This window comes from Microbacterium gorillae (assembly GCF_050990725.1).
Lineage (GTDB): Bacteria > Actinomycetota > Actinomycetes > Actinomycetales > Microbacteriaceae > Microbacterium > Microbacterium gorillae_A.
Map to the genome: position 1 here is coordinate 284,228 of NZ_CP158844.1, position 230,686 is coordinate 514,913.

Consider the following 230,686-nt stretch of genomic DNA (forward strand, 5'->3'; position numbering starts at 1 on the left):
GCGCGATCTGGTAGCCCTTGTACTTGATGAGCTCCTTCAGGCGATCCACGATCGTGTAGTAGCCGTCGCGGTGCGCCTTCGCGATGTCCCCGGTGTGCAGGAAGCCCTCGGCGTCGAGCGTCTCGGCGGTGGCGTCGGGACGGTTGAGATAGCCGACCATCACGTTCGGACCGCGCAGCCACATTTCGCCGGGCTCGGTGAACCCGTCTTCGCCGAACTCCGTGAGCTCCGCGCCGGTCTCGGCATCGACCAGCTTGCACTGCATGTTGGGCAGGAGGCGGCCGATGGAGCTGATCGGACTGGTCTCGTCATCGAAGCCGATCATGTGCGATGCCGGGCTCATCTCGGTCATGCCGTAGCCCTGACGGATCTTCGACTTCACCCGGGTGGCGGCCAGCGTCGCGGTGTCGCCGTCGAGGGCCGCGGCACCGGAGAACAACATCCGGATGCTGGAGATGTCGTACTGGTCGACGATCGGGTGCTTCGCGAGCGCCACGGCGATGGGAGGCGCCACGAAGACGTAGGTGCACTGGTGCTTCTGGATCAGCTCCAAGAACTGGACCAGGTCGAATCGCGGCATGGGCACGAGGGCGGCGCGCTGGATCAGCGCGAGGTTCAGCAGCACCGTCATCCCGTAGATGTGGAAGAACGGCAGCACCGCCAGCACGCGATCATCGGCGGTCACGTCGAGCATGATGTCTGCCTGCTGGACGTTGGCGACGAGGTTGCGATGGGTCAGCATCACACCCTTCGGAAGACCGGTGGTTCCCGACGAATAGGGGAGCACGGCGATGTGTGTGGCGGGATCGAACGAGACGTCCGGGGCGGGGTGCTGCTCGACGAGCAGATCGCGCAGGCTCGGATGCCCCTCGGCACCGTCCATGACGATGAGGTGATCGTCATCGATTCCGTGCTCGGCCGCCGCGGCCTTCGCCTGCGCGAGGAAGGGGGAGATGGTGACGAGCCAGGTGGCTCCGGCATCGCGCAGCTGGTGGCCGATCTCCTCGGCGGTGTACAGCGCATTGATGGTGGTGACGGTCAGGCCCGCGCGCAGTGCGCCGTGGAACACCGTGGCGAACGCCGGGATGTTGGGGCTCAGCAACGCGAGCGTGCTGTCGACGCCCGCTCCGCGCGCGGCCAGCGCACCGGCGAAGGCGTTGATCTGGGCACGCAGTGCGCCGTAGCTCGTCTCAGCTCCGCTGGCCGGATCGATGAACGCGATGCGGGCCGCATCCTCATCCGTCAGGTCGGCGAACAGATAGTCGTAGATGGTGACATCGGGAATGTCCACGTCGGGGAAGGTGCTCTCGAACACAGGGAACTCCATCGTTCAGGCGGCCTCGGTGCCGCTACTCAGGATTCAAGCACGTGAGCCGCGTCTACAGCGCGCGAAAACGTGCACGCCTCTACCCTGACAGCCGCGTGGCGAGGCGACCCGGCGGGGCTTCGGCGGCGCGGACCGCGGTGGCGTCGTCGATGAGCTGTCGGTTGCGCAGGTCGGCGATCGCGCGCAGCAGATCCTCGCGGATCGCGGCGAGTCGCTGTGCGGGGAGGGCTGCGAGGCTCGTCGCCAGTGCGGCGGGCCGGTGTCGAGTTCCCAGCCAGCGCCTCAGCCGCTGCGGCTCCGAACCGTGACCGAGACAGTCCAGCACGCCGGGCTCGGCATGGAACGCGGCAGCTTCGATCCGTTGCCAGTCGCCGGGCTCGAGCCGTCGCAGCCCGCGCACCAGGGTGGTCGCCGGTCCTGCGTGCTCCATCGACATGTCGGGGAGCGTAGCGGGCGCGCAAGTCCACAGGATGAACGATGGACGAACCTGACGGTGGGGTGGGAGTCCGCGCGGAACGCTGCCCGGACCGTGATTGTGCACGATGCACGGCCTAGGCTCGGACGACCACAACGTGAGGAGTGATCATGGCGCAGAAAACGGAAGTCGCGGCCGTGGATGCCGTGGATCTGGTGCGGTACTCGGGGCTCTGGTACGAGATCGGCAGGCTCCCGCTGCTGCAGGAACCCACCGATGGCGCGGACATCACGGCCGAGTACACCCTGCTGGATGACGGCTCGGTGCGAGTCGACAACCGCTCGTTCGACGGGGATGCTCAGCCGCGTCGGGCCGTGGGGATTGCGCGCGCGTCGGACGGTGCGTTCAGCCGTCTGAAGGTGTCTTTCCTCCCGCAGGCGCTGCGGTGGATCCCCTTCACCGAGGGGGACTACTGGGTGCTCAAGATCGATGCGGACTACACCGTGGCACTGGTGGGCACGCCGGATCGCAAGCACCTGTGGCTGTTGTCTCGCACGCCGCGGCTATCCGGTGAGGTGGAGTCGGAGTTCTTGATGGAAGCACAGCGGCAGGGCTTCGATCTGGCGGCGTGGATCCATCCTGTGCAGACCGGCGGGCGCGTCACCGACGACATGGTGGAATGAGCTTGCGTCTGCCCCGGGGTCAGGGCTGAACCTCGTCTTGTCGGCGGCCGTCGCCGACGCGATGAGGAAGAGGACATGGTGCGATTCACGATCGGCGAGTTCGCCGCACTGACCGGGCTCACGCCCAAGGCGCTGCGGATCTACGACCGACTCGACCTGCTCGCGCCCGCCGCAGTCGATCCCCTGACGGGATACCGCAGTTATGCGCCTGAGCAGGTGGAGCGCGCGCGGCTGGTGGCGGCACTGCGTCGCGTGGGCGTACCGCTGGCACGCATCCGCATCATCGCGGATCTGCCTGCCGCGGCCGCTGCCGCTGAGCTGACGTCGTATTGGCGTCAGACCGAGGCGGATCTGCGGTCGCGGCGCGTCGTCGTGCACGGACTCATCGCTGACCTTCGGGAACAGGAGATCGAGATGACCACGACGAAGACGCCCGCGCTGCGGGTAGAGACACTGCTGCTGCAGGGGAGCCGGTCCGAACAGGACGACGCCGTGATGGTGACGGATCACACGTGGGCGGTCGCGGACGGATTCGGGCCCCGCGGTGGGGAGGTTGCGCATCGGGCGCTCGACGCGGTTCGCCAGGCGGGAGGCCGGGCCGATGCGCTCGAGGCGGCGTTCGCGACCGAAACGGATGCGGACAGCGGCTGCACCCTGACCGTGGTGGCGCTGTCCGGCGATGTGGCCACCATCGCGCACCTCGGCGACTCGCGCGCCTGGCTGGCGCGCGACGGTGTGCTGCGACAGCTCACCTTCGATCACTCCGAGGTCGCGACGCTGGTGGAGGAGGGGCGTCTGAGCGACGAAGAGGCCCGGCTGCACCCGCGTCGTGCTGTGCTCAACCGCGCCATCGCCGCCGGGCTTCCCGCCGAACCCGACGTGACGGGGGTACGCGTCACGCGCGGTGATCGCCTCCTGCTGAGCACTGACGGCGTCCACGCTGTCTTGCCGCCGGCGCGCATCGAGGAGCTCCTCACGGCGGAGAGGGGCGTGGCCGCAGTGCGCGACGATCTCCTCGTGGCGATCGAGCACGCCGGAGCGCCGGACAACGCCGCCGCGGTGATCATCGAGCTCGGTGACTGAGAAGCCTCAGGCCGGGAGCGAGACCTCCGCGTAGAGGCCGCCGCCGGGGCGCGGCTGCAGCTGGAGCGAACCACCGTGCGCGCGCACGATGGACGCCGTGATGGCCAGTCCCAGCCCGACCCCGGCGGTGTCGCCCTCGGCCCGGCGCGCGGTGCGCTCGCCGCGGGCGAACGGCTCCGTGAACGTGGCGACGACATCCGCACTGAGCTCCGCCCCGGTGTTCTCCACCGTGAGCACCGCGCGTCCGCCGGGCCGAACCTCGGTGCAGACCCAGACCGTCGGCTCTGTGGTGCCGCTGTAGGCGATCGCGTTGCCGATGAGGTTGGCTGCGAGCCGCACCAGGAGGACCGGATCACCGCTGGTCGGTGCCGGATCGCAGCGCTCGATCAGGGTGACACCACGCCGTTCGGCCAGCGGAAGGGCGGACTCCAGTGCTTCTTCCGCCGCGAGCGACAGGTCGGTGGGCACCCGGCTGACCGCCACGTTGTCGACGCGGGAGAGCAGCAGCAGCGCCTCGATCGTGGCGGACGCTCGATCGTTCACGCTGGCCAATCGCGCGATCAGCTGCTCGGTGTCCGCGTTGGGGTCCGTGGCCGCCACCTCCAGCATCGTGCGGGTCACCGCCAGCGGGGTGCGCAGCTCGTGAGAGGCGTTCGCCGCGAAGCGACGCTGCTCGTTCAGACGTCCTTCCACCTGCGCCACCATGTCGTCGAACACGTCGGCCAGGTCATGCAGCTCGTCTCCCGCGCCCGGCATCGCGATGCGGTGTGACAGCGAGCCCTGACTCACGAGCCGCGCCGCATCGGTGATGGCGTGCACCGGTCGCAGCATGCGCCCGGCGAGGAACCAGCCGCCGACGAAACCGGCGAGCACGACGATCGCGTAGGCCAGGGTGGCGCGGGGAAGAAACGCGTTGAGGAGATCCTGCTGGTTGGGAATCCATCCCCGGTTCGCGTCGTTCAGCGGTCCCGTCGGCACGTACCGCACCGCGTAGGCCAGCGCGACCGCCCAGATCACCCCGCCGGCGAGGGCGGCCACGCCCGCGTACGTGAGCGTGAGCTTCATGCGGATCGAGAGACCCCGCGGGCGGTACGGAATGTTCATGCGTTCTCGCCGAAGCGGTAGCCCACACCCGCCACGGTGTGGATGAGGCCTGGTTCGCCCAGCCGCTTGCGCAGCGCCGAGATGGTGATGCGCACGGCGTTGGTGAACGGGTCGGCGTTCTCATCCCACGCACGGGCGAGCAGATCCTCCGCGCTCACCACGCCGCCCTCCGCGCTCATCAGCACCTCCAGCACGGCGAACTGCTTGCGCGTGAGAGGGATGTAGCGCCCGTCGCGATAGACCTCGCGCCGGAAGGTGTCCAGTTTCAGACCGGCGGCCTCGTGTACGGGCGGCAGCGTGGCTCGCGGACGACGTGCCAGCGCGCGCAGCCGCAGCACCAGCTCACGCAGTACGAACGGCTTGGTGAGGTAGTCGTCGGCGCCGAGCTCGAAGCCGCTCTCCTTGTCGTCCAGCCGATCGGCGGCGGTCGCCATGAGGATGCGCGTGCCCACGCCGGACGCGATGATGTGGCGGGCGATCTCGTCGCCGGACGGGCCCGGGATGTCGCGATCCAGCACCACCGCGTCGTAGGTGTTGATCGCGAGCAGTTCGAGCGCAGCGTCACCGTCGAGGGCGAGGTCCGCGGCGATCGCCTCCAGCCGCAGGCCATCACGAATGGCCTCGGCCAGGAAAGGCTCGTCCTCCACGATCAGCACTCGCATGATCTGAGCCTACGGATCGCGGTGTATCGCGGGCGTATCGATTTCGGCATACGCCCTGGCAACACGCGCTCGCGTGGAATGACCACTATGAACCGCACCCAGACCCGACCCCCGTTCGTCCTCCGCCTCACCCTCGTCGCCCTCGTGCTGACTCTCCTGATCTGCGTGGTGGCCGCCGCCGTCTCTCAGGCGCTGTCACCGCGACCCGCGGTGGCGGGACAGATCGAGCCGACCGGTGCGATCGGTGCTGCGGACGGCATGGTTCCGGATGGTGAGCCTCTGGACACCGACGGCTCGGAAGCCGCGATCGCGGGGCTGAATCGGGAGCTGTTGGCGGCACTCCGCGAGGCGGCCGCTGCCGCGGAGGCCGACGGGATCGACCTGCGCGTGACCAGTGGCTGGCGCACGGAGCGGTATCAGCAGAAGCTCCTGGACGACGCCGTCGCCGACTACGGCAGTGCCGAGGAAGCCGCGCGGTGGGTGGCGACGCCGAAGACCTCCGCGCACGTGCGCGGTGAAGCGGTGGACATCGGCTTCACCGACGCGTACTACTGGCTGATGCAGTACGGCGCGCAGTGGGGACTGTGCAACGTGTACAACAACGAGCCCTGGCACTTCGAGCTCACCGGCACGGATGAGTCCGGAGCGTGTCCTGTGCCGTTCACGGATCCCACAGAGGATCCGCGACTGCAGGGCTGATCAGCGGACGACGGCGATGACGGATGTGGGACGTGCCAGCACCTCGGTGCTGACCGAACCGAGCAGGAACCGGGCGATCGCCCCGCGACCGTGGCTGCCGACCACCGCCAGACGCGCCGTGCGCGCGTGGCTGAGGATCACCGCAGACGGGAATCCCGCCTCGACCTCCACGCGTACCTCGAGTTCCGGATGGGCCTCCCGAATGCCGGCGACAGCCGCGGTGACCGTCTCCTCGGTGAGCGTCTGCAGCGACTCCTTGTACTCACTGGTGATGAGCACGGGGCTGGAGACCGCCTGCAGCGGGGTCCAGACGCCGAGAGCGATGAGCGGCTCCCCCAGACGGACAGCCTCGTCGGCGGCGAAGGCGATCGCGGCCGCGGAGATGGAGGATCCGTCGACACCCACCACCACACCCGAGCGCTCCCGCTCCACGATCTCCGCGACCACCACCACCGGGCACGCCGCTCCCGCCGTGATTCGCGAACCATGCTCGCCGCGCGCACGCTGGTCGTCGGCCAGTCGGTCGCTGCCGATCACGAGGAGTGCGACATCCTTCGAGCGATCCAGCAGGATGCGAACCGGATCACCGCTGATCGCCTCCGTGGTGATCGAGAGTCCCGCCTCGCGTCGGGGGCGCACGATCTCGATCAGCCGCTGCTCGGTCTGGAACTCGCGTTCCTCGCGTGCGGCCTGATCGCCCACGCTTCCGGTCGCGCCGCCGATGACGGAGATGACGTGGAGCTCCTGGCCCAGCGCGGCCGCGCGTTCCGCGGCCCAGTCGAAGGCTCGCAGGCCCGCGTCGCTGTCGGTGATTCCTACGAGGATGGTGTTGCTGCCCATGATTCCCGTCCCTTCATGACGAGCATCTCGCATCGACTGACGGGGGGCAATGCCACGAGCCGTGAATATGGACGAGAGTCGCTCACGGGGTGGCTCACCGGCTTCGACAGACGACGAACGGGAGGTGTTGTGACCTCCCGTTGTATCCAGGATACGCCAGGGAGGGGGCCTTGCCGCAAGGGCCCCTCGCGGGTGCACAATGGTGAACTCTGCGCCGTCGCGGACCCGGTGCGTACCCGTTGGCGCCGCGTCCGCCGGCTCGTGTGAAACCGGAGTTGATGCCTTGTCTCGTTCCCCGTTCGCCCTCCCCGACTCCCTCTCCTTTAAGAACACCCCCGCGCTCATCGGACCCGACGAACAGCGCTTTGCTCAGATCGCCGCGGCGATCGATCACCAGCTCCTCGACACCGCGCGGAGGCTGGCCGATGCCTCCCGCGTCGGAGGCAGCAACAACCAGGAGCGCCTCGATCGCGACTTCGCCGTGCACCGGCTGGCGGCGCGTCTGCGGATGCTGCAGCGGTTCGGCGTGGACCTCTGCCTCGGACGGATGACCCCGGCCGACGGATCCGAACCCATCTGGATCGGGCGTCTCGGCCTGGCCGATGCGGATGGAAATCGACTGCTGATCGACTGGCGCACGCCCGCGGCGGAACCGTTCTTCGGTGCGACCCACCTGGATCCGATGGGTCTCGCCAGCCGCCGCCGCTATCGGTGGACCAGCGGGCGGATCACCGACTACTGGGATGAGGGGTTCACCCCCGAAGCGCTCACCGACGGAGCAGCACTGGATGATCAGTCCGCGTTCATCGCGAGTCTCGGTTCCAGCCGCTCGGCGCGCATGCGTGACGTGCTCGGCACGATTCAGGCCGATCAGGACGCCATCATCCGCGACGAGTCGCACGGCGCACTCGTCGTGGACGGCGGGCCGGGAACCGGCAAGACCGTGGTGGCGCTGCACCGAGCCGCGTACCTGCTGTACGCGGATCCACGACTTGACGAACGTCGCGGCGGCGTTCTCTTCATCGGGCCGCATCAGCCGTACCTCTCCTATGTGGAGGACGTGCTGCCGAGTCTCGGTGAGGAAGGCGTTCGGATCGGCACGCTGGACCACCTTGTTCCCGAGTCCGCTTTCGCCGTCCCCGAGACCGACGCTCGAGTGCGGGAATTGAAGCAGTCGCTGGCTCTGGTTTCGGCTGTGGAGGATGCCGTTCCGTTCTTCGAGCAGGTGCCGCAGCAGGACATGGTCATCGAGACCGAGTGGGCCGACATGCGCATCACCCCGGGCGACTGGGAGCGCGCGATGCAGGCCGTCGAGTACGGCGAGGTTCACAACGAGGCCCGCGGTGCGGTGTGGGAGGAGATGCTGCGCATCCTCGTGTATCGCTACGGGGAGGACGCGGCCAACGCCCGCTACCTGCGCCGCGCGCTGGAGCGCGATGACGAGCTGACCGCCGCATTCGATGCCGTGTGGCCGATCCTCGAGGCCGGCGATGTGCTGGCGCGGCTGTTCTCGGATCCGGAGGCGCTCGCGGCCGTCGCTCCGTCGCTGTCTGCGCAGGAGGTCGCACTGCTGCAGCGGGAGGATCCGCGGGCCTGGACCGATGCCGACCTTCCCCTTCTGGACGCCGTGCGGCTCCGGGTGGGCGACCCTGGTCGGTTCGCGGCGCAGCGTGAGCGTGACGCGGCGGAAGCCGTCGAGCGCAAGTACCGGGCCGAGATCGTCGAGTATCTGGTCGATGCCGACGACGACGGCGAGGGGGCGATCATGATGCTGCGCGGCGAAGACAGCGCCGCTCTCCGCGAGAAGCTGGTGGACTGGGATTCGCTGCCCGGGTTCGCGCGGGATGAGGTGTCGCGGCAGTTCGCGCACATCGTCGTGGATGAGGCGCAGGAACTCACCGACGCCCAGTGGGCGATGCTGTTGCGCCGCGATCCATCGCGCAGCTTCACCGTGGTCGGTGATCGAGCACAGGCCCGCGCTGGGTTCACCGAATCGTGGCGCGAACGATTGGAGCGGGTCGGGATCCGTGACGTGCGTGAGCGCGGGCTGACGGTGAACTACCGCACCCCGTCCGAGGTGATGGAGGCGGCCGCGCCCGTGATCCGCGCTGTGCTGCCGGACGCGAACGTGCCGACGTCGGTGCGTGAGTCGGGCATTCCGGTGCGGCACGGATCGGTGTCCGAGCGCGACGACGTGCTGCGGGTGTGGCTGCAGAATCACCCGCAGGGGCTCGCCGCGGTCATCGCGGATGAGTCGTTCGCGTCGTCCGCTTTCGCCTCGCATGACCGCGTCCGCTCCCTCACGCCGGTGACGGCGAAGGGTCTGGAGTTCGACCTCGTGATCATCATGCGCCCGGAGGCCTTCGGCGACGGCATCACGGGCGCCGTGGATCTCTACGTCGCGATGACCCGCCCCACGCAGGAGCTGGTGCTGCTGTCGTAACCCGCAGGTTCTTCGTCTCGCTCGCGTGGTTGCTGAGCGAGCGGAGCGAGACGAAGCGGCTGTGCTGGGTCGTGACGTGCGTCGTTGATGTCGGCCCGTCGTCTCGCTGGCGCTCGCTCAGGAACCGACCGCGCGGGTGACAAGGGCGGCGATGCGTTCCTCGTCAGCGGCCGAGATATCGGTGATGGCGTAGACGATGGGCCACATCGTGCCCTCGTCGAGCGTGGCGGCGTTCTCGAAGCCGAGCGAGTTGTAGTGGTCGCGGAACTTGCTCGCGTTCTTGAACCAGCAGATGACCTTGCCGTCCAGCGCATACGCGGGCATGCCGTACCAGGTGCGGGCCTGCAGCTGCGGGGCGGCGTCAAGCACGACAGCGTGCACACGCTCCGCGACGGCGCGCTCATCGTCCGGCAGCTTGGCGATCGCGTCAAGCACGTCCTGCAGCTCGGCGGCTGCCTTGTCCTCGGCTGCGGCGCGCTTCTTCTCCGCGCGGAGCTCGGCGGAGCGCGCCTTCACGGCGGCGCGTTCGGTGGCGGACATACGTCCTTCGGTGGTGTCGCTCATGGCGTCTCCTTTTCGTCTGACGCCACGTTACAAGCGCTCTGTCCCGAACGCTTCTCCGAATCTGCCCGGTCGGCGAATGCTTCTCGAAAGCCTGGTCAGAAGATGGAAATCGCATCGCAGAACGCGTTTTGCGATGCGATTTCCATCTTTCCGGCGCGATCAGTCGTCGTCGCCCTCGGCCTGCGAGGGGTGGCCGGCCGGGCGCGGATCGGCGTTGTCGTGGTCCAGTTCCGGATCCTCGCCCTCCGCCTGGCTCGGGTGACCGGCGGCGGCGTGGTCGAAGACGGGCGGCTCCAACCGTCCGGCGTCCTCGCTCGGAGTCTCAGCTGTGGTGTCCATGTCAGTCCTCTTCTCTTGCTCCGAAGCCTGCGTCCGGAGCATCGTCGGGAAATCCCGTCGGACGCTCGTCGTCGGGGAATCCGGGGTCCGGGTCCTCGTCGATCGGCCGCTCATCGGCGTCGACGGGCTCGGGTGGGATGGTCGCATCGGGACGGATGAAGTCCGCAGCCGAAGCGACGGGGTCGGGCTCCGGGAAATCGGTCATGCTGCACCTCCGTTCGCCGGGTGCGCTCCGTGTGTACTCTGCACCCGGTCTCTCCACGTTACGCCGCTGTCTTCGAACCCGACACCCCCTCGCGACACGCCGTCGAACGCACGACCCTGGAAGGTCAGCAGATCCGACGAGAGAACGGAGAGGACATGCCTCAGCGCAACTCATCGATCAAGGACGAGAAGGTATACCGGGCCCTGCGGCGCGAGGGCGCTTCGGAGCAGAAGGCAGCGCGGATCGCGAATGCCTCCGCGCGCGACGGCCGATCGGCGGTCGGGCGACGCGGTGGCGACGCGGAGCCCTATGACGAATGGACGGTGCCGGAGCTTCGCAAGCGAGCGAAGGAACTCGGGATCTCGGGATACTCCGGCAAGCGCAAGGGTGAGCTCATCAGCATGCTGCGCAACTCGTGACGCGAATGCCGCGGGGCGAGTGCTGCGGGGTGATGCGAGTGTCGCGGGCGAGTGATGCGACTCTCGCGTGACGAGTGATCCGACTGTCGCGTGACGAGTGATCCGACTGTCGCGGGGCGAGTGATGCGACTGTCGCGTGGTTCGCGCGATTCGCGTGGTTCGCGCCGTTCGCGCGATTCGCGCCGTTCGCGCGATTCGCGCCGTTCGCGTGATTCGCGACACGGACGGCGCGGACGGCGGTCGCGAACTCCGCGCAGCAATAACGCGAATGCGCCGCGTACCCGCGCAACCGATGGACCCGCGTACCCGCGCAACCCATGACCCGCGAGACTTCCGTCTGTGGGCGAGAATTCACGCGTTGCGGCGATTCTCGCCCACAGACGGAAGTCTCGGGGGAGGTGGGGTGGGTTGTTAGCGGCGACGGGGTCGGGGGAGAACGGCACAGAAGCTGCCCGGCAACGGGACGGACGAAGGGCGCCCCGGTGGGGGCGCCCTTCGTTTCGGAGGCTCAGGAGTCGGGGGCTACTCCGAGCGGTGAGTGCGACGACGCGCGAGAGCGAACAAGCCCAGACCCGCGAGGAGCAGGGCGATCGCTACCGGAGCGCCGGACACGTCCATGCCCGTTGCGGGCAAGTGCGTGGCTGAGGGGGAGGCCGGCACCGCGGGAATCGAGTGCGTCGGAGCGGGAGATGCCGTTCCGGTCGAGCTCGGTGTCGGGTCCGTCGGCGTCGGCGTGGGTGTTCCGGGGTCGGTCGGCGTGGGCGTGGGTGTTCCGGGGGCGGTCGGCGTGGGCGTCGGGGTTCCGGGATCGGTCGGCGTCGGCGTCGGGGTTTCGGGGGCGGTCGGCGTGGGCGTCGGGGTTCCGGGATCGGTCGGCGTCGGCGTGGGCGTTCCGGAGCTCGTCGGTGTGGGCGTGGGCTCCACGACCCGCTTCGCGATCGTGATCACCAGCGTCTGTGCCACGGCGGCATCCGCCGCCTCGGCGCGTGCCGTGATCGCCGCGATCAGGCTCCGCAGCACGCCCGCCGTCGGCACCGCGCCCGGGGTGGCCGTGATGGTGACGGAGTACGTGCCGGGCGTGGTGGGTGTTCCGGAGATCGTCGCCGATCCGTCGCCCGCATCGACGAAGCTCAGTCCGTCCGGAATCGCCCCGTCCACCGTGAGCGACGCAACGGGGAATCCGTCGGTGCGAACGGTGAACGATCCGGCATCCCCTTCGCGGAAGTCCGCCGCTGCGGGCGAGGTGAACACCGTCGGGGCAGTCACCGTGATGCGCAGCAGCTGCAGGACCGAATCGATCGAGTTCGCTGCGGTGAGCATCACGGTGCTCGCGCCGGACTCGGTCGGGATCCCGGTGATCGTCGCGGTGCCGTCCTGGTTGTCGGTCAGCGTGAGGCCGGCCGGGAGCCCGGCATCCACGATCGATGCCGCCGGGAAACCGGTGGTCGTCACCGTGAACTGCACCTCATCGCCGATCTGCGCCGTGAGCGTGTCGGCGCTCGTGAACGCCGGTGCCTCCTCGACGGTGAGGGTGAACGTCTGGTCCACCGAGCCCACCGCGTTGGTCGCGCGCAGTGTGAACGTGTAGGAGCCACCGCGCACATCCGTGCCGACGAGCGCGAGCGACCCGTCGACCTCGGTCAGCTGGACACCGGTCGGCAGATCGACAGCGCTGACCTCGGGCGCGGGGAAACCGTCTGTGGTGACGGGGAGCACGAACTCGCTGCCCACCACGGCGGAGTCCGCGGAGGTGATCGTCGGGTCCTCTGTCGACGTCACCACCACCTCGCCGAGGTCCGTGCCGCGCGCGTTCTCCGCCATGACGGAGATCGTGAACTGGCCGCCGTCGCTGGTCGCTCCGGACAGCAGGCCCGTTCCGTCGCCGTTGTCGACGAAGGTCACGCCGTCGGGGAGGTCCGCCACGCTCAGCGTCGGCACCGGGAATCCGGTCACCGTGACAGGGAACGTAATCGCGTCACCCACGTGCGTGTCGAGGGCGGACCCGCTCGTGATCCGGGGCCCGGCCTCCACCATGAGGGTGAACGGCTGCGTGGCACGAGCGTCCGTCCCGTCGATCTCCGCGTCGGCGTGCAGGGTGATCTCGTGCACTCCGAGGTCCGCACCCGCTCCGACGAGCGCGACACCGTCCGCGTCGTTGACCAGAGTGACGCCGGCGGGCAGGTTCTCGGCGGTCACCGTCGGCACCGGGTAACCGGACACTGTGATCGCCTGACGGAAGTCGACGCCTACCGTTGCGGAGTCCGCCGACGTGATCTGCGGCAGCTCGGTGATCGTCACGGGAATGGTGCGATCGACAGAGCCGCGAACGTTGGTGGCGGTCACGACAAGGTCGCTGAGGCCACCCGTGGCCGGGGTGCCGGACAGCGTCGCGGTGCCGTCGTGGTTGTCGGTGAACACGAGTCCGTCCGGCACTCCGGTCGCGCTGAGTTCCGGCGTCGGGAAGCCGGTCGCCGTGATGATGACGTCGCTCTCGACCCCCGCGCGGAAGCGTGCGTCCGCGGGGCCGGTGATAGCGGCGGGTTCCGTGACCGTGATCGTCAGCTCCTGCGTGACGTCCTCGGTGCCGTTCTCAGCCGTGAGCGTGACGGAGAACTCGCCACTCTGCGTCGGCGTACCCGCGAGGGTGGCGGTGCCGTCGGCGTTCGCGGTGAACGACAGACCGTCGGGCAGAGCGGTTGCGGTCAACGTCGCGTTCGGGTAGCCCGTTGTCGTGATGGCGAACGTCCCGCTCTCAGCGATCGCGAACGTCGCGTTGTCGGGGGAGGTGAACTGCGGCACGGAATCGATCACCAGGGTGATCGGCGTCTCCCATACCGGATCGAAGCCGTTCTCGGCGCGCACGAAGACGTCGGTGGTTCCGACCTCGGTGGGAGTGCCGGAGATCTTCCACAGGTTGTCGTCGATGCGCGTCAGGCTCAGGCCGACCGGCAGCGCCGTCGTCGTGATCGTGGGCGCGGGGAATCCGGATACCGCGATGAACGCCGTCAGCGGCTCGTCCACGCGATACCGCGGATCAACCGGAACGGTGGCGACCGGCACCGATCCGACTGTCATGTTCGGCTTCGCCAGGGACGCGCCCGCGGAGTTCACGGCGATCACGCTCGGCGTGAAGAGGCCGACCTGCGTCGGCGTGCCGTGAATACGGATGCCGGTGGGGGTGCCATCGGCAACGAGCCCATCCGGAAGTCCCGTGACGCTGGCCGCCGGGGTCGGGAATCCGGTGACGTCGATCGCGATGTCGACAGGTTCGTGCACCGGGAAGTCGTAGGAGTCTTCCGCCGCGATGACCGGCTTCTGGATCGCGGTGAACTGCATCAGCTGGACATCCGGATACAGGTTCATCGCGTTGATGACGATGAACGACGTCCCCGGGACAGCGGGACGGCCTGAGAGGGTCCCCGTGCCGTCACCGTTGTCGACGAAGCTCACGCCGACCGGCAGTGTGCTGGTGATCAGGCTGGGCACGGGATATCCCGTCGATGTGACGGTGAAGGTGAAATCCTCGCCGACGGGGACGCTGACGATGGCGTCAGACGTGATCCGGGCCGGCTGGTTCACCGTCATCCGCAGCCACTCCAGCGTGGTGGTGGTGCCATTCACGGCGCTGAGGATGATGAGGTGCTCACCGCTCTCGGTGACCGTGCCACGCAACCAGGTACCGTCCTGGTCGATGACGATGCTCAGCCCCTCCGGCAGGTCGGCGGCGGCGACCGTGGGGTGCGGGTACCCGCCCAGCTCGATCTTGCGGTTGATGGCATCGCCGACGCTGACCCACATGTCGTCGCCGGCATCGATCGTGGGCGCCTGGGTGATCGTGAGTACGACTTCGTGGGTCGCCGTGACGCCGAGCCTCGTGGCGGTCACCTCGATCGTCGAGGTCCCGGTGGCATCGGGTGTGCCGGAGAAGATCACCTTTCCGGATTCCTGCGTCACCTGCAGCCCGTGCAGATCACCGGTCACCGTGACGTCGGTGTTCGGCTGCGGGAGAGGATCGCCGCCCACGGTGAGCGTCACGGGAGCGATCGCGGTGTCGACCAGGGACGTGATCTCGGTGGGTCCCGAGATCGACGGTCCGACAAAGGGCGTGATGACGGTCGAACGGCTCTGCGTACCGTAGCTGTTGGCTACCTCGACCAACACGGTGACGGGCGTGGTCGGAGCGTCCGGGGTGGCCACCAGCTGCCAACCATCGTCGGTGTGTTCGAGGACGATCCATCCGGGCAGTGGCTGGCTGCCCTGCAGGACCACCGCCGTCACCGTCGGGGCGGGCGTACCCACCACGGAGATCGGGATGACCGTGTCGACCCCGACCGGAGCATTGGTGTTTCCGGGGAGCAGACCGAGCCCTGCCGCCTGGTTGATCGTCGAGGTGACGGGGAAGGTGAAGCTGCCCGCGGCGTTGGTCGCGCGGACATCAAAACTGAAGGTCCCGACGGTGGTCGGGGTGCCCGAAACGGTGAGCTCAGTGCCGTTCGGGGTGGCGGACAGTCCCGGCGGGAGGGTGCCGACGACTTCGATCGTCGGCAGCGGCCATCCCAGGGATTGGAACTGCGCGGAAACCGCGGCACCCACAACACCGTCCACCGTGCTCCCGCTGGGGCTGCTGATGGAGGGTGCCGCGTTGACATCGATCGTCAGGGTCTGGCTGACACCACCCGGGAGCGTGAGCGTCGGGGTGAAACGGCCGAACTGTTGGGGTGTGCCGCCGAAATGCAGGGTGTTGTTGCCCGCTGTGGTCGTGACTCCCGACGGAAGCTGGCCCGTGAGGGTGACGGGGGTGTCGTCGGGGCCGATCCACGTCGCCGTGAAGTCGGCGGGCTGGTTCACCTCGAACACCGTCTCGGCCGGGCTGGTGAACGCGAGGGCGGCGATGTTCAGGGCGACCGTCGCCGTGCGGGAGCCGATCGCGTTCTGTGCTCGCACGGTCGCTGTCGTGTTCCCCGCCGCCGTGGGGGTGCCCGTGATCGCGCCCGTGGTGCTGTTCAGTGTGACGCCAGCGGGGAGCGATCCGGACACGATGGAGAACGTCGGTGCCGGGGTTCCGGAGGCGATGAGCTGCTGGTTCAGTGCGACGCCGACCACGCCGGAGCCCGTGATCGGGCTGATCGTGGGCGTGGTGCCCTGGGCCACCGTGATGGGGGTGCTCGCCCCGGCTGTGCTCGACTGCGCCCAGGTGTCGGTGACGATGCCGGCGGGCGCGCGAAGCTCCACGGTGCCGGCTCCGCTGGCCTGTGCGGAGTAACGGTAGCTGCCGTTGCCGAGCGACGTGAGCGTTCCCTGGCCAAGCGACGCGGAACCGGTCGTGATTGCCTGGAAGCCGGCCGCCGTCGGTGCCGTGACGAGCGTGGCGGGCTGGCCGTCGGAGGTGATCGCCACATCCCAGGTGAGCTGACCCGAACCCTCGATCCACACCGGATTGGCCGTGGAGGCTCCCGAAGGCGCGATCGTCACGGACGGGGCGGAGGGCTGTGCGCCACCGGTGGGCGTGGTGCGGATCTCGGTCAGACGGATCGTGGTCACGTCGGGGGAGAGGTTGCGGGGGGAGTAGAAGGAGACCTTCAACGACGCCACGCTATGGAAGTTGGGTGACGGTGTGAAGCATGCCGACAGCCCGCCGTCGCACGTGAAGTTCATGATCTGGTTGAAGTCGGTTACCGCCTGGTAGCCGGTGTTGTAGACGCCCGTGGTGCCGTTGGTGTCGGTGACCGAGATGGCGGCGGACACCGCGTTCTCCCACACCGGGGCGCTCCCCGTTCGCGTGACGCTCTCGATGCCGATCATGAACTCGGTGTTGTTGCCGTTCGAGGTGAGATCCAGCGGCGAGCCGAAGGAGTACTGCAGGGTGGTGCCGGTGACGGAGCCTCCGTTCGGCGAGTAGGTCTGCACGATGCCCACCCCGCCGGATTCGGTGAATCCGTAACCGGACGGGCTCGTGGAGCTGACGCTTCGGGTGCCGGTGACGGTCCCGTTGAAGTCGTCGATCACAATCGGGGCGACCGCGGACGCCGCCACCGGGACGGCGACGATGCCGAGAGCAACGGTGACGGCGGCGATGACGCCGAGTGCCGCGGTGCGAAGGGACGACGAAGTGGTACGACGAACGCGCATGGGGGCCACATTTCGGGGACGACCGGAGAACCGGCGGAGGGGCGAGCGGTCGGGGACTCGGGGAGAGAATCCGCTCACCTGGGATTATGCCGGGTTTTTGGCCGCTGCGGAATGCATGATGCAATACCGTGACACGCCGGTGTTTCCGCGGCACATCATGGTGTGGCGGGCGGCGAAATCATGATCATGTCGCCAACCCCTGAGCCATGCGCCGGATCCGTCATGGTTCCGGCGCACGTTCATGCGTTCGCCGCAGCCGACGCCGCGCGCGGTGCCTGACGCGGGTGAGTCCGTTGGCGGATGGCGACGGCCGACGCGGGTGCCGCTGCCGGGTAGCGACTCATCCCGCGGCGCGCTCGTGCAGCTCGCTCGTGAACAGCTGCCCGTTGAGGTCCAGATACACCTGCCCCTCGGTGACCGAGACGGTCACGGTGTTCCGCCGCTCCACCGCGGCGACGGCCGACTCGATGAATCCGGGGTCGAAGCTGCGCACGCGAATGTCCTCGGCGCGATGCAGCGGCTTGCCCGCCCACGTCGCGACGACCTTCGCCGGGTCGCGGTGCGTCCATACGACGGTGCGGTCGGCCAGTTTGCTGCCGAAGTGGACGCGGGCGGCGTTGGGAGCGCCCACCTCGATCCACGCCGTGATTCGTCCGGTGAGGTCCTTCACGAGGATCGCGGGTTCATCGACCGATGAGATGCCCGCCGTGAAGTCGATACCCTCCTCATACTCCAGCGCGTACGCGAGTACGCGGGTGAGCATGTAGGCGGCGGTCTCCGACGGGTGCTGCGCCACTCGGAGGGGGAGCTCTTCGTATACGCCGCGGTCGACATCGGCGAGGGAGACCTGGAAGGTGTGGATCGTCGCGCCGGCAGCCATCCCTCGAGCCTATCGGCGCAGACACCGGCGGCCGCCGCGATGTCCAAGGACAGTGCGGCGGCCGACGGCTTCAGCGCAGGGCGATGGTCTCCCCGGTGGAGAACAGGCTGTCCGTCACCTGAATGGATGCGGCCTGTGTTCCGGCGGGGACGTCGAAGATCACCGGACCCTGCACAGCGTTGCCCGGGTTGATGGAGGCCACCCAGGTGCCCGCAGAGGAGTCGAGGTACACCGCCGCCATCGAATCGGCGTCGAACGTGCGGCCCTCCGCGTCGACGAGCTTGACGTAGTTCACGAGGAACATCTCGCCCTCGGCGCCGATGTTGGCGACCTTCAGATCCACCTGCAGGAACGTGCCCTGCGCGGTGGTCGAGAGCGGTTCGGTGCCGATCGTGGTGCCCAGATCCGTGACGCCGAGAGCAGTGAATTCGAACGTTCCGGAGACGACGGGCGTATTGAGTCCGGGGACGGCGGGCTCCTCGGCGGCGGGTTCCTCGGCTGTGGGTGCTTCGGCTGCGGGTGCCTCCGCCGCCGGGGCTTCGCCGCCGGGGGCGCTGCTCGGTGACGAGCAGCCGACGAGGATGAGAGCCAGCGCGGCAGCGGCGGCGGATGCGGTGACGGACAGGGGGACGAGGCGAGTGGACATGCGATCTTCCTTCGGTTGGACGGGCCCGACGAGGCCCTCATCCAGATCACCGCAGCGCGGAGAATCGCACACCCACAGATCGGTCGGCGTTCTCAGACGAAAGGAGGGAGCAACGTGAGCGGAGGGTGGTACACCGACGTCCGTCCCCACTCCTACGATCGGAGCATGACCATCCCGCCCGTGATCCCGCAGCCGGCGCGCCATGCGCCGTCGCGCGCGCGTCGGATCTGGTCGCTGGTGGGGTCCATCGCGATCGCCCTGTTGTGCGCGCTGTGGAGCTTCGCGGATGGCGGGAACTACGGTCTCGGGGACTCCGGCTACCCGCCGTTGCTGCGCACGATGGCGTACCTGATCACCTTCCCGATGGTCGCGGTCGCGGTGCTGCTCGTGTGGCGACACCGCTTTCCCGTGACGATCTTCATCACCGCTGCGGTGGTCACCTGCATCGCCCCGACGAACTGCCTCGCCGTGCTGATCTCCCTCGCCGCTGTGACAGCTGCGCGTCAGGGCTGGGTGCGGTGGGCTTGCGTGGCGGGCGCATATGTCGCGGTCATCGTGACGCTGATGTGGAACCTCGCCTTTCCCGGGTCGCCGCTGGCCGCCGCGGCGGCGACGGACGGGGGGACCGCGGGGCCGGCGGCCATGACGTTCGTGATCATCGTGATGGCGGCGTTCATGGTCGCGCCGTTCGCGGCCTTCGGTATCGCGCGGCGGTTCCGCAACGAACGTGATCGCGCCCAGGCGGGGGAAGCGGCCGCCACGCGCAACACGACGACGCTGCAGCAGGAGATGGAGCGCGAGCGCGAGCGTGCGGCTCTCGGTCGTGAGCTGCACGACACCCTTGCGGCACGGCTGAGCGCGGTGTCGCTGCATGCTGGAGCGCTGGAGCTGATGGTGGACGGCCGTGATCCACGCGAGGCCGCGGCGGCACGTCTGGTGCGCGAAGCGGCACAGGGTTCGCTGGACGAGCTGCGCAGCGTCGTGCACGTGCTGAAGAACCCCCAGGATTCCGGTCCGGGCGCTGGGCTGATGGATATCGCCGCGCTGGTGGATCAGTCGATCGCGGTGGGAACCGACCTGCGCGCGCAGCTGATGGTGGCCGATCCCGGCGGCTGTGACCGCGCCGTGTCGCACGCCGTGTATCGCGTGGTGCAGGAGGCAGTGTCCAATGCCCGCCGATACGCGCCGGGTGCGCCGGTGCGGCTCGATGTTCGGGGCGGACCCGAGAGCGGTGTGAGTGTCACGGTGTCCAACCCCGTGGCTCCCGGTGTCGTGGCCTCCTCGGTCGGTGGAGGCAATGGCCTCGTGGGAATGCGCGAGCGCATGGACGAGGTCGGCGGCACCTTCCAAGCGGGTCCGGTTCCCGGTGGGTTCACCGTGCTGGCGTGGGCGCCCTGGGAGCGACGCTGAGCGGCGAGACGCCGGGTGCCGCTGGGTACGATCGGGAGATGACTGCCGCCCCGATCCGCGTGCTCGTCGTCGATGATGACTCCATGGCAGCCGCCGGGATGACAGCGGTGCTCAGCACCGCTCCGGACCTGGAGGTCGTCGGCCGGTGCACGGACGGTGATGAGATCGCCGCAGCGCTCGCGACACATGCCGTCGATGTGGTGCTCTGTGACGTGCGCATGCCGCGAATGGACGGGGTGAGCGCTGTCGCGGCGCTGCGGGATCGCGCGGCTTTCCTGATGATGACCGCCTTCGATGACGAGGGTGCGGTGTTGCGGGCGATCGATGCGGGAGCGAGCGGGTTCCTGCTCAAGGACGACGATCCGCGGCGCATCCTCGATGCGGTTCGTTCCGTGGCGGCCGGCGATGCCGAGTTCTCCCCCCGCGTGGCGCGACAGCTGGCCGCATGGGTGCGCGACGACGATCGAGCTGTCGCCCGTCGCGACGCCCAGGCGAAGGTCGCGATGCTCACCGAGCGTGAGCGGGAGCTCGCCATCGCCGTGGTGGCCGGGGCGTCTGACGCGGAACTGGCGGAGGCATTCTTCATCGCCGCGTCCACGGTGAAGTCCACTCTCAACGGCATCCGCGTCAAATGGGGGATCCGCACCCGCACAGAGCTCGCCGTCATCACGGTCCGCGCCGGCCTGGCGTAGGCTGTCTCGCCGGCATACCCGCCAACCCATGACCCGCGAGACTTCCGTCTGTGGGCGAGAATCCACGCGTTGCGCCGATTGTCGCCCACAGACGGAAGTCTCGCGGGAGGTGGGGTGAGTTAGGGGGCGACGGGGATCCAGGTGCTTCCGGCGGCGGAGCTCGCCTCGACGGCATCCAGCACGCGCTGGATGTGCAGGCCCTCGGCGAAGCTCGGCGAAGCGGGGACGCCCTCGGCGATCGCGGTGACGAAGTCCACCACCTGGTGGCTGAAACCGTGCTCGTAGCCGAGCATGTGGCCGGTGGGCCACCACGCACCGGCATAGGGGTGCTCGGCCTCGGTGACCAGAATCCGACGGAAGCCCAGCTCCAGCTCGGGAGCCGTGGCGTCGTAGAACTGCAGCTCGTTCATGCGCTCCATGTCGAAGGACAGGGCGCCGAGCGTGCCGGAGATCTCGAAGCGGAACGCGTTCTTGCGCCCGGTCCGGAACCGCGTCGCCTCGAACGATCCCAGCGCTCCGCTGTCGAAGCGTCCGGTGAACAGCGCGACATCGTCGACGGTGACCGCACCGCGCTCCTCGGAGGCGGTGCCGCTCAGACCCACACCGGAGGCGAGGAGAGGACGCTCGGTCACCAGGGTCTCCAGCAGACCCGAGACGGACGTCAGGTGCGCCCCCGTCACGAACTCCACCATGTCGATCGCGTGCGCACCGATGTCGCCCAGCGATCCGGATCCCGCGCGCTCCTTCTGCAGTCGCCACGTGAGCGGAGCCTCGGGATCGGTGAGCCAGTCCTGGAGGTACTCGGCGCGGATCTGACGGATCTCACCCAGACGCCCATCGGCGACGAGTTGACGGGCGAACGTCGCCGCGGGTACGCGACGGTAGGTGAATCCGACCATCGATCGCACGCCGTTGCGCTCCGCCTCCTCGGCGACTGCCGTCATCTCGGCGGCCTCCGCGACGGAGTTCGCGAGCGGCTTCTCGCACATCACGTGCTTGCCGGCGCGCAGGGCGGCCAGGGCGATCTCGGCGTGGGTGTCTCCCGGGGTGACGATGTCGATCACGTCGATGTCGTCGCGCTCGATCACGGCCCGCCAGTCGTCGGACGCCTCCTCCCAGCCCCAGGTGTGCGCGGCCGACTGCGCGCTCTCCAGCGATCGGCCCACCAGCACCTGCATGCGCACCTCGGCGGGCAGATCGAAGAACCGCGGCGCCACGCGCCAGGCCTGGGAATGAGCGGCTCCCATGAAGCCGTGGCCGATCATCGCGACACGAAGTACCTGGGGCATCGTTGCTCCTCCACTAAAAAGTTGTTTCGCACAACATATTCCACGAAGGCCCGTCCGTCCACCCTGCGGACAACGGAAGTGTCTCGAAGTCCCCGCTTGCGCGAAGGGCCGAATACGCTGGTGCCATGAGTCAGCAGCGCAGGGGGAATCGCACAACGACACTCGGCCGTCGCCTTCGGGGATGGGGCATTGCGGCCCTGGCCTCGATCGTCGTGCTGAGCGGCTGCTCCGCATCGGGTCTCGTGGATGAGAGCTCCACCGGCACCGACTGGGCGGATGACGGATGCACCAGCGTGGTGGTGGCCACCAGCTCCGAGAAGGTGAACATGCTGGACGCTCTCGCCGACGCGTTCAAGGATTCGTCCGAGGCCAAGTCCTTGAAGACCTGTGCCACGGTGCGTCCGATCAACGTGACGTCCGGCGATGCGACCCGCTATCTCACCGCAGGCGGCGACTGGCCCGATGACGACACCCGCCGCTGGCCGACGATGTGGTCGCCGGCTTCCACCGTGTGGACCTCCCGCGTCGCGGCCGCGGCATCGCCGGCCATCGTGGGGGAACCGAAGTCGTTCACCCACACCCCCGTCGTGTTCGGCATGCCCGAGACGATGGCCAAGGCGCTCGGCTGGCCGAACAAGGACATCGGAATTCCCGATCTCGCGAAGCTCTGCCAGGACCCGGCGGGCTGGGGCAGTGTGGGCAAGCCGGTCTGGGGTGCGTTCAAGATCTCCAAGACGAACCCCAACACCTCCACCACGGGCCTCTCCGCCATTCTCATGCAGTCGTACGCGGCAGCGGATAAGACGGCGGATCTCACCACCGCCGACGTGGCAGCGGCAGCCGACTTCTCCCGCGTGTTCGAGGAGTGCGTCATCCATTACGGCGACACCACGGGCAAGGTGCTGAACACTCTGTACAAGGGCACCCAGAACGGCACCGGGGGCTCCGGTTACGTCTCCGCCATCGCGCTGGAAGAGACCTCACTGCTGAACTACAACCAGGGCAACGCGGACTCGCACACCGTGGAGCCGGGGGAGACGCTCACTCCGCCGAAGGAGAAGCTGGTGGCGGTCTACCCGAGCGGTGGATCGATGTGGTCGGACAACCCCATCACCGTGCTCGGCACCTCCTGGGTGACGCCGGAGCAGCGCGCCGCGGGTGAGGCCTTCGCCGAGTTCCTGCAGACCGAGACGGCGCAGCGGATCCTGCCGAAGTTCGGCTTCCGCCCGCTCGACGAGTCCATCCCGCTGGGCGATCTGTTCACCGCCGCCTACGGCGTCGACCCAGCGAAGCCGACCGTCTCTCTGCCTCAGCCCGCCGTCGACGTGGTCTCCGCGGCCATCGATCAGTGGACCACCATCCGCAAGCCGTCGAGCGTGCTGGAACTAATCGACATCTCCGGTTCCATGGACGAGCCGATCGGTGACGGCCGTTCGCGCCTGGACGGGGCGATCGAGGGCGCGCAGTCCACGCTCGGACACTTCCGCTCCACCGATGAGGTGGGGGTCTGGGCCTTCACCACCGGCGTCTCCTCCGACGTGGGCAACGGCATCGTGGAACTGCGCGACGTGGAGCCGCTCGCCGACGCGAAGGAGAGCATCAACACCTCCCTCGACGACCTCCGCTACGCCCAGCGCAACGGGACGCCGCTGTATGACGCGATCGCCACGGCGTACGACGAGATGCGCAGTCGCGCCGAGCCCGGTCGTATCAACGCGATCGTCGTGCTGTCCGACGGCGAGGACACCGACTCGTCGATCTCGCTGGACTCGCTGATCGCCAAGATCCGCCAGGATTCCGGAGAGGGGTCGGGAGCCGCTCCGGTGCGCATCTTCCCGATCGCATACGGCAACAGCGCCGACACCAGCGTGTTGCAGCGGATCGCCGAGGCGACGGGCGGTCAGTGGTTCGACGCCTCCGACTCCGCCAAGATCGACCTGGTGTTCGCCTCGGTCATCAACAACTTCTGATCGGAGCCCCCGTGCCGCAGCTGCTCCCGTTCGATTACGTCAGCGACGCGATCGAGCACCTCGCCTCACAGCAGGTGTACGTCGACAACGGCGTGCCCGGCTGGCAGGCGCTGCAGGCGAGCCTGGAACAGCAGGTCGCGGGCACGGACATCGCGGTGGTGGTGTTCCCGGAGGTCGCGACCGCGATGGGACGATCCTCAGAGCTTCTCGACCGCATCGCCTCGCGGGACACGCACGACACGCTGGTCGTGGCGGTGGGGGATGACCTGTCCGCCACGTCCGATGCGGTGCCCGCGTCGGAGGCGATGCGGATCGCGAACGAGCAGGAGCAGCTCGGACAGCCGACCGAGTCTCTTCCCGCCACCATCGAGGGCATCGTGGCGCTCGAGCCGACGGGAACCGGTGACGGCGGTGGGGGCGGACTCGTGGCCGGGATCACGGTGGGAGCAGTGGCGCTCGTGGTGGCTGTGACTGTTCCGATCGTGATCGCGCGTCGGCGCCGGAAGGCGAAGGCGAAGACGAAGCCGACCGCGCTGCCGGGACCGATTCTCACGGACATCTCCACGCTGCGCAGCTTCCTTCCGGTGTATGCCGCGTCATCGGATCATGTCGCGCAGCGAGCCGTGCGTGGCATCGACGCGCTCGCCACCAACACCGGCGAGCTGTTCATGCGCCTGGCCCGTCGACCCGACGACGGCCAGATCGCCACCGCCGGCGTGGAGTATGACGCGAAGCTGCGCAAGCTGATCGCGGCGCTGCACCCCGACTACCTGCTCGACATCGTCCGCAACCCGCACCTGTGGGACGATCCGCAGGAGCGGATCGCGGAGGTCGAGCGTGCGCTCACCGCGGTGTCCGACGAGGTCGTGGAGAACATCAAGCAGGTGAACGCGTTCCGTGCGCTGCACTTCCAGGTGAGCCTGGACGGCCTCGTGGGCGGACGCAAAGAGCTGCAGGACTGGGACCGCGACTTCCGCGCCGCATCCGGCGACGCGTAGGCCGCGGGGCCGTCGAGGTTAGTCGCGTGGCGCGCGCTCGTCAACGGGGTATGCAGACCGGACGCTGGAGAGCAGAGTTGGGCAGGGCGACGCGGTGGAGGAGAATCTGACTCCCGGTCAATACCGCACTTCGATCCTGTGGGATGGTCGTCGCCCCGGCAGAAGACCGGACTGCTTGAGGGCTCGTCCCCTCCGGTCTTCTGCCGTCCACGCGTTCGCCGCGAACCTGTGAGGCTCACATCCTGGGCGCGTAACGTCATGATATGAACACGCAGAAACGAACGAGCGGTGTCGTCACCGCCACGCTGGGCCTGAGATCGGTGCTGGTGGGTTCGTTGCCTGCCACCCTGATGACAGACCACTCACCGTCTCGATACTCGGTCGAGACGAGCTTTACGCGCCGACCGGAGCACGACGAGGTGAAGGGCATGCTGGGTACCAGGACGCTCGAAGTCCTGGCCGACGCGGGATACCCGGAAGTCAGACTCGCCGTTGCCGATCGACGACTCATCATCTCGAACACGACGCTGGAGGAACTGCGGGACGGCCTCGCACACGTTCTGGCCGACCGGGTCGCGGAGGTGAGCTCCGGAGTGCAGGAACTTCGCGCCGCCGCCGCAGCACGATGGAGGACGGCCGCGGTAGCCGAAGAGTCTCGAGTCACCGCAGTCACAGCCCTGGCGGAGTCGGTGACATTCCTCCCGTCCGACCCGGACGTCGTCGAGCTTGAGGATGATCTCGTCCAGCTCGAGAACTGGGCCGATGAAGGAGGCCACGAACGCTGAGCGCCCGCGACCTCGGGGGCGAACATCATGGACACGACAGGGCGGCCACGCAGCCCCGCAGTCAGAACGGCGACCCTACCCGCGCAGGATCGCACCCCGCGACGTCCACACGCTGCTGTCGTCTACAACCCGCGGACGGTGTCCCTCGATCAGCTCAGCGCTTCGGCGGTGGAGCAGGAGCGCATGCACGGGTGGGCACCGACTCGGTGGTTCCGCACCAGCCCTGATGACGGGGGCACCGCTGCCGCCGGGTTGGCCATCGATTCGATCCCGCGCGTCATCATCGTCGCCGGCGGAGACGGCACGGTGCGAAGCGTGATCGAGGAGCTGGAAGGTAGCCCCATCCCGGTGTCACTGGTGCCCGTCGGCACGGGGAACATCCTGGCTCGTGATCTCGGTCTTCCGCTCGGCGATATCGCCACCTGCATGGCCGCCGCGTTCTCCGGTGAGGAACGCAGCATCGACATGGGAGTCGCCGAGCTTGAGAGCGGGGATGGGCCTCGGAGGCACGTGTTCGTGGTGATGGCCGGGATCGGCCTGGACGCCGAGATGGCGCGGAGCACGAGCGCGGCGGCCAAGCATCGTCTCGGCTGGTTCGCCTACGTGACACCCATAGCCCGATCGATCATCGCCAACCGACGCTTTCAGGCGGACTACCGCGTTGACCGCGGCCCGATCCGATCCACCCGCGCACACACGATCATCGTGGGCAATTGCGGCACACTTGCGGGACGATTCCTCCTCATACCCGATGCTGTCATCGACGACGGGCTGCTCGACGTAGTGATGATGCGGCCCGTGAGTCGATTCAGCTGGCTCTGGATCGCCGCACAGCTCACGATGCAGAAGCTAGTGCACCGCTCGGCGCTCGGACGCCGAGCCGTCCGAGGTCTGCGACGCACGCGGGCGCTCGCCTACACGCAGGGTCGTGAGTTCGACATCCGCTTCGAGGCCCCGCATGACGTCCAACTGGACGGTGACCACTTCGGTCGCGTCACAACCGCGCGCATCAGTATCGGACCGGCATCTCTGCGGTTGCGGGTGCCTCGCGCGTCGTCCTACGCCAGAAGCGTGGACACGGCCTCGGAAAGCGCAGCGGGGGCGGGGCGGTAGTACGCCCACTTCCCGCGCTGTTCCCGCGTGACCAGTCGGGCCTCGGTGAGCAGTTTCATGTGGTGCGACACCGTGGGTTGCGAGAGTCCCACGGGGGCGGTGAGGTCGCAAGCGCACAACTCGCCGGCGCTGCTGTTCAGGATCAGCGAGAGCAGCTTCACCCGCGCCGGGTCGCTCAAGGCCTTGAACACCGTGGCGAGTTCTTGCGCGGCGGTGTCGTCGATCGCCTGACCGGTCCCGCAGCAGGACGCGCTGTCGGCCTCGACGGTCAGGGGGAGCGCGGTCATACACTCATTCTGCCTCACATATTGACATCTGTCGATATGACGAGCAGGATCTTCATATCGACAAACGTCAATACATGGAGGTCGGAGTGAATCCCGTCGTCATCATCGGTGCCGGACCCCAGGGGCTCGCCGCCGCGGCGCATCTGCTTGAGCGGGGTCGTGAAGCCCTGGTTCTGGAATCGGGCGACGCCCCGGCCGCAGCCGTGGCCGAGTGGGGACATGTCCGTCTGTTCTCCCCCTGGCCGGAGCTTACCGACGCGGCCGCTCGGCGCCGTCTGGAGGCGACCGGCTGGTCAGCCCCGACCGAGGGCTACCCGACCGGAGCGCAGTGGATCGAGCGATACCTCGCACCTCTTGCGGCGACGCTCGGCGATCGGGTGCGCTATGGGGCGCGCGTCGTCGGCGTCAGCCGCAAGGGGCGGGACCGGTCGGTGGATGCAGGCCGCGCGGAGCAGCCTTTCGTCGTTCACCTCCAGCGCGCGGACGGGGCCGAGGAGCGTGTGGAAGCGCACACGGTGATCGACGCCTCCGGCACATGGCGGACTCCGAACCCCGCCGGCGCAGACGGGATGCCCGCGCTCGGCGAGCGGGCCGCGTTCGCAGCGGGCCTCCTCACACACGCCATCCCGACCATGGAGGATGCGGCGGCGTTGGCTGATCAGCACGTGGTCGTCGTGGGTGGCGGCCACTCCGCCGCCACAACGATCGGCACGCTTTCGCGCGTCGCGAAGCGTGAGCCAGGGATGCGGATCACCTGGGTGCTGCGTCGCGGCGTGGTCGGAAACACGTTCGGCGGTGGGAGCGCCGACCAGCTGCCGGAGCGAGGTGCACTGGGTCAGCGGGCGAAGAGAGCGGTGGAAAGCGGTCTCGTCGATCTCGTCACCGGATTCCGCACGGAACGGGTCATCAGCGACGGCGGCCAGGCGGTGCTGGTGGCCGAGGACGGCCGCCGCCTCGAGCCGGCCACGCGAGTGTTCGTCGCGACCGGCTTCCGCCCCGACCTCTCCTTCCTGTCTGAAATCCGCCTCGACCTCGATGTGCGCCTGCAGGCGCCCGCGAAGATCGCCGCGGACATCGATCCCAACGTGCACTCATGCGGCTCTGTCCGAGCCACGGGTGCCGCAGATCTCGCCCAGCCCGAGCCCGGGTTCTCCATCGTCGGTGCCAAGTCCTACGGTCGCGCGCCGACGTTCCTCGCGCTGACGGGCTTCGAGCAGGTGCGCAGCGTCGTTGCGGCCATCGCTGGTGATCGCGAGGCCGCGGAGCGAGTGGACCTCGTCCTCCCGGACACCGGTGTGTGCGGTGGCTCCGGGGTGTTCGACGCACCGGACGAGCAGGCTGGTGCCGGTTCGTGCTGCGCGCCCGCGCCGCAGCTCATCCAGCTCGGCATGGCACCCGCCGTGCGTTGAGTGACAGGCTGAAGGGGCAGGAACCAGCAGGTTCCTGCCCCTTCGTGCGCTTGGTGCCGCTCAGGGCAGAAGCTCGGCGAGGAGGCTTTCGATGCGCTCCTTGATCTCGTCGCGGATCGGGCGCACGGACTCGATGCCTTGACCGGCAGGGTCCTCGAGCTTCCAGTCTTCGTATCGCTTCCCGGGAAAGAACGGGCACGCGTCGCCGCAGCCCATCGTGATCACCACGTCGGATGCCTGCACTGCTTCCGTCGTGAGCACCTTCGGCTGCTCGGCGGTGATGTCGATGCCGACCTCGCGCATGGCCTCGACCGCGACCGGGTTGATCTGATCGGCTGGCATCGAGCCGGCGGAGCGGACCTCGACGCGGTCACCCGCGAGCTCGCGGAGCCAGCCGGCGGCCATCTGAGAGCGTCCGGCGTTGTGGACGCAGACGAAGAGCACGGAAGGAGTCGGGTCGGTCACGGTCGTTTCCTTTGGTCGGTGAGCGTGGAGAGGAGTTCGCGGACGCGACTCTCGATGTCGTCATGAATCGCCGCGACCCCCTCGGGTGAGGCAAGGGCCGGGTCTCCGACGGTCCAGTCTTCGTAGCGAACGCCAGGAATGATCGGGCAGACGTCACCGCATCCCATTGTCACGACCACGTCGGCAGCGCGCACAGCGTCATCGGTCAACGGCTTCGGGAACGCCGTGTCAGCGCCCTGCGGACCTTCGATCTCGACCAGCAGCGACTTCACGTGCGGATGTACGTCCACGGCGGGCGTCGAACCGGCGGAGCGGGCGATAACCCTGCCGCCGGCGAGCTTGTTGACGATCGCCGCGGCGAGCTGTGACCGTCCGGCGTTCGCGACGCAGACGAACAGCACCTGCGGCACGCTCGAACCGCGGTCGCGAGCCAGGTCGGCCAGACGCTGGCGGGCGAATCGCTCGGTGAGCGGGATCAGGTGCTGCGTCAGCTTCGCTGATCGCACCAGGCCCGCGTACGATTCACGCACGATCGCGATGATCAGGTCTCGGTTCAGACCCGTCAGCTCGTCCGCGAGATCCTCAGCAAGCCGGGTCACCCGCGCGTCCATCGTCTGCAGCGCTTCCGCGCGCTCCGCTTCGCTCTCCACGGCATCGAGCATGGCGGCAGGCGCGAAGGCATCCAACAGCGCCGTGACCGCTCCGCGGCGGGCCGGCGTGATGCGGTAGTACACCCAGGTGCCGCGGCGCTCCGAGAGCAGCATGCCCGTGTCCTTGAGGACCTTCAGATGATGCGAGATCGTCGGCTGCGACACGTCCGCCAGCTCGGCGAGATCGCACACGCACGCCTCACCGCGCGGGTCGGTCGCGATGGCCGAGAGCATCCTCAGGCGCAAAGGATCGGCGATCGCCTTGAGTGCGCCGGAGACACTCGCCGCTTCTTCGGCACCGATCGCATGGGTGGCCGTGGGGCTGCAGTCTTGCTTATCGAGCGTGGTGATCATGACGATGTCTGTCCGTAGGGGTCGGTGTGAAACCAAGCGCGGGCGGCCCAGAGCGAGACATATACGAGGCCGACAAGTACGGGGACCTCGACGAGGGGGCCAACGACCCCGGCCAGGGCTTGCCCCGACGCTGCGCCGAAGGTGCCAATGGCGACCGCGATGGCGAGCTCGAAGTTGTTACCTGCGGCAGTGAACGCGAGCGTCGCGGACCGCGCATAGCCGAGACCGAGGCTCTTGCCGAGCAGCAGGCCTGCGAACCACATCAGCGCGAAGTAGACCAGGAGCGGCAGCGCGATCCTTGCGACGTCCAGTGGGTGGGACGTGACCTGCTCGCCCTGCAGGGCGAACAACAGGACGATCGTGAACAGCAGCCCGTACAGCGCCCATGGTCCGACTCTCGGTATGAACTTCTCGTCATACCAGTCGCGGCCACGGCGCTTCTCGCCAATGAAACGCGACGCGAAGCCCGCTATCAGCGGCACCCCCAGGAAGACCAGTACGTTGAGCGCGATCTGCCAGATCGAGACGTCCAACCCCTGCGCGTCCAGCCCCAGCCAGCCCGGCAGCACGCTCACGTAGAACCAACCGAGCGCCGAGAACATCACGACCTGGAATACCGAGTTGATCGCGACGAGCACCGCCGTGGCCTCACGGTCACCACAGGCGAGGTCGTTCCAGATCACCACCATCGCGATACATCGCGCCAGACCGACGATGATGAGACCGGTCCGGTACTCCGGCAGGTCTGGAAGGAAGAGCCAAGCCAGAGCGAACATCACCGCGGGGCCGGCCAGCCAGTTGAGTGCCAGCGACGAGATCAACAGCCTCTTGTCTCCGGTGACGGCGGCGACCTTGTCGTACCGCACCTTCGCAAGCACCGGGTACATCATCACGAGCAGGCCCAGCCCGATCGGGATGGAGATTCCGCCAATCTCCATTGCCGAAAGCGCGTCGGAGAGCGCGGGCGCGAATCGCCCGAGCAGTAGACCGGCGCCCATCGCGAGGACGATCCAGAGCGGCAACCACCGGTCGAGGGTGGACAGGCGCTTCGGGGCAGCGCGCGTCACCGCCTGCGTCACGCGAGCAGCTCCTCGATCTTCGCTGCGTTGGCAGGCTTCTGATGTACGCCGATCAGCACATCCACACGTTCGTCGTTCCGGTCAGGGCCGAGCGTCGAGATCATTGGATGCCTCCGGTTATATCGATGTACGTCTATATTGACAAACATCGATATGCACGTCAAGTCACTGATAGCCGTTCACGCGTAGTCCTTCCTGCCGTCGTTGCCGGCGCGCGTGTGTGAAGCCCGTACCGGCATGCCGATCACCTGATCAGATCGCGGCGAGCTCGTCCGCGATGGCGCGGAGATGTGCGACGGGGATCGCGAGGACCGCGGCCAGAGCGTAGATGGTGGTGCTTCCGAGCATTCCGAGCAGCTCGCTCTGCGCCAGCATCGGCAGATGGCGGGTGACCACCTCGCGCGAGACCGGGTGTGCCAGCAGCTCCGGCACACTGGTCCCGATGCCGAACTCCCCGACAGCGAAGTCATCCAGGGGTGGCAGCGGCTCGGCGGCGGCGGTCGCCCGATCGCGCTGCGCGTGGACGAGCAGGTGCTCGGGACCCGGCTCACCCACCGTGGGAATTCCGAGCCGCTGGAACTGGCTGGCCGGCGCATCGTTCTCGCGGAGCTGGGTCGCGAGCAGCCGCAGCATGCGCAGCTCCAGCTCCGGGTCGTCCAGCGGGCGCTCCTGGCCCGGATCCGCCTCGAGATCGAAGAGGAGCGAACCGAACACGTACGGATTGATCTGTGCCCGACCGCGCAGTCGCAGCGGACGCACGCCCTTCGTGAAGGAGAACGGGGACGCGAGTTCGGCGTCCGCGAACTCGGCGGGCGCGAACCTGCCGCGCATGTGGGTGGGCATCAGGGTGTATTCCTCGAGTGGTGCGTTCGAGGGATCCGCGCACGCGCGCATGTAGACGTAGCGCCCGTCGGTGATATTGACGTGCCCGCCGTGGATGCCGAAGAGCGCGCCCGCACGCTCCACCGTTTCGAGCGGGGCACCCAGCATGTCGGCCGTGGCGTCGATACCGAAGAACTCCAGCAGTGTCGGCGCGATATCGATGGTCTGCACGAGGCGCGCGCTGCGCTCGCCGGCGCGACGCGTTCGCGGATCCCACAGGAACGCCGGCAGATGCACGAGCTCGTTGAACCAGGGCTGCACGCTCTTGGCCCACCAGCCGTGCTCGCCGAGGAGGAACCCGTGATCGGTGTTCACGATGAGGAGGGTGTCCTCCCACATGTCGTGTTCGTCCATGGCGTCCAGCACGCGGCCGAGTGAGCGATCACACATGCTGACCAGTGCCTTGTACTCGAAGCGGGCGTGCTCGACCTGGTCCTCCGCCTCGGTCACCTTCGCGTACGGCGGCCAGTCGAACTCGGGTCCGTCGTAGTCGTGCGGGTAGAGCTGCTTGTACTCGTCGTAGGTAAAGAACGGCTCGTGGGGATCGAAGCACTCGATCTGCACGAACCATCGATCCGCATCCGCGTTCGTGTCGATGAACTCGATGCCGGCGTCGAAGGTGAGTTCGTGATCTATCTGACCGTCTTCGAGGTGATCGGCTGGGCAGCGTTCACGTTCGTGGCGGGTGTGCTCGCCGACGCGTTCGGGCTGCGGACGGTGTTCCTCTGGATCCTCGTGTTCCTCATGCTCGTCAACGCCGCCGTGCTGGGCTTGCTCTACCGCTTCTACCCCCGCGATCGAGCCCGCGTCGACGCCCTCATCGCAGACCGGGTGCGGGTGGAGGGCGAGTGACGCCCGGCTGACGCGCGGTGGCGAGGATGCGGCAGCACGCGCATCCTCGCCACTGCGTTTCGCGTCGGAATCGCTCCGGACAGTCAGGGCTGCTGGTGGTCGGTGTGCAGCCACTGCTCGAACGTCGTCGTGGCGGTGTCCCGTGCGCCACCCCCGCGGAGCTTCCCGGACGCGAGACCTCGTCCGTAGGCACCGGGAAGGCGCATCTCCAGCACCGCACGACGACGGCCGTCGTGCGCGAACATGCGACGCACCATGTCGGCCAAGGATTCATCGCGAGGTCCGAGCAGATCGCGCGCTCGACCCGCGGGTGCACCCTCCGCGAGGTCGATCAGGTGCGCGCCCACCTCGCGTGCGGCGACGGGACGGGTGAGGGTGCGCGGCACCAGCGTCAGCGGGCCGAAGGAGGTCTGCCGGACGATCTGCTCGGCGAACTCATGGAACTGACCGGTGCGGGCGATCGTGTGGGGCAGGTCGGAGGCCTCGACGAGACGTTCCTGCGCCAGCTTGCCCGCGTAGTACGACGTGTCGATGTTGTCGATGCCGACGATCGACAGCGCGATGTGATGACGCACCCCGCTGCGCTTCTCGGCCGTGAGCAACTGACGCGAGGCGGCGCCGAAGAACTCGACTGCCTGTTTCGTGGACAGCGTCGTGCTGTTGAGGGTGTCGATCACGACGTCGACACCCGCGAGGGCCTGCTCGAGTCCGCTGCCGTGGAGCACGTCGACGCCGTTTCCGCGCGTGAGCAGAACAACCTCGTGTCGCCGTTCGTGCGCGGTCTGGACCGCGTAGCGTCCTACGGTGCCGGTCCCGCCGGCCACTGCGATTCTCATGTCCATTTCTCCCTATGTGCGCTGTCCAACCTCTGGGCGACGAAAGCCCTCGCAGATATGACGATGACGCCCGCTGAAGTGTGACGGGGGAACCCGCTGTCGCGGGGCGGTCGGCGTCGCTACGATGCGGCTATGGTCGTCCCCGATCTGCCCGCGTCCGGCGAGACGCCCGGGAGCCGCGCCGAGACGCGGTCGCCGAGCTCAGCCGTGGTGGCGCTCCTGGCGGCGCTGGTGGCGCTGCTGGCGATCACGACGGTCGGATTCGGCGGCGCGGTGGTGTGGCTGACGGCCACCGCACCGGGCGCGATCGCGGCCACGACCACGGCGGCCCGTCCCACCCACGCCGTGCCGTCTTCGACTCCCACCCCCACAGCCACCACCGCGCTGCCTCCCGTGCCGCTGCAGCAGGTGCAGGGCATCGACGTCGGCGTGGTGTCGACGTTCGAGCTGGGAGAGGTGGTCATGGCGCGGTCTGCGCCGGGCGAGATCAGCGTCCTGCACGCACTGATCACCAATCCGCTCGACGCCGCCGCCTCGCCCACTTTCGACGTCACCTCCTACGATGCGGACGGTCGCATCGTCTCGCGGCACGTGAGCGTGCTCTATCTGCTGCCGCACCAGGAGACGCTGTTCCGAGGGTTCCTGTCGGGTGATCTCACGCGGGTCGATCGCGTTCTGATCGAGCAGATCGGACCCGCATCGGAGGAGCCGACCGCCGCCGCGGGCGCCCTGTCGCTCACCGCCCTGGCCGGGGACGGTGGCTCGCGGGCCACGGCGACGATCTCGTCCACGCTCGACACGGAGGCGAAGCTCGCCGAGGTGTTCCTCGTCGGAACCGTCGACGGCGACATCGTCGTGGTCGGCAACGCGGTGACCGACATCCCCGCGGGTGCGAGCTTCACGGTCGACATTCCCGTGTACCTGGCCACGCGAGGCGATCCGCAGCAGTATGCGGCGGGCGTTCCCGCTGATGCCGACTACGAGGTCTATTTCGAACTGGTGGAGCCCCGATGAGCCACGAAACCTCGGTGCCCCGACGGCCCGCCGCCGTGCGCATCCTGACGGTCACCGCCGTCGTGCTCCTCCTCGCCACGGTGGCGCTGGGCTTCATGGCTTTCCGGCTCTGGGGCGAGAGGCCCGCTGCGGCACCGGAAGCGTCCACTCCGACACCGACCTCCACCCGTCCGTCGAGTCCGTCCGCATCTCCGACGCCTTCGCCATCCCTGGCGACCCCTCTCCCGGCGACACAGCCGCAGCTCACGTCGCAGGGCGTGCCCGTCGTGGTGCGTGGGGACTTCACGGTGCGCGAACTGGCGATGACCCGATGGGAACCCGACGCCTTCACGCGTCTGCTCGCGCCTGTGGAGTTGCCGGAGGACGCCACGCTGTTCGGTACGGTCTACCTCGACGTGACCGCGTACGACGCGGAGGGCAACATCATCGATCGTTCTCCCACGCTCTTCACCTGGCGCCCCGGGCAGACGCGCGGTCTGATCAACACCCTGATGAAGGCCGACCTGCCGAGCGCGGCCCAGTTCGTTATCGAGCAGACGAAGCTCGAGGAGGAGGCGTTCGACGTCACCGGCGAACTGACGGTCGCCTCCGTGACAGTGGGGGAGGCGGTGGGGCTGCAGGCGCTGGCCGACTTCGCGCTGAATTCCACACTCAGCCGCGATCTCGAGGTCGCTGACGTCGGCATCCTCGGGTTCGCGGACGGGCGCCTGTTCGCCGCCTGCGTCACGCCCGTGGATGTTCCGGTCGGCGCCGTGTTCGCGGACGACTGCATCTGGGAGTCGGCGAGTTCGGAGTTCGTGCCTGACGCTCCGCCGACTCCTCCCGCTGGCGCCACCTACGAGGTGACGCTCTCCCTGAGGTGATCCTCTCGCGGGAGGACGGCGGCTGAGGTCTCCGGCTCGCGCCGGAAGATCACCTTGAAGATGGGAAAGAACACCGCGCATGAGATGAGCGCGTTGATGAGCATGGTCGCCATGTCCGCGATGGCCTCGCCGGACGCGCCGAGACCCCAGGTCGTGATCAGCAGCTCGTACACCGGTGCCTTGTACACGCTCTGCAGCGCGGCCGCACCGAACGTGATGACGACGTAGGCGATGGCGTACCAGAGCGCCGCACGCCACGGATCGGAGTTCGACTTGAACGTGACGTTTCGCTGCAGGAAGAAGTTGATCACCTGCGCGATGGCCAAGGTGACCTGAACGGCGAGGAAGTACGCCAGCCCGCCACCGCCCTCCGGCAGGGGGCCTTCGGCGTAGTCGAAGATGAAGAAGTCGCCGAGCGGCAGCGCTTGGAACGGGACCTCCACAAGCGGGGTCACGCCGAAGATCGCCTTGAACACCGGCATGAGAACGAGCTGAAGCACCGTCACACCCACGTTCATCGCGACGAACAGCACCAGCTGCGCCAGCGTCGGCCGTGCTGCTTCGAACGCGGCCCAGCGCTCGCGGATGGCCCGAATCATTTTCACTCCGAACGTCGATGCATCGTTTCTCGTATCCTCTGCGACGCTCCATCCCGGCCATCGCGAGAGTCCATGACCTGTCGGATCCGGTCCGTGATCTGACGACTGGACGTTCCGCAGAGCCGAGATAGCGGATCACGGAATGGTCACGGAAGTCTGTGTTTCGGGCCGCCGATCGACAGAACATGAAGCGGAAACGACCATTCGTCTGGTTCCCGCGTCCGTCGTAACGGCGTCGTGAAAATCTCAATCCGTCACTGCCCGTGCGCTCCTGCATGCGCGAGGGCGACCCCAGAGACGGGGTCGCAGACGGGTGCACCCCCTGTGACGCATGTCTACGACGAAGGGATAGGCCAATGAAGGCCCTGCCAAAGAAAGGCATCGCGCTGGCGACCGGCTTCGGTCTCGCGATCACGCTGAGCGGATGCACGGGCGGCTCGCCCGAGTCGGTGAACTCCGCGGAGTCCGCCGACTACACGACCCGTGAGGTGTCGGACGGAACCACGGACTTCGTCATCGTCGACAACCCGGGCGATGGTGCGCAGCTCTCGTACAGCGCCGAGGGCGGCATCGAGCTGATCGAGGAGAAGGTCGACGGCCAGACGCTCGCCTTCAAGGACATCAACGGCAACGGCGAACTCGACACGTTCGAGGACTGGCGCGTCGACCCGGCCGAGCGCGCGGCGGCGTACGCGAAGACACTGACGGCGGAGCAGATCTCGGGCCTCATGCTCTTCAGCTCGCACGAGCGCTCACCCGGCGATGGACTCACGGACCCGCAGAAAACCTATCTGTCCGAGTCGCACCTGCGAAACGTCCTCAACGCCGGTGGCTCCGACGTCGAGGAGAACGTCACCTGGGTCAACGCGATGCAGGCATACGTGGAGACCCTGGCGACCGACGAGACCCCGTACGTTCCGGCGAACTTCTCGTCCGACCCTCGCTCGGAGGCACAGTCGGGCTCCACCTACACTGAGACGGGTGCCGGTACGTCGCTGTGGCCTTCCGTGCTCGGCCTGGCCTCCACGTTCTCCGCGGAGACGGCCGAGGAGTTCGGACGCATCGCATCTGAGGAGTACCGCGCGCTCGGCATCTCCAACGCCCTGAGCCCGCAGATCGACCTGGCCACCGAGCCGCGCTGGCTGCGTGTCTCCGGCACCCTCGGTGAGAACGCGGCGCTCGCGTCGGAGCTCGCCGCGGCGTACGTCACCGGGTTCCAGAGCACCTACAGCGAAGACGGGGAGAACCTCGGCTGGGGTCTGGACTCGGTTCCGACCACCATCAAGCACGCGCCCGGTGACGGCGCGGGCGAGGGCGGCCGCGAATCGCACACCGCCGTCGGCAAGTACGCCGTCTTCCCCGGCGGCGGACAGGACAGCCTGGAGGCCGCGGGCTCCGTCTTCGCTGCCGCATCCGACTCGCTCGGCATGATGACGAACTACTCGATCATGCTCGACGGCGACGGCACTCCGCTGCTCGGCGACAACGCCGTCGGCACCGCCTACAACACCGAGGCTCTCGCGTACATCCGCGACGAGATCGGCTTCCAGGGCGCGATCGTCACCGACTGGGGCGTCATGAGCGGCGCGAAGGATGAGGGCGCTTTCATCGCCACCGCCTGGGGTGCTGAGGACATCACTCCTGCCGAACGGTACTTCACGGTGCTGAAGAACACCGTCGACATGTTCGGCGGCGTCAACGACGCGACGCACATCCTCGAGGCGTACGACCTGTGGAACGAGCGCTACGCAGCCGGCGAGGTCGAGGTCGACGCCGACACGCGCTGGGCCGAGTCCGGCGCACGCATCCTGACCGCCTACTTCGCGCCGGGCCTGTTCGACAGCCCGTTCGTCGACCTGGAGAAGTCGAAGGAGACGGTCGGCAGCGCGGAGAACGTCAAGGCGGGCTTCGATGCCCAGCTCGACTCCGTCGTGATGCTGAAGAACGACGGCACCGTCGCCGAGGGTGAGGACTGGTCCGACAAGACCGTCTACATCCCGCACACCTACGACATCGGCCACCCCGGTCTGTTCGGCCCGGCCGAGTACACCGAGGGCGCCACCCTCAGCATCGAGTCGGCCGAGGAGATCTTCGGAAAGGTCCTGACCGACACGGTCGAATACGACGCAGACGGCAAGGTCACCTCGATGACGGCCCCCGACCTGACCGGCGTGGACGCCGTGCTCGTGGGGCTGCGCTCCCCGAACAACGGCAGCCCGTTCTCCGCGTCCGGCCTCGACGCCGACACCGGCGAGTGGTACCCGTTCTCGCTGCAGTGGGCCCCGTACACCGCTGATGGTGACAACGTGCGCAAGACCTCGATCGGTGGCGACACGCTCGCCGATGGATCGAAGGAGAACCGCTCGTACTTCGGCAAGACGTCGCGCATCTCGAACGCGGCCGACATCGACGCCTTCAACCGCGCCGTCGCCGCCGTGGATGCGTCCGGAAAGGACATCCCGGTCATCACGATCGTCAAGGCGAACAACCCGGTGGTCCCCACGGAGTTCGAGGCGAAGTCGGATGTGGTGCTGGTCGGCTTCGGCGTGAGCGATCTCGCGACGCTGACGGTCGCTTCCGGCGGGCACGAGCCGCAGGGCCGCCTCCCCATCGGCTTCCCGATCGACATGAACGCCGTCGAGGCGCAGAGCGAAGACGTCGCCGAGGACACGAAGACCTACGTCGACGCCGAGGGCAACGACTGGAAGTTCGGGTTCGGCCTGAACTACCAGGGCCCCATCACCGAGTAATCACGCATCGCCGGGGGTGTTCCGCAGAACGTGCGGATCACCCCCGGCACACGGCAGGGTCCGAGGACATCGGGCCGCGCGATCCGGACGCGCGCCACGAAGCACCGGAATCACAGCAGGAGAAGGAGCAGAGAAATGAACACCACCCGGATCAAGACCGCAGCGCTTGCCACCCTGATCGCCCTCACCGGCACCTTCGGACTGGCCGCATGCTCGACCGACAGCGCGGCCGATGCGCCCGCCTCATCGCAGACCGAGCAGACCGAGGTCGACGTCGCCGCCGACCTCGAGGGCGCCCGTCAAGCCATCGAGGATGCACTGGAGACCGACCCGAGCTGGACCCAGGTCATGCTCGCGGGCGATGTCACCCAGCCCACCCAGAAGTACGGGATGCTCGTCATGCCGTTCGTGAAGTCCGACGCGGCCAAGCGCGTCACCGGCACCGTCGCCATCGCCGACGGCAAGTACGTGATCGAGGCGGTGTCGGCGGAGAGTGGCAAGACCTGGCAGATCGACCAGGACGGCACCATCACCGAGGCTGCCGAGTAACGCCACCCCGACGTCGCACATCCGAGGAGAACCGAAGTGAACGCACGACCGGCTGCGGCCGGCGGGGCACCGAAGCCCCGCATGTCCAATAAGAAGTACCTGGCGATCTGGATCCCGGTGATCGCGCTGGTGACCATCATCACGGTGGTCGCCAACATCGCGATGAACGTGGCGACGGGCTGGATCGCCTCGCAGCTCGGCACCGGCACCTACACCTTCACGAACTCCGAGGAGTCGAAGGACTGGGACACCACCTACTACGAGGCCGACTACGACACCATCGAAGACGTGGACGCCGCGTCGCTCGCGCTGGTGGAGGAGATCGGCGCCGGCGGCATCGTGCTGGCGAAGAACAACGCGGCCGCTCTTCCGCTGGCCGCCGGTGCCCAGGTGACCATGCTCGGTCGCGCTGCCGCTGACCCCGTGTACGGCGGCTCGGGTTCCGGCTCCGTGGACACCAACTCGGCGGTCACGGCACGGATGGGCATCGAGAACGCCGGCTTCGGCGTGAACGACCAGGTCTTCTCGACCATCGAGGCGTTCGCCGCGGAGAACCCGCGCGGCTTCATCGAGATGGACAAGCCGGACGTCTCCACCTACAACATCGGCGAGCTGCCGGTCGCGGACTACGAAGCGCAGGCGTCCTCCTTCGCGCAGTTCGGCGACGCCGCCGTCATCATGATCGGCCGTCCCGGCGGCGAGGGCGGCGATCTCGCTCAGGACATGACCGGATGGGACGACAACGCCCAGCCCGGCCAGCACCAGCTGGAGCTGAACAAGGACGAGCGCGACCTGATCGCGCTGGCCAAGGCCAACTTCGAGACAGTGGTCGTCGTCATCAACGCATCGACGACGCTCGAGCTCGGTGATCTGCAGAACGACGCGGGCGTGGACGCGATCCTGCTCGCCGGTTCCCCCGGCGCGACCGCGTTCAACGCACTCGGCCGCATCCTCAGCGGTGACGTCAACCCGTCAGGTCGCACGGTGGACCTGTGGGCCGCCGACTTCACGAAGGACCCGACGTACGCCAACTTCGGCAGCTTCCAGTACAGCAACGTCGCCCCCTCCTACCCGGTTCCAGTGACGGAGTCCGCCACGTCGAACGCCGAGGTCACCGACGACGCCACCTTCGTGAACTACGCCGAGGGCATCTACTTCGGCTACCGCTACTACGAGACGGCCGCCGCCGAGGGCTTCATCGACTACGACCAGGCCGTCGTCTACCCGTTCGGCTACGGCCTCAGCTACACGAGCTTCGCATGGCAGATCGCCTCCACCGAGTCCGGTGCGGTCGACGGCACCATCGCCGTCACCGTGAACGTGACGAACACCGGCACGGTCGCGGGCCGCGATGTCGTGCAGCTGTACTACTCGGCGCCGTACACGCCTGGCGGGATCGAGAAGCCCGAGGTGCTCCTCGGCGGCTTCGCCAAGACCGGCACCATCGAGCCCGGTGCCAGCGAGCAGGTCACCATCGAGATCGCCGTCGAGGACATGGCCTCGTATGACTACCTCGACGAGCAGGCGTACGTGCTGGAGGCGGGCGACTACGAGCTCAGCGTCCGCAGCGACTCGCACACCGTGGCCGCGGGCACCCAGCCGTTCACCTACACCGTCGCCTCTGACGTGGTGTACTCCGGTGACGACCACCGCGCCTCCGACGAGACGGCGGTCAGGAACCAGTTCGACGACGTCTCGGCGCAGTTCACGACGGATGGCGAGGCCGGGAAGATCCCGGTGTTCTCCCGCGCCGACTTCGCCGGCACCTTCCCGACGGCTCCGACCGAGGACATGCTGGTCGCCGATGAGGCCGTTGCCGCCGGCTTCGGCGTCTGGGACCACGAGGGCGCTGCTGCCGCGTTCGACGGCGAGATGCCGACGACCGGGGCGAGCACCGATCTGTCGCTCATCGACCTGCGCGGTCTTCCGAAGGACGACGCGAAGTGGGACGAGCTGCTGGACTCGCTGAGCGTCGGAGACATGACCTCGATGCTCCTCAACGGCGCGTACCAGACGGCGGCGATCGGCTCGATCGGCAAGCCGCAGACCCTGGAGCCCGACGGTCCCGCCGGCTTCAGCTCCTTCATCAACTCCGCGATCAACGGCACGGCCTACCCGTCCGAGGTGCTCATCGCCCAGACCTGGGATGTGGAGCTCGGAGCGGCGATGGGAGTGATGCTCGGCAACGAGGCCATCTTCAAGAACATCAACGGGTGGTACGCCCCCGCCGCGAACCTGCACCGCTCGCCGTTCGGCGGCCGCAACTTCGAGTACTACTCCGAGGACCCGGTGCTGTCGGGTCAGATGCTCACCGCCGTCTCCAACGGGATCGGCACCAAGGGCGTCTACACGATGATCAAGCACTATGCGATGAACGAGCAGGAGACGAACCGCGTCAACAACGGCATCGCCACCTGGGCGACCGAGCAGACGATCCGCGAGGTGTACCTGAAGCCGTTCGAGATCGCCGTCAAGAACATCGAGATGAACGTGAAGTACCTGGCGGACGACGCGGGCACCGTCTCGGAGACGACGATCGGCGCGGCCGGCATGATGAGCTCCTTCAACCGGATCGGGGCGACCTGGGCCGGCGGATCGGTGGCGCTCATGGACACGGTGCTGCGCGACGAGTGGGGCTTCGAGGGCTTCGCGATCACGGACTTCAACCTCTACCCGTACATGAACCCGAACGAGGGCATCAACGCCGGGTCGGATCTGATGCTGACCTTCCAGCCGTCGAAGTCGTTCAACGACTCGTCGTCCGCGAAGGCCGTGACCGACATCCGTCAGGCCACCCACAACATCCTGTTCACCGTCGCCAATTCCAACGCGATGAACGGACTGGCCCCGGGCGCGACCGTCGCCTACACGCCCCCGGCCTGGGTGGTCTGGCAGATCGCGATCACCGCGGTGCTGGGCCTGCTGATCCTGGGAGCCATCGTGATGGTGGTGCTCCGGGTACGCCGCCGCCGCGCCGCGATCGCACAGGCCGCCGCGGAGGCATGAGCCGTGGTCGCCGGGTCAGACGTCTGCTCGCTGACTCGGCGACCACATTTCCACCAGCGTGACGACGGCGCGGGTATTCGCCCCGTCGTCGAGAAGGACCCATCGTGAAAGACACCGCACAGCTCGTCCACGAGCTGACCCTCCTGGAGAAGGCGGCGCTGCTCAGCGGCGCGAACACCTGGGAGACCCGCGCGATCGAGCGCATCGCTCTGCCGGCGATCTGGCTGGCAGACGGACCGCACGGCGTGCGCAAGCAGGTCGGCTCCGCGGACCACCTCGGCATCAACGGCTCCGAACCCGCAACGTGCTTCCCCACGTCCGCCACGGTCGCGGGGAGCTGGGACGATGAGCTCGCGGAGCAGGTGGGCACTGCGCTCGGCGCGGAAGCCTCCAGCCAGGGCGTCGGCGTGCTGCTCGGCCCCGGGCTGAACATCAAGCGCAGCCCGCTCGGGGGTCGCAACTTCGAGTACTTCTCCGAGGATCCCGAGCTGTCCGGCCGGCTCGCCGCCGCCTACGTCCGGGGCATCCAGTCCGCCGGAGTGGCGGCCACGCCCAAGCACTTCGCCGTCAACAGCCAGGAGCTGCGCCGCATGGTCAGCGACTCCGTGGTGGACGAGCGGACGCTGCGGGAGATCTACCTCACCGCGTTCGAGATCGTGGTCCGCGAGTCGGCGCCGTGGGCGATCATGTCCTCGTACAACCTCATCAACGGCACCTATGCCCACGAGAACACGCACCTGCTCCAGGAGGTCCTGCGTGACGAATGGGGCTTCGACGGAGCCGTCATCTCGGACTGGGGCGGGGGCAATGACGCGGTGGCCGCGGTCAGTGCGGGTGGCACCCTCGAGATGCCCTCGCCGGGCTTCGACTCCGTGCGAGCGATCGTCGACGCGGTCGAGAGCGGCGAGCTGCCGATGGCCGATCTCGATGCTCGGGTCTCAGAGCTGATCAACCTGGTGCGCGCGGTCACGGCGCGCGGCCGGGCGAATGTCGATCTCGACGCGCACCATGCGCTCGCCCGCCGTGCCGCCGCAGAATCCGCGGTGCTGCTGCGCAACGAGAACGGCATCCTTCCGCTTGCGGAGGGCACCACGGTCGCCCTCATCGGAGACTTCGCGACCGCCCCGCGCTTCCAGGGCGCCGGGTCCTCGCTGGTGAACGCCACGCGCGTCTCCACCCTCGTCGAGGCGATGGCTGCGTCGCCCGTGGTGACTCTCGCTGGCACAGCGCAGGGCTTCCGTCGCGATGGCGGATCCGATCCGGCGCTGACCGCCGAGGCCGTCGCGCTCGCGGGCCGTGCGGAGGTCGTTGTCCTGGCTCTCGGGCTGCCGGAGATCGCCGAGTCGGAGGGGCTCGATCGCTCCACCCTGGCTCTGCCCGCCGACCAGGTCGCGCTGCTCGCCGCGGTCCACCGTGCCAACCCGCGGACCGTCGTGGTGCTGAGTGCCGGTGGCGCTGTCGAGACGCCCTGGTCCGCGCAGGCCGCCGCCCTCGTGCACGGCTACCTGGGCGGCCAGGCGGGCGCGGAGGCCGTCGTCGATGTGCTCACCGGTGTCGTCGATCCGGGCGGGCGTCTGGCCGAGACGCTGCCGATCACGCTGGCCGACACCCCGACCGCCGGATCGTTCCCCAGCACCGCGCGCACGGCCGAGTACCGGGAGGGGCCGTTCGTCGGCTACCGGCACTATGAGACGGCCGAGGTGAAGGTCGCCTATCCGTTCGGCTACGGCCTCAGCTACACGAGCTTCGCGTACGGCGATCTCGCCGTCGACGACAGCGGCGTGCAGGTGACGGTGACCAACACGGGCGAGCGCATGGGCAGCGATGTCGTCCAGCTCTACGTCGGTCGTGTCGGTGAGAGCGGGGTGCTGCGTCCGGTGCGCGAGCTCAAGGGCTACGCCAAGGTGTGGCTCGAGCCCGGCGAATCGCGTCGGGTCTCCCTCGCGTTCACGGATCGCACCTTCCGGTTCTTCGACGTCGGCAGCGACAGCTGGCAGGTGGAGGCCGGCGAGTACGAGATCGCCGTGGGCGCCAACATCCGCGACCTTCCGCTGCGCGCCACGATCTCGCGAGACGGAGTGTCTCTCCCTCCGCTCGACGAGCGCCTCGCCGCCGTGGGGAAAGCCGGAGCGGATGACGTGGCCTTCGCGGTGATGCTGAAGAGCGCGATCCCCGATTCCGAGTGGGGGAGTGGCCCGCTGGGCGTCAACGACCCGATGGATCGGATGTCCGGAGCGCGCGGCGCCCTCGGCCGCGTGGCCTTCCGCATTCTCGATGCCCGCCGCCGCAAGGCCGAGGCCGCGGGCACCCCCGACCTGAACGTCCTGTTCCTGCTGAACGGGCCGTTCCGGGTCATCTCCAAAATGAGCGGCGGGCTGGCCACCAGCCGGCTCACCGCGGCCGTTCTCACCCTCGTCAACGGACAGAGCGTCCGCGGGCTCGGACGGATCATCGGCGCCTTCTTCCGCGGACGACGCGAGGAGAAGGCCACGAAGCGGGCATTCGATGCCGCAGCGCAGAGAAAGAGTGCATGATGCTGACCGCTGTCAAGAACTGGTGGGGACGCTTCCAGGAGCGCCGTCCCGAGCTGTCGAAGTTCCTCATGTTCCTCGTGCTCTCCAACGGCGTCACCGTGCTGCAGCTGGCCCTCATGCCGCTGTTCCGCTGGGGATTCGCGTCCTTCACCGACCTCACGGACGTGAACTTCCGCGTTTTCCCGGTCGGCTCGAACGTCGACGGCAGCGCGTACTACATGTTCGATTACGCCGCCGGTCCGCTCCCGGGCGGTGGCGGTGGACTGGCGTACTTCCTCGCCGTGCAGATCACGCTTCTCATCGCTCAGGTGATCAACTTCTTCCTGCAGCGCAACATCACCTTCAAATCGAACACCTCGATCTGGCGCGCGGCATTCTGGTACGCCGTGGCCTACGTGGTGATCACGTTCATCGCCGCGGCTGCGCAGGGCTTCTACAAGGCGCCGATCTACGGCTTCTTCATGGAGACCCTCGACTGGGGATCGACCGGCTCGGTGATTGCGGACGTCCTCACCATGATCATCAACTCGGCCATCTCGTTCTGGGTCTTCTACCCGATCTTCAAGGTGATCTTCCGACAGGTCCCCGCGACGGTCGAGGTCGTGGAACACGCTGATCAGAGCGGGGAGAGATGAGCCTCATCTCCGGCACACTGAGTGGTGTGCCGCTGCTCACGATCGTCGTCCCCGCCTACAACGCCGACGCATACCTGAATCGCGCGATGGGGGCGATCGTCGGCATGGCCGGGGTCGAGGTGATCGTCGTCAACGACGGGTCCACGGACCGCACCGGTCGGCTCGCCGACGTGTGGGCGGCTCGCTATCCGGATTCGGTGCGGGTGGTCCACCAGGCCAACGCTGGTCACGGTGGCGCGATCAACGCCGGGCTGGCCGCGGCGCGCGGTGACTTCCTGAAAGTGCTGGACGCGGATGACTGGCTCGATGAAGCGTCCCTCCGGACGCTGCTGACGACGCTCGCGGACGCGGACGGCGTGGACGCCGTGTTCACGGACTTCGTTCACGAGCGCGAGGGGAAGTCGCCGAAGACCGCCCGGTTCGACAACGTGTTCCCGGCGGGGCGCGTCTTCACCTGGCCGGAGACGGAGCGCTTCACTCGCCGCCAGGTGCTGATGATGCACGCGATCGTCTTCCGCACGCAGCTGCTGCGCGACAGCGGGCTGCACCTGCCCGAGCACACCTTCTACGTCGACAACCTCTTCGTCGTGACGCCCCTCGTCCACGTTCGCCGGATGCGCTACCTCCCCGTGCCGCTGTATCGCTACTACATCGGTCGCGCGGGGCAGTCGGTGGCGCCCGAAGTGATGGTGCGCCGGGTCGACCAGCAGCTGCGGGTGAATCGCCTGACGCTGGCGGAGCTGCCATCGCAGGCCGACGTCACACGGGGCGATGTGCCGATCCAGCTCTATCGGGCGCTGCTGCATCACCTGGAGGGGGTGTGTGCCGTCACCAGCGCGACTCTCGCGCGTGCCGGCACCCGCGCTCACCTCGCCCAGCGCGACGCGTTCTGGCGCGAGGTCAAGGCGGAGAACCCCTGGCTCTACACGCGCATGCGGCGCACGCTCATCGGAGCGACGAGTAACCTGCCCGGTCAGGCGGGCCGCCACGCGACGAGTCTCGCGTACCACGTCGCCCGTCGGGTGGTCGGCTTCAGCTGATCGATCGGGGAGGAGGACGAGTGATTCGGATCGGGATCGTCGAGGATGACGCGACGGCGGTCGAGCGGCTGCTGTCGCACCTCGACCGCTTTCAGCGTTCCAGCGGCGAGCGCTTCCACGTCGGCGCCTTCCGCGACGGCGTGGACGTGCTGACCGACTACCGCTCCGACTGGGACGTGCTGTTTCTCGACGTGCAGATGCCGCGCGTGGACGGCATGACCGCGGCCCGGCGCATCCGCGAGGTCGACTCCGAGGTCATCATCGTCTTCGTCACCGCCTCCCCGCACTACGCAGTCAGCGGGTATGAGGTCGATGCGCTGAGCTACCTGCTGAAGCCTGTCTCGTACACGTCGTTCGAGCACGAGATGAATCGCATCCTGGCGCGGTTGCAGCGCCAGCCCCGCAGCGAGCTGCTGTTCAACGCCACGGACGGTGTTCATCACCGCATCGCCGTCGACGACATCCGCTACATCGAATCCGTCCGCCACCGCATCGACCTGTACACGCTCGACACCGTGTACAGCATCGCGACGACGGTCAAGGCGATGGAATCCGAGCTTGCAGGCAAGGGGTTCCTGCGCTGCCACAGTGGGCTGCTCGTCAATCTCCGTCACGTCACGGGTGTCGAGGGCAACGACTGTCGCATTCGGGGTGGCGGAACGCTCCCGATCAGCCGCCCACGCAAGCGCGAATTCCTCGCGGCTCTCGCGGAGCACGTCGGATCCCGCGGAATCTCGGCGTGAACGACGTCGCCGGCCCGGTTCTCGCCGAGATCCCCCGCTCCCTCACCGCCGTGGCCGAGTGGGGAGCGTGCGCGGTCTATCTGCTGATCGCTCGACGACGCTTCTCCGTGGTGCCGACGATCGGGGTCCTGGTACTGGCTCTCGGTGTGCTGCTCGCCGTGCAGAACTGGGCCGGCACACTGCCGATCGCGTGGTGGATCCCCGGCATGTCCGTTGCCGCGGCAGCCATGTTCGGCTTCGTCTACCTGGGGCTGGACACGTCGGCCCGCGGTGCGGGGTTCGTCGCGGCCCGCGCGTTCGTGCTCGCGGAGCTCGCCGCATCGGTCTACTGGCAGCTCGACCGGTTCTATGCGGGCCGCGTGGATGGCGCCGTGCAGACCGTGGGCGCGGTGATCACCTACGTCGTCCTGTTCGGCGCTGTCGCGCTGATGGAGCGCAATCAGTTCAACCGCGGAGCACGGCTGGAGGCCAGTGGTGCGCTGTTCGTGGGGGCGGTGGCGATCGCCATTGCGACCTTCGGCATCTCCAACCTCAGCTTCGTGAGCGTCGACACTCCTTTCAGCGGCAGGTTCGGCAGTGAGATCCTCTACATCCGCACGCTCGTGGACCTGTGCGGGTACATCGCCCTGCACGTGCAGCTGCGGGTGCATCATGAGGCCATCGCCCGGCGCGACGCCGAGGCGATGGCGCAGCTGCTGCGCAGTCAGCACGACCAGTACGAGATCACGCGGCGATCGATCGATGAGGTCAACCGCAAACACCACGACATGAAGCACCACCTCGAGGCGATCCGCTCGGAGGAGGATGCCTCGGCGCGCTCACGCATGCTGGACGATCTCGAGGATTCGATCACGCGGTACGGCGCCGTCGTGCAGACCGGCAACCATGTGCTCGACGCGATCATGACCGCCAAGCTCTCGCGGGCAGGGGAGCGCGGGATCGAAGTATCCGTGGTCGCCGATGGCCGGCTCCTGTCCTTCATGCGCCCGATGGAGCTGACATCGCTCATCGGCAACGCGCTGGACAACGCGATCGAGGCGTCCGGGGCTCTCGCGCCGGGCCGGCTGCGGCAGATCCGCTTCGCGCTGTTCGCGCAGGACGACTTCACGATGATGCGGATCGAGAACACCTTCGACGGCACGGTGCTCCGCGACGGCGACCGCATCGTCACCCGCAAGCGCGGCCGCGGGCACGGGTACGGCCTGCGCAATATGGAGACCGCGGCGGCCGCCTATGACGGCGTCGTGTCGGTGACCTCCGACGAGGAGTGGTTCTCGCTCCGCGTGCTGTTCCCCGCTCAGGCCTCGTCGGCCTGAGCCCTCAGCGCTTCGCGGGCTTGGCCTTCAGGAACACCTTCGGCAGCAGCCACGACCCGAGAGCGGTGACCACCCAGCCGATCACGGTGGCCAGCACCCACGAACCGATGCCGGTGATCACCAGCCCACCCGGGAACAGCGAGGCGATCAGCAGAGCCACGAACGTGGACACCAGCCCGACTCCGCCGATGAGCGCCGGCGCGTGCTCGCGTGTGAGCTTGTCGGCCAGCGGGGCGAGCAGGCTCTGCGCCACGGCGAACACCACCACCGCGACGATGAATCCGGCGACGGACAGCTTCGCTCCGGGGACGAGGAGCGCGATCAGCAGCAAAGCGAGAGCGGCGGTGCCGAGGAAGATCCCGGCGCGAATGAGGAAGCGGACCATGCGAACTCCAGTTCGGGACGACGCGCGGGGCGGCGCGTGGGGGACGTCGCGGCCAGCTTAGGGGTCGTCGCGCGTCTTGGCACCTGTGGACGGCGCGCGCGGGGATCGCGACGCGTGGCTATCGTCGGGGCGGGCACGGGGCGACCGGGCCACACGCGAAAGGTGAGACGGCGCATGACGAAGCACACGCTCGAAGGCAAGAACATTCTGATCGCGGGCGGAGGCAAGAACCTCGGCGGGCTGATCGCACGGCAGGCGGCCGCCGCCGGCGCGAACGTCGCGATCCACTACAACTCGGAATCCTCGCGGGCCGAGGCGGAGGAGACGCTGGCCGCGGTGCTGGCCACCGGCGTGACGGGGGTCGTTCTCGCGGGCGACCTCACCGTCCCGGCGAACGTCGCCACGCTGTTCGCCGAGGCGGAGGCTGCGATCGGACCGATCGATGTCGCGGTGAACACGGTCGGGAAGGTGCTGCGCAAGCCGATCGCAGACACCACCGAAGCCGAGTACGACGAGATGTTCGACGTGAACGCCAAGGCGGCGTACTTCTTCCTGAAGGAGGCGGGGGCGCGTCTGACCGACGGCGGCAAGATCATCACCATCGTCACCTCCCTGCTCGCCGCATTCACTGACGGGTACTCGACCTACGCGGGTGGGAAGAGCCCGGTGGAGCACTTCACCCGTGCGGCGGCGAAGGAGTATGCCGCTCGCGGCATCTCGGTGACGGCCGTGGCTCCCGGGCCCATGGACACACCGTTCTTCTATGGCCAGGAGACTCCCGAGCGCGTAGCGTTCCATAAGTCGCAGGCGATGGGGAACCAGCTGACCCGGATCGAGGACATCGCACCGATCGTGACGTTCCTCGCGACAGACGGCTGGTGGATCACAGGTCAGACCATCTTCGCCAACGGCGGTTACACCACCCGCTAACCCGGACAGGAAGAGAAGAGATATGAGCAGCAACGTTCCCGAGCCGATCGCCGCTTTCATCGATGCCGTCAACCGGCACGACGAGGACGGCTTCCTGGACGCCTTCACAGTAGAGGGCGCCGTCGACGACTGGGGGCGCGTCTTCTCCGGCCGCGCCGCCATCAAGGGCTGGAGCGACAAGGAGTTCATCGGCGCTCGCGGCACCCTCTCCGTGGAGTCGGTCTCCACGGCCGACGGCAAGATCACCGTCATCGGCGACTGGCGCTCGAACTACGCCAACGGCCTGTCGAAGTTCGTCTTCGACGTCGACGGCGACAAGATCACCCGGATGACCATCCGCGAGGGCTGATCACCCCTGTCGATACGGCCCTTCGCCGCGCGGCGAAGGGCCGTATCGCTGTCGTGGCCCGTCCATCCACCGATCGGCGAGCCGCGTTCTGGCCGATACGCGTGCGGCGCGTCACGAAACGAGGAGATATGCGCCAAACGAGGATGAAACCGGCGTAGGAGCGTGTCGTTGGCGCAATCGTCCTCGTTTCGGAACACATCTGCCCGCTGCTCGAGGCGATGCGCACTCGCGGCGGGAGAGGATGGAGGCATGCCCATCCTGAACAAGGACACGACCCTGTGCATCTCCCTCGCCGGTCGTCCGTCCAACCTCGGCACCCGCTTTCACAACTTCCTCTACGCCGAGCTCGGCATCGACTTCATCTACAAGGCCTTCACGACGGATGACATCGAGGGCGCCGTGCGCGGCATCCGTGCCCTGGGCATTCGCGGGGCCAGCATCTCGATGCCGTTCAAGGAGGCGGTCATCCCGCTGGTCGATGAGCTTGAACCGTCGGCGGCGGCGATCCAGTCGGTCAACACGATCGTGAACACGAACGGACGGCTGGTGGCCGCCAACACCGACTATGAGGCCATCGCCGAACTCATCGTCGCGAACGACCTCGACCCGTCCGCTTCCGTGCTGGTGCGGGGGTCCGGCGGGATGGCGAAGGCCGTCGTGGCGGCGTTCCGCGACGCAGGATTCGCTGACGTCATCGTGTGGGCGCGCAATGGCGCCGCGGGCCAGGCGCTTGCCGCACAATACGGCTTCGGATGGCGGGACAGCGAACCGCACTCGGGTGCCGAGATCATCGTCAATGTCACGCCGCTCGGGATGATCGGAGATGCGGCCGAGGTCCTCTCGTTCTCCCCGTCGCACATCGCCGCGGCGAAGGTGGTGTTCGATGTGGTGGCATTTCCCGCGGAGACGCCGCTGATCCGCGCTGCGCGCGCCGCGGGGAAGTCGGTGATCTCGGGCGCGGAGGTCCATGCCCAGCAGGCGGCGCGACAGTTCGAGCGCTACACGGGTGTGACGATCACCGCGGATCTGGTCGCGCGCGCCGCGGCGTACTCGCGCGCGAACTGAGGGTGCGAACGGAGAAGCGGTGCTGATCGGATCGATCAGCACCGCTTCTCCGGTCACTGCGTCTTAGCTACGACGGCGGGGAGCCGTTCGCCAGGCGGCGGCCAGGACACCGCCGACCAGCAGCAGCACGGCACCGGCCACGAGACCGCCCATCGGTGAGGCGACACCGGTGGTGGGCAGTGTGCCCGTTCCGGTTGACGGAGACGTGGGCGCAACCGGGATTGCAGTCGAGGACGCGGTAGGCGACGTGGTCGCAGTCGGCGTTGTCGTTCCCGTCGGCGTTGCCGTCGGGGTAGCGGTGCCCGTGGGCGTTGCGGTTCCGGTGGGCGTTGCCGTCGGCGTCGCGGTTCCCGTTGGGGTGGGCGTCGCTGTCGCTGTCGGGGTGGGCGTTGCCGTTCCAGTCGGCGTCGGCGTTGCCGTTTCCGTGGGCGTTGGCGTCGGCGTGCCCGTGGGCGTCGGCGTTGCCGTGCCCGTGGGGGTCGGCGTCACGGTTGCCGTTGGGGTGGGTGTCGCTGTCGGCGTTGGGGTGGGCGTTGCCGTTCCGGTCGGCGTCGGCGTGCCCGTGGGGGTCGGCGTCGCGGTTCCGGTGGGGGTAGGCGTTGCGGTTCCCGTCGGCGTCGGCGTGGGTGTGAGCGTGTCCGTGGGCGTTGGTGTCGGCGTGGGCGTCGGCGTAGGCGTGTCCGTGGGTGTGGGTGTGGGTGTGGGTGTGGGCGTGGGCGTCGGCGTCGTCGTGTCCGTGGGTGTGGGCGTGGGCGTCGTCGTGTCCGTGGGTGTGGGCGTCGGCGTAGGCGTCGTGGTGTCCGTGGGCGTCGGGGTGGGTGACGGGGACGTGCTGTCTGTCGGCGTGGGCGACGGCGATCCGGACGGGTTCGTCACCGGCGTCACCGTGAGGGTTGCCGGTCCGCTGACGGCGGAGTCCACCGAGTTCGTCGCCGTGGCGCGGTACTGACGACCGTCGTAGCCGAGGTCCGGGGGTGTGACCGTCAGGGTCGTGCCGTCGGGAGAGACCACTGCGGCGGTGTCACCGCTGATCGGCAGCCAGGTGGTGCCGCCGTCCGGCGAGTACTCCCACGTGATGGTCGGGTCGGGGTATCCGGTCGCGCTCACGGTGAAGACAGCGGGCACGCCCACCGTCGTCGTCTGGTCTGCCGGGGTCGTGATGGTCGGGGCTTCCACGTAGGTGTAGCCGTTCACGTAGGTGACGGGCGTCTGCACGACGCCGTTGAGGGTCCACTCCACTACCACGTCGACCGGGCCGGCCGCGTGCGGCGGCGTGACGACGCTCCAGTCGCCGTTGCCGGCGTTGGTGAGCGACGTGCCGTCGAGGCCGTCGAACGTGACGCGCGTGACCGTGACCTGCGGCCAGAACAGTGCGGGGACGTTCGTGTTGTAGCGGTACGACCAGCCGTAGAGCTTGCCGTCCGATCCGATCGCGAGCGAGCGCTCCTCGCTGGAGGACACGGTGCCGAGAGTGACGCCCGCGGGACTCTGAACCACCACAGGGGTGGTCCGGCGCACGTTGGTGCCGTCGCCGATGATCCAGAGTGCGTTGTCGCCCCAACCGTACGTGTTCCCGTCGGATCCGGTTGCGAAGCTGATGGCATAGCCCGCGCTGATGTTCGAGAACGTCACGCCGGCCGGAGCGAGCACCGGCGTCGGAACGTTGCGCGACGAGGTGCTTCCGATGCCGAGCTGGCCGGAGTCGTTGTTGCCCCAGCTGTAGAGCACACCGTCGCTGCCGAGCGCGAGCGAGAAGTAGGCACCGGCGGCGAACTCGGTGAACGTCACACCGGCGGGGGCCGTCACGGGCACCGGCGTCGTGGAGATGCTGCTGGTGCCGTTGCCGAGCTGGCCGAATCCGTTGTTGCCCCAGGAATACAACGTTCCATCGGAAGCGAGAGCGAGGATGTGCGCGTTCGAGGCGCTGATCTGGGTGAACGTGGCGCCACCCGGGGCTGCCGTGGCCACGGGGATGGTGGCGGCAGTGCCCGGACCGGCGTAGGGCACACCGTACGGCTGACCCCACACGTAGACCTGGCCGTCGGAGCCCAACGCGGACGACGTGTACTGACCGGCCTGCGGCTGGCTGAAGGTCACGCCGGCCGGGGTGAGCACCTTCGTCGGCGTGGTCGTGTTCGTCGTGGTGCCGTTGCCCAGCTGGCCGCGATCGTTGCGACCCCAGGAGTACACGCTGCCGTCGGAGCCGATCGCGAGGGACCAGCCGTAGCTCAAGGCCGGCTCGCTGAGGGTGATCCCCGCGGGCGCGTTCACGGCGACCGGCGTGGTCGACGAGGTCGTGTTGCCGGTACCCAGTTCTCCGAAGCTGTTGGAGCCCCAGGAGTAGAGCTGCCCATCCGAGCCCACCGCAAGCGCGTGGTCACGGCCCTGTGCCGCGTCCGAGAAGGTGATCGACGGCGGCTCCGGAACGATCACCGTCGTTCCTCCGCTGGTCGGCCCGCTATCGGGGGTGGGGACCGTTACCGTCGACGCGTGGGCACTCAACGCGCCGACGAGGGTGACGACGACTGCCGCTCCTGCCGCGCTGATCCATCGCCGAACACCGGTGGCTCGCTTCATAGCCCGTACGCTCCCTGTACACGTGGGTCTCAAGAAGAACACACCCGGGCCATCGGGAAGACGCGCGGGGATGCTCTCAGTAAGTTTCATCGACCTGAATACGTCCCAGGAATGGGCCGGCACTTTTGACCCCAGTTTTGTGGTCATAACCGGGGGTAAAGAGGTCGGTTTGTTTCCGGGATGTTACGGTTCGTTGCCCCAGATGTCGCGGCCCTCGAGTTCCGCTGGGTCATGACGTTCGGCTTGGTGTGAGCACTCCGATTGCTGAGCGCCCTTCGCCGCGCTTCGCGGTCGCTGAGCGAGCGCCAGCGAGACGAAATGCACTCAGGATCCGCGCCGGTGAGAAGAAGTGGCGCTCAGGTGCTGGCGGCGTCGCTGATCTGGCGCAGGCGGGCGCGGGCGATAGCGGGGTCCGCGACGAGCACCGCGTCCAACAGCTTGCGCGTGTAGGGGTGTTGTGGGTGGTCGAAGATCTCGGCCGTCGGCCCTTCCTCGACCACCTGACCGCGATACATCACCGCGACGCGGGTGGCGATCTCTCGCACCACCGCGAGGTCGTGCGAGATGAAGAGGTAGGTGAGGCCAAGATCGCGCTGCAGGTCTCGCAGGAGGCCGGTCACCTGCGCCTGCACCTGCACATCGAGTGCCGACACGGGCTCGTCGGCGACGATCAGCGCCGGCGCCACCGCGATGGCGCGCGCGATGGCGATGCGCTGACGCTGGCCGCCGCTGAAGGAGCGGGGGAGTCGGTGCACGGCGTCGCCCGTGATCCCGACCTGCGCCAGCGCGGCCGTCGCGACGGCGGCGGCATCCTTCTCGGGCGACAGCACGCTCACCGGCTCCGCCACCTGCAGCAGGGCGGAACGCACGGGATTCAGCGACGAGTAGGGGTCCTGGAAGATCACCTGCATTGAACGCTGTGCCGCACGACGCTGCACCCGGCTGACGCCCACCAGCTCCTGCCCGTCGAACTGAATCGACCCGGACGTCGGAGACTCGAGCTGCAGGATGAGCCTGCCCAGCGTCGACTTGCCGGAGCCCGATTCGCCCACCAGCGCGAGCGTTTCGCCGCGATGGATGTCCAGGCTCACGTCGTCCACGGCACGGACGGTGTGCTTGCGACCGCGCTCGCGGATCGTGAAGTCCTTCACCACGCCGCTCACGCGGACCAGGGGTTCGGTCATGACGCCTCCCTTGTCGCGGCACCGGGGGAGGCCGCCAGCAGCGATCGCGTGTACGGGTGCTGCGGCGCCGAGAACACGTCGTTCACAGCGCCGGTCTCCACCACTTCGCCGTCCTTCATCACGGTGACCTGGTCGCAGAGTGCCGCCACCACGCCCAGGTCGTGGGTCACGATCAGCACGCTGAGACGCCGCTGCGTCTGCAGTCGGTGGATCAGCGCAAGGATCTGCGCCTGCACGGTGGCATCCAGCGCGGTGGTCGGCTCGTCCGCGACGAGCAGCTCGGGTTCGGCGAGCAGTGCCATCGCGATCATCGCGCGCTGTCGCATCCCTCCCGACAGCTCGTGCGGGAAGCTGCGCATCACCCGGGCCGGATCGGGGATTCCCACGTCGGTGAGCGCGGCGATGCAGGCCTGCTCCGCCGCGGCGCCGCGGAGGGCGGTGAAGCGTCGGACTACCTCGCGCAGGTGCCCACCGATGCGTCGGAGGGGATTGAAGGAGGTCAGCGGGTCCTGGAAGACCATCGCCATGGCCGGGCGTGGCGGGTTCGCCGCGGTGAGGTCCACGCCGTCCACCAGGCAGGTGTCCCAGCGGCGCTCTGCACGCTGCGGCAGGATCGACATCAGCGCCCGCAGCAGCATGGTCTTCCCCGAGCCGGACTCGCCGACGACACCCATCACGGTGCCGCGTTCGATCGTGAGATCCACGTCACGGAGGATCGAGATGCGATCGGCGCGCGGCGGCACGATATCGACGTTCAGGCCCCGGATCTGCAGGATCGGATCGGTCATCGCTCATCCTCCCGGGTGACGGCGGCGCGGATGCCGTTGCCCACGACGTTCACGCAGAACACGGTGGTGGCGATCAGGAGGCCGGGCACCACCGCCAGCAGCGGCGCCTTCTGCAGAGATCCCTGCGCTGTTGTGAGGAGGGACCCCCACGACGCCAGTGGAGCCTGGATGCCGAGACCGAGGAAGCTCAGCGCCGACTCGGTGAGGATGGCGCCGGAGATCGTCGCGGTCGCGGCGACGATGATCGTGGGAACCACGGCGGGGAGCACGTGGCGCAGGATCACCAGGGGTGATCGCACACCGATGAACGACGCATAGCCCACGAAGGTGCGCTCGCGCACGGACAGCGTCTCCGCACGCACGAGTCGTGCCGTGGTCATCCATGAGAGTGTTCCGATGATCAGGACCATCGTCCACAGGCCCGGCCGGAAGAACACGCTCGCGACGATCACCAGGAGCATCCACGGGATCGCCGAGAGCAGATCCACGAGTCGCATGAGCAGATCGTCGACGATCCCGCCGAAGTAGCCGGCGGTCAGACCGGCGATCATCCCGATGAGGGTGGCGGCGAGGGCGGAGGAGAATCCGACGAACAGCGAGATCCCGCCGCCGCTGAGCACGCGGGCCAGGTAATCGCGTCCGAGGTTGTCCGTGCCGAGGAGATGAGCAGCACTCGGGCCGGCCCATCGATCGGACATGTCGGACGTGGTGCCGTCGAGGCCGAACAGCGGCGAGAGGGCGCAGGCCAGTGCGATCACGAGGATCACGATGAGCGCGGCCACGGATCCCCGGCGCTGGAGGAAACGGCGCCAGACGGTGGCATCGGCGGAGCGGACGGTGGTCATTTCGCCCCCTGAGTGAGCCGGATGCGCGGATCGGCGGCCGCGTAGAGCACGTCGGCGATGAGGTTGCCGAGCACGGTGAGCACCGCGGAGACGAGGACCACAGCGAGGATGACGGGGTAGTCGAGCGCGGCCGACGACGTGAGGATGTACTGCCCGATGCCCGGCCAGCCGAAGATGCTCTCGGTGACGATGGCACCGGTCACCAGGGTCGGAAGCGCGAGCCCGAGCTGCGTGATGATCGGCAGCAGCACGTTGCGGCTGACGTGGCGGGAGAGGATGAACCCGCGGCTGGCACCGTAGGCGCGCTGCACCAGCACATAGTCGTCGTCGAACTGCGCGATGGTCGATGCGCGGACATATCGGGTGAGGTCGGGGAAGAGCGCCACGACGAGAACGAGGTAGGGCATCGCGAAGTGCGCGAGGAAATCTCCGAGGTCGCCCTGCTTGCCCACCGAGTGCATGCCGAGGATCGGGAATAGGCGCAGTTGGTAGCCGAAGAGGTAGATCACCAGCAGCGCGAACCAGAACGTGGGGGTCGCGATGGCCACCGAGCAGATGCCGTCGATCACCCGGTCGAGGCGGCCGCCGCGGCGCGAGCCTGCGATCAGGCCCAGGACGATCGCGAGGATGAAGGCGGTGAGGTAGGCGGGGCCGATGAGGGACAGCGTGTTCGGGATGCGCTCGGCCAAGTCGGCGGCCACGGAGTGGCGGCTGACGAGAGAGAAGCCGAGATCGCCGCGCACGGCGTTCCAGAGCCACAGTCCGTACTGCACGATCATCGGCTGGTCGAGACCGAATTTCTCGCGCATCAGCTGCTTGGTCTCGTCCGACATCGACGGTGTGGTGATGGCGTCGATGACGTCGTACGGCGCGAGGTGGATGAGCACGAACACGATGAGCGTGATGATCACGAGCATCGGCACGAGCTGCGCCATGCGTCGCAGCACGTAGCGGAGCATCCGGCGATCCTCTCTCAGAAGCGGGCTACCCCGCGAGACTTCCCTCTGTGGGCGACAATCCGCGCAATGCGCCGATTCTCGCCCACATACGGACGTCTCGCGGGGTGGGGTGGGGCTGGAACCGACGTTACTTGACGGTCAGCTTCTCCCAGTGCTCGAAGGTGTAGATCGGGACCAGGACGGCCTCGTCCACGCCGCCGACGCGGGGGCCGGTGGCGAGGATCTTGAGGTTGTCGGCCAGCGGGTAGAAGACGGCGTCATCCGCGATGGTCTTCTGCAGGTCGGCGTAGATCGCCTTGCGCTTGGCGTCGTCGAGCTCGGCGACGCCCTGGTCGAACAGCGTGTCGACGGCCGGGTTGGAGTAGGCGAAGTAGTTCGCCGACGCACCGGTGCGGAACAGCGCCGAGTAGGCGTCGGGGTCGTTACCCATGATGTAGCCGCCGAGGAAGACGTCGAACGAGGAGCCAGCGCCCTTCTCGATGTCGGCGTAGAGGGCGGACGGGTCGACGGCCTGCAGCTCGACGGTGATACCCGCCTTGCCGGCCTGCTCCTGGATCAGCGTGGCCTCGGTCTCCTGCGCCGGGTCGCCCGCGGTGTAGCCGAGGGTGAGGGTCGGCGTCGCACCGGCGAGCAGCGTCTGCGCCTTCTTGAGGTCGGTCTCGTACTTCTCCACGTCCTCCGTGGCGAACGGGTTGCTGGGCGGGAGGATCGAGTACGCCGGCTCGTAGTAGTCGGTGCTGAGGAACGCGCCGTCGTCGATCTGCTTCTTGTCCAGCGCGTAGAACAGCGCCTGGCGCACCTTGACGTCGGGCACCTTCGCGGCGATCACGCCGAGGTAGGCGACGCGACCCTCGGCGTAGGGGTGCACCGTGACGTCGGTGCCCTCGAACTCCTCAACCTGGGCGGCCGTGATGAAGGACGCGTCCACCTCACCGGTCTGCAGCGCGGTCTTGACGGTGTCCGCGTTGCTGACGATACGCAACGTCAGGTCGCTGATCTGGGGAGCATCGCCGGCGTAGTTGGGGTTCGGCTCGAAGCGCAGGTACTCGCCACGCTTGTACTCGGCCAGCTGGTACGGACCCGATCCGACCGCAGCAGGGTCGAGGTCGGCGGTCGAGAAGTCGGTGATCTCACCGTAGACGTGCTTCGGGATGATGTACGTCTCGGTGGCGATGTTGGACAGCGCGGCGGCACTGATCGACGGCAGGTGGAAGACCACCGTGGTGTCGTCGGTCGCCTCGGCCGTGATCGGCTTGTCGCCCACCCACAGCAGATCGGCGTTGCCGTTCTCCTTCTTGGCCTTCTCCGTGTAGGTGAACACGACGTCCTCGGCCGTGAGCGGCTCGCCGTCGGACCACTTCAGGCCCGACTTCAGCTTCACGGTCACCGACAGACCATCCTCGGCGGGCGTGATGCTGTCGGCCAGCTCGTTGACCACCGTGCCGTCGCCCTCGACGCGCGCGAGGGGGGAGTACACGATGTTCGCGAAGGTCAGACCCCAGCGGTCGTTGAGGTTGATGGGGTTCGTCGAGGTCGGGTCCGACGAGATCACATAGGTCAGCGCGCCGCCCGTGCTCGTTGCCGCGCTGGGGTCGTCCACGACGACGTCGGCGGGGTTGCCCGCGGGCGCGCACGCGCTCAGCATCAATCCGGCGGCCGCGACGAGGGCGAGGGTCGATGCGATTCTGCGACGAGACATGGGTGAGCTCCAGGGTTTCGAAGGTGGGTCCACTGAGGGTAGGCATGCGCGTGCATACATCGCACATCCTGTTTCCGCGTGTGTCAGCGCCCGCCGGACGGTGTCTATTCCCTCGTCAGGCGAGCTGAGTCACCGCGGCATCGACGCGCGACCTCATGACGCTGATGCTGTGACCGTCGGCCCCGTGAATCTCGGCCGCGCGGATGGCCGCAGTCAGCGCTTCCGCCAGGGAAGCGCGGAAATCGCTGGCCGGTGCGGGACGCACGCCGAACAGATCCAGGGCGTCCACGCTGAAGAAGGAGTCGACCGTGAGCTCGCCGACGCCGAAGAGCATCAGCTCATGCTCATCGCCCTGCGTCAGCGGTTCCGGATTCACATCGAACGCAGGGCTCGGAACCCATGCAGCGTTGCGCCGAAGGAAGCCGTGGTTTCGGAGGTGATCATCGAGATTGCCGACCGCCGCGCCGAAGACAGCCCGTCGCCAGAGTTCCGTGGGGTCTCCTCCGGACAGGCGGCAGAAGTCGACGAGATCGACCCAATCGCCGCTTTCCCCGTCCTGTGCTTCCAATGCGGTCATCGCGGAGATATAGGGCACGCGACGATCATCGTCTCGGTCGAAACGGCGCAGGAGCAAGGGCGAATGCGGCGCGGTCGCGAAGGTAGTCGGTGCCGTACTCGAAAGCGCCGGAGGTGCGGGTGCGATAGATGCGTCCGGCGTGTACCTCCTTGCCTCCAGCCACGGTGGTCACGTCGATGATGTCAGCCATCGGTGCGCACTCGGACTCGTTGCGGGAGTTTCTCATCTGCGAGCAGGCGACCACGTTCGGTCGCGTACGGATCAGTCGCTCCCACGACCGTGTCCATCAACCCCAGCACGCGTAGGACGCGCAGCGTGATCTCCAATGAGGTGCCGTCGCCGTTCTCCAGCTTGCTGAGGGTGGCGGGCGTGGTGCCCGCACGTTCGGCGACCATTCTGGCCGTGAGGCCGAGTAGCTTTCGCTGCGTGGCGACGTTGTGACCCAGAGTGCGCAGGGCGCGAGCGACCGGGAGTGGAGTGGTCATGGTCCTCGTAAGATCAACGATTGCTTGATCTATCTCACTTTGAATCTAGATTGCTTTATCGTATACATCTATCTCGATAGATTACTGGATGCACCTGGGTCAGCGGCGGCACGTACACGGCCGCACCGGTGAGAGAACCCTCACGGCAGGGCCGGTGGAGAATCCGTGGGGCGACGCAGTGCCGACGCTACGATTGCTCCATTTCCATAGGGGGAGGACGCGATGAACACCTCGGCTGACGCCATCACCGACGGGGGCGAACCCCGACTCCAGCGGGCGCTGAGCAACCGCCACATCCAGTTGCTCGCGATCGGCGGGGCGATCGGCACGGGCCTGTTCATGGGCAGCGGCAAGACCATCTCGGTGGCAGGTCCCTCGGTGATCTTCGTCTACATGATCATCGGCTTCATGCTGTTCTTCGTCATGCGGGCGATGGGCGAGCTGCTGCTGTCGAACCTGAAGTACCGCTCCTTCAGCGACTTCGCCGGCGACCTGCTGGGGCCGTGGGCGAGCTTCTTTACCGGCTGGACGTACTGGTTCTGCTGGGTGGTGACGGGCGTCGCCGACGTGATCGCGATCGCGGGCTACGTCAAGGTCCTGATTCCCGACGTTCCTCTCTGGATCCCCGGTCTGCTGGTCATCGTGGCACTTCTGCTGCTCAACCTGCCGTCGGTGGCCGCGTTCGGTGAGGTCGAGTTCTGGTTCGCGTTGATCAAGATCGTGGCCATCGTGGCGCTCATCCTCACCGGTCTGGTGATGATCTTCAGCGGCTTCCAGTCGGACGCCGGCACTGCGTCGTTCGCCAACCTCTGGAGCCACGGTGGCTTCTTCCCGAACGGATTCATGGGCTTTGTGGCCGGATTCCAGATCGCGGTGTTCGCCTTCGTGGGCATTGAGCTGGTCGGCACGGCGGCTGCCGAGACCAAGAACCCGCTGCGGAATCTCCCGAAGGCCATCAACGCCATTCCCGTGCGCGTGATGCTGTTCTACGTCGGTGCGCTCATCATTCTGATGTCGGTGACGCCGTGGACCGAGTACGAGGCGGGCAGCAGTCCGTTCATCGGGATGTTCCTGCTGGCCGGTCTCGGCGCTGCCGCTGTGATCGTGAACCTCGTGGTGCTCACCTCGGCGATGTCGAGCGCCAACTCGGGCATCTACTCCACGTCGCGCATGGTGTTCGGACTCGCCCAGGACGGCGATGCGCCGAGCCTGTTCGCGCGGCTGTCACGTCGTCGGGTTCCCCAGAACGCTCTCTTCCTCTCCTGCATCCTGCTGCTGGCGGGTGTCGTGCTGCTGTATGCGGGCGAGGACATCGGGAAGGCATTCGACATGGTCACCACCGTGTCGGCGGTGTGCTTCATGTTCGTGTGGACGATCTTCCTGCTGAGCTACCTGGCGTACCGCCGCAATCGTCCTGAGGTGGCTGCCCGCTCCACATACCGGATGCCGGGAGGACGCTTCATGGTGTTCGTCGTGTTCGCCTTCTTCCTCTTCATCCTGTGGGCGCTCACCACGCAGCCCGACACGCTGACCGCGCTCGTCGTCACACCGATCTGGTTCGTGGTCCTGGTGGTGGCGTGGCTGTTCGTCCGTCGCTCGCCGCGTCACCTCGAGCGTCACGCCGCGCACATGACCTACCTGCGTACCCCCGACGAGGAGGAATGAGCGCGCAAAGCTGTTGCCACGTCGGACGCTCATCGTAGGGTGGACTCAACGCCCGTGCGACGCTCGGGGACGGGATACTGAGGGGTATTGCATGGGTTTCTTCGACAAGTCCACGGGTAGCGCCGGAGCGCTGGCGCCGCTGAGCCGCGACCGCGTCACCGCGGTGCTCGATGCGGGCGGCATGCACTACAGCATCGACAGCGATGGCGATGTGGGCGGCTGGTGGGACGGTCACCTCTTCTATTTCTTCCTGATGGGTCAGGACAAGGAGATCCTGCAGGTCCGGGGCCGCTGGAACCGCACCGTGAACCCGGACCAGTACGGGAACCTCGTACGACTCGCCAACCAGATCAACACGGAGCGGATGTTCCCGCGCGTTTCCGTGCTCATCGATGATGACGGCGACGTCAACGTGTTCGCGGCTCACGGCGTGGACTACGAGAAGGGCGTCACCGACGACCAGCTCGACGTACACTTCGCCACGGCGATCGGCTCGACGCTCAGCGCGTTCGGCTTCCTCGACGAGCAGTACCCCGCCGAGGCCGCAGCGGCCAACGCGGCCTTCAACGAGGAATGAGTCGTGCGTTCGCGGTCGACCTGCGCGGAATGGTCGACCTGCTGGCGCGCCACCTGTATTCCGGTCCGCGCGTCTACCTGCGTGAGCTGTTGCAGAACGGTGTCGACGCCGTGCACGCGCGGCAGACGCAGGATGCGCAGGCCCCCGCATCGATCCGTCTCATCGCCCGTGGTGACACGCTCGAGGTGATCGACACGGGCGTGGGGCTGTCAGCTGCGGAGGCCGACGAGCTCCTCGCCACGATCGGGCGGAGTTCCAAGCGTGATGAGCTGACGGGGCGTACCGACTACATCGGCCGCTTCGGCATCGGCATGCTCGCCGCGTTCATGGTGGCCGAGACCATCGAGGTGGTCTCTCGCTCCGCGTCCGGCAGCCCGCCGGTGCGCTGGCGGGGCCGCGACGACGGCACGTTCGAGATCGAAGAGGACCCGGCAGACATTGGCGACATCCCCGTCGGCACTCGCGTGCGCCTGCACGCCCGTCCCGAGGCCGCGCACTGGATGTCCACCGACACCGTGACCGCGCTGGCCACCGAGTACGGCGAGCTGCTGCCGGTCGACATCAGCGTGGAGGTTCCGGTGGGGCAGACGGTCCTGCCGCGCCGGATCTCCCGCGACCACCTGCCGTGGCAGGAAGAGCACCCCACGCCCCGGGCGCGCGAACAGGCGCTCGTGCGCTACGGCGAGAGCCTGTTCGGCTTCACGCCGCTCGGTGTGATCGATCTGAACGTGCCGGAGGTCGGGCTCACCGGAGTCGCCTTCGTGCTGCCGTCCGCGGTCGCGCCGACCGGTGCCCGCCACCGTGTCTACGTGAAGCGGATGCTGCTCGGCGACCGCGTGGATGGTCTCCTGCCGGACTGGGCCTTCTTCGTTCGCGCCGTGGTGAATGCGGACGGTCTCAACCCGACGGCCTCTCGCGAACAGCTGCATACCGACGAGGTCCTGGTCACGGCTCAGGAGCACCTGGCCGCCGGCCTGCGGTCATGGGCGACGAAGGCGCTGTCCGAGGACACCGCCTTCCGCGGGCGATTCCTGCGCACGCATCATCTGTCGCTGCGCGCCCTTGCGGCGGGAGACGACGAGATGCTGGACCTCGTGGCGAAGACCCTGCCGTACCAGACCACCGACGGTGAGCTCACGCTCAGCGAGGTGGGGGAGCGCAGCGGCGAGATCCTCTATGCGCCCACCACGGAGGCGTTCCGCCGGGTAGCCGATGTCGCCCGAGCCCAGGGTCTCGTGGTGGTCAACGCCGGCTACGTCTACGATGCGGACGTGCTTGCGCGCCTCAGCGGCCGGTCCGGGTGGCGCGTCCGTCAGCTGCGCGTGGAGGATCTGGTGCGAGCGCTGGCACCCCTCGATCCGTCCCGGGAACTCGCCACCCTCGACGGCGTGGCGGCGGCGCAGGCCGTGCTCGCGGATGCCGACGTGGACGTCCTCATCCGCACCTTCCTCCCGGAAGACACCGCTGCTGTGTTGCTGCGTGATGCCGAGGCGGAGCACCAGCGCGACCTCGCCGCGGAACGAGAGCTCGCCGACGCCGCCTGGGGGGACGTGCTGGCGGCCTTCGCGCGCCCGACTGCGTCGCGACAGCTCGTGCTCAACGACGCCAACCCGCTGGTGCGTCGACTGCTGGGCGCGGACCGCGGCGAGGTGTTCCGCGCCGGCGTGCGCACCATTCATCTGTCGGCCGTGATGCGCTCCGGTGAGGTGCTCCGCGCTGCGGAAGCCACCCAGCTCAACGACTCCCTGAATGTGCTCCTCACCGCGGGCTTGGGTGCCGCACCCGACGAAGCGCCGTAAGCACCGCTCCCGAACCCGAATCGGAGAAGAACCGTGACCCGCGATATCGATGACATCCTCGCCGCAGCCCAGAACGCCGATCACATGCCGTACGGTCCGGCACGCACCGAGACCATGGTCCGGCTGCTGGAGGAGGTGGACCGGGACGCGATTCAGGACGCCGAGGCTTACGTCCTGATCTGCCTCGTGGAGGCGCACTTCTTCGCCGGCGACACCCCGCGGGCCCTCGTGGTGTTCTCCCGACTGCGTCGGCTGTGGGCCGAGCACCCCGAACGGTTCGACAAGTGGGACCGCGAGGCGTTCTTCGCCGCCATGAACTGGGTGGTCGGCGGTGTGCAGGACGACCCCTCCGTATCGGCGGAGCAGATCCTCCCGCTGCTGGACGACATGACGCAGCTCGCCGCCGTGGCGGGATTCGCCGCCGATGCGGCGGCCTACGAGCGGTTGCGCTGGGCGATTCGCTCGGAGGCGGACGACGTGGAGGCGCGGTTCGAGGAGTGGCGGCACACGCCGCGCACCACGGCGGACTGCGAGTTCTGCGAGCGCACGCGCGTGGCGATGGTGTTCGCCCGGGACGGTCGTTACGCGGAGACCGTGACGCTCGCGAGCGCGCCCGGTGCACCGGATCGGCGCTGCACCACAGACCCCGCCGATCTGTACTCGCTGCACGCGCAGGCGCTCCTGGAGGTCGGCGACGCGGCGGGTGCCGCCCGCCTGCACCGTGACTTCGAAGCGGCCCTGCCGCGGCAGTCCGCGCACCTCACGATGGCCCGCGGACGTCGTATCTGGACCCTCGGTCGCGGAGGCGCACTCGAACTGGCGGTCGCGGCGATCGAGGAGGACCAGGACTATCTGCTGGGCGGCATCACGGGGTGGCTGCACCTGTCCTTCCTGACTTCCGTTGCCGCCGGAACGAGCGCGCTGGTCCGGGCCGGACTTGATGCGCCGCTCCGCCTTCGGGCTGTGCCGGCGACCACCGTGTCCGAACTCGCGGAGTGGACGCGCGAGCGCGCACTGGAACTCGCCGACGCGTTCGGCGCCCGTGCCGGTGGCGACCGGCTGCGAAAGCGGACCCTCGCCGATATCGAGCGGCCCCTTCCGCCGCAGCGGCTGGAGTTCCGCGTCGAGGTTCCCGCACCTGTTTCGACGGATGCTCCCGTCCCGACTGAAGCGCACCAGAGTGCGCCGGCCGAATCCGAAGGCGAGACCTGGGAGCAGGCGCTCGCCGCTGCAGAGTCCGTCGTCTCCACCGACCTCGCTGCCGCCGCGGCAGCCTATGGTCGCGCCGCCGTCCTCGCCGATGCCGCCGGTGCGCTGGCGGACGCCGGCTTCGCCTACGCAGAGCTCGGGCGAAGCGCGGATCTGCTGCGGGATCCCGCCGCCTCCCACCGTGCCTACGGCGAGTCGGTCGCGCGGCTGATCGCTGCGGGCGTCGAACCCGAGCTGACCGTGCAGGTCATCGAGGCGTGGGCTCCGGTCGCCGCGGATCGTGACGACACGACAGATGTGGTGGCAGCGGCCGCCCGCATCCACGAGCTCCTTGCCGTGGCGAACGATGACGACGTGCCGGATGAGCGGCTGCGCGCTCGCCGGGCACATCGCCGCGACAGCGCGCTCGCGGTGATCTCCGAGACTCGTGCGCGACTGATCGCCGGGGACGACGCCGACCTGGCGTTCGATCTCGCTTTCCGTGCGGCCGAGTTGCATCGCGACACCGGTCGCGCGGACGCCGCGGCGGAGGCGCTGTGGCTGGCGGCACGCATCCGGGAATCGGTCGATGCCAGTGACACCCCTGATGTGATGCGTCTCGCCTTCGATGCCTCCTCCGGGCATCAGCGTTCGGTCGTGGGCGCCGCTCTCGTCGAGGCACTTCGCGGTGCCGGACGTCACGGCGAAGCGGACGACGTGCTGCGCGAACTCGGCGGCAACTGACGTCTCAGCGGCGTGGACTGGTGGAGCCCACGGAGAGGATGGCGAGGGCGACGGCCAGCAGCCCGTATGCGACGGCATCGGAGGTCACGACCCGCTCGCCCAACAGCAGCGCCGCCACGAACATCAACACCGGTTCGACGTAGCTGAGCAGTCCGAATACGGCAAGGGTGAGCAGGCGCGCCGCCGCGAGGTACAGCGTCATCGCCACCGCGCCGCCCAGGCCGACGAGGAGCACGACGCTCTGCTCGCCCACCGTGCGCGCTCCTGGATTCAGCGCGATCAACGGCACCGCGGCGAGACAGAGAATCGCCACCTCGGCGCCGAACGCCGCCTGGGTGTCGAGGTGGTGCCGCTTACGCAGCGCGAAATAGGCGGCGTAGCCGAGGCAGACGAGAATCGTCACCCAGGAGAACGTCGCGGAGAAGACAACCTTGATGGTGACCGCGACGGCGGCGACGGCCACCGCCCACCACTGCATGCGCGTCACTCGTTCGTGGAAGAGGAATCGGCCGGACAGCACCAGCACGATCGGCAGCAACAGGTAGCCGAGGGAGGCGTCGAGGCCGTGCCCATGCATCGGCGACCAGGCGAACAGCCACATCTGGACGCCCACGAGCATCGCCGTGCACACCAGGACGAGCGGCATCCACCAGCGCTGACGAAGCAGAACGATCAAGTCGGCGAGCGATGAACGGCCGGAGGCCCAGAACAGTGCCAGGAGGAAGCAGGCACCGGTCACCAGCATCCGCCAGCCGAACATGGACTCGGCGGATGCGTCGAGCAGGCCGGACACCAGGAACATCGCCCCGAACATGGCGCTCGCGACAAGCGAGCTGACGACGCCGCGCACAGAATGTCCGGCAGGAGGGTTCATGACGCGATCCATCGTATTCGCGCTCAGTGTGTGCCCCGGATGCGTCCCCTCGGACCGTGCGTTTCTCGCCAACGGCGATGAGGAACGTCATGCCAATGACCCCAATATTGGGGTCATTGGCATGACGCACATTGAACGCGTCATCCTCGCGTCAATAACGTGTGGCTCACAGCCAACGTGCAGGGCGTACCCAGCATCCCCACATTCGTCCCCAGCGGCGGCATCTGAGAGCGCCCGGGCGGACCGACCCGCCCGGCGCAGGAAAGAGATGACAATGCGTCACGACAGTGAAGTACCGGCGACCCAGCGGATCTCTGCACAGCGAGCCCGCCGAACTTTGCGGCCGTTCCCCGCGCATACTCGCGCATCACGATCACAGCGGTCAGGACCGCGACACCGGTTCGCCGCGCTCGCGACCGTGGCTGCGCTTGTCGCCAGTGCATTCTCAGCGTCGTTCCTCGCCACCGCGCCGGCCGCATCTGCTGCGCCCGGTGACCCCTTCAACCTCAGCACGCCCGCGGTCTGGATCGGGCAGGGAAACCCGACCGGGCTGTACGAATCGGTGCAGACCGGCACCGGCTCCGTGTTCGAGCCCGTCGGCGGACCGTCGTCGCTGGTCTACAACTCCCTCGGCTTCCGCGCGAGCAATGGCTACCTGTACGGCCTCGAGGTGAACGCCGCCACTCAGAACCGCCTGGTGCGCATCGGGCAGGAGGGCCAGGTGACGACCCTGGGCCTCGTCACCGGACTGTACAACGACCCCAACGGGGCCTCGTATAACCAGGGCACGTTCGGCTCCGGTGCGGACGCGGACAAGTTCTATGTTCGCCACCAGGCGCAGGGCAACTCGCTCCGCATCATCAACGTCGACACCTTGACCGCCACGAACGTGACGCTGAGTCAGACCGTGCCAAACCTCTCCGACATCTTCTATCTCAACGGCTTCGTGTGGGGCGTCTTCGCAAACGCGGGCGGATCGACGATCTACCGGATGAACCCCGTCAGCGGCGGGGTGACCTCCTACCCGTTGCCGCAGCTCACCGGCTTCGCGTTCGGTGCACAGTGGGTGTACGGAAACGGCAACATCGGGCTCTCCGAGAACAACTCCGGCACCGTCACGCAGCTGAAGATCACCGGTGCCGGCGGTGCGTCGCCGACGTTCACGGTGGTGAGCACCCACAGCGGGCCGTCATCGACGAACAACGACGGCGCCGCCTGGGCGGGACTGCCCGTTGACCTCGGCATCACCAAGACCGCCGCGAGCGACACCGTGTCGCCCGGCGGGCAGGTGTCGTACACCCTGACGGTGACCAACAACAGCGTAGGAGCCGACTCCAGCGGTTTCACGATCTCCGACGCCCTCCCCTCGCAGCTCACGAACCCACAGGTGCCGACCGGATGTTCCATCGTGGGCTCCACCGTGACCTGTACGGGCGGTGCCCTGGCAGCCGGTGCGTCGACCGACTTCGTGATCTCGGGAACCGTCAATCCGGCGGTCGGCATCGGCGTCTGCTTCGACAATGTCGCGAGCGTCCTCGGCAACGAAGCCGACCCCAACGCCGCGAACGACTCGGCCACCGAGCAGGTCTGCACCGTCGGCACCGGAGAGCTCGCGATCACCAAGACCTCCAACGCCACCGCGAACACCCGTGTCGGAGACACCGTGACCTACACGGTCACCGCGACCAATGTCGGTAACGGCGACTTCACGGCGGCGAACCCGGCCGTGGTCTTCGACGATCTCTCCGGTGTGCTCGATGACGCCACGTTCGACATCGCCGACGCCACGGCGAACCAGCCGGGAACGATCGACTACTCGGCACCCCGCCTTTCGTGGACCGGTGCGCTGGCCGCAACCGCGAGCGTCACCATCACTTACACCGTGACCCTGACGGCCGGCGGCGACGGCGTGGTGCGCAACGTCGCGTGGGCTCCCGCTGACCCGGCGAACCCGCAGACCCCCGCGTGTGATCCGCCGGTGAACGGCTCCGACCCCACGACGGGTGAAGCCTGTGCCGAGGTCGAGTATCTGCTGCCGCGCCTGACGATCACGAAGACGGCGAACACGACGGCCATTCCTGCCCCCGGCACTCCGGTCACCTACACCGTGACCGTGACGAACGAGGGACCGGGAACGTACACCGCAGCAGAACCCGCGACGTTTACGGACGACCTGAGCGACGTCCTCGACGATGCGACATTCATCTCTGCAACTCCCAGCTCGGGTTCAGCCTCGGTCCTCGGCTCGACACTCACCTGGACTGGTGCGCTCGCGGCCACTGAGTCCGCGACGATCGAATACACGGTCGCCTACACCGGTGGCGGAAACCGTGTGTTGAACAACACCGCGTGTGTGCCTGCAACGGAGGCGCTCCCGGGAAGCTCGGCGTGCGACTCCGTGCAGATCCCGGCCGCCGCGCTCACGCAGTGGAAGAGCGTGTCTTCTTCGGCGACGCCTGCTGTCGCGGGATCGGTGCTGACCTACACGCTGAACTTCCGCAACGACGGTACGGCTGCTGCCACTGTCGACGCGATCGACTTCCTCACGCACGTGCTGGATGACGCTGACGTGAGCGCGGAGCCGACGGCGGATGCTGGGTTGAGTGCAACCCGCACGGGCGCTCAGATTGCGATCACCGGGTCGGTGCCTGCGGGACAGACGCTGACGGTGACGTATGCGGTGACGGTCAAGGCCGATGGCTCCCGCGGTGATGATCTGTCGGCGAACTTCCTGATGGTCAACGATCCGGCGAACCCGCCGACCGCGCCGACCGATCCGACCTGCACGCCGACGGACGCGCAGTTCCCGGATTGCACGAGCACGCCGATCGGTGCGATCACGTACTCGAAGGCTGTGACCGCATCGGCGACGCCGGTCGTCACCGGGACGGAGTTGACGTACACGATCACGATCGTGAACACGGGTCAGACCTCTATGGCCGTGTCGCGTGAGGACGTGCTGACGGACGTGCTGGATGACGCGACGCTGACGGGTGCGGCAACGTCCGACACGGCGTCGGTGACGGTGTCGGGTCCGACGGGTGATCGTCTTGCACTGGGTGGCGATCTCGCCGCGGGTGCCACGGCGCTCGTCACCTACGTTGTGACGGTGAACGCGGAGTCGGATCGTGGCAATAACGCTGCGAACAACTTCCTGGTCCCGCCGGGCGGCACGCCTCCGACGGAGTGTGTGGCCGGCTCTGACCAGTGCACCAGCACTCCGCTTCCGGTGATCGTAGCCACGAAGGTCTCCAACCCCGCGTCGGGCGAGACGGTCGCCGCGGGTCAGAACGTGATCTACACGCTGACGTTCACGAACGAGGGCCAGGGAGCCGGAACCGTCGACTACATCGACAACCTGTTCGGTGTGTTCGACGATGCCGACCTCACGGCCGGGCCGACAGCGAGCAACCCGGCGTTGACGGCGACGTTGAACGCGGACGACACGCTTGGCATCACGGGGACACTGGCCGGTGGCCAGACGGTCACGGTGTCGTACACGGTCACCGTGAAGCCGGATGGCGAGCGAGGCAACAACCTGCTCGGCAACGTGCTGGCACCCGCGTCCCTGGTGGACCCGCAGTGCGGCGACACCGGCGTCATCTGCACGGAGAATCCGGTGTCCGAGCTCGTGCAGTGGAAGAGCGTCTCGTCTTCCGACACTCCTGCTGTCGCGGGATCGGTGCTGACGTACACGCTGAACTTCCGTAACGACGGTGCAGCCGCAGCGAGCGTGGACTCGATCGACTTCCTCACGCACGTGCTGGACGATGCCGATGTGAGCGCTGAACCGACCGCGGACGCAGGACTTACCGCCGTGCGCACGGGCGATGAGATCGCCGTCACAGGTTCGGTGCCGGCGGGGCAGACGCTGACGGTGACGTATGAGGTCACGGTGAAGGCTGACGGCGAGCGTGGCGACGACCTGGCGGCGAACTTCCTCATGAGGAACGACCCGACCGATCCGCCGACCGCGCCGGTTGACCCCGCTTGCACCCCGACGAATGCTCAGCTCCCGGATTGCACGAGCACGCCGATCGGTGCGATCACGTACTCGAAGGCGGTCGCGGCTTCGACTGACCCCGTGGTTGCAGGTACGGAGCTGACGTACACGATCACGATCGTGAACACGGGTGAGACGTCCATGGCGGTGTCGCGTGAGGACGTGTTGACGGACGTCCTCGACGACACGACGCTGACGGGTCCGGCCACATCTGACACGGCGTCGGTGACGGTGTCGGGTCCGACGGGTGGCCGTCTCGCGCTGGGCGGTGATCTCGCTGCCGGTGCCACGGCGCTCGTGACGTATGTCGTGACCGTGAACGCGGAGTCGGATCGTGGTAACAACGCTGCGAACAACTTCCTCGTCACGCCCGGTGGGACGCCTCCGACGGAGTGTGTCGCTGGTTCTGACCAGTGCACCAGCACTCCGCTTCCGGCGATCGTGGTGTCGAAGGCCTCCAACCCGGACTCGGGTACGGCTGTGGTCGTGGGTCAGGACGTGATCTACACGCTGACGTTCACGAATGAGGGCCAGGCCGACGGGACCGTTGCCTACATCGACAACCTGTTCGGTGTGTTCGACGATGCCGACCTTACGGATGGGCCCGCCGTGAGTGACCCGGCGTTGTCAGCGACGCTGAACGCCGACGACACGCTGGGAATCACAGGAACGTTGGTCGGTGGCCAGACGGTGACGGTGTCGTACACGGTCACGGTGAAGCCGGATGGCGAGCGAGGCAACAATCTCCTCGGCAATGTGCTGGCACCGACCTCGGCGGTGGACCCGCAGTGCGGCGACGTTGGTGTCTTCTGCACGGAGAACCCCGTGTCCGCGCTGGTGCAGTGGAAGAGTGTCTCCTCCTCCGCGACGCCTGCGGTTGCGGGGACGGTGCTGACGTACACGCTGAACTTCCGTAACAACGGTGCAGCCGCAGCGAACGTTGACTCGATCGACTTCCTCACCCACGTGCTGGATGACGCAGACGTGAGCGCGGAGCCGACCGCGGATGCTGGGCTGAGTGCAACCCGCACGGGTGACCAGATTGCGATCACCGGTTCGGTGCCTGCGGGACAGACGCTGACGGTGACGTATGAGGTCACGGTGAAGGCTGACGGCGAGCGCGGCGACGACCTGTCGGCGAACTTCCTGATGGTCAATGATCCGGCGAACCCGCCGACCGCGCCGACCGATCCGACCTGCACGCCGACGGACGCGCAGTTCCCGGATTGCACGAGCACGCCGATCGGTGCGATCACGTACTCGAAGACTGTCAGCGCCTCGGCGACCCCGGTGGTTGCGGGTACGGAGCTCACGTACACGATCACGATCGTCAACACGGGTGAGACGTCCATGGCGGTGTCGCGTGAGGACGTGCTGACGGACGTGCTGGATGACGCGACGCTGACGGGTCCGGCCACATCTGACACGGCGTCGGTGACGGTGTCGGGTCCGACGGGTGACCGCCTCGCTCTGGGCGGCGACCTCGCTGCCGGTGCCACGGCGCACGTCACGTACGTTGTGACGGTGAACGCGGTGTCGGATCGTGGCAACAACGCCGCGAACAACTTCCTTGTGGCACCGGGCGGCACGCCTCCGACGGAGTGTGTCGCCGGTTCCGACCAGTGCACCAGCACGCCGATTCCGGTGATCGTGGCCACGAAGGTCTCGAACCCGGAGTCGGGTACGGCTGTGGTTGCCGGCCAGGATGTCACGTACACGCTGACGTTCGCGAACGAGGGCCAGGGGGACGGCAGCGTCGATTACGCCGACAACCTGTTCGGCGTGTTCGACGACGCCGACCTGACGGCGGGGCCGACAGCCAACGATCCGGCAGTGACCGCGACGCTCGATGCGGACACGCTCGAAATCACGGGAACGCTCGCAGGAGGCCAGACGGTCACGGTGTCGTACACCGTCACGGTGAAGCCGGATGGCGAGCGCGGCAACAACCGTCTCGGCAACGTGTTGGCACCGACCGCTGTGGTGGACCCGCAGTGTGGTGACGCCGGGGTGGTATGCACCGAGAACCCGGTGCCCGAGCTCGTGCAGTGGAAGACGGTGTCCTCGTCGGACACTCCCGCTGTCGCGGGGTCGGTGCTGACCTACACGCTGAGCTTCCGCAACGACGGTGCCGCCGACGCGGCTGTCGACGCTGTCGATCTCCTCGGACACGTGCTGGATGACGCCGACGTGTCGTCCGAGCCGGTCGCGGACGCAGGGCTGTCGGCAGTTCGCACGGGCGACCGCATCGCGATCACCGGAACGGTTCCGGTCGACGCCGTCCTGACGGTGACCTACGAGGTGACGGTCAAGGCGGACGGCTCGCGGGGCGATGACCAGGCGGCGAACTTCCTGGTGCCGAACGACCCGGAGAACCCGCCGACCACGCCGGAGACGCCGGAGTGCGTGCCGAACCCGGACTACCCGGAGTGCACGAACACGCCGATCGGTGCGATCACGTACTCGAAAGCGGTCGCGGCTTCGGCTGACCCCGTGGTTGCAGGTACGGAGCTGACGTACACGATCACGATCGTGAACACGGGTCAGACGTCCATGGCAGTGTCGCGTGAGGACGTGCTGACGGACGTCCTCGACGACACGACGCTCACGGGTCCGGCCACATCTGACACGGCGTCGGTGACGGTGTCGGGTCCGACAGATGATCGTCTCGTGCTGGGCGGTGATCTCGCCGCCGGTGCCACGGCGCTGGTGACGTATGTCGTGACGGTGAATGCGGAGTCGGATCGTGGTAACAACGCTGCGAACAACTTCCTCGTCACGCCCGGTGGGACGCCTCCGACGGAGTGTGTCGCTGGCTCCGACCAGTGCACCAGCACGCCGCTTCCGGTGATCGTGGCTACGAAGGTCTCGAACCCGGAGTCGGGTACGGCTGTGGTCGCCGGCCAGGATGTCACGTACACGCTGACGTTCACGAACGAGGGCCAGGGAGCCGGAACCGTCGACTACATCGACAACCTGTTCGGTGTGTTCGACGACGCCGACCTCAGCGGGGGCCCCGCGGTGAGCGACCCGGCTCTGAGCGCCGTGCTCAACGCCGATGACACGCTGCACATCACGGGAACGCTGGCGGGAGACCAGACGGTCACGGTGTCGTACACGGTCACGGTGAAGCCGGATGGTGAGCGAGGCAACAACCTCCTCGGCAACGTGCTCGCGCCCGCCTCCCTGGTGGACCCCCAGTGCGGCGACGCCGGCGTGAGCTGCACCGAGAACCCGGTCCCGCAGCTGGAATCGTGGAAGAGCGTCTCTGCGGCCTCGACCCCGGTGGTCGCGGGCACGGTGCTCACGTACACGCTGTTCTTCGAGAACACGGGTGCGGCAGCGGCTCCGGTGGATGAGATCGATTTCCTCACCCACGTTCTGGATGACGCGGACGTGACCGTCGAGCCGACGGCCGATGCGGGACTGACCGCAGTACGCGCGGGCGACCAGATCGCGATCACCGGCGAGGTTCCGGTTGGCGAGACGCTGACGGTCACCTACCAGGTCACCACGAAGGCGGATGGTGAGCGTGGCGACGATCTGGCGGCGAACTTCCTGCTGAAGAACGACCCCACCGATCCGCCGACCCCGCCGACCGACCCGGTCTGCACGCCCACCGACGTGGAGCGTCCGGACTGCACCCTCACGCCGATCGGCCTGCTCGTGACGTCGAAGGCGGTGTCCGCTTCCGCTTCTCCCATCGAGGAGGGAACGGTCCTCACCTACACCCTGACGTTCGACAACCAGGGCGAGGCCGACATGGCCGTGGACTACACCGACCACCTCGCCGACGTCCTGGACGACGCAACGCTCACCGCCGACCCGGTGGCATCGGATGCCGCGCTGACGGCGTCCGCGGTGACCGGTGACGAGTTCACGGTGACGGGTACGATCGCCAGCGGTCAGACGGTGACGGTGACGTACGAGGTCACGGTGAAGGCGCAGGATGCACGCGGCAACAACGTCGCGAACAACTTCCTGGTGCCGACGGGGGAGACCCCGCCGACCGAGTGCGTTGCGAGCGACCAGAACTGCACGACCACGCCGCTGCCGAACGTGTCCGTCGCCAAGGCGGCCGCACCGGTGACGGAGACCGCGGTTCGTGCGGGTGAAGAGGTCACGTACACGCTGACGTTCACCAACTCGGGTGAGGGCGCTGGTGCGGTGGACTTCACCGACCACCTGGCCGGAGTTCTCGACGACGCCGACCTCACCTCTGCTCCCGTCACGAGCGATCCCGCTCTGGTGGCGACGAGCGGTGCCGATGGGCTGGTCCGAGTGACGGGCACGCTCGCTGCCGGGCAGGTCGTGACCGTGGAGTACACGGTGACGGTGAAGGCGGATGGCGAGCGCGGCGACAACGTGCTGCAGAACGTGGTGGCGGACTCCGACATCACCGACCCGCAGTGCGGTGACGCCGGCGTCTCCTGCACGGAGCATCCGGTGGGTGAGCTGGTCGACGAGAAGAGCGTCGACCCCGCCTCCGGCACCACCGTGCAGGCCGGCCGCGTGCTCACCTACACGCTGACGTTCACCAACGCCGGCGAGGCACCTGTCACGGTCAACCGTGACGACGTGCTCGACGGCGTGCTGGATGACGCCACCGTGACCGAGCAGCCGGCGGCATCGTCCGACGCGCTGACGGTGTCGAGCATCGCCGATGGTCGCTTCACCGTGACCGGTGAGCTGGCCCCGGGTGAGACCGTGACGGTGACCTACCAGGTGACCGTCAAGGAGGATGGCGAACGCGGCAACGACCGTCTCGACAACTTCCTGGTCGACGAGGGCGCCACGCCTCCCGCTACCTGCGAAGCAGACAACGCCGACTGCACGGTGAACCCGATCAACAGCGTGGTCATGTCCAAGGCCAGCGACCCGGAGACGGGTGCGGAAGTGACGTCCGGGCAGGACATTACCTACACGGTGACCTTCGAGAACACGTCTCAGAACGCCGACGCCGACCCGGCCGCGATCGACGCGACCGACACGCTCACCGACGTTCTCGACGACGCGACCCTGACCGGCGGTCCGACCGTCTCGAGCGACGACCTCACGGCCGTTGTCTCCGGCGACACTCTGCGAATCACGGGGACCATCCCCTCGGGCGAGACCTACACGGTGAGCTACACGGTCACGGTGAAGGACGAGGCTGACCTGGGCAACCGCACGCTGGTGAACGTGGTTGCGCAGACCGGAACGCCGCCCACGTGCGTCCCCGGGCTCTGCACAGAGCACGAGGTGCCGACGGTGACGCCGACGCCGACGCCGACCCCAACGCCGACCACCACGCCGGAGCCGACCCCGACGCCGACCACCACGCCGGAGCCGACTCCGACGACGACGCCGCAGCCGACGGGGACCGTGTCTCCGACCACGCCGGTGAAGCCGACGTCGACGGTGAAGCCGGGGCCGCTGCCCAGTACGGGTTCTGACCTCCCGCTTGGCGGAGCAGCTGCAGCACTGCTGCTGATCGTCGCCGGTGCCGGTGTACTGATTGCGCGGCGGCGGACGCTCGCGGCCGGTCGGAAGCGCTGAGTCGGACGTGGGTGGGGTCGGCGGGACGGCCGACCCCACCCACGTGTGACTTTGGCCGCATCCTCAGTCCCCGCGCACCCGTTCTGACAAATGACAATTCAGCGACTGACCCCCACGCGTGGGTCAATCGCGGTACCCTCCAGATCTGACACATTCGCGTAGCGCCGTGTCGATTGGTTGGGGGATTGACGCTCGCACCCGAAGCGAGCGCAATTTGATCAGAAGGGGACACCCGTGAAGAACCGAAACTCACGGTTGCGGACGAAGATCGGTGGCGCCATCGCTGCCGTCGGTCTCGTCGCACTAGGAATCGTCGCGCCACAACTCGCGACCGCAGCGCCCACGCTGCAAGATGGCGACAGCGTCTGGGTCGGACCACCACTGCCGTCCGACGGCGGCGGGTTTGCGGGCGCCGAGGTGTGGGCTGGTGACTCGGCGACGGGTCCGTCGGACTTCGTCGCGTGGTGCATCGAACACGACGTGGACGTGCGCACTGGTGCGCTGGGAGAGATCGGGTCGTTCGATGACTTCCTCGGCGTCAAGCCGTATTTCCATGATCCGGCGATCCAGTCGAAGGTCGTCTGGGTGATCAGCCACTCGTACCCGACGGTGACTCTCGAGGACCTCCGTATCGAGACGGGGCTCCCGACCCTCACCCTGCCGGAGGTGACTGAGGCGACGCAGTACGCCGTCTGGACCAATACCGAATACGGGCAGACGATCCCGACGTGGCAGTGGGACCCCACGCACACCAACATTCCGGCCCTGTATCACTACCTGACCGACGGTGCCGATGCGAACGCCCCGGCGACTCCGCCGGCAAACCCCGACATCACCGTGAACGTCACAGCTCCGTCGGGATCCCAGATCGGCGACTCGCTCGTCGGTCCGTTCGTGGTGAACACGAACCAGCCCACGGTCAGCGTCTCCACCGACTCGACCTTTGCGATCGTTGACGCGTCGGGGGCGCTTGTCGACACGAGCGCTGTCACGGATGGCACCGAACTCTATTTGGACGTCCGTGGCAGCGATGCCGCCGGCACCGCCACCATCACCGCAACGGCGGCAGGCTCGAGCATCACGGGGAAGATCATCACCACCCCGGAGACAACAGGCGGCGACCCGAATGAGGCGCACAGCCAGACACTCATTCTCGCCGCGCCCGCCGGCGCCACGACGACGGGATCTGCGAATGTGGCGTGGGAGGCCGTGCCGCAGCCGGAGATCACCACGGAGCTGACCGATCCTGCTGACGGCGACCAGACACTGCCGTGGACCGGTGGCCCCGCTGCCGACCGGGTCATTTTCTCCAACCTCATTCCCGGTGTGGAGTACATCCTTCGCGGCGAGCTGATGCGTCAGTCTGACGGCAGCTCCACGGGAATCATGGGAACGACGACCTTCACGCCCACGTCCGCGTCGGGGAGCGTCATCGTGAACTTCGACGTTCCGTCCGGCTACGAGGGTGAAACTCTGGTCGCGTATGAGCGCCTGTACGCGCATCCGGATGAGGAGACGCCCGTGGCCGTTCATGAGGACATCAACGATCAGCCTCAGACGATCATCGTCGAACCGGCGCCCGCGATCGGCACCACGCTGGTGGACTCCGCCGACGACGACCAGATCCTGGGCTGGAACGGCGGCACGCTGATCGACACGGTCACGTTCGAGAACCTCATCCCTGGCGTGGAGTACGTCGTCACGGGCGTGCTCATGGACAAGGCGACGGGCTTCAGCACCGGGATCACTGGCACGACCACGTTCACGCCGACCATGCCCAGCGGCCGCGTCCCGGTGACCTTCGCCGTTCCGATCGGCTACGCGGGTGACGTTCTCGTCGCCTACGAGGAGCTCTTCGAGTCCAGGGACCTGGAGACGCCGATCGCCGAACACAAGGACATCAACGATGCCGCGCAGACGGTGACCGTCGAAGAGGCGCCCGTCGTGGAGGAGCCGGCGATCGGTACCTCGCTGGTCGATTCGGCTGATGATGACCACGTGCTGACGGCTGCCGGTGGCACGCTGGTCGACACGGTGGCCTACCAGAACCTGATCCCGGGTGTGGAGTACACGATCACGGGTGAGCTGATGCTCAAGGGGGATGGCACAGCGACAGGTATCACGGGATCGGTGACGTTCCAGTCGCTGACGGCGGACGGCTCGATCGAGGTGGAGTTCGAGGTCCCGGCCGGATTTGCGGGTGAGGCTCTCGTGGCGTACGAGGAGCTGTTCGAATCCGACAATCTGGCCACCCCGGTGGCGGAGCATAAGGATCTCGCCGACGCTGCCCAGACCGTCACGGTCGAGGAGGCTCCGGCACCTGCTATCGGCACCACGCTGGTGGACTCGGCCGATAGCGACCACGTCCTCGGTTGGAATGGTGGCACGGTGATTGACACGATCGCGTACCAGAACCTGACGCCGGGCACCGAGTACACGGTGACGGGTGAGCTGATGCTGAAGGGTGATGGCTCGGCGACGGGTATCACGGGCACGACCACGTTCACCCCGACTGAGGCTGACGGCACCACCACGGTGACGTTCACGGTTCCGGTTGGGTTCGGTGGCGAGGTTCTGGTCGCGTACGAGGAGCTGTTTGAGTCTGCGGATCTGACCACCCCGGTGGCGGAGCACAAGGACATCAACGATGCTGCTCAGACGGTGACGGTGGAGGAGCCTCCGGTTGTGGAGGAGCCTGCGATCGGTACGTCTCTCGTGGACTCGGCCGATAGCGACCACGTGCTCGGTTGGAACGGTGGCACCGTGATTGACACGGTCGCGTACCAGAACCTGACTCCCGGGACTGAGTACACGGTGACGGGTGAGCTGATGCTGAAGGGTGATGGTTCGGCGACGGGTATCACGGGTACGACGACCTTCACGTCGACTGAGGCTGACGGGACCACGACGGTGACGTTCACGGTTCCGGTTGGGTTCGGTGGCGAGGTTCTGGTCGCGTACGAGGAGTTGTTCGAGTCCGCGGATCTGACCACCCCGGTGGCGGAGCACAAGGACATCAACGACGCGGCTCAGACAGTGACGGTGGAGGAGCCTCCGGTCGTGGAGGAGCCGGCGATCGGCACGTCCCTCGTGGACTCCGCCGATAGCGACCACGTTCTGCCCGCAGCGGGTGGCACGCTGGTTGACACGATTGCGTACCAAAACCTCACCCCGGGGACGCAGTACACGATCGCCGGCGAGCTGATGCTCAAGGACACGGGCTCAGCGACGGGCATCACGGGCACGGTAACGTTCACGCCGTCGACCGCGGATGGTTCGGTCGAGGTGGAGTTCACGGTTCCTGCTGGGTTTGCTGGTGAGGCACTCGTGGCGTACGAGAAGCTGTTCGAGTCCGCGGACTTGACCACCTCGGTGGCGGTGCATGAGGACATCAACGATGCAGCTCAAACGGTGACGGTGGAGCAGCCCACCACCACCACGCCGACGCCGACGCCCACGGCCACGCCGACCGAGACGCCGACGCCGACGGCCACGCCGACGTCGAGCACGTCGGTGATCCCGACTATCACGGTGAAGCCGGCGGGTCCGTCCGGACTGCCGACCACGGGTATGAATGTGGGCCCGGCACCGGTGATCGGTGCGGTAGTTCTGCTGGGTATTGGGGCGTTCGTGCTGATCGCCCGACGCCGAGCGAACAGCCAGCGCTAACCGGTCCAGCACACATGACGGGCGTGTTTCCCACGTGGAGGCACGCCCGTCATCAATTCATGGCGTGAAGAGGCCGCGGTGCCCGATCCGCGACCAGGCTCATAGCGTCATCTGAAGCACTGACCCCAACACAGACGTCAAACGTCCGCGCGTTAGTGCATTATGCACACGAAAGAACTATGTTCTGATCTGATTGCCTGGATCGGCGAAACCGCCCATTCGGACGGTCTGTTCTCGAGGGGAGAGAATCCGTGAACACCCGATTCACACGGTCTGCACAAGACCATCGCGGAACGTCCGCGAAAACCGCCGCGGTGGCACGAGCGCTGCCGCAGCGCCACACATCGAAGACCTGGTTCGCCATTCTGGCCGTCCTCGGCATCTTCGCCAGCATGTTTGCCGGCGTCCTGATGACGAATACGCAGGCGAACGCCGCGGTGCCGCCGACGCCGGTAACGGCGCCGTTCGACGCACCCCTGTGTGAGAACACGACGGGCAATCCCGCTGTGGATGCCGACGGCGGGCCAGTCACGAATTTGCTCAGCGTGTTCGGCGAACGACTCAACGCCTACAACGCCGGCAACCCGGTCATCCTCTACAACAACAACGGCGCGAGCGGCTGGACAGCTAGCGGGTTGCAGTACACGGCAAACCCCGTCTGCATGGTTCGGTACGTCGCCGAAGTGGGGGGTCCGGTCTCATCGTGGTCTTACTGCACGTTCGACCGCGCATCAGCATGCTCATGGACGAACGCCGCTGGCCAGCTTGAGCGCCAAGGGTCGGTACGCCCGAGCCTGACCTATATGGCTCCGGATACGCGCCTCACGGCTGATCAGCACAAGCTGCAGGCCTACATCATTCAGAACGATCTGCCGGTCGCTGCCGGTCCCAACGGGTCGGGAGGCATCGTGCCTGCCGACACTGTCGCGAACAATGACACGCCGACTTCGCGTGCCCTGCGTCAGGATCTGGTGCACTGCATTGACAACCCTGATCGCTCGGTCGCCTTCTGCGATAGCAACATGAGCCCGGCCACGCAGGCCCGGATCCTGCAGATCATCAATGCCACCCCCGCGCAGCAGCTGAGCTCGAACGCACCAAGCACGGTCATCACCCCGGGTGCCACCGGTGAGATCACCGTGACGACCACTCTGGTCAACACGGCGTTGACGCTCACAGTCTCCGGAGGGGCTGTAACTGTCTGTGGCGGTCCGGCGACTCTCTCGGGCTCGACGCTGGTGGTGGACGCTGATGCGACTCTCCCTGCGCAGGTGACTCTGTGTGCAACACGTCCGGATGCCGGAACCGTAGACGTCTCGATCAGCGGCGTTCCACCGGTGGTGGAGAACGTGGGGTACGCGAAGAGTGGCCCGACCAGCGACACTCTGTGCCAGATCTTCTCGACATTCGAGGAGGAGCGTCAGGCACCTCTCGTCGTCGCGAGCACGGTGACCTTCGCAGACGCCATTCCCGCGATCGGAACCACGTTGGTGGACTCCGCCGATGGCGATCAGGTTCTCCCGTGGGAGGGCGGAACCGTTGTCGACACGGTGTCCTATACCGACCTGACCCCGGGTGTCACGTACACGGTGCAGGGCGAACTCATGCTCAAGTCCACCGGTGCAGGCACCGGCATCACGGGCACCACCACCTTCACGCCGACGGTGGCGAACGGCACGACGACCGTTTCTTTTGCTGTGCCGTCCGGCTACGCCGGTGAGGTGCTGGTGGCGTACGAGACGCTGTTCGATTCTGCGGATCTGACCACGGTCGTGGCAGAGCACGCCGACATCAACGATGCAGCGCAGACAGTGACGGTTTCGCCGGCACCGGCGATCGGCACCACACTGGTGGACGCTCTCGATGGCGACCACGTTCTGGCATGGGGCGGCGGCACGGTCGTCGACACCATCGCGTACCAGAACCTGACGCCCGGTGTGGAGTACACGGTGACCGGTGAGCTAATGCTGAAGTCGGATGGCTCGGCCACGGGCATCACCGCCACTGCCACCTTCACTCCTACCACCCCGGACGGCACGACGACCGTGTCGTTCACCGTGCCGTCCGGCTACGCCGGTGAGGTGCTGGTGGCGTACGAGACGCTGTTCGAGTCTTCCGATCTGACCACCCCGGTGGCGGAGCACACGGACATCAACGACGCGGCGCAGACCGTGTCCGTCGGTCAGCAGCCCACGCTCGGCACGATCGCGACGACCGACAATGTCGCTGACTCGAAGATCCTGCCGCTGACCGGGGGGACGATCACCGACACCGTCGACTACGCGAACCTGGACCCCAACGTGTGCACCGTTGACGGTTGCGAGAGCGAGTACGAGATCATCGGCGAGCTCATGTTCGTCGCTGCGGACGGGACTGTCTCGGCGACGGGCATCACGGGAACATCCGGCAGCTTTGTCGTCGACGACTCGAACACGTCCGGGTTGGTGACCGTGCCCTTTGTGGTGACGGCCGCGCAGGCCGGCGGTTTCGCGGGTGGGAAGCTCGTGGTGTACGAGACCGTGCACAAGTGGATCTACATCTTCGGTGTTCCCGTGCGCGAGGTCATCGCTGAGCACAAGGACATCAACGACGCTGACCAGACGGTGACTCTCGCGGGCCCGCCCGCGGTCGGCACGACGCTGGTGGATTCGGTTGACGGTGACCACGTTCTGGCATGGGACGGCGGGACGGTTGTCGACACGATCGCGTATGAGAACCTGACCCCCGGTACCGCGTATACGGTGACGGGCGAACTGGTGCTGCGTAGCGACGGTTCGTCGACGGGGATCACGGGTACTGCGACGTTCACGCCGACTTCGCCGAACGGCACCACAACGGTGACGTTCACCGTTCCCGCTGGCTTCGCCGGCGAGGCGCTCGTGGCCTACGAGACCCTGTTCGAGTCTGAGGATCTGGCCACGGTCGTGGCGGAGCACAAGGACCTCGCTGACGCGGCGCAGACCGTCACTGTCGACACGGAGCCCTTGGTTCCCGCGATCGGCACGACGCTGGTGGATTCGGTTGATGGCGACCACACTCTCTCGTACAACGGCGGGACGGTCGTCGACACGATCGCGTACCAGAACCTGATTCCGGGCGTGGAGTATACGGTGACCGGTGAGCTGATGCTCAAGGGTGACGGTTCCGCGGCGGGTATCACGGGAACGGTCACGTTCACGCCCACCGTGGCGAACGGCACGACGACCGTTTCGTTCACCGTTCCGTCCGGGTATGCCGGTGAGGTGCTCGTGGCGTACGAGACGCTGTTCGAGTCCAGTGATCTGACTACGGTGGTGGCGGAGCACAAGGACCTCAACGACGCTGCTCAGACGGTGACGGTTGAGGCGGCACCGCCCGCGATCGCGACGACGCTGGTGGATTCCGTCGACGGCGACCACACTCTCTCCTTCAGCGGCGGGACGGTCATCGACACGATCGCGTACCAGAACCTGATTCCGGGCGTGGAGTACACGGTGACCGGTGAGCTGATGCTCAAGGGCGACGGCACGGCCACGGGCATCACGGCGTCCGCGACGTTCACCCCGACTCTTCCGATCGGCACGACGACCGTGACATTCACTGTTCCTTCCGGCTACGCCGGTGAGGCGCTCGTGGCGTATGAGACGCTGTTCGAATCCAGCGATCTGACCACCGTGGTGGCGGAGCACAAGGACCTGAACGATGCTGCCCAGACGGTCACCGTGAGTGCGCAGCCCGCAATCGGCACGACGCTCGTCGATTCGGTCGATGGCGACCATGTCCTCGACTGGGAGGGCGGCACTGTTGTCGACACGATCGCGTACCAGAACCTGACCCCGGGCGTGGAATACACCGTGACCGGTGAGCTCATGCTGAAGTCCGATGGCACGTCGACCGGCATCACGGCATCCGCGACGTTCACGCCGACTCTCCCGATCGGAACCACCACGGTCACGTTCACGGTTCCCACCGGCTTCGCCGGTGAGGTGCTCGTGGCGTACGAGACCGTGTTCGAGTCTGCGGATCTGACCACGGTGGTGGCTGAGCACAAGGATCTGAACGATGCCGCTCAGACGGTGACGGTGACGTCGCAGCCGGCGATCGGTACGACGCTGGTGGACTCTGCCGATGACGACCACGTGCTCGGGTGGAACGGTGGCACGCTGATCGACACGATCGCGTACCAGAACCTCACTCCGGGTGTGGAGTACACCGTGACGGGTGAGCTGATGCTCAAGGGTGATGGCTCGGCGACGGGTATCACGGGCACGACCACGTTCACTCCGACGGAGGCGAACGGCACCACCACGGTGACGTTCGCGGTTCCGGTCGGTTTCGGTGGTGAGGTTCTCGTCGCCTACGAGGAGCTGTTCGAGTCTGCGGATCTGACCACGGTCGTGGCAGAGCACAAGGACATCAACGACGCTGCTCAGACCGTCACGGTCGACACACCTCCGGCGGTTGAAGAGCCCGCGATCGGTACCTCGCTCGTCGATTCCGCCGACGGCGACCACATCATCGGGTGGAACGGTGGCACCGTGATCGACACGATCGCGTACCAGAACCTGACCCCGGGAGTGGAGTACACCGTGACCGGTGAGCTCGTGCTCCAGGGTGACGGCAGCGCGACTGGTATCACGGGCACGACCACCTTCACGCCGACGTCGCCCGATGGATCAACCACGGTGACGTTCGAGGTTCCCATCGGGTTCGGCGGCCGCCTGCTGGTGGCGTACGAGGAGCTGTTCGAGTCTTCGGATCTGACCACGGCGGTGGCAGAGCACAAGGACCTCAACGATGCCGCTCAGACGATCACGGTGGAGAACTCGCGTGAGATCGACGAGCCGGCGATCGCGACGTCGCTGGTGGACTCGGCCGACAGCGACCATGTGCTCGGCTGGAACGGCGGAACGGTGATCGACACGATCGGCTTCATCAACCTCACCCCGGGTGTCGAGTACACCATCACGGGCGAGCTGATGATGAAGTCCGACGGATCGGCCACCGGCATCACCGGCACGACGGTGTTCACCCCGACCGAGCCGGACGGAACGACGACGGTGACCTTCGAGGTGCCGCCCGGGTTCGGCGGCGAAGCGCTCGTGGCGTACGAGACGCTGTTCGAGTCCTCGGATCTGACCACGGTGGTGGCGGAGCACAAGGACATCGATGACGCGGCTCAGACGGTGACGGTTCAGACGCCGCCGACGACCGAAGAGCCGGCGATCGGCACCTCGCTCGTGGATTCGGCTGATGGCGACCACGTCCTGGGATGGAATGGTGGCACGGTGATCGACACGATCGCGTACCAGAACCTGACGCCGGGCACCGAGTACACGGTGACGGGTGAGCTGATGCTGAAGGGCGACGGCACGGCGACCGGTATCACCGGCACGACCACGTTCACCCCGACCGAGGCGAACGGCACCACCACGGTGACGTTCACCGTTCCGTCTGGTTTCGGTGGCGAGGTTCTTGTGGCGTACGAGACGCTGTTCGAGTCTGCGGACCTGACCACCCCGGTGGCGGAGCACCAGGACATCGACGACGCGGCTCAGACCGTCACGGTGGACACGCCGCCGACGACTGAGGAGCCGGCGATCGGCACGTCCCTCGTGGATTCCGCTGATGGTGACCACGTGCTGCCCGCTGCGGGTGGTGTCGTCGTTGACACCGTGGCGTATGTGAACCTGACGCCGGGTGTGAAGTACACGATCACCGGTGAGCTGATGCTCAAGGGTGATGGCTCCGCGACGGGTGTCACCGGGACGGTGACGTTCACGCCGACGACGGCTGATGGTTCGGTTGAGGTGGAGTTCGCGGTTCCGGCCGGGTTTGCTGGTGAGGCTCTCGTGGCGTACGAGAAGCTGTTCGAGTCCAATGATCTGACCACCCCGGTGGCGGTGCACGAGGACATCAACGATGCGGCTCAGACCGTGACGGTGGAGCAGCCCACGAGCACGCCGACGCCGACCCCGACCCCGACGCCCACGACAACCCCGACGACGCCGACGACGCCGAGCACTCCGGGTATCCCGAGTGCGACGGTGACGCCGACGGGCCCGACGGGTCTGCCCACCACGGGTGCGAACGTGGGGCCGGCACCGCTCATCGGTGCGGTGGCTCTGCTGGGTATCGGAGCGTTCATCCTGATCGCACGACGCCGCGCGAACAGCCAGCGCTGACCGACACATGACATGACGGGCGTGCTCCTCTCGGGGAGCGCGCCCGTCATCGTTGCTGGACGATCAAGACCGCCCGTGAGCGATCCTCTCAGAGCTGTCGGAAGCTAGCTGAGCTTACGTAGACCCGCGAGCGTGGGAGCGAATCCGACCGCCTGGTAGAAACTGTCGTACTGCGGTTCGTAGTCGACATGGAGCCATTCGCACCCGGCTTCTCGTGCGATCGTCGTGAGGCGCCGCAGGAGTTCTGCGCCGATTCCGTGGCGCTGCACCTCGGGCAGCACCGCGGTGTCGAGGACGAACGCGTGCTTTCCTCCGTCCCAACATGCGTGCACGAATCCGCTGAGTCGGCCGTCGGCATAGGCGCAGACCCACCCGACACTGTGCGCGCTCAGGCGTGCGGACCACGGCGTGGTGTCACCGGAGGCGGTGCCACCGAAGGCAATGTCGATCAGGTAGCTGAGTTCGGCATCGTCGATCGGGCCGTTCTCGACGTACGTGATGTTCATCGGCCCACGATACCGAGCGCCCCGCGGCATCGCCCGCGCTAGCCCGGGACAGGTGATTGCGCGGGAGCCACCGCCGTAGAGATGGAGCAGCCCGCGTGCGAGGTGCCGTCGCCGGGCATACGCCACGTAGTCGTGTCCCTAAACCGCGTGCGCTCGCTTCTCGCTCCATGCGCGGACGTGGTGGATCATGGCGGACTTGGGATACGTCCCTTCGCGTGGTCCGATTTCGAAGAGGTCGATCATGAGGAAGAGAGGATAGTCGGGGGCCTGTGCGATGCGTCGCACGGTGCGGCCTTCGCATCCAATCGTTGTTTCGCCCTCGCCCCAGATGACGGTCCACGTGTGGGGCGAGGATGCGTTCACAGGGACCTCAACCTCGCTCATGTCCGTGGTGAGGTGCGGGTCGTGGTGTGCTTTGATGCCGGTGCGGGCCACGGTGGTTTCCCCGATGGCGTCGGCATCGATCTCGAAGATACAGATCTCGCCGGATTCGGCGGGGGATCGGTGTTCGGTTCCGACGAGCCAGGCCGCGACCATGCAGTTGGTGTCTCGGCTGGCGGAAACGGTGATCTCGACTCGCCCACGCGCCGGCGTGAACAGAAGCCTCTGTGGCATCTCTGTGCGGACATCGAGATCGACGCGGTGGCGATGTGTCCCGAGTCCGGAACCGACCGGCCCCGAATAGACCCCGGTCTGCAGGTTCGAGACACGCAAAGGCGCATCCTCGGGACGCCAGTCAGGCTGGTCAGAGTCGATCCGCAACTCGATTCCGCCAGCGACGACCTCATAGTGTGCTCGCGCCCGATCTGCGGTCGTCCACTGCGGCAGGTAGCTCGCAACCCATCGTTCCGGGTTCAGCCCTGCGCTGAAGTCGTCATCGAGATCCGGCTTGCGGTTCGGTGCCTCGGGAAGGCTCTCCGGTCTTGATGGCATGAGCAATGATCGCACGTGAGTCCAGCCGGTGCGCGGTCGAGGCGACGCAGAGGGCGACGTGATTGTCGCCTGCTGTTCGCGAAGCAACCGAGGTCTCAGCGCACAGCACGAAGGAGCGTCGCGTTGCGGAGGCGGATGAGGCGGCGGAGGTAGGGGACCAGTACCAGCCGTTCCGCCAGCACACCGAACACCGGGGAGGCGACGGTGATGGTGTCGGTCATGCGGCAGCCGTCCGGGGTGTCCTCGAACAGGTGCTCGTGCACAAACGAACGGAACGGCCCCGCCACCTGCTGATCCACAAACCTGTGCGGTTCATCGAGCGCCGTGATCTGTGAGGTCATTCGGAACCAGATCCCGAAGTGACGGGCGCGCCAGGTCACCGTCTCGTTCAGCCCGATGCGGCCCGAGCGGACTCCGTCGATCGCTGTCTCTCCCGAGTCTCGCATCGACTCGAGGTGCAGATCGATATCCAGCGATGCCGCGAACATCGCGCCCGCTGGCACTGGGCACTCCGTGACGAGGGTGAAGGCGGAGACCATGTGTCCATTCTCCGACGAGGAATGACCACGCCCCTGACGGCACCACTGGCGGCGCGGGGTCGCGGATCGATGATCCGCGACCCCGTTGGGCGTCAGCGGCGCGGGAAGCGCCACGCCACGATCACGCCGCCGGCGAGCACGATGCCGACGCACCACGCGATCGCCCACAGGGGCTGCAGCCCGGGATCGGTGCCCAGCAACAGCGCGCGAATCGCGTCCACGATGGGGGTCACCGGCTGTGCGGCAGCGACCGGAGCGAGCCAGGACGGCAGGGAGTCGATCGGAACGAACGCGTTCGACAGGTACGGCAGGAAGAGCACCGCGAAGCCGTATCCGTTCGCGGCTTCGGGGCTGGAGGCGAGGAGGCCGATCGCGGCGAACACCACGGTGACCGCGATGATCCACGCCAGCACGATCCCGACTACCGCAAGCCACTCCGCGGGCCCGGCGGACGGCCGGAATCCGAGCAGCAGCCCCACACCCAGCACGACGAGGGTGGCCACCAGGTTCCGCAGCACGCTCGCGACCACGTGGCCCACCAGGCATGCGGCCGCAACGGTCGGCAGTGTTCGGAAGCGCTGCATCGCCCCACCAGTGACGTCGCGATTCACGGACACTGCGACAGAAGCGGCACCATACCCGGAACAGAGCACGATGATCCCCGGGATGACGAAATCCAGGTAGCCCCCGCTGGGATCGATCGCGCCGCCGAACACGTACGTGAACATCAGCATCAACATCACCGGCAGGGCGATGGCGAGCACCAGACCCTCTCCATCGCGCAGACTGTGGCGCAGGCTCCTGCCGACGAACACCGCGCTCGCGGCGAGGGGGCCGCTGCCCGGATGAGCGGATCGGATGCGGTCCACAGCGATCGCGCTCATGCCGCCACCGCCTCGGGCCGCTGCTCGGTGAGCGCGAGGAACGCGTCGTCGAGCGTGGGACGACGAACGTCCACGCGCAGCTGGCGTTCCTCCGCGGACAGCCCGGCCAGCGCTGCAGCGAGGCCGCCGGCCGTGGCCGTCGCGGACAGCGTGCGCACCGTCTGGCCGGCGTCGTCGATGAGGGAGACCGTCTCCTCTCCCACCCGCGCCAGCAACTCCGGAACCGTGCCGTCCGCAACGATCCCGCCGTTCGCGATGATCGCGACGCGGTCGGCCAGCTGCTCGGCCTCGTCCAGCATCTGCGTGGTCATCAGCACGGTGCAGCCCTCCGAAGCGAGGGAGGCGACATCGTCCCAGATCTGCGCGCGGCTGGCAGGATCCAGTCCCGTCGTGGGCTCGTCCAGAAACAGCACGGCGGGCGTGCGCATGAGCGAGGCCGCAAGGTCCACGCGTCGGCGCATTCCGCCGGAGAAGTCGGCAACACGTCGATCTGCGGCGGCGGACAGATCGAACCGATCGAGCATCGCCACGGCGCGCTCCTGCGCCTGGCTGCGTCCGAGTCCAAGCAGACGACCGATCATGCCGAGGTTCTCGCGGGCGGTGAGCTGGTCATCCACGGACGCGTACTGACCTGTGGCGCCGATCATCCGACGCACCTGTGCCGCCTCTCGAACGACGTCGTGTCCGCAGATGCGGGCCGTGCCGGCGTCGGGGCGAAGCAGCGTGGTCAGGATCGAGACCAGCGTCGTCTTGCCGGCGCCGTTGGGGCCGAGCAGGGCGAAGATGCCGCCGTTGATCTCCAGGTTCAGCTTGTCAAGCACGGTGCGCTCGCCGAAGCTCTTGCGAAGTTGACGGACTTCGATGATCGCCGTCATGGCTCCTCCTTCTGTGTTTGTTATAAACAGTATGCCCAATAAACAGTATGATGACGGGAGTGTCAAGTGCCCGGCGTCGAATACCGTGGGGAGTGGAGGTGGAGATGACAGATTCGGAGATCTCACGCACGGTGGCGCTCGCGTGGGGGCTCGCGGCCGCTCCGCAGCGCGGCCCCAAGCGGGAGCTGTCACTGGAGCGGATCGTCGAGGCGGCGGTGGCCATCGCCGATGCCGAAGGGCTGGCGGCCGTCACCATGGCGCGCGTGGCGCAGACGTTCGAGTTCACCACGATGGCGCTCTACCGCTACGTCGCCACAAAGGACGAGCTCTATCGTCTGATGCTCGACGCCGCGATTGTCTCGCACGACACCGCCCTGGAGGCGGACGACTGGAGAGAGGGACTCCGCGGCTTCCTGATCGAGCTACTGGATGCGTATCGCGTCCATCCGTGGATGCTGGAGACGCCGCTGTCCCCCGAGATCCATCTGATGCCGGGTCAGCTCCAGGTGGCGGATCGTGGGCTGCGGGCGATGCGAACGCTGCCGGCGCCCGATGAGGCGAAGCTCGCCGTGCTCATGCTGCTGTCCGCGTTCGCCCGTGGTCATGCCTCGGTGGAGCGGGAGGTCCTGCACGGCGACCCGGTGCCGCCGGAGACACGCGCGCTTCTGGTGGAGGCGGCCACGGCCGCACGATTCCCGGACGCGGTGGCCTTCGTGCGCAGCGGGGTGTACTTCGGGGATCCGGAACCCGGGGATCCCGAAAGCGCCATCACGGAGTTCCGCGAGTTCGCCGCAGGCGCGTTGCTCGCCGGTCTCGAGGCTTTCTTCGGCGCCGCGGACGGTGGGACGCCCCCGCCCACCGTTGAGCTGAGCGCACAGGAGGCGTTCGAGGTTGCCGAGGCTGAACTGCACGCAGCCACGCTGCTGCGCAAAGCCGCGCAGCAGCGGGTGCGCGATGCGGAGCGCGCGGAGAACGCGGCTCGGAAGGTGCGGGATCGGGCGAAGGAGCTCGCGAAGGCGGATCAGAAGCAGCGCGCCCGCGACACGGTGTGAATCACTGACACGACGAAGGTCCGCGCTCTCACCAGGGCGCGGACCTTCGTCGCATCTGAGTCAGGCCGTATGACCGGCGTCGGCCAGCAGCGTGCTGCCGGTCATCACGAGCGACAGGTCGCTGACGCAGAACAGCACCACGCGTGCGATGTCGTCCGGGGTGCCGTGGCGTCCGATGAGCTTCGGCTGCATGATGCTCAGCGGGTCCATGCCGGCGGGCAGGGACGCGGCTGCTGCGGCGACGTTGCCCTCGGTCGGTACGAACGACGGCGCGACCCCGAGCACGCGGATACCGCGGGGTGCCAGCTCGATCGCGAGCTGTTTCGTGAGGCCCCGGGCAGCGTGCTTCGAGCCGACGTAGGCTGCGAGGCCCGGCGCGGTTCCCTCGAACCCTGCCGTGGACACGATGTTGATGATCACGCCGCCGTCCACCATCCGCCGCGCCGACTCGCGTGCGCCGAGGAAGACGCCGCGGGCGTTCACAGCGAACACGTCGTCCCACTGCTCCAAGGTCATCTCCGTAACGGGGATGCTGGGGAAGACGCCGGCGTTGTTCACCCAGACATCCAGGCCTCCCCACTCGGCCACCACATCGTCGGCACCCGCCGAGATGCTTGCGACGGAGGTGACGTCCATGCCCACGCCGAGCGTCGGGACGCCGTGAGCGGCGGCGATCCGATCCGCGGCCTCACGGGCGCGCGAGAGGTCGAGATCAGCGACTGCGACCGCGGCGCCCGCCTCCGCCAGACGCAGGGCGATCGCGTATCCGAGTCCCTGCGCGGCTCCGGTTACCAGCGTGCGGCGGCCGCGCAGCGACAGCAGATCGGCGAGGGGAGCATCCGAGACGTCGGGAAAGGGGAAGGTCACGCGTCCACCTCCGCGGTAACCGCGTTGCGCTGGGCCACCTCGCCCAACCACGCGAGGCTGGGCTTCGGAGTGCGCACGAAGGTCTCCCGGTCCACGGCGATGAGGCCGAATGTGGGCTCCCAGTGACCCCACTCGAAGTTGTCCAGCAGCGACCAGTGCAGGTAGCCGCGCACGTCGATGCCCTCCGCCATCACAGCCTGCAGCCCGCGCAGTGCCTCGTCGGTGTAGCGGATGCGCTGAGTGTCATCCGCCGTGGCGATGCCGTTCTCCGTGACCAGCACCGGGACGCCGAGCGTGGTCTCCCACGCGTGCGACACGGCCATCGCGAGCGCATCGGGTCGGAACGCCGTGCCCACCAGCGTGTTGTCGGGATGCGGCGGGTGCGGAACGAGACCCTTCGCGTCGACCTCCTGGCTGGAGTACGCCTGCACACCCACGAAGTCATCGCCGCGGCTGCCCTCCCAGTAGACGTCCTCCTTGCCGTAGCGGATCTCGCGCAACTTCTCCTCGCCGCCCGGTGCCGCCGTGAGCGCGCCTGCGGCGATCGTCCAGCCGACCTTCGCGTTCGTTCGAGCGCGCAGGATGTCTCGCGCGGCGCGGTGGATCGCCGTGAACGTGCGCCCGATCTCGGGATCCGCGTAGGTGAGGAACTCGCTGTGCGTCTGCTGCTCGCCATCGCCCTCCACGGTGGGGCTCTGCCACTGGCCGCCCGCCGCCTGCTGCATCCGCCGCATCGCCGTCATGATCGCGGCCTGCATGTTGGGCTCGTTCATCGTGACGACCCACTCGACCCCATCGAGAATCGTGGTGGTCTCCGTGACATAGCGCGAGAACAGCTCGGAGGCATCGGGTGCCAACCATCCGCCGCGCTCGGCGAACCACTGTGGCGTCGTGAAGTGCTGCAGCGTGACCACGGGTGTGACCCCGCGGCTCAGGCACGCGTCGATCATGCGTCGGTAGTGTGCCAGCTCGGCTCGCGAGAACCGGCCGGGTACGGGCTCGATGCGCGACCACTCCAGGCTGAAGCGGTAGGACGTGAGCCCGGCGTCCGCGAGGAGCGCGATGTCCTCGTCGTAGCGGTGGTAGCTGTCGCAGGCGTCGCCGGAGGGCTCCATCCCGGGCATCGTGAGTTCCCGAGCCCACCAGTCGCTGTTGACGTTGTTGCCCTCGATCTGGTGGCCGGCGGTCGCGGCTCCCCAGAGGAAGCCGTCGGGGAAAGTTGTCATCGGTGTGTCCTTCATCGTTGCGGAGCGGTAGCGGGAAGTGCGGTGAAGCGGTGCGTGCCGGGTCCGGTGTCCTGCGTCGTGCCGTCGGGCAGCAGGATGTGTGCTGTCGTCAGCGGGGGAATCGTGACGTCGAGCACGAACGCGTCCTCGTCCTGTGTCCACGAGACCTCGATGCGGCCGCGCGGACCATCGTGGTGACCTCGAGCCCAGGTGATGTCGGGGCCCGGCGTCGGCGCGATCACGATGTGCTCCCACCCGACGGAATCCTGCTGCTGACGCAGGCCCAGCACGTGGGTGTGAAGGAAGCGGATCACCGCCCCCTTGCTGTAGTGGTTCAGCGAAGCGTGGGCATCGCCGTTCTCGTCGATGCCGTGCCAGTCCTCCCAGATGGTGGTGGCGCCCCGATCGATCATCGTGAGCCAGGAGGGTTCGCTGCGCTGAAAGAGCAGATCGAACGCGACATCGGCGCGACCGTGGTCGGTGAGCACGGGAAGCAGATCTCCGGTGGCGAGGAATCCGGTGCCGAGGTGATCTCCCGCCTCACGGATGAGCTGCACCAGTCGGTCGATCGCGGCCGCGCGGAGATCGTCCGGAATGAGACCGAACGCCAGTGCACGAACGTACGCGGCCTGCGTGTCCTGGGTCGTGGTTCCGTCCGGACGCAGATAGGCCGCGCGCCACGCGGCCAGCACACGATCCGCCAGTTCGGCGTATCGCAGCTCCTCCTCCGGCTTGTCGAGGATTCCTGCGATACGGGCCAGCGTGTGTGCGGAGCGGTGGAAGTAGGCGGTTCCCACCTCTCCCTTGTCCGCCATGAACCAGACCATCGGGTTGTCGGAGATCGGATTGATGCGCTTGCCGTCGGCATCGCGCTGCTGCGGCTCCGTCCACTCGCCCCAGTGGAACGTGCCATCCCAGAGGTAGCGTTCGAACCGCTCGGCCTCCGGCGACGCCTGCTGGCGCGCGTGGTGGCGGGTGGTGGCCGCCTTCTCCTCGACCCAGCTCACCCAGCGGGTCATTGCGTCCCAGTTCTCAGCGAGCACCCGCGTGTCGCCGTAGCTGGCGTACAGCTCCCACGGCACGGCGACGATCGCGTCGCCCCACCCGGAAGAGCCCGTCATCATCGCGAACTGATCGTCGAGATGATGCTTGATGCGTCGTCCGTCGGGGGAGAAGTTGGTGATGCGGCCGTCATCGAGCTGGTCGTCACGCACGGACTGGAGCCACTTCCGGCTGAAGCCCAGCACGTCGTACAGGCGCGTGGCCGTGGGGGCGAACACCTGGTAGTCACCGGTCCAGGCGAGCCGTTCGCGCGTGGGGCAATCGGTGGGGACGTCCACGGCATTGCCGCGGAAGCTCCAGTCGGCGATCTCATGCAGGCGGTTCAGGTCCGCGTTGCTGCTGGCGAAGGAGCCGGTGCGCTCGAGGTCCGTGTTCACCACCTGCATCACGGCGCTGTCCGGGTCGAACGGCGCGTCCGTACGCGTGATGCGGGCGTAGCGGAAGCCGTGCACGGTGTGACGCGGTTCGAAGACCTCACCCGCGGCACCGGATGACACGACCTCGTCGTGCTGGACGAACGTCTTCGCGGGCTCGCCCGGGCGCTCGGAATCGAGGTGCGTGGTGGAGAGGTCCCCGTCGGCGCCGAGGTACTCGCCGAAGTCGATCGTGGTGAGCGTTCCGCGCTCGCCGAGCTCGGTGAGACGCACCCAGCCCGAGGCGTTCTGACCGAAGTCGAGCACCCAGACGCCGGGACGCGGCCGGGTGACGGCGACGGCGGCGCGCGTCTCGGTGACCCGCACCGGCGGAGCGGGGGACCAGCCGATCGGCGGTGCCGACACACGGTCCACGAGAACCGGAGAGGATTCCGCGATCGCCGCGGTGAAGTCGGTGCGCTGGCCCTCCATCAGATCAGCAGCGACGATCTGCGATTCCCGACTCTGCCAGGATTCGTCGGTCCGGATGATCTGCGTCGTCCCGTCGGTGAGGCGCAGGTGCAGTTCCGCCCGGAACGCCAGGGCGTCTCCCCACTGCGCCGGGATCCGGAAGGCACCGACCTGTCCGCGGTACCAGCCGTCGGACAGCTCGATCTCGATCCGGTTCTCGCCCGTCGCGACAAGAGCGGTCACGTCCGTGGCCTGCGCGTAGACGGAGCAGTCGTAGGAGGTGGATCCCGGAGCCAGCTCAACGGTGCCGACGCGTCGGTCGTTGAGGGTGGCCGTGTAGACGCCGAGCGCCGTGGAGTACAGGCGCGCCTCGCGCACCGGGCCGCGGACCTCAAAGGTTGCGGAGAGCACGTGTGCGGGCCGGTGGCCCGGCTGCGTCTCCCCGCTCTCGACGGGGGTGATCCAGCGGGCACGCCAGTCCTGATCCTGGAGCCCTGCCTCGAACGATGCCCACGCGGACCAGGGAGAGTCCGGAATCGCGACGCGCACGCGCCAGCGCACATGGTCGCCGCTGCCGAGCGGTGCTGTCGGCCACGCCAGGTGCAGCCCCGTTACGGCGACTATTTCGGATGCCCGGTCCGCGATGACGAGTTCGACCTCGAAGGCGTTCGTCTCGGCGTCGGCGGGTCGCCACGACAGTCGTGGTGTCGCGGTCGTGACGGCGAATCCGTCGCCGCCCGCATCGGTGCGGAGGTTGTCAGGCGCGGAGGTCATCGAACGGCCTTCACCTTCAGGAACACGATCAGCCCGCCCACGAGCGCGAAGGCGGCACCGACGAGGTAGAGCAGCGTGTAGTTCTTCACGTCCGCCACTGCGCCGATCGTGATCACGACGGAGGCGAGCAGCGGGGCCACGGCGCTCGGGATCTTCTGAGCGAAGGCCACGATGGCCATGTAGCGTCCCGTCTCGCTGCGGTCCGGGATGATCGCGAAGATGATCGCCTGGTCCACGGTCGCGAACACTGCGATGGCCAGCTGCATCAGCACCGCGCCCGTGATGAGCTGCGGCAGCGACCAGGCCGTCGCCTCGGCGAGAGCACCACCGACGAACAGCAGGGCGGCGATCATCACGAACAGGCGCCGGCGCTTCAGCTTGTCGGAGAGGAAGCCGCCGAGCAGCGCGCCACCGGCGGCGGCCACGACGCCCAGCATGCCGATCGTGGCGACGACGCCGGCGACCTCCTTGACGGGCAGATCCAGACGCTGCGCGTAGAAGAACGTGCCGAAGGTGGTGTTGAAGTACAGGCCGATGAAGAAGATGAAGCGGCCCAGCCAGTTCCAGGCGAAGTCGGGGTACTTGCGGACGTTGAAGCCGTAGCCGGCGAACACGGCGCGTGCCGTGACGCGCTCGCCCTGCGGCAGGTCGCGGGAGCTGCCTTCCGGCTTGATGAGCGGGAACAGGGCGAGCAGCACCGCACCGATGATGCCGGGCACCACGAACACGAGCATCGTGTTGGAGGAGACGGCGTAGGCCACGCCGATGCCCAGCACCGGGGCGATCTGCGTCATCAGGCCGGTGAGGGCGGACACCTTGCCGCGCTGTTGCTCGGGCAGCTTGTCCGCCTGGATGTTCTGGATCGCGGCACCGGAGATCGACCAGCCCGACATGCCCAGCACCCAGCCGGCGCCGACGATCAGCAGGTTGGGTGCGAGGCCCATGATCACGAGCCCCACGAGCCCGATGGCCGTACCGAGGAAGATGAACGGGGTCCGTCGTCCCCACCGCGAGCGCACGCGATCGCTCCACATACCCACCAGCGGACTGATCACCAGGAAGACGGCCTGTGCCGTGCCGGTGATGTATCCCAGGACCTCTTCGTGCCCCGGCGCGAGCTCACTGATCCGCACCGCGATGCCGTACGACAGCGGCACCATCATCGCCATGGAAGCGCCGAAGCTGGCCAGCATGAGCCAGAAGATGTACGAGCCGCTGACGCGTGTCTCGGGTTCGGCGATCGCGCTCCCCGGGGCGCTGTTCGCGATCTGCGCCGGGTCGGCGGACTGGGCCGGTGGCTGTTCGATGCTCACCATGACTCCTTTATCGGGTGGTAGGTCGGCCTGGGGCGACGGGTGGAGCGCCCCGCATCGCCGCGGGTTGCAAACCGTAACCATCGTGGTCACTTTTCCAAACTGTAACCAAAGCGGTTAGAGTTGGCAAGATCCGATGTGAGCGACAGGGGAGGGCGATGAGCGAGCAGACCGCTACGAAGCGACGAGGACCCTATGCGGGAACGGCGGCTCGGCGGGCCGAGATTGTGCGTGCCGCGCTTGCCGGCTTCGCCGAGCACGGGTACGAGCGCTCGTCGCTGCGGGATATCGCGGCTCGCGCGGGGGTGACGCACGCGGCGCTGCTGCGTCATTTCGCGACGAAGGAGGACCTCCTGCTGGCGGCGCTCGCGCAGCGCGATGCCGACGACGAAGAGCTCGCGCACCGCATCATGCTCTCGAAGGTCTCGGCCGAGCGCGTGCTCTCGACGGTGCTTGCCGATGAGTTCGCGCATCCCGACCACCAGCGCAACTGGCTGGCGATCACCATCGCCGCCACGAATCCCGAGCACCCCGCCCATGACTTCTTCATGGCCCGCCGCCTGCGGATGCGCAAGTACTTCAACGGCGGACGGCTGGCACTGGGCGATGACGATGAGGAACTGTCGGCGGATGACAAGGTCACGCTGGTGCTCGCCATGATCGACGGCCTGCGCATCCAGGCGCTGCTGGATCCGGGCCAGCCCGTGCTGGCGCTGCTCGAGCGGTTCGTGCGTCTCGTCTCCACCGCGGAGGACTGAGATACGAGAGGGCGCGATTCCGGTTGCCGGAATCGCGCCCTCGTTGTGGCCTGTCTCCTACGAGTGGCGGGTGAGCCGCCCGTCCTTCATGTGCAGCATCGTGTGCAGATGCGGCGTGAGACTCAGGTCGTGCGTGACCAGCAGGGTCGCAATGGAGCTCCCCGTGGTCAGCTCCACCAGCAGCTCCATGATCTGCTGGCTGCGCTCGCTGTCCAGCGCGCTGGTGGGTTCGTCCACGATGAGCACGCTCGGGTCATTCGTGAGTGCGCGCGCGATGTTGACCCGCTGGCGCTGACCGCCCGAGAGCTGGTGCGGGCGCTTGTGGCGGTGATCGGCCAGCCCCACGCGATCGAGCAGCTCGTCAGCGCGGGCTGCCACCGCGGTCTTCGAGGTTCGGCTGCCACCGAGCTCGTTCATGACGGTCAGCTGCTCGCGCGCGGTGAGGGAGGGCAGCAGGTTGGACTGCTGGAAGATGAGCCCGATCCGCTCGCGGCGCAGCTGGGCGGCACCGGCGAGATCCAGCGTGGAGGTGTCAACGTCGTCGATGATCACCGTCCCGCTGTCCGGACGGATGAGCGTGGCGGCGACGGCCAGGAGGCTCGACTTCCCGGATCCCGAGGGACCGGTGAGGCCGGTGATCGTGCCGGGACGCACGGTGAGACTGACGTCGTCGACGGCGCGGATGCGGGTTGCGCCATCGGGGAACGTGAGGGTGACGGAATCGAGGGTGATCATCGGTTGCTCCCGAGGGCGGTGAGGGGGTCGGCGGTGGTGACGGCCCGCAGCGAGAACATCGCGCCGGCGAGGCCGACGACGATCATCAGCGCCGCGGGGAGGAGAGTTGTCAGCGGGCTCAGGATGAACGGCATGCGTCCCTGCAGCGCGAGCCCAGCGGCGGTCACGATCGCGAGGCCCAGCCCGGTGCCGATCACCAGCACCACGAGGGCCTGGCCCAGCGCGTCCAGACGGACGGAGCGGTTCGTCGCCCCCAGCGCCTTCAGGATCGCGACGTCGCCGCGCCGCTGCATCGACCACACCGTGAAGAACGCGCCGATCACCAGAGCGGAGATGCCGAACAGCAGTCCCACGATCAGCAGCAGTGAGCCGATCTCGGAGCGGAACGCCGGCAGGTTCATCAGGGCCGACAGCGGGGCGGCCGTGACGGTGCCCGTGTCGGCGTCCAGCGCGGCGGCATCGGGTGAGCCGGTGACGAGCAGCGCCGTGGCATGCGCATCGGGCACGCCCATCCGGGCGCTCACGGCCTGCCAGTCCGCCAGTGTCGTGTGGATCACCGGGGTGTGGCTGTACCAGTCGTCGCCGGCGACGCGTTCCACCGTGTAGTCCTCGCCGACGAGGGTGATCGTGTCGCCGGCGTTCGCCTGCAGGGCGCTCGCCGCGCCCTCCGAGAGCACCACCTCCCCGTCGGTGGAGGGCTCCGCGTCGCCCGTGACGCCACCGAACAGCGTCACACCCTCGCGATGATCCGGGCTCTGCGCGCGCACCTGGCTGATGCCGATCGGCGTCACGGAATCGGCGCCGGCGGCGTTCGTCCATGCATCGGCCTGCTCCGGGGTGATGGAGGAATCCGACAGGGTGGGTGTGGCATCGGCGGCCGACGGCGCCAGCACGATCCGGTCCGCCGGCAGCGCCAGCACTCCCGACACGTTCTGCCAGGCGAGTCCGCCGGTGAGGCCGGAGAGGAAGCCGACGAGCACGCTGACGAGCACGACGACGACGGTGATGAGGGCGAAGCGTCCTCGAGCGAAGCGCAGATCGCGCCAGGCGACGAACATGAGGGATCCTTCCGATCGAATGACCCCACTCTCGTCGCGATCCTCGCCGTCGACATCGGCTGACGGATCGGTCCTCTCCAGCCGATGGGGCGAGGTGCTTCTCGATCTTTTGGGGGATGTGCGTCGCGTGGCGTGAGGTCTAGCGTGAGGGGGTGATGCCCGACGCCCACCCGCCCGTGAACCGGATCGTCGTCGGCATGCGCGTGGGCCTGCAGTTCGTCTTCCTGGCGCTGCTCGTGTTCGCCGTGGTGATGACGACCGTGTCTGGCCTGCCCCACGCGGCGCTTGTGATCTTCTTCGGGATCGTGATCGCCGCAACCTATCTGGCGGCGATGTTCGTGCACGGTTTCGCTGCGGTGCGGCTGCATCCCTCGTGGCGATCGGTCTGGGTGCTGGCGCTCACATTGGAGTGGGCCGTGCTGGTGTGGCTCACCCCGCACGCCGCCTACCTCGTCTTCCCGATCTTCTTCCTTCAGCTCGAGCTCTTACGCCCGCCGCTGGGTGCGCTGTCGGTCTGGCTCAGTGCGGGGTGGGCTGTGGCGGCGCTCGGAGTCGTCGGCGGGTGGTCTCTCGGTGGAGTGATCGGTCCGCTGATCGGCGCGGCCGTCGCGGTGCTACTGGGGAAGGCGTACAGCGCGCTGCGCGCGGAGGCGGCCGAACACGAGCGGCTCTACACCGAGCTGTCCGGCACCCAGCAGCGGTTGGCAGCGGTGGAGCGCGACGCCGGGGTGGCGGAGGAGCGGGCACGGGTGGCGCGCGACCTCCACGACACGGTGGCGCAGAACCTCTCCAGCATCGTGATGCTGCTGACGGCGGCGGAACGTGAGGGCGACGGGAGCGGCACGGTTCGCCTGGCGCGACAGACCGCGAGCGAGACGCTAGCCGAGACGCGTGCGCTGATCGGCGCGCTCACTCCTCCGTTGCTCGACGAGCACACGCTCGGCGGTGCGCTGCGTCGGCTGGCGGCGAACGCCTGGCGTGCGCCCGGGCTGGAGGTGGAGATCCGCGTCGCGGATTCGCTGGAACTGTCGATGACGCTGCAGACAGCACTGCTGCGGATCGCGCAGGGTGCCATGGCCAACGTCCTGCTGCACGCTGACGCCTCGCTGGCCTGGATCGAGATCACGCGCGATGAGCGAACCGTCCGGATGGTGATCGGCGACGACGGTGTCGGCATGGATCCCGATGCGATCGACACCATCCCTGCCACGCGTCAGGGCGGCTTCGGCATCCGCGCCACTCGGGAGCGCGTGGGCCAGCTCGGCGGAGTGCTGCGCATCGACAGTGCTCCCGGTGCGGGAACGGTGCTCATCGTGGAGGTTCCGGCATGAGCGTCCGCGTTCTCATCGTCGATGATCACGCCATCGTGCGTGCGGGGCTTCGGGCGCTGCTGGCCGCGGACGACGGCATCGAGGTGGTGGCCGATATCGAGGCCGCCGAGGATGCCGCAGACCTCGCCGCTGAGCACGCGGTGGACGTGGTGCTCATGGACCTGCAGTTCCACGGCCGCAGCGCGGGTGTCGACGCGACGCGGGCTGTCCGTGCTCTGCCCCAGCCGCCGGCGGTGCTGGTGCTCACCAACTACGACACCGACTCCGACATCCTCGCGGCCATCGAGGCCGGGGCGAACGGATACCTGTTGAAGGACGCTCCGCTGGACGATCTGCTCGCCGCGATCCATGCCGCAGCCCACGGGGAGAGCGCGCTGGCACCGGCGATCGCATCGCGACTGATCGAACGCATGCGCACCCCGCAGCGGACGCTGACCGCGCGCGAACTGGCGGTCCTGGAGCTCGCGGGTGCCGGTCTCAGCAACCGCGACCTCGCCCAGCGCCTGCACGTGACGGAGTCCACGGTGAAGACGCACCTCGCGAACATCTACACCAAGCTCGGCGTGGCCTCGCGCACGGCCGCGATCGCCGCCGCACGCGGGTCCGGGATGATCCGCTAGCGCCCCAGTCGGCGGAAATCGGGTCTACTTCGTGATGCACACAGAGTATCGCTGGTCCTCAGTCAGGCCATCGAGACGGCCACCCGGCAGAACATCTTCGAGAGCGCCCTCGGCGACATTGCCAAGCGCGGGCCAGATCAGCAGATTCGGGTTGTCCTGGTCGACGACCACAAAGCCCTGCGAGCTTTGCGGCATCCGTCGTGGCGCACCGGCGGCTGCCGGATCGCCCCTCTCGACGACATATGCCTCGTCCACGGTGAGGTCCTCGGCCGTCATCTCATCGCCGAGGTAGACCAGGGCTTGAAGATTCCGGGGTGTGCGCGCGGCAAGTTCGCTGCTGGACATCCCACCCATGGTTGGGAGATAGATCACATCACCGGGGATCAGGTTGGTGCCCTTCTTGATCTCCACGATCTTCTCCACCGTGAACTCCGCGAGGGTTACCGCGCCGACGAGCATTCCGGTCTTCGTGGTCACCTTGTCTCCGGCGAGCCATCGGTTGATCGTCCCGAAGGCGATGACATCCGACCTCTCCGCCACGGTTGACATCTTCTCGAACTGCTGGTCCACGACGGCCGAGAAATCGAGAAAACTCAACTTCGACGCAGTCCTGCTGGGCGGCCATGGCGCGTGGACCGCTGGCGAGACGGAACACCCTTCTGCTACTGATGCCCGAGCCGGAACGGTGTTCGTCGCGCACCCGGTGAGTGACATGCAGAGCACCACCAGACCGATGGCACTCCTACGTATGGTGATTCTGTTCACGCTGGTCTCCTCCGCACACATCTGACTATGTCGGTGGAGCGCGATGTCTTGCGCCGTGCCGATCTCAGTCTGCGGGGAGGGGGCCGGCGGTGGCGCCGAGGCGCTCGCGAATCGCCGTGGTGATGTCGGCGAGAGCGACGAGCTGCTCGGGGGTGAGCGCATCGATCACGAGACGCCGTGCGGTGGCAATGTGATCAGGCATCGCGTGCACGAGTGTGCGACGACCTTCCTCGGTCAGGCGGACGTTGGTAGCGCGCCCATCCTCGGGGCAGGGGAACCGCTCGACGAGCTCGCGCTTCTCCAAGCGAGAACACACGTGGGACAGGCGGGGGAGCGTAGCGCTGGTGGCCTCCGCCAGCGCGGTCATGCGCAGCGTGCTGTCGGGCGCGAATCGCAGGGCGGTGAGCGCGATGAACTCGAAATGGGTGAGCTGGGCATCGCGCTGCAGCTGTGCGTCCAGGGCGGTAGGCAGCAGCTGGGCGACCGTGATGAGCCCGAGCCAGGCCGCCGACTCCTGATCGTTCATACGCGGTACACGGAATGCCATGGCCCCATCCTACGTTACTTGTAGCAACAACTAATTAGGCGTACATTACTTGTATCAACAACTAAGTTCTTCGGAGGTCATCATGTCTGCTGTCACGATCATCGGCGCCGGAAGCCTGGCGGGCGCGGTGGGCGCACTCGCACGCAAGGCCGGTGCGGAGATTCAGGTGCTCGCTCGCGACGGCGAGAAGGCCAGCACCCTTGCCGCGGAGCTCGGCGGTCGCGGAGCGACGCTCGGAGCGGACGTCACGGGCGAGATCGTCGTGCTCGCGGTTCCCTACGACGCGGTGGCCGGCATCCTGGCTCAGTACGGCGAGGCGCTGGCGGGCAAGATCCTCGTGGACGCCACCAACCCCGTCGACTTCGCCACCTTCGACGACCTCGTCGTCCCGGCGGACTCCTCCGCCGCGCGTCTCATCCAGGACGCCGCTCCGCAGGCGCGCGTGGTCAAGGCGTTCAACGCCAACTTCGGCGCGACGCTGGCCACCGGCGTGGCGGGCGCACAGCCGACGACTGTTCTTGTCGCGGGCGATGATGCCGAGGCCAAGCAGGCCGTGACCGATCTGGTCGTGGCGGCGGGTCTGCGCGCGGTCGACGCCGGCGCGTTGAAGCGCGCACGTGAGCTTGAAGCGCTCGCCTTCCTGCAGATCACCCTGGCCGCCGCGGGGAAGACGCCGTGGACCGGCGGCTTCAGCCTGGTCGGCTGAGCGAGACCGGCGACTGATGTCACGCGTCTCGATGCCCGAGTGGGCTGCGCCCGCGGTCGCCACCGCGGGCGCAGCGCCGGACGGTACACGGATGGACACCGTCGAGCTGCTGGTGCGAGATCTCGACGCGATGACCGATTTCTACCAGCGCGCCGTGACGCTCGACGTCCTCGATCAGTCCGGCGCCACGGCGACCCTCGGGCGGGGCGGCGTCGCGGCAGTCGTGCTGCGCCAGGAGAAGGACCTGCCGGGTGCTGATCGCCGTGGCGCGGGGCTGTACCACACGGCTCTGCTGTTTCAAGATCAGTCTCGCCTCGCCGGCGCGCTCGCGTCGATGGCGGAGCGCGCCGGTCGCTATTACCAGGGCAGCGCCGACCACCTTGTGAGCGAGGCGTTCTACTTCGCCGACCCGGAGGGCAACGGCCTCGAGCTGTATCGTGACCGTCCCCGCGATGAGTGGTCGTTCCAGCCCGACGGCAGCCCGCTGATGGGATCGGAGCCGCTGGACCCGAACGCCTTCCTGCGCGCCTGGTATGACCCCGATGCTCCGGTCGGAGTGGACGTGACGGCCCTGATCGGCCACGTTCACCTGCAGGTGGGCGACGTGCCGATGGCCCGCGCGTTCTATGAGGGCGTGCTCGGCTTCGATGTGACCGCCGACATGGGGTCCGCGCTCTTCCTCTCCGCGGGTGGGTACCACCACCACATCGGCATGAACACCTGGCACAGCGCCGGAGCAGGACCGCGCGCGGCGACGCTCGGACTCGGTGACGTGCGTATCCGGGTGCCCGAACGTGACGACATCGCGGCGCTGGCGGATCGCCTTCGCCGTCACGGCATCGCCTCCGCGGACGACGGGCGGACGCTGCGCTTCTCCGACCCGTGGGGCACGCGTCTCGCGGTCAGCCCGGAGGGCGATCACTGACGATGCATCGCTCCTGACCCTCGGGCCAGGAGCGATGCGCGCGTAACGGCGGAGTTCAGACCCGGCGGAACAGGTCCGCCTCGAAGCGATACGCGTCGCCGCGGTACTTGTTCGTGCCGAGCAGCACGGGAGTGCCGTCAGCGGTGTAGGCGATCTCGTCGCCCACGAGGATCGCGGCACCCACCGATGTCCCCAGCAGGCGGGCCAGTGTGGTGTCGGCCACGGCCGCCATCACCGTGTACGCGCTCCGGTAGATGGCCACACCGCACCGCTCCTGCAGCGTCTCGTAGAGGGACGCGTCGGTGAGGTCGGCGGTCGCGATGCCCGGAGCGCGCTGCTCCGGGATCACCACCACGTCGTAACAGACGGGTGTGCCCTCCATCCCGCGTAGTCGATCGATCTGGATCACGGGCGAGGTGGGTGCCACGTGCAGGCGATCCGCCTCCTCCAGCGTGGCCGGCCGTGACACCTGTTGCAGCACCTTCGTCGTGGGGCGCAGTCCCCGAGCCCGTGCCATCTCGGTGAACGACTGCAGCGTGCTCGGTGGTTCGCCGATCACGTTGGTCGGCACATACCAGCCGCGCTGGGCCGAGCGCTGCAGCCGTCCCTCCGCCTCCAGCGCGGACAGTGCGACGCGCAGCGTGGCGCGGCTCACGTGCAGTGAACTCGACAGCGCGCGCTCGCCCGGCAGGCGCGATCCCGGCGCGTACAACCCGACATCGAGGTCGGTGACCAGCTGGTCGTACGCGTGAAGTGCAGCGGCGGGAAGATTCACGGCGTCACTGTACCACAAGAGGGTTCTGGGCCTTCCAGTATCTGTTTTGGATCACATACTGGTTTAACTGGTTCACGAGTGGTAGCGTTCCAGCCATGAACGCGGCGTATTGCGTTCATCCCCTGAACCAATGCAGTTTCTCAAGCCCAATGGAGTGAGCATGCTCGCGAGAAGGACCCGCACGGCACTGGCCGTCGCGACAAGTGTGACCGCAGTGCTGGCGATGACCGCCTGCGCACCCGGAGGTGGAACGGCCGCGCCGAGCGCAGCGCCATCGGCGGTGTCCGACGATGTCGCCGGAGCGGGCGACGTCACCCTCAAGCTCTCCGACTTCTGGGGATCCGCCGAAGAGGAGTGGATCGTCACGCTGGTCGACGAGTTCGAGAAGAAGTACCCCAACGTCACGATCGAGCGCACCCGTGAGGACTGGGGCCAGCTCACCAGCACCCTCAACCTCCAGCTGCAGGACGCCGGCGGACCCGACATCGCCTCGGCCAACAACGGCTGGTCCTCGCTCGGCACCCTGGCCAAGGGCGGACTCGTGTTGAACCTCGACTCCTACGCCGACCTCTACGGCTGGAAGGACCGCGTCCCCACCACCATCGCTCGCCAGAACGAGTTCACCACCGACTTCACCACCATCGGCGAGGGCTCGTGGTTCGCGACTCCGCTGGCCCGCACCTCCCTCATCGGCGTCTACTACAACGCCGACAAGCTGAAGAAGCTGGGCATCGAGGCACCGACCAGCCTCGACGAGCTGGAGAGCGCGGCGGCGAAGGCCAAGGAGGCGGGGGAGATCCCGTTCAACTACAGCGGACTGGACGGCAACACCGCCGTGCTGCTGGGCCTGCAGGCACTGTACGGCAGCGAGACGAACATCAATGACTTCGTCTACGGCAAGGGTGAGGTCACGGCCGAGCAGACCGGCATGACCGACGCCGCCACCACGCTGCAGAAGTGGAACACCAACGGCTGGCTCACCCCGAACTTCGAGGGCATCGACTACCAGACGTCGCTCGCGGACTTCCTCGACGGCACGGGCGTCTTCCGCTTCGACTACACCGGGGCACTGGGTCTCAGCGGCGACCAGCTCAACCAGTTCGGCTACATCCAGCTGCCGCAGGCTTCCGGGTCCGACACGGTCGGCGTTGGCGCGGCACCGGGCGCGATGGTGATCTCCGCCAAGACGAAGTACCCCGATGTGGCGGCAGCCTTCCTCGACTTCCTGATGTCCGATGAGGCCAGCCAGGCCGCCGCGGACCTCGGCCTGGTGCCGATGCTGAACCCCGACGTGAAGATCCCTGACGTGCTGAGCCAGCAGGGCGAGGCGGCCGCGGCCAAGACGCTGGATGCCGACAACGGTTACGTCCCGTACTTCGACTGGTCCAGCCCCACCATGCTCGACACGCTCACGCAGAACACGCAGCTGCTGCTGGCCGGCAAGGTGAAGCCGGAGGACGTCAGCGCGGCCGTGGACGCCGATCGGGACGCGTTCCTCGCGGGTTCCTGATCCCATGAGCGCGCTCAATGCGGGCGCGGTCTCCTCCGCTCGGGCGGGGGAGACCGGTGCCCCGGTCACACGTGCGGTGACCACCAGCGGTCGGCGCCGACGCGAGGCGCCCGCTCGCCGGCGCTCCCGCCGCATCGGGCTGCTGTTCGCGGCCCCCGGACTCATCCTCTACGCCGCCATCGTGCTGTGGCCGATGATCCAGTCGATCCAGTACTCGTTCTACAAGTGGGACGGCGTCACCACAGCGGTCTGGGTGGGCGTGCAGAACTACATCAATTTCTTCACCGATCCGGTGCTGCGCTCCACGCTCGGCAACGTGCTGGTGCTTCTGGTGTTCTTCGCCCTGCTCCCGATCGCTCTCGGTCTGGTGTCGGCGGCCCTCATCACGCGGGGCAAGCAGCCGGGCATGGCCGTGTACCGGTGGATCTTCTTCCTGCCGCAGGTGATGACAAGCGTGGTGATCGCCCTGCTGTTCAAGCGGATGTACGCACCCGAGGGACCGATCAACGAGGCCCTGCGTGCCGTGGGGCTCGATGTGCTCGCGAAGAACTGGCTCGGTGACTTCACCTGGGCGCTGCCCGCGGTGGGTCTCATCGGCACGTGGGTCACCTTCGGCTTCTGCATGGTGCTGTTCGTGTCCGGTGCGTCGTCGATCTCACCCGACTTGTTCGAGGCTGCACGGATGGATGGCGCCGGTCCCGTGCGGGAGTTCATGTCGGTCACCCTGCCGGGGCTGCGCGGACAGATCGCCGTGGCGCTCACGCTCACCATCACCGGTGCGCTGCGCGCGTTCGACCTTATCTGGATCACCACTCGCGGTGGTCCCGGAACCTCCACGCAGACGCCGGCCGTCGCACTCTACAAGGCCGCGTTCGTCAACCCGAACGTCGGTCAGGCTGCCGCCATCGGCGTCGTGATGGCCGTGTTCTGCCTGGTCATCGCGCTCGTGATCACCCGCGTGTCGGAGAAGGAGTGACCATGACCTCGCGCGCAGAACGGATCTGGAACTATGTGATCCTCACGCTGATGGCCGTGATCGTGCTGTGGCCGGTGGGGACGTTCGTCGCCGCCTCCGTCAGCCCGGACCGTGCGGGACGACCCTCCGCGGACCTGCAGTGGGGCAACTTCGTCACGGCGTGGCAGCAGGCGGAGTTCGGGCAGTCGATGACGGTGTCGTTCATCATCGCCGCCTCGGTGGTGGTCTTGAGCGTGGTGCTCGCGCTGCTCGGCGGATACGCCTTCGGGGTGCTGGGCGTCATCGGCGAGAAGTTCCTCTTCCCGCTGATCCTCCTCGGCATGATGATCTCGCTCGAAGTGATCATCGTGCCGCTTTACTACCAGTTCCGCACCCTCGGTCTCACCGACAACCTGCTCGGCGTCATCCTCATCCATACCGCGATGGGTGTGCCGTTCGGCATCTTCTGGATGCGTGCCGCGTTCCGCGCTCTCCCGCGCGCCGTGTTCGAATCCGCGGAGCTCGACGGTGCCGGACCCTGGCGCATGCTCTGGTCCATCGCGGTGCCCAACATCATGCCGGCGGTCTACACGCTGATCCTCCTGAACTTCATGTGGACCTGGAACGACTACTTCCTCTCCCTGGTGTTCCTGCACGGCGACAACCAGACGGCCACCGTGGCGCTCGGCGTGTTCCAGGGCAAGTACGTCACCCAGATCAACCTCATGGCGGCCGGTGGACTCATCGTCGCCGCGCCGGTCCTCATCCTCTACGTGATCTTCCAGCGGAAGTTCATCTCGGGGATGCTCGCCGGCGCCATCAAGGAATAGTCCTCCGCTCGTGCGGAACGAAACGAAAGCAGTACCACCGTGCAACTGACTCCCCGCATCCTGGACGATGCCGCGGCCGTGGGCGATGCCGTCGCCGACCTGATCGTCGAGCGTATGTCCGTCGCGGGCGATCGGCCCTTCCTCCTCGGCTGCCCGAGCGGGCGCACCGCCGTGCCGGTGTATGCCGCGCTCGCTCGGCGCGCGGCCGAGGGCGTCGACCTCTCCCGACTCGTCATCGTCATGATGGATGACTATGTGGTGCCGTCCGACGACGGCGGCTTCCGCATCGTCGACCCTGCGGCGTCCTACTCCTGCCTGCGTTTCGCGCGCGAGGAGATCCTGCAGCCGCTGGCCGCTGCGGCCGCGTCGGCGGGAACGGCGGCGCCGGAGCAGCTCTGGACCGCGGACCCCGATCAGCCGGAGGCCTTCGATGAGCGCATCGCAGCGGCCGGCGGGATCGACCTGTTCCTGCTCGCCTCGGGCGACAGCGACGGACACGTGGCCTTCAACCAGCCCGGAACGCCGCGCGATGCACGCACGCACCTGGTGACGCTCGGCGAAGCCACCCGGCGCGACAACATGGACACCTTCCCCGAGTTCACGCGGCTGGACATGGTGCCGCACAACGGCGTCACCGTCGGCATCGACACCATCGCCCGGCTCTCCGCAGAGGTGGTGATGATGCTGATCGGCGAGCACAAGCGTCGTGCCTTCGAGCGCATCACCACCGCGCACGAGTATCAGCCCGACTGGCCCGCCACCATCGTCACGGAGTGCCGCGGCGCGCTCCTGCTCGCCGACGCGGCGGCGGCGCACGAGCCGTCATGACCGTGGCGATCGGCGTGGACGTCGGCGGCACCCGCACGCGTGTGATGGCGGATGACGGCGAGTCCTTCGACCTCCCCAGCTCGCAGTGGCGCACCTCCCTCGACGATCCGCGTGCCGATGCCGACGCCCTGAGCCGGCTTCTCGTCTCACGGCTGGGTGACCTGGTGTCCACGGTCTCACTCGCCGTCGGCGCACACGGCTACGACACCACGCGCCAGTGCCGAGAGCTGGAGGCGGCGCTGAGCGCGTCGTTCTCCGGTCCGATCCTGGTGGTCAACGACTCCGAGCTCATGGCACCCGCGATGGATCGCGACGGAGGAATCGGTCTCGTGGTGGGTACGGGGTCGATCGCCACGGGCCGTGACGAAGACGGTGAACTGCTGACCGCGGGGGGATGGGGCTGGGCGCTCGGCGATGAGGGCAGCGCGGCCGGCCTCGTGCGCGAGGCGACCCGCGCGGTCCTCGCGCACTTCGACGAGGGCGAAAGCGTGGACGCCCTGGGACGCCGGCTCCTCGACCGATTCCACGCGCGAGACGGCGTGGAGCTCGCGTTCGCGGTCAGCGCCGCGACCTCGGCCGAGGAACGCGGAAAGCACGCCCGCGAGGTATTCCTCGCCGCCGATGAAGGGTCATTACTCGCACTGTCGGTGATCGAACAAGCGGGAGCCCGCCTCGCTGACCTGATCGCGCTCCTCCTGCGTCGCGGCGTCCACACCGACACCGTCGTGGCGGGTGGCGCCGTGATCGAGAACCAACCGCGACTTTCTGCCGCGCTGACGTCAGCGATCGTGGATCGCGGCCTGCCCGTCACCTTGCAGATCCTCACCCGTGCACCGGTCACCGGTGCCCTGAACCTCGCTCGGCGCGCGTCGCGACCGAGCACCCCGAATCCCCCCGAACAGGAGAGAACAGCATGAAAGTCACCCTCATCGGCGCCGGAAGCCGGCAGTTCGCCGGAACGATGATCCGCGACCTCCTGCTGAGCGAGCCGATCGCCCAGCAGGGTCTGGACATCGTCCTGATGGACATCGCGGCGGAGCCGCTCGCGGAGATGGAAGCGTACACGCGCGCCGTGATCGCCCGCCTGGGCCATGCCGCGATGGTGTCCGCCACCACCGATCTGGAGGAGGCGGTCACCGGTGCCGCCTTCATCATCACGGCGATCGAGGTGGACCGGTACCACTACTGGTCACAGGACTTCACCATTCCGCGCACCTACGGGTTCAAGCAGGTGTACGGCGAGAACGGTGGCCCCGGCGGACTGTTCCACGCGCTGCGGCAGTTCACGCCGCTGCTGGAGATCGCCCGAGCCATCGAGAAGCACGCCCCGGACGCGCTCTTCCTGAACTTCTCCAACCCGGAGCACAAGGTGTGCGAGGCGATCTCTCGCCTCACGTCGGTCAAGGTCGTCGGCCTCTGCCACGGCTACTTCATGGGCGCGCGCCAGATCTCCGCGCTGCTGGATAGGCCACGCGAAGAGCTGTACCTGCCCGCGGCCGGCATCAACCACTTCCAGTGGTTCCAGGAGGTGCGCGATCGCGCCACGGGCGAAGACCTCTACCCGCGACTGCGGGAGATCGAGCGCGAGGCGAACTGGGTGTCGGACTGGCACGAGATCGCCCTGTCCCGCATCCTGTTCCGTCGCTTCGGTCTGTGGCCGTCGCCGAGTGCCAACCACATCGGCGAGTACATCTCCTGGGCGGAGGACTACGTCCCCGCGCAGCTGCAGTACTTCCACGACCCGGCGGAGGGTTCGCCGTGGCGCGAAGGCGCCGCGACCCCCGAGTGGCACTACCACATTGGTCAGGTCGACACCGATCGTCCGTTCCACGGCGCCCGTACGGACGAGACGCTGATGTCGCTCGAAGCGTCGCTGGAAGACCGGCCGCTGGAGTCCTCCGAGGAGCTGGCCATCCCGATCATCGAGTGGGTCGGGTGCGGCGTGGAGCGGGACCTGCCCGCGGTCAACGTGCCGAACCGTGGGGCCATCCCGGGGCTACCCGACGAGATGGTCGTCGAAGTTCCCGCGCGCGTGGAGAACGGCGAGCTGGTTCCACTGCAGATGCAGGCGCTTCCGGAGGGCGTGCTGGCGATGATCCAGCGCCAGGGCTCGATCCACCGCCTGCTGGTGGAGGCCTACCAGGAGGAATCCAAGGACAAGCTGCTGCAGGCAATCCTGCTGGACCCGATCGTCGACTCGCACAACCGCGCGGTCGCGATGCTCGACGAGTTCCTGGAGCGGCAGCAGGACGCGCTGCCCCGCCTGGTCTGACTCTCCGATCCGAAAGCACCGATGAACCCTCCGTTCGATGTCGACACCGTCCTGAGCGAGCTCACTCTGGAGGAGAAGGCCTCTCTGCTGTCGGGCGTCGATGACTGGTACACCCAGGTCATCGATCGCCCGGGTCTGACCCGTCCGGTCCCCGCCATCGAGGTGGGTGACGGGCCGCACGGGCTCCGTAAGGAGACCGGCGTGGACATGGTGTGGGTTCCGGCGACGGGTTTCCCCACCGCGTCGGCGATGGGCGCGACGTGGGACCGCCGGCTCATGCGTCGGGTTGCCGCGGCGATCGGTGAGGAGGCTCGGGCCGAGGGTGTGCAGGTGGTGCTGGGGCCGGGTGTGAATATGAAGCGCTCGCCGCTGTGTGGCCGGAACTTCGAGTACTTCTCCGAGGATCCGCTTCACTCCGGCGAGCTGGGGGTCGCGTATGTCGCGGGTCTGCAGTCCGTCGGGGTCGGCGCTTCGCTGAAGCACTTCGCCGCCAACAACCAGGAGGTCGAGCGCACGCGCATCTCCGTGGTGGCCGATGAGCGCACCCTACGGGAGACGTATCTTGCGGCGTTCGAACGCGTGGTGACGCGCGCCGAACCCTGGACCGTGATGTGCTCGTACAACCGGCTGCTCGGTGTGCACGCGTCACAGAACCGCTGGCTGCTCACCGAGGTGCTGCGCGAGGACTGGGGCTTCACGGGCGCTGTGGTGTCGGACTGGGACGCCGTGCACGACCGGGTGGCGGCGCTGCGGGCCGGGCTCGATCTCGAGATGCCGGGGACCGGCGGTGTGACCGACGCGGAGATCGTCGCCGCCGTGCGCGATGGTGTGCTGGATCTCGCCGTTGTGGACGATGCCGCCCGTCGCGTGCTGCAGCTCGTCGCCCGCGCCTATCCGGGGGTCCAGCACGTGAATGGCGCAGTGATGGATCTCGGTCATCGTGCCGGGGATCGTCTCAGTGCGAGGCAACTGGAGGTGCTTCGGGCGGCGGAGCATCACGAGCTGGCGCGCGAGGCGGCCATCGCGGGGATCACGCTGCTGCGCAATTCCGGAAGGGTGCTGCCGCTGGCAGAGGACTCGGATGCGCGGATTGCCGTGATCGGCGCCTTCGCCGAACATCCGCGCATCCAGGGTGGCGGGTCGTCGGGGGTGGCTCCCACGCGCGTCGATGTGCCGCTGGAAGCGATCCGGGAGATCGCGGGTGAGCGAGTGCGCTACGCGCCTGGCTATGTCGCTGCGGTGCGCAACGCGTATCAAGACGACAATCTCGCCATCCTTGCCGCGCACGGCATCGCGTCCGAAGCCGATCGCCCCCGCGTTGCTCGCCGCTCGGAGGTCCTCTCCGCCGAGCTGCGGCTGGCGGAATCCGTGCAGCGGATCAGCACGCTCCCGCTGTCGGACACCGCGCGTCGGCTGATCGAGGAGGCGGCGGCCGTAGCCGCCGACGCCGATACCGTGGTGGTCTTCGCCGGCCTGCCGCTGTCGTACGAGCAGGAGGCGAATGATCGGTACACCCTCGCCCTGCCGGCGGATCAGAACGCTCTGCTGGTGCGAATGGCGGAGGTGTGCGCCGATACCGGGGCTGCGCTCATCGTGGTTCTCGCGAACGGATCGCCGGTGACGATGGACCTGTGGCACGATCACGCCGACGCCATCCTCGAGACCGGGCTCGGCGGTCAGGCGGTGGGATCCGCGGTGGCGGAGGTGCTGTTCGGTCGGCGCGCGCCGTCGGGGAAAACTGCGGAGACGTATCCGCTGTCGATCGAGGACACTCCCGGTTACCCGACCTGGCAGGGCGAACGAGGGACGGTGCTCTACGGCGAGGGCGTGTTCATCGGCTATCGCTGGTACGACGCGCTGCGGCGAGAAGTGCGCTACCCGTTCGGACACGGGTTGTCGTACACCGAGTTCGCGTACGCGGACCTCGCCGTGGAGGTCGTCGACGCTGCCGCGGGTGACGTGACGGTCGCGTGCACGATCGTCAACGCCGGCTCTCGTGCGGGTGACGAGGTGGTGCAGCTGTACGTCGGCGACCCCGAAGCGGAAGTCGCGCGTCCGATCCGGGAGCTGCGCGGGTTCGAGAAGGTGCGCCTTCAGCCCGCGGAGTCGGTGCGGATCGAGTTCGCGCTCCGCAATCGCGACTTCGCGTACTGGGACTCCGTCGCCGAGCGCGCTGATGGCAAGCGCGGGCTGTGGCGGCGCGAGGGCGGTGAGTTTCGTATTGAGGTGGCGGCGTCGTCGCGGGACATTCGTCTCAGCGCGACGATCCAGCTGCCCGATGACCCCACGATCCCGCCGCTGGTGCGGGATGCGGAGCTGCGCGACACGGTCGCCTCGCGTTTCGTGCAGGGCCACGCCGGCTGAGCGCCCTTCGTCTCGCTGGCGCGGTTGCTGAGCGAGCGAAGCGAGACGAGGTGCGCTCCGGAACCGCGAAGCGAGACGAACTGCCGCTCAGGGACCGCGGTGTGTCAGCTTCCGGTTGCTGACCGGGCGAAGCGAGACGAAGTGCCGCCACCGGGTCTCGCGCCGAGTGCCTAGCGTTCGCGTACCCGTTCGCGCTGGCGTAGCGGCTGGCGAATGAGCGCGGCGCCGTCGCATCGCTTCTCACAGTGAGCCAACTTCGTCGGTCTTGACCGCGTCCGCGTTCCCCAAACGAGGACATTTCGCGCAGAGGAGGACCACAGCGGCCACATCGTCCTATCTTGGCGACATCGTCCTCCTTTGACGCCGTCGTCCGCCGTGCACGTCTCGCGCTCGCGAGGGCGGAGTGACAGGATCGCGAGGGTGAGCATCTCCGAGCGGTCCCGCCCCAGCGCCGACGATCTGCTGGTGTTTCTCGAGGTTGCGCGTAGCGGCCGATTCACCACCGCGGCCGCTGCGCTGGGCGTGAATCACACGACGGTGGCGCGACGTATCGACGCGCTGGAGGGCGCGCTCGGTGGTCGCGTACTGGCCCGCGGTGCTTCGGGGTGGGTCCTGACTTCGCTGGGGCAGAGTGTGTTGGAGGCTGCGGAGAACGTCGAGAGGTCGATCGCGGGACTGGGGGAGCGGCCTGCATCGCTGACCGGCGTGGTGCGTCTGTCGGCGACGGACGGCTTCAGCGGTTTCATCGCGGCTCCGGCGATCGTCGCACTGCGGCGGCAGCATCCGGGAGCGTCTCTGGAGATGGTCGCGGCCACGCGACGGGCGGCCCAACAGCGAGGCGGTGCCGACCTGGAGGTGGTCGTCGGCAAGCCGCAGGTGAATCGCGCGGAGGCGACCCACCTCGCCGACTACGCACTCGGTCTGTATGCCAGCCGGTCATATCTGGCGGCGCACGGTGTGCCGACGTCGACCACCGAGCTGGCGGGTCGTCCATTGGTCTACTTCATCGAGTCGATCCTGCAGGTCGATGCGCTCGACGACGCCCGCAGCGTGGTTCCCGAAATGATCGACGCGGTCTCCAGCACCAACGTCTACGTTCACATCGAGGCGACGCGCGCCGGTGCCGGCATCGGGCTGCTTCCCGCGTTCCTCGCCGATCGACATGACGACCTGGTGCCGGTGCTGGCGGACGAGGTTCGCGTGACGCTGCCGTACTGGCTCGTCGTGCACCCCGAGGCGCTGCGCCAGCCGCTGGTTCTCGCGTACATCGCCGCCCTCCGATCGCGCATTGAACACGTCCGTGGGGACCTCCTCGGCCACCGTCGCTGACACCCCATCAGTGACCGATTCGCCGATCCGGTCCTGGATTCGCCGCCTGTTCATGTGCTGGCGTCCTGGAACGCCGCGTCACGCCCGGTCGTGAAGGGTGATGCGGTAGCCGTCGGGATCCGCGAACGTGAAGGTGCGACCGAAGGGGCCGTCGAAGGGCTCCGTCACGATGGTGTGTCCGTCGGCGACGAGTGAGTCGTGGATCGCCTGGACCTCCGTCGCGTGGAGCCAGATGGCCGTCCCGACGCCCGGGTGGTCAGCGCCCGTGAGATCGGTGTCGGGGAGCAGATCGCGGAGCGCGAACGTGGGCGTGGTGTCGAAGACCACAGCGTGCGGCGGTCCGGCGGGTGAGCGAACCAGACCGAGATGGCGCTCGTAGAAGACCTGCGATGCGGCGAGGTCGCGCACCTGGAGGGAGATGAAGTCGGGTCCGGTGACGGGCATGATGCTCCTTGATGTCAGTTAATTGACATCCACCGTATGTCAGAATACTGACATGAGTCAAGTGGGCATCACCCTGGAGACATCGCTGGGGTATCTCCTCAAGGAGGCGGCCAGCGCACTGCGCGCGGCCATGGAGGAGGTGCTCAAGCCGCTGGGTATGACCATCACCCACTACTCCTGTCTTGAATTGCTCGCGCAACGTCCGGGTCTGTCCAACTCGGAGCTGGCGCGGGGTGCCTTCGTCACTCGCCAGTCGATGAACGTCCTGCTGCAAGCGTTGGAGCGGGACGGGTACGTGACGCGGCCCGAGCGCGCGGACACGGGGCGCGCGCTTCCCACGCGGCTCACCGCATCGGGCAGACGCAGCTTGGAGGAGGCGTCGCGTGCCGTGCGAGAGGTCGAAGTTCGCATGCTCTCGGGCATGACCGAGGCGCAACAGGCCGACGCCCTCCACGCGTTGCGCAGCATGGTCAGTTCGCTCCGCGATGGGGGTTCCTGACCGAGCCGCCCGCGACGACGGGTGTCGTGAATCCATGAACATGCGCCGAATCCATGACCAATCCGTCGACTCGGTCAGGGATTCGCCGCAGGTTCATGCGTTGGCTCACTCAAGCTGCCGGTTTCACCCGCCAGGACGTCGCGTTGACTGCTGTGCCGGCATCCGGGTGCGCTGCAACGAATCCATGAACGTGCGCCGGGTGCATGACCGAATCCGCGAGTCAGTCATGCACCCGGCGCAGGGTTCCTGCGCTCGCCGCTATTCGTAGCGCAGGGCGTCCACGGGGTCTTTACCGGCGGCGCGGGCGGCGGGGAGCGTGCCAGCGAGGAAGGCGACGAACATGATCAGCAGGATCGTGAGCACCACGGTCACCGGATCGAAGGCGACGAGCGTGAGGCCCGGCAGATTGGAAAGGAACGATCCGGCCAGCACGGAGCTGATCGCGCTTCCGGCGATCATCGCGATCACCACTCCCACGGCACTGCCGAGGAAGCCGATGAATGCGGCTTCGACGCTGAACAGGGCGAAGATGCGGCCGCGGCCCATGCCCATCGCCTTCATCAGTCCGATCTCGCGGGTACGCTCCTGCACGCTCATCAGCAGCGTGTTCACGATCCCGAACCCCGCGGCCAGCAGCGCGATCACGGCGAAGCCGTTGAGGATGAGGACGATCGCGTCGATCACCGTGGTGAACGCGCCGAGCTGGTCGGCCGTGGTCACACCGGTGAATCCCGCGTCCGTGAGGCGTGACTTGAGGGCGTCGATCTCGGCGTCGGTGGCGTCCGCGGCGAAGAACACGGTGGCCTGAGCCCAGCGATCCTGCTGGTCTGCCGGCAGTCCGGTCTGCTGCGTGGCGTACAGATCATCAGTGAGAGCGGCGTTGGGGATCACGCTGCTGCCGCCCGGACCCGCGAGCGTGGCCTCAGCGACCCCCACCACTTCGGCCGTGATCGTGTGCTGGGTGAAGGCCGCGTCCGTGACCGCGAGGGTGATCGTGGCGCCGAGCGCATCGGCGTCGTCGGAGAACCCGAGCGGCGTGACGTAGTCGACGGGAATCGCGACCTCGAAGCTGCTGCTGTCCGCGTCGGGCTCCCGACCCGCCGCGAGCTGAAGGGTCTGGCCGGGCACGAGTGCCCCGACACCGACCACCAGACGCTTTCCGTCGTCATGCTGGACGAAGTCCACAGTCACGGACTTGACCGGCTCCGCGCTCAGGACCCCGTCCACCTCGCGCAGGGCGGTGAGATCGGTGTCCGTCATCGCGGTGACCGTCGAGCCGGGAATGCTGGTCGCACCGGCGCTGACCGCGTCGGGATCGTACTCGCGAGGTTCGGTCGATCCGCCGGGGAGGGTGCCGCTGCTGCTCCCGTCGGACTTCGTCACGGTCATCACGTCGCTCGCGCCGATCGCCGACACCGTGTCGTCGATGTACCGGTTGATTCCGGTGCCGATCCCGCTGGTCAAGGTGAGGGTGAACGCGCCGACGAAGATCGCCAGCACGGTGAGAGTGGTGCGGGCGCGTGCCCGGAAGGTGTTTCCAATGGCCGTCCGGATCAGGTCGGGAGCCTTCATGCCGCCACCTCCTCGGCGACGATGAGACCGTCGCGCACGTGGACGCGTCGGTCGCAGCGCGCCGCCAGCTCGTCATCGTGCGTGACGATCACGAGGGTGATCCCCTGCTCGCGGTTGAGCGTGAACAGGATGTCCTCCACCACCTGGCCGGTGGCGGTGTCGAGGTTGCCGGTCGGCTCGTCCGCGAAGATGATGCGCGGATCCCCGACCAGAGCGCGAGCGATCACAACCCGCTGCTTCTGACCACCGGAGAGATCGACGGCGCGGTTCTTCGCCTTGTCAGCGATCTCCAGCTGCTCGAGCGCGGCGAGAGCCCGCTCGGTGCGCGCTCGCCGCCCCACCCCCGCGATCTTCAACGGCAGCATCACGTTCTCCAGCACGCTCTGGTTGGCCGTCAGGAAGAACTGCTGGAAGACGAACCCGAACGTCTTGTTGCGCGCTCGGTTGAGCTGCGCCGATCGCATTCCGGCCGCGTCCTCGCCGTCCAGCAGGATGCTGCCCTGCGTCGGCTCGTCCAGCAGCGCCATCAGGTGCATGAGGGTGGACTTTCCCGACCCGCTGCGCCCCACGATCGCCAGACTCTCTCCCTCGCGCACCTCCAGATTCACGCCGCGGAGGGCCTCGAATCGCCCGTCACCGCGCCCGTAGGTCTTGCGGACGTCCCGCACGGTCAGCACTGCCTCGCTCATGTCCTTCTCTTTCGTCGGCCTCTTCGTCGCCGGTCTGCAACGAATGGGATGAGGGCCCATCACCAGCATTCGCGGGAGCGCGTTCCGCCGCGTCCACCCGAGGGAGGCACCGGTGTCGTCCGCGGCGACTACACCCGGGGGAGTACGTGCATCCACCCGGGGGAGGTGTGCCCGCGCTCGTGCGACTGGGAGACTGAGAGCGTGGATCCGGAACCAAGGCGGCGACTGCTGCGCGTGCCCGGCTGGGTGCCCAGCACCGTGCTTAGCGCCTTCATCCTGCTGCCCGCGATCTTCCCCATGCCGCAGAGCATCGGCGAGCGTACGCCGCTGGGTGTCGTCGTCACGGCCGTTCCCGCGCTGCTGATCTGGGGCCGACACCGCTGGCCGCTGGCCGTTCTCGCCGGCTGCGTCGCCTGCTTCTGCGTCGCCGTCTTCACCGCTCCGCTGAGCCCGCTCTCCGTGCTGGCGACGGCCACCGCGATGTATGCGCTGGCGGTTCAGTCCGATCGGCGTCGCACGTTGGTCGTGACGATCGCCGTCATCATCGCGATTCTTCCCGTGTGCCTTGCCGCGGTGTCGAACGGAGTGCTGGAGCCACTGCCCGTGGCGGTATCGGTCACCGTCTGCTTCGCCGCCGCTCTCGGCGACGGTGTGCGCAGCCGCCGCGCCTACATCGCGGAGATCACCGATCGGGCAGTCCGCGCCGAAGCCACCCGCGAGAGCGAGGCGGCACGGCGGGTGTCCGAAGAGCGCCTCCGCATCGCGCGGGATCTGCACGATGTGGTGGCGCACCAGATCACGGTGATCAGCCTGAACACCAGCCTCGCCTCCGCGCAGCTGCGGACAGACCCGGATGAAGCCGAGGCGGCGCTCGTGACCGTGCGCACGGCGTCGCGACGGGTGCTGAGCGATATCGGAAACCTCCTGTCGCTGCTGCGCGCGGGCGACGAGGCGACCGATGCTCCGCAGCCCGGGCTCGCCGACCTCGATGGCGTGATCGACGAGTTTCGCGGATCAGGTCTGGACGTGACCGTGCGACGGGAGGATCCGACGATCGAGCTCTCGCCGGGCACGGACAGCGTCGCGCACCGGGTGATCCAGGAGGCGCTCACCAATGCGCTGCGCCACGGCAGCGAAGGTCGTGCTCACGTCCTCATCGCCGGTGACGAGGACGGGATGCGCGTGATCGTGACCAACCCGGTCGACGCGACGACCACCGGTCCCGCGACGGCGGGCGGATACGGACTGCAGGGTCTACGGGAGCGCGTGGCGTCGGTGCGCGGAACGTTCTCCGCTGACCGTCGAGGCGGCCTGTTCCGCGTCGAAGCCACATTCCCCGGAAAGGACGAGTCATGATCTCGCTGCTCATCGTGGATGACCAGCCCCTCATCCGCAACGCCATCCGTGGCCTGCTGCGGGTGAGTGGAGACATCGACGTCGTCGCCGAAGGGGCGGATGGCATCGAGGCGGTTCACCTCGCGCGCGAGCACCGACCGGACGTGGTCCTCATGGACATCCGCATGCCGCACCTGGGCGGGATCGAGGCCACGGAGCAGATCTGCGCGGATCCGGACCTCGGTGCCACGCGCGTTCTCATTCTCACCACGTTCGAGGAGGACGAGTACGTGCTGGCGGCATTGCGAGCCGGGGCAAGCGGCTTCATCGGGAAGGCCGCGGAGCCCGACGAGATCGCTCGCGCGGTGCGGGCGATCAGCGCCGGAGAATCCCTGCTGTCGCCGGTGGCCACGCGAGCGCTGATCGAGCGTCACCTTCGGGTGGATTCCGTCGCCACCCTGCCCGCGACCGATTCGACGGATCTGGGACAGCTCACTCTGCGCGAGCGCGAGGTGCTGCAGCTCATCGGGCACGGACTCAGCAACCAGCAGATCGCCGAGAGGTTCGTGATCTCGCCCCTCACGGTGAAGACCCACATCAATCGCATCATGTCGAAGCTCGACGCCCGTGATCGTGCGCAGCTCGTGATCCGCGCCTACGAGTCCGGGCTGGTGGTGCCGGGCAGCGGCCGCTGACGACCGCTGCCCGGCAGCTCAGTGCGCCGCCGCGGCGGTCCGCACGTGATCGGCGGTGTCGATGGAGCGCAGTTCCAGACCGGCGGTCTCTCGGGCCAGGAGGACGGCGACGAGCGTGATGGCGCTGGCGATCGCCACGTATACGGCGACGGGCACGCTGGAGCCGGTGGCGGAGAGGAGGTTCGTGGCGATGATCGGCGCGAGTGATCCGGCGAAGATGGACGTGACCTGATAGCCGAGGCTGACACCCGAGTAGCGCATTCGGGTGGGGAACATCTCGGCCATGATCGCGGGCTGCGCAGCGTACATGGCAGCGTGGAAGACGAGGCCCACCGCGATCGCAGCCCAGATGATGATCGGATTGCCGGTGGTCATCATCGGGAAGGCGAAGAAGGCCCAGGTGCCGCCGAGGAGTGCCCCCGCGGCATAGACGGGCCGTCGGCCGACACGGTCGGAGAGTCGTCCGAACAGCGGGATCACGAGGAAATGGACGATGTGCGCACCGACCAGGATGAGCAGAGTCGCGGACGTCGCTTCCTTCACCACCTGCGTCAGGAACACGATCGAGAAGGTGACCACGACGTAGTACAGGATGTTCTCCGCGACCCGCAGTCCCATGGCGACGAGGACGCCGCGCGGGTAGCGGCGGATCACTTCGAGCGGACCGAAGGAAGCGGTCTTCGCGCTGTCGTGCGCGGCGCGCATCTCGAGGAAGATGGGGGCCTCGCTCACCTTGGTGCGGATGTACCAACCGATGAGAACGATGACGGCGGAGAGCCAGAATGCCACTCGCCATCCCCAGTCGAGGAAGGCTTCGGGGCTGAGCGTGCTGGAGAGGATGAAGAGCACCAGGGTGGCGAGGAGGTTGCCGACTGGCACAGCGGCTTGGGGCCAGCTCGCCCAGAATGCGCGCGTGCGGTTGGGGCTGTGCTCGGCGACGAGCAGGACCGCTCCGCCCCATTCGCCACCGAGGGCGAAGCCCTGGACGAATCGCAAGAGGACGAGAAGAGCAGGAGCCCAGAGGCCGACGGCCTGATAAGTGGGGAGGCATCCGATGAGGACCGTGGCAGCGCCGATGAGGAGGATGCTCACCTGCAGGAGTTGTTTGCGTCCGTACTTGTCACCGAGGTGCCCGAACACGATGCCGCCGAGCGGGCGGGCGACGAAGCCGACGGCGTAGGTGAGGAAAGCCGCGATGATGCCGGAGTACGGGTTGTCGGACGGCGGGAAGAAGACGGTGCCGAACACCAGCGTCGCGGCCGAGGCGTAGAGAAAGAACTCGTACCACTCGACGACGGTGCCGGCCATCGACGCTGCGACCACCCGGCGCAGCGCGGTGGTTTCGGGGACGGGCTTGTCTGTCGACATGTCATGCTCCTTTGCATCTGCGGACGCTGTCCGCTTGTCGATCTTCGTCGGGCGGTGCCGCGGAGCCAATGAGCAAAGCTGCACATGCGGGGGCGCGAGATATCGCGTCGGTGGTGACACGCGCCGACGAACGAAACCGTCGTGGTGCGCGCCAGTACACGCTGGCGGCACCCCCGTAACGAGCGGTGTACTACTAGTACGCGCCCATGGTGTGTACTAGCAGTACACTTGCGATCATGCACATCTGGATTCGCGTTCTGGGAACCCTTGCTGTCACCGCCCTGCTGACGTCCCCGCTCTGGGCGCCCTCCTGGGGGAGGGGGCTGCTCGGCGAGATCGGCCTGCTGCCGTTCCCGGGGAACCTGCTCGTGGTGATCGCCTTTTTTGGACTGGTGGCGCTGTACTGTGCGAGCCTGCACGTGCTGATGAAGCGGGCTGGCGCCGCTCGACCGGCGAGTGTGTGGTGGATGTTCGCGATTCCCGCCAACTTCGTCGAGGACTTCTACATCGTGCACCGCGTCGACGCACAGATCCGGTCCCGCACGACAACGGTGGCCCGACTGTCCTGGCTGTGGCTGGGATACGGATGGTGCGGGTTCCAGATCCTGTCGCTGTTCCCCGGAATCGTCGGACTGATCGGAGGCGGGCTCGCCCTCGTGTTGTGGTTGACTCATTGGGTGCTGACCGTTGTGCTGAGCCGAAAGCTGCGCTGATGCCGCTGCCACGATTCGATCGGCTCCCTGCGGCCACCCGCGATGAGATCCTGGCGGTGGCGCGCACCCATTTCGCGCGAGACGGCCGAGACGGCGCTTCGTACAACCAGATCATCGCGGACGTCGGCATTTCGAAGACCTCCGCCTACCACTACTTCGACGGCAAGCAGGACCTGTTCGACGCCGTGGCGAACGATTGCGTCGCGCGCGCCCGTGCGGCACTGGGGCCGTGGCATCCGACCGATGACGTTCCGTCGTTCTGGGAGCAACTACGCGGATCCAGCGCCCACCTCATCGCCTACATGGCGGAGCATGTCGAAGATCGAGCGATCCTCGACATGGCGCAGCGCGAGCAGGGGCCCTCAGACTGGACGTGGGCGATGCTCGATGACGCCATCGAGCGGGGCCTCGTCGCCGAGCGCGAACGCGCGGTCATGGGCGTGGCCACGCAGGGCGTTCTGGATGCGCTCGACGCGGAGGCGCTGAGGAATCCGGACCAGTCCGAATCCCTGGCGGCAGCGATTCCCGATCTGCTTCGCCGCCTGTGGACCGCGTCCGACGTGAGGAACTAGCGGCCCTCCTCGTGCTGGCACCGCGCAACGGCGACTCGTCCCGTTGCGCGACTGATCTCAGCGCAGCAGCGCGAACTGCTCCGTGTTGTGCGTCGGCCCCACGATGAGCACGGTGTCGCCCGCGGTCAGCACGGTCGCGTTGTCCGCGTTCCGCCAGGGGTCGTCACCGTGCTGGAAGGCCGCGATGGTGATCCCATAAGTCGTGCGGATCCCGGTCGTGCCGAGCGGCTTGCCATGCAGTTCCGCGGGCGCCGGGGTCTTTACGAGCGCGTACCCGGGGGCCACCTCGATGAAGTCGAGGGCGGCACCGCGCACCAGATGCGCCACGCGACGACCCATGTCCTTCTCGGGATAGATCACGTGGTGCACGCCGAGCTGCTCGAGGATGAGTCCGTGACGGTCGTCCATGGCCTTCGCCCAGATGACGGGCGTGCCCATGCTGAGGAGGATCGAGCAGGTGAGGATGGACGCGGAGACATCGTCACCGATCGCGACCACGACCCGGTCGAACTCGTTGATCGCGAGCTGGCGGAGGGCCTCTTCGCGAGTCGCGTCGGCCCGTACCACCTGCGTGAGTTCGCCGTTGTGGATCTGGACGAGGTCTTCCGACATGTCGATGCCGAGGACCTCCGTGCCTCCGTTCATGAGTTCGAGAGCCAGCGCACTGCCGAAGCGGCCGAGGCCGATCACGGCGACGGAGTCGGCCTCAGCCAGACGGCGAGAGGCGTTGGATGCGAAGAGCGAGAACTTACCCAATGGCGGGCCTTTCCTTCGGGAACTGGTAGAGGACACGACGTTCACGCAAGGCGATGGCGCTGCCCAGAGTCAGCGGGCCCAGGCGCCCGAGGAACATGAGGAGTACGAGAACGATCTTTCCCGCGTCGGGCAGATCCGCGGTGATTCCGGTGGACAAGCCCACGGTGCCGAAGGCGGAGACCGCCTCGAACAGCACACGATCGAGGGCGTGATCCGACAACAGCAGAAGCGCGACCGTGCCGGCCACCACGGCGCCGACGGCGATGAGGACGACCGTGATGGCCTGGCGGTGCACAGCTCGGCTCAGGCGCTTGCCGAACACGTTCACCTCAGGATCGCCCCGGAGCTCGGCGATCATGATGAAGAACAGCACCGCGAACGTGGTGATCTTGATGCCGCCAGCGGTACCGGCGGGCCCACCTCCGGTGAACATCAGCACGTCCATGCCGAGCCAGCTCGCGTCGTGCATCGCGCCGATGTCGATCGAGTTGAATCCGGCCGTGCGAGTCTGCACCGATTGGAAGAACGCGGCCAGGACACGAGACCACGGGTCAAGCGCTCCGAGCGTCTTCGGGTTGCTCCACTCGATGACCGCCAGATACAGCGTTCCGAGAACGAGGAGGACCACCGTTCCCGTGAGTACCAGTTTGGTGTTCATCGTCCAGTGGAGCGGGCGCCGGAACTCCTTCCGCAGCTGCATGATCACGGGGAATCCGATGCCGCCCAGGATGATCGCGGCGGCGATGGGAAGGCAGATGAACGGATCGGAGACGAAGCCCATCAGATTGTCGGTGAAGAGAGCGAACCCGGCGTTGTTGAACGACGACACGGCGAGAAAGCCTGCGTGCGCGAAGGCCTCTCCGGGGCCGTAGCCGTAGCCGAACATGAAGCGGAGCCAGAGGACAAATGCGACGCAGAGCTCGACGATCACCGTGATGCCGAGGATGCCGCGAACCAGGCCGCGGATGTCTGCGAATCCGACGGCCTTGGTCTCTGCGGCTGTGTTCACGCGCGCGCGAACCGAGAGTTTGCGCGCGAGCACCATTCCGATGAGCGAAGCGCAGATCATGATTCCGAGGCCGCCGAACTGTATCAGCCCGAGAATCACGACCTGCCCGAACGGCGTCCAATAGGTCGCGGTATCCACGGTGGCGAGGCCCGTCACACATACCGCTGACGTGGCGGTGAACAGCGCATCGACGAAACCGGCACCACCGGGCCCACGGCGCGCGACGGGAAGCATGAGAAGAGCGGTCCCGACCGCGATCGCTGCGGCGAAGCCGATGACGACGATCTGCGCGGGGTGGGGGGTGCGGCGACGGTGTCGCCTCAGGCTGCCGGCTCGCATGAGCGGGGTGTGATCCACCGCGCCAATATAGCGGTTCCGGCTGGCGGCCCCGGCGTGAGTCATCGACGGATCGCGGCGGGGGTTGCGGGCATTCGAGCGCGCTGAGATCGCGCCGGCCTCGGCGGTAAACACTGGCTCGGTTCCGTCGTCGACTACTCCACTGCCAGATCGGTCCGGTGATGCTGCTGGATCATCACTGTCGGGCGGCTCACGAGCCCCGTAGATTCGCCGTATGTCGAAGCGAGTCGTGGTGCTGGTGCTCCCGCACGTGAATCTGCTGGATCTGGCAGGCCCGGTGCAGGCGCTCGCCGCGGCCACACACCTCGGCGCCGACTACCGGCTCTCCTTCGTCTCGGCGGATGCGGCCGCGGTGTCAGCGCAGGGTCTGCAGCTGTCCCACCTCGGAGAACTTGGTCCGGTGACCGCCGATGACCTGGTGCTCGTCCCGGGGCCTGACCTCGCACTGTCTGTCGATGTCGCGCCCGTTGTCATCGACTGGCTGCGCGAGGTCGCGGACAGCGGTGCGGAGATCGCCTCGATCTGCACCGGTTCGCTGATCCTCGGCGAGGCCGGACTCCTCGACGGACGCCGCTGCACGAGTCACTGGAGCGTCGTCGAACACCTGCGTCAGCGATACCCGCGGGCCCAGGTCGTGGACGACGTGCTCTTCGTCGCCGACGGAAAACTGATGACCAGCGCGGGTATCGCGTCCGGGATCGACCTGGCGCTCGCGATCATCGAGCGCGACCACGGCCCCGCGCTGGCCGCGAGCGTTGCGCGCGAACTCGTCGTCTATCTCCGCCGCAACGGTGCCGCGGCACCGCGAAGTGCCTTCGTCGCGCTGCGCGATCACCTGATCCCCGAAGTGCACACCGTCCAGCAGATCCTCTCTGACGCGTTCACCGAGCAGCACACTCTCGACGCGCTCGCCCGGGCAGCACACGTGTCGCCGCGAACGCTGACGAACAAGTTCGTCGCGACCATCGGCATGACGCCGCTGCAGTATCAGCAGACCCTCCGGGTGAGTCATGCCGAGACCCTGCTGAGCTCCACCGATCTCTCGATCGAGGCGATCGCGCTGGCGTGCGGCTATGCGGACGCGCGCCAGCTGCGTCGCATCTTCACACAGTCGCAGGGGATCTCTCCCCGCGACTACCGCGCCTCGATGCGCTGACCTTCACTCTGATCACCCCTCGTTCTGGAGAACACGAATGACCTTCCTTCGGCGCGCCCTGTGCGCGGCTCTCGGCGTCGCGCTCGCGGCCCTCACCCTCGTCGCCATCGCATGCGCGGGTTTCGTCACCACCATGGCGCGTGACTTCTCCGTGCCGGCATCAACGCAGCAGGTGACACCGCCCGCGATCACCCCCGCGCGACCCGACCGCATCCAGGTGGCGATCCTGCTCGGCAGCGGCGGCACGGTCGCGACGGACGCGATGGGACCCTACGGTGTGTTCGCAGCTTCGGACGCATTCCAGGTGCGTACGGTGTCCGCCTCGCGTGAGCCCGTCGCGCTCTCCGGCGGGTTGGCCACGATCCCGCAGGCTACCTATGCCGACTATGCGGACGGGCGGCTCCCCACCCCCGACCTGGTCGTCGTCCCGGCGATCAGTGATCCGTCGGGTGCCGGGGAAGCTGATCTCCGATCCTTCATCGAGCGCGCGCACGCCGACGGATCCCGCGTCATGGGCGTCTGCGCCGGCGCGCGGGTGCTCGTGGAGACCTCGGTCCTCGACGGCCGCACCGCGACGTCTTTCTGGTCGGACCTCGATGGCATGCGGTCCGCTCACCCCGAGACCACGTGGGTGAGCGGGAAGCGGTGGGTCGATGACGGTAATGTGCTGACCACCGCCGGCGTGAGTTCGGGAATCGCTGCCAGCCTGTACGTGGTCCAGCAGCTCGCGGGGGAGGACGAGGCCGTCCGCATCGCCGACGCCGTGCGCTACCCCCACTGGGAGCCGACCGGATCCATCGACATCCCGGTGAACACGGTGTCGTTGGCCGACTATCCCTACGTTCTCGGCGCGACGCTGCCGTGGGGTCAGCCGCAGTACGGGCTGGGTCTGCTGCCGGGGACCAACGAGATCGATATCGCGGCAGCCGCGGAACTCTACGGCGGGGCGGCGTTCACCGCACACGTGATCCCGGTGGCCGAGTCCGCTGAGATCACCACCGAACACGGCATGACGCTGCTGACCACCCCGGTCGCAGAAGCGGGGAAGCTGGATCGGCTCATCGTGCCCGGAGCCACCACGACCTCGACGCTGACGGATCAGCTGTCCGATGTTCCCGTGTTCCTTCCCGCCGCCGATGCGGGTGACGGCAACACGAGCTTCGACCCGATCCTCGCCGACATCGCGCGCACCGACGGACGAGCCACCGCGATGACCGCGGCGAAGTACATCGAGTACCCGCTGCCCGCACTGCCCGCCGAGGAGGGGAGCCCGATACGCGTGACCCTGCTCGCCATCGGTGCCGTGCTGCTTGCGGTCCTGGTGGGACTCGCCCCCGCGGGGATTCGTCGCCTCCGCAGGCCGTCGCAGAACGCCGCTTGATCCGCAGAAACGCGCGTGCGGGTGTGCGCAATTGCATACTCGCATCGCTGGTCGCCGCCAAACCGGTGAACTAACCTGCACAGCATGACGATGGAGTTGACCGGCCGACGCGCGTTGATCACCGGAGGGGCCAGCGGAATCGGCCTCGCCTGCGCCCGGGCGCTGGCCCGGGCCGGTGTCCACGTGATCGTGGCCGATCGGGACGAGCCCGGAGCCCGCGCCGCGGCGGCGGAGGTGGGTGGGGAAGCGATGGTCATCGACCTGTCGGATCTGGACGCTGTCGCCTCTCTGGACATCGATGTCGACATCCTCGTCAACAACGCCGGCATTCAGACCATCGCTCCCGTGGAGGAATTCGACCCGGCAACCTTCCGCCACATGATCGACCTCATGGTCACGGCGCCGTTCCTCCTCACCCGTGCCGCTCTCCCGCAGATGTACGCGCGTGGCTGGGGGCGGATCGTGAACATCAGCTCCGTGCACGGCGTGCGCGCGAGTCCGTACAAGGTGGCGTACGTCACCGCGAAGCATGCGCTGGAGGGCATGTCGAAGGTCGTGGCGCTGGAGGGTGGAGCGCACGGCGTCACCAGCAACTGCGTCAACCCCGGCTACGTGCGCACCCCGCTCGTGGAGAAGCAGATCGCCGACCAGGCCCGGGTGCACGGCATCGCGCCGAGCGAGGTGGTGGAGCGGATCATGCTCACCGAATCGGCGATCAAACGGCTGCTGGAACCCGAGGAGGTCGCCTCGCTCGTGCTGTGGCTGTGCGGCGAGAGCGCGGGCATGGTGACGGGGACCGCGCACCTCATGGACGGCGGATGGAGCGCGCGATGACCCTCAACATCCGCGAGTACGGTCCGGCCGGCGGGCCGGAGGTCCTGGCGATCCACGGCATCACCGCCCACGGTGGATCGTGGGCGGCCGTCTCTGCCCTGCTGCCGGAGCACCACGTCATCGCGCCAGACCTCCGAGGTCGGGCGGGAAGTCGCGATCTGCTCGGACCGTTCGGACTGCGGCGCCACGCGGACGATCTTGCCGCTCTCCTTCGCGCTCGTGGTGGATCGCCCCGCGTGGTGGCGGGACACTCGATGGGGGCCTTCATAGCTGTTGCGCTCGCGGCCGCGTATCCGGAACTCGTCAAACGACTCGTGCTGGTGGACGGTGGGTTGCCGCTCGAGCTTCCGGAAGGCGCGACGCCTGCCGACACCGCGCGCCTCCTCGGCCCGGCGGCGGAGCGCCTGCAGCGCGTGTTCGCCAGCGTTGACGAGTACCTGGACTTCTGGCGGGCGCATCCGGCGATCGGCCCGTACTGGCCGGCCACGTGGGACGCCTACGCACGGGACGACCTCATCGGCACGGCGCCGGAGCTGCGGGCCTCCGCCTCCGTCGAGGCGATGATCGCCGACGGTGCGGAGCTGTACGGTCCGGACTGGTACCTCGCGGCCCTCCGCTCCCTGCGGATTCCGGTGTCGGTGCTGCGCGCACCGCGCGGCCTGCTCGACGCCGACCCGCTCTATGCGCCCGGGGCCATCGAGGAGTTCCGCTCCCTCGTCCCTCAGCTGCGCCTCGCCGAGGTGGAGGACGTGAACCACTACACCGTGCTGTTCTCCGATCGCGGTGCCGCCGCGGTCGCCGATGCCATCGAACACCCCTGACAGGAGCAGTCATGAGCGATCTCTTCCCTGGAATCACGGCACACCGCGTCGCCTCGTCGCGCTACGCCGCCAACGTGCTGGAGCGCGCGGGCGACGGTGAGGTCGTGGTCTTCATCCACGGCAACGTCTCGTCGTCGGTCTTCTATCAGCCGACGATGCTGGCGCTGCCCCGTGACTATCGCGCGCTCGCGATCGACCTGCGTGGGTTCGGCGAGAGCGAGACGCTGCCGGTGGACGCGACCCGCGGTCTCCGTGACTTCTCGGACGACGTGGTCTCCGTGCTGGATGCGCTCGACGTGGAGCGGGCGCACGTGGTGGGCTGGAGCATGGGCGGCGGCGTGGCCATGCAGCTGCTGCTCGATGCACCCGAGCGGGTGCTGTCCCTCACGCTGGAGGCCCCCGTCTCGCCGTACGGCTTCGGTGGCACCCACGGTGCCGACGGCACGCGCAACGATGACGACGGGGCCGGTACCGGAGGCGGCGGTGCGAACCCGGACTTCGTCGCCCGCCTGCGGGCCGGCGACCTCACCGAGGAGGCTCCCACGTCGCCGCGATCCGTGCTGCGCAGCGCCTACGTCGCGCACCCCGACGCGCAGGCCGAGCACGAGGACGCGTGGGTGCGGTCGATGCTCACGACAGCCACTGGCGACGACAACTACCCGGGAGACAGCGTGGCCTCGGCAAACTGGCCGGGCTTTGCCGCGGGCCGTCGAGGCGTGCTCAACACGATGGCTCCGCAGCACTTCGATGCCTCGGGGATCGCCAATTCCCCGCACCGACCCCCGATCCTGTGGGTGCACGGCGATGCTGACGTGATCGTGTCCGACACGTCGCTCTTCGATCTGAATCACCTCGGCGCGCTCGGCGTGATCCCGGGATGGCCGGGGGCGGACGTCGCACCGGCGCAGCCGATGAAGCAGCAGACCCGCGCCGTGCTGGCGCGATATGCCGCGGCCGGCGGCGTGGTGCGCGAAGTCGAGATCGCCGGTGCCGGTCACGCGCCGCACCTGGACGACGCCTCACGCTTCGATGCGGAACTCGCGGCGCACCTCGCGGCGGCGTCTGCTTAATCGCGCGCTCGCGCAGGTTGCGTGGCGCCGGAGGTGGTCCGCAGACCTGGTGCTCTGGTGCGTCGCACCGGGGTCGCCGTGCGGACGCCGGGCCGCGGGTTCGCCGCGACTCAGGCCTGTTCGCGGGGAGGAATCTCGGGGTCGCGGGCGTCTGAGGTACCGCGCCTCGTGCGCTGCCAGGCGACGAACAGACCGACGCCCAGCAGGACCGCGCTGCCGCCGACCCACATCCACAGGCTGGTCTCCACGCCGATGAGGGACGTGTACCAGTCGCGGCAGAAGGATCGGGCGCTGTCTTGCGCGTCGACGCACATGCCCGCACGGAACAACGGCGCGAACAGCACGAACGCGACCGCCGACGCACCGACCCCGGTCCAGAGTAGGGCTTTCGTTCGCGCCGACATGTCTCCTTCCTACACCGGCGACGCGCCCTCGTGCGGTGTACACGTGACGGGGCTCGGGGCGTTCGCCCCGAGCCCGCCGATCATCGCGTTGTTGCCGATGTCTCGTAGGTGACCCAGCGCGTTCGTGTGGCGAGCGTGTCGTACAGCGCCTGCGCCTGGTGGTTGTCATCCGCCGTCACCCACTGCACGAAGCTGCGGTCTTCCGTTGCGGCGATGCGGCGCAGCTCCTCGATCAGTGCACGTCCGACGCCTCGGCCACGCGCGACCGGAGCGGTGAACAGGTCGTCCAGAAACAGACCCGTGCTCCCGGTGTACGGGGAGGAGATCGGGCGGTGATGCGCGAAGCCCACCAGCTCGCCGTCGATTTCTGCCATCAGCGCGGAGCACTCGTGAGCGGGATCGGTGAACCACCCCCACGCGCGCGTGATGACCTCTTCCGACTCTGTCAGGCGGTAGAACTCACGGTACTGACGGAACAACTCCCGCCACGCCGACTCGTCACTCGCGTGCAGAGGGCGGATGATCGGCTCGGTGCGAGACGGTAACGGTTGGGGCGTGTGATGAGTAACGCTACTCTGTTCATTCATGGGGCAAGATAACAGATCGCGGGAGATCGCCGAACAGCTTCGCAGGGAGATACTCGGGATGAGTGCGGGGACCCGGCTGCCCGGGGTGCGCGAACTGTCGGCGCGCTTCCAGGCGAGCGCCGCGACGATCTCCAACGCCCTCGCCGAACTCACCGCCCGCGGGCTCGTTCGCGCCGAACCCGGTCGAGGAACCTTCGTCATCGGACGCGGACACAGCTCTCGCCCCGATTACGCGTGGCAGTCGCAGGCGCTGGGTGCGGTGCGCGTCGATGCTGATCGCGCTTCACGCCTGGGTGCACACGGTCAGCCGGAGCAGCTCCCGCTCTCCTGGGGGTACCTGGCCGACGAGCTGCAGCCGACCGAACATCTCCGCCGCATCGGGGCCCGAGTCGCGCGGTCGGCGCGCGGGTGGGACCTCACCCCGCCGTCCGGTTCCGCGGAGCTGCGCCGACTGATCGCAGCCGAGTATCGGGCTCAGCCGGAGGACGTGCAGATCGTGCCGGGTGGTCAGCAGGCGCTGGTGTTCGCTCTCCGCACCCTGGCAGAGCCCGGCGAAACGGTCGTAATGGAGAGCCCCACGTACCCCGGCGCCATCCTCGCCGCGCAGAGCGCCGGACTGCGGATCGCGGCCGTGCCTGCCGACGCCGAGGGCATTCGCACGGACCTGCTCGCGGATGAACTGGAGCGCACTCGAGCACGCGTCGTGTATCTCCAGCCGTCGTTCGCGAACCCGACCGGAGCGGTGATGAGCGACCTTCGGCGTCGTGAGGTTGTCGCGCTGGCGGTCGCCCGCGGAGCGTTCATCGTCGAGGACGACTGGGCTCGCCACCTCGGACTGGAGCGCCCGGCCCCCGCGCCGCTGTTCACGGCAGACGCCGACGGGCACGTGGTGAGCATCACCACGCTGGCGAAGCCGATCTCGCCCGGACTGCGGGTCGGAGCGATCATCGCGCGAGGGCCCGCCGGGGCGCGGCTGCGCGCGTCGCGGATCGCCGATGATCTCGGGGTCTCCCCGCTGATGCAGGAGGTCGCGCTGGAGTTCTTGTCCTCCAGCGAGTGGGCACGACACCGCAAACGCCTGCGTATCGCCCTCGGTGATCGGCGGGATGCCCTGCTGGCGGCAGTGGCCGGGAGTGATGTCCTTCAGGTGCCGGCGTTGCCACAGGGCGGCCTGCATCTGTGGGTGCGTCTGCCGGACGACGCCGACGCCCGCACGGTCAGCCGGGCGGCGCAGACGGAGGGAGTGCTGGTGGGGGACGGCAGTCACTACTTCGTCGATGAGCCGCCGTCGCCCTATCTGCGATTGTCATTCGGGGCGGCCTCTCCGCCGCAGATGGCCGAGGGTGTGCGCCGCCTGGAGAGTGTGGTGCACTGACGCAGCGCGGCGCGCAGGCTCCTCCGAGCGGGCACAGCATAGGCTCGCGGGGTGTCACAGCCCCACCCCCAACCCCGGCGCGTCGGGCGCGCACGGGTGTGGGCCGCTGCTGTCGCGGTGCTCATGGCACTGCTCCTCGCGGTGATGGTGGGGATCGCCGTGCCGGGCTTGATCGGCACGCTCGCCGCCGTCGCACTCCCCTGGCTCTGGCTGCCCGCTGTGCTCGTGATCGTCGGCGGGTTCTGGTGGTGGCGTCGGCGTTGGATCGCGCTGGTCCCGGCCCTGGTCTGGGTCGTCGCGACCGCGTCATCGCTGACCTGGTTCCCGCCCGCGGCCCTCGAGGGTGATGGCATCATCGTCGCCGCGAGCCAGAACGTGGAGGCGGGCTCAGGGACGGCCGCGGAGTCGGCCGCCGCGCTCGTCGACCGCGGTGCGGACGTGATCGCTCTCACCGAGTTGGACGCGCAGTCGCGTGACGATGCGATCGGCGCGCTCGAGGAATCGCATCCCTACCGATACGTCGTCGGCACCGTGGGTCTGTGGAGCACCTCGCCCATCGCGGACGCGGAGGCCCTGGATCTCGGGCTCGGGTGGCAGCGTGCGTTGCGGGCGGAGATCGAGAGTCCCGCCGGCCCGATCAGCGTCTATGTGGTGCACGCCGCATCCTTCCGGCCGGGTGCACAGGCGGAGCGCGATGCCATGCTCGCCGCGCTCGGCGATCTGATCGCCGCTGATGATCACGACCGGATCCTCGCGCTTGGCGACTTCAATGCCGTCGGTGCTGATCCGGTTCTCGCCGGCATTCGTTCGCGCCTATCGGAACCGCGACAGTCATCGTTCGGCTTTGGATTCACCTGGCCAGCGGGCCTGCCGTCCGCGCGCATCGACCACATCTTCCAGCGTGGTTTCGATGCGGGCGGTGCCGAGACGCTTCGCGCCGGGGCCAGCGACCATCTCGCCGTGCTGGTCGGTCTGCGTCCTCGCTCGTAGCGCGCTCACGCCCGCCAGAAGATGGCGACGCCGGCGTTGAGCACCGCCAGGGCACCGATGCTCCAGAACGCCACGTTCGTGGGGCGACCGGCCTTCTCCCGCGTGATCACGACCCCGAACGCCCCGCCGATGGCGAATGCCAGCACAAGCTTCACGGCGAGCTTGATGTAGTTGAGGTGCACGTCGGCCGGGAACGGGATCGCGAGCAGGAGCCCGGACGCGATCATCACCCCGAGACCGGTGCGAAACAGGGTCGTGGTCACGTACTGGCGACGGGCGGCCTGAGCGGCCCAGCCGCCGAGAAGCAGCGCGAATCCGATGAGATGTATCAGCACGAGGAGTTCGCGCAGCAGAAGCAGGATGTTCATGAGTCTCCGAGGCGAGGTGTGGACGCGCGGCGGGCTCGCGCCCGGGGGAGTGCGAATGCGACGACGATCAGCCAGACCCCGCCGCCGAAGCGGACGATCGGAAGCAGGAACTGCAGCGGATCGATCGCGAGAGCGAGGAAGGAGATCTCGCCGATGAGCGCGATAAGCAGGCCGACCAGGGCGAACCAGCGTGGGACGAATCTCAGGATCAGTGCGGGCACGGCAATGCCGGCGATCAGCAGACCCAGGCCTACCGCGTAGCCCACGCCACCCAGCGTGAACGCGAAGCGGGCGAATGCTGCGGCGACGCCTGGGTCGGCAGCCTCGGGTCCGGCGACGATGGCCCAACTCGCGAGGGCCGAGATCATGAGCATCACCGACGCGGCGATTCCGCCGTAGAGGCCGATCACCGGGCCCGGAACGCGGACGCCGAGCCGGAGCTGGCGGGCGTAGACGGACGCCGCGAGGATCCCGAGCGGCACGGCGGCGCCGAACTGGAGTGTCGCGGCGATCCGCACGGTGAGGGCGTCCGTCGCGTACCACTCGGACAGCTGGGATGCGGGCGCGAACGGTGCCGGGGCGGAGCCGGCGCCGAGTACCAGGGTGAGGACACCGGCCAGGGTGAGGGCGAACGTCACGATCGCGAGCGGTCCGAGCGGTGGTCCGCCGATTCGCGATCTGTGTGTGGGTGAATCGGTCATAGAGGAAATCATGCACACTATGAATCATTCTGTCAACCGGGGTAGGCTGAGTCTCATGAACGCCCCCCGTCAGCCGCAGCGCACCGGGTTCCTCCTCTCCCAACTCGGCGCGTTCGCGTCGTCGCGCTTCGCGGAGCTGATCAAGCCGTTCGGCCTGACTCCGGCTACCGCGGGGGTGCTGCGGATCCTGGCGCGCACCCCCGGTCTGAGCCAGCGCACGCTCGCCGACCGGCTGGGTTCTGTGCCGAGCCGGGTGGTGGTTCTCGTCGACTCGCTAGAGAGTGCGGGGCTTGTTTCTCGCACGCGGGATCCCGACGATCGGCGTCATCATCGGCTGGATCTCACGGAGAACGGGCGTGCCGTGCTGGGGCAGCTCCGTGGCGCGGCGGAGCGGCAGAACGCCGACATCCTCGATGTGCTGTCCGAGGAGGATCGTGCGGCCTTCGCCGAGCTGGTCGCACGGCTGGCGGCGGCACACGGACTGGATCCCGACGTGCACCGCGGGTACGGATCGGTGCCGCCGTCGTCCTGAGGCTCCGCGGTGTGACGCGCTGGGGGCGTCGTCTCGCTTCGGATTCCTGAGCGGCCACACTCCGTCTCGCGGCGCTCAGCAACCGGGACAGCGTGAGGGAGGGTGCTCAGCAACTGGCGTTGTGAGACGCGCCGCCTCAGCGGCGGGAGGAGGCGGCGGCCTCGGTGCGGCTGGTCACGCCGAGTTTCCGCAGGATGGCGGAGACGTGCACGCTGGCGGTTTTCGCGCTGATGAACAGGCGTTCGCCGATCTGGCGGTTGGTGAGTCCTTCGGCGATGAGGTCGAGAACCTGCTGCTCGCGTGCAGTCAGCTCGGCGGGAGCACCGGCGTTGGCCGTCTGTTCCTGACGCGCGGCGCGGGCGAGGCCGGCGTTGCGAAGGAACGACGTGGCGCGCCGCTGCACCTGGTGGTGGCCCAGCGCGGCGGCTAACTGCAGAGCGGTGGTCGCGTGGTGTGCGGCATCCGTACGATCTCCGGCTGCCAGCTGGGCGCGCGCGAGCTCGAGTCGAACAACCGGGCGGAAGATCGCGGGGACATCGTCGTGCTCGGCCACGTCGAGGGCCTCGGTGAGCGCCGGGATCTCGCCGCTGATGACGGCCGTGAGCACCGCATCCCAGTGGGGGATCCGAAGCGCGGGTGGACGGGCTGCCCAGGCGGTACCGAGTGATCGAGCGGTGTCGTCGGCGAGGGCGTGATGTCCGTCCGCGCGGAGATCCGTGACGACTCGTACGCCCTCCAGGAGGAGCCGGGAGACCTGGGCCAGTTGTGGGCCGGGGTCGGTGATCACTCCGGTGAGCACGGTGGCGGCGCGGGTCGGATCGCCGGCACCAAGGCTCACGATCAGCTCTCCCCAGTGCAGCGAGAACCACACCTGACGTTCCACGCGAGAGATCGCCGCTGCCGTCGTGCGCCACTCGTCGAGCAGTCGCGTGGCTTCGGGGATCCGCCCGCGCCATACCAGGATCCGGATGCGCGACATCGTGGCATAGACGCGGAAGATCTGCAGCGTCCGCAGCGCGAGATCGCGAGCCATCGCCTCCTCGGCGCGATCGATCTCGCCGAGTTCGATCAGCGGCTCCACCAGGTTGTGTGAGAGCACCGAGCCGGTCGCGCGCTCCACCCCGAGCCGTCGGGAGTGTGCGACGCCGAGCTCGGCGACCTCGACCGCTTCACGGAAGCGCCCCAGGTTGAACAGCGCATCCGCATAGTTCACGCGGTATCGCAGCTGCGCGTCGTGATCTGAGGCGTGCTGCCACGAGAGCTGGAAGTCCTCGAGACCGCCGGCGACATCTCCCAGGTGAATGCGGCTGCAGCCGCGCAGATTGGCCGCCACCGACATGGCGCTGTCGAAACCCGAGGTCTCGGCGATCCGGAACGCCTCATCGGCTGTCTCTCTGGCTTCCGTGAGCCGCGCACTGGTGAGGTGGCGCCCGCTCAGGTAATTGAGGAGTGAAGCGCGCAGACGATCCTCGTCGGGGTGGCCGTCGAGGATCGCGAGGGCTTCGCCCAGCAACTCGGCGGTGCCGGGCTTTCCGAGATTCTGAAGGTAGAGCGCGCGGTCGCGCAGCAGCCGTGCGTGCACGGCCGGGTCGGCGGTCTGCGGATCCAGCTCACCTAGCGCGAGTGTCGCCACCGCGAGTGCGCGCTCGGCGTCGCCGCCGTTGCGCAGGATGGATCCGAGCCGGGCGAGGAACGAGATGCGCTCGATCCCCGCCACGGAATCCGCGTTCGGTACCTGGTCCCACAGCTCCAGCGCCAGCTCGCCGAACCGTGCGGCCGTCGAGAACGCGTAGCTGTCTTTCGCCTGCTGCATCGCCTGCACCGCCGCTCGGAGCGCCCGCTCCGGGTCGTGTGCTTGATACCAGTGGAAGGCGAGGCTCGACGCGGCACCGCCAGCTGCCTGGATGGCCTCCGCGTAGGAGCGGTGCAGGCGCGAGCGCTCGCCGGGAAGCAGATCGTCGTGGATGGCCTCACGCAGGAGTGCGTGCCGGAAGGCGTATGATTCGTCGTCGCGCACCGTGAGGATGCCCGCGACCACAGCTTCGCGCAGCGCCTCGTCAAGACTCTCGCCGCCGCGACCGGTCACGGCCGTGAGCAGGTCGTGGGCGATCGCGCCGTCACAGGCGGAGGCGAGTCGGACCGTGCGTCGAGCGTCCTCGCCCAGTGCGTCAAAGCGCGCGAGCAGGACATCACGCAGCGTCTCCGGAAGGGGTCCCTCGACGTTGCACACCAGCTCTTCCACGAAGAACGGCACGCCCTCGCTGCGCTGGACGAGATGGGCGATCGTGGCATCGTCCAGCGGCCCGCGCAAGCCGACGACCAGCTCGCGTACCGCGTTCGCGTCGAGGCGGGCGAGGGAGATCCGCTCGAGCAGTCGTGCGCGCTCGGACTCCGCGAGGAAGGTGCGGACCGCGCCTCCCCGACGTACTTCGTCGGTGCGGCAAGTGAGCACGAACAGCACGCGACGACCCGCGAGAGCGCGCAGCAGGAACGAGAGCATCGACAGCGTGGCGGCATCGGCCCAGTGCAGGTCTTCGACGATGACCACCACCGGCCGTGCCGTAGACGCGGCCTCCAGGAGGTTGGCGATGGTTTCGCCGAGCGCCTCCGGGCGAACCGTGGCTCGATCCAGCGGGGTGCCCGCAGGGTCGGGGAGGAGGAGTTGCAGCGCGTTGCGGCTGGGTCCGGCGGCGTCATCGGCATCGTCCCCGAGCTCGTCGAGGAGGCCGCGCAGGATGGCGGGAAGGGGGCCGAAGGGAGCGGGGGTGGAGCCGTAGTCGAGACACCAGCCGGTGAGCACGGTGGCCTCGTCGACGAGCAGCCGGCGAAACTCGCTGGTCAATCGGGACTTTCCGATGCCGGCCTCACCCGCGATCAGCACCGAGGCGGCTTCGCCGCCCTCCGTGCGACGCAACGCCTCCTGGAGGAGCGCGAGTTCTGCATCGCGACCCACCATCTCCGGTGCGGTGGTGGCTGACATGGCTTCATCATGCCAGCCACCTCGGACATCGAAACGCGCGTCGATCACGCCGGGTGCGGGGCGCACTCCGCCAGTTCGCGGGATGCTCGGCGGGTGGTCGTCGTACGCGCCGCACCCGCCCCACTGAGCAGTCGGCTCAGCAGGCTCGGACGCGGTGCGATGCGCTCGGCGGCGATGCGCGCACGCTCGGCGTTGATCACCGCCTGCTCCAGCTCGACGGCCGCGACGTACTCGTTCACGTAGGTGTTGAGGTCCATGACACTCCCCTTCTTCGGTACCCCTACGCTCCTCTCTGAGGAGGGGGTACCTCATCGGGCAGATGCCCTAGTTCTGAGCCGGCAGGGCCTCAGATGTGGAGAAGCTCAGCTCGCGGGGGCAGCGGTGGAGGCGCGGACGATGAGCTGGGAGTCCAGCGGGGGAAGACTGCTCACCCGCTCGCCCGCGATGGCCGTGAGGAGAAGCTCCACGGCCAACGTGCCGCTGCGCCCGATCGGCATGCGCACCGTGGTGAGAGCCGGGGTGACCGCGCTCGCGAGGTCGATGTCGTCGATGCCCACGATGCTGATGTCGGCGGGGCAGCGTCGGCCGAGTTCGAGCAGACCCGCCTCCAGGCCGAGCGCGACGAGGTCGTTGTAGGCGACCACCGCGGTGGCGCCGCTGGCCGCCGCGGGAGCGGCGGCAGCACGTCCGCCCTGAATGGACGCGGCCTGATGACTGAGGCGGGTGAGGCGAATGCCGTATCGCTCGCACGCCCGCGCCACCGTATCCGCGCGGCGGGCGTCCGCCCAGGAGCCGTGGGGTCCGGAAGCGTACGCGATGTGCGAATGTCCCAGAGCGGCGAGGTGCTCGATCGCCTGCGACGGGCCGTGCTCGGTGTCCATCACGATGCTCGGCACGCCGGTGATGAGTCGGTTGATCACGACGGAGGGCGTGGAACCCACGAGGTCGATCACCTCGTCCTCGGGGAGGCGAGGGGAGCACAGGAGCATGCCGTCGAGTTTGCGCGCCTGTTCTATCTGCTTGCGCTCGCGGCGGAGGTCCTCGTCGGCGTCGAACACCACCGTGCGGTGGCGACCGTGCCAGGCTTGCCCCTGGATCGCCTTCAGCAGCGTTCCGTACACGGGGTTGGCGACGTCGGGAAGGATGACGCCGAAGGTGCGGGTGGCTGTCGCGGGCGATGTCCCCGTCACGTACCCGAGATCGTTCGCGGCTTCGAGCACGCGATCAAGGGTGCCCTTTGCGAGCCGATCCGGCTCTCCGAAGGCGCGGGACGCGGTCGCGACGGACACGCCGGCCTTGCGCGCCACATCGGTCAGCTTCGCCGTCATGCCTCACCTCTCCCGTCGGAGTCATCCTATGTTCTCGCGTTTCTGCAAACGATGTTGACAAAGTTGTACAAACCGTTGCAAACTCGATTCACCACGATCAGTGCCGCTCTCATCACGACTGCGGCTCGAGCAAAGGAGCCCAGCGTGACGAACGCCGCACCCGCCCTCCGCCGAGGGGCCGCCGCAGTCGCGGCCGCGCCACTGGCGAACCCCGCGGGCACCGGGATCCTCCACCTCGGTCTGGGCAGCTTTCACCGCGCACACCAGGCGGTGTACACGGCGGCCGCGATCGCCGCAGAGGGTGGGGACTGGGGCATCGTCGGCGTGGCGTCGCGCTCGCGCTCGATCGTTGATGGCCTTCGCGCTCAGGATTTCCTCTACTCGGTCGCGACCATCTCCCCGGACGCCACATCGCTGAGCATCCCGGGCGTGCACACCGACGCCTTCGTCGGGGCGGATGAGCCGGCTCGTGTGGTCTCGCACATCGCCGATTCGCGCACGCGCATCGTCACGCTGACCGTGACCGAGAACGGGTACAGCTACTCTCCCGCGACGCAGCACCTGGACGTGGACGACGAAGGTATCCGACGCGACCTGCACGGTGGCGCCCCGCTCACCACGATCGGACAGCTCGCCCGCGGTCTGCAGGCGCGCGCGCTCGCCGGTGGCGCGCCGATCGCCGTGCTCAGCTGTGACAACCTCGCCGCCAACGGCAAGCACACCGAGAAGCTGGTCCGCGAGTTCCTGCAGGAGCTCCCCGGCGGCGAGGGCGCGGACACGCTCGCGTACCTTGACGCCGCGGTGTCGTTCCCGTCCAGCATGGTCGACCGGATCGTCCCCGCGACCACTCCCGCGCTTCGTGATCGTGTCGGCCTCCTGCTCGGCGCCTCTGATGCGGTCCCCGTGCCCGCGGAGCCGTTCAGCATGTGGGCCATCGAGGACGCGTTCCCCGGCGGACGTCCCGCCTGGCAGCTGGGCGGAGCGGTGTTCACCGACGAGGTCGCCCGCTACGAGCAGGTCAAGGTGCGCCTCCTCAACGGTACGCACTCCCTCATCGCCTATCTCGGCGCTCTCAGCGGCGTCGACACCATTCCCGAGGCCATCGGTCGCACGGCGATCGCGGAGGCGGCGCGCGCTGTGATCCGCGGCGAGTATGAGCCCTCGGTGGAGGCGCCCACCGGCCTGGATCTGCGCGACTACGAGGGGCAGCTGTTCGAGCGCTGGGCCAACAGCGCCCTCGGACACCGCACCAGTCAGGTCGGCAGCGACGGATCGGTGAAGCTGCGACAGCGCATCCCGGAGCCCGCGCTGCTTGCGCTCGGCAACGGGCACCTGCCGCACCTCATCGCTCTGACCGTCGCCGGCTACCTGTCGTGCATGGCGCCGCTCTCCGGGTTCGAGCCGGGTGCTCAGGCCGCCGCGATGACGGATCCGGCGCGCGACAGCCTGAGCGCGTTCGCGGCGACCGTGCGCAGCGGACGCGACCTCGCGCGGCACGTCATCGCAGACCTCCGTCTGTTCGGGGCGGAACTGGCTTCGCGGGACGCGTTCATCGAGCGCGTCGGCGAGCTGACAACCATGATCCAGCGACACGGCGTCGATGCCGCGATCGCGGACGCCGTCGATGCGGCGTCGAGCCCGACGAAGGGACAGCACTCATGAAGACTCTGGCCATCCACGGTGCCGAAGACATCCGCTGGGAGGACCGTGCGGTTCCGGAGCCCGGCGCGGGTGAGGTGCGCCTGCGGGTGTCGTATGTCGGCATCTGCGGCTCCGACCTGCACTACTACTTTCACGGCGCCAACGGCGAGTACACCATCCGCGAGCCGCTGACCCCGGGCCACGAGCTCTCCGGCGTCGTGGACCTGGACCCCTCCGGACGGCTCGCTCCCGGCACTCCCGTCACGGTGCATCCGGCCCGCTACGGAGCGGATGTCGCGGGGCTCGAAGACCGTCCGCACCTGCGTCCCGGCGGCGACTACCTCGGCAGCGCCGCGGCGGATCCGCATCGGCAGGGCGGTGCATCGGAGTACCTTCTCGTCGAAGACCACATGATCCGAGTGCTGCCGGCATCGCTGCCGCTGGAGCGCGCTGCGCTGGCTGAGCCCCTCGCCGTGGCACTGCACGCGGTGAACCTCGCCGGATCGGTCGTCGACAAGCGGGTCCTCGTGATCGGCGCGGGTCCGATCGGACTGCTCGTGGTCGCGGCAGCCCGTCACGCGGGTGCCGCTGTCATCGGCGCCAGCGACGTGCTGTCCGAGCCGCTCGAGCGCGCCCGGAGCCTGGGTGCCACCGAGCTGTTCACGGTGGGGACGGATGCCATCGACGACGAGTCGTTCGACGTCGTCTTCGAATGCTCCGGAGTCGCACCGGCGCTCACCCAGGCCGTCCGAGCGGCGCGGCGAGCCGGCACGGTCGTCCAGGTCGGCATGCTGCGAAACGCGGACATCCCGGTGAATCTCGCGCCGCTGCTCGCCAAGGAGCTCACCATTCGCGGTGCCTTCCGCTTCTCGACGGAGATCGACGACGCCGTCGCCCTGCTTGCGGCCTCCGACGAACTCGACCCCGTCATCTCTCATGTCATTCCCGCCGCCGATGCGGTGGCGGCGTTCGACCTGGCCCGCGATTCCTCCGCTTCGGCGAAGGTCCTGCTGGCTCTCTGATCACCCCCCCTGCACGCACATCACTACGAAGGAGTACCCCGATGAGCAGTTCCCCCGGTTCCGGAACCGCGGCTCCCGCGACGTCCGCCCCCGCCCAGCGCTCGATGGGCGACCTCGTCCGCGCCGCCGTCTCCGGCTGGCTCGGCACCGCGCTGGAGTTCATGGACTTCCAGCTGTATTCGCTGGCCGCGGCCCTGGTGTTCAGCCAGCTGTTCTTCGCCGGTGACGACCCGGGCATGGCTGTCGTCCTCGCGATGGCCACCTACGGCGTCGGATACGTCGCCCGGCCCGTCGGTGCGTTCGTGTTCGCCCGCATCGGCGACCGCATCGGCCGCAAGAAGGTGCTGTTCTACACGATCCTCCTCATGGGAGCGGCGACCACCCTCATCGGCGTGCTGCCCACCTACGAGCAGGTCGGGATCACCGCCCCGATCCTCCTGGTGCTGCTCCGCTTGGCGCAGGGCTTCGGTGCGGGCGCGGAGATCTCCGGCGCTGGCGTGATGCTCTCCGAGTACGCCCCCAGCAACCGTCGCGGCATCGTGGCCTCCCTCGTCGCGCTCGGCACGAACTGCGGAACGCTGTTCGCCTCGGCGATCTGGGCGATCCTGCTGGCCGTCATGATGGAGGCCGACGTGATCGCGTGGGGATGGCGCATCCCGTTCATCGCGAGTGCCGTCATCATGCTCTTCGCTCTCTGGGTGCGCTTCAACCTCAAGGAGAGCCCGGTGTTCGAGGAGCGCACCGACGTGGTGGACGGCAAGGCGCTGTCCCGCGAGGAGATGGTGCAGCTCGCCACGCAGACCAACGACATCCGCACGCTCGAGTCGCTGCAGCGCAAGCCGATCAAGGCCATCATCGTGTCGTTCTTCCTGCGCTTCGGTCAGGCCGGCAACTCGGGTCTGGTGCAGACCTACCTCATCTCCTTCATCACGGTGACGCTCGCGATGTCGAAGGAGATCGGTCCCGAGGTGGTCATCGTGTCCTCCCTCATCGGCTTCGTGACCATTCCGCTCATGGGTTTGCTCGGTGACCGGTTCGGTCGCCGCCGGATGTACATCATCATGTCGACGCTCTCGCTGCTGGTGATCGTTCCCGCGCTGCTGCTGGTGAACACGGCGGAGGCGACCCCCGTCTTCGTCGGGTACGCGCTGATCCACAACATCTCGGTGCTGGGCCTGGCCTCGATGGAGAACATCTCTATCCCGGAGATCTTCGGCGCCCGCAACCGCTACACGCTCACCGCCGTGGTGCGCGAGATCGCGGCGATCATCGCTACCGGCATCGGCCCGATCATCGCGGCCGCGTGGGTGGCCGCGGCCACCGGCAGCATCATCCCGATCATGGTGCTCATGGGCATCTTCACCGCCTCGACGCTGGTCGCGGCGATCTGGGCTCCCGAATGGACCGGGCGCGATCTCACCGATCCGCGCGCGGCCATGTGACGACAATCAACCCGGGTGCGGCGGCCGTAGGTCGCCGCACCCCTTCCTCGAGGACCTGACATGACCATCGAACTCGTCGACGTCTCCATCACCAGCCCCGGACGCAACTTCGTCACGCTCAAGATCACCACCGCAGACGGTGTCGTCGGCTGGGGCGATGCCACCCTCAACGGCCGCGAGCTGGCCGTGGCGTCCTACCTCTCCGACCACGTCGCGTCGATGCTCGTGGGGCGCGACGAGGACCGCATCGAGGACACCTGGCAGTACCTGTACCGCAGCCCCTACTGGCGGCGCGGACCGGTGACGATGGCGGCGATCGCCGCGGTGGACATGGCGCTGTGGGACATCAAGGCGAAGAAGGCCGGGATGCCGCTGTACCAGCTGCTGGGCGGCGCGAGCCGGGAGGGCGTTCGCGTCTACGCCCACGCGTCAGGTACCGACTACGCGGCACTGAAGAATGCCATCACCGGATATCAGGAGCTGGGCTACACGGCCGTTCGCGTGCAGACCGGGGTTCCCGGGCTCGGGCAGATCTACGGAGTCTCGTCCAGCGGCCCGGGTGTCCGCTACGACTACGAGCCCGCCAAGCGGGTTGAGAACGGCCGGCCGAGCGAGGAGACCTGGGACACCCGCAAGTACCTCAGCCACATGCCCGGCGTGTTCGCGCAGATCCGTGAGGATTTCGGCACCGACCTGCGCATCCTCCACGACGGACACCACCGCATGTCGCCCATCGAGGCGGCGCGCTTCGCGAAGGACATCGAGCCGTACGACCTGTTCTGGCTGGAGGATTGCACGCCCGGTGAGGACCAGAGCGCGCTGCGACTGGTCCGCCAGCACTCCACGACGCCGCTGGCGATCGGCGAGGTCTTCAACACCGTCTTCGACTATCAGACCCTCATCACCGAGCGGCTCATCGACTACGTCCGTTCTGCCGTGACGCACACCGGCGGCATCACCGCGATGAAGAAGCTGCTCGACTTCGCAGCCATCTACGGCATCAAGTCCGGCATCCACGGACCGACGGACATCTCGCCGATTGGCATGGCGGCGGCCCTGCACCTGGACCTGGCGATCCACAACTTCGGCATCCAGGAGTACATGCCCCACAACGAGCAGACGCTGGAGGTGTTCCAAACGTCGTTCACCTTCGACCGCGGCTTCCTGCACCCCGGCGAGCAGCCAGGACTCGGCGTGGAGCTGGACGAGGCGGCCGCCGCCGGCTTCGACTACACGAAGGCGTACCTGCCGGTGAACCGTCTGGAGGACGGCACCGTCCACGACTGGTGAGCGCGCTTTCGGCCCGGATCGAATGATCTCGGGTGGACCGGACGCCGGAGCTCGTGACCGAATGATCTCCATCGATGACTCAGGTCATCCGGCGTCCGGGCTCGTGCCGGCAGGTGATCGAGGATCTGATTCGTCTCGCCTCGGGTCCGGTGCGCCATGCGTGGCGGGGGATTCCGGCGTCGTCGAATGGGCTGGTGGCGCGTTCCTCAGGCGCTATGCGGGATCGGTCGGGCACCGCCGGTGACGGTGATTCCGCCGGACGGCGGGATGTGCACGGTGAGCAAGCTCGGTCGTCCGACGTGGGCGCCTTGATGGATCCGGACCACGCGATCGGCGGGGACGTGGTCGATGGCGCGCAGGTACGCGCCGGTCGCGGCCGCCGCCGATCCGGTCGCCGGGTCCTCGGTGATCCGTCCGACCGGGAAGATGTTGCGGGCGAGGAACTCCGCCTCTGAGACCCGGTGCAGCACGGTGATCGTGCCGCGCCAGCCCCGTTCGCGCATGAGGCGGGCGACGGGTTCGGGGGAGAAGCGGAACTGGTGGAAGATCTCTGCGTCGCGCAGCACGATCACCGGGTGCCAGTTGCCGGAGAACGCCTCGCGAGCGGGATAGTCGGGATCGAGGTCCTCCGCGCTGAGACCGAAGAGCTGCAGCGTGCGAGCGAGCACATCGGCGTCGAGCTCGCGGACGTCGGGCCCCACACCGGTGAACGCGACCTCCACGCCGTGGTCGGTGTGCGTGGTCACGACGGTCACGTCGCCGACCTGGGTCTCGAACGTCATCGTGCCGGTTCCGTCACGCTCGGCGAGGACCACGGCGGTCGCCACCGTGGCGTGTCCGCAGAACGGCACCTCCGCGCTCGGTGACCAGTACCGGATCGCGTAGCGCCGGTCGGTGGTGCTCTCACCGACGAAGGCGGTTTCCGGGTACCCCACCTCGGCAGCGATGCGCAGCATGTCGGCGTCGCTGAGGGCGCGGGCATCGAGCACCACACCGGCGGGGTTGCCGCCCTCGGGCGTCGCGGCGAACGCCGAGTATCGAAGGATCTGCGGGGCGGACGCGTCGCTCATGCGACGAGCCTACGAGTCAGCCGGTGCGCGATGAAGGTCCAGTCCTGGATCGGTGGCCTGGCGAGGGCGGTCACGGATGTGATCGGTGATGTGGTCTCACAAGCTGTTCGTCGAGGCTCGGACTCGGACAGTTGTTGAGACCAATTGGGCGGACCGGTCTCAAATGAGGGTCGATTGCTGCGGCGAATGCGCGCCGGCTGAGACCAGCGGCGCCCTCAGCCGGGCTGGCGGGCGGCAGGGAGCTTTGGTCCTAGCTCGTCCGGGCATCCTCCGCGACCTGCAGCGCCAGCTCGCAGAACATCGAATCCGCCCACGAGAACCACGACCGCGAGTACAGGGTCGGATCATCGACGTCGACGCTCTCGTGGATGTGACCCGTGCCACCATCCGTGGTGGCGATCAGCTCCAGGAGTCGGACGCGCTCATCGGCGGTTCCGACCAGGCCTTCGACGGCGAGCGCGATCGGCCACACCCGCTGCGGGAGGGAGTGCGGGCTGCCGATGCCCTGCAGCACGCTGCCGCTGTACCAGTACGGATTCACGTCACTGAGGATGACGTCGCGGGTGGCCTCCCAGACCTCGCGGTCGATCATGTCGGGAGCGATGAGCGGCAGCGACAGCAGCGATGGCGTGTTCGCATCGTCCATCACCAGCACACCGCCGCGGCCGTCGACCTCGTACGCGTAGATGGGTGCGCCTTCGGAACCGGGGACGATGCCGTGTTCGCGCACTCCGTTGTGGATCTCGCTGGAGAGGTTCTCCGCGTCGTCGGCCAATGCCGGGTCGTCCAGCACCTCCCGAGCGATCTCGGCGATGGCCCGCAGCGCCTGTGCCGCGAACAGGTTTGCTGGGATGTTGTAGCCGAAGGTGCACGCGTCGTCCGAGGGGCGGAACCCGCCCCAGGTCATGCCGGTGCGGGCGACCTCGGATCCGCGTCCCTCGCGGGCCAGGGTCTCGGTGGGGATCGTGGTGACGCGCTCGAATCGATAGGGCGAGCGGTCATGGTCCTGCTCGAGACGCAGCTGAGTCACGATCCTGCGCAGCACGTCGTGGACCTCGGCGTCGAGGAACGCCGTGCGTCCGGTGCGCTGCCAGAGCGTGTGCGCCAGCGTGACGGGGTAGCAGAGGCTGTCGATCTCGTACTTCTGCTCCCAGACGTTCGGATCATCGCAGACATCGTCCGGGTCATAGTGCGCGCCGGTCGGGCCGTCGTTGAAAGCGTTCGCGTAGGGATCGTGCGCGATGAAGCCGAACTGGCGGCGGACCACAGCCTCGACCAGATCGGCCAGCTGCGTGCTGCGGTCGAGGAATCGCAGGCACGGCGTGAGCTGGGTGGTCGAGTCGCGCAGCCACATGGCCGGGATGTCGCCCGTGATGATGAACACCCGACCCGACTCGTCGAAGGCGACCGTGTCGGTGAGCGTGCGCAGCAGCGCCGCCTCGACCAGATCTCCGACCCGCGCTCCGCTCACCCGCCGGACGTCGTTGGCGGCGTCGCGGAGGAGCGACCGGGTGTCGGCGTCCGGGACGAACGGGGTCTTGGTGCTCATTCGGGCATCCTCCAGTGTCTGTCCTCGCATTATCGCCGGGATCGCCATCGCCCCCGGTCCGCCCGCATCGTTTCCGCCGACCTCCCCGCGTGATCCGACCCGCGTGATCCTCCCCGCGTGATCCGGCCCGCGTAATCCGGCCCCGCGTGATGTGACCCGCGAAACTTCCGTCTGTGGGTGGTGATCCGCGCAACGCGGCGATTGTCGCCCACAGACGGAAGTCTCGCGGGGTTACGGGGGTGACCTCCGTAGGATGCACGCATGTCCTCGACACCCGGCACGATCGACCTCCCCGACCCGCGCAACGGCGGTATCGACCGCTACAGTGTGGCGATCGTGAGGGAACCGGCTTCGGTGACGGAGCTTCTCGACGCGGTGCTCCGTGTGGGCGCGAGAGGGGAGGGGCGCGCCTTCGCGATTCTCGACGACGTCGATCAGTGCGTCTACACCAGCGGGCATGCCATCAACGGGCACGATCTCGATGCCGGCGTCGTGTACCCGGACGACGACTCCCCGGAGGCCGTCGATCGGTACGAGGCCGACCTCTTCGCCGCCGTGCTGGCGGCATTGCGTGCATCGGACGTGGCGGCGAACTGGGCGAGCATCCCGGATGAGTTCACGACCGTCGCGGAGGATGTCGATGCGCTGGTATCGCTCCAGCGCGATCCCTCGGTGCTGCTGGAGACGACGCACGTGGTGCAGCGGGTGCCCGAGTCGCGCGTCGATGGGTTGCTCGCGGATGTCCCCAACGGGTACTTCAGCGGCGATTGGACGCCGTTCCAGAGCCTGGCCGTGACCCGGCGGCTGCACGACCGGTACGGGTACGAGCCGTGGGGGATCGGCGCGCGCACGCTGGCGTTTCATCGTCCGGCCGGAGCTCTGTCGTCCGACCTTGTTGGTCACCTGATCACCGACCTTCAGCATCTCTATGGCCAGCCGGAGTCGCCGTCCTGGGCCGAACTCGCGAACCTCATCGAGCACTCGACGATCCTCATCCTCGGCTACACCGAGGATTTCGCCGAGCTGGTGGCCGAGGCCTGACCCGCGAGACTTCCGTCTGTGGGTGAGAATCCGCGCAACGCGGCGATTGTCGCCCACAGACGGAAGTTTCGCGGGCTTGAGGGAATACCCCTAGGGGGTATATGGTTATGACTGAGGTACCCGGGAGGGGTACATCCCGAGACGAAGGAGAACGACATGAGCACCACGACCGAATTCCAGGTGACCGGCATGACCTGCGGACACTGCGAGATGGCGATCCGGTCCGAGGTGGGACAGATCCCCGGCGTTGACGGCATCGACGTGAGCGCACAGACCGGCAAGCTCGTCGTGTCCAGCACGACCCCCGTCGACGACGCAGCGATCCTCGCCGCCGTGGACGAGGCCGGGTACGAGGCGGTGCGTATCTGATGAACACTCCCGGACGCCTGGGGCTGTACGGCATCGGACTCGTCGCCGTGTTCGGCGCCGCATTCGCCGCCGGGGGAGTCCTGGTGCCGGATGCCACCGTCGCCGCCTGGCAGCAGAGCGCTGCGCACGGCGACACCCACACCCCGAATCCTTCGGCCACCATCACCCAGGAGGCAGACGTGAACGGCACGTCCATCTCTCAGTCGGGCTTCACCCTCACTGAGATCCAGGCTCCGACCGCCATCGGCACCGAAGGCACCCTCTCGTTCGTCATCACGAACCAGGACGGTACCGCGGTCACCGATTACGCGACCGCGCACGGCAAAGACCTGCACCTCATCGTGGTGCGGACCGATGGCGCCGGATATCGGCACGTGCACCCGGTGCTCGACACCGCGACCGGCACCTGGTCACTGCCCTGGACGTGGGATCGTGCCGGAACCTACCGCGTCTACGCGGACTTCACGAGCGGCGACAGCAGTGTGACCCTCTCGCGCTTCGTGACGGCGGGCGGCGTGGTCACGCCCGAGCCGCGGACGAGCGTCGTCACCGACGCACAGGTCGACGGCTTCGACGTCTCCGTGCATGGGCAACTCGTCGGCGGGGCGGCCAGCGACCTCACCATCGACATCACTCGCGACGGTGAACCTGTCACCGAGCTCGAGCCCTACCTGGGCGCCTTCGGCCACCTCGTCGCACTGCGCGACGGCGATCTGGCCTATCTGCACGTGCACGCGCACGGCGACGAGCCCCAGCCGGGGGATACGTCGGGACCGACGATCACCTTCACCGCTCATGCACCCACGGCGGGGAGATACCTCCTCTACCTGGACTTCCAGGTCGATGGCACGGTGCACACCGCCGAACTCGTGCTCGACGCGGCAGCGGGTCCTGCTGATGAGGGTTCGGACGGCGGCCATGGCGGGCACTGACCGAGGCGTCGTTCGCGAGGAGAAGGAGTCATGACGGATCTGCAGCAGGCCGGATCCAGCGTCGAGCTGGAGATCGGCGGCATGACCTGCGCATCGTGCGCGATGCGCATCGAGAAGAAGCTGAACAAGCTTGAGGGCGTCAGCGCCACGGTGAACTACGCGACGGAGAAGGCGAAGGTCACGGCGCCGGCAGGATACGACCCCGCGCTGCTCATCGCCGAGGTGGAGAAGACCGGCTACACCGCGGTGCTGCCGTCCCAACCACGTCGCGATGAGCCCGCCGAGGAAGCTCCCGACACGGAGCTCACCTCGCTGCGTCATCGACTGATCGGCTCCGTGGTTCTCACGGTCCCCGTGATCGCGATGGCGATGATCCCCGCGCTGCAGTTCACGTACTGGCAGTGGCTGTCGCTCGCGCTCGCGGGCCCCGTCATCGTGTGGGCGGCGTGGCCGTTCCACAAGGCGGCGTGGACGAACCTGCGCCACGGCGCCGCGACGATGGACACCCTGATCTCGATGGGCACGCTGTCGGCGCTGCTCTGGTCGCTCTATGCGCTGTTCTTCGGCACTGCCGGAGCGCCCGGAATGACCCACGCGTTCGAACTGACCGTCGCGCCGAGCGACGGAGCCGCGAACATCTACCTCGAGGTGGGTGCCGGCGTCACGATGTTCATCCTGGCGGGTCGCTACTTCGAGAAGCGTTCCAAGCGGCGGGCGGGAGCGGCGCTGCGGGCGCTGCTGGAACTCGGGGCCAAAGACGTGGCCGTCATCCGCGGCGGAGTCGAGACCCGCATTCCCACGGTCGATCTCGCTGTCGGTGACGAGTTCGTCGTTCGCCCCGGAGAGAAGATCGCGACCGACGGCGTGATCGTGTCGGGCACCTCAGCCGTCGATGCGTCCATGCTCACCGGCGAATCCGTGCCGGTCGAGGTGGCCGAGGGTGACCAGGTCACCGGGGCGACCGTGAACGCGGGCGGCCGACTCGTCGTGCGCGCCACGCGGGTCGGGTCCGACACGCAGCTCTCGCAGATGGCGCGACTGGTGGAGGACGCGCAGTCCGGGAAAGCCGAGGTTCAGCGCCTCGCCGATCGGGTGTCGGGCATCTTCGTGCCGATCGTCATCGCGATCGCCGTGGGCACGCTGGCCGCCTGGCTCGGTGCCGGCTTCCCCGCCTCGGCGGCGTTCACGGCCGCGGTGGCCGTGCTGATCATCGCCTGCCCCTGCGCGCTCGGACTCGCCACCCCGACGGCGCTGCTGGTGGGCACCGGACGCGGCGCGCAGTTGGGCATCCTCATCAAGGGCCCCGAAGTGCTCGAATCCACCCGGAAGGTCGACACCATCGTGCTCGACAAGACCGGCACAGTGACGAGCGGCAAGATGACGCTCACCGACGTGCTCCTGGAGGAGGGCGTCGACCGCGCGGAGCTGCTGCGTCTGGCCGGTGCGCTGGAGGACGCGTCGGAGCACCCGATCGCCCAGGCGGTCGCAAAGGCGGCCACCCAGGAAATCGGTGCGCTGCCGGTGGTCGAAGGATTCCAGAACCTCGAGGGCAGCGGCGTGCAGGGCATCGTCGACGGTCATGCGGTGATCGTGGGCCGGGAGTCCCTGCTGGCCGACTGGGCTCAGTATCTGTCGGCGGACCTCGCGGCCGCGAAGGCGGCCGTGGAGCGTCAGGGAAAAACGGCGATCGCCGTGGGGTGGGACGGCGAGGCGCGAGGCGTCCTCGTGATCGCCGACACCCTCAAGCCCACCAGCGCCGCAGCCATCGCGCAGTTCCGCGAGCTGGGGTTGACGCCCATCCTGCTCACCGGTGACAACGCGGCCGTCGCCGCGCAGATCGCCGGCGAGGTCGGCATCACCGAGGTGATCGCCGAAGTGCTCCCGCAGGACAAGGTGGACGTCATCACCCGACTGCAGGGTGAGGGCAAGGTCGTGGCCATGGTGGGCGACGGCGTCAACGACGCCGCAGCACTCGCGCAAGCGGACCTCGGCCTCGCGATGGGCACCGGGACGGACGTGGCCATCGAGGCCTCGGACATCACTCTGGTGCGCGGTGACCTGCGCAGCGCCGCCGACGCGATCCGGTTGTCGCGCCGCACGCTCGGAACCATCAAGGGCAACCTGTTCTGGGCGTTCGCGTACAACGTCGCGGCCATCCCGCTCGCCGCCCTCGGCCTGCTCAACCCGATGCTCGCCGGTGCCGCCATGGCGTTCTCCAGCGTGTTCGTCGTCGGCAACAGCCTGCGTCTGCGCTCGTTCCGCAGCCGCGCTCTCTGAAAGGAACACTCATGTCCGACACCCCCGTAGCCTCCTGCTGCAGCATGCCCGCACAGACCTCCGTCTCCGCAGACGGGCGTACCGATCTGCTGGCCGCATCCGGCGAACGCGTCGTATGTCCCGTGATGGGCGGGAGCGTCGTCCCGGCTCAGGCGGAAGCCGCCGGCCTGTTCCGCGACTATGAGGGAGCTCGGTACTACTTCTGCTGCGCCGGATGCGCCCCGCGCTTCGACGCCGACCCCGAACGTTACGCGGTCGCCGCGTAGGCACGACCCGAAAGACCCCTGATCGACATCGTTCGGTCGGGGGTCTTTCGCGTTGGTGCTGCATCGGGTCGGCTTGCACGGGAATACCATACCCCCCTAGGGTATTGAATGAAGCGAACATTACCACGATCGAATGGAGCACCGGTGACCACGTCAACCTCAACAAGTACTGCGCGGTGGTGGGGGCTGACCCTCATCGCGCTCGCCCAGTTCATGGTGATCATGGACTCGTCCATCATCGGCGTCGCGCTGCCGCGGATGCAGGCCGATCTCGGTTTCACGCCGCACACGCTGTCCTGGGTCTTCAACGCCTACGTGATCGCACTGGGCGGTCTGCTGCTCCTGGGCGGGCGGTTGTCGGATCTGTATGGCCCGCGCCGGATGTTCGCCGTCGGCTGGGTGATCCTCGGCGTCGGCTCTCTTGTGGCCGGATTCGCCGGCGACGTTACCGTCGAACTCCTCGGGCGCGTGCTGCAGGGGATGGGCTCGGCGCTCATCGCGCCCGCAGCGCTGACGTTGCTGATGATGCTGTTCGGCTCGAACCCGAAGGAGCTCACGAAGGCGATGGCCTTCTACGGCGCCGCAGCCCCGGCTGGAGGCACGGCGGGTGTGTTCCTCGGTGGTGTGATCACCGAGTTCGCGTCGTGGCCATGGGTGTTCTTCATCAACGTGCCGATCGCGATCCTCGTGCTCGCCGTCATGTGGAAGGCCCTCCCCGGCGGCAAGCTGGGTGCGCGCGGATCCGTCGACGTGGTGGGTGCGCTCACGGTGACCCTCGGCCTTGCCGCCCTCGTCTACGGCATCGTGCGCGCCGAGGTGGCGGGCTGGGGATCGGCCGAGACGTGGATCGCCATCGGTGCCGGCATCGTGCTGCTGGTGATCTTCGTGCTGGTCCAGCGCGTGCGCCGCGAGCCGCTCATGCGCCTGTCCATCTTCCGCTCGACCAACCTCGGTGCAGCCAACCTCGCGCAGGTGATGCTGGGGGCGGCGTGGATCCCGATGTGGTTCTTCCTGAACCTCTACCTCCAGCAGGTGCTCGGCTTCTCGGCGTTCCCCGCAGGCGCGGCGCTCCTGCCCATGACCGTGCTGATCATGATCGGCATGATTCTGCTCGCGCCGCGCATCATGTCCGCCTTGGGTCCGAAGGTCCCGATCGTGCTCGGCCTGATCATCCTGGCCGCGGGGCTCGGGTGGATGGCGTTCATCCGTCCCGACGGCAACTACTGGGTGGATGCGTTCGGCCCGTCCCTGGTGGTGGCCTTCGGCCAAGCGCTGGCGTTCATCCCATCGCTCCAGATCGCGATCTCCGCGGCCCCGCCGCAGGACGGCGGCCTGGCATCCGGCATCGTGAACACCAGCTACCAGGTCGGCTCCGCGCTGGGCCTCGCCCTGGTCTCGGTCATCGCCGCCGGGTTCGGCGCGGGGGAGCTGGGCGACCCCGTGGCCCTCACTGGCGGGTACTCGGCCGCGTTCCTCGCGGCGGGCGCGATCGCCCTGCTCGGCGCGCTCGCGGTCGGAGTCTTCTTCCGTGGCAAGACCGCTGGCGTGAGGTAGGAACGAGGCGGTGCCGGGGGAGCGGGCCCCGGCACCGCGCGAGGCGTGATCGCGTCAGGGGCGTCGAGGCCAGGGCGCCCAGCCGTCGGGCCGATCGCGGAGGAGCTCCAGGGCGGCTTGCCACCGCTCCACTGGGATCTCCTCTCCGAAGGCCTGCCCGGAGATCGAACCATCGGGATAGACGGACGCGAAGTCGATCACGGGCGCGGGCGTGTCGATGAGGGTCTCGCGGAAGGTTCCGTTGACCACCGCGAACACCTCCCGCTCGAGGTTCTCCGCCTCATCCGGCCAGTTCGAGTCGCAGGCATTGCAGCCGCAGACCGGGTACTGGGCTTCGCGGATCGCACCGGCGTGCAGGAAGACGCCGGGATAGTCGGTGAGCGCCAGACTCAGCGTCGCGCAGGATGGCCTGTTCGGCCGGATCCGCACGACACGCACCACACCGTGCGAGGGCTGACGGAAGAGATCCGTCAGCACGTCCATGCCCTCATCGATCTCGACGTCGTAGGTATCACGGAGGTGGGTGATCAGGGCATCGGCGATGACGTGGAGTGGGGCGAACCGCTCGAGATCCGCGTCGACCGAGTAGGCGTCTTCCGGGGGCGATCCCACCCAGCGGCGCCCGTATTCGATGACCCGACCCTCGGCATCATGAAACACCGGGGCCGTGACGGGCGGGCGGACGTAGCTCACGAAGTCATCCTGCCCGATCAGCGCGGGTTCATCCACCGTCCGGTGGATGCGAGTGGGGCTTTTGTTCGTGACCCCAACTTTTGACCCCAGCGGTTTGGCACCGGTCCCACAGTTGGGACAGGATGGAAGAACCTCTGTGGTCTGACGGCACCCCGGCCTCGACCAACTCAAGATGGGAATCTCACTGTGCGGCATCCCCACCCACTGTTGAAGCGCGCGCGCGGTCCGATCGCCGTGCTCTCTTCGCTCCTGTTGGCTCTCGGCGTTCTGGTCGCGCCGTCTGCGGCGTACGCCGCTGTCACCTCGAGCCTGACAATCGACAAATCCGTCAACCAGACGACCGTCAGACCTGGTGAGACGTTCACCTACACCATCCGCATGCAGTGCTCCGTGCTGAGCGATGCATCGGGATGCGTGAACGCCCAGATGACCGACCCGATCGCCGCCGGATTCGAAGTGGTCTCCGCCACGACGACGCCGGTGCAGGGCAGCACCACCACGATTCAGGGCCAGAACGTCGTCGTCGACTTCAAGCGTGCGCTGGATGACGGGTCGTTCGGCCTGGAGGACGGCGCGACAGCGGAGACGAAGATCACGGTGCGTCTGCCGCTGGACGCGTCGGCCGACCTCGACGGCGTGCTGGTCACGAACGAGGCCACCATCGCGGCAGACAACGCGGACCCCAAGAAGGACACCGCGGACATCACGCCGGAGATTCCGACCACACTCGGCGCCGAGGCGGAGAAGGCCTTCGAGCCGAACATCGACCATGGCAAGCCGGGCAACCAGACCACACTGACTATCTCGGGCAAGAACACCTCCAACGGTGGCGTGGACTCCCTCACCCTTACCGACCCGGCCGCGCCGGATGCCGGTGGCGTGAATCCGTTCACGTACCTGGAGATCACCGAGGTCGCCGCCATCACGTGGCCCGACGGTGCGACGACCGCGACGCTGCAGTACTGGGACGGAACGACCTGGGGGAACGACGACGTCGTCACAAAGCCGGGTGCCGCCAACGCTCCGCCGAGCTCCGCGCTCGGAATCCGCGTGACTTTCACGGGCGCGAACGGCGCGCGCATCGCCGCGAACGCCGAGGGTGGGCTGGAGCTGACCCTCACCCAGCGTGACAACGTGGCCGAACTGGACGCCACCACCGTGCTCACCAACACCGTCAGCGCCACGGTCACCGCGGGCGACGACACCGAGGTGTCCCCGCCGGCCGATGCCGAGTACACCATCCTCAACGAGGACCTGGTCGTCGAGCCGAGCAAGTCGTTCGCCGATGACGTCATCCTGCCCGGCGGTGAGACCACCGTCACCGTGGGCATCAAGAACTCGAATCCGCTCGCCGTCGACAGCCTCACGCTGCAGGAGCCCGCCTCGGGCGTCTTCGACGCTCGCCTGGAGTTCACCGGCTTCACCTCGAAGGTGCAGTTCCCCTCCGGCGCCACGGAAGGCACCCTGACCTTCACCTACACCGACACGTCCGGAACGTCCCAGACGATTGAGACCGCACTGACCGACGGCGGCGACTTCCCCGCGCTGCCCGCCGATTTCGGCGCGCTGGAGAACTTCCGTGTCGCGTTCCTCTCCGACAGCGGAGCGATCGTCCCCGGTGCCGAGAGCCCCATCACCTTCGGCGTGCGCGCCGTGGAGGGCCTCGCGAAGGACACCGTCATCGACAACGTGGTCTCGGCCACCGCGACGGACGGCGATCTGACCGCTACCGAGACCGCGACCGACTCGATCACGACCGATGTCTTCCGTCTCGACCTGGAGACGCGCAAGTCCATTGCCCCCGGCACCATCTGGGGTTACGAGGGAGAGCAGGCCACGCTTCAGCTGCCCACCACGCTGCTGAACACGTCCACCACCAAGGCGAAGACCATCACGGTGAACGACCCGCAGCTCACCGCTGCCGGTGTCCCCGCGGCTTCGGACTGGTGGGAGAAGTTCCGTCCCACGCAGATCACGAAGACGGATGTTCCGGCCAGCTCCACGCTGACCGTGCGCTACTTCGACACGATCGACCAGGAGTGGAAGGACCTCGTCACCGACGTCGTCGGTCCCACCACCTTCACCGAGTCGATCGACGAGACGCTGCGCGACCGTATCGGCGGTCTGCAGTTCGAGTTCACCCACACCGGTGCGGGTTTCGCCCCGGGCTCCACGGTGAAGCCGAACGTCACCACGGAGCTGAAGGAGTCGGTGCCCGCGAAGCCGGTCGGCGCTGACTTCACCGTGCAGAACTGCTCGGCGGCCACGGCGACGGCCCCCGGTGCCGAGGCCGGTGCTGCGACAGTCGACCCGTGCCCCGAGATCGAGGTGCTGGCGCCCACCCCGGGCGAGTACGACTTCCTCGACAAGACCTGGACGTCCCCGAGCCCCGCGCTCGTGTCGGCACGTTCCGGCGAGCACGCGGTGTCGCGTCTGTCCTGGTCCACGAACGGACTCGGCGGCGTGCGTGAGTTCCGTCTCGCCGACACGCGGACCGGCTCGGGAGTGAACGACGGCCCGTCCGACGCGGTGCAGGACACCGTGTACGAGGCGTTCAACCTCGTCGCGGTCAACGCCATCACGCCCGCGATGGACCCCAACCTGAAGTGGGACTACATCACAGACGTGCAGCTGTGGAACGGCACCGCGTGGGTGCGGGCCACCAACGCGACCGGCCTTCCCTACACGGGTTCGATGCCGCGCATCGCGCTGACCGCCGCCGAGCAGCAGTCCACCACGGCTGTCCGCCTGCTCTACGCGGAGAACTCCGACGCTCGCAACGCCTCGACCGACCCGCTGGCTCCCGCCGCGGGCAGCGGCGTGGCGCGCTCGTTCGAGGCGCGCAACGTCGATCTGGAGTGGGTCATCCGCGACACGCGCCGCAGCAACAGCGCGCCGGTGCTGCAGAGTGAGATCTACAACCAGACCGTCGCCGGCGACGTGAACAACGTCGCCAGCGGCATCGCTCAGCGCGATGATGACACGCTGCGCACGGACGACTCGGACATCATCTCCATCCTCGATCGCCCGCTGCTCGTGGGTCTGAACAAGGAGTGGACCGGCGGCCCGCTGGGTCTGCCGGAGGCGGGAACCGCAGCGGAGAACTACCCGAGTGGTCGGGTCACGCTGACGGCGACGAACGAGACGGCCGCCAAGGTCGACAAGCTCACCGTCACCGATGCGAAGGCGGGTGGACCGAGCCCGTTCGAGGCGTTCAACCTCAAGAAGATCGTCTCGGTGCCCGGCATCGGCGGCGCGGACGCCAGCAAGACCCGTGTGGTCCTCACGCTCGCCGACGGCAGCACGCTGTCGAAGACCCCGGCCGAGGCCACCGCGATGACCCGCGACGAGCTGCTCGACGTGGTGGGCATCGAGGTCCGCTACGAGGGCCGCATCAACGCGGGTGCGTCGACGAAGATCGTCTTCGACCTCCAGCTGCGCCCGACCCTGCGCACCAGCGGCGATCCGGTCACGCTCGCGAGCTCGCCAGTGGACAACCAGGCCGAGGCCGTGGTGGAGGATGCCGGCGGTGAGAACGGCGTGCACTTGGTCGACACCGACGACAGCGCCAACATCACCATCGTCGAGCAGAACATCGACGTCGTCACGGAGAAGTCCTTCAATCCGGGCCTGGAGTGGGCGACCATCCTCCCCGACGAGGAGGGCTACGCCGACGAGCCGTGGGACGCCATCACGATGACCCTGCGCGCACAGCCGGCGGGATCCGCTCGCCCCGTGCAGATGGTCGTGACTGATGACGCCGCCACCTTCTGGAACGCGTACCACTTCGTGGACTTCGCCTCCGGATTCTCGCTGGCCTCCCCGATCGACCGCGTCCAGGTGGACGCGCTCGTCGGCGGCACGTTCGAGGCCGCGGCAGACGGCTCATCCGTCACGCTGAACGGCGCGCACTGGGAGACCGGAACCGCCGCGGCATCGCCCGCGCTGCCCGCCGGAGTCTCGGCTGCCGACGTCCAGGGTCTGCGCTTCACCTTCACGCGTGCCGACGGCGCGCAGTGGGAGAACCCGGCCAACCCGATCCAGCAGATTCCGCTGCAGATGCAGCGTCGCGCGTACCTGGCCTCCAGCGACGGCACCGTCCCGGTGCCCACCAACAAGGACGGCGTCGCCGCTCCGGGTGAGGCCGAGCCAGGTGTGTTCAGCAACACCGTGGTGAGCACCGTCACCTCCGCGCCCATCGGCACGGACGGCGACCCGCTGACCGCGACGAAGAGCGCGGACGCCCACATGGAGTACAAGGCCGGAGAGACCGAGATCGCCGTCACGAAGACGCCGAACCTCGAGACCAAGGCACCGGGCGAGATCATCCCGTTCCAGCTGACGATGGAGAACACCGCGCCGAACACGGCCGGCATGGAGGCATCGATCCTCGACCCCGTTATCGTCGACACCATCCCCGTGGACGCGGACGGTCACCCCTGGCTGATCTTCGACGCGCAGCGTGAGGCCGACGACGACCCGTCGACCCACATCGACCGGTACTCGTACCAGTACGTCGCGGGTCCCACCGATCCGGCCGCGCCCAACACGCGCATGCCGATCGACCCCGCGCTCATCACCGTCACGGAAAACACCAACGCGGACGGCGAGGTGACCTCGATCAGCTTCGCCTTCCCGACCGGAACCGTCTTGATGCCGGGCGAGAAGTACACCGTCACCATCAACATGATGTTCCGTCCGGGGGTGGCCGCTGGTCAGGTCGTCGAGAACGGGATGTCGGTCTCGGCTGCGGAGGACTTCGCGCTGTGCAACCGTGAGCGTCACCCCGACGACATCGACGTGCCCACGTGCGACACCACGGGCACCGTCACCGTGATCGACACCGGCGCCCTCCGCGGACAGAAGACCGTGAAGAGCGACGACGGTCTGGGCGTCACCAACGTGGCGAACCCGGCGCTGTCGGACGAGTGCCGCGCTACCCGCACGCTCGCGGGCGAGGATTACTTCGCCTACAACTGCGTGCCCGTCACGAAGCCGCTGACCACCGAGACGTGGTTCGAGTGGATCCAGAACACCGGAACCCAGCCGATGGACCAGGTGATCACCATCGATCGCCTGCCCACCCCGGGTGACGTGGGCGTTCTGCTCACCGGACAGCAGCGCGGCTCGCAGTGGCAGCCCGTGTATGTGGCCGACAGCATCGCCGCCGTGACGGAGCCCGGATACCGGGTGCCGGAGACGCAGGAGTACTTCTACTCCTCGTCCGCCGACATCTGCACGGACGACCTGCAGCCGGTCACCAACCCGAACGCACCGTGTGCCGAGGGCGACTGGCTCCCGCTGACGTCCGACGTGCCGGTGGAGGACGTGAAGGCCATCAAGACGGTCTATCACTTCTCGGAGAACCACTTCCTGCCCGGTGAGGTGCTCGGCTACACGCTGAAGACCCGCACCCCGGCATCCGCCCCGAACGCGGGACGCGACACCGTGGCCTGGAACTCCATCGCCACCGGTGCGCGCACCATCGCGCTCGACGGCAGCCACCACGACGTCCTCGCGTCGGAGGCTCGAAAGGTGGGTGTGGCTCTGGCCACCGGACCCCTCGCTGTCCAGAAGACGGTGACGGGACCCGCGGCCGATTTCGCTCCCGACACGTTCGACGTGCTGGTCAGCTGCACGGTGTCCGGTGACGGCATCACGGTGGAGCTCGATCCGATCCCGTTCACGGTGACCGTGGGAGACCCGGATCCGCTGGGCGACTACCAGTTCCCGTACGGTGCATCGTGCTCCGTGTCGGAGGCGCCGGGAGTCAACGGCGAGACCACCTCCACGCCGGGATCGCCGGTGACGGTGGGTCGCGACGAGGTCGTGGACGCGCTGCAGCTCACGAACGACTACCAGTTCAGTGCGCTGCGCGTCACGAAGACGGTTCAGGGGGCAACCGATGCCGAGGGCAACGCCATCGACTACGGCACCTTCCCCTTCACCGCGGTGTGCACGTTCCTCGGCGAGACGGTGCTGGCGGACGGGTTCACCGAATCGCCCATGAGCACCACGCTGGCGGCGGGCGAGGAGTGGATCCTCACCGGCCTGCCGGTGGGCACCGAGTGCGACATCACCGAGACGGACTCCCGCGGAGCTGCCACGAAGGTCGCCGTGAACCCGGTGGTGGGACCTCCGACGGGTGAAGCCGTCGACGGTGCCGCGCAGCACGTCGTGCTCGCCGCCCCCTCGGTGGACGACGCGCCGGTGCTGTCGGTTGACGTCACGAACACCTTCGAGCTGGCCGCGATCGAGATCGCGAAGGTCGTCGATGGTGAGGCCGCCGACGCGGTCCCCGCGGACACGCTGTTCACTTTCGCCGTCGAGTGCACGTGGAACGACCGGCCGGTTTACAGCGGTGAGGTCAAGATCACCCGCGCAGACATCGCGGTGATCGACACGCTCCCCGCCGGTGCCGAGTGCTCGGTGACAGAGACCGACAACGCCAACGCGACGTCGTCGCAGGTGACGCCGGAGGGCGTCACGGCGGCGGGTTCGATCGCCGAGCCGGTGCGCTTCACCGCGGTGAACACGTACGAGGCCGGTGGCCTGCACGTGACCAAGGAGATCGTTGGTGACGGTGCCGAACTGTGGGGCACGGGCACGTTCGACGTGACCCTGGCCTGCACGCTGGCGGGCGCGAATGTCGAGATCCCGGGCGGTGCCGTGCGCACGCTGTCCGCTCCCGATGCGCTGGTCGCCGACTACACCGGACTGCCGGTTGGTGCTGACTGTGTGCTGACCGAGACGGCCACCGGGGGTGCGACGCAGTCGCAGATCCTCACGGTGGACGGCGGCGAGTCGGACGGCACGTTCACGGTGGTGGGCGGCGAGCCGACCGCGCTGCGCGTGGTGAACACGTTCGAGCTGGGCGCGCTGAACCTCACCAAGGAGGTCATCGGTGACGGTGCCGCCGAGCTGGAGGAGACTGCGTTCACCTTCGAGCTCGTCTGCACGGTCGAGGATGCCGAGATCGTGATTCCGCAGGGCGCCGAGCGCACGCTCACGTACCCGGACGCGCTGACCGCCCGCTACGAGAACCTCCCCGTGGGAGCGTCCTGCGAGCTGCGTGAAACCGACAACGGCGGTGCCACTGCCACCACCATCACGCCGAACAGCGGTGATGACCAGGTGGGTGCGGCGATCGTGTCGGCGGATGAGGACATCACCTTCACGGTGACGAACGAGTTCGTGACGGTCACGCCGTCCCCGACTCCGACGCCGACGGACACGGAGACGGCGACGCCGACGCCGACGCCGACGCCGACGCCGACCGAGACGTCGACGCCTGAGCCGACGCCGACCGAGACGGTCACGCCGGAGCCGACCCCGACCACGACGCCGGAGCCGACGCCCACGGAGACGGTCACGCCTGAGCCGACGCCGACCGAGACGGTCACGCCGGAGCCGACCCCGACCACGACACCGGAGCCGACCCCGACGGAGACGGTCACGCCGGAGCCGACGCCGACCGAGACGGTCACGCCGGAGCCGACCCCGACGGAGACGCCGGAGCCGACCCCGACGGTTACGCCGGAGCCGACCGAGACGGTGACGCCGGAGCCGACGCCGACCGAGACCGCGATCTCGACGGTGACGCCAGTTCCGACGGGATCCGCCAGCACAGCGGCGCCGCTGCCCTCCACGGGTGCAGCGCTTCCGACCGGTGGCATCCTCTCGGGCCTGTTGGCTCTGGTCCTGGGGGCGCTGGTCCTGGTGGCACGACGCCGAAGCTCGATGAGCTGAGCGTGACGCGGCGGCCGATTCTCTGAGAGTCCGCCGCCGCGGCACATAACGGGAGGGGCCCGACGCACGTCGGGCACCTCCCGTCGTCGTTCCAGCGGCCCACCGAGCGTGGACCCTCTCCGCATCGGCCCGCGCGGTCGGCAGGGCTCAGTTGCGCGCTTCGCCTGCGGATGGGCGAGGCCGAGGACCCACTCGTTGATGGTGAGCTCAAATGGGCGCTGGAGTACCGAGTACATCATCATCAACTACACCGTGCAGTATCTCGGCGACGATGCCGACGGCGCACTGCCTGCTTTCGTTGGTGTGGAGTACGTCACGGGCGGTGGCAACACCGTGGATGGCCTCGACAAGGTCGTGGTTGGCCCCGAGGAGATCGACACTCTCTCGCCGCTGTACACCGGTGCGAGTGTCACGGGTAACCACACCATTCAGGTGCCGACCCCCGTCGACGGCGTCATCGCCGTTCGCCCTGGCATGGTGGCAGACAAGATCTTCGTCGCTGTACAGTGACCTGATCTGACGACGGGCCGGCGAGACTCTCGCCGGCCCGTCGTTGTGTTCACGCACATGTTGAGTGCATCTCCGGGAGTTCGCATCGGCTCGTGCCTGCGGGCTCGGGGTCGCCCGCTGGTCAGAGGGACGAACACGCGGGGTGGCGGGGTCGTGAGGGGAGCTGCCGGCTGACCGGAAGCGCTCGTCGGCGAAGCCCACGGGCTGAAACCGTCTGTGACTCGCGTCGCTGCGGCGACCGTCGTGACCGTCAGTCCGCGAGCCCGCTCGAGACAGGCGTCGCGCGTGTCCAGCCGCGCTCGTGGAGTCGTTGAACGCCGATGAGGATGAGATCGAGTGCGAATGTGAACTCGGCGTCGTCGTCGCACGCCTCCCCGGCGTGGGGAGACGTCGTCGCCATTCGAATGATGGACGGATAGCGGGCGGCGAACGCTGCGATGGCCGCCGCCCTGTCGTCCGGATCCTCGGGCGCCTGGGGAGTGGGGAGCACGTCACGAGTGAAGCCCCACATGCGCGTGGAAAGTGCGTGCATGGTGTGGTGGACCAGATCGGCGGAGAGCCCACCGTCGAACATGTCGGCCATGAGCGCGTCCATGTGCTGCAGTGTTCGTGGGGTGGCGAGTGGGCGGGACTCGATCGCTTCGCGCAGCCACGGGTGTGCGGCGAAGGCCGTTCGGGCGGCGAGGATGCGCGATCTCGTCTTCGTGATCCAGTCTTGACCGGCATCAGGGGCGGCGGCCTCCTCGAGCGCGCGGTCGAGCATGTCGTCGACGAGGTCGGAGTGGTTAGCGACGTGTTTGTAGAGCGCCATGGGGGTGACCCCCAGCTGCTCCGCGACTCCGCGCATACTCGCCCCGGACAGCCCGCGCTCGTCCGCCAGAGCGATCGCGGCGTTGACGATCTGATCTCGATCCAGGTGCGAGCGGGACGGGCGCGATCCGGGTGTTGACATGTATACATCGTATACCTATCATCAAGGCATGGAAGCATATGCCGTATACCAAACCCCTCGTCACAGCGAAGCGCTGTTTACGCCGCGCGCACATGCTCGGGTGGCGGGTCTGTTCTACCTCCTGACGCACGTCACGTCTGTCGCCGCGGTCGCCGCATATGCCGCGGGCTTCATCCCCGCGAGCGTCACTCTCGAATTCGCGCTGGCCATCGGATGCGTGGGGACAGGTGTGCTCCTCTGGCACCTCTTGCGCTCTTTCGGGCCGGTCCGTGCCGCGACGTTCGCTGTTCTTCGCGTCGTGGAGGGGGCTGTCATCCTCGCAGGCACATTGCCGATGCTCGCCCTCCTGTGGGCGCGGACGCCAGGCGGGCCGCTGGCGGAGTTCGCGTCAGCAACGCACACCGCTTCTTTCCTGGTGGGGCAGGGGCTCGTGATCAGCGTCAACACCATCGTTCTGGGGTGGCTGCTGTGGAGCTCGCGCGCCGTTCCTCGTGCCCTGGCCACGCTGGGAGGGGTCGGGGGCATCCTCGTTCTCGTGAGCAACGTGCTGCAGCTCTGGGGAGTCATCCCCCTGAACGGACTGATCGCGGGGGTGGCAGCTGTTCCGGTCTTCGCGTTCGAGATCTGGCTCGCGATCTACCTCATCGTGCGCGGGCTGCGCCCCTCGACATCCGACCCCGCGGCCTCAGTTACGCGGTCCGATCGGGATGAGCAGCGGTGAGGATGCGCGCGGCCGTATCCCGCATCCGTGCCATGCGTGCGGTGGATCCGTCTGAGTCGTCGTCCGTGAGCGGCGTGCCGCCGAGGTCGCGGATGAGTGCGGCGATCTCACCCTGCGGTCCGTGGTGGTTGTCGCGGAGGCCGCGCTCCTGATACGCGAGGAGGAGCGGGAGGCACGCTGCGCCACGGAGCTGAGCGAGGACCGCTCCCAGGTCGGGCGCGGTGAGGCTCCCGCGCGAGGTGAGCAGGCTCTGTTCCAGCGCCTGCTGAATCTCCGCTTCCTCGCGGACCAGGGCGAACCAGGCGCCGGCTCTCCGGCAGCGCCACTCCTCGGTGCCCAGCATCCACAGCACTTCGTCGATGCGTGCATCGCGCGCGATCCGCACGAATTCGCGGATGCCGTCATCGTCGAGCAAGGTGATCAACAGATAGTACGGCGCGGTGTAGAGCGCCCGGATCTTGTCGACGTCCACTGGGCGCGGGTTGTCCGCCGCTCTCGACTTGCCGAGGAGGGCCGCGAGCCGTCGTGCCGCCCTCGCGAGGAACGTCATCGTGTTGCCTCCGAACCCTGTCTCAGCGGGCGTCGGCCTGAAGTCGCAGGCCCGCGAGCAGCAGATCGAGTCCGCCGAGGAACTGGTCGCGGTCGTCGTGACCGTCGAACTCGTCGATGATGTGGTGGATGTAGGGGAACCGCGCGGGCTCCAGGGCGCGCCATTCGTTCGCCGCCGCGGTCAGATACTGTTCCTTGCTGATCTCTCCTGACACCACAGCGGCGGGAGGTTCCTGGCCCATGTCTGCGGCGATGCCGATGACAAAGCCCACCACGGCGCTGGTGGCATAGAAGGCCTGGCGCGGGGTGAGGTTCAGGCGCATCACCTGCTCGCCGATTCGCTCGTACAACTCCAGGGAGTGCGTCTGGATCGTGGTGTCGCGCAGCACGTATGCCCCGAGCCACGGCCGATCCACGATGGCGTCGAACATCGTGATCGCGATGGTTCGGAGGTTGTCGATGGGATCGCCGTCACCCACATCGGCGGTCGCGTGCAGCACGCCCCCGAGGACCCAGTCTGCCGCGAGATCGAGCAGTTCCTCCCGTCCGGACACGTACCAGTAGACGCTCGCGGCGCCGCCGCCGAGGTGCGCGGCGAGAGCGCGGATGGTCAGCCCGGCGGTGCCGGAACTGTCCAGGATCTCCACCGCGCCAGCCAGCACGGAGTCGAGTGAATGAGAGGCACGCGTCCGCGCGCGTGCGCGGGAGCGTGGTGCCGGCTCGCTCGAGGGTGGGGGAGTCGCCATGGTTCTCATCTCACCACATCGACAGCGTGTGACCGGGACCATCTTGCGGGTTATCGAACATTGTTCTATCGTATCGAACGTTGTTCGACTCTCGAACAACGTTCGATATTGCTTCACGCAAGGAGTCGCCATGAACGCCACCGCTCGCACCTGCACGTCACTGAGAGCCGCGTGGATTCCCCTCGCCGCGCTGTGTCTCGCCTTCTTCGTCGAGATGGTCGACAACACGTTGCTCTCGATCGCGCTGCCGACGATCGGTCGTGAGCTCGGTGGTGACACGACGTCCCTTCAATGGGTCAGCGGCGCCTACTCGCTCACGTTCGGTGGGCTGCTGTTGACGGCAGGATCGATCGCCGACCGCTTCGGGCGGCGTCGCGTGCTGCAGATCGGTCTCGCGCTCTTCGGGCTCATGAGCGTGGCCGTGGTGTTCGTCACCTCGACCGGTGAGCTGATCGCCCTGCGCGCGGCGCTCGGAATCGCCGCGGCCGCGATGGCCCCGATCACCAACTCCCTGGTCTTCCGCCTGTTCGATGACGAGAAGCTGCGCATGCGCGCGATCACGCTGATGATGGTGGTCGGCATGTCGGGCTTCGTCCTGGGTCCGCTCCTCGGTGGCACCATGCTGACCCATCTGCCCTGGCAGTGGCTGCTGCTCGTGAACGCTCCGATTGCGCTCATCGCAGCTCTCGGCGTGCACTTCGGTGTGCCGGCCGATGCCGCCGACGGTCTCACGCGAGATCGTCTCGACCTGCCGGGGGCGGCGCTCAGCATTCTCACCATCGGTCTGGCCTGCTATTTCCTGACGAGCGGTGTCGAGAACGGATGGGCGTCTCCCGTCACTCTCGCGGTCGCAGCCGGAGCGGTCGTGTCGCTGATCCTCTTCGTTGTTCGCGAGCGCCGCGCAGCCTCTCCGATGCTGGACCTGTCGCTGTTTCGCCGGGGAACGGTGCGTGGCGCGGCGATCGCACAGATCGGCACCTCAGTTGCCATGGCCGGCGTCATGTTCCCGCTGATTCTGCACTTCCAGTACGCCTGGGGATGGTCGCCGCTGCTTGCCGGTCTGGCGAATCTGCCGATGATCGTGACGATGATCCTGGCGACGCCGGTCACCGAGGGGATGGTGCGGCGCTTCGGGCACCGGATCGCGTGCCTTGTCGGTGCCGTGCTGCTTGCGGCCGGCCTCGGGCTGATGGCGTGGGCGGTTGAGCAGACCTACATCGCCATTGCCATCGCGATGGTCGTGATGACCGTGGGCCTGCGCACGGTGATGACGATCTGCGCCGTCGCTCTCGTCGGCGCGATGCCGGAGAACCGCACCTCCATGGGCGCTGCCATGAACGACTCGGCTCAGGAAGTCGGCACGAGCATCGGCACCGCGGTGGCCGGCTCGCTCATCGCCGTCCTCGTCACGACCGTGCTGCCCGACGGTGCCTGGAGCTCCGGCCTCGTCGCCTCCTTCTTCCATGGTGAGCAGGTGCTGTTCATCGTGCTGGCGATCGCCGTCGGAGTGATCGCCGGGATCGGGGCGCTGACGCTCACCGACGCCCGCACCACGGATGAGCGCGCGGTGGAGGAAGAGGAAGCTGCGAACGTATGAGCCAGGCGGTTACCTCAGGGCGTAGATGCGAGCTCGAGAACCCACTCGTTGACGGCGAGGGTGGAGCCACGGAACTGCTCGGTGACGGTGCCCGCGAGCGTGAATCCGCGGCGCCGACACACGCCGTTCGATGCGGGGTTGTCCACTCCGGGAAACGCCACCAGGGGGCGCGGGCCCGCGGGATGTGACCGGGCATCGTCGATCAGCAGACCGAGCGCCTGCGAAGCGACGCCCTGTCCCTGGGCATCGGGGAGGACGAACCAGCCGGTCTCCCAGGCCGCCTCACCGCGCCACTCGATGGGCCAGTACCCGATCGAACCGAGTGGGTGCCCGTCCTCGTCAACGATCACGAACATCCGTGCCTCGTCGGTGGCGTTGAGGCGTAGGTAGCGCTCATGTCGCTCGGTGAGCTGGTGGTCGCTCTCTGGTCCGTTCAGGTGCGCGGTCATCTCAGGCGAGTTCGCTGCCCGCAGGAGCGGGACGTCGTCTGGCGACCAGAGGCGCAGGTGCAAGTGATTCATGACCAGACCTTGCCAGGGGCCACTGACATTCGTGTGTGTCGGCGCAGCAGCGATCAGCCGTGGGTGGCGGGAAGAAGGAGGCGCTCCGTCTCCTCCCACAGTCGACGCTGCAGATCGATGTCGTCCGCCGGGGGAGTGGGATGAATCGGCCGCGGCCCGCGCACCGTCCAGTACCCACCGCTCCGGTCACTCTTGCCATCGCGCGTGTCATCCGGGCGCGATCGATTACGTAACGGATAAAATCCGTTACGTGATCGACATTGGAGATCTCTCCCTGGCGGAGCTCAATGTGCTGCGCGTGAGAACCCTTCGCGAGATCCGTCGTCGAAGCACTCCGCAGCGCAGCTGCGAGCGTTGTGCGTCAAGATTCGTCGGTCGTGCTGATGCCCGATACTGTTCACCGAGGTGCCGCACGGCCGCACATCGCGCACCCAACAAGGAGGAGAAGCCCCAGATGAGCACCGTTCTTGGTATTGGGTACGAGGGGCAGACGCTCGACGGATTTGTCGCCAAGCTGCGCGTGCGTGGTGTCGAGACGCTGGTGGACGTCAGGCTCAATGCGATCTCCCGCAAGCGCGGGTTCTCGAAGACCGCACTTTCGGAGGCCGTTCGCGCTGCGGGTATCGAGTACATGCACATGCCGGAACTCGGGAATCACCGCGACAATCGAGTCGGCTACGCGGCGACCGATACTGCCGAAGCGCACGAGGCACGCGATCGGTTCCGCGACGTGCTTGCGTCCGCGAAGGCTGCTTCGGCACTGGAGAACCTTGCGACACTCGCGAGAGGCCGAACCATCGCCCTGTTCTGTTTCGAAGCGGACGAAGACCACTGCCACCGTCAGCAGGTGCGTGACGCACTGGCGAGGCTCATGAGCCGCGATCTCGTCGTCGCTTAGAAGAGCGTTGGCGCGGCGTCCGCCTGTGTTGGCGCGTAGATGCCCAGGATGCTGAAGCTCCCGCGTTTCACTTTGTCTCCGAAGTTGCCGACGAAGAATGATGTCTCGCGGTGCGACGCGAACTTCTGCGTGAGGAACTTCTTCTCGATCTCCCCTTTCGCTTCGTCGTCGGACAGGTTGAGAAGGTGACGGCGCTGGAGCTCGCCGAGTTCCCAATCGAGGAGTTGCCCGGTGTGTGACGGACAGCCATCTGCGAAGCAGTGATACCGATAGCGGGCGGTGAAGCGCGGTGCCTGTAGCTCAGGTGGAGTGTCCATCCCGTCCCCGAAAAGGTCCAGCGGGGCGAGGTTCTCAGCGTCGGCGATTCGCTTGAGCTGCGCCTCTGTCCATCCCACAAACGGGACGATCTCAAGCTTCTCGACTGATGCGACCGGGACGACGCCTAACGAGGGTGCTTGGCTATTGGCGAGCGCCGCTCGATGCAACTCGCAGGTGGAAGTCGGGGCGACCTTCCCGACGATTTCGTGCCGGTGCCTCCAGTGATCCAGGTGGTCGACGATCTCGATCGATTGGATATCGGGGCGGTAACTCTCTCGACGGTCATCCCTCGTACCGCGGTGGACGTCGACCTCGATGACGTCGTACTTCTTGAAGCGCACTCTCTCTGGCATCCAACGAAATGGGAACGGATAGAGGCGGATCCACTCCGGGTGAGCGCCATCGGTTCGTATCCCCGCCACACACACGGTGTCGCCGTATGTCGATGACGGCTCTGGCGCCGCCTTCACCGTGATGAGGACTCGTGCTCGCTCCACCCGCGGATTCATGCCCGTCACGTTAGCGCCCCCGTGGCAGGCGCGTGCGGGTCCTGCGCAGCTCGCGCTCTCCCCGCCCGCCGGAAAGGAGCGCGGGGAATCCGAAGGCGCACAGGAGGGCAGCGAACAGCGCCGTCACGATCAGCGTCCACACCAGTCCGATCGTCACTGCCAGCGCTCCGGCCATGAGACTAGTCGCCGGGATCGTGCCCCAGATGATGAACATGACCGCGGCGCGAGTGCGACCGAGGAGATGGTGGGGCGTCGCCTTCATCATCGATGCCTGGGCGAGCGGGACCCAGATCGCTTCGCCGACGGCAGCAGCGACCAAGGCCAGAGCGACGAAGGTCCAGGACGGGCCGAGACTCATTAGCACGGGTGATGCCACTCCCAGCGTGGCCGCTCCGATCATCGTCCTCGTCCGCCCCAATCGACCCGCGATCACGGTGGCTGCCAGGGCGGCGCTGATCGCAGCGATCCCCGCGATTGCGTTCACTCCGCCAAGTATCTGCGGCCAGTAGTCAGACTCGGCGGCAGCCCGAACGTAGGGAGCGACCACCACTGCCGTCACTTCGGACGCTGCGGCAACACCGATCAACGTGATCGCGATGCCCCGGATGAGCGGGGTGCGAACGACGTGTCTCAGACCGGCGAACGTTGCAGAGAACCACCCCGGCTCCGTTCCGTCGGCGGGAGCGGCCTGCGTGCGTTGGTCGCCGAAGAAGCTGAACAGTGTGCCGTAGGACACGGCGAGCAGGAGAACCGCGAGGGCGAACGGTGCCCACAGATTGAGGAGGAACAGGCCGGCGCCGAGCACCGGGCCAAGCACAAGGTCCGCGGTTCGGGTCACTGCATACAGTGACGAGTAGGCGGCGTCATAGTCCTCGGACTTCATCACCGCTGCCGGAAGCGTGCCGCTCGCCGAGTCGACCACGACGTCGGCGAAGCCGTACAGGAGCACCCCCGTGAGAAGGACCCCGTAGCCCCACTCTGCCTCCGTGGCCACGCCGATCGCGATGACGGCGAGGCCGACGAACCGCAGCGGCGCGAATATCCGCAGCGTCGGCCCGATCCCGAGTCTGTCTGTGATCACGGAGAGGGGCACCGAGACGATCCACCAGGCGTACAGGGCAGCGGAGACCAGGCCGATCTGAAGCGCATCTCCGCCGCGCGCAGCGACGGCAAGGGGCAAGCTCCCTAAGAAGAGACCACCCGCCAATGATGAGACGAGTGCCGAGGACAGCAATCGGCGAAGGTCCGTGTTTCTCCAGATCCGACCATTCATGCATCCGCCCCCAGTGCGTGGTCCACGACGCGGTCGCGCCGTGGACGGGAACGTAGCAGTGCCCACCGACATCCGTACGGTCTCCGCCTGCAGTGTCGGCTGGCGACATGCCCCTCCCACGGGCGCCGAGGGTGCGCAATCACTCCCGCGAAACTTCCGTCTGTGGGTGACAATCCCCGCGTTGCGCCGATTGTCACCCACAGGCGGAAGTCTCGCGGGATATGGGGAGGTGCCCACCCCGGGCGTCCGTGGCAGCGGCGGGCTGAGGTGCGGGCGTCCCTGGGCGGGTGAGCGCATGGGGCAAGGCGCTAGCTGAGAAAAGCCGACCAATATGGTCGGTTTGACGTCCAAGATGGTTGGTGACCGCGTAGCCTTCGATAGCCGAGGTTCCTCGGGCTCGGGTGAGGAGACGCGATATGGCCGGTGCAAACAGTTCTTCCCGTCGATGGTGGGTGCTGGGCATCCTGACGTTGAGTCAGCTGATGGTGGTGCTCGATGTGACGATCGTGAACATCGCCCTTCCCGCTGCTCAAGCCGAGCTCGGGTTCGCGGATGAGGGGCGCCATTGGCTCGTCACGGGGTACGCACTGGCGTTCGGAAGTCTGCTGCTCATCGGTGGACGTCTGAGCGATGCGTTCGGCCGACGTCGGATGCTGGTGATCGGCCTCATCGGATTCGCGATCGCGTCAGCGACGGGCGGGTTTGCGCAGAGTTTCGAGGTGCTGTTGGCGGCGCGGCTGCTGCAGGGGGCGTTCGGTGCTGTGCTCGCACCGGCCGCGCTCTCGCTCGTCTCGACCACGTTCGAGGATCGGGTGAGTCGCATCCGCGCGTTCTCGATCTTCGGTGCTGTGTCGTCGGCGGGCGGAGCAGTTGGTCTGCTCCTCGGCGGATTGCTCACGCAGTACCTGTCGTGGCACTGGAGCATGTTCGTCAACGTTCCGATCGCGGTGGTCGCGCTGGCCGGGGTCGGGCTGATCGCCGGGCAGGCGGCGGTCGATCGCACCGGGCTGGATCTTCCCGGCGCGGCGACGTCGGTCGCCGGGATGGTGGCGCTGGTCTTCGGTCTGGGCAATGCCGAACAGGGCGGTTGGTTGGACGTCTGGACGCTGGCCCCGATCGCCGTCGGCCTCGCACTGCTGTTTGCCTTTGTGCTCGTCGAACGTCGTGCACCGCATCCGCTGCTTCCCCTGCGCGTGGTGATCGATCGCAACCGCGGCGCCGCGAACATTGTGGGACTACTGGTCAACGGGGGTCTGTTCGGCGTCTTCCTCTTCGCGACCTTCTACCTCACCGAAGCCCTCGGCTACTCGCCGCTGCAGACGGGTCTCAGCTTCGTTCCCGTCGTGCTGGGGATCATCGTCACGTCCTCGCTCGCCGGCTCACGGCTGGCGGCGCGATTCGGGCCGCGATCCGTGATTACGATCGGCGCGGTCGTTGCGGGTATCGGATTGATGATGCTGACCGGAGCGGGCGGCGACAGCGACTTCGTCGCGAACATCCTGCCGGGGATGATCGTCTACGGCCTCGGTCTGGGACTCGTGTTCGGTCGGCTCCAGGAGGCCGCCACCGCCCGCGCCGAGCGACGGGACATCGGTGTCGCGTCCGCACTGATCAACGCCAGCCAGGAAGTGGGAGGGGCGATCGGGATCGCGCTGACCAGCTCTCTCGCGGCCGGGGCCGCGGCCGCGCTGGTCGCGTCCGCGCCTGCCTCGGAGGGACTTGCCCTCGCCGTCACGGTCGAGAGCTATCGGGCAGCACTGTGGGTCGCGGTAGGCTTGTACGCCCTGGCAGCCGTAGTCTCGGTCGTCGTGTTTCGACGTGGTGTCGTCGAGGTCGACCCCGACGCGGAGCCGCTGCCCGGCCACTAGGAGCCTTCGCATGAGCCTCGCATCTCCCACCGCGATCATCGACGCCGCGTCGTCGTTGTTCGCCCGGCACGGCTTCGCTCGAACGTCGGTGCAGGCGGTGGCGGAGGCATCCGGATACTCCAAAGCGGGACTGCTGCATCACTATCCGACGAAGAAAGCGCTCTACGAAGCCGCCATCCACGAGTGCGAAGCGCAGATCCGCGCCGTCCACGATCGAGTCGCGGCACTGCCTGTCGGGCGCGATCGAGACGAACGCACGGTCGAGCTCCTCGTCGATCTCTCGCTGGCGCGGCCTGGGCTCGCGAGCCTGCTGTTGAGCACGATCCTGCCGAATGGAGACGAGGAAGCGCCGGAGTTGGACCTCCTCGCCGACATCCTCTTCAGCGGGTTCGGACGCGAGGGGGACTCTGACTCCCGGCGGCTGCGGGTGACGGGTGCACTGGTCACGCTCGGCGTGCTTTCCCTCGAGGCTCGCCGCTGCGATCGCGCGTCGCAGTGGCGCAACGAGATCATCGGCACGAGCATCGACGCCCTGGGGCAGCGACAGTAGCTCGATCGGGCGGACGACCACGGCGCCGTTGATGGCCCGTACCCTCAGCTCCGCCTGACTGGCCGCCGCACCAGATCCGCGACACCACCTCCCGCGAGAATTCCGTCTGTGGGTGACAATCAGCGCAACGCGGGGATTGTCGCCCGCCGACGGAAGTCTCGCGGGCTCTGTTTGGGCCGCCTGCGCGCGTGGGTGCCGATGACGGGTGTCAGTCGGTCCAGTGCGCGGGGCGCGGGAGCGCGTGGTCGGCGATCACGACGCCATAGGGCGAGACGGATGCCGTCGCGTAGAGCAGCGACTGCGTGGGGTATCCGTGTGGGCGGTTGTCGCGGATGATCGCCCGGTCATCTTCGGGGTCGAGCCGCGTCGACGTCGCGAGCAGCGCGACCCACTCTCCAACCCAGTCGGAGCTCTGCGCCGTTGGACCGAGCGCGCGGAACTCGGGAAGCCAGGCCGCGATCCGCGGAGTGTTCTCGTCGTCGAGATCATCGTGCGCGATCATGTGGGTGCCGGGGCCGATCGGAGTCTCGCGCAGCGAGACGCCGTCCCAGCTCAGCACGCGAGCACCCTCTGGACGCACCTCGAGCAGGTTGAAGCCGTGCATCGACAACGGGGCGACGGGTGAGCGGCCGAGCACAGACTCGAGCGCGAGCGTTCCGCGCGTGAGGGCGAACTCGTCGGGGAGGTCGACGACATCCGCACGGTTGAGGAGCACGGCCAGGCGCCGCTCCTGCGGGTTCACCGCGAGCCACGCACCGCCGGCGCGGCGGTCGCGGATTCCGAGCACACCGGGGTGCGTGTCGGGCCACCACTCGCCCAGGGCATCCCATGCGCGCAGCGGGTCCTCATCGCGCACGGCGAGAAGGCGAGCCGTCGCAGCATCCGTCACATCGATCACGACCGTGCACACCCGGGTAAGTCTACGGCGGCCCCAGCGGGGGTCGGCTGCGGCAGAATCGGAGGTGTGAACATCGTCGTCGGAGTCACGGGCGGCATCGCCGCGTACAAGTCGGTGCACCTGGTGCGGCTGCTCATCAAGGCCGGTCACGAGGTCACCGTCATCCCCACCGAAGACGCGTTGCGCTTCGTGGGGCTGCCCACCTGGGAAGCCATCAGTCGACATCCGGTGACCACGAGCGTGCACGACGACGTGGCTCGCGTACGGCACGTCGCGCTCGGCCAGAACGCCGACCTTGTCATCGTCGCCCCCGCCACCGCGAACACGATCGCCCGGATGACCGCCGGAATCGCCGACGACCTGCTCGGCACCACGCTGCTCGCGACGGAGGCGCCCGTCGTCATCGCCCCGGCGATGCACGCCGAGATGTGGCGGCACACTGCCACCCAGGCGAACGTGGCGACGCTCCGATCCCGCGGCGTGCACATCGTCGGTCCGGCCGACGGCGAACTCGCCGGCGGCGACAGCGGACCGGGACGGATGGTGGAGCCCGAAGACATCGCCGAGGCGGCTCTTGCCCTCTTTGCCGCCGGAGATCTCGCCGGTCTGCGCGTGGCCATCTCGGCAGGAGGGACGCGCGAGCCGATCGACCCGGTGCGGTATCTGGGCAACCGGTCGAGCGGACGGCAGGGTGTTGCGCTCGCCGCGGAGGCGGCGGCACGGGGCGCGTCGGTGACGCTGGTCGCCGCGAACATCTCGGGCGATGTCCTCGCCGCGGCACAGCATCCTTCCGTCGACATCGTGCCGGTCGGGTCGGCTGCAGAGCTCGGTGATGCTCTCACGGACATCGCCGCAGCGGCTGATGTCGTTGTCATGGCCGCCGCGGTCGCCGACTATCGGCCGGTCGAGGTCGCGGCCCGCAAACTCACGAAGGACAGGGGCGAGCTGACCCGGATCGAGCTCGTCGAGAACCCCGACATCATCGCGGGCCTGACCGCTGCGCGCCGGGAGGGGCAGACGTTCGTCGCCTTCGCCGCCGAGACTCCATCGGAGGAAGGCGGCGAGGAAGAGATGCTCGCGCGGGCTCGCCGCAAGCGCGAGCGCAAGGGCGTCGACGTGCTGGTGGTGAACGAGGTCGGCTGGGACCGAGGATTCGAAACCCCCGACAACGAGGTGCGGGTGATCGGCCCGGACGGAGCCGTGATCGCCGCCGCATCCGGAAGCAAGCACCAGGTTGCGGCAGCGATCTGGGACTCGCTGGCGGCGGTTCGGTCGCCGGTCTGAAGTCCGGTCACCCGGCGTGAGAATCCACAGTGACGCGGACTCTCACCCCGGGTGAACCTCTTCTGGAACGAAGCGGAGCCTTGTTCGCATCCGCGGCCGTGCTTCGCGCGGCCCCGTCATCGCTCCACGACGCCTCCAGCATGGGCGAGCCAGGTGTCGGCGATGAGCTGATGCCCTGCGGCGTTGGGATGCACACCGTCAGGGGCGAGATCTGCGGCAGTGCCCGCCGCGTTCATCGTGGCGTGGAGTGGCACGAGGGGGACACCGTACTCAGCAGCCAGCGCGCGAACCACGCGGATCTTCCCCGCCAGCTCGTCCGACCACGATTGTTGCGCTTCGTCCTTGGGCAGCAGGAACGGCTCGACGAGGACCAGCTTCGTGCGTGTGAACGGCTCGATGAGCGCGCGCAGGTCAGCCTCGTACTGCTCGTCCGACGTGGGGTCATCGGAGTCGAATCGGCGCCAGACCTCGTTGATGCCGACGAAGATGCTGACCACATCGGGCAATTCGTCACGGACGTCGACCTGCCTCGGCGATACGTTGGCTCCTGCAAGAATCCCATCTGTAGGGGAAGAGCTGAACGATGACCACTCCTTCTTCTCATGCCGATGTGGTCAGGGCGCTATCCCGGGCGCCTGAGGAACGGAACTGGCGGTCGGCCGTCGCCCTCATCGGCGAGCATTGGCCGACCTTGCTCGATGAGCCCGGCAGCATTCTGGATGATGCGTTGCGGGCTGTTCCGCTCGATGCTTTCCGTGGTGAACCGCGAGCGACGGCGGTCCCATCCTGGCTGATGCGACCTGAGATCTACCCAGTGAACACACGAGTCAGATCGGCGCCCAAGAGGACGGTCCCCATTAGAAGTCGACGCGGCCCTCGCGGTCGATGTCCAGAGCTGTGCGGTCTTTCGCCCACTCCTCGAGCGCGGAGTCGAGTTGCTGCCGCAACCAGTCGCGGGTCTGTTCGCTCTTCGGTGTGACCGACAGCTGCCAGAGGCGCTGGTCGACGGAGCCCGTGAGGTTGGCGGCGGGTGATGTCTTCATGGTGTCCTTCGTTCTTGACGTCAGTTACTGACGGGTGTTTAGTCGGCGGCGTGGAGAAGGCGGCGGAGTTCGATGAGGAGGTCCTCGTCGACGGTCTTCTCCCGAGGAGGCGACACGACGATGGTCTCGGTGCCGACCGTGACCTTCACTTTGCTGTTGTGCTCGACGGTGACCTCCCCGACGGATCGGAGGAGCGACAGGACGTCGTGCCACTGGACGTTGCTGCTCGTCGGGTGCTCGGAGATCTGTCGGAGCGTGTTGCGGTGGTTCTCACCCAGGTGCGAGGACATGGGGCCTACTTTCCGTGGTCTCGGTGCACACCACCGTAGGTTCGCGGAGCCGGGTGCGACTCAGACCGTTGTCGAGTCCCGCATCGACAACGCGTAGCCCAGCGAGTGTCGATACGACATTCGACAGTCGTCGTGCGCCGTTCGACAGGTGCTCTCTTAGGTTCAACAGCATGGAGGTGGAGATGACCCCGATGCGGAGTGCAACGGTCGTACCGTACATGCTCGTCTTCGCCGGTGGAGCCGTAGGCACGGGGATCCGGATTCTCTTTGGCACCTGGTGGGCGAGCAGCTCCTCGTTCCCCTGGCCGACCTTCATCATGAACGTGTCGGGCGCGATCTTGCTCGGCGCGCTCTACGGTGCAACTCGCGGGGGCCGGATGCGCTTGCTGCTCGGCACGGGAGTTCTCGGCGGGTATACGACATACAGCACGTTCGCGGTCGGGTCGGACGGGCTGATTCTGACAGATCACTTACTCCTCGGTGTCCTCTATGTGGTCCCCACCGTTGTCCTGGGAGTCGTTGGAGCGTTCGCAGCCCAACGCCTTACCGGTACGAGGAAGGTACGAGCATGACGGGGCTCGTCGCCGTTCTCGCGGCCCTGGCTGGAGGCTTCGGCGCAGTCGCACGGTACGCTCTCGACTCGCGAATCACGCGTCGTGTGGGCGGCCCGTTCCCGTGGGGCACGGTCATCATTAACGTGAGCGGATCCTTCGCTCTCGGTCTCGTCACGGGGCTCGCTGACGCTCACGTCCTCGATGCATCGGGCGCGCTCGTCTTGGGTGCCGGTTTCCTCGGCGGCTACACCACGTTCAGCACGGCCAGCGTGCAGGCGGCAGAGCTGTTCGCTCGTCGCCGGACTCTCCTCGGGGTCTCCTATGCCGGAGGGATGCTGGGCGCCGCTCTGCTCGCGGCGGCCGCCGGGCTGGCGCTGTCTTACGCCTGGGGGTCCGCGTTAGTACTCAGGGAGTGAAGCAGATCGGCGATGGTCTCCGGCTCATGCGCGTTCCGGGCGTCGACGCGGATCACGTTCTCCTACTGCGCCGGCTCGACGCTCGCTCGGTGCTCGGCCATGACTCGGTCCACGACATCGTGGGGGGCGTGGACCGGTTCGCCTGCAGCCGATGTTGCTGGGTGACCGGCTCGATGTCCAACCAGATGATCCGGAACCGCGCCTGGCCCTGGGCGGCGACCTCGCGCCAGGCGTCACGCAGGAACCGGCGGGAAGCGGCGTCGTCGATGATGACGCTGCGACCTTGGGTGAGAGCGTTCAGAGCGCGTGCCTGGGCGATCTGATGAGTTTTCTGCCATTCCTCGCCCGATATGCCCTGCCCGCCGTAGAGGCCGCGCTCGGCATTGATGACATCGAGACTGAGAACATCCGCGTCGAGGCGTGAGCGCAGCTCGAGCGCGAGGGTGCTCTTACCGGAGAACGACAGCCCGCACGTCAGGATCAGCAGCGGGGAGAGCGTCGTCATCAGACCAGACTCGATCCATGCGAGGACGGATAACGTCGCCCGAGAGGTCCAACCGGTGTGGATGGCTTCGGGCAGCATGCAGATCAGGGTACTCACCCGGCGCTACGGCGTCGGTGCGTTCTGCGCCGGGTCGATGGCACCCCGCCCGCGGACCGCGCATGTCCACAGCACGAGGAGGACGGCTGCGGCCAGGACCAGCGACAGGCCTTCCCATCCGCGATTTAGCAGGAACCCGCCGCCGCCTCCGACGGCGAACGTGAGGAGAACCGCGAGGTATGCGCCCGCAGGCAGCACATGCCGTTCGCCATCGTCCGCGATGCGCCGCCCGACCGCTCGGCCCAGCAGACTCGCCGCCATCTGAATGACGGAGGTGACGGCGATGTTGCCGTAGAGCATCCCTGCTTCACGGTGGAAGGCGTTGCCCTGCACGCCGGCGAGGAAACTGATGGCCCACGCGATCCACATCGGCTCGACGACGTGGCCGACGCTCAGCACGGCGAGCATCGCGATAATCACGACCTCGCCAAGAAGGACGGGCGCGGAGTACGACCTCCCTCGCCGGGAAAGCCAGAGGACCATGATGCTGCACACGAAGGCTCCGAGCGCGAAGACGAGAACAGAACTGGCAGCGAGGAGCGCGCGCCCGACGTTTCCCCCTGCGGTGAAATACCCGAGGGAGATGAGGTTGCCGGACTGCACTGTGGCGAACGTGCCGACCTGGCCGAACGTCCACGCGTCGAGCAGCCCGGAGACGAACGCGAGAGACGCAGACGCCCACACCGTTTCCAGCAGCGGGTATCGACGAAGCGACGGGGCTTGGGCGAGCGACATGAAACCTCCTCGGGACCTTTCCACCCAAGCGAACGACGCGGTTGACGGCGTCCGACGAGTGTCGAGTGCACGTTCGTCAGCTATCCCTGTTGCGCACCGCTGGGCGTTGCCAGACTCCTGAGTACCGTCCGGATTCGTCACGAAGGAGCAAGCTATGGATTCGTCCGAGAACGTCCCCGTCGGGCATGAGGTCCCCACTCTGGGTAACCCCGACCTGCCGCAGGAAGGCGAGATCAACATCGCTGACCACCCACAGAGCAACACGATGACGGGTCCGCAGAACGAGGCCATCGAGTCGCAGTTCCCGAACCAGGTGCATGCGCCGGCGACCGACATCAGCACGCAGCCGTTCTTCTGGTCGTCGTTCAACATCTCGCCCCGTCGCGTGCAGCGTGGTGGCTGGGCGCGTGAGCTGACGAAGCAGGACTTCCACATCTCCGACGAGATCGCCGGAGTGAACATGTACCTGGAGCCCGGCGGCATTCGCGAGCTGCACTGGCACCAGACCGCCGAGTGGGCCGTGATGACTCGGGGAAAGGCCCGCGTGACAACGCTCAGCCGTTCCGGCCTCCCCGCCGTGGAAGACGTGGAGGAGGGCGACCTGTGGTTCTTCCCGGCCGGTACGCCGCACTCCCTGCAGGGGCTCGGCCCGGATGGCGCCGAGTTCGTGCTCGCCTTCGACGACGGCGAGCAGTCCGAATCGAACACCCTGCTGCTGACCGACTGGTTCGCGCACACCCCTCCCGAGGTGCTGGCGAAGAACTTCGGTGTCGCACAGGAGGTGTTCTCGGACATCCCGCTCCACAATTTGTGGATCTTCCCCGGTGACGAACCGCCGGCCCTCGAGGTCGACCAGGCTGCTGCCGGCGTCGAGTGGGGCATGGAGCCGGTCATCTTCCGCCTGTCGCGCTCGAAGCCGCTGTACGAGAACACGGGCGGGTCGATTCAGATCGCTGACTCCACCAACTACAAGTACTCGTCTACGGTCGCTGCGGCCCTCGTCACCGTGGAGCCGGGCTCCATGCGAGAGCTGCACTGGCACCCGAATGCCGACGAGTGGCAGTACTACCTCCGCGGCTCCGCCCGGATGACCGTGTTCAACACCGGCCCGCACGCGAACACCACCGACTTCCGTCCGGGTGATGTGGGCGTGGTCCGCAAGAACTTCGGCCACTACATCGAGAACACCGGCGACGATGTGCTGCAGTTCCTCGAGGTGTTCCGCACCGACAAGTACGAGGAGATCTCCCTCGCCAACTGGCTGTCCCACGTGCCGCCGCAGCTCGTCTCGGCGCACCTCAACATCGACCCCGCCGTCCTCGCGACCTTCCCGCGCGGCTCGCAGGGCATCACTCCTCTGCGGTAAGCAGAGACGCCGCCTCGGGATCGGGCTCGAGGCGGTAGACGGCGCCGGAGGGGCACCCCTCCGGCGCCGTTCTTGCCTCACCACGCACCCATAGAGAAAGCTGCAGGCGATGGCCTTCACACACTCCGACACCGCTCACCGCACGACACCATTCTGGGTGGTGGCGGTCGCGTTTCTCCTGGTGATGGCGTATTCCACTGTCCCCACACCGCTGTATCCGCTGTACCAGCAGCTCGACGGGTTCCCCGTCTCGGTCGTCACCGTGGTGTTCGCGGCCTACGCGGTCGGCGTCGTCGCGAGCCTCTTCCTGCTCGGTCACGTCAGCGACTGGATGGGCAGGCGCCGAATGCTCGTCATCGCCATCCTCATCTCCGCGCTCTCTGCGGTGCTGTTCATGGTGTTTACCGACGTGCCAGGTCTGCTGGTGGCCCGCGTCGTCAATGGCGTCAGCATCGGCGTGCTCACCGCGACGGCGACCGCGCACCTCGGTGAGCTGAGGGCTCGCGCTCGGCCGGATGAGAACGCCATCGTCGCGGCATCCGTCGCCGGCGGCGCAAACCTCGGAGGCCTCGCCCTCGGCCCCCTCATCGGTGGGCTGTTCGCGGACTTCCTGCCGGACCCGCTGCACCTTTCGCACACCGTGTTCGCGATGGTCCTCATCCTCCTGGCCATCGCGGTCGCGCTCGTCCCAGAGACCGTCACCCCAACTCGGCGCGCGTATCGTCCGCAGAAGGTCGCGGTCCCCGCGGCATCCCGCGGCAACTTCGTCGCGGCAGCCTTCGCGGCCTTCGCCGGCTTCGCACTTTTCGGACTGTTCACGTCTCTCGCACCCTCGATCCTTGTCGGCATCTTCGAGGAAGACGGGCACCTGATGGCCGGGATCACGGTCTTCCTCGTCTTCGGGTCCGCCGCCGCTGCTCAGGTTCTTCTCGCCCGGGTGGCTCGCCGTACGCAGCTGATGTTCGCCGCCGTCGCTTGCGGACTCGGACTGCTGGCCATCGCCGGTGGGGCTGTCGCACCTTCGCTGGCGCTGTTCCTCCTCGGCGGGATCATCGGTGGTGCGGGCGTCGGCGCCCTGTTCAAGTGTGCGCTGGCCACGGCATCCGAGATCGCGGAACCGGGACGCCGGGGCGAGACGCTCGCCGCGATTTTCCTCGTCGCCTATTGCGGCCTGGCCATCCCGGTCCTCGCCATCGGCGGAGCATTGACGGTGCTGCCGCAGATCACCGTGCTCCTGGTATTCGTCGTCCTCGTGGGAATCGTGACGGTGGCCGCCGCGCTGAGGATGCGCCGCATCGCCCGCTGAACCGTGAAGGGCCGCCGGGTAGATCCCGGCGGCCCCGCACAGTCGCTAAGGCTCAGAAGGAGCGCTGGATCACTCCTGCTAGAGCCTCGGCGAGGCCCTCGGTTCCGCTGTCGAGTCGGTGGCCGTTGAGGAAGAAGGTGGGCGTCCCGTTCACACCGCTGCGGATGCCGCCCTCCTCGTCGGCGCGGATCCGAGCGAGGTATCGTCCCTCAGCCACAGAGGCTCGGAGTTCGTCCAGCGGCAGGTCGAGACGCTCACAGATCGTCGCATAGAGGTCGGGGCCCAGCTGCTGCTGGTGTTCGAACAGCAGGTCGTGCGCCTCCCAGAACTTGCCGTGCTCGGCGGCGAACTCGGCGACGAAGGCGGCGTCGACCGCTTCGGCGTGAACCTCGGCGAGCGGGAAGTTCCGGAAAACGAAGCGCACCTGCCCTTCGTAGGCTGCGAGCAGCTCCTTGACCACGGGATAGGCAGCGCCGCAGTAGGGGCACTGGTAGTCGCCGTACTCGACGAGGACCACCGCCGCGTCGGCAGGGCCCGAGGTGTGGTCGTGCGGGGAGACAGGAACGCGAAGTGAGGACATGGTCCTCTCCTTTCAGTGGTGGGTGAGTGTGTCGAGGGCGTCGAGAACCCCGTCGACGCCAGGATTGACGGCGACGGGGGCGAGGTAGCTCCAGGCGATGATGCCCGCGGAGTCGATGACGAAGAGGGCCCTTCGGGCTTCGCCGACGGTGTCGTCGTATGCGCCGAAAAGGCGAGCGACAGCCCCTTTCGGCTCGAAGTCGCTGAGCAGCGGAAAGTGCAGTGAGTGGGCCGAGGTGAACGCCTCGTGCGACCACACGTTGTCGACGGACACGGCGACGACCTGAGCGCCCCGGGCGCGGATCAGCGGCAGAGCCTCGTTGATGACGGACAGCTGGTCACCGCAGACGGGACTCCAGTCAGCGGGGTAGAACGCGAGGACCACTGGGCTGCCGAGGAGCTCGTCGGAGCTCAGCGACTGGTCGGCGGTCACCCGGAGAGAGAAGTGCGGTGCGCGTTCTCCTGGTTGCAGGATCTCTGGCATGGTCGGCCCTTTCTGTGCGTACTCTCACTGTGCTCGCGCGCGACAGGGCCTCCGTAGGCCGAGCGTTCGAAGGTCATCCGACATGTGTCGAGCCGACCCTGCTGCGCCTTCTCTCGACTGCTACGGCCGCGAGAAGGACGGCACCCGCAATCGCCGCGCCAGCGACCGTGTCCACCACGCGCTCGTCCGCGACTTCGCTGATGGACCGTCCTCCCGCGGAGGCGAGGAGAACCGCCATCGGTGTGACGGCGGCGAGAGCCCACGTGAGGTTCCGGCGTAGGAGGAGCTCGAAGGCGAAGATCAGCCCGGCGGCCCATGCGATGCGCGCGAACCCCTGGGGCTCGATGACCGCGAGGACGACGACGAGGATGATGGCGACGCCCGTGCCGATGAGCCGTTGTACGCCGCGCAGGGCCGCGGAGTGGACGTCGGCGTCTTTCTGCAGGATTCCGAGGCACGCCAGCATCACCCACGCCGCATGGTGCAGGCCGAGGAACGCGCTGACTGGTACGGCGAGCACCGCGGCCACGGCGATGCGAGCGACGACCACGCGCACCGATGCGGAGACCGCGAAACGCCAGTGGGTGCGTCGCTCGAAGATCTCGTGGTCGCTGGCCCGGATGGACGGCACCACGAGGGGCAGCACCACGACGAGGTAGCCGACAAGCGCACCGCCGGCGAGGGAGGCGATGACCTCGAGATAGCTCATCCCGGCTCCGCTCTTGGCTATGGGCGCGACGAGTTGACCGGCGGAGCCCGTAATGAGAACGAGGAACAACGCACCCGGCGGACCGACCGAGAGAGCCTGCGCGAGGAACGACCCACCGATGGCGATGACGGACATGGCGATGAGGCCGGGGATCAGCGCGGTGCCCAGAAGGGCGCCGATGCTCGCAGCGACCAGGAGAGCGGCGGCGATGAGAGGCAGCGCGACCGCGCGTTCTCTGCGCGACCGGTCCGGGAGATGCAGCACGATGAGGGCGCCGATGGAGGCGACCGATCCCCAACGCGGTTGGCCGACGAGCAATCCGAGGAGAGGTGGAACGGTGATGGCGGTCGCCGCTTGCAGCGCACCCGGCCACTGATGGGTCGCTGGGCGGAGGGCGAACAGTTGCCGCCAGATGGCTGCGTTCACTCAGCGCCGAGCGCGTCGAGCTCTGCGGCGGAGGGCGCGAAGAACACCGAACCGGTCAGGGCAGTCGAGAAGTCCAGCAGCCGGTCGTGCATCCCCGCCGGCTCTCCGATGAACATCCGCTCGAGCATCTGCTGGATGACCCAGAGGTTGCGGCTGTATCCGAGGAAGTAGGTGCCGAACTCGCCCCCACCCGGGCTGCCGAAAGGCATGTTGTCGCGGATGATGTCGTGCTCGACTCCCTGTTCGTCTTCGATGGTCGCCAAGGACTTGTGCGACTGTTGGCCCGCGGGGGCGTCATCCAGCTCGATGCCGTCCACCTTTGTGCGCCCGAGGATCCGCTCCTGCGTGTCGACGGGCAGCGAATCCCACGCGGCCATCGCGTGAACGTACTTCTGGGTGACGACGTAGGTGCCTCCGGCATGCTCAGGGTCTTCGTCGCCGACGAGGACGGCGGCATCGATCTCCGTTCCGACGGGGTTCGCCGTCCCGTCGACGAAGCCCAGCAGGTCACGACGGTCGAAGGAGCGGAAGCCGACGGTTTCATCGACGACGTGCACCGCGGTGCCGAGGTCGCCCAGTAGCCGCTTCTCGAAGAAGAAGCAGACGTCGGCCCGCTCGGCCCTGATGTGGAAGAGCAGATCGCCGTCCGTCGCGGGTGCCGTATGCACCGCGCCGGCCACGGGCGTGAAGGGACGCAGCTGGGCGGGCAGGGAGCTCCCCATCAGCGATTCCCAGACGCCGCTGCCGACCCCGACCGTGCATGTCAGCGCGGCATCAGGAAACCGGAAGGTGATGGCCTTCATCGAATCCGCGAGGTCGGCGAGGACGTCGCGCACGGTGTCGATGCCGTTTGGCGCGATGGTCACGACCAGGAAGACCGCGTTTGCGGTGAGTGGGGCACCCGGTGCCTGCGTCGGGCCCGCCTCAGCACTGTTCATCGCCCGCCTGCTTTCTCTCGCGGTGGTTATCCGCTCCATCCTGACGGCGAATGCGGTCATTCTCCTCCGACACGTGACGAGAGTGCATGCGACGGTCGATGCCGGCTTCTAGGGGCGGTGGTAACCCTGCACAAACTGTCCATAAGGAATTGAACGGACGTCGCAAGGGCACGGTCTCCACCGGTTCTACCGTGAGTGCCACACGACCTGAACGGAGACATCATGGACGCCATCGGCCGCGAGGCACTTACCGGAATTCAACAACTCGAACGCGAACTCATCGTGCGTGACTTCGTCGCGCTCCTCAACGACCGGGCACACACCGAGCTGCACCCGTTCCTCGCGGAGGATGTCGTCTATCGGCCGTCTGCGAGCAAGAGCGTGTGGGGACGGTCCGCGGTCACGCGGATGATTGCCGATCTGCATGAGAACTTCGACCAGTGGACCACCGACCTCCAGTCCGTCGCGGTCTGCGGTGACACGGTGCTGACCGAACAGCGGTTGCGGCTGCGGGTCCCCGGTACGTCGACAGTTGAGGTGATGGGGTTCGCGAGCTTCCGCCTGGCGGGTGCTCAGATCAGCGCATGGAACCAGATTCACGCGTGAGCTGTGCCTGAGAGCGAGCTAGGCGCTTTCCATGCCACTCGCGCAGAGCCTTCCTCGAGTTGACACCTGACTTCGCGTAGATATGGCGAATGTGCGAGACGACCGTATGGGGCGACATGAACAGCGCGTCCGCGATCTGCTGCGTTGTCGCACCGGCGGCGACGCGCTCGAGCACTTGCTGCTCGCGCGGTGAGAGCATCTGCGGATCGGCTTGCGAGTGCGCACGCCGGCGCACTCCGAGATGCCGGAGAGACTGCAGTACCCGGTTGACGTCGCGATGCGCTCCCGCGTTCTCGTAGATCGCGAGCGCTTCGTCAAGCGCCGATATGGGCGGTTCCGCATTGGTCTGCACGGCCCCGACGAACTCGAGGACCAGAGCGAGGATGAGCGGTCTGTCCAACTGCCGAAGGGTTGTCGCGGCCTCAGTCAGCAGGTCCGCGTCACGAGCGTGGCAGCCTGCAGCGGCCTGAAGGATGGCCCGGCAGTATGCGCTGTCGGGATTGCGGTCGTAACGGGCCCGGGCTCGCGCGATGACCTCCTGAGCGAGTCCACCATCATCGGACCGGATCGCCACTTCCATGAGGAGAAGGTCGTCCGCGAAGTCGGAGGGTGTGGTCATCGCGGGGATGGGGTCGTGAAGCGATTCCCGCGCCAGCGCACTGTGCGCCACCGCATCATCCACGTTTCCGTCGTTCAGGGCTCGCAGGACGAGCATCCACTGGCCCGCCCGCACGACACCACCGCCGGCCGCGAGAGATTCAACGATGGGCTCCGACTGCTGGCGCAGAGCGGTGTCGCCGGTGCGGAGGGCGATCCGGAAGAGGACGATGCCGGCGGTCGCATTCGCGAAGTCGCCGAGTCCGAGTTCGCCGGCAAGGGAGAGCACCGACTCGGCTTGCAGCTTCGCCTCGTCCAGCCGGCCGAGATCATGCAGGACGCGGGCGCGAACCATCATCCAGTAGGCCTCGGCGACGGCGGCCTTGGACGCGAGCGCGGAGCGCAGCCCCTCGTCCACCAGTTCGAGGGCGTGGGTGACATCGCCTTTGGAGTTGTGCAGGAACGCGTCCCACAGCCCTTCCGGCACCCATCGCGCGGGATCGAGCCCGGCGAGAGCAGCGCGCTTCGACGCCGCCTGCATGAGGGCGACCGCGTCATCGAACCGGTTGCTGTTGAACGCGTACACGGATTCTGTCGCGTCGACCGTGGCCAGCGCTTCGTGGTCGACGTCGGGGTCGGCGACCTCGCGCGCGAGCACAAGTGTGCGAGTCAGCTCGACGAAGTCGGCCTTGTTCGCGCAGTTAAGCGCGCGCACAGCGAGGAGATCGGCTCGTGTCGAGCGCTCGATCTTTCCCAGCGCGAGCGCCTCATCACAGGTCGCGATCGCTTGGTCGAAAGAAGACTCGGTCTGGCGACGGGCAGCGCCGAGAAGGACGCGCGCGCGGGACTCTGGTGAGAGATAGGGCGTGAGAGCCTGCGTCGCGTTGTCCGCCTCGGTATCGCGTCCGTCGGCCCAGAGGTACGGCAGAAGCTCGGTGCTGGCCTCCGCCAACGCAGGGATGTTGTTGGCGAGGTGCAGTGCGGCCGCCGCGAGGTCGGCGGCCTGTGAGGTGTCGGATGCCGCCAATTGCTGTGCGGCGTCACGGATCAGAGCGAACGATTGCTGGTCGCCGGGTTCCGCCGCCTCCACGAGCGCCGCGGCGACAGCGGAGGCCGGCTCGCCGGAAGCGAGACGGAGGTGGGCCACTTCCCGCAGCATGACCTTGCGGACGGATGCGGGGATCGTCGCCTCGACGGCTTCTCGGATCGTGTCGTGGACGAAGGCGAGCGTCGTCCCGTCTTCTGTCAAGAAGTCAGCGCCCAGCAGTTCCCGCACCACGGGCATCGAGGTCACAGCGGTGGCGCCGGTCGCGGTCAAGACGTCGGAGAGACGGAACCTCCTGCCGAACAAGCTCGCGACCTGGGCGAATGTCAAAGCGTCGTCAGACAGATGAGCAACGCGCTGTCGTGACGCCGCCCCAAACCTCGCGGGAACGGTGGTGCCGACAGCATCCACGACACCGTCATGAGCCTCGAGGAGTGCCTCCTCTTGGAGGCCGCGCACGAGTTCGACGACGAGGAGCGGGATGTGCGCGGTCCGTTGGAGAGCGGCTTCGAGCTTGGGTCCGAGGGCCGCGCCAGCGAGGTCGGAGGCGATCTCGAGCGCAGCGTCGGCCGCGACGGGCTCGAGATCAACGACCGTGCCGGTGCGCTCGACATACTCGGCGACTCGCGCGTGCGCTGCCCGGAACTGCCCGGACCGGCTGGCAAGCACCCACGCGACTGGCTGATCCGCCAGCGCGGCCGCTGACCGCAACAGGATCCCGACTGACGCGGCATCCAACCACTGCAGGTCGTCGATGACGACGACCATGCCTCCCACGGTCGTCGCCGCCGACTCCACTCTGTCGGTCAGGAGGCGCGTGATCCAGTACGGCGCTTCACCCGCGCCGAGGACCGGTCGCAGTTCCTCCTCCGTCACTAGGGGTGGGGTGCCACGCAACATCGCCTCGGTGAGCGCTCCCAGGGGGACTGCGCCGGAGTCAACATCCGGGGTGACGGTAAAGGTGGACCATCCCTGTTCCTCGGCGAACGCGAGAATCTCCGCGAGCAGTCGAGTCTTTCCCATTCCTGCGCGCCCACGGATGAGCGCAGGAGTGGGCACGCCCGTGAGAGACCGGTTGATGGAGGCAATGAGGGCCGAAGTGATGTCGACGCGTCCGCGCAGGGGGGTGCTGGCCGCGGAGGGGGAACCGGCCAAGAAGGCGCGGTCTGACGCAACGGCGTAGCCGGAGTGTCGGTCGTGCATCCCCCCATTATCCCGAAGCGACGTTGCGCGTTCGTTTCGAGGTGATGTGGATATGTCGAAGAGGGGATGTGAACGCTCCCATCAATACCTACCGTTGAGGTCGCTGCCGCCATCTGGGTGGTACAAGTTGGGCCTCCTCGACATCGATATGTCGTTCCTACGCTGAGGCCGAGGGCGCGAGTGCTGGCCCGAGAAAGGATCACGATGCATCGGTGGGGCGACGTCGTAGGGAGACGTGCATGAACCTGCAAACACTCGTGGATGACCTTGCGGAAGACCTCGGTCGATCCGTGGTCATCAACGACGCGCAGTACCGTCCTATGGTCTCCAGCGCGCAAGGGGAGGAGATCGATGAGCTTCGTGCTCGCGGGCTCCTCGGACGCGCGACGCCTCCGCGCGAGCGCGCGTATCTGGAGAGCATTCATCTGTCCTCCGCCAGGCGGCCGCAGACCGTGAACCTCGACCAGTTCGGTGCACGCGAACGTCTGGCCGTGCCGATTCGCTCCGATGACGCACTGCTCGGAGTCATGTGGCTCATCACGGGCGGGCTCCCGCCGCTGACATCCGCGCAGTTCCGCGCCGTGGACGCGGCAGTGGACATCGCGCGCGACTATCTCGCCGGCGAGCAGGACGCGACACCCGCGCGATCCACACGCGAAATGGTCATCCGCGGACTTCTCGCTCAGGATCCGGTCGCCAGGCGGGACGCGCTGAGCACCGCTGTCCGCACTCACGGGGTGTCGCGCAGCTCGGCAACCGTCGTTCGTGCCGTGTCCGTCGGGCATGACACGACCGTCGTGCAGCGCGCGTCGCTCGGACGGGCCCTGGAGAGCGTGGCCAAAACCACCCTCATGTTCATGGGTGAGATCGGAGCTGCCCTGTTGTTCCTGGAGCGTGCGAACCATAATGCGCGAACAGATGACCTCATCGCGGCCGAGGCCGCGCGCGCCGGGGTGCTCTTGCGAGCAATCGGGTCCGCTCACCTGACCGAGACGGACATCGACGTGCGGCCCGTCGCTGAGCGGGCGGTCGCGACGGCGGCGGTCGCTGAGCTCTTGCCCGATCTGGGCAAGAGCCTGCGCGCCGAGGACGTCGGTCCCTGGCTGCTCATTGCCGACGTCGTCTCGGACCCGAACCGGCTGCAGTGGTACTCGCCAGCCGCGTACACCCTGATCCATGACGCGGACCCGCTGCGCCGGCAAACCATCGAGACTCTCCTCGACCACGCCCACCAGATCAAGGTCGTGTGCGAGGAACTGCACATCCACCGCACGACGCTCTACTACCGATTGGAAAACATGCCTCAAGTGGTGAAAGACGCGATGGATGACGGAATGAAACGCAGCGCCCTGCACCTCGGCCTGAAACTCGCGTCGTACTGGGAGAACGCAGGTCACATCCAATGAGGGCACGCAGCCGGCAAATTCAGACCAGCGACGGTGTGACCCTGGAGCTGTACGACACGGGTGGGAACGGCGTCCCGCTCCTGATGCTCCACGGGTGGTCGCAATCACAGGAGATGTTCCGGCACCAGCGTGAAGGACTCACCGAGCGCCGCGTCATTACCTATGACGCGCGCGGACATGGAAGGTCAGAAAAACCCTGGCGCGGGCACCGTATCGCCCGTCTCGCGGCCGACCTCCGAGACATCCTCGACGAACTTGACATCCAGACCGTCGACCTCCTCGGCTGGTCGATGGGCGTCTCCGTCATCTGGTCCTACCTCGAACTTTTCGGAGACAGCAGAGTACGCAGCATCGTTATGGTGGACCAACCAGCCGCGGTCGTCGCGCAACTGTGGATGAGCCCGCAAGAGCAGCAGTCCGCGGGCTGCATCCTGCCGCCGGACGGTCTCGGCGCGCTCGCCAATGCCATCGCTGATGATGCTGGTGGGGAAGCGGCGGTGCGTGCTTTCGTGCGGAGCATGTTCACTGGGCCCGTCAACGACGACCTCTGGGCGTTCGTGTCATCGGAGGTCGCTCAGACTCCGCGTCGGGTTGCCGCGCCACTCCTGTTCGACCACGGCGCGCAGGACTGGCGGGAAATGCTTCCGACCATCGCCAAGCCCACCCTCGTGCTGGGTTGTGATGGCAGCCATGTCTCCCCGGAATCGCAGCGTTACGTCGCATCGCGTATACCTGGAGCGCTCGTGCACATCTTCCCGCGGGATGTAGCAAGCTCCCACTTCCCATTCCTGGAAAACCCGGAGGCGTTCAACGATGTCGTCCGCGTCTTCCTTGACGCGAACGCGGTTTCCGACACCCGTCCAGTCAAGTAACGACAACGCGTAGGAGCGGGGGCACGGTCCCCGCTCCTAGCGTGGGATGGAACCCGGAGATCTCGGGGACTGAGGGAGTGAAATATGCGCGAGAAGCCGACCGTCGTGATGGTGCACGGTGCGTTCTCTGATGGAGCGAGCTGGTCGCCGGTGGCAATGCGGATAATGGGGGCTGGCATCGAGGTGCGTGTTCCCGCCATCTCGAACCGGAGTCTCGCGGCGGATGCCGCGTACGTGCGGTCGTTCGTAGAGAACATCGATGGTCCTGTCCTGCTGGTTGGCCACTCCTACGGCGCGACCGTCGCCTCCGTCGCGGGGACTGCCGAGAACGTTCGCGGGCTGGTCTTCGTGGCCGGGTTCATCCTCGATGTGGATGAGAGCGCAGCCGACCTGCGTCAGCGCTTCCCGGCATCGGACGCCGCAAACTTCTTCGACTACCGGCCCTACGCCACTGCAGACGGCGCGACCCGGCGCGAGGTGTCCGTCGCCATCGACGAGTTCCCCTTCCTCGCTGCCCTCGGCATCCCGGCCGATGAAGCTGCCGTCTTCGCCGTCACCCAACGGCCGCTGGACGCCGCGATGCTCGACGAGAGGGCCACGCACGCAGCCTGGCGCTCACGTCCGACGTGGGGCATCGTTGCTACCGCCGACCACATCGTCAACCCGGACGTTGTGCGTTTCGGCCTCGAACGAGCCTCAGCACTCGAGGTAATCGAGCTACCAGGTCCGCACCTCATCATGCACACCCATCCTGGTGACGTCGCACGCTTCATCATCGACGCGGCCAACGCGGTTCCCTGACTTTGGCTTCGGTGCTGACGTGACCGTCGCCGCGCCCCGGACGCGTGTGTCCTCGCGTTCGGGGCGCGATGGGCCATTGGCGCCGCTGAGGGTTCCGGCATTCCGAATGCTGTGGGTCGCCGGATTCGTCAGCAATATCGGCATCTGGATGCAGACTGTCGGCGCCCAATGGCAACTCGTTGCCGACGACAGCTCACCTGTTGTCGTCGCCCTCGTGCAAACGGCCTCAGCAGCGCCCGTGTTGCTACTGGCGCTGCCATCGGGAGTTCTTGGCGAGTTCCTGAATCGTCGCACGGTGATGCTCGTCACGCAGGTCGTGCAATTGGGGGCGTCACTGGCATTGGTAGCGATGTCGGCTGGGGACGATCTCCCAGCGAGCACACTCCTCACCCTCACGTGCGTGCTCGGTGCTGCGTCCGCCGTGCAGATGCCAGCAGCACAGTCAGTCATCTCGGACATCGTGCCGCGCGCGCAGGTCGCGGACGCGGCATCACTGTCGTCCATCAGCGTGAACGTCGCGCGCGCGGCAGGTCCGGCAGTCGCCGGGCTCGCCATCGCGCAGTTCGGGATCACCGCGGTGTTCATCGTGAACGCCGCCTCGTTCGTCATCTACTTGGGCGCCCTCCTCGCCTGGCGCAACTACCGAGCTCCGCAGATTCGTCGCGAGCCGTTTCTGCACGCGTTACGCGAGGGGCTTCGCTTCGTCTTCCGCTCGTCGCTGGTGCGCTCCCTCTGCATCCGCTTGGCGATCTTCCTCGTGCCGGCCAATGCTCTCTGGGCTTTGCTCCCCGTGTTCGCTCAGCGAACCCTCGGTCTCGGAGCAGACGGCTACGGGCTACTTCTTGGGGTCCTGGGCGTGGGCACCATCGTCGGAGCGTCTCTCGTGGCGCTAGCCCGTGACCGATGGGGAGTGAACGGTGTACTGCTCGCATCGATGACGCTCTTCAGCCTGGGGTTGTGCGCCCTGCTTTTCACGGGAGACCTGTGGGTCATCTTTCTGGCGCTCGTTGCTGGCGGTGCAGGGTGGATCGGCGTCATCGCTACTGTGAACGCGGTCGTACAGGCGTCGTTGCCAGAACACGTTCGCACGCGTGGTCTGTCGATCTACCAACTGGTCCTCTACGGGGGTACCGCGGTGGGGTCGGCGGCGAGCGGCGCCGTAGCTGTTGTCGTCGGTACGGACGCGGTTCTCGTCGGCGCTGGCGCGGTCGTCCTTCTCCTGACCGTGGTGCAGGCTTTCCTCCCGGTCGCCGACCAACCGTCCTAGCGTCGGTGTCCCTGGCAGTTCGCGCGCTCTTGACTCATGGTCGAAGGACCGTCCGTCAGTTGTCGCATGAGTTGGTGCATCGCGACACATACCGTGGCCACATGAGCGACTTCTCCGCATCCGCGCATCGCATCGCCGTGGCCGGCGGCTCCATCGGGGGACTATTCGCAGCTGCCATGCTGCACCGGCTCGGGCACGACGTCACGGTGTACGAGAAGTCAGTGCATGGTCTCCGCACGCGAGGCGCCGGGCTCGTTGCACAGGACGAGATCTTCACGGCACTCGACGCCGCGGGCGTACCACCGGCTACGGTGCCCGGCGTAACGTCCGTCGAACGGATCACCCTCGACCTGCGAGGAGCGATTCGTTACCGAGAACGCGCCGAGCAGACGCAGCTATCGTGGGACCGGCTTTACGACGGTCTTCGCGGGGTGATCCCCGACTCTCAGTATGTTCTGGACAGCCCGGTAACGGGCGTCCGGGCGGGCGTCGACGTCATTTCCTTCACCGCGGGTAACGAACGATATGAAACTGACCTGCTGGTCGGAGCAGATGGAGCGCACTCGCACGTGCGCCGTTTCATTGCGCCAGGAGGCGGTGAACCTGCGTACGTCGGGTATGCCATCTGGCGCGGTCTCATCCCTGAAGACCTCGTCCCCGCCGGTGCCGCCGACACCCTGTTTCGGCGGATGACGTTCTACACGGGACCGGGAGAGCACGCGCTCGGATATCTCGTCCCCGGACCCGAGGGGCAGACTCAGCCGGGGAGCCGTCGGTACAACTGGGTCTGGTACCGCTCGATGAGCTCAGAGGATCTATCGACGCTGATGACTGCCGCCGGTCGCTCGTCCACATCGACGTCTCTCGCCCCGGGGCAGACGCCGGCGGACGTCGCGACACAACTGAGTGAAGCGGCCCGCCATCGCCTGCCACCGCAGTTCGCTGAAGTGGTCGCGATGGAGCCTCGGCCCTTCCTTCAGGGCGTGCTCGACTACGTCGCTCCTCGTCTCGTCAGAGATCGCGCAGTGCTTCTGGGGGACGCGGCAGCGGTGGTGCGTCCGCACACCGCGATGGGCGCGGCGAAAGCCGCCGGTGATGCGCTTGCTCTCACCCGTGCGCTTCACTCATCGCCCATCGACGCTGCACTCGTCTCGTACGGCGAGCAGCGGCTGCCGGTGGCCAGGGACATCGCGCGGTACGGGATGAGGCTTGGCGAACAGCTGCCCCTATGACTCGGCGGCGGTCAAGCGCTGCTGGATGAAGCGCTGGAGAACGACGGCATGGTTGACCGTAGGATCATGGGCTGCGTAGATCAGGGTGACTGTGTCGTGCGCGTGGGCGACGTCGAGCAGGTGCTGGACAGTCGTGGTGTTCTCTTCCAGCTCCGCGTCGTACCGAGCGGCGAACTCTGCCATGCGTTCGGGGTCATGGTTCCACCACGTCCGCAGGTCGGGGGACGGCGCGATGTCTTTCAGCCACTCGTCGAGAGCGGCATGTTCCTTCGACACGCCCCGCGGCCACAGGCGGTCCACGAGAACCCGGTAGCCGTCGCCTGTGCAAGCTGCGTCATATGCGTGCTTGATGAGGATGGTCGGCATGAGTGGCCTTTCGTGCGGGGCTCAGGCGAAGGCTGTCTCGCGGGCGCCTGAGGTAGTGGTGAGGACCTCGAAGCCTGGTTTCGGGGACTGGGTGGTCATCGTATGGAACGGCAACGAGGGCACTTCGAAGTTATGGACCCGCATCTGGATCTCACCGATTCCATCCAAGCGCAGGTGAGAGTCGAAGTCCGATGGTCGAGCAACCTGGTGCAGCTCCCACAGCTTCACGAAGTCCTGATCCGCTGACAGCTCACGAACGATCTCGTTGTACCGCGCGGAGGAACGGTCTCCGAGGAAGCGGAGGGTCGCGACACCCCGTGCCGCCAGTTCTTCCCAATTGATGATCTGGCGCTTGTTCTCGGGAGCGAAGTGGGCGATGACAGCGTTGGTCCCGGGGCTGATGGCCCCGGAACTCAAGGAGCGCATGAGTTCATTGACAGCGACGATGTCGAGGTTCCCGTCGGTGATGTACGCCGGGATATGTGCCCACGTGTCGAGAAGTTCACGCATGATGTAGGTCTTCTCGGGCGGGATCATTCGCCGCTGCTCGTCGACCCTCCCGGTGAGGCGGTTGACATACTCGACGCATACATCGTCCAGATTCAGCGCGCGGGCGAGAGCGCGAACGACCTTGGTGGAGGGGTCTGCTCCCCGTCCCTGCTCAAGCCGGGTGTAGTACTCCACGCTGATGTCGGCGAGCATCGCCACTTCTTCCCGCTTCAGTCCGGAGACTCGTCTGCCGTCAGCCGGATGAAGGCCGACGTCCACCGGCCGGACGTGCGCGCGCCGCGCGCGTAGAAAGCTCCCCAGAACACTCTTGTTACTGCTCACCGAGCTCCCTGAATACAAGCAATTTCCCTCCCTGCACGTCGTGGTGCAAGGAGTGCGGACGCTTCACCGTACGAAAGACGAGGGCAAGCCCACATCACCTGGCCGGAAGCTCCGTATCCCCTCTTCGGAATGACGTGTTGACGCGCCCCTCCTCGGGTTCGGATAGACGTAGCAACGGGAGTCGGCAATTGTCGGAGGCGTCGCGGACGCCCGAAAGTTACCGTGAATGCAGTCGCCACATCGTCGAGGCGCAAACTACCCACCAGTCGCGCGGGCTTGCTCGTTCGACGACATGACAAAGGACTCATCATGGGATACATCACCACCGAAGACGGCGCAGAGATCTACTTCAAGGACTGGGGCGACAAGAACGCCCAGCCCATCGTGTTCCACCACGGCTGGCCGCTGTCGTCCGACGACTGGGACGCACAGATGCTCTACTTCCTCTCGAAGGGCTACCGCGTCGTCGCCAGCGACCGCCGCGGCCACGGACGATCGTCGCAGATCAGCACCGGCCACGACATGGACCACTACGCCAGCGACGTGAACGCCGTCGTCGAGCACCTCGACCTGAAGAACGCCATCCACATCGGCCACTCCACCGGCGGCGGCCAGGTCGCTCGCTACGTCGCCAAGTACGGTCAGCCCCAGGGTCGTGTCGCCAAGGCCGTGCTCGTCTCCTCGGTTCCTCCCATCATGCTGAAGTCCGACAGCAACCCCGAGGGCACGCCCATCGAGGTCCTCGACGGTTTCCGTTCCGCTCTCGCCGCCAACCGTGCCGAGTTCTTCCAGGCCGTGGCGTCGGGTCCGTTCTACGGCTTCAACCGCGACGGTGTCGAGGTGTCCGAGCCGGTCGTCGCGAACTGGTGGCGTCAGGGCATGACGGGCAGCGCGCTCGCTCACTACGAGGGCATCAAGGCCTTCTCCGAGACCGACCAGACCGAAGACCTCAAGGCCATCACGGTCCCCGTTCTCGTCATGCAGGGCGACGACGACCAGGTCGTTCCCTACAAGGCCGCCGCGCTCCTGCAGCACGAGCTCCTCCAGAACTCTGAGCTGAAGCTGTACGCCGGCTACCCGCACGGCATGCTGACCACGCACGCCGAGGTCATCAACCCTGACCTCCTCGCCTTCATCCAGAAGTAAGAAGCGGCGCAGTAGAAGAGGTGCACCCGGGATCCGGGTGCACCTCTTCTGCATTCTTGGAAGGAAGAATGCGGCGTCCTGACGATACTGTTCGTCTGTGGACAACGCCTTCGCGACCTGGATCCAGGTCATCGCGTCTCTGCTGTCGGTGATCCTTGCTCTGGTCGGATTGGTCATCGCACGCGACGCCATCCGCGAGGCTCGCTCCAATCGTGACTTCCAGCTCGACCGGTCTGTCGGAGACGAGTTCGCCATCGCCGTGTCGGCGTTGTCGCTCGCCGGCCGCGAAGACGGGCTGGCGCGGTCGGACTTCGCCCGTCAGTACGGTGACGCGGTGCGATTGTGGAGTGACCGCGTGACGTCTCCTCGCGCGCAACGTCAGCGGGGCGAGGTCGAGGCGTTCCTCCGGAAGCTGGGTCACACCGCGGAGCAGTTGCTACCCGCACTGCCGACCGGGCATGGCGCACGGAGTACGAATTCACCCTCGCTCGCGCGCAACGCGTCACGAGGGAATGGGCATACCCGGAGCAACGCCGCAACGTCATCGTCGAGGGTTTTGGAAGACCATGTTGACGAGCTCGCGGAGCCGCGCTCCAGCCCGGACGTGCAGGTGCAACGATGGTTGCTCGTCTCGGACTCGTCCGACAACAAGGTCACGCAGCGGGCACGGTCGGTTCGGGTGGGATGGCTGATGTTTGTCGACGACGTCCGCCGCCGCCGTCTGGGACGAACCATTCGGGAATGGTTCGTCCATCAGCGATTCGCGCGACGGGAGATGCGCGCGTACAGGGCTGGCGTACGTGCCGCTCGTGGGCCGGTGCCTCCGTCGGTGAACGAGGATGCGCCGACAGCCTGACGATTCCGCCTGAAGTCCCAGCCACCTCACGGTCTGGCGCTCCCGGATCTCACTACGCTCGACAGCACCACTCAATCTGGGGAGCACTCACGGGAAGTCCTGTTTACGGTCTCGGCTTCAACCGCGGCGTTGCCATTGGGATCGAACGTGGCATAGAGATCGGCCTGAAGATGGCTGCCGACGCGGCCGTGCAGCGCCGGCTCCAGATCGCGACCGGCGCTTTGAGGGTCGTCCAGCATGCAACACCTGCCGTCCTCCGCGCCGTGAGTACATACCGCGCGACGAAGGTCGTTGACGCGGCCGCATAAGCGTCACGCCGTCCCGGATCTCCGGGATGGAACACGCACCGCACTCAGATGTAGGAGCTTCTCCTCGCTCGCGGCGCGAGGTGGCGGACCGCTGTCACGACGAGGCCGACCAGCGCCGCGCCGAGGGTTGGCGCGACGAGCGAGAGCCACAACTGCTCGAGCGCGACAGGGCCCCCGTAGACGGCGGTCGCTATCGAGCGGGCCGGGTTGAAAGAGCCGTTCGAGATCGGGATCGCGACGAGCGCCGCCACCGTCAGCGTGAACCCAATGGCCAGCGGCGCGAGCGTCGCGTCCGTGCGACGAGTGGAGACGGCGAGGACGACCGCCATGAGCACGGCCGTGGTGACCGCCTCGATGAGGAACGCCGCCTCCCAGGAGGCCCCGCTTGGTGAGAGCGGTCCCCAGCCGGTGGACGCGAATCCGCTCTTTCGAGCGTCCGAGAGGAATCCCGTGCTGGTGCCCGCCGCAACGAGAACAAGTGCGGTGGACGCGAGTAGCCCACCCACGATCTGCGACGCGATGTAGGCCGGGACGCGGCGCCACGAAAAGAATCCGGCGGTCGCCAATCCGAGCGTGACGGCAGGGTTGAAGTGGCCGCCCGACACGGGGCCCCAGGCGATGGCGCCGACGAGCACGCTGAGCCCGAGCGCGAAGGCGACGCCGAGGAATCCGATGTTCACCGCGACATCCGACTTCGAAAAGGATGCGGAGAAGGTCGCCGCTCCGATGACTCCGAACACGAGGACGAACGTGCCCGCAGCCTCCGCGGCGACGGCTGACAGAAGCGGAGCGACGGGTGGCTTTCCGAGCGGGTGCGGGTGCAGGCGGCGGCGAAGAGCGGGCTTGGGGCTCGACATGGTCAGGTGTTCCCTTTTTCGGCGGGTGCGGCCGACGATTCTCTCGGGCCGATGAACGTGGTGTGCGACCACTCGCGGTAGCACTTCGACGCTATTGAGAGGTGGGAGAGATGAGCTCAGGAGTGTGTAGAACGCTGGCTCGACGAGTGTTCAGTGCGGGCCCCGCCAGGAGCGAGGGTCGCAAAGTTGCCTCAGATTGCGCGCTGAGTGACGCGACGCCGGACGAGAGCCGGAAACTTCAGTCTGAAGTAGCTCAAGAATGTCCGGAATAGCTTTGGAAGTGACACGGAGGGGCTGACGGGAATCGAACCCGCGCTGTCTGCTTGGGAAGCAGAAGTTCTGCCATTGAACTACAGCCCCGCACCCGAACATCCATGCGGCTGAACGGGTGCTGCAAGCCTAGTCCGCGCGTCGTGTTCGGGCAAACGAGCCCGCGTCAATCAGACGAGAGAGCCGCCAGCTGCCGAGCAAAGATCGCGGTCGCCTGGCTCGCGAGCGCGGACGTGAGCGTGGCCATTCCGGGGCTCACCTGAGCCATCACGATGCCCTCGTCGTACGCGGCCCAATACAGATCCTCATCCTCGCTGACGTTGTGCAGCCCCGACCATCCGTCGACCGCCGGTGCGGGCTCCTGCAGCGTGGTCCCGTCGGGAGCCACTCCGATGCAGGACGTGAGCTGGTGCTCCAGCGCCTGGAGATTCGTCGCGAGCTCCGATTCGTTCAGGGGCAGGACGGCGATGACGAGAGTCGGTGCTGGGCGTTCCGCGGAGGTGGCGAAGAACGTGCCACTCGTGGCGGTGGCCTGCTCCGTGAGATAGAGGGCCGTCCAGGCGCTGTCGTGGCAGTCGCCACCGTAGTCGTAGCCCTCGGGCGGGGTCACGAAGCCGCGAAACCTCCCGCCCTGCCACAGCGGTGCGATTTCTGAGACTTCGGACTCGGTGAGGACACCGTTCGTCGCGGTCGGCTCGGGCGTCGGTGTGCTCTCGGGGGTGGTAGACGGCGTCGATGTGGGATGCGTGTGGCTCACCGGTGTGCAGCCGACGAGCGCGACCGTGACGAGGAGCCCGGCGAGCGCCGCCGTCTGTCGTCCACGGGTCATACCCCCATCACACCATGACGCCGAATCCAGCGGAAGTCGCACGTTCGTGCAGACTTCCGCCGCGTTCGCGCCCCAGTGTTAGCCTGCGAGCGGCGGCGCGCGGAAGCGTCGTCGGAGGAGGATCCATGGCTCTCAACGAGATCGAGTTTCCGTCGCGCAACGGCCGCGACACCATCCACGCGTGGGTCTACGAACCCTCCGTGCCGGCCCGCGCGGTGGTGCAGCTGGTGCACGGGTTGGGCGAGCATTCGCGACGCTACATCCGACTGATCGCGAAGCTGCTCGACGAGGGATTCGTCGTCGCGGCCGACGATCACGCCGGTCACGGCAAGACGGCGATGAGCTCGGGCATCTGGGCGGATGCGGGAGACGACGCCGGCGACGTTGTGGTTGCCGACGAGCAGACGCTGCGCGCTCGCGTGCGTGCGCTGTATCCGAACCTTCCCTACATCGTCTTCGGCCACTCCTGGGGCTCGATGATCGCGCGCGGCCTCGCAGCGGAGTCGTCCGAAGAGATCGACGGACTGATCCTCGGCGGTATCGCGGCGCAGATGGAGGGACTCGAGTCTCAGCTCGACCGTGCCGCGCTCGCGGCTGAGCCGGACCCGACCGCCTTCGCGGACGCCTACATCGGCGACGTCTTCGCCGGCTTCATCTCCCGCTTCGGACCCGACGCCGGCCCCACCGCCTGGGTCGCCCGCAGCGTCGATGTGGTGCGCGATCACCTCGCCGACCCGCTCAACAACTTCGGTGCGCCGATGACGGTGCGCTTCCTCCGCGGCTTCGTCGACCTGTACGACCGCGCGAACGGCGACGACTGGTACGCCAATGTCCGATCCGACCTTCCGATCCTGATCCTCGCGGGCGACCAGGACCCGGTCGCCAACTACGGCGAAGGTGCGTATCACGTGGCGAACCGGCTGGTGGCAACCGGCCACGCCGACGTTCGTGCGCACGTCTACCCGGGCTTCCGCCACGAGGTGCACAACGAGCCGGAGATCCGCGACGACGTCGCCGACGAGATCATCGGTTTCGTCGAGCGAGCGATCTCGTCGCGATAAGAACGCGAGAGGACGGCGGCGGGCGGGAGCTCGCCGCCGTCGACATTCTCTGCTGTGAGCGGATTCCGTAGCGGAGCGAGAAGGTCGGATTCCTAGAATGGGGCATGACCGACACCTCCGCTCCCACCCTGGACAACGCGCCCGGTCCGAAGACCCGCGACCCTCTCTGGCGTCATCTGCTCGGCGGCTCGTTGCGCGACCGACGCAAGGCGCTGGGGGAGACCCTCGACGATGTCGCGAACCGCGCCGGAGTCTCGCCGCAGTATCTGTCGGAGATCGAACGAGGGCTCAAAGAGCCGTCGAGCGAGATCGTGGCGGCCGTCACCGAAGCCCTCGGGGCGAGCCTGCTGGATCTCACCCTCGACGTCGCCCGATCCCTGGCCGCCACGACGCCCGCATCGACCCAGCTCTCAGCGACGCGGTCGAGTTTCGCGCTCGCGGCCTGACGCTCGCCGCCGGCATCGCGGCCGCGAGCGGCTCGCGGCCTGATCGATCCGATCACCGAGCGGTGATCACCTGGTCGATCAACCCGTACTCGCGCGCAGCCGCGGCCGTGAACACGCGGTCATGATCCGTGTCGGCGCGGAGTCGCTCCACCGGCTGCCCGGTGTGATGCGCCAGGACCTCCTCGATATCGGAGCGCAGCCGAATCACCTCGTCGGCCTGCAGGATCAGATCGGGAATCGCCCCGCGTCCCTGGGCCGCCGGCTGATGCAGGACCACGCGTCCGTGGGGGAGAGAAGCGCGCTTCCCAGCCGCGCCTGCCGCAAGCAGCACCGCTCCAACCGACACCGCCTGGCCGACGCACGTTGTGGCGACCTGGGGCTTGATGAAGGTCATCGTGTCGTAGATTGCGAGCATGGCGCTCGGATCGCCACCCTCGCAGTTGATGTAGAAGTGGATGTCCTGATCGGGATTGTCCGCCTCCAGATGCAGCAGCTGTGCGATCAGCGTGTTCGCCACCCCGGCATCGATCGCGGTCCCGAGATACACCACCCGCTGGGTGAGCAGGTGGGAGTAGACGTCCATGATGCGCTCGCCGCGCGGGTGCTGCGCGATGACGTTCGGCACGGTGTAGCTGCTCATCGCCGTGCTCCATCCATCGTGTGCACGAAGCCGGCGGAGACGCGTTCCCGGGGTCGGTAGTCTTCGAAAGAGGTGACGATCTGGTCGACGAATCCGTACGTGAGCGCCTGCTGTGCCGAATACCAGTGGTCGTGCAGCGAATCCTCGAAGATCCGCTCCACCGGCTGACCGGTGTCCTCCGCGATCAGACCGAGCACAGTGTCGCGGGTGTGGCGGAGGTCATCGGCCTGCAGTGCGATGTCGACAGCGGCCCCGCCGATCCCCGCGGAACCCTGATGCATCAGCACACGAGCATGCGGCAGCGCCTTCCGCTTGCCCTTCGTCCCCGCCGACAACAGGAACTGCCCGGCGCTGTAGGCGATGCCGAGAACCATCGTCGACACGTCGTTCGGAATGGTGCGCATGATGTCGCGGATGGCGAGCATCGCGGGCACCGAGCCGCCGGGGGAGTGGATCCACAGCGAGATGTCGGCGTTCGGGTCGTCGGATGCGAGGGTGATCAGCTGCGTGGCGAGGAGGGTCCCGTTGTCGTCGTCCAGCGGGCCGTCGAGCACGAGCACGCGGCGTTCGTAGAACTCCCGCCGCACGGTGTCGGTGAACAGAGGTGGCTTGGGTGAATCGCTCATGTGCCCATCGTCTTCGTCGCGACGACGAGGGAGGGCGATCTCTGCTGCGGGCAGATCTGCTGTCAGTGGAGACGGGTGGTTCAGGACTCGGCCTGTCAGTCGCAGGAGGCGCAAACCCCTGTGGCAGGAAGTACTTGGAAGCAGGAAGAGCAGGATCCGTAGTCGCGTTGCCCCGCATGCGCAGCCCACGCCTCACTCGTGCGATGGCCGCGAACGGGGTGGTCAACGCCCCAGAGGCCGTCTCCTCGCGCGCTCGGCCAGTGAGCTTCGCCGCCGGCAGCGGCGACCGCTTCTTCCTCTGTTCTGAACCCGCTGGACCAGCCGTAGTGGATCTCCAGTGCTGGTCCACTATCGGCACGCACCACCTTGATGTAGTCGGCGCGCTGAATGTACGCGGTCGTGGGGATTGGCTCGAGCATTCGTTCAATGAAGCTCTGGTTCTCCGCCGGCGTGCGCTGAGCGTGAAGAGCCGCGTGAAGTGACGGATAGCGGCGATGTCCGGTGAGGTCCTCCATTAGAGACCTGCGTGCGTAAGAACGCGAGCCATAGCGGGGGTCATGGAGTACAGACCATTCGCCCAGTGCCAGACAAAGTGCCACGTTAGTCCTGCCGAATTGCGGTACAGCGGCAGATTCAGTCCCTTGATCGCGGTGCCTGCCCCGCCCAGAATGCCGGCGACGCTCTGGCGGGTGGGGTTGCCCGTGGCGGCGGCAAGCTCGTCGGGGGTGAAGGCCCGTGGTGAAGCTTCGAGCGCCCCGTCCCTCAAAACACGGAGCAGCGTGGTCGCCTTATCGGTGAGGGCTTTCACGAGTGCTGCGGCTGTCGTATCTGCGTCTGGTCCGAACGCCCACCCGGGAGTGCCGTCGACAAGTCCCGCCCCAGGGGTCGCCGCAGGTGACGTCTCGGGATTGGTGTAGAAGTCGCTCACGCGCCGGTAGAACTCCGCAAGTCGGTGCTCCGGTACGGGGACTGTGACATCGATCGTCATGGTTCTCTTTCATGCTGGCTTGAAGCTGGCTTCATGAGTATCGTTTCAGTTCGACGGAGGATCGTCAAGCCCGCTTCGAGCCCGCTTTGCTGCGATCTCGCCATGCTGGTGCGATGCAGCCTCGGCGGCGCGAGAGAGCTGCCCGAGTTCCGACGGCACGATCAGGTTCCAATGTCCGGCCCTCGTGGTTGTATGTCGGCATGAGCATCGCAACGTCGGCTGACGGCACCGCCATCGAGTTCTCGGCGACCGGAGACGGCCGCACCGTCGTGATCGTGAACGGTGCGCTGTCGCGGGCGGTTGATGCCGCGCCTCTCGCTCAGGCGCTGGTCGATGCTGGCTTCCGCGCGGTCACGTGGGATCGTCGTGCTCGCGGTGGGAGCCGGGATCGCCCGGGCTCCACGCCCGACGACGAGGTCGCCGATCTGGCAGCAGTGATTGAGGCGGCGGGCGGAGTGGATGCCGTTCTCGGCCACTCCTCCGGCGCAGTGCTTGCGCTCTATGCCGCGTCCCAGGGCGTCCCGACCGGAGCGCTCTTTCTCTCCGAACCCCCGATCGACTTCGAGGGTTCCGGTATGCAGACGCCCGAGCTTGCCGATCGACTGCAGTCATTCGTCGACGACGGACGCCCCAGCGACGCGATCGAGACGTTCCAGCTTGAAGCCGTCGGGCTGCCTCGCGAGATGGTCGAGGCCGGTCGCACGAACGGCATGCTTGACGCGCTCGCGCCGCTGGCGCAGTCCACCGTGTACGACACGCGTCTGGTGTACCGGATGCGCCAGCCGGGCATCGAGCTGTTGGACGTGAAGCGCCCCGTCACCGTGCTGCGCGGGGAGCAGACCTTCCCGTTCTTGGTCGCCGCGTCGGACTGGGCCGCGGCGCATATCCCGGGGGCAGAGCTCGTCGTCGTGCCCGAATCGGTTATGCACCGGCCCGACCCGACCGCGACGGCCCGACTGATCTCCGTGCGGCTCTGACGTCTGGCGCGGCATACGGGTCGGGTGTGCCCCGGTTGCGGAGCCCTCACCCGCGGTGCGGCTACGCCGGTGTTGGTGCTCTCGGGCTGTTGAACGAGAGCGCCGTCTCGGCGGCACGCGCTCAGCGACCATGAGGCAGGACGATGCGCGCTCAGGAGTCCGCGGGCATGGGGCGTTCGCTAGACGAACCGACCACGTCTGTGCATGGTGAGCTCCGCCCACCTGTCGCCGTGGCCTTTCGTCTCCTTTCGCTCGCTGAGCAGCCGGGGTGGGGAGGCTTCAGCGCGCCATGGCGCAGCGCCCCCGTCTCCGACTGAGGAGCGCCGACGACGAGATGTAAGGGCCTGCGCGACGCACACCATGCGCGGTGGCCTCGGTCGCGCTGCGCTCGACAGGAACCGAGTCGGTGCTTCCCGTCCGCAGATGGTTGCTGGCGATCGCGTTCAGATCGCACCAGTTCGGGAAATCCCTTGACACCCCACCTCGCATGCCATAACGTACAACCAAATGGTTGCACAACGAGAACTCAGCGAAGCGGAGGTGGACCGTGTCTTCCACGCACTGGCCACGTCGACGCGGCGCGACATCCTGCGCCGGACCATCGAGGGGGAACAGTCCGTCACCGCCCTCGCGTCCCGGTATGAGATGTCGTTCGCGGCGGTCCAGAAGCACGTGGCAGTGCTCGAGGCGGCCGAACTCATCATCAAGCGCGCCGAAGGACGCGAGCGGCTGGTCCGCGCGAATCCCGAGATGATCGCGCGCGCCCGGGCGCTTCTCGCCCAGTACGAAGAGCTCTGGCGATCCCGTATCGCCCGACTCGATGCCCTACTTGCAGAACCTCACGAAGGAGAATGACATGCCCGTCACCGACGTCATCACCGATGCCGACAACCTCACCATGACGGTGATCGCCGATCTGGCCGCACCTGTCGAGCGCGTCTGGAACGCCTACACGGATCCCGAGCAGCTGAACCGCTTCTGGGGTCCTCCCGGATGGCCGGCGACGTTCGCCGAGTGGAACCCGGTGGTGGGCGGCCGCGCGCGGTACACGATGAACGGTCCGCGCGGCGAGAAGTCGTCTGGCTCGTGGGAGTTCCTCGCGATCGACGCCCCGCACCGCTTCGAGGTGATCGATGCGTTCGCCGATGAGGACGGCAACCCGCTCGAGGGGTTCCCGTCGATGCGGATGACCTTCACCTTCGAGGCCACCGATGACGGTACGCGCATGGTGAACACCAGCTACTTCGACTCCGCCGAGGCGCTGGAGCAGATCGTGGCGATGGGCGCCGTCGAGGGCACGCGCATGGCGATGGCTCAGCTCGACGCTGTACTGCAGGACCTGCGCGAGTTCGCACAGGGCAAGGGGACGGTCGTCGAGCTGCTCGACGACACGCACGTCCGCATCACGCGTCTAGTGGAGGGCCCGCGCGACCTCGTCTGGCGCGCCTACAACGACGCCGATCTGGTCAAGAAGTGGATGCTCGGACCGGACGGCTGGGAGATGACGGAGTGCGTCATCGGTACCGAGCCGGGCGCGACGTATCGCAACTCCTGGGCGCCCGTCGGAGACACCGAGGGCGAGCCGTTCGGCTTCGAGGGTGAGGTGCTTCTGATCGACCCGCCCCGGCGCTCGGTCAGCACGGAGCGGATGCAGGGGATGCCCGTCGAGACCCTCAATGACCTCAACCTCTATGAAGAGGACGGCGCCACGCTCATCACGCTCCTCATCGAGTACCCGGACAAGGACACTCGCGACATGATCCTTGCCACGGGTATGGCCGACGGCATGGAGGCGTCGTACCAGCGCCTCGAGCGCGAGGTGCTCAGCGCCTGACGCGCATCAGCAGCCCGCGGATCACTGGTCCGCGGGCTGCTGCGAGCCCGGGCCGCGGACGCGCGGTCGGGGCCGCGGGCGGTTGCGTGCCGTGTCGCGAATCCATGAGCGTGTGCCGGATTCATGAGGGATTCACCGGATGCCTCATGCGTTGGGCGCATGTTCCTGCCTTCGCCGCAGACGGGGTGGTCGACCTGTGCGGCAGACGTGGGATGGGTTGTCGTGAATCCATGAGCGTGGGCCGGATTCATGACGGATTCGCCGGATGCGTCATCCGTTGGACGATTGTTCCTGCGTTCGCACCGCATCGCGCGGGTCCTCGCGCTCGGGCTGAGGCCGGGCCGTGCGTCGAGCCGGCGGCAGGCCGTCCGATGACGGGCGCCGGGAGGATCTCACGGCGCGCAGATGCAGCCTCACGTGGTCCCGAAAGCCACATCTGCGCACGCCGAACGGGATGAGGGCCGTAGGCTGTGGACGTGCTGCTTTCGGATCGCGATATCAAGGCCGGACTCGCTGACGGGCGCATCGCCCTCGATCCCTTCGACCCGGCGATGGTCCAGCCCTCCAGCGTGGATGTGCGTCTCGACCGCTACTTCCGGCTCTTCGACAATCACAAGTACCCGTTCATTGATCCGTCGCAGGATCAGCCCGAGCTCACGCGGCTCATCGAGGTGGACCCGGACGAGCCGTTCATCCTGCACCCCGGGGAGTTCGTGCTCGGCTCGACGTACGAGCAGATCACGCTGCCTGACAACATCGCGGCTCGCCTGGAGGGCAAGTCGTCGCTCGGTCGTCTCGGACTGCTCACGCACTCCACCGCCGGCTTCATCGACCCCGGCTTCTCCGGGCACGTGACACTGGAGCTCTCCAACGTCGCGACGCTGCCCATCAAGCTCTGGCCGGGGATGAAGATCGGTCAGGTCTGCTACTTCCGCCTGACGTCGCCCGCGGAGAACCCGTACGGCTCGGGGCCCTACGGCAACCGGTACCAGGGTCAGCGTGGTCCGACGGCATCGCGGTCGTTCCAGAACTTCCACCGCACCGACGTGTCCGCGACCGACGCGGGATCTCCGGGGGAATAACCCTTCCCGAAGCGCCACGAACCGCCTCCGGGGCACCGAGGTGCCGGAGGCGGTTCGTGGCGCTTCGCGAAGCAATGCTCACCGGATGCGCTTCCGATAGACGGCGATGGCGAATCCGTACGCCACCAGGAGCAGGCCCACCAGCCAGGCGAGTGCCACCCAGATCGCTGATCCGACCGGCTCTCCGGCGAACAGCGCGCGGATCGTGTTCACGATCGACGTCACCGGCTGGTACTCGGCGAACCAGGCGACCGGGCCGGGCATCGTCGAGGTGGGAACGAACGCGGAGCTGATGAAGGGCAGGAAGATCAGCGGGTAGCTGAAGGCACTGGCGCCGTCGACCGTCTTCGCGGAGAGGCCGGCGATCACGGCCAGCCAGGTGAGCGACAGCGTGAACAGCACCAGGATGCCGATCACCGCGAGCCAGGCGCCAACCGATGCGCCGGTGCGGAAACCGAGCGCGAACGCCACGCCCACCACGATCGCGACCGACACCAGGTTGGCGACGAGCGAGGTGAGAACGTGCGCCCACAGCACGCTGGAGCGGGCGATCGGCATGGACTGGAATCGCTCGACGATGCCGCCCTGCAGATCCAGGAACAGCCGGTACGAGGTGTACGCGATGCCCGAGGCGATCGTGATGAGCAGGATGCCCGGGAGCATGTAGTCGATGTACGACCCCGATGCGCCCGTGTCGATCGCGCCGCCGAGCACGAACACGAACAGCAGCATCAGGGCGATGGGCGTCACCGCGGTCGTAATGATGGTGTCGGGACTGCGCAGGATGTGGCGGAGTGACCGCCCGGTGAGAACGGCGGTGTCGCCGAGAACGTGACTGGCCATCACGCGACCTCCTTCTTATACGTGTCGGTGCCGGCCCGCGGGCCGACGAGAGCGAGGAAGACTTCCTCGAGGGTGGGCTGCTTCTCGACGTATTCGACCTTCGCCTGCGGGAGCAGGCCCTTGAGCTGGGCGAGAGTGCCGTTCTGGATGATCGTCCCCTCGTGGAGGATGGCGATCCGATCCGCCAGCTGCTCGGCCTCATCGAGGTACTGTGTGGTCAGCAGCACCGTGGTGCCGTGCTCGGCGAGCTCCTTCACCGTGTCCCACACTTCGATCCGCGCCTGCGGGTCGAGACCCGTGGTCGGCTCGTCGAGGAAGATCACCGGCGGGTTGCCGATGAGACTCATCGCGATGTCGAGGCGGCGGCGCATGCCGCCGGAATAGGTGCCGGCACGACGTGAGCCGGCGTCGGTGAGTGAGAACCGTGCGAGCAGGTCGTCGGCGATCGCCCCCGGGTCGGGCAGGTGGCGCAGCTTCGCCACGAGCACCAGGTTCTCCCGACCCGTGAGCACCTCGTCGACGGCGGCGAACTGCCCCGTGAGGCTGATCGACTCGCGGATGTCGTCGGGAGCGGAGGCCACATCAAAGCCCTGGATGGTGGCGGACCCGCCGTCTGCCGTGAGCAGCGTCGAGAGGATCCGCACCAGGGTGGTCTTGCCGGCACCGTTCGAGCCGAGCAGCGCGAAGATGCTGCCGCGCTCCACCTCGAAGTCGACTCCGCGCAGCACGCGCAGGTCACCGAACGACTTGGTGATGCCGTGGACGCTGATGGCTGGGGTGGTCATGAGCGAGATTCCATTCCTGCTGCCTCGTCGATGGCGCGGGTGAAGCGGGCGCGCTCCTTGTCGATCCACTCGCGGCCGGCGTATGCGCGGGCGAACGTCTCGGCGAAATCGACCGGGTCGTCGCCGACGATGGCGCGCACCGGGGTGCCGTCCGCCGATGCGGTCTCCCACAGGTCGGCGAGGTCGGTGAACATGCGGGTCATGGTGTCGCCGTCGGTGACGCCGCTCGCATACATGAGGTAGCGGTGCATCGCCGTGGCGGCGGTGGCGTAGGGCTGGGGGAGGCCCTCGATGCGGGCCTTGTCGGTGCGGTACTGCTTCTTCTGTTCGAGCGATCCGGTGATCACTTCGATCCACTTCGCGGCCATGTCAGGCTCCTTCAATGCTTGTGTTGTTGCGGGTGTCGGTGTGGCGGAGCTGTTCGATGTGTTCTGCGAGGAAGCTCCAGGTCCCCCAGAATTCGGCGAGCTGATCTCGCCCCTGCGCGTTCAGCGAGAAGACCTTGCGCGGCGGGCCCTTCTCCGACGGGACCTTTTCGACGTCGACCAGGCCGCGCTGCTCGATGCGCACCAGCAGGGCGTACACGGTGCCTTCGGCGATATCGGTGAAGCCGCCGTCGCGCAGTCTCGTCGTGATCTCGTACCCGTAAGCGGATCCGTCGGCCAGGATCGCCAGCACGATCCCCTCGAGAGTGCCCTTGAGCATCTCGGTCATCTGACTTGCCATGGTGATCGCCTCCTCTACTCAGTGTTGTTGACTACCGGTACAAAGTAACACTGAGTACCGGTACTTAGCAACACCGAATAGCAACTTTTTTGTGAGGCGCCCAGCCCTACGATGGGAGCCGTGACCACCACCACTCGCCGCATGCTGGATCTCACCGTCGACGACCACGTCATCACCGTTCCGCTGGTGTGGGGTGATGACTCGGATACGCGCACCATCGACGTGCATGCCGCCGTCGTGACACGTGAGGGCGGCGAGAATCTGCCGTACCTCACGTTCCTGCAGGGCGGTCCGGGAAACGAAGCGCCGTCGCCGTTCCGCGCGCCGCTGGCGCCGGGGTGGCTGGACGCGGCTCTCCAGGAGTACCGCGTGGTGCTGCTCGACCAGCGCGGCACCGGCAAATCCACGCCCGTGAGCGACGCGATCCTCGACTCCGGCATCGACGTCGCCGAGTACCTCACGCACCTGCGTGCCGACGCGATCGTCCGCGACGCCGAGGCGATGCGCGAGCATCTCGGTGCACGCACCTGGAACACCCTCGGGCAGTCCTTCGGCGGCTTCACCACGCTCGCGTACCTGACGACGGATGCCGCCTCCCTCGACGACATGTACATCACCGGTGGACTCAGCGCGGTGGGTCGTCACCCCGATGACGTCTACGGCCTCTGCTACGACAAGATGCGCGTGATGACGGAGCGGTATTACCGACGCTTCCCGGAACACCGCGACGCGATGCGCCGTCTCGTGGACCTCGCCGATGCGGGGCGGATCGTGCTGCCGGGCGGCGAAGTGGTCTCGGTGTCGCGACTGCGATCGATCGGCTCGGCGCTGGGAGACGACAACGGATGGCAGCGGCTGTGGGGAGTGCTCGACGCCGACCCGGCCACCAACGCCTTCCGCTACGACCTCGCCGCGCTCATGCCGTTCGGTGGTCGTAACCCGCTGTACTACGTGTTCCACGAATCCAGCTACGCCGACGGCTTCGCGACGAACTGGTCGGCCGAGCGCACCGAGCCGCAGGACTATCGCGACGACGTGACGCTGTTCACCGGCGAGCACGTGCGCCGCGACTGGACCCGTACCGTCCCCGCTTTCCAGCCGTGGGCGGACGTCGTCGACACCCTCGCCGCGCACGAGTGGCCGAAGCTCTACGATGCGGAAGCGATCGCCGCGTCCGGTGCCACGGGTGCCGCCTCCATCTACGTCAACGACGTCTACGTGCCGGTGGAGTTCTCCCTGGAGACGGCGGCGTTGATCCCCGGCGTGCACCAGTACCTCACCAGCGCGAACGAGCACTCCGGCCTCCGCACCGGCTCCGCCGTGCTCCCGCACCTCATCGATCTCGCTCGTGGTCGGGTGATTCGCTGACTCCGATCCCGCGTCAGCGAGCCGACCTGGCGTGATGACCTGCGTGGCGGAGCTGCCACTCCCGGTTGCGAAGCGCACGTCGTCTCGCTTCGCTCGCTCAGGAACCGGACGGTGGATCTAGGCTGACCTTCATGAGCAGTGCAGCTCCCGGCGGCTTCGGCCGCGAGACCCAGTCGTCCGTGTATCGTGCCGGAATCAGCGGGACCAAGCCCGCTGTTCCGACGATGTCCGATGCTCTTGAAGAGCGGGCTCGTCGAACGATGTCGACCGAGGCGTTCGCGTACATCGCCGGGGGTGCCGGGGGCGAGTCCACCGTTGCTGCGAATCGTGCCGCCTTCGACGACTGGCAGATCTGGCCGAGGCCGCTGCGCGACGTTTCACAGCGAGATCTTTCGACGGACTTCTTCGGTCGTGTCCGTCGCACACCGTTCCTTCTCGCGCCGCTGGGGGTGATGGAGCTCGCGCACGCTGATGCCGATCGCGCGGTCGCGCACGCCGCAGCGGCACTCGGTGTGCCGTATGTGCTCAGCAGTCAGGCGTCGTTCTCGATGGAGGTGGTCGCTGCTGCGGCGCCGCAGGGGGAGCGGTGGTTCCAGCTCTACTGGTCTGCGTCCGATGCTCTCAACGAATCACTGCTGCGCCGGGCCGGCGAGAGCGGCTGCACGGCGATCGTCATCACCGTCGACACGCACATCCTGGGATGGCGCACACGCGATCTCGACCTCGCGTACCTGCCGTTCACCCGCGGACTGGGGCTGGCGCAGTACACCTCCGATCCGGTCTTCCGCGCCATCGTGGAGGAACGCGCGCGCGAGCCGCGTGAGGAGGGACCATCAGTTCGCGTCACTCCGCAGGCCGTGGCCGCTGGGCTCAGTATCGCGCGAACCGGGCGTGCGATCACCGGCACCGGCCTGCGCGACAGTCTCCGCTCCCCGCTGCCGCGTCTGGCCATCGAGACCTTCCTCGACGTGTTCTCCACCCCCACGCTCACGTGGGACGATCTTGCGCGAGCGCGCTCCTGGACGCACCTCCCGATCATCGTGAAGGGCATCGTGCATCCCGGCGATGCCGAGGCGGCGCTTGCAGCCGGAGCCGACGGGATCTGGATCTCGAACCACGGTGGTCGCCAGATCGACCGCTCCGTGCCGACGCTCGCGGTGCTGCCTGAGATCGCCGAGCGGGTCGGAACGCGTGCTCCGATCATCTTCGATTCGGGCATCCGCGGGGGCGCCGACGCCGCCGTCGCGCTCGCTCTCGGGGCGACATCCGTGGCGATCGGACGTCCCTACGCGTACGGTCTCGGCATCGCGGGTGAGCGAGGCGTGCACGAGGTCATTCGCAACCACATCGCCGAACTCGACATCACCCTCGGCCTCGCCGGCCACACTGCGGTGCGTGAACTGTCTCCGGATTCGCTCCGCCGCGTTCGCTGACACTGCCGCGAGGGACGCGACGCCGTCGCGGCAGCGCGCAGGCGTGTCGCGAACGGAAAGCATTGTCGCGAATTGAGGACCGATTTGGTGTCGGAGACCGCTCTCCGTGTAAATCTCCTCTGTTCGTGCGCGGCGATGTCGCGACGCTTGAGCTCGGCCCCTTACTCCGGAAGCGCGGGGTGTGCCTCCTGATGACCGCGACGCGGGATGCACAGCGCCAGCACCAGCGCGATCACCGCAGCCCCCGCGCCCAGGGCGAACGAGATGCGGAACGCCTCCGGACTCGGAACCACACCCTCGCCGAACGGAACGGTGTCCGCGGCCAGCACCGCGGCGACCACCGCGGCGGCAACGCTCGTGCCCAGGGACCGGAACAGCGAGTTCAGCCCGTTCGATGCGCCCGTCTCACTGGCCGGAACGGAGCGCATGATGAGCATCGGCATCGCGGCGTAGCCGAAGCCGATGCCGAAGCCGATCAGGATGTTCGCGACCAGGATCTGCCAGATCTCGGTGCTCCACAGCAGCGTGAACACGTACGCCGCGATGATCGACGCGGATCCCAGCACCAGGAGAAGCTGCGGTCCGACGGCCCGCGACAGCCGCCCCGACAGTGGTGACAGGATCATCATCACGATGCCCGACGGCATCACGATGAGACTGGCCGACAACAGCGACAGCCCGAATCCGGAGCCCGACTCGACGGGCAACTCCAGCATCTGCGGATAGACCACGTTCGAGGCGAACAGGCCGAAGCCCAGCGCGATCGACGCCAGGTTGGTGAGCAGCACCGGTCGTCGCGCGGCCACGCGCAGATCGAGCAGCGGGTCGGTGGTGCGCAGCTCGTACCAGCCCCAGATCAGCAGCACGATCACGCCGCCGATGCCGGAAGCGAGGGTCGGCAGCGACACCCACCCCCACGATGCGCCGCGTGACACCGCGAGCAGGATGCCGAGAAGACCGACCGCGAGCCCCACGGCGCCCAGCAGATCGAACCGCCCGCCGGAGCGCAGCACGCTGACGGGGATGATCCACAGCACCAGAAGGAACACGATGGCACCCAGCGCACCGGCGATCCAGAACAGCAGATGCCAGTCGGCGTTCATCGTGATGAGCGCACTCACCGGCAGCCCGATCGCGCCGCCGACGCCGAGGGTCGCGGAGATCAGCGCGATCGAGGAATCGATGCGATCCTCATGCAGCACATCACGCAGCACCGAGATGCCCAGCGGGATCACGCCGGTGGCGGCACCCTGCAGCACTCGCCCCACCACCATCCAGGGGAGGTTGTGGGAGAGCGCGGCGATCACCGATCCGACGATCAGAATCCCCAGCAGCACCAGGATGATGCGGCGCTTGCCATACATATCGCCGAGCCGACCCGCGATCGGGGTGATCACGGCGGCGGAGAGCAGCGTGGACGTGACGACCCACGCGGTGTCGTCGCGGCTGGCGTTCAGAAGCTCGGGAAGCGCGGCCTGAATCGGCACCACGAGCGTGAACATGAACGACGAGCACAGTCCCGCCACCGCGAGCACGGCGACCACGGCGGCAGAGTTGGGCATTCGGGTCAGATTGCGTCGTTCGTCTCGTGCCACTGATCCACCCTATGTGCCTGCGGCACACCCTCGGCCCGCCGCCGACGGATCAGCCGGTCACAGCACCACGGTGTTGTTCGACGAGTACGTGCCCACGCCGGTGGAGAGGTCGGGGTGCACCAGCTCGCTGATGCCCCGCGCCGCAAGAGTGTCAGGATCGGCCGCCGCCAGCGAGGTGACGAAGGTCGGATCCGCTCCGTCGGTGGTGGCGTCGACCCAAGCCTGGAAGATCGCGCCGCCCGGGCTCATCGCACCGCGGCTGACCGGAATCTCCTCGTCATCCACCTCGATCACGATGCCGAGCGAACGCTGCGGAACCGGGCGCCGCTCGCGCAGCTCGGGGATGATCTCCGCGAACCGGCGGCCGATCGGCTTGGCTGCGCCGCCGTTGTCGATGAGCCCCAGCGAATACTCCAGCTCCGGGTAGTCCGCGAGAGAGCGGCTGACGTCGTGCGAGCACCACCACGTGATGCCCCACAGGTTGTCCGTGCGCACGACCGATCGGACGGTCGCCTCGAGGAAATCGGGGGTCTCGGCCGGCTCCAGACAGTTCGAGGGTGCGCCGACCTCCTGCAGCCAGATCGGGCGGTGCGGGTCGGTCGCAAAGGCGCGGGACAGCTCGATCATGTACTCCGCGTGCCGGTCGGAGGCGACTGAACGGCCACCGTAGCGTTGCGCGGTGCCATTGAAGATCCAGGAGTGGACCGTCGTCATCGCGCCCAGCCGTGCCGCCTGCGTCGGCACGAATCCGTGCCCGTCCATGTACCAGGCCGCGTCGTACTCGCTGTGCACGTGCTGCTGCGCCGGCGCGGATCGTTCGGCCGCGTCGAGCAGGGTCGTGATCCACCTGCTCGCCTCTGCAGGGGTGACCGGCCACTGGTGCGGGTGCGTCTCTGCCGAGAACTGGTTGGTCTCGTTGCCCAGTGTGAAGCCGAGGAAGTTGTCCGCGTCGCCCAGCGCGGCACCGAGCCGCTCCACCAGTGCCACCTGACCGCTCAGCGCGTCGGGGTGCGTGAACATGTTCTTGTCGTGCCAGGTGAACAGCCACGACGGGATGAAATCGAAGCTGGACAGGTGTCCCTGGATGACGTCGACGCTGGCATCGAGCCCGAACTCGGCCGCCGCGTCGACGACGGCACGCACATCGGCGACCGCCTTCTCGCGGATCAGCGTGCGGTTGGGCTGGAGCACGGTCCAGAGCGGGAAGATGCGCACATGATCCAACCCCAGCTCGGCGAGACCGGCGAAGTCTCGTCGCACGTCGTCGAGATCGAGATCCAGCCACGAGTGCATCCACTCGGTGGCGGGGGTGTAGTTCGCGCCGAAGCGCAGCGGGGTGTCAAGGGGCATAGGAGGCTCCGAATCTGCGGTTCGATCGACGGGAATGCTCCGACTATAGCGATTTAGTTTTGCGTCGGGAAGAGCGAGAGAAAGACCGGACCCGAACAGCGGTCGCACTCCGTCAGGACGAGGCCTGCGCACGGGTGGACGGGCCGTCGGCCCGGGTAGACTCAGACGAGCGCGGATTCCGCGCCTCCCCCCGCGATCTCGTACTTCTCCCGCGTTCGCGCATCACAAGACGACCATTGGAGCCACCGTGGCCGAGCAGTCCCGCCTCGACAAAGTCATCGCCCTCGCCCGTCACCGCGGGTTCGTGTTCCAAGCGGGTGAGATCTACGGCGGTTCGCGTTCGGCCTGGGACTACGGCCCCCTCGGCACCGAGCTGAAGGAGAACATCCGTCGGCAGTGGTGGCAGACGTTCGTGCGCGGTCGCGGTGACATGGTGGGCCTGGACTCGTCGGTGATCCTCCCGAAGCGTGTCTGGGAGGCATCCGGTCACGTCGCCACCTTCACCGACCCGCTCGTGGAGTGCCTCAGCTGCCACAAGCGGTTCCGCGAGGACACCCTGATCGAGGACTTCGAGGCGCGCAAGGGCCGCGCACCGCAGGGTGGTCTGGCCGAGATCGCCTGCCCGAACTGCGGCACCCGCGGTCAGTGGACCGAGCCGCGCGCGTTCTCCGGTCTGGTGAAGAGCTACCTCGGAGTCGTCGACGACGAGTCGGGTCTGTACTACCTGCGTCCGGAGACCGCGCAGGGCATCTTCGTGAACTTCGCGAACGTGGTCACTGCAGCGCGCAAGAAGCCGCCGTTCGGCATCGGCCAGGTGGGCAAGGCGTTCCGCAACGAGATCACGCCCGGCAACTTCATCTTCCGCACGCGCGAGTTCGAGCAGATGGAGATCGAGTTCTTCGTGCCGCCAGCCGAGGCGGGCGAGTGGTTCCAGCACTGGGTGGATGCCTGCTGGAACTGGTTCGTCGATCTCGGCATCACGCCGGAGAACATGCGTCAGTTCGATGTTCCCGAAGAGGACCGCGCGCACTACTCGGCCGGCACCATCGACTTCGAGTACCGCTTCGGCTTCCCGGGCAAGGAGTGGGGCGAGCTGATGGGTGTGGCCAACCGCACCGACTACGACCTCTCCAGCCACACCGAGGCCTCCGGCACCAGCCTCACCTATTTCGACCAGGCCTCCGGCGAGCGGTACACGCCGTACGTCATCGAGCCCTCGTTCGGCCTCACGCGTTCGATGATGGCCTTCCTCGTCGACGCGTACGAGGAGGAAGAAGTCCCCAACGCCAAGGGCGGCACCGACACCCGCACGGTGCTGAAGCTGGACCCGCGTCTGGCTCCCGTCAAGGTGGCCGTGCTGCCGCTCAGCCGCAACGAGAAGCTCTCGCCGCTGGCTCGCCAGGTGGCCGATGAACTGCGCGGCCGCTGGGTGATCGACTTCGACGACGCCGGCGCGATCGGTCGTCGCTACCGCCGCCAGGACGAGATCGGCACGCCGTTCTGCGTCACCATCGACTTCGACTCGCTCGAGGACGACGCCGTCACCGTGCGCGATCGCGACACCATGGCGCAGGAGCGTGTGCCGCTTGCCGAGCTCAACGCGTACCTCACGGAGCGTCTGAAGGGCGCCTGACCGGGCCTCTCGCAACGCCCCCGCCGGTTGGCGGGGGCGTTGCTGTCCCCGCCAACAGACGCTTCACAGCAGTTTCCTGGCAATGACCCCACAAGTGGGGTCAATGCCTCTCTCAAGTGTCATGAAGTGCCCTCCGCCCGGTTAGCCTCGGAAGACGTGTGAGCGCTGGGTCATTACGACTGGCGTGCGGTGCTAGCAGCCCGAAGCCGGTCCGCGACTCACACGCCATTCCTGGGGAGGATGATCTAAATGCGCCTATTTTCTGCGCGCTCTCGTCGTCGAAGTGACGACATTCGAATTGCACGGGCCCAGTCCCGTCGTGGGTGGAAGGTCAGCGGCGTGCTTCTCGCAGCCGTCATGCTTCTGGCCCCGATGTTCTCCGCACCAACGGCAGCTATGGCCGCCGGTGGCACGCTGAACATGTCCATGCAGGCCGTCGACACCTCTGTGCTGTCCGGAGCCGGGGCGTCGTTCCGCGTGCTGTGGGCCTGTAATGGTGCGGGGACCTGTGACAACGCGGAGATCCGTATTCCCGTGCCCACGGCTATGCCCGGTAGTGCCGCGTACCCGGGTGGTGTGCCCCTGACAGTGACGAGTCAGAGTGCACTCACCATCGATGGCATCGCCGTCACGGGTGCCGCGACCATCACTGGCACGGCACCGAACCAGGAACTGGTCTGGAAGTTCCCGGCCGCAGTGCCCACCGGCAAATCCGGGACGATCAGTTTCACGCTGATGGCGCCGAACAAGGTGACGCCGGATGATTCGACCATCACACCCGTCGCCACGTTCACGGCGACCGGTGCCACCGCCGTCACCGGACAGGCGACGACCACCGTCGAGGCGAGCTCCTCGCTGTCCGTCATCAAGCGCAAGTTCTCCCCGACCGACGTTCCGTATGTCGACCAGCAGGTCACGTACGACATCTTCTTCGGATACGACTCGCAGATGCCCGTCAACACCAGCAGCGGCTACGCCCAGAACATGAGCGACGTCTGCAACGCGCTGGGCACGCAGGCGCTGCAGAACATCACCGTGGTCGACACACTGCCAGCCGGCGCTCAGTTCGTGAGTGCGTCCAATGGCGGCGTCTATGACGCAGCGACAGGGACCATCACCTGGAACTTCGGCTCGTCGATCGACGACACCACCTTCGCCTGCAAGCCGTATGGCGGGACCACGAACTGGACCGGTGCCGCTCTGAAGGTCACCGCGGTCTACCCCTCGGGCACCTTCTCCGCGAACCCTGACCCCGCTGCTGTCACCAACAACGTCGCCGTCAGCGCCAACGCCTGGGGGCAGCCGGACGTGGTGCTGCAGGACAGCGCCGCGACGTCGCACGCCCTTCGGGCGGGTAGCGCCGGCGCAAGCGTTGCCAAGCAGCCCGGTTACGACTGGGCCGTGGGAAATCCGCTGTACCGCGGCGTATCGACAGTGCAGAACAGCATCTACACCTTCAACGCGCGCTCGAACGACTCGCAGCCTGCGCGCTGGCAGGTGACGGACATGCTGCCGTGTGCACTGACCTCGCCGCAGGACACCTCGGACACGAGCTGTGCGACTCCGGCGTTCACGAACCTGACGTTCAGCGCGGACATGCTGTTCAATCAGCTCGACATCAACTACACCACGAACACCGGGGCCACCGGGGTGTGCACCATTCCGGCCGGCACGTCGTTGAGTGACACGACCAAGCGCTACTGCGTCGGCACCAACTCCACCACGCCGATTGCGCTGCCCGCCGGTCAGTGGATCACGAAGATCTCGCTCGACACGCAGATCCCTGCCTTCGGCGGCGGATACGTGTACATCCACGGCACGCCGTCGCAGTCGATCCCGTTCGACAACGTCAGCACAACGTATGTCAACCCGGACCTGGACGTGACGCGCTCCGACGTTCACCCTTGGTTCGTCACGGTGGAGAACTGCACGGCCCTCAACCGCATCACCTTCCAGGACGGCCGCATCTGGAACCCCACGCCGAATCCGCAGTACGCCAGTTCCAACGGCGGAAACTGCGGTTATCGGCAGGTCATGACCAACCCGTTCCAGTTGCGTCCCGCCAAGTCGATGTACGACCCGGCTATTCCGGCGGCGAGCCGTCCCGCCATTCCTGCGGTTCCCACCGGGGACACGCTTACGGTGGACCTCACAATGACTCGATCGATCTGGTCGGGCGCTCCCGCAGCGGTGATCGCGCAGTCGACGTTCACGCCGACGGTCACCGAGTACTTGCCGGCCAACCTGACGTATGTGCCGGGTTCGCTGACGATCGTGCCTCAGCAATCCAGCTCGGGCTCTGTGCCGGCGGGCAACCAGGCGTTTGTCAACGCGTTGGGTACGCCGCACATCGAGATCGAACCTGTGACCGTCGGTGGCGAGCCACGCCAGAAGATCACGGTGACGTTCCCGGACGCCAACATCACGTCTTCCGCGACGATGGGGAACATCGCACTCGTCCGGTTCCAGGTCAAGGTGAACGACGGGGTTCCGGCAGGCACCTACTCGAACACCTATCTCCTCACCGGAGCAGAAGGCGGTGCGGGTGTCCATGACACCTACCTGGTGTGCGCAACGGGAACGATGGTCGACGCCAACCTCCAGCCGACCAGCGATCGCGCTGTGGCGGTGGGCTGCCTCGGCACCTCGCAGTACACGGTGCTTCCGATTCCAGGCGTCAGCACCGACAAGCAGGTTCAGGGTGCGTATGACGACGCGCCGCTGTCGGCACCGGGTGTCGGGACGACCGACATCACGGGGTCTGCGTCCTACACCATCGACGTCTCGAACTCGGGTTCGGTCGACATCACCAACGTCGTTGCGTACGACCTGCTCCCGCGCATCGGCGATACGCTGACCCTGCCTGGCAGTACGGAGCTGCGCAACTCCGAGTTCCCGGTCCAACTCACCGGACCAGTGGTTGCTCCTGCTGGTGCCACCGTCCAGTACTCGACCGCGCTGAACCCGTGCCGCGGCGAGCTCGCGGGGAGCGGCGGCGGCGCAACAGCCAGCGCGCCTGCCGGCTGCACCAACGACTGGAGCACGACGCCCGCGGGCGGCGACTTCTCAGCCGTGACCGCGATTCGCATGGACTTCGGCAGCACGGTTTTCCCGGCTGGTCGTACCGAGTCGTTCACGCTGCCGGTGAAGGCCGTCGTCACGCCCGGTGCCGACCTGGACGGCATCGCGTGGAACAACGTGGCCGTCACCTCTCGGGAGGCGTCGTCGGGTAGCTCGACCCTGCCAACCGAACAGAGTCCGGTCGGCCTGCAGCTGCTGCCCGATTTGGTCTGGCAGAAGGTGGACGGTGCGGATGACGCACTGCTCGGTGGATCGGAGTGGACGATCGAGATCGCGGACGGTCGTGATGATGACCGCTTCCCGATGACCGTTGCGGACTGCACTGGTGCCCCGTGCGCTGGGGCGGACCAGGACCCGGTCGCCGGTCAGTTCCGTCTTGCCGGACTGCCGTGGGGTGAGTACACGCTCACCGAGACCGGCGTTCCCACCGGCTACATCGGGCTTGCCGATCCGATCGATGTGTCGCTGACGCCGGCGAACGTAGACCGCGCGACCTACGTCCTCGACCTCGGTGCGCAGGAGAACGAGAAGCTCGTTCCGGGTCTGCACGTCGTGAAGACTTCGGACCCGGCCTCGGGCACCGAGGTCGCCGCGGGCCAGGAGATCGAGTACTCCGTCGTCGCCGAGAACACCGGCAACACCCCGCTGACGAACGTGACGGTGACGGACGACCTGTCTGATGTGCTGGACAACGCCACGTTCGTGGCGGGGTCGGAGACGTCCACTGTCGGCGGCGCTCCCACGCTTGCGGGAACGACGCTGACGTGGACCGGTGACCTCGGTGTGGGTGAGTCGGTCACGCTGACCTACAAGGTCACGGTGAATGCGGACGTCCTGGCGACCGACGTTCTCAAGAACGTCGTCACCGGCACCTCGACCGAGACGCCGTCCAACTGTGTGGAGGGATCCACCGATCCCGACTGCTCGACGACGCACCCGCCGACGCCTGTGCCCGGTCTGCACGTCGTGAAGACGTCGGACCCCGCTTCGGGCTCGCAGGTCACGCCGGGTCAGGACATCACGTACTCCGTGGTGGCCACCAACACCGGTAACACCGCGCTCACGAACGTGACCGTGACGGACGACCTGTCGGACGTGCTGGACAACGCGGCGTTCATCGCCGGGTCGGAGTCGTCGACGGTCGGGGCTGTCCCGGTGGTGTCGGGGACGACCCTGACGTGGACCGGCGACCTTCCGGTCGGCGGATCCGTGACGCTGGCGTACACCGTGAAGGTCAACGCCGATGTCGTGGCGACCGACGTGCTGAAGAACGTCGTCACCGGTACGTCGACCGAGACGCCGTCGAACTGTGTCGCCGAGGCTGCGGCCGCTGCCGCGGATGCGTCGGACGGCGGGGTCGCTCGTCGCGTCATTCGCAACCTCGCGCTGGCGGCCGCGGATGACCCGAACTGCTCGACCACGCACACGCCGACGCCGACCCCGGGTCTGCGCATCGTGAAGACCTCTGATCCCGCCTCGGGAACCAAGGTCGCCGCGGGCCAGGACGTCACGTACTCCGTGGTCGCCTCGAACACCGGTAACACGGTGCTCACCGATGTGACCGTGACCGATGACCTGTCTGACGTTCTCGACAACGCCACGTTCGTGGTCGGATCGGAGAGCGCCACCCTGGGTGCCGCGCCGACGCTGTCGGGAACGACGCTGACGTGGACGGGTGATCTGCCCGTTGGTGCCTCCGTCACCATCACCTACACGGTCAAGGTCAAGGCGGACGCGGTTGACACGGACGTGCTGCGCAACGTGGTCACCGGCGGTTCGCCGGAGACGCCGTCGAACTGCATCGAGGGCACCGGGGATCCGGAGTGCACGACGGAGAACCCCGTGCTGGGTGTCCCCGGCATTCACATCGTGAAGACGTCGGACCCGGCCTCGGGTACCGAGGTGGCTGCGGGTCAGGACATCATCTACTCGGTGGTGGCTTCGAACACCGGCAACACGGTGTTGTACGGCGTGACCGTGACGGACGATCTGTCGGATGTGCTGGATAACGCGACGTTCGTCGCCGGTTCTGAGTCGTCGACGGTGGGCGCCGACCCGGTGCTGTCGGGTACGACGCTGTCGTGGACGGGTGACCTTCCGGTGGGCGGCACGGTGACGCTCTCGTACACCGTGACGGTGAACGACGATGTCGTTGCCACGGACGTGCTGCGCAACGTGGTCACGGGCGGAACGCCGGAGGTGCCGTCGAACTGTGTCGAGGGAACCAACGACCCTGACTGCTCGACGACGCACCCGCCGACGCCGACTCCGGGTCTGCACGTCGTGAAGACCGCCGACCCCGCGTCGGGCTCTCAGGTGACGCCCGGTCAGGACATCACCTACTCCGTGGTGGCCTCGAACACGGGTAACACCGTGCTGACCAACGTCACGGTGATCGACGATCTGTCTGACGTCCTGGACAACGCGACGTTCGTCGCCGGGTCGGAGTCGTCGACGGTCGGTGCTGCACCGGTCGTGTCCGGCACGACGCTGACGTGGACGGGTGATCTTCCCGTCGGCGGCACGGTGACGCTGTCGTACACGGTGACGGTGAACGCCGATGTGGTGGCGACGGACGTTCTGAAGAACGTCATCACGGCCACGTCGACCGAGACTCCGTCGAACTGTGTGGCGGAGATGCCGGAGGAGGGTCTTGCGGATGGTGAGCTCGGCCGTCGTGTCGTGCGCAACGTCGCTCAGGCCGCGTTCCTGGACCCGGACTGCTCCACCACGCACACGCCGACGCCCACTCCGGGTCTGCACATCGTGAAGACGTCGGACCCGGCCTCGGGTACCGAGGTGGCCGCGGGGCAGGACATCACGTACTCGGTGGTGGCTTCGAACACGGGTAACACGGCGCTGACCGGTGTGACCGTGACGGATGATCTGTCCGACGTGCTGGACAACGCGACCTTCGTCGCCGGTTCCGAGTCGTCGACCGTGGGTGCTGCTCCGGTGCTGTCGGGGACGACGCTGACGTGGACGGGTGACCTTCCGGTCGGTGGCACGGTGACGCTGTCGTACACGGTGACGGTGAATGCGGACGTGGTTGCCACGGACGTGCTGCGCAACGTGGTGACCGGTGGGACGCCGGAGGTGCCGTCGAACTGTGTGGAGGGATCTGACGATCCTGACTGCTCGACGACGCACCCGCCGACGCCGACCCCGGGTCTGCACATCGTGAAGTCGTCTGACCCGGCCTCGGGTACCGAGGTGGCCGCGGGGCAGGACATCACGTACTCGGTGGTGGCTTCGAACACGGGTAACACGGCGCTGACCGGTGTGACCGTGACGGATGATCTGTCCGACGTGCTGGACAACGCGACCTTCGTCGCCGGTTCCGAGTCGTCGACCGTGGGTGCTGCTCCGGTGCTGTCGGGGACGACGCTGACGTGGACGGGTGACCTTCCGGTCGGTGGCACGGTGACGCTGTCGTACACGGTGACGGTGAATGCGGACGTGGTTGCCACGGACGTGCTGCGCAACGTGGTGACCGGTGGGACGCCGGAGGTGCCGTCGAACTGTGTGGAGGGATCTGACGATCCTGACTGCTCGACGACGCACCCGCCGACGCCGACCCCGGGTCTGCACATCGTGAAGACCTCCGACCCGGCTTCGGGTACCGAGGTGGCTCCCGGCGACCAGATCACGTACTCCGTGGTCGCATCGAACACCGGCAACTCGGCGCTCACGGGCGTGACCATTACGGATGATCTGTCTGACGTGCTCGACAACGCGACGTTCGTCGCCGGTTCGGAGTCGTCGACGGTGGGTGCCGATCCGGTGCTGTCCGGAACCACGCTCACGTGGAACGGCGACCTGCCGGTCGGTGGATCCGTGACGCTGTCGTACGCCGTGACGGTGAACGACGATGTGGCGGCATCTGACGTGCTGCGCAACGTGGTCTTCGGATCCGCGCCCGGCGTGCCGTCGAACTGCGAGGAGGGATCCACGGACCCCGACTGCACGACGACGCACCCGCCGACGGTGCCCACGCCGACGCCGACACCGACGCCGACTGCGACGCCGACGCCGACTGCGACGCCGACGCCGACGCCGACTGCGACGCCGACCCCGACTGCGACGCCGACGCCGACTGCGACGCCGACGCCGACCCCGACCGCGACGCCCACCCCGACCGCGACGCCCACGGCGACGCCGACCCCGACGCCCACTGTGACGCCGGAGCCGACGCCGACCGTGACGCCCGGCACCCCGGGACTGCAGCTGGTGAAGACGTCGGACCCGAAGAGCGGATCGACGGTTGTGGCCGGACAGGACATCACCTACACGGTGAAGGTCACCAACACTGGTGATGTTGCCCTCACCGACGTGGTCGTGACGGATGATCTCGCGGACGTGCTGGACGACGCCACGCTCAAGCCGGGTTCGATCACGGCCGACTCGGGTGCACTCCCGGTTCTGACCGACACGACGCTCACCTGGACCGGTGACGTCGCGGTGGGTCAGACCGTGACTATCCGGTACTCGGTGAAGATCGACAGCCCGCTCGCGGCGAACGCGAAGATCGCGAACTACGTGTTCGGGACCGTTCCGGGCGTGGTCGTGAACTGCGAGTCGGGATCGACCGATCCGGACTGCACGACGATCCACACGCCGGGTGGGCAGCTGCCCACCACGGGTCAGCAGCTGGGTGCCGGTCCTGCCGTCGCGCTGGGTCTGCTGGGTCTTGGCGGGCTGCTGGTGGTCGCCGCGGTGCTGCGCACCCGTCGACGCACGGCTGAGCAGCGCGCTCAGCTCTGATCGAGACGATCAGGGGCGGGGAGCGGACGATGTCCGCTCCCCGCCCCTTATTCGTGCTCGGGGTGCCCCACAACGTAACCCGATGCGGCGTCCGGCCTGAGCCTCGGCTAGCGTCGAATCGACCCGCCCCGAGAAGGAGAGACATGGCTGAGATCGAGAGCTTCACCCTGGACCACACTGCAGTGAAGGCGCCGTATGTGCGCCTGATCGCTGTGGAGCGGGGACCGAAGGGCGACGCGATCTCGAACTTCGACGTCCGCTTCGTGCAGCCCAATGAAGGCGAGATCCCCACCGCCGGTCTGCACACCATCGAGCACGTCCTCGCCGGACTGCTGCGCGACCACGTCGATGGTGTCATCGACATCTCGCCGTTCGGCTGCCGCACCGGCTTCCACCTGATCGTCTGGGGCGAGCCCACTGTGGCCGAGATCGTTTCGGGCATCGCGCAGAGCCTGCACGCCATCGCCGAGACCGTCACCTGGGAGCAGGTTCCTGGTGTTTCCGCCGTGGAGTGTGGCAACTACCGCGACCACAGCCTCCACTCCGCGCGCGAGTGGTCGGCTCTCATCCTCGAGCGCGGCATCAGTGCCGACGCCTTCGAGCGCGTCGACGTCGTCCACTGACACACCCCCGCGAGGGATCGAGTCGCAAGCAGACGGCGTTCTGCGGTGCGACTCTGGTCTCCTGCCGTGCCGTCGTACTGCCTCACGGGGACCCCGCTGCACTGCTCTCCAGCTGACCTCCGCCGTCGTGAATCCATGAACGTGCGCCCAATGCCTGAGCAATTCGCCGGATCCGTCATGGATTCGCTTCACGCTCATGAATTCACAACCCGCGTGCCGGTGACACGCGACCGCTGTACGCCAGAAGCTCGCCCCCGGCACGCCGTGCGTGTTCGCTCTGAGCGACCGTGGCCCCGGTGCGTCAGGTGGCTGGCAGGATCGGAGCATGACGGACGACAGCGACGCCGCGAACGACACCGGTGCCGACAGCGCCGCCGTGATCGCGCGGGCGCAGATGCTGCTGGCGGCGGGCGAGCCGTCCGCCGCGAACCATGTCCTCGACCGCTATCTGCGTGCTCACCCGCATGACGGTCAGGCTCTCATCGAGCTGGCCCAGGTGCTCGTCATGCAGGGTGACGCGGACGCCGCCGAGCGGACCGCCGCGGAAGTGGTCGACGATGCCCGGTTCGCGCCGTGGGCGCGCGCCATGCTCGCGCAGATCATCGCTCTCGACCCGTCGCGAGGAGTGGAGTCGCTGGAGTGGTCACGCTCGGCGGTGCGCGCGCTTCCCACCGCGCCAGGCCTGCGGATCCTCCTCGCCCTGCGCCTGGGTGCCGCGGCGCAGACGGAAGAGGCGCTTCGCGAGATCGATGCGGCTCTCGCCCTCGCTCCCGATGACGCGCTCGTCCGCGCCGACTTGCACGTGCACGCGGCGCGGGCGCTGGTGGACGCTCCGGGTGGGCGGGCGGAGGCCCGTGCGCACCTCGTCACCGCACTTGAGCTGGATCCCAGCAACGATCTCGCCGCGCGCCTGTTGGCTGCGTTGGGCTGACGCCCGCGTCGACCAGCGGGAACGGATCGACGCGGACGTCAGCGATGTGACCGGCCGGTGCAGATGCAGAGGGCCGACCGGTCATCGCCCGGGCCAGCCGTTCGGGTTCGGCTGGCACGGGCGGTCTATTCCGAGGCGCGCACGATGGGCGTCCTCACGGTCTCGGGGTGCCGGATTCCGGCGTCGCGTGTGCGCAGCGGGAACCACAGGAAGCAGAGCCACGCCAGCGCCGACAACACGGCAGGAATGACACCGACAAGCGCACGGATACCCGCATCCACGCCGGGAGCCTGCGCATCGCTGGCTGCTGCGTCGTAGCCGCAGACGGCCAGCACGACGGCGAACACGACGGCCTGGACGATCACCGAGCCGCGCACCACGAAGCCGTTGACCCCGAAGTACACGCCCTCACGTCGCAGGCCGGTGCGCTCGGCGTCCTCGTCGATCACCTGTGACAGTGCGATCTCCAGCAGCTGCAGGATGCCGGAGACGCCGACGCCGACCAGCGCTCCCACGCACATCGCGCCGACCAGCCCCGGCACCAGCGCGTATCCGGCCGCGGAGACGGTGAACACCGCGACCGATGCCAACAGCGCCGACCGCGGCGTCGTGCGTCGCACGAACCACGACCACAGCGGCAGCGTGATGAGGGCCGCGAGGAACACGGCTGCCAACAGCAACGTGCCCGCGGTATCGGGCTCGGACAGGCTGTAGCGCACATAGAACGGCAGGGCGGCGATGAGCACGGCCAGTGCCGACTGCATGAGCAGCGACCCCAGCACGTACGGGACGAAGGCGCGATTGCCGAACGTGTAGCCGAGCTGTTGGCGCCACGTGAGCGGCACCGCTTCGGGCAGCGCCGTCTCTGCGGTGGGGCGCTCGATCATGCCGCGGAAAGACCACGCGAAGAACGCGGCGCAGACCAGAACCAGCACCAGCGCCATCCCGGCCCAGCCGATGTTGCCGTACAGCAGAGGGGCCAGCGCGGTTCCCAGAATCATCCCGAGCAGTCCGAACAGCTGCCGCGGGGTGTTGCCGCGCGCCCGTTCCGCCGTGCTGCGGAAGAGCTCGGGAAACAGCGCGGAGACATTGAGCACCACGGCGACGAACGCGATGTCGTACAGCGCCACGATCACCACGAACCAGGCGACCAGTACTCCCGCGGGAAGGTCCGGCGGCAGCCAAATCAGCGCGAAGGCGACGAGCAGCGGCACCACGCCGAGCCCGATCCAGGGCACGCGCCGACCCCACCGGGTGCGGGCCCGATCCGACACGGCACCGACCAGCGGGTTCAGCAGGGCGTTGAGGATTCCGTGCGCGACCATCGCGGCACCGATCCACGCGGCCGGCACCCGGAGGTGGTCGACGTAGAAGAAGACGACGAACGCGGCGAACGTCTGCGACATCAGCTGGATGGGGAAGGCGGATGCGCCGAAGGCCACGGCGCGTCCGCGCGTGATGGTGCCGGACAGGCGTCGGTCGCGAATCCGGGCGAGGAGACTCATCGATTCGCCTCCGTCCGTTGCAGGGTGCGCAGGCGACGCCACCCCACACGCACGAGTCTCTCGTCGGCGATGGCGGCGAGCACAGCGGGATCAGCCAGCAGACGATGCTCATACCCGCGCTTGGTGGCGGCGTAGTCCACCGTGGCGTGCAGCTCATCGTCGTCGATCATGGGGTGCAGGTAGATCTCGGTCAGTCCTACCGGCACGGCGCGCAGCAACGCGATGAAGCCGTCGCGCACGGCCTCGTAGGTCTCCTCGTCGGGAGTGCCCTCACCCGCGAGCTCGAAGGGATGGCTCCACAGCCGATCCGGGATCACCACACCGAGCGCGTCAGCCGTGGCAGCAGCCGCGTCCAGACGAGCCTGTTCACTTTCGGGCAGCCCCATGCCGTCAATCAAGCGCGGTAGACGGAACGGCAGGCCGTGCTCCGCCGCGAGGCGCAACACCGGCGCTAGGAAGTCGCGCCCCGTCGTGAGGCCGTACACAGAGCCCATGTGGTTGTCGAGGTGGGTGACATCGACCCCGGCCTCCAGCGCGGTGCGCAGCTGGGCGCGCAGCTCAGCCTCGACGTCCGCGTCTCCCGCGCGTAGTTCCACCTCGTGCACGCCCATCGGGAAGTGTCCGGACGCGTCCACCAGCGTGGTTCCGACGCCGGTCAGCGGCCGCCAGCGGTAATTGCGCCATTCACTGGTGAGCACCAGGTGCACGCCCACGTCCCAGGTGGGATGCGCGGCGGCGAACGCGAGCGCCTGCGGCGACCAGGCGCACGGCGTCATGAGCGTCGTGGAGTCGAGCGCGCCGGCGTCGAGAAGGTCGGCGATCGCCGTGTTCGCGGCCCGACACATGCCGAAGTCGTCGGCATTGATGATGATCGCGCGGGCGTCGTCGCCGAGTCCCAGACGCTGGATGAGAGGTGCGGTCATGTGGTGCTCCTTCGCGGGGCAGGGCCGTCATCGAGCAGGCGCGTGAACACGAGATCCACCAGCGCGTCGTGCAGCTGGGCGGCCGCGCCCTGGAGCGGACCGTCCGCACCGAGAGTCGAGGTCTCGATCGGGATGCGCAGCGGGCCGGCTTCCCGGCGAGCGACGGACATGACGCGCTCCGGGAGGGAACCCAGCGCGGCGTGGTCGGCAAGCACGACCGCGTCCGGATCCAGCATCAGGGTCAGCGATCCTGCAGCGTATGCCAGTCGTCGGGCGATCTCATCCAAGACGCGATCCGCACCGCGGTGACCGGCGTCCGCTGCTGCGAGCAGATCGGGAAGCGTCTCGGGGGCATCTGCCGCGCGAGCGAGCTGCGCGATGACCTCCTCGCCGAGCGCGGGGGAGCCGATCGCGACGCCCGGCTGCGGCACGTAGGCGACCTCGCCGGCAAGTCCGCGCCCGCCGCGATGAACCCGTCCGTCCACCACGAGCCCGGCACCCAGGCCGTCGCGCAGAGACAGGACCGCGAAGGTCCCGGAGCGAACGGCGAGCTTCGCGCGGGCGAGGAGCGCGAGGTCGTTGTCGATCGTCACCGCGCAGTCGAGTTCGTCGGCGATGTGGTCGTGCAGCCCCGTGCCAGGCGTCAGGTATCCGGGCAGTTGTGCGATGGTGCGTCCGTCCGGGGCGATCACGGCCGGCGCTGCCACCACGACGGCGTCCGGGGAGCGTCCGGCGATCTCTGCCGCGGCGCGGATCGTGGCCACGACCGTTGCCGGGACGCCCTGCGGATCAGCCTCGTCGGTCTCGGCTCGCGCGATCTCAGTTCCGGCGAAGTCGTGCATCGTCGTGGTGATCTTGTGCCGGGTGATGTCAACCGCGGCTCCGGCCGCGGCACCGGGAGCCACCTCGTACAACGTGGCAGCGGGGCCGCGTCGCGCGTGGTCCAGACCCGCGTCGCACACCAGGCCGGCGGTCACGAGCCGCGCGAGCGTCTGCGTCACCGTGGTTCGGGAGAGTCCGGTTGCCGCCACGAGTTCGGGTCGGCCGATCGGCGTCCGTCTGGCGATCTCGGCGAACAGCGCACGAGCATTGAGTTCCCAGAGCACGCCCTGATCGCCGGACA

General features: G+C 67.5%; 196 protein-coding genes and 1 tRNA gene (2 of these 197 cut by a window edge). 102 read left to right on the forward strand and 95 right to left on the reverse strand.

The window, feature by feature from the left end; genetic code table 11:
• Nucleotides 1–1,315 carry the 5' portion of an AMP-binding protein gene (locus ABTV68_RS01345; protein ID WP_433675822.1) on the reverse strand. 278 nt of this gene lie to the left of the window's left edge, so only the first 1,315 of its 1,593 coding nucleotides appear in the window; the start codon lies at nt 1,313–1,315; the stop codon falls past the left edge of the window.
• Between the two features lie 91 nt (nt 1,316–1,406).
• Nucleotides 1,407–1,763 (reverse strand): hypothetical protein, encoded by a 357-nt coding sequence (locus ABTV68_RS01350; RefSeq protein ID WP_433675823.1) that lies wholly within the window; start codon nt 1,761–1,763, stop codon nt 1,407–1,409.
• Between the two features lie 149 nt (nt 1,764–1,912).
• Between ABTV68_RS01350 and ABTV68_RS01355 the strand changes: the two genes are divergently transcribed.
• Together ABTV68_RS01355 and ABTV68_RS01360 are read left to right on the forward strand one after the other, a co-directional pair.
• Nucleotides 1,913–2,425 (forward strand): lipocalin family protein, encoded by a 513-nt coding sequence (locus tag ABTV68_RS01355; RefSeq protein ID WP_433675824.1) that lies wholly within the window; start codon nt 1,913–1,915, stop codon nt 2,423–2,425.
• Nucleotides 2,426–2,500: 75 nt separating this feature from the next.
• Nucleotides 2,501–3,508, forward strand: a complete 1,008-nt coding sequence (locus ABTV68_RS01360; RefSeq protein ID WP_433675825.1) for a MerR family transcriptional regulator — start codon at nt 2,501–2,503, stop codon at nt 3,506–3,508.
• 6 nt (nt 3,509–3,514) lie between these two features.
• Here the strand turns inward: ABTV68_RS01360 and ABTV68_RS01365 are convergent, their stop codons facing one another.
• Both ABTV68_RS01365 and ABTV68_RS01370 read right to left on the reverse strand, forming a co-directional pair.
• Entirely contained in the window at nt 3,515–4,612 is a 1,098-nt protein-coding gene (locus tag ABTV68_RS01365; protein WP_433675826.1) for a sensor histidine kinase, read from the reverse strand.
• On the reverse strand, nt 4,609–5,274 hold the full coding sequence (locus ABTV68_RS01370) for a response regulator transcription factor (RefSeq protein ID WP_433675827.1): 666 nt from the start codon (nt 5,272–5,274) through the stop codon (nt 4,609–4,611). The genes ABTV68_RS01365 and ABTV68_RS01370 overlap by 4 nt, the downstream gene beginning before the upstream one ends.
• Nucleotides 5,275–5,361: 87 nt before the next feature.
• Here ABTV68_RS01370 and ABTV68_RS01375 point away from each other — a divergent pair, with 87 nt between their 5' ends.
• Complete coding sequence (locus ABTV68_RS01375) at nt 5,362–5,973, forward strand: M15 family metallopeptidase (protein WP_433675828.1); 612 nt, start codon at nt 5,362–5,364, stop codon at nt 5,971–5,973.
• Here ABTV68_RS01375 and ABTV68_RS01380 read toward each other — a convergent pair whose 3' ends face one another.
• Nucleotides 5,974–6,813 (reverse strand): universal stress protein, encoded by an 840-nt coding sequence (locus tag ABTV68_RS01380; RefSeq protein ID WP_433675829.1) that lies wholly within the window; start codon nt 6,811–6,813, stop codon nt 5,974–5,976.
• A gap of 283 nt (nt 6,814–7,096) precedes the next feature.
• Between ABTV68_RS01380 and helR the strand changes: the two genes are divergently transcribed.
• Nucleotides 7,097–9,256: an RNA polymerase recycling motor ATPase HelR gene (gene helR, locus ABTV68_RS01385; RefSeq protein ID WP_433675830.1), complete on the forward strand. Its 2,160-nt coding sequence runs from the start codon at nt 7,097–7,099 to the stop codon at nt 9,254–9,256.
• A 117-nt stretch (nt 9,257–9,373) separates the two neighbouring features.
• Here helR and ABTV68_RS01390 read toward each other — a convergent pair whose 3' ends face one another.
• From ABTV68_RS01390 to ABTV68_RS01400, 3 genes are all read right to left on the reverse strand, one after another.
• Nucleotides 9,374–9,820 (reverse strand): iron chaperone, encoded by a 447-nt coding sequence (locus ABTV68_RS01390; RefSeq protein WP_433675831.1) that lies wholly within the window; start codon nt 9,818–9,820, stop codon nt 9,374–9,376.
• 159 nt (nt 9,821–9,979) lie between these two features.
• Complete coding sequence (locus ABTV68_RS01395; RefSeq protein ID WP_433675832.1) at nt 9,980–10,159, reverse strand: hypothetical protein; 180 nt, start codon at nt 10,157–10,159, stop codon at nt 9,980–9,982.
• 1 nt (nt 10,160) lies between these two features.
• Nucleotides 10,161–10,364, reverse strand: a complete 204-nt coding sequence (locus ABTV68_RS01400) for a hypothetical protein (RefSeq protein ID WP_433675833.1) — start codon at nt 10,362–10,364, stop codon at nt 10,161–10,163.
• A 155-nt stretch (nt 10,365–10,519) separates the two neighbouring features.
• Between ABTV68_RS01400 and ABTV68_RS01405 the strand changes: the two genes are divergently transcribed.
• A complete protein-coding gene (locus ABTV68_RS01405; RefSeq protein WP_402839672.1) occupies nt 10,520–10,783 on the forward strand; it encodes a DUF7218 family protein in 264 nt (87 codons plus the stop codon).
• Between the two features lie 522 nt (nt 10,784–11,305).
• On the opposite strand, the gene ABTV68_RS01410 is transcribed toward ABTV68_RS01405, so the two are convergent.
• The 3 genes from ABTV68_RS01410 to ABTV68_RS01420 all read right to left on the reverse strand — a co-directional run bounded on the left by ABTV68_RS01410 (nt 11,306) and on the right by ABTV68_RS01420 (nt 18,438).
• Nucleotides 11,306–16,912, reverse strand: a complete 5,607-nt coding sequence (locus ABTV68_RS01410) for a beta strand repeat-containing protein (RefSeq protein WP_433675834.1) — start codon at nt 16,910–16,912, stop codon at nt 11,306–11,308.
• A 340-nt stretch (nt 16,913–17,252) separates the two neighbouring features.
• A complete protein-coding gene (locus ABTV68_RS01415; RefSeq protein WP_433675835.1) occupies nt 17,253–17,792 on the reverse strand; it encodes a YaeQ family protein in 540 nt (179 codons plus the stop codon).
• 70 nt (nt 17,793–17,862) lie between these two features.
• Nucleotides 17,863–18,438: a DUF4352 domain-containing protein gene (locus ABTV68_RS01420; protein WP_433675836.1), complete on the reverse strand. Its 576-nt coding sequence runs from the start codon at nt 18,436–18,438 to the stop codon at nt 17,863–17,865.
• Nucleotides 18,439–18,603: 165 nt separating this feature from the next.
• On the opposite strand from ABTV68_RS01420, the gene ABTV68_RS01425 reads away from it, so the two are divergent.
• Both ABTV68_RS01425 and ABTV68_RS01430 read left to right on the forward strand, forming a co-directional pair.
• Nucleotides 18,604–19,848, forward strand: a complete 1,245-nt coding sequence (locus ABTV68_RS01425; protein WP_433675837.1) for a sensor histidine kinase — start codon at nt 18,604–18,606, stop codon at nt 19,846–19,848.
• Between the two features lie 38 nt (nt 19,849–19,886).
• On the forward strand, nt 19,887–20,540 hold the full coding sequence (locus tag ABTV68_RS01430; RefSeq protein ID WP_433675838.1) for a response regulator: 654 nt from the start codon (nt 19,887–19,889) through the stop codon (nt 20,538–20,540).
• A 119-nt stretch (nt 20,541–20,659) separates the two neighbouring features.
• Here ABTV68_RS01430 and ABTV68_RS01435 read toward each other — a convergent pair whose 3' ends face one another.
• A complete protein-coding gene (locus tag ABTV68_RS01435; RefSeq protein WP_433677668.1) occupies nt 20,660–21,805 on the reverse strand; it encodes a Gfo/Idh/MocA family protein in 1,146 nt (381 codons plus the stop codon).
• A 149-nt stretch (nt 21,806–21,954) separates the two neighbouring features.
• Between ABTV68_RS01435 and ABTV68_RS01440 the strand changes: the two genes are divergently transcribed.
• The 4 genes from ABTV68_RS01440 to ABTV68_RS01455 all read left to right on the forward strand — a co-directional run bounded on the left by ABTV68_RS01440 (nt 21,955) and on the right by ABTV68_RS01455 (nt 26,695).
• On the forward strand, nt 21,955–23,799 hold the full coding sequence (locus ABTV68_RS01440; RefSeq protein ID WP_433675839.1) for a substrate-binding and vWA domain-containing protein: 1,845 nt from the start codon (nt 21,955–21,957) through the stop codon (nt 23,797–23,799).
• Nucleotides 23,800–23,810: 11 nt separating this feature from the next.
• The gene (locus tag ABTV68_RS01445) at nt 23,811–24,797 is read left to right on the forward strand and encodes a hypothetical protein (RefSeq protein WP_433675840.1); all 987 of its coding nucleotides are present in this window, start codon (nt 23,811–23,813) and stop codon (nt 24,795–24,797) included.
• A 263-nt stretch (nt 24,798–25,060) separates the two neighbouring features.
• The gene (locus ABTV68_RS01450) at nt 25,061–25,582 is read left to right on the forward strand and encodes a hypothetical protein (protein ID WP_433675841.1); all 522 of its coding nucleotides are present in this window, start codon (nt 25,061–25,063) and stop codon (nt 25,580–25,582) included.
• Between the two features lie 138 nt (nt 25,583–25,720).
• Complete coding sequence (locus tag ABTV68_RS01455; protein WP_433675842.1) at nt 25,721–26,695, forward strand: diacylglycerol/lipid kinase family protein; 975 nt, start codon at nt 25,721–25,723, stop codon at nt 26,693–26,695.
• On the opposite strand, the gene ABTV68_RS01460 is transcribed toward ABTV68_RS01455, so the two are convergent.
• The gene (locus ABTV68_RS01460; protein ID WP_433675843.1) at nt 26,641–26,982 is read right to left on the reverse strand and encodes an ArsR/SmtB family transcription factor; all 342 of its coding nucleotides are present in this window, start codon (nt 26,980–26,982) and stop codon (nt 26,641–26,643) included. The genes ABTV68_RS01455 and ABTV68_RS01460 overlap by 55 nt on opposite strands.
• A 74-nt stretch (nt 26,983–27,056) precedes the next feature.
• On the opposite strand from ABTV68_RS01460, the gene ABTV68_RS01465 reads away from it, so the two are divergent.
• On the forward strand, nt 27,057–28,391 hold the full coding sequence (locus ABTV68_RS01465; protein WP_433675844.1) for an NAD(P)-binding domain-containing protein: 1,335 nt from the start codon (nt 27,057–27,059) through the stop codon (nt 28,389–28,391).
• A gap of 60 nt (nt 28,392–28,451) precedes the next feature.
• Here ABTV68_RS01465 and ABTV68_RS01470 read toward each other — a convergent pair whose 3' ends face one another.
• The 5 genes from ABTV68_RS01470 to ABTV68_RS01490 form a co-directional block, all read right to left on the reverse strand.
• Nucleotides 28,452–28,796, reverse strand: coding sequence for an arsenate reductase ArsC (locus tag ABTV68_RS01470; protein WP_433677669.1), 345 nt, complete (start codon nt 28,794–28,796; stop codon nt 28,452–28,454).
• A gap of 56 nt (nt 28,797–28,852) precedes the next feature.
• Entirely contained in the window at nt 28,853–29,860 is a 1,008-nt protein-coding gene (locus ABTV68_RS01475) for a metalloregulator ArsR/SmtB family transcription factor (RefSeq protein ID WP_433675845.1), read from the reverse strand.
• Nucleotides 29,857–30,939 carry an ACR3 family arsenite efflux transporter gene (gene arsB / locus ABTV68_RS01480; protein ID WP_433675846.1) on the reverse strand — a complete coding sequence of 361 codons (1,083 nt, stop codon included), beginning with the start codon at nt 30,937–30,939 and terminating at the stop codon, nt 29,857–29,859. Before arsB ends, ABTV68_RS01475 begins: the two co-directional genes overlap by 4 nt.
• A gap of 252 nt (nt 30,940–31,191) precedes the next feature.
• Nucleotides 31,192–32,787, reverse strand: a complete 1,596-nt coding sequence (locus ABTV68_RS01485; RefSeq protein ID WP_433675847.1) for a sulfatase-like hydrolase/transferase — start codon at nt 32,785–32,787, stop codon at nt 31,192–31,194.
• Nucleotides 32,757–33,509 carry an SDR family oxidoreductase gene (locus ABTV68_RS01490; RefSeq protein WP_433675848.1) on the reverse strand — a complete coding sequence of 251 codons (753 nt, stop codon included), beginning with the start codon at nt 33,507–33,509 and terminating at the stop codon, nt 32,757–32,759. The genes ABTV68_RS01485 and ABTV68_RS01490 overlap by 31 nt, the downstream gene beginning before the upstream one ends.
• A 132-nt stretch (nt 33,510–33,641) precedes the next feature.
• Here ABTV68_RS01490 and ABTV68_RS01495 point away from each other — a divergent pair, with 132 nt between their 5' ends.
• Together ABTV68_RS01495 and ABTV68_RS01500 are read left to right on the forward strand one after the other, a co-directional pair.
• On the forward strand, nt 33,642–34,523 hold the full coding sequence (locus tag ABTV68_RS01495; RefSeq protein WP_433675849.1) for a hypothetical protein: 882 nt from the start codon (nt 33,642–33,644) through the stop codon (nt 34,521–34,523).
• A complete protein-coding gene (locus tag ABTV68_RS01500; protein WP_433675850.1) occupies nt 34,520–35,386 on the forward strand; it encodes a hypothetical protein in 867 nt (288 codons plus the stop codon). Before ABTV68_RS01495 ends, ABTV68_RS01500 begins: the two co-directional genes overlap by 4 nt.
• Here ABTV68_RS01500 and ABTV68_RS01505 read toward each other — a convergent pair.
• Entirely contained in the window at nt 35,359–35,985 is a 627-nt protein-coding gene (locus ABTV68_RS01505) for a hypothetical protein (RefSeq protein ID WP_433675851.1), read from the reverse strand. The two genes, ABTV68_RS01500 and ABTV68_RS01505, sit on opposite strands and share 28 nt — an antisense overlap.
• Nucleotides 35,986–36,341: 356 nt before the next feature.
• Between ABTV68_RS01505 and ABTV68_RS01510 the strand changes: the two genes are divergently transcribed.
• The 8 genes from ABTV68_RS01510 (at nt 36,342) to ABTV68_RS01545 (ending at nt 48,558) form a co-directional block, all read left to right on the forward strand.
• Nucleotides 36,342–38,735, forward strand: coding sequence for a glycoside hydrolase family 3 N-terminal domain-containing protein (locus tag ABTV68_RS01510; protein WP_433675852.1), 2,394 nt, complete (start codon nt 36,342–36,344; stop codon nt 38,733–38,735).
• A gap of 135 nt (nt 38,736–38,870) precedes the next feature.
• The gene (locus ABTV68_RS01515) at nt 38,871–39,284 is read left to right on the forward strand and encodes a hypothetical protein (protein ID WP_433675853.1); all 414 of its coding nucleotides are present in this window, start codon (nt 38,871–38,873) and stop codon (nt 39,282–39,284) included.
• A gap of 36 nt (nt 39,285–39,320) precedes the next feature.
• Nucleotides 39,321–42,290: a glycoside hydrolase family 3 C-terminal domain-containing protein gene (locus tag ABTV68_RS01520; RefSeq protein WP_433675854.1), complete on the forward strand. Its 2,970-nt coding sequence runs from the start codon at nt 39,321–39,323 to the stop codon at nt 42,288–42,290.
• Between the two features lie 104 nt (nt 42,291–42,394).
• A complete protein-coding gene (locus ABTV68_RS01525; protein WP_433675855.1) occupies nt 42,395–44,824 on the forward strand; it encodes a glycoside hydrolase family 3 C-terminal domain-containing protein in 2,430 nt (809 codons plus the stop codon).
• Nucleotides 44,821–45,459, forward strand: a complete 639-nt coding sequence (locus tag ABTV68_RS01530; RefSeq protein WP_433675856.1) for a hypothetical protein — start codon at nt 44,821–44,823, stop codon at nt 45,457–45,459. Before ABTV68_RS01525 ends, ABTV68_RS01530 begins: the two co-directional genes overlap by 4 nt.
• A complete protein-coding gene (locus tag ABTV68_RS01535) occupies nt 45,456–46,499 on the forward strand; it encodes a glycosyltransferase family 2 protein (protein ID WP_433675857.1) in 1,044 nt (347 codons plus the stop codon). Before ABTV68_RS01530 ends, ABTV68_RS01535 begins: the two co-directional genes overlap by 4 nt.
• Before the next feature lie 20 nt (nt 46,500–46,519).
• Entirely contained in the window at nt 46,520–47,242 is a 723-nt protein-coding gene (locus ABTV68_RS01540) for a LytR/AlgR family response regulator transcription factor (protein ID WP_433675858.1), read from the forward strand.
• A complete protein-coding gene (locus ABTV68_RS01545; RefSeq protein ID WP_433675859.1) occupies nt 47,239–48,558 on the forward strand; it encodes a GHKL domain-containing protein in 1,320 nt (439 codons plus the stop codon). The genes ABTV68_RS01540 and ABTV68_RS01545 overlap by 4 nt, the downstream gene beginning before the upstream one ends.
• A gap of 4 nt (nt 48,559–48,562) precedes the next feature.
• Here the strand turns inward: ABTV68_RS01545 and ABTV68_RS01550 are convergent, their stop codons facing one another.
• Nucleotides 48,563–48,943 (reverse strand): phage holin family protein, encoded by a 381-nt coding sequence (locus ABTV68_RS01550; RefSeq protein WP_433675860.1) that lies wholly within the window; start codon nt 48,941–48,943, stop codon nt 48,563–48,565.
• A gap of 174 nt (nt 48,944–49,117) precedes the next feature.
• Between ABTV68_RS01550 and ABTV68_RS01555 the strand changes: the two genes are divergently transcribed.
• The 3 genes from ABTV68_RS01555 to ABTV68_RS01565 all read left to right on the forward strand — a co-directional run bounded on the left by ABTV68_RS01555 (nt 49,118) and on the right by ABTV68_RS01565 (nt 51,287).
• The gene (locus ABTV68_RS01555) at nt 49,118–49,873 is read left to right on the forward strand and encodes an SDR family oxidoreductase (protein ID WP_433675861.1); all 756 of its coding nucleotides are present in this window, start codon (nt 49,118–49,120) and stop codon (nt 49,871–49,873) included.
• A gap of 22 nt (nt 49,874–49,895) precedes the next feature.
• The gene (locus ABTV68_RS01560) at nt 49,896–50,222 is read left to right on the forward strand and encodes a nuclear transport factor 2 family protein (protein WP_433675862.1); all 327 of its coding nucleotides are present in this window, start codon (nt 49,896–49,898) and stop codon (nt 50,220–50,222) included.
• A gap of 249 nt (nt 50,223–50,471) precedes the next feature.
• On the forward strand, nt 50,472–51,287 hold the full coding sequence (locus ABTV68_RS01565; protein ID WP_433675863.1) for a shikimate 5-dehydrogenase: 816 nt from the start codon (nt 50,472–50,474) through the stop codon (nt 51,285–51,287).
• Between the two features lie 63 nt (nt 51,288–51,350).
• On the opposite strand, the gene ABTV68_RS01570 is transcribed toward ABTV68_RS01565, so the two are convergent.
• The 9 genes from ABTV68_RS01570 to ABTV68_RS01610 form a co-directional block, all read right to left on the reverse strand.
• Nucleotides 51,351–53,864 (reverse strand): hypothetical protein, encoded by a 2,514-nt coding sequence (locus ABTV68_RS01570; protein WP_433675864.1) that lies wholly within the window; start codon nt 53,862–53,864, stop codon nt 51,351–51,353.
• Nucleotides 53,865–54,220: 356 nt separating this feature from the next.
• Entirely contained in the window at nt 54,221–55,048 is an 828-nt protein-coding gene (locus tag ABTV68_RS01575; RefSeq protein ID WP_433675865.1) for an ATP-binding cassette domain-containing protein, read from the reverse strand.
• Nucleotides 55,045–55,836, reverse strand: a complete 792-nt coding sequence (locus tag ABTV68_RS01580; protein ID WP_433675866.1) for an ABC transporter ATP-binding protein — start codon at nt 55,834–55,836, stop codon at nt 55,045–55,047. The genes ABTV68_RS01575 and ABTV68_RS01580 overlap by 4 nt, the downstream gene beginning before the upstream one ends.
• Nucleotides 55,833–56,681 (reverse strand): ABC transporter permease, encoded by an 849-nt coding sequence (locus ABTV68_RS01585; protein WP_433675867.1) that lies wholly within the window; start codon nt 56,679–56,681, stop codon nt 55,833–55,835. Before ABTV68_RS01585 ends, ABTV68_RS01580 begins: the two co-directional genes overlap by 4 nt.
• Entirely contained in the window at nt 56,678–57,640 is a 963-nt protein-coding gene (locus ABTV68_RS01590) for an ABC transporter permease (RefSeq protein WP_433675868.1), read from the reverse strand. The genes ABTV68_RS01585 and ABTV68_RS01590 overlap by 4 nt, the downstream gene beginning before the upstream one ends.
• Before the next feature lie 127 nt (nt 57,641–57,767).
• Complete coding sequence (locus ABTV68_RS01595; RefSeq protein ID WP_433675869.1) at nt 57,768–59,339, reverse strand: ABC transporter substrate-binding protein; 1,572 nt, start codon at nt 59,337–59,339, stop codon at nt 57,768–57,770.
• A 115-nt stretch (nt 59,340–59,454) separates the two neighbouring features.
• On the reverse strand, nt 59,455–59,973 hold the full coding sequence (locus ABTV68_RS01600; RefSeq protein ID WP_433675870.1) for a HipA domain-containing protein: 519 nt from the start codon (nt 59,971–59,973) through the stop codon (nt 59,455–59,457).
• On the reverse strand, nt 59,942–60,106 hold the full coding sequence (locus ABTV68_RS01605) for a hypothetical protein (RefSeq protein WP_433675871.1): 165 nt from the start codon (nt 60,104–60,106) through the stop codon (nt 59,942–59,944). The genes ABTV68_RS01600 and ABTV68_RS01605 overlap by 32 nt, the downstream gene beginning before the upstream one ends.
• Nucleotides 60,099–60,401 carry a helix-turn-helix domain-containing protein gene (locus ABTV68_RS01610; protein WP_433675872.1) on the reverse strand — a complete coding sequence of 101 codons (303 nt, stop codon included), beginning with the start codon at nt 60,399–60,401 and terminating at the stop codon, nt 60,099–60,101. Before ABTV68_RS01610 ends, ABTV68_RS01605 begins: the two co-directional genes overlap by 8 nt.
• 222 nt (nt 60,402–60,623) lie before the next feature.
• Between ABTV68_RS01610 and ABTV68_RS01615 the strand changes: the two genes are divergently transcribed.
• From ABTV68_RS01615 to ABTV68_RS01630, 4 genes are all read left to right on the forward strand, one after another.
• A complete protein-coding gene (locus tag ABTV68_RS01615) occupies nt 60,624–62,066 on the forward strand; it encodes an amino acid permease (RefSeq protein ID WP_433675873.1) in 1,443 nt (480 codons plus the stop codon).
• Nucleotides 62,067–62,157: 91 nt separating this feature from the next.
• Nucleotides 62,158–62,643, forward strand: a complete 486-nt coding sequence (locus tag ABTV68_RS01620) for a YbjN domain-containing protein (protein WP_433675874.1) — start codon at nt 62,158–62,160, stop codon at nt 62,641–62,643.
• Entirely contained in the window at nt 62,640–64,442 is a 1,803-nt protein-coding gene (locus ABTV68_RS01625; protein ID WP_433675875.1) for an HSP90 family protein, read from the forward strand. The genes ABTV68_RS01620 and ABTV68_RS01625 overlap by 4 nt, the downstream gene beginning before the upstream one ends.
• A gap of 33 nt (nt 64,443–64,475) precedes the next feature.
• A complete protein-coding gene (locus tag ABTV68_RS01630; RefSeq protein WP_433675876.1) occupies nt 64,476–66,374 on the forward strand; it encodes a hypothetical protein in 1,899 nt (632 codons plus the stop codon).
• 4 nt (nt 66,375–66,378) lie between these two features.
• Here ABTV68_RS01630 and rarD read toward each other — a convergent pair whose 3' ends face one another.
• Entirely contained in the window at nt 66,379–67,248 is an 870-nt protein-coding gene (gene rarD / locus ABTV68_RS01635) for an EamA family transporter RarD (protein ID WP_433675877.1), read from the reverse strand.
• Between the two features lie 418 nt (nt 67,249–67,666).
• On the opposite strand from rarD, the gene ABTV68_RS01640 reads away from it, so the two are divergent.
• The 3 genes from ABTV68_RS01640 (at nt 67,667) to ABTV68_RS01650 (ending at nt 86,622) form a co-directional block, all read left to right on the forward strand.
• A complete protein-coding gene (locus ABTV68_RS01640; protein ID WP_433675878.1) occupies nt 67,667–76,789 on the forward strand; it encodes a DUF6923 family protein in 9,123 nt (3,040 codons plus the stop codon).
• A 234-nt stretch (nt 76,790–77,023) separates the two neighbouring features.
• Entirely contained in the window at nt 77,024–80,458 is a 3,435-nt protein-coding gene (locus ABTV68_RS01645) for a VaFE repeat-containing surface-anchored protein (RefSeq protein ID WP_433675879.1), read from the forward strand.
• 251 nt (nt 80,459–80,709) lie between these two features.
• Nucleotides 80,710–86,622: a VaFE repeat-containing surface-anchored protein gene (locus ABTV68_RS01650; protein WP_433675880.1), complete on the forward strand. Its 5,913-nt coding sequence runs from the start codon at nt 80,710–80,712 to the stop codon at nt 86,620–86,622.
• A 104-nt stretch (nt 86,623–86,726) separates the two neighbouring features.
• Here ABTV68_RS01650 and ABTV68_RS01655 read toward each other — a convergent pair whose 3' ends face one another.
• From ABTV68_RS01655 to ABTV68_RS01675, 5 genes are all read right to left on the reverse strand, one after another.
• Nucleotides 86,727–87,128, reverse strand: coding sequence for a GNAT family N-acetyltransferase (locus ABTV68_RS01655; protein WP_433675881.1), 402 nt, complete (start codon nt 87,126–87,128; stop codon nt 86,727–86,729).
• Nucleotides 87,129–87,266: 138 nt separating this feature from the next.
• Entirely contained in the window at nt 87,267–88,061 is a 795-nt protein-coding gene (locus ABTV68_RS01660; protein WP_433675882.1) for a hypothetical protein, read from the reverse strand.
• 95 nt (nt 88,062–88,156) lie between these two features.
• Nucleotides 88,157–88,600: an SRPBCC family protein gene (locus ABTV68_RS01665; RefSeq protein ID WP_433675883.1), complete on the reverse strand. Its 444-nt coding sequence runs from the start codon at nt 88,598–88,600 to the stop codon at nt 88,157–88,159.
• A gap of 92 nt (nt 88,601–88,692) precedes the next feature.
• Nucleotides 88,693–89,484 (reverse strand): ABC transporter permease, encoded by a 792-nt coding sequence (locus tag ABTV68_RS01670; RefSeq protein WP_433675884.1) that lies wholly within the window; start codon nt 89,482–89,484, stop codon nt 88,693–88,695.
• The gene (locus tag ABTV68_RS01675; protein ID WP_433675885.1) at nt 89,481–90,359 is read right to left on the reverse strand and encodes an ABC transporter ATP-binding protein; all 879 of its coding nucleotides are present in this window, start codon (nt 90,357–90,359) and stop codon (nt 89,481–89,483) included. Before ABTV68_RS01675 ends, ABTV68_RS01670 begins: the two co-directional genes overlap by 4 nt.
• A gap of 104 nt (nt 90,360–90,463) precedes the next feature.
• On the opposite strand from ABTV68_RS01675, the gene ABTV68_RS01680 reads away from it, so the two are divergent.
• Nucleotides 90,464–91,411 (forward strand): TetR/AcrR family transcriptional regulator, encoded by a 948-nt coding sequence (locus ABTV68_RS01680; RefSeq protein WP_433675886.1) that lies wholly within the window; start codon nt 90,464–90,466, stop codon nt 91,409–91,411.
• Between the two features lie 60 nt (nt 91,412–91,471).
• On the opposite strand, the gene ABTV68_RS01685 is transcribed toward ABTV68_RS01680, so the two are convergent.
• The 4 genes from ABTV68_RS01685 to ABTV68_RS01700 are packed head-to-tail and all read right to left on the reverse strand — an operon-like array spanning nt 91,472 to nt 97,477.
• On the reverse strand, nt 91,472–92,278 hold the full coding sequence (locus ABTV68_RS01685) for an SDR family NAD(P)-dependent oxidoreductase (protein ID WP_433675887.1): 807 nt from the start codon (nt 92,276–92,278) through the stop codon (nt 91,472–91,474).
• Complete coding sequence (locus tag ABTV68_RS01690; RefSeq protein ID WP_433675888.1) at nt 92,275–93,504, reverse strand: glycoside hydrolase family 1 protein; 1,230 nt, start codon at nt 93,502–93,504, stop codon at nt 92,275–92,277. The genes ABTV68_RS01685 and ABTV68_RS01690 overlap by 4 nt, the downstream gene beginning before the upstream one ends.
• An 11-nt stretch (nt 93,505–93,515) precedes the next feature.
• Nucleotides 93,516–96,164, reverse strand: a complete 2,649-nt coding sequence (locus ABTV68_RS01695) for a family 78 glycoside hydrolase catalytic domain (RefSeq protein ID WP_433675889.1) — start codon at nt 96,162–96,164, stop codon at nt 93,516–93,518.
• On the reverse strand, nt 96,161–97,477 hold the full coding sequence (locus ABTV68_RS01700; protein WP_433675890.1) for an MFS transporter: 1,317 nt from the start codon (nt 97,475–97,477) through the stop codon (nt 96,161–96,163). The genes ABTV68_RS01695 and ABTV68_RS01700 overlap by 4 nt, the downstream gene beginning before the upstream one ends.
• Nucleotides 97,478–97,635: 158 nt before the next feature.
• On the opposite strand from ABTV68_RS01700, the gene ABTV68_RS01705 reads away from it, so the two are divergent.
• Nucleotides 97,636–98,235, forward strand: coding sequence for a TetR/AcrR family transcriptional regulator (locus tag ABTV68_RS01705; protein ID WP_433675891.1), 600 nt, complete (start codon nt 97,636–97,638; stop codon nt 98,233–98,235).
• A 57-nt stretch (nt 98,236–98,292) separates the two neighbouring features.
• On the opposite strand, the gene ABTV68_RS01710 is transcribed toward ABTV68_RS01705, so the two are convergent.
• Both ABTV68_RS01710 and ABTV68_RS01715 read right to left on the reverse strand, forming a co-directional pair.
• A complete protein-coding gene (locus ABTV68_RS01710) occupies nt 98,293–98,970 on the reverse strand; it encodes an ABC transporter ATP-binding protein (protein ID WP_433675892.1) in 678 nt (225 codons plus the stop codon).
• Nucleotides 98,967–100,028 (reverse strand): ABC transporter permease, encoded by a 1,062-nt coding sequence (locus ABTV68_RS01715; RefSeq protein ID WP_433675893.1) that lies wholly within the window; start codon nt 100,026–100,028, stop codon nt 98,967–98,969. Before ABTV68_RS01715 ends, ABTV68_RS01710 begins: the two co-directional genes overlap by 4 nt.
• Before the next feature lie 155 nt (nt 100,029–100,183).
• On the opposite strand from ABTV68_RS01715, the gene ABTV68_RS01720 reads away from it, so the two are divergent.
• Nucleotides 100,184–101,359 (forward strand): sensor histidine kinase, encoded by a 1,176-nt coding sequence (locus ABTV68_RS01720; protein ID WP_433675894.1) that lies wholly within the window; start codon nt 100,184–100,186, stop codon nt 101,357–101,359.
• Nucleotides 101,356–101,979, forward strand: coding sequence for a response regulator (locus tag ABTV68_RS01725; protein ID WP_433675895.1), 624 nt, complete (start codon nt 101,356–101,358; stop codon nt 101,977–101,979). The genes ABTV68_RS01720 and ABTV68_RS01725 overlap by 4 nt, the downstream gene beginning before the upstream one ends.
• Nucleotides 101,980–102,003: 24 nt before the next feature.
• Here the strand turns inward: ABTV68_RS01725 and ABTV68_RS01730 are convergent, their stop codons facing one another.
• The gene (locus ABTV68_RS01730) at nt 102,004–102,519 is read right to left on the reverse strand and encodes a hypothetical protein (RefSeq protein ID WP_433675896.1); all 516 of its coding nucleotides are present in this window, start codon (nt 102,517–102,519) and stop codon (nt 102,004–102,006) included.
• Between ABTV68_RS01730 and ABTV68_RS01735 the strand changes: the two genes are divergently transcribed.
• Nucleotides 102,497–102,769 carry a hypothetical protein gene (locus ABTV68_RS01735; protein WP_433675897.1) on the forward strand — a complete coding sequence of 91 codons (273 nt, stop codon included), beginning with the start codon at nt 102,497–102,499 and terminating at the stop codon, nt 102,767–102,769. The two genes, ABTV68_RS01730 and ABTV68_RS01735, sit on opposite strands and share 23 nt — an antisense overlap.
• Before the next feature lie 39 nt (nt 102,770–102,808).
• Here the strand turns inward: ABTV68_RS01735 and ABTV68_RS01740 are convergent, their stop codons facing one another.
• A complete protein-coding gene (locus tag ABTV68_RS01740) occupies nt 102,809–103,291 on the reverse strand; it encodes a MarR family winged helix-turn-helix transcriptional regulator (protein ID WP_433675898.1) in 483 nt (160 codons plus the stop codon).
• A gap of 82 nt (nt 103,292–103,373) precedes the next feature.
• On the opposite strand from ABTV68_RS01740, the gene ABTV68_RS01745 reads away from it, so the two are divergent.
• Together ABTV68_RS01745 and ABTV68_RS01750 are read left to right on the forward strand one after the other, a co-directional pair.
• Nucleotides 103,374–103,997, forward strand: coding sequence for an NADPH-dependent F420 reductase (locus ABTV68_RS01745; protein WP_433675899.1), 624 nt, complete (start codon nt 103,374–103,376; stop codon nt 103,995–103,997).
• 16 nt (nt 103,998–104,013) lie between these two features.
• Nucleotides 104,014–104,922 carry a VOC family protein gene (locus tag ABTV68_RS01750; protein ID WP_433675900.1) on the forward strand — a complete coding sequence of 303 codons (909 nt, stop codon included), beginning with the start codon at nt 104,014–104,016 and terminating at the stop codon, nt 104,920–104,922.
• Between the two features lie 55 nt (nt 104,923–104,977).
• Here the strand turns inward: ABTV68_RS01750 and ABTV68_RS01755 are convergent, their stop codons facing one another.
• Nucleotides 104,978–105,697, reverse strand: a complete 720-nt coding sequence (locus ABTV68_RS01755; protein WP_433675901.1) for a GntR family transcriptional regulator — start codon at nt 105,695–105,697, stop codon at nt 104,978–104,980.
• Nucleotides 105,698–105,857: 160 nt separating this feature from the next.
• On the opposite strand from ABTV68_RS01755, the gene ABTV68_RS01760 reads away from it, so the two are divergent.
• The 8 genes from ABTV68_RS01760 (at nt 105,858) to ABTV68_RS01795 (ending at nt 115,785) form a co-directional block, all read left to right on the forward strand.
• Complete coding sequence (locus ABTV68_RS01760; RefSeq protein WP_433675902.1) at nt 105,858–107,207, forward strand: ABC transporter substrate-binding protein; 1,350 nt, start codon at nt 105,858–105,860, stop codon at nt 107,205–107,207.
• 4 nt (nt 107,208–107,211) lie between these two features.
• A complete protein-coding gene (locus ABTV68_RS01765; RefSeq protein WP_433675903.1) occupies nt 107,212–108,183 on the forward strand; it encodes a carbohydrate ABC transporter permease in 972 nt (323 codons plus the stop codon).
• Between the two features lie 2 nt (nt 108,184–108,185).
• Complete coding sequence (locus ABTV68_RS01770) at nt 108,186–108,992, forward strand: carbohydrate ABC transporter permease (RefSeq protein WP_433675904.1); 807 nt, start codon at nt 108,186–108,188, stop codon at nt 108,990–108,992.
• A gap of 39 nt (nt 108,993–109,031) precedes the next feature.
• Entirely contained in the window at nt 109,032–109,820 is a 789-nt protein-coding gene (locus ABTV68_RS01775) for a 6-phosphogluconolactonase (RefSeq protein WP_433675905.1), read from the forward strand.
• Nucleotides 109,817–110,737: a BadF/BadG/BcrA/BcrD ATPase family protein gene (locus ABTV68_RS01780; protein ID WP_433675906.1), complete on the forward strand. Its 921-nt coding sequence runs from the start codon at nt 109,817–109,819 to the stop codon at nt 110,735–110,737. The genes ABTV68_RS01775 and ABTV68_RS01780 overlap by 4 nt, the downstream gene beginning before the upstream one ends.
• Nucleotides 110,734–112,092 (forward strand): hypothetical protein, encoded by a 1,359-nt coding sequence (locus ABTV68_RS01785; RefSeq protein ID WP_433675907.1) that lies wholly within the window; start codon nt 110,734–110,736, stop codon nt 112,090–112,092. Before ABTV68_RS01780 ends, ABTV68_RS01785 begins: the two co-directional genes overlap by 4 nt.
• Nucleotides 112,093–112,113: 21 nt before the next feature.
• Nucleotides 112,114–114,456 (forward strand): glycoside hydrolase family 3 C-terminal domain-containing protein, encoded by a 2,343-nt coding sequence (locus ABTV68_RS01790; RefSeq protein ID WP_433675908.1) that lies wholly within the window; start codon nt 112,114–112,116, stop codon nt 114,454–114,456.
• A 420-nt stretch (nt 114,457–114,876) separates the two neighbouring features.
• Nucleotides 114,877–115,785, forward strand: coding sequence for a LysR family transcriptional regulator (locus tag ABTV68_RS01795; RefSeq protein WP_433675909.1), 909 nt, complete (start codon nt 114,877–114,879; stop codon nt 115,783–115,785).
• Between the two features lie 78 nt (nt 115,786–115,863).
• Here the strand turns inward: ABTV68_RS01795 and ABTV68_RS01800 are convergent, their stop codons facing one another.
• Entirely contained in the window at nt 115,864–116,229 is a 366-nt protein-coding gene (locus ABTV68_RS01800; protein WP_433675910.1) for a VOC family protein, read from the reverse strand.
• 52 nt (nt 116,230–116,281) lie between these two features.
• On the opposite strand from ABTV68_RS01800, the gene ABTV68_RS01805 reads away from it, so the two are divergent.
• Nucleotides 116,282–116,728 carry a MarR family winged helix-turn-helix transcriptional regulator gene (locus tag ABTV68_RS01805; RefSeq protein WP_433675911.1) on the forward strand — a complete coding sequence of 149 codons (447 nt, stop codon included), beginning with the start codon at nt 116,282–116,284 and terminating at the stop codon, nt 116,726–116,728.
• Nucleotides 116,729–116,986: 258 nt separating this feature from the next.
• Here ABTV68_RS01805 and ABTV68_RS01810 read toward each other — a convergent pair whose 3' ends face one another.
• A complete protein-coding gene (locus ABTV68_RS01810) occupies nt 116,987–118,300 on the reverse strand; it encodes an ABC transporter permease (RefSeq protein ID WP_433675912.1) in 1,314 nt (437 codons plus the stop codon).
• Entirely contained in the window at nt 118,297–118,989 is a 693-nt protein-coding gene (locus ABTV68_RS01815; protein ID WP_433675913.1) for an ABC transporter ATP-binding protein, read from the reverse strand. Before ABTV68_RS01815 ends, ABTV68_RS01810 begins: the two co-directional genes overlap by 4 nt.
• Nucleotides 118,990–119,190: 201 nt before the next feature.
• Between ABTV68_RS01815 and ABTV68_RS01820 the strand changes: the two genes are divergently transcribed.
• Together ABTV68_RS01820 and ABTV68_RS01825 are read left to right on the forward strand one after the other, a co-directional pair.
• Nucleotides 119,191–120,345 carry a histidine kinase gene (locus ABTV68_RS01820; RefSeq protein ID WP_433675914.1) on the forward strand — a complete coding sequence of 385 codons (1,155 nt, stop codon included), beginning with the start codon at nt 119,191–119,193 and terminating at the stop codon, nt 120,343–120,345.
• Nucleotides 120,342–121,019, forward strand: a complete 678-nt coding sequence (locus ABTV68_RS01825; RefSeq protein ID WP_433675915.1) for a response regulator — start codon at nt 120,342–120,344, stop codon at nt 121,017–121,019. Before ABTV68_RS01820 ends, ABTV68_RS01825 begins: the two co-directional genes overlap by 4 nt.
• Nucleotides 121,020–121,037: 18 nt before the next feature.
• Here ABTV68_RS01825 and ABTV68_RS01830 read toward each other — a convergent pair whose 3' ends face one another.
• On the reverse strand, nt 121,038–122,387 hold the full coding sequence (locus ABTV68_RS01830; protein WP_433675916.1) for an MFS transporter: 1,350 nt from the start codon (nt 122,385–122,387) through the stop codon (nt 121,038–121,040).
• 236 nt (nt 122,388–122,623) lie between these two features.
• Here ABTV68_RS01830 and ABTV68_RS01835 point away from each other — a divergent pair, with 236 nt between their 5' ends.
• Nucleotides 122,624–123,100 carry a hypothetical protein gene (locus ABTV68_RS01835; protein ID WP_433675917.1) on the forward strand — a complete coding sequence of 159 codons (477 nt, stop codon included), beginning with the start codon at nt 122,624–122,626 and terminating at the stop codon, nt 123,098–123,100.
• Nucleotides 123,100–123,672, forward strand: a complete 573-nt coding sequence (locus tag ABTV68_RS01840) for a TetR/AcrR family transcriptional regulator (protein WP_433675918.1) — start codon at nt 123,100–123,102, stop codon at nt 123,670–123,672. Before ABTV68_RS01835 ends, ABTV68_RS01840 begins: the two co-directional genes overlap by 1 nt.
• A 57-nt stretch (nt 123,673–123,729) precedes the next feature.
• Here ABTV68_RS01840 and ABTV68_RS01845 read toward each other — a convergent pair whose 3' ends face one another.
• Nucleotides 123,730–124,428: a potassium channel family protein gene (locus ABTV68_RS01845; RefSeq protein ID WP_433675919.1), complete on the reverse strand. Its 699-nt coding sequence runs from the start codon at nt 124,426–124,428 to the stop codon at nt 123,730–123,732.
• Entirely contained in the window at nt 124,421–125,776 is a 1,356-nt protein-coding gene (locus tag ABTV68_RS01850; RefSeq protein WP_433677670.1) for a TrkH family potassium uptake protein, read from the reverse strand. The genes ABTV68_RS01845 and ABTV68_RS01850 overlap by 8 nt, the downstream gene beginning before the upstream one ends.
• A 232-nt stretch (nt 125,777–126,008) precedes the next feature.
• On the opposite strand from ABTV68_RS01850, the gene ABTV68_RS01855 reads away from it, so the two are divergent.
• From ABTV68_RS01855 to ABTV68_RS01875, 5 genes are all read left to right on the forward strand, one after another.
• Nucleotides 126,009–126,950: a GlxA family transcriptional regulator gene (locus ABTV68_RS01855; protein WP_433675920.1), complete on the forward strand. Its 942-nt coding sequence runs from the start codon at nt 126,009–126,011 to the stop codon at nt 126,948–126,950.
• 37 nt (nt 126,951–126,987) lie between these two features.
• Nucleotides 126,988–128,331 (forward strand): DJ-1/PfpI family protein, encoded by a 1,344-nt coding sequence (locus ABTV68_RS01860; RefSeq protein ID WP_433675921.1) that lies wholly within the window; start codon nt 126,988–126,990, stop codon nt 128,329–128,331.
• A gap of 84 nt (nt 128,332–128,415) precedes the next feature.
• Nucleotides 128,416–129,165, forward strand: coding sequence for a 3-hydroxybutyrate dehydrogenase (locus tag ABTV68_RS01865; protein ID WP_433675922.1), 750 nt, complete (start codon nt 128,416–128,418; stop codon nt 129,163–129,165).
• The gene (locus ABTV68_RS01870) at nt 129,162–129,986 is read left to right on the forward strand and encodes an alpha/beta fold hydrolase (RefSeq protein WP_433675923.1); all 825 of its coding nucleotides are present in this window, start codon (nt 129,162–129,164) and stop codon (nt 129,984–129,986) included. The genes ABTV68_RS01865 and ABTV68_RS01870 overlap by 4 nt, the downstream gene beginning before the upstream one ends.
• A gap of 11 nt (nt 129,987–129,997) precedes the next feature.
• The gene (locus tag ABTV68_RS01875) at nt 129,998–131,056 is read left to right on the forward strand and encodes an alpha/beta fold hydrolase (RefSeq protein ID WP_433675924.1); all 1,059 of its coding nucleotides are present in this window, start codon (nt 129,998–130,000) and stop codon (nt 131,054–131,056) included.
• Nucleotides 131,057–131,166: 110 nt separating this feature from the next.
• Here ABTV68_RS01875 and ABTV68_RS01880 read toward each other — a convergent pair whose 3' ends face one another.
• Both ABTV68_RS01880 and ABTV68_RS01885 read right to left on the reverse strand, forming a co-directional pair.
• Nucleotides 131,167–131,460, reverse strand: a complete 294-nt coding sequence (locus ABTV68_RS01880; protein WP_433675925.1) for a hypothetical protein — start codon at nt 131,458–131,460, stop codon at nt 131,167–131,169.
• 80 nt (nt 131,461–131,540) lie between these two features.
• Nucleotides 131,541–131,939 carry an N-acetyltransferase family protein gene (locus ABTV68_RS01885; RefSeq protein ID WP_433675926.1) on the reverse strand — a complete coding sequence of 133 codons (399 nt, stop codon included), beginning with the start codon at nt 131,937–131,939 and terminating at the stop codon, nt 131,541–131,543.
• Between the two features lie 166 nt (nt 131,940–132,105).
• Between ABTV68_RS01885 and ABTV68_RS01890 the strand changes: the two genes are divergently transcribed.
• Together ABTV68_RS01890 and ABTV68_RS01895 are read left to right on the forward strand one after the other, a co-directional pair.
• Nucleotides 132,106–133,422 (forward strand): PLP-dependent aminotransferase family protein, encoded by a 1,317-nt coding sequence (locus ABTV68_RS01890; protein ID WP_433675927.1) that lies wholly within the window; start codon nt 132,106–132,108, stop codon nt 133,420–133,422.
• Nucleotides 133,423–133,473: 51 nt separating this feature from the next.
• Complete coding sequence (locus tag ABTV68_RS01895; RefSeq protein WP_433675928.1) at nt 133,474–134,412, forward strand: endonuclease/exonuclease/phosphatase family protein; 939 nt, start codon at nt 133,474–133,476, stop codon at nt 134,410–134,412.
• A 5-nt stretch (nt 134,413–134,417) separates the two neighbouring features.
• Here ABTV68_RS01895 and ABTV68_RS01900 read toward each other — a convergent pair whose 3' ends face one another.
• Both ABTV68_RS01900 and ABTV68_RS01905 read right to left on the reverse strand, forming a co-directional pair.
• A complete protein-coding gene (locus ABTV68_RS01900) occupies nt 134,418–134,780 on the reverse strand; it encodes a Fe-S protein (RefSeq protein ID WP_433675929.1) in 363 nt (120 codons plus the stop codon).
• Nucleotides 134,777–135,481 (reverse strand): hypothetical protein, encoded by a 705-nt coding sequence (locus ABTV68_RS01905; RefSeq protein ID WP_433675930.1) that lies wholly within the window; start codon nt 135,479–135,481, stop codon nt 134,777–134,779. Before ABTV68_RS01905 ends, ABTV68_RS01900 begins: the two co-directional genes overlap by 4 nt.
• 55 nt (nt 135,482–135,536) lie before the next feature.
• Between ABTV68_RS01905 and ABTV68_RS01910 the strand changes: the two genes are divergently transcribed.
• The gene (locus ABTV68_RS01910) at nt 135,537–136,013 is read left to right on the forward strand and encodes a MarR family winged helix-turn-helix transcriptional regulator (protein WP_433675931.1); all 477 of its coding nucleotides are present in this window, start codon (nt 135,537–135,539) and stop codon (nt 136,011–136,013) included.
• 136 nt (nt 136,014–136,149) lie between these two features.
• On the opposite strand, the gene ABTV68_RS01915 is transcribed toward ABTV68_RS01910, so the two are convergent.
• The 3 genes from ABTV68_RS01915 to ABTV68_RS01925 form a co-directional block, all read right to left on the reverse strand.
• Nucleotides 136,150–138,993, reverse strand: coding sequence for an ATP-binding protein (locus ABTV68_RS01915; protein WP_433675932.1), 2,844 nt, complete (start codon nt 138,991–138,993; stop codon nt 136,150–136,152).
• 44 nt (nt 138,994–139,037) lie between these two features.
• Complete coding sequence (locus tag ABTV68_RS01920; protein WP_433675933.1) at nt 139,038–139,250, reverse strand: hypothetical protein; 213 nt, start codon at nt 139,248–139,250, stop codon at nt 139,038–139,040.
• A gap of 105 nt (nt 139,251–139,355) precedes the next feature.
• Complete coding sequence (locus ABTV68_RS01925) at nt 139,356–140,321, reverse strand: LacI family DNA-binding transcriptional regulator (RefSeq protein WP_433675934.1); 966 nt, start codon at nt 140,319–140,321, stop codon at nt 139,356–139,358.
• A gap of 144 nt (nt 140,322–140,465) precedes the next feature.
• Here ABTV68_RS01925 and ABTV68_RS01930 point away from each other — a divergent pair, with 144 nt between their 5' ends.
• Genes ABTV68_RS01930 through manD form a run of 4 tightly spaced genes read left to right on the forward strand, consistent with a single transcriptional unit; the run spans nt 140,466 to nt 145,716 of the window.
• The gene (locus ABTV68_RS01930; RefSeq protein ID WP_433675935.1) at nt 140,466–141,983 is read left to right on the forward strand and encodes a mannitol dehydrogenase family protein; all 1,518 of its coding nucleotides are present in this window, start codon (nt 140,466–140,468) and stop codon (nt 141,981–141,983) included.
• A complete protein-coding gene (locus tag ABTV68_RS01935) occupies nt 141,980–142,984 on the forward strand; it encodes an L-idonate 5-dehydrogenase (protein WP_433675936.1) in 1,005 nt (334 codons plus the stop codon). The genes ABTV68_RS01930 and ABTV68_RS01935 overlap by 4 nt, the downstream gene beginning before the upstream one ends.
• Nucleotides 142,985–143,025: 41 nt before the next feature.
• Nucleotides 143,026–144,426, forward strand: a complete 1,401-nt coding sequence (locus ABTV68_RS01940) for an MFS transporter (RefSeq protein WP_433675937.1) — start codon at nt 143,026–143,028, stop codon at nt 144,424–144,426.
• 60 nt (nt 144,427–144,486) lie between these two features.
• On the forward strand, nt 144,487–145,716 hold the full coding sequence (gene manD / locus ABTV68_RS01945; RefSeq protein WP_433675938.1) for a D-mannonate dehydratase ManD: 1,230 nt from the start codon (nt 144,487–144,489) through the stop codon (nt 145,714–145,716).
• A 206-nt stretch (nt 145,717–145,922) separates the two neighbouring features.
• Here the strand turns inward: manD and ABTV68_RS01950 are convergent, their stop codons facing one another.
• Together ABTV68_RS01950 and ABTV68_RS01955 are read right to left on the reverse strand one after the other, a co-directional pair.
• Nucleotides 145,923–146,786 carry a PhzF family phenazine biosynthesis protein gene (locus ABTV68_RS01950; RefSeq protein ID WP_433675939.1) on the reverse strand — a complete coding sequence of 288 codons (864 nt, stop codon included), beginning with the start codon at nt 146,784–146,786 and terminating at the stop codon, nt 145,923–145,925.
• Nucleotides 146,787–147,036: 250 nt separating this feature from the next.
• Nucleotides 147,037–148,335, reverse strand: a complete 1,299-nt coding sequence (locus ABTV68_RS01955) for a glycoside hydrolase family 125 protein (protein WP_433675940.1) — start codon at nt 148,333–148,335, stop codon at nt 147,037–147,039.
• Between the two features lie 261 nt (nt 148,336–148,596).
• Between ABTV68_RS01955 and ABTV68_RS01960 the strand changes: the two genes are divergently transcribed.
• From ABTV68_RS01960 to ABTV68_RS01985, 6 genes are all read left to right on the forward strand, one after another.
• Nucleotides 148,597–149,376: a hypothetical protein gene (locus ABTV68_RS01960; RefSeq protein WP_433675941.1), complete on the forward strand. Its 780-nt coding sequence runs from the start codon at nt 148,597–148,599 to the stop codon at nt 149,374–149,376.
• A gap of 156 nt (nt 149,377–149,532) precedes the next feature.
• The gene (locus ABTV68_RS01965) at nt 149,533–149,745 is read left to right on the forward strand and encodes a heavy-metal-associated domain-containing protein (RefSeq protein ID WP_433675942.1); all 213 of its coding nucleotides are present in this window, start codon (nt 149,533–149,535) and stop codon (nt 149,743–149,745) included.
• A complete protein-coding gene (locus ABTV68_RS01970) occupies nt 149,745–150,677 on the forward strand; it encodes a heavy-metal-associated domain-containing protein (protein WP_433675943.1) in 933 nt (310 codons plus the stop codon). Before ABTV68_RS01965 ends, ABTV68_RS01970 begins: the two co-directional genes overlap by 1 nt.
• 30 nt (nt 150,678–150,707) lie before the next feature.
• Nucleotides 150,708–152,954, forward strand: a complete 2,247-nt coding sequence (locus tag ABTV68_RS01975) for a heavy metal translocating P-type ATPase (protein ID WP_433675944.1) — start codon at nt 150,708–150,710, stop codon at nt 152,952–152,954.
• Between the two features lie 11 nt (nt 152,955–152,965).
• On the forward strand, nt 152,966–153,220 hold the full coding sequence (locus ABTV68_RS01980; protein ID WP_433675945.1) for a YHS domain-containing protein: 255 nt from the start codon (nt 152,966–152,968) through the stop codon (nt 153,218–153,220).
• 144 nt (nt 153,221–153,364) lie between these two features.
• Entirely contained in the window at nt 153,365–154,774 is a 1,410-nt protein-coding gene (locus tag ABTV68_RS01985) for an MFS transporter (RefSeq protein ID WP_433675946.1), read from the forward strand.
• Between the two features lie 54 nt (nt 154,775–154,828).
• Here ABTV68_RS01985 and ABTV68_RS01990 read toward each other — a convergent pair whose 3' ends face one another.
• The gene (locus ABTV68_RS01990; RefSeq protein WP_433675947.1) at nt 154,829–155,503 is read right to left on the reverse strand and encodes a DUF6226 family protein; all 675 of its coding nucleotides are present in this window, start codon (nt 155,501–155,503) and stop codon (nt 154,829–154,831) included.
• Between the two features lie 198 nt (nt 155,504–155,701).
• On the opposite strand from ABTV68_RS01990, the gene ABTV68_RS01995 reads away from it, so the two are divergent.
• Nucleotides 155,702–163,216, forward strand: a complete 7,515-nt coding sequence (locus ABTV68_RS01995; RefSeq protein WP_433675948.1) for a DUF5979 domain-containing protein — start codon at nt 155,702–155,704, stop codon at nt 163,214–163,216.
• Nucleotides 163,217–163,414: 198 nt separating this feature from the next.
• Nucleotides 163,415–163,726, forward strand: a complete 312-nt coding sequence (locus ABTV68_RS02000; protein WP_433675949.1) for a hypothetical protein — start codon at nt 163,415–163,417, stop codon at nt 163,724–163,726.
• 250 nt (nt 163,727–163,976) lie between these two features.
• Here ABTV68_RS02000 and ABTV68_RS02005 read toward each other — a convergent pair whose 3' ends face one another.
• Nucleotides 163,977–164,678 (reverse strand): TetR/AcrR family transcriptional regulator, encoded by a 702-nt coding sequence (locus ABTV68_RS02005; protein WP_433675950.1) that lies wholly within the window; start codon nt 164,676–164,678, stop codon nt 163,977–163,979.
• 28 nt (nt 164,679–164,706) lie between these two features.
• Between ABTV68_RS02005 and ABTV68_RS02010 the strand changes: the two genes are divergently transcribed.
• On the forward strand, nt 164,707–165,399 hold the full coding sequence (locus ABTV68_RS02010; protein WP_433675951.1) for a DUF4386 domain-containing protein: 693 nt from the start codon (nt 164,707–164,709) through the stop codon (nt 165,397–165,399).
• Here the strand turns inward: ABTV68_RS02010 and ABTV68_RS02015 are convergent.
• Nucleotides 165,368–165,949, reverse strand: coding sequence for a DUF6000 family protein (locus ABTV68_RS02015; protein ID WP_433675952.1), 582 nt, complete (start codon nt 165,947–165,949; stop codon nt 165,368–165,370). The two genes, ABTV68_RS02010 and ABTV68_RS02015, sit on opposite strands and share 32 nt — an antisense overlap.
• A gap of 22 nt (nt 165,950–165,971) precedes the next feature.
• Nucleotides 165,972–166,610: a TetR/AcrR family transcriptional regulator gene (locus ABTV68_RS02020; RefSeq protein WP_433675953.1), complete on the reverse strand. Its 639-nt coding sequence runs from the start codon at nt 166,608–166,610 to the stop codon at nt 165,972–165,974.
• A 214-nt stretch (nt 166,611–166,824) separates the two neighbouring features.
• On the opposite strand from ABTV68_RS02020, the gene ABTV68_RS02025 reads away from it, so the two are divergent.
• Nucleotides 166,825–168,291 (forward strand): MFS transporter, encoded by a 1,467-nt coding sequence (locus ABTV68_RS02025; RefSeq protein WP_433677671.1) that lies wholly within the window; start codon nt 166,825–166,827, stop codon nt 168,289–168,291.
• Nucleotides 168,292–168,305: 14 nt separating this feature from the next.
• Here ABTV68_RS02025 and ABTV68_RS02030 read toward each other — a convergent pair whose 3' ends face one another.
• Complete coding sequence (locus tag ABTV68_RS02030) at nt 168,306–168,812, reverse strand: GNAT family N-acetyltransferase (RefSeq protein WP_433675954.1); 507 nt, start codon at nt 168,810–168,812, stop codon at nt 168,306–168,308.
• Nucleotides 168,813–169,266: 454 nt separating this feature from the next.
• Here ABTV68_RS02030 and ABTV68_RS02035 point away from each other — a divergent pair, with 454 nt between their 5' ends.
• Nucleotides 169,267–169,710, forward strand: coding sequence for a DUF488 domain-containing protein (locus ABTV68_RS02035; RefSeq protein WP_433675955.1), 444 nt, complete (start codon nt 169,267–169,269; stop codon nt 169,708–169,710).
• On the opposite strand, the gene ABTV68_RS02040 is transcribed toward ABTV68_RS02035, so the two are convergent.
• On the reverse strand, nt 169,707–170,537 hold the full coding sequence (locus ABTV68_RS02040; RefSeq protein WP_433675956.1) for a hypothetical protein: 831 nt from the start codon (nt 170,535–170,537) through the stop codon (nt 169,707–169,709). The genes ABTV68_RS02035 and ABTV68_RS02040 overlap by 4 nt on opposite strands.
• A 10-nt stretch (nt 170,538–170,547) precedes the next feature.
• Entirely contained in the window at nt 170,548–171,717 is a 1,170-nt protein-coding gene (locus tag ABTV68_RS02045) for an MFS transporter (RefSeq protein ID WP_433675957.1), read from the reverse strand.
• Between the two features lie 509 nt (nt 171,718–172,226).
• Here ABTV68_RS02045 and ABTV68_RS02050 point away from each other — a divergent pair.
• Together ABTV68_RS02050 and ABTV68_RS02055 are read left to right on the forward strand one after the other, a co-directional pair.
• A complete protein-coding gene (locus tag ABTV68_RS02050; RefSeq protein ID WP_433675958.1) occupies nt 172,227–173,678 on the forward strand; it encodes an MFS transporter in 1,452 nt (483 codons plus the stop codon).
• 10 nt (nt 173,679–173,688) lie between these two features.
• A complete protein-coding gene (locus ABTV68_RS02055; RefSeq protein WP_433675959.1) occupies nt 173,689–174,228 on the forward strand; it encodes a TetR/AcrR family transcriptional regulator in 540 nt (179 codons plus the stop codon).
• A 208-nt stretch (nt 174,229–174,436) separates the two neighbouring features.
• Here ABTV68_RS02055 and ABTV68_RS02060 read toward each other — a convergent pair whose 3' ends face one another.
• Nucleotides 174,437–175,138 carry an NRDE family protein gene (locus ABTV68_RS02060; protein ID WP_433675960.1) on the reverse strand — a complete coding sequence of 234 codons (702 nt, stop codon included), beginning with the start codon at nt 175,136–175,138 and terminating at the stop codon, nt 174,437–174,439.
• 54 nt (nt 175,139–175,192) lie between these two features.
• On the opposite strand from ABTV68_RS02060, the gene coaBC reads away from it, so the two are divergent.
• Nucleotides 175,193–176,410 (forward strand): bifunctional phosphopantothenoylcysteine decarboxylase/phosphopantothenate--cysteine ligase CoaBC, encoded by a 1,218-nt coding sequence (gene coaBC, locus ABTV68_RS02065; RefSeq protein WP_433675961.1) that lies wholly within the window; start codon nt 175,193–175,195, stop codon nt 176,408–176,410.
• A gap of 116 nt (nt 176,411–176,526) precedes the next feature.
• Here coaBC and ABTV68_RS02070 read toward each other — a convergent pair whose 3' ends face one another.
• The 3 genes from ABTV68_RS02070 to ABTV68_RS02080 all read right to left on the reverse strand — a co-directional run bounded on the left by ABTV68_RS02070 (nt 176,527) and on the right by ABTV68_RS02080 (nt 177,743).
• Complete coding sequence (locus tag ABTV68_RS02070) at nt 176,527–176,907, reverse strand: GDSL-type esterase/lipase family protein (RefSeq protein WP_433675962.1); 381 nt, start codon at nt 176,905–176,907, stop codon at nt 176,527–176,529.
• A gap of 360 nt (nt 176,908–177,267) precedes the next feature.
• A complete protein-coding gene (locus ABTV68_RS02075; protein WP_433675963.1) occupies nt 177,268–177,453 on the reverse strand; it encodes a hypothetical protein in 186 nt (61 codons plus the stop codon).
• 38 nt (nt 177,454–177,491) lie between these two features.
• Nucleotides 177,492–177,743, reverse strand: a complete 252-nt coding sequence (locus tag ABTV68_RS02080) for a hypothetical protein (RefSeq protein WP_433675964.1) — start codon at nt 177,741–177,743, stop codon at nt 177,492–177,494.
• Between the two features lie 170 nt (nt 177,744–177,913).
• Here ABTV68_RS02080 and ABTV68_RS02085 point away from each other — a divergent pair, with 170 nt between their 5' ends.
• Nucleotides 177,914–178,315, forward strand: coding sequence for a fluoride efflux transporter FluC (locus tag ABTV68_RS02085; RefSeq protein WP_206549481.1), 402 nt, complete (start codon nt 177,914–177,916; stop codon nt 178,313–178,315).
• A complete protein-coding gene (locus ABTV68_RS02090; RefSeq protein WP_058630780.1) occupies nt 178,312–178,713 on the forward strand; it encodes a fluoride efflux transporter FluC in 402 nt (133 codons plus the stop codon). Before ABTV68_RS02085 ends, ABTV68_RS02090 begins: the two co-directional genes overlap by 4 nt.
• A gap of 52 nt (nt 178,714–178,765) precedes the next feature.
• On the opposite strand, the gene ABTV68_RS02095 is transcribed toward ABTV68_RS02090, so the two are convergent.
• Both ABTV68_RS02095 and ABTV68_RS02100 read right to left on the reverse strand, forming a co-directional pair.
• A complete protein-coding gene (locus tag ABTV68_RS02095) occupies nt 178,766–179,218 on the reverse strand; it encodes an AAA family ATPase (RefSeq protein WP_433675965.1) in 453 nt (150 codons plus the stop codon).
• A gap of 102 nt (nt 179,219–179,320) precedes the next feature.
• Entirely contained in the window at nt 179,321–180,049 is a 729-nt protein-coding gene (locus ABTV68_RS02100) for a YoaK family protein (protein WP_433675966.1), read from the reverse strand.
• 154 nt (nt 180,050–180,203) lie between these two features.
• On the opposite strand from ABTV68_RS02100, the gene ABTV68_RS02105 reads away from it, so the two are divergent.
• Together ABTV68_RS02105 and ABTV68_RS02110 are read left to right on the forward strand one after the other, a co-directional pair.
• Entirely contained in the window at nt 180,204–181,415 is a 1,212-nt protein-coding gene (locus ABTV68_RS02105) for a cupin domain-containing protein (protein WP_315105344.1), read from the forward strand.
• 109 nt (nt 181,416–181,524) lie between these two features.
• The gene (locus ABTV68_RS02110) at nt 181,525–182,721 is read left to right on the forward strand and encodes an MFS transporter (protein WP_433675967.1); all 1,197 of its coding nucleotides are present in this window, start codon (nt 181,525–181,527) and stop codon (nt 182,719–182,721) included.
• 52 nt (nt 182,722–182,773) lie between these two features.
• Here the strand turns inward: ABTV68_RS02110 and ABTV68_RS02115 are convergent, their stop codons facing one another.
• From ABTV68_RS02115 to ABTV68_RS02130, 4 genes are all read right to left on the reverse strand, one after another.
• Entirely contained in the window at nt 182,774–183,301 is a 528-nt protein-coding gene (locus tag ABTV68_RS02115) for a DsbA family protein (RefSeq protein ID WP_433675968.1), read from the reverse strand.
• A 12-nt stretch (nt 183,302–183,313) separates the two neighbouring features.
• A complete protein-coding gene (locus ABTV68_RS02120; protein ID WP_433675969.1) occupies nt 183,314–183,784 on the reverse strand; it encodes a redoxin domain-containing protein in 471 nt (156 codons plus the stop codon).
• A gap of 73 nt (nt 183,785–183,857) precedes the next feature.
• On the reverse strand, nt 183,858–184,919 hold the full coding sequence (locus ABTV68_RS02125; RefSeq protein ID WP_433675970.1) for an FUSC family protein: 1,062 nt from the start codon (nt 184,917–184,919) through the stop codon (nt 183,858–183,860).
• Nucleotides 184,916–185,857, reverse strand: coding sequence for a Dyp-type peroxidase (locus ABTV68_RS02130; RefSeq protein WP_433675971.1), 942 nt, complete (start codon nt 185,855–185,857; stop codon nt 184,916–184,918). Before ABTV68_RS02130 ends, ABTV68_RS02125 begins: the two co-directional genes overlap by 4 nt.
• Before the next feature lie 222 nt (nt 185,858–186,079).
• On the opposite strand from ABTV68_RS02130, the gene ABTV68_RS02135 reads away from it, so the two are divergent.
• Nucleotides 186,080–186,463: a nuclear transport factor 2 family protein gene (locus tag ABTV68_RS02135; RefSeq protein WP_433675972.1), complete on the forward strand. Its 384-nt coding sequence runs from the start codon at nt 186,080–186,082 to the stop codon at nt 186,461–186,463.
• Here the strand turns inward: ABTV68_RS02135 and ABTV68_RS02140 are convergent.
• Nucleotides 186,435–189,308 carry a LuxR C-terminal-related transcriptional regulator gene (locus tag ABTV68_RS02140; RefSeq protein WP_433675973.1) on the reverse strand — a complete coding sequence of 958 codons (2,874 nt, stop codon included), beginning with the start codon at nt 189,306–189,308 and terminating at the stop codon, nt 186,435–186,437. The two genes, ABTV68_RS02135 and ABTV68_RS02140, sit on opposite strands and share 29 nt — an antisense overlap.
• A 239-nt stretch (nt 189,309–189,547) precedes the next feature.
• Between ABTV68_RS02140 and ABTV68_RS02145 the strand changes: the two genes are divergently transcribed.
• The 5 genes from ABTV68_RS02145 (at nt 189,548) to ABTV68_RS02165 (ending at nt 194,886) form a co-directional block, all read left to right on the forward strand.
• Nucleotides 189,548–190,714, forward strand: a complete 1,167-nt coding sequence (locus ABTV68_RS02145; RefSeq protein ID WP_433675974.1) for a helix-turn-helix domain-containing protein — start codon at nt 189,548–189,550, stop codon at nt 190,712–190,714.
• Nucleotides 190,711–191,586, forward strand: a complete 876-nt coding sequence (locus tag ABTV68_RS02150; protein ID WP_433675975.1) for an alpha/beta fold hydrolase — start codon at nt 190,711–190,713, stop codon at nt 191,584–191,586. The genes ABTV68_RS02145 and ABTV68_RS02150 overlap by 4 nt, the downstream gene beginning before the upstream one ends.
• 84 nt (nt 191,587–191,670) lie before the next feature.
• Nucleotides 191,671–192,387, forward strand: coding sequence for an alpha/beta fold hydrolase (locus ABTV68_RS02155; RefSeq protein WP_433675976.1), 717 nt, complete (start codon nt 191,671–191,673; stop codon nt 192,385–192,387).
• A 106-nt stretch (nt 192,388–192,493) separates the two neighbouring features.
• Nucleotides 192,494–193,654: an MFS transporter gene (locus tag ABTV68_RS02160; protein ID WP_433675977.1), complete on the forward strand. Its 1,161-nt coding sequence runs from the start codon at nt 192,494–192,496 to the stop codon at nt 193,652–193,654.
• Nucleotides 193,655–193,755: 101 nt separating this feature from the next.
• Nucleotides 193,756–194,886, forward strand: coding sequence for an FAD-dependent monooxygenase (locus ABTV68_RS02165; protein WP_433675978.1), 1,131 nt, complete (start codon nt 193,756–193,758; stop codon nt 194,884–194,886).
• Here the strand turns inward: ABTV68_RS02165 and ABTV68_RS02170 are convergent.
• Nucleotides 194,881–195,252 (reverse strand): DUF488 domain-containing protein, encoded by a 372-nt coding sequence (locus tag ABTV68_RS02170; protein WP_433675979.1) that lies wholly within the window; start codon nt 195,250–195,252, stop codon nt 194,881–194,883. The two genes, ABTV68_RS02165 and ABTV68_RS02170, sit on opposite strands and share 6 nt — an antisense overlap.
• Before the next feature lie 21 nt (nt 195,253–195,273).
• Entirely contained in the window at nt 195,274–196,083 is an 810-nt protein-coding gene (locus tag ABTV68_RS02175; RefSeq protein ID WP_433675980.1) for a helix-turn-helix domain-containing protein, read from the reverse strand.
• Between the two features lie 309 nt (nt 196,084–196,392).
• Here ABTV68_RS02175 and ABTV68_RS02180 point away from each other — a divergent pair, with 309 nt between their 5' ends.
• Together ABTV68_RS02180 and ABTV68_RS02185 are read left to right on the forward strand one after the other, a co-directional pair.
• A complete protein-coding gene (locus ABTV68_RS02180; protein ID WP_433675981.1) occupies nt 196,393–197,229 on the forward strand; it encodes an alpha/beta fold hydrolase in 837 nt (278 codons plus the stop codon).
• A gap of 97 nt (nt 197,230–197,326) precedes the next feature.
• Entirely contained in the window at nt 197,327–198,085 is a 759-nt protein-coding gene (locus ABTV68_RS02185; RefSeq protein ID WP_433675982.1) for a hypothetical protein, read from the forward strand.
• A gap of 71 nt (nt 198,086–198,156) precedes the next feature.
• On the opposite strand, the gene ABTV68_RS02190 is transcribed toward ABTV68_RS02185, so the two are convergent.
• The 4 genes from ABTV68_RS02190 to ABTV68_RS02205 form a co-directional block, all read right to left on the reverse strand.
• Nucleotides 198,157–198,324 (reverse strand): hypothetical protein, encoded by a 168-nt coding sequence (locus ABTV68_RS02190; protein WP_433675983.1) that lies wholly within the window; start codon nt 198,322–198,324, stop codon nt 198,157–198,159.
• A gap of 113 nt (nt 198,325–198,437) precedes the next feature.
• Nucleotides 198,438–199,250: an aquaporin gene (locus tag ABTV68_RS02195; protein ID WP_433675984.1), complete on the reverse strand. Its 813-nt coding sequence runs from the start codon at nt 199,248–199,250 to the stop codon at nt 198,438–198,440.
• A 289-nt stretch (nt 199,251–199,539) separates the two neighbouring features.
• Nucleotides 199,540–199,610: transfer RNA gene (locus ABTV68_RS02200), tRNA-Gly, on the reverse strand.
• 76 nt (nt 199,611–199,686) lie between these two features.
• Nucleotides 199,687–200,349, reverse strand: coding sequence for a hypothetical protein (locus tag ABTV68_RS02205; protein ID WP_433675985.1), 663 nt, complete (start codon nt 200,347–200,349; stop codon nt 199,687–199,689).
• Between the two features lie 125 nt (nt 200,350–200,474).
• Between ABTV68_RS02205 and ABTV68_RS02210 the strand changes: the two genes are divergently transcribed.
• Both ABTV68_RS02210 and ABTV68_RS02215 read left to right on the forward strand, forming a co-directional pair.
• On the forward strand, nt 200,475–201,410 hold the full coding sequence (locus ABTV68_RS02210; RefSeq protein WP_433675986.1) for an alpha/beta fold hydrolase: 936 nt from the start codon (nt 200,475–200,477) through the stop codon (nt 201,408–201,410).
• 104 nt (nt 201,411–201,514) lie between these two features.
• Nucleotides 201,515–201,856, forward strand: coding sequence for a helix-turn-helix domain-containing protein (locus ABTV68_RS02215; protein WP_433675987.1), 342 nt, complete (start codon nt 201,515–201,517; stop codon nt 201,854–201,856).
• Between the two features lie 52 nt (nt 201,857–201,908).
• Here ABTV68_RS02215 and ABTV68_RS02220 read toward each other — a convergent pair whose 3' ends face one another.
• The 3 genes from ABTV68_RS02220 to ABTV68_RS02230 all read right to left on the reverse strand — a co-directional run bounded on the left by ABTV68_RS02220 (nt 201,909) and on the right by ABTV68_RS02230 (nt 204,110).
• Nucleotides 201,909–202,496 (reverse strand): ClpP family protease, encoded by a 588-nt coding sequence (locus ABTV68_RS02220; RefSeq protein WP_433675988.1) that lies wholly within the window; start codon nt 202,494–202,496, stop codon nt 201,909–201,911.
• Nucleotides 202,493–203,122, reverse strand: coding sequence for a ClpP family protease (locus tag ABTV68_RS02225; protein WP_433675989.1), 630 nt, complete (start codon nt 203,120–203,122; stop codon nt 202,493–202,495). Before ABTV68_RS02225 ends, ABTV68_RS02220 begins: the two co-directional genes overlap by 4 nt.
• A 514-nt stretch (nt 203,123–203,636) precedes the next feature.
• Nucleotides 203,637–204,110, reverse strand: a complete 474-nt coding sequence (locus ABTV68_RS02230) for a hypothetical protein (RefSeq protein ID WP_433675990.1) — start codon at nt 204,108–204,110, stop codon at nt 203,637–203,639.
• 200 nt (nt 204,111–204,310) lie between these two features.
• On the opposite strand from ABTV68_RS02230, the gene ABTV68_RS02235 reads away from it, so the two are divergent.
• The 4 genes from ABTV68_RS02235 to dcd all read left to right on the forward strand — a co-directional run bounded on the left by ABTV68_RS02235 (nt 204,311) and on the right by dcd (nt 208,003).
• Nucleotides 204,311–205,087 (forward strand): alpha/beta fold hydrolase, encoded by a 777-nt coding sequence (locus ABTV68_RS02235; RefSeq protein WP_433675991.1) that lies wholly within the window; start codon nt 204,311–204,313, stop codon nt 205,085–205,087.
• A gap of 507 nt (nt 205,088–205,594) precedes the next feature.
• A complete protein-coding gene (locus ABTV68_RS02240) occupies nt 205,595–205,942 on the forward strand; it encodes an ArsR/SmtB family transcription factor (protein ID WP_231090922.1) in 348 nt (115 codons plus the stop codon).
• Nucleotide 205,943: 1 nt separating this feature from the next.
• The gene (locus tag ABTV68_RS02245) at nt 205,944–206,921 is read left to right on the forward strand and encodes an SRPBCC family protein (protein WP_433675992.1); all 978 of its coding nucleotides are present in this window, start codon (nt 205,944–205,946) and stop codon (nt 206,919–206,921) included.
• A 476-nt stretch (nt 206,922–207,397) separates the two neighbouring features.
• Nucleotides 207,398–208,003 carry a dCTP deaminase gene (gene dcd, locus ABTV68_RS02250; RefSeq protein WP_433675993.1) on the forward strand — a complete coding sequence of 202 codons (606 nt, stop codon included), beginning with the start codon at nt 207,398–207,400 and terminating at the stop codon, nt 208,001–208,003.
• A gap of 78 nt (nt 208,004–208,081) precedes the next feature.
• Here the strand turns inward: dcd and ABTV68_RS02255 are convergent, their stop codons facing one another.
• From ABTV68_RS02255 to ABTV68_RS02270, 4 genes are read right to left on the reverse strand one after another with little or no spacing between them, the layout of a single operon-like run.
• Nucleotides 208,082–208,846: an ABC transporter permease gene (locus ABTV68_RS02255; RefSeq protein WP_433677672.1), complete on the reverse strand. Its 765-nt coding sequence runs from the start codon at nt 208,844–208,846 to the stop codon at nt 208,082–208,084.
• A complete protein-coding gene (locus ABTV68_RS02260; RefSeq protein ID WP_433675994.1) occupies nt 208,846–209,631 on the reverse strand; it encodes an ABC transporter ATP-binding protein in 786 nt (261 codons plus the stop codon). Before ABTV68_RS02260 ends, ABTV68_RS02255 begins: the two co-directional genes overlap by 1 nt.
• Nucleotides 209,628–209,999 (reverse strand): DUF1048 domain-containing protein, encoded by a 372-nt coding sequence (locus ABTV68_RS02265; RefSeq protein WP_433675995.1) that lies wholly within the window; start codon nt 209,997–209,999, stop codon nt 209,628–209,630. Before ABTV68_RS02265 ends, ABTV68_RS02260 begins: the two co-directional genes overlap by 4 nt.
• 1 nt (nt 210,000) lies before the next feature.
• Nucleotides 210,001–210,357, reverse strand: coding sequence for a PadR family transcriptional regulator (locus ABTV68_RS02270; RefSeq protein ID WP_433675996.1), 357 nt, complete (start codon nt 210,355–210,357; stop codon nt 210,001–210,003).
• A gap of 111 nt (nt 210,358–210,468) precedes the next feature.
• Between ABTV68_RS02270 and ABTV68_RS02275 the strand changes: the two genes are divergently transcribed.
• Together ABTV68_RS02275 and ABTV68_RS02280 are read left to right on the forward strand one after the other, a co-directional pair.
• Nucleotides 210,469–211,725, forward strand: a complete 1,257-nt coding sequence (locus ABTV68_RS02275) for an alpha/beta fold hydrolase (RefSeq protein ID WP_433675997.1) — start codon at nt 210,469–210,471, stop codon at nt 211,723–211,725.
• A 131-nt stretch (nt 211,726–211,856) separates the two neighbouring features.
• Complete coding sequence (locus tag ABTV68_RS02280; protein WP_433675998.1) at nt 211,857–213,158, forward strand: alpha-hydroxy-acid oxidizing protein; 1,302 nt, start codon at nt 211,857–211,859, stop codon at nt 213,156–213,158.
• A gap of 161 nt (nt 213,159–213,319) precedes the next feature.
• Here ABTV68_RS02280 and ABTV68_RS02285 read toward each other — a convergent pair whose 3' ends face one another.
• Both ABTV68_RS02285 and ABTV68_RS02290 read right to left on the reverse strand, forming a co-directional pair.
• On the reverse strand, nt 213,320–214,720 hold the full coding sequence (locus ABTV68_RS02285; RefSeq protein WP_433675999.1) for an MFS transporter: 1,401 nt from the start codon (nt 214,718–214,720) through the stop codon (nt 213,320–213,322).
• Between the two features lie 90 nt (nt 214,721–214,810).
• On the reverse strand, nt 214,811–216,103 hold the full coding sequence (locus ABTV68_RS02290) for a glycoside hydrolase 5 family protein (RefSeq protein ID WP_433676000.1): 1,293 nt from the start codon (nt 216,101–216,103) through the stop codon (nt 214,811–214,813).
• A 247-nt stretch (nt 216,104–216,350) separates the two neighbouring features.
• Between ABTV68_RS02290 and ABTV68_RS02295 the strand changes: the two genes are divergently transcribed.
• The 4 genes from ABTV68_RS02295 (at nt 216,351) to ABTV68_RS02310 (ending at nt 227,135) form a co-directional block, all read left to right on the forward strand.
• A complete protein-coding gene (locus tag ABTV68_RS02295) occupies nt 216,351–217,736 on the forward strand; it encodes a glycine--tRNA ligase (protein ID WP_433676001.1) in 1,386 nt (461 codons plus the stop codon).
• A gap of 339 nt (nt 217,737–218,075) precedes the next feature.
• A complete protein-coding gene (locus tag ABTV68_RS02300) occupies nt 218,076–225,581 on the forward strand; it encodes a DUF7507 domain-containing protein (RefSeq protein WP_433676002.1) in 7,506 nt (2,501 codons plus the stop codon).
• Nucleotides 225,582–225,724: 143 nt separating this feature from the next.
• A complete protein-coding gene (locus tag ABTV68_RS02305; RefSeq protein ID WP_433676003.1) occupies nt 225,725–226,204 on the forward strand; it encodes an S-ribosylhomocysteine lyase in 480 nt (159 codons plus the stop codon).
• A gap of 325 nt (nt 226,205–226,529) precedes the next feature.
• A complete protein-coding gene (locus ABTV68_RS02310; RefSeq protein WP_433676004.1) occupies nt 226,530–227,135 on the forward strand; it encodes a tetratricopeptide repeat protein in 606 nt (201 codons plus the stop codon).
• Nucleotides 227,136–227,260: 125 nt separating this feature from the next.
• Here the strand turns inward: ABTV68_RS02310 and ABTV68_RS02315 are convergent, their stop codons facing one another.
• The 3 genes in view from ABTV68_RS02315 to ABTV68_RS02325 are tightly spaced (each overlapping or abutting the next) and all read right to left on the reverse strand, a layout consistent with a single transcriptional unit that may run on beyond the window.
• A complete protein-coding gene (locus tag ABTV68_RS02315) occupies nt 227,261–228,640 on the reverse strand; it encodes an MFS transporter (RefSeq protein ID WP_433676005.1) in 1,380 nt (459 codons plus the stop codon).
• Nucleotides 228,637–229,563: a polysaccharide deacetylase family protein gene (locus ABTV68_RS02320; RefSeq protein WP_433676006.1), complete on the reverse strand. Its 927-nt coding sequence runs from the start codon at nt 229,561–229,563 to the stop codon at nt 228,637–228,639. Before ABTV68_RS02320 ends, ABTV68_RS02315 begins: the two co-directional genes overlap by 4 nt.
• Nucleotides 229,560–230,686, reverse strand: the 3' portion of a protein-coding gene (locus ABTV68_RS02325) for an ROK family protein (RefSeq protein ID WP_433676007.1). Its footprint extends 16 nt past the window's final position; the window shows 1,127 of its 1,143 coding nt (coding positions 17–1,143); its start codon lies off the right edge, out of view; it ends in the stop codon at nt 229,560–229,562. The genes ABTV68_RS02320 and ABTV68_RS02325 overlap by 4 nt, the downstream gene beginning before the upstream one ends.

Excerpts from the sequence above, each read along its gene's own strand:
- ABTV68_RS01855 (WP_433675920.1), top strand. The coding sequence starts at position 126,009 with ATGTCGAAGCGAGTCGTGGTGCTGGTGCTCCCGCACGTGAATCTGCTG.
- ABTV68_RS01875 (WP_433675924.1), top strand. The coding sequence starts at position 129,998 with ATGAGCGATCTCTTCCCTGGAATCACGGCACACCGCGTCGCCTCGTCG.
- ABTV68_RS02095 (WP_433675965.1), bottom strand. The coding sequence starts at position 179,218 with ATGACGACGCTCTCCCCGCTGCTGATCCTGACGTGCGGGCTGTCGTTC.
- ABTV68_RS02315 (WP_433676005.1), bottom strand. The coding sequence starts at position 228,640 with ATGAGTCTCCTCGCCCGGATTCGCGACCGACGCCTGTCCGGCACCATC.
- ABTV68_RS02140 (WP_433675973.1), bottom strand. The coding sequence starts at position 189,308 with ATGCACGACCGACACTCCGGCTACGCCGTTGCGTCAGACCGCGCCTTC.
- ABTV68_RS02235 (WP_433675991.1), top strand. The coding sequence starts at position 204,311 with ATGAGCATCGCAACGTCGGCTGACGGCACCGCCATCGAGTTCTCGGCG.
- ABTV68_RS02015 (WP_433675952.1), bottom strand. The coding sequence starts at position 165,949 with ATGACGTTCCTCGCGAGGGCGGCACGACGGCTCGCGGCCCTCCTCGGC.
- ABTV68_RS02135 (WP_433675972.1), top strand. The coding sequence starts at position 186,080 with ATGGACGCCATCGGCCGCGAGGCACTTACCGGAATTCAACAACTCGAA.
- ABTV68_RS01825 (WP_433675915.1), top strand. The coding sequence starts at position 120,342 with ATGATCTCGCTGCTCATCGTGGATGACCAGCCCCTCATCCGCAACGCC.
- ABTV68_RS01375 (WP_433675828.1), top strand. The coding sequence starts at position 5,362 with ATGAACCGCACCCAGACCCGACCCCCGTTCGTCCTCCGCCTCACCCTC.
- manD (WP_433675938.1), top strand. The coding sequence starts at position 144,487 with ATGACCATCGAACTCGTCGACGTCTCCATCACCAGCCCCGGACGCAAC.
- ABTV68_RS01840 (WP_433675918.1), top strand. The coding sequence starts at position 123,100 with ATGCCGCTGCCACGATTCGATCGGCTCCCTGCGGCCACCCGCGATGAG.
- ABTV68_RS02320 (WP_433676006.1), bottom strand. The coding sequence starts at position 229,563 with ATGACCGCACCTCTCATCCAGCGTCTGGGACTCGGCGACGACGCCCGC.
- ABTV68_RS02010 (WP_433675951.1), top strand. The coding sequence starts at position 164,707 with ATGGAAGCATATGCCGTATACCAAACCCCTCGTCACAGCGAAGCGCTG.
- ABTV68_RS01965 (WP_433675942.1), top strand. The coding sequence starts at position 149,533 with ATGAGCACCACGACCGAATTCCAGGTGACCGGCATGACCTGCGGACAC.
- ABTV68_RS02220 (WP_433675988.1), bottom strand. The coding sequence starts at position 202,496 with ATGAGCAGCTACACCGTGCCGAACGTCATCGCGCAGCACCCGCGCGGC.
- ABTV68_RS02120 (WP_433675969.1), bottom strand. The coding sequence starts at position 183,784 with ATGCCAGAGATCCTGCAACCAGGAGAACGCGCACCGCACTTCTCTCTC.
- ABTV68_RS01705 (WP_433675891.1), top strand. The coding sequence starts at position 97,636 with ATGAGCGAGCAGACCGCTACGAAGCGACGAGGACCCTATGCGGGAACG.
- ABTV68_RS01955 (WP_433675940.1), bottom strand. The coding sequence starts at position 148,335 with ATGAGCACCAAGACCCCGTTCGTCCCGGACGCCGACACCCGGTCGCTC.
- ABTV68_RS01460 (WP_433675843.1), bottom strand. The coding sequence starts at position 26,982 with ATGACCGCGCTCCCCCTGACCGTCGAGGCCGACAGCGCGTCCTGCTGC.
- ABTV68_RS02035 (WP_433675955.1), top strand. The coding sequence starts at position 169,267 with ATGAGCACCGTTCTTGGTATTGGGTACGAGGGGCAGACGCTCGACGGA.
- ABTV68_RS01655 (WP_433675881.1), bottom strand. The coding sequence starts at position 87,128 with ATGAACATCACGTACGTCGAGAACGGCCCGATCGACGATGCCGAACTC.
- ABTV68_RS01585 (WP_433675867.1), bottom strand. The coding sequence starts at position 56,681 with ATGACCACCGTCCGCTCCGCCGATGCCACCGTCTGGCGCCGTTTCCTC.
- ABTV68_RS01815 (WP_433675913.1), bottom strand. The coding sequence starts at position 118,989 with ATGAGCGAGGCAGTGCTGACCGTGCGGGACGTCCGCAAGACCTACGGG.
- ABTV68_RS01780 (WP_433675906.1), top strand. The coding sequence starts at position 109,817 with ATGACCGTGGCGATCGGCGTGGACGTCGGCGGCACCCGCACGCGTGTG.
- ABTV68_RS01835 (WP_433675917.1), top strand. The coding sequence starts at position 122,624 with ATGCACATCTGGATTCGCGTTCTGGGAACCCTTGCTGTCACCGCCCTG.
- ABTV68_RS01900 (WP_433675929.1), bottom strand. The coding sequence starts at position 134,780 with ATGAACATCCTGCTTCTGCTGCGCGAACTCCTCGTGCTGATACATCTC.
- ABTV68_RS02210 (WP_433675986.1), top strand. The coding sequence starts at position 200,475 with ATGGCTCTCAACGAGATCGAGTTTCCGTCGCGCAACGGCCGCGACACC.
- ABTV68_RS01475 (WP_433675845.1), bottom strand. The coding sequence starts at position 29,860 with ATGATCACCACGCTCGATAAGCAAGACTGCAGCCCCACGGCCACCCAT.
- ABTV68_RS01715 (WP_433675893.1), bottom strand. The coding sequence starts at position 100,028 with ATGTTCGTCGCCTGGCGCGATCTGCGCTTCGCTCGAGGACGCTTCGCC.
- ABTV68_RS01580 (WP_433675866.1), bottom strand. The coding sequence starts at position 55,836 with ATGACCGATCCGATCCTGCAGATCCGGGGCCTGAACGTCGATATCGTG.
- ABTV68_RS01865 (WP_433675922.1), top strand. The coding sequence starts at position 128,416 with ATGACGATGGAGTTGACCGGCCGACGCGCGTTGATCACCGGAGGGGCC.
- ABTV68_RS01410 (WP_433675834.1), bottom strand. The coding sequence starts at position 16,912 with ATGCGCGTTCGTCGTACCACTTCGTCGTCCCTTCGCACCGCGGCACTC.
- ABTV68_RS01680 (WP_433675886.1), top strand. The coding sequence starts at position 90,464 with ATGACAGATTCGGAGATCTCACGCACGGTGGCGCTCGCGTGGGGGCTC.
- ABTV68_RS01560 (WP_433675862.1), top strand. The coding sequence starts at position 49,896 with ATGAGCAGCAACGTTCCCGAGCCGATCGCCGCTTTCATCGATGCCGTC.
- ABTV68_RS01620 (WP_433675874.1), top strand. The coding sequence starts at position 62,158 with ATGGGTTTCTTCGACAAGTCCACGGGTAGCGCCGGAGCGCTGGCGCCG.
- ABTV68_RS01590 (WP_433675868.1), bottom strand. The coding sequence starts at position 57,640 with ATGCTCCGCTACGTGCTGCGACGCATGGCGCAGCTCGTGCCGATGCTC.
- ABTV68_RS01830 (WP_433675916.1), bottom strand. The coding sequence starts at position 122,387 with ATGTCGACAGACAAGCCCGTCCCCGAAACCACCGCGCTGCGCCGGGTG.
- ABTV68_RS01910 (WP_433675931.1), top strand. The coding sequence starts at position 135,537 with ATGAACGCCCCCCGTCAGCCGCAGCGCACCGGGTTCCTCCTCTCCCAA.
- ABTV68_RS02080 (WP_433675964.1), bottom strand. The coding sequence starts at position 177,743 with ATGTCCTCGCACCTGGGTGAGAACCACCGCAACACGCTCCGACAGATC.
- ABTV68_RS02030 (WP_433675954.1), bottom strand. The coding sequence starts at position 168,812 with ATGAATCACTTGCACCTGCGCCTCTGGTCGCCAGACGACGTCCCGCTC.
- ABTV68_RS01555 (WP_433675861.1), top strand. The coding sequence starts at position 49,118 with ATGACGAAGCACACGCTCGAAGGCAAGAACATTCTGATCGCGGGCGGA.
- ABTV68_RS01785 (WP_433675907.1), top strand. The coding sequence starts at position 110,734 with ATGAAAGTCACCCTCATCGGCGCCGGAAGCCGGCAGTTCGCCGGAACG.
- ABTV68_RS02270 (WP_433675996.1), bottom strand. The coding sequence starts at position 210,357 with ATGGCAAGTCAGATGACCGAGATGCTCAAGGGCACTCTCGAGGGGATC.
- ABTV68_RS02170 (WP_433675979.1), bottom strand. The coding sequence starts at position 195,252 with ATGCCGACCATCCTCATCAAGCACGCATATGACGCAGCTTGCACAGGC.
- ABTV68_RS01430 (WP_433675838.1), top strand. The coding sequence starts at position 19,887 with ATGACTGCCGCCCCGATCCGCGTGCTCGTCGTCGATGATGACTCCATG.
- ABTV68_RS02105 (WP_315105344.1), top strand. The coding sequence starts at position 180,204 with ATGGATTCGTCCGAGAACGTCCCCGTCGGGCATGAGGTCCCCACTCTG.
- ABTV68_RS01595 (WP_433675869.1), bottom strand. The coding sequence starts at position 59,339 with ATGTCTCGTCGCAGAATCGCATCGACCCTCGCCCTCGTCGCGGCCGCC.
- ABTV68_RS02160 (WP_433675977.1), top strand. The coding sequence starts at position 192,494 with ATGCTGTGGGTCGCCGGATTCGTCAGCAATATCGGCATCTGGATGCAG.
- ABTV68_RS02225 (WP_433675989.1), bottom strand. The coding sequence starts at position 203,122 with ATGAGCGATTCACCCAAGCCACCTCTGTTCACCGACACCGTGCGGCGG.
- ABTV68_RS01395 (WP_433675832.1), bottom strand. The coding sequence starts at position 10,159 with ATGGACACCACAGCTGAGACTCCGAGCGAGGACGCCGGACGGTTGGAG.
- ABTV68_RS01665 (WP_433675883.1), bottom strand. The coding sequence starts at position 88,600 with ATGGTCTCCGCCTTCACCCTCGTCACGGAGTGCCCAGTGCCAGCGGGC.
- ABTV68_RS02130 (WP_433675971.1), bottom strand. The coding sequence starts at position 185,857 with ATGAACAGTGCTGAGGCGGGCCCGACGCAGGCACCGGGTGCCCCACTC.
- ABTV68_RS02280 (WP_433675998.1), top strand. The coding sequence starts at position 211,857 with ATGAGCAGTGCAGCTCCCGGCGGCTTCGGCCGCGAGACCCAGTCGTCC.
- ABTV68_RS01535 (WP_433675857.1), top strand. The coding sequence starts at position 45,456 with ATGAGCCTCATCTCCGGCACACTGAGTGGTGTGCCGCTGCTCACGATC.
- ABTV68_RS01450 (WP_433675841.1), top strand. The coding sequence starts at position 25,061 with ATGAACACGCAGAAACGAACGAGCGGTGTCGTCACCGCCACGCTGGGC.
- ABTV68_RS02240 (WP_231090922.1), top strand. The coding sequence starts at position 205,595 with ATGGTTGCACAACGAGAACTCAGCGAAGCGGAGGTGGACCGTGTCTTC.
- ABTV68_RS01425 (WP_433675837.1), top strand. The coding sequence starts at position 18,604 with ATGACCATCCCGCCCGTGATCCCGCAGCCGGCGCGCCATGCGCCGTCG.
- ABTV68_RS02180 (WP_433675981.1), top strand. The coding sequence starts at position 196,393 with ATGGGATACATCACCACCGAAGACGGCGCAGAGATCTACTTCAAGGAC.
- ABTV68_RS01615 (WP_433675873.1), top strand. The coding sequence starts at position 60,624 with ATGAACACCTCGGCTGACGCCATCACCGACGGGGGCGAACCCCGACTC.
- ABTV68_RS01605 (WP_433675871.1), bottom strand. The coding sequence starts at position 60,106 with ATGGCTGACATCATCGACGTGACCACCGTGGCTGGAGGCAAGGAGGTA.
- ABTV68_RS02025 (WP_433677671.1), top strand. The coding sequence starts at position 166,825 with ATGAACGCCACCGCTCGCACCTGCACGTCACTGAGAGCCGCGTGGATT.
- ABTV68_RS01745 (WP_433675899.1), top strand. The coding sequence starts at position 103,374 with ATGTCTGCTGTCACGATCATCGGCGCCGGAAGCCTGGCGGGCGCGGTG.
- ABTV68_RS02230 (WP_433675990.1), bottom strand. The coding sequence starts at position 204,110 with ATGACGATCGATGTCACAGTCCCCGTACCGGAGCACCGACTTGCGGAG.
- ABTV68_RS01370 (WP_433675827.1), bottom strand. The coding sequence starts at position 5,274 with ATGCGAGTGCTGATCGTGGAGGACGAGCCTTTCCTGGCCGAGGCCATT.
- ABTV68_RS01800 (WP_433675910.1), bottom strand. The coding sequence starts at position 116,229 with ATGCCCGTCACCGGACCCGACTTCATCTCCCTCCAGGTGCGCGACCTC.
- ABTV68_RS02195 (WP_433675984.1), bottom strand. The coding sequence starts at position 199,250 with ATGTCGAGCCCCAAGCCCGCTCTTCGCCGCCGCCTGCACCCGCACCCG.
- ABTV68_RS01725 (WP_433675895.1), top strand. The coding sequence starts at position 101,356 with ATGAGCGTCCGCGTTCTCATCGTCGATGATCACGCCATCGTGCGTGCG.
- ABTV68_RS02275 (WP_433675997.1), top strand. The coding sequence starts at position 210,469 with ATGGGAGCCGTGACCACCACCACTCGCCGCATGCTGGATCTCACCGTC.
- ABTV68_RS01610 (WP_433675872.1), bottom strand. The coding sequence starts at position 60,401 with ATGACCACTCCACTCCCGGTCGCTCGCGCCCTGCGCACTCTGGGTCAC.
- ABTV68_RS01435 (WP_433677668.1), bottom strand. The coding sequence starts at position 21,805 with ATGATCGGCCACGGCTTCATGGGAGCCGCTCATTCCCAGGCCTGGCGC.
- ABTV68_RS02290 (WP_433676000.1), bottom strand. The coding sequence starts at position 216,103 with ATGCCCCTTGACACCCCGCTGCGCTTCGGCGCGAACTACACCCCCGCC.
- ABTV68_RS01670 (WP_433675884.1), bottom strand. The coding sequence starts at position 89,484 with ATGAGCGCGATCGCTGTGGACCGCATCCGATCCGCTCATCCGGGCAGC.
- ABTV68_RS01970 (WP_433675943.1), top strand. The coding sequence starts at position 149,745 with ATGAACACTCCCGGACGCCTGGGGCTGTACGGCATCGGACTCGTCGCC.
- ABTV68_RS02090 (WP_058630780.1), top strand. The coding sequence starts at position 178,312 with ATGACGGGGCTCGTCGCCGTTCTCGCGGCCCTGGCTGGAGGCTTCGGC.
- ABTV68_RS01500 (WP_433675850.1), top strand. The coding sequence starts at position 34,520 with ATGAGCCACGAAACCTCGGTGCCCCGACGGCCCGCCGCCGTGCGCATC.
- ABTV68_RS01390 (WP_433675831.1), bottom strand. The coding sequence starts at position 9,820 with ATGAGCGACACCACCGAAGGACGTATGTCCGCCACCGAACGCGCCGCC.
- ABTV68_RS01710 (WP_433675892.1), bottom strand. The coding sequence starts at position 98,970 with ATGATCACCCTCGATTCCGTCACCCTCACGTTCCCCGATGGCGCAACC.
- ABTV68_RS01940 (WP_433675937.1), top strand. The coding sequence starts at position 143,026 with ATGAGCAGTTCCCCCGGTTCCGGAACCGCGGCTCCCGCGACGTCCGCC.
- ABTV68_RS01920 (WP_433675933.1), bottom strand. The coding sequence starts at position 139,250 with ATGGACCTCAACACCTACGTGAACGAGTACGTCGCGGCCGTCGAGCTG.
- ABTV68_RS02085 (WP_206549481.1), top strand. The coding sequence starts at position 177,914 with ATGGAGGTGGAGATGACCCCGATGCGGAGTGCAACGGTCGTACCGTAC.
- ABTV68_RS01740 (WP_433675898.1), bottom strand. The coding sequence starts at position 103,291 with ATGGCATTCCGTGTACCGCGTATGAACGATCAGGAGTCGGCGGCCTGG.
- ABTV68_RS02055 (WP_433675959.1), top strand. The coding sequence starts at position 173,689 with ATGAGCCTCGCATCTCCCACCGCGATCATCGACGCCGCGTCGTCGTTG.
- ABTV68_RS01810 (WP_433675912.1), bottom strand. The coding sequence starts at position 118,300 with ATGAAGGCTCCCGACCTGATCCGGACGGCCATTGGAAACACCTTCCGG.
- ABTV68_RS02145 (WP_433675974.1), top strand. The coding sequence starts at position 189,548 with ATGAACCTGCAAACACTCGTGGATGACCTTGCGGAAGACCTCGGTCGA.
- ABTV68_RS02050 (WP_433675958.1), top strand. The coding sequence starts at position 172,227 with ATGGCCGGTGCAAACAGTTCTTCCCGTCGATGGTGGGTGCTGGGCATC.
- ABTV68_RS01870 (WP_433675923.1), top strand. The coding sequence starts at position 129,162 with ATGACCCTCAACATCCGCGAGTACGGTCCGGCCGGCGGGCCGGAGGTC.
- ABTV68_RS01765 (WP_433675903.1), top strand. The coding sequence starts at position 107,212 with ATGAGCGCGCTCAATGCGGGCGCGGTCTCCTCCGCTCGGGCGGGGGAG.
- ABTV68_RS01415 (WP_433675835.1), bottom strand. The coding sequence starts at position 17,792 with ATGGCTGCCGGCGCGACGATCCACACCTTCCAGGTCTCCCTCGCCGAT.
- ABTV68_RS01530 (WP_433675856.1), top strand. The coding sequence starts at position 44,821 with ATGATGCTGACCGCTGTCAAGAACTGGTGGGGACGCTTCCAGGAGCGC.
- ABTV68_RS02150 (WP_433675975.1), top strand. The coding sequence starts at position 190,711 with ATGAGGGCACGCAGCCGGCAAATTCAGACCAGCGACGGTGTGACCCTG.
- ABTV68_RS02305 (WP_433676003.1), top strand. The coding sequence starts at position 225,725 with ATGGCTGAGATCGAGAGCTTCACCCTGGACCACACTGCAGTGAAGGCG.
- ABTV68_RS01470 (WP_433677669.1), bottom strand. The coding sequence starts at position 28,796 with ATGGCCGCCGGCTGGCTCCGCGAGCTCGCGGGTGACCGCGTCGAGGTC.
- ABTV68_RS01805 (WP_433675911.1), top strand. The coding sequence starts at position 116,282 with ATGAGTCAAGTGGGCATCACCCTGGAGACATCGCTGGGGTATCTCCTC.
- ABTV68_RS01720 (WP_433675894.1), top strand. The coding sequence starts at position 100,184 with ATGCCCGACGCCCACCCGCCCGTGAACCGGATCGTCGTCGGCATGCGC.
- ABTV68_RS01750 (WP_433675900.1), top strand. The coding sequence starts at position 104,014 with ATGTCACGCGTCTCGATGCCCGAGTGGGCTGCGCCCGCGGTCGCCACC.
- ABTV68_RS01790 (WP_433675908.1), top strand. The coding sequence starts at position 112,114 with ATGAACCCTCCGTTCGATGTCGACACCGTCCTGAGCGAGCTCACTCTG.
- ABTV68_RS01980 (WP_433675945.1), top strand. The coding sequence starts at position 152,966 with ATGTCCGACACCCCCGTAGCCTCCTGCTGCAGCATGCCCGCACAGACC.
- ABTV68_RS02245 (WP_433675992.1), top strand. The coding sequence starts at position 205,944 with ATGCCCGTCACCGACGTCATCACCGATGCCGACAACCTCACCATGACG.
- ABTV68_RS01660 (WP_433675882.1), bottom strand. The coding sequence starts at position 88,061 with ATGCCATCAAGACCGGAGAGCCTTCCCGAGGCACCGAACCGCAAGCCG.
- ABTV68_RS02265 (WP_433675995.1), bottom strand. The coding sequence starts at position 209,999 with ATGGCCGCGAAGTGGATCGAAGTGATCACCGGATCGCTCGAACAGAAG.
- ABTV68_RS02285 (WP_433675999.1), bottom strand. The coding sequence starts at position 214,720 with ATGCCCAACTCTGCCGCCGTGGTCGCCGTGCTCGCGGTGGCGGGACTG.
- ABTV68_RS01860 (WP_433675921.1), top strand. The coding sequence starts at position 126,988 with ATGACCTTCCTTCGGCGCGCCCTGTGCGCGGCTCTCGGCGTCGCGCTC.
- ABTV68_RS02005 (WP_433675950.1), bottom strand. The coding sequence starts at position 164,678 with ATGTCAACACCCGGATCGCGCCCGTCCCGCTCGCACCTGGATCGAGAT.
- ABTV68_RS02040 (WP_433675956.1), bottom strand. The coding sequence starts at position 170,537 with ATGAATCCGCGGGTGGAGCGAGCACGAGTCCTCATCACGGTGAAGGCG.
- ABTV68_RS01420 (WP_433675836.1), bottom strand. The coding sequence starts at position 18,438 with ATGTCCACTCGCCTCGTCCCCCTGTCCGTCACCGCATCCGCCGCCGCT.
- ABTV68_RS01935 (WP_433675936.1), top strand. The coding sequence starts at position 141,980 with ATGAAGACTCTGGCCATCCACGGTGCCGAAGACATCCGCTGGGAGGAC.
- ABTV68_RS01400 (WP_433675833.1), bottom strand. The coding sequence starts at position 10,364 with ATGACCGATTTCCCGGAGCCCGACCCCGTCGCTTCGGCTGCGGACTTC.
- ABTV68_RS01890 (WP_433675927.1), top strand. The coding sequence starts at position 132,106 with ATGAGTGCGGGGACCCGGCTGCCCGGGGTGCGCGAACTGTCGGCGCGC.
- ABTV68_RS02165 (WP_433675978.1), top strand. The coding sequence starts at position 193,756 with ATGAGCGACTTCTCCGCATCCGCGCATCGCATCGCCGTGGCCGGCGGC.
- ABTV68_RS01350 (WP_433675823.1), bottom strand. The coding sequence starts at position 1,763 with ATGTCGATGGAGCACGCAGGACCGGCGACCACCCTGGTGCGCGGGCTG.
- ABTV68_RS01565 (WP_433675863.1), top strand. The coding sequence starts at position 50,472 with ATGCCCATCCTGAACAAGGACACGACCCTGTGCATCTCCCTCGCCGGT.
- ABTV68_RS02190 (WP_433675983.1), bottom strand. The coding sequence starts at position 198,324 with ATGCTGGACGACCCTCAAAGCGCCGGTCGCGATCTGGAGCCGGCGCTG.
- ABTV68_RS01570 (WP_433675864.1), bottom strand. The coding sequence starts at position 53,864 with ATGAAGCGAGCCACCGGTGTTCGGCGATGGATCAGCGCGGCAGGAGCG.
- ABTV68_RS01975 (WP_433675944.1), top strand. The coding sequence starts at position 150,708 with ATGACGGATCTGCAGCAGGCCGGATCCAGCGTCGAGCTGGAGATCGGC.
- ABTV68_RS01355 (WP_433675824.1), top strand. The coding sequence starts at position 1,913 with ATGGCGCAGAAAACGGAAGTCGCGGCCGTGGATGCCGTGGATCTGGTG.
- ABTV68_RS02100 (WP_433675966.1), bottom strand. The coding sequence starts at position 180,049 with ATGTCGCTCGCCCAAGCCCCGTCGCTTCGTCGATACCCGCTGCTGGAA.
- ABTV68_RS01770 (WP_433675904.1), top strand. The coding sequence starts at position 108,186 with ATGACCTCGCGCGCAGAACGGATCTGGAACTATGTGATCCTCACGCTG.
- ABTV68_RS02255 (WP_433677672.1), bottom strand. The coding sequence starts at position 208,846 with ATGGCCAGTCACGTTCTCGGCGACACCGCCGTTCTCACCGGGCGGTCA.
- ABTV68_RS01365 (WP_433675826.1), bottom strand. The coding sequence starts at position 4,612 with ATGAACATTCCGTACCGCCCGCGGGGTCTCTCGATCCGCATGAAGCTC.
- ABTV68_RS01405 (WP_402839672.1), top strand. The coding sequence starts at position 10,520 with ATGCCTCAGCGCAACTCATCGATCAAGGACGAGAAGGTATACCGGGCC.
- ABTV68_RS01550 (WP_433675860.1), bottom strand. The coding sequence starts at position 48,943 with ATGGTCCGCTTCCTCATTCGCGCCGGGATCTTCCTCGGCACCGCCGCT.
- ABTV68_RS02215 (WP_433675987.1), top strand. The coding sequence starts at position 201,515 with ATGACCGACACCTCCGCTCCCACCCTGGACAACGCGCCCGGTCCGAAG.
- ABTV68_RS01735 (WP_433675897.1), top strand. The coding sequence starts at position 102,497 with ATGACATCCGACCTCTCCGCCACGGTTGACATCTTCTCGAACTGCTGG.
- ABTV68_RS02110 (WP_433675967.1), top strand. The coding sequence starts at position 181,525 with ATGGCCTTCACACACTCCGACACCGCTCACCGCACGACACCATTCTGG.
- ABTV68_RS01960 (WP_433675941.1), top strand. The coding sequence starts at position 148,597 with ATGTCCTCGACACCCGGCACGATCGACCTCCCCGACCCGCGCAACGGC.
- ABTV68_RS01440 (WP_433675839.1), top strand. The coding sequence starts at position 21,955 with ATGAGTCAGCAGCGCAGGGGGAATCGCACAACGACACTCGGCCGTCGC.
- ABTV68_RS02000 (WP_433675949.1), top strand. The coding sequence starts at position 163,415 with ATGGTGAGCTCAAATGGGCGCTGGAGTACCGAGTACATCATCATCAAC.
- ABTV68_RS01690 (WP_433675888.1), bottom strand. The coding sequence starts at position 93,504 with ATGACAACTTTCCCCGACGGCTTCCTCTGGGGAGCCGCGACCGCCGGC.
- ABTV68_RS01495 (WP_433675849.1), top strand. The coding sequence starts at position 33,642 with ATGGTCGTCCCCGATCTGCCCGCGTCCGGCGAGACGCCCGGGAGCCGC.
- ABTV68_RS01950 (WP_433675939.1), bottom strand. The coding sequence starts at position 146,786 with ATGAGCGACGCGTCCGCCCCGCAGATCCTTCGATACTCGGCGTTCGCC.
- ABTV68_RS01915 (WP_433675932.1), bottom strand. The coding sequence starts at position 138,993 with ATGTCAGCCACCACCGCACCGGAGATGGTGGGTCGCGATGCAGAACTC.
- ABTV68_RS02260 (WP_433675994.1), bottom strand. The coding sequence starts at position 209,631 with ATGACCACCCCAGCCATCAGCGTCCACGGCATCACCAAGTCGTTCGGT.
- ABTV68_RS01850 (WP_433677670.1), bottom strand. The coding sequence starts at position 125,776 with ATGCGAGCCGGCAGCCTGAGGCGACACCGTCGCCGCACCCCCCACCCC.
- ABTV68_RS02155 (WP_433675976.1), top strand. The coding sequence starts at position 191,671 with ATGCGCGAGAAGCCGACCGTCGTGATGGTGCACGGTGCGTTCTCTGAT.
- ABTV68_RS01490 (WP_433675848.1), bottom strand. The coding sequence starts at position 33,509 with ATGAGAATCGCAGTGGCCGGCGGGACCGGCACCGTAGGACGCTACGCG.
- ABTV68_RS01360 (WP_433675825.1), top strand. The coding sequence starts at position 2,501 with ATGGTGCGATTCACGATCGGCGAGTTCGCCGCACTGACCGGGCTCACG.
- ABTV68_RS02115 (WP_433675968.1), bottom strand. The coding sequence starts at position 183,301 with ATGTCCTCACTTCGCGTTCCTGTCTCCCCGCACGACCACACCTCGGGC.
- rarD (WP_433675877.1), bottom strand. The coding sequence starts at position 67,248 with ATGAACCCTCCTGCCGGACATTCTGTGCGCGGCGTCGTCAGCTCGCTT.
- ABTV68_RS01695 (WP_433675889.1), bottom strand. The coding sequence starts at position 96,164 with ATGACCTCCGCGCCTGACAACCTCCGCACCGATGCGGGCGGCGACGGA.
- ABTV68_RS01575 (WP_433675865.1), bottom strand. The coding sequence starts at position 55,048 with ATGACCGAACCCCTGGTCCGCGTGAGCGGCGTGGTGAAGGACTTCACG.
- ABTV68_RS01905 (WP_433675930.1), bottom strand. The coding sequence starts at position 135,481 with ATGACCGATTCACCCACACACAGATCGCGAATCGGCGGACCACCGCTC.
- ABTV68_RS01760 (WP_433675902.1), top strand. The coding sequence starts at position 105,858 with ATGCTCGCGAGAAGGACCCGCACGGCACTGGCCGTCGCGACAAGTGTG.
- ABTV68_RS01925 (WP_433675934.1), bottom strand. The coding sequence starts at position 140,321 with ATGACGGCGAAGCTGACCGATGTGGCGCGCAAGGCCGGCGTGTCCGTC.
- ABTV68_RS02205 (WP_433675985.1), bottom strand. The coding sequence starts at position 200,349 with ATGACCCGTGGACGACAGACGGCGGCGCTCGCCGGGCTCCTCGTCACG.
- ABTV68_RS01380 (WP_433675829.1), bottom strand. The coding sequence starts at position 6,813 with ATGGGCAGCAACACCATCCTCGTAGGAATCACCGACAGCGACGCGGGC.
- ABTV68_RS01515 (WP_433675853.1), top strand. The coding sequence starts at position 38,871 with ATGAACACCACCCGGATCAAGACCGCAGCGCTTGCCACCCTGATCGCC.
- ABTV68_RS01625 (WP_433675875.1), top strand. The coding sequence starts at position 62,640 with ATGAGTCGTGCGTTCGCGGTCGACCTGCGCGGAATGGTCGACCTGCTG.
- ABTV68_RS02075 (WP_433675963.1), bottom strand. The coding sequence starts at position 177,453 with ATGAAGACATCACCCGCCGCCAACCTCACGGGCTCCGTCGACCAGCGC.
- ABTV68_RS01880 (WP_433675925.1), bottom strand. The coding sequence starts at position 131,460 with ATGTCGGCGCGAACGAAAGCCCTACTCTGGACCGGGGTCGGTGCGTCG.
- ABTV68_RS01675 (WP_433675885.1), bottom strand. The coding sequence starts at position 90,359 with ATGACGGCGATCATCGAAGTCCGTCAACTTCGCAAGAGCTTCGGCGAG.
- ABTV68_RS01510 (WP_433675852.1), top strand. The coding sequence starts at position 36,342 with ATGAAGGCCCTGCCAAAGAAAGGCATCGCGCTGGCGACCGGCTTCGGT.
- ABTV68_RS02310 (WP_433676004.1), top strand. The coding sequence starts at position 226,530 with ATGACGGACGACAGCGACGCCGCGAACGACACCGGTGCCGACAGCGCC.
- ABTV68_RS01505 (WP_433675851.1), bottom strand. The coding sequence starts at position 35,985 with ATGATTCGGGCCATCCGCGAGCGCTGGGCCGCGTTCGAAGCAGCACGG.
- ABTV68_RS01465 (WP_433675844.1), top strand. The coding sequence starts at position 27,057 with ATGGAGGTCGGAGTGAATCCCGTCGTCATCATCGGTGCCGGACCCCAG.